Consider the following 162,914-nt stretch of genomic DNA (forward strand, 5'->3'; position numbering starts at 1 on the left):
CCTCCAGGATGGTGACCTCCTCACCCACCAGCACCTGGAGGGACCCGCTGATCACGAAGAACAGCTCCGTCGCCTTGGTGTGGAAGTGGGCGGGCGCCCCCACGGCCCCCTTGGTGAACGTGGACCGATAGCTGGTGAAGCCGTCAGCAGTGCTGTCCGAGTCGGCGAGCAGCGTCATCACACTGCTGGGATCGGCACAGGTCTCGGCCTCGGCGTGACGGGTCAGTACCGGCCGTCCGCCGGTCGATGCGATCTTCATGTCGTGCCCTTTCCAGGCATCGGGGAATTGTGCGGGGAGACGGGAGAGCAACGAGCTCTCCGGATCAGGGAGGCCCTGGTGCGGTTCTGCAGGGCGGGCGTCAGCCGAAGATCGCGGTGGGGTCGCCGGTGTACCAGGTGTTGTCGATGCGAAGCCGACGGGTGACCCAGCGGTCGCCGTCGCGGACCAGGTCGACGTCGTAGGGGTTCTTCAGCAGCGCGTGTGTGGCGGAGTCGGCGATGAGCAGGTGCTGGGCTTCCACGAGGGCGGTGAGCCGAGCGGTGTCGCCATCGATCGTGATCCGCGTGTTGGTGACCTGGTGTGTGGTGTCCACCCGACCGGTGAACATGGCCAGAATGGTGGTGACGATGGTGTCGCGCCCGGACATCAGCGGCGGACTGGCCCCCCACTTGGAGGCGGCCGGGCGGAAGTCCAGCTCGGCGTCGGCGGCGAAGGCCGAGGTGAACAGTTCCTTGTCCTTGAGGTCCTGGCCCAGGCCGAAGCGGTAGAGCGCGTCGGTGATCTCCGCCCGGTCCCTGAGTTCCGCGACGGCCGCGGCCGTGTCGTGAGCGGGGGTGGTCAGCGCGCGGTCGCTTGCGACGTACAGGATGTTCTCCTGTGCAGGTGAGTCGGCCTTTCAACGCCTCTGATCCTGCTGCGATCCGGAAAGGGCATCAATGCGCTCCTGCGCAACGATCGTGAAGCCTCGATCAACGATGTAAGGGGTACGGGGATGCTGGAGCGACACGAACTGGAGGCGTTCCTGACGCTTGCCGAGGAACTGCACTTCGGCCGCACCGCCGAGCGGCTGCACGTCTCCACGGCCCGGGTCAGCCAGATCATCGCCCAACTGGAGCGCCGCATCGGCGTCCCGCTGTTCAACCGCACCAGCCGCCGAGTGGAGCTTTCCCTGGTGGGGCGACAACTGTACGAAGAGACACGCCCGGCCTGGGCCCGGATCACCGACGCGTTCGAGCGGGCCGTCGACGCCGGGCGAGGGCTGACCGGGCTGCTGCGGGTCGCTTTCACCGGACTGGCGGCGGGCCAGCTGCTGGTCGGGGCCACGCAGGCGTTCCGCACCCGGCACCCCGACTGCCAGGTCCAGATCAAGGAGGCACACCTGCCGGAGGTCCTGCCGTGGCTGCGCAGCGGCGAGGTGGACATCGCGCTGACCTGTCATCCGATGCACAAGGAGGGCATCGTCATGGGGCCGGTCCTGGTGCGGGAGGCACGCATGCTCGCCGTGCCGACAGGGCATCCGTTCGCCCGCCGCGCAACCGTCTCCGTCGAAGATCTGGCTCGCGTGACCGTGCTACAGCTGCCCGATGCGCTGCCGGAATCCCTGCGCGAGGACCGCGCGCCGCGCCGAACCCCCACGGGGAAACCGATCGCACTGGGTCCGTCGGCCATGACGTTCAACGAGACGCTGACGCTCGTGGGCGCCGGGGAGGGGGTCTTCGCCGTCGGTGCCCATACAAGGCGCTACGTGGCCCGCCCCGATGTCGTCTACGTCCCCTTCGAAGACGCGGCGCCAGTGGACTGGGGCCTGGTATGGCCCGCCGACGGGGCGACAGCCCGCGTTCGCGCCTTCAGCCAGGCAGCGCTCAACCTGGTGCAGGCAACTACACCGAACCCCTGACCGTCATCGACGGCCCGGACGCCATCCGGGCAGGGAGCGCAAGCACCGGATCGACGACCTGCAGTCGCGGCCGTCAGGTCGGCGCTGAGGCGTGCTCGGCTCGGGATGTTGTTCGACGACTCGGTGACTGCGCCGGCCCATCCGGGGACAGGGCCGGCGCATTGTGCGTTACGAACGCGGTATCTCGGTGGTGACCTGGTCGTACCGGACAAGGCGAGGGGTGAAGGAATACGAGGGATGTCTCTCCTGGAGACGTGCCGTGGCATCGTCGAGATACGCCCACATGTCGGCCGGGTCCGCACCGACGCCGAACGTCGCGTCGTTCAGCACCTCCATGTCAGGACTCGAGATGTATGCCACGTACTTGAGGGTCTGACTGCCACTGGCCATGAGCGTCTCGGCCTCCGTCAAGGTGTTGTGCGTTACATGCCCGTCCTTGCCACCCGCGATATCGGCGGCCTGAGCTGTTCCGGCTGTCGTGAGGAATGCCGATGCGGCAGCAGTTGCGCCGGTAGCACCCAATAGTGCTCGCCTGGAAATATCTGGCACAGTCCTCCCCCTACTTCAATGGCCCTTCCTGCGAGGGCTCGCGGCCGACATTACAGCCAGAGGCAGGGCGTTGACCCCTGATGTTGAACACACGAGGCACTGGATCCCGAGGATCTGAGAACGGACATCTCGTGGTCGTGAAGAACTACCCGCCGGAGCTCAAGGCGGACGCGGGAGCACTGTACGAGTCACGGCCGGACGCAACGATCAGGACGGTCGCCACCCATCTGGGAATCACTCGGAGACACTGCGCAACTGAGTGAGGGAAGCCTGCGTGAGTCGTCCCCGGGAACGTCGGACGCAGGAACCGTCACAGCCGCCGGCGCCGCTATACCGCATAACGCGGCCTTGCGGAAGAAGGTCCGTGAGCTGGCCGAGGAACACGAGATTCTGCGCAAAGCGGCGAAGTATTTCGCCGGGGCGCGCTGGTGAACCGTTGCCAGTGCGTCGCGGACCTCCAGTGCCGCTACAGCGTGAAAGCGGCTCTGCATCCTCGGCGTCAGCCGCTCGAGCTTCTACTACTGGCGCCGGACAACCGCTGACCGGCTCGCCCGGCGGGGAGCCGACGCCCGCCTGGCCGCCCGGATACGGACCGTGCACCAGAAAATCTGATGGCACCTACGGAGCCCCAAGAACCACGCCCGAGCACCGCGAAGCGAGCGGTGAGACGGTCAACCACAAGCGGGACTCCAGGATCATGCGGACCTCCGGGATCGACGGTGGTGCGGTTGCTCCGCCGACACCGCACCACCGTCCCCGACCCGGCCGCCGCCCAGGCGCCGGACCTGATCGGCCGCGACTTCACCGCGGACAAGCCGAACACGAAGTACGTCGGCGACATCCCTTACCTGCCCATCGAGGGAGGGAATTTCTGCCACCTGGCGACCCGACGCCGACCACATGGGCGCGGACCCCGTCACCCTGGGCGTAGCCCTCCGAAGACACCTCACACCGTGGGTGGTGACGATCTCTGGTGGTGACGTAGCTCGGCGGCAGCTCAGGTGCACGCGCCGTACGCCCGTCAGTGTTCGGGTCGTCCGCGTGCCCCTGGCGACTCGCCGGCGGATCGCCCGCCGAGCCGGGCCGGTCTCCGCAACGTCAGTCCAGCAGGGCGGTCGCTTCGACCTCGACGAGTACGTCCGGCTCGAAGAGGTAGTCGACGCCGATCAGCGAGGCGGGAGGCAGCGGAGCCGGGAGCCCGATCTCGCCGCCCACGGCCTCCACCCCGGCCATGAAGTCGCCGATCTTCTCCGGCGCCCACCCGGTCACGTAGAACGTCAGGCGCAGCACGTCCGAGAAGGTCGCCTCCGCGCCCGCCAGTCCGACGGCGGTGTTGCGCAACGCCTGCGCGACCTGTCCGGCCAGATCACCGGGCGCCACGGGGGTCCCGTCGGGCCTGCGCGATATCTGGCCGCTGACGTGTACGTGCTTCGTCCCGGTGCCCACGGCGACGTGGTGGTAGGGAACCGGCTGCAGCATGCCGCGCGGAGTGAAGTAGTGAACAGTCATGGGTCTCTCCTCGTCGGTTCTAGGTATCTTGAAGCTACTTAGTAGGAAGAAGACACTTCAACGAGACCAGGTTTCGCCATGAATACCGCCGACGAAGTCCGCATCGATGCCCCGCACCGCGAACTGCTCGACCAGATCCTCGACAAGTGGTCACTCGCCGTTCTCAACGAGCTCTGCGAGCGGCCGTGCCGCTTCAACGAACTGCGCCGGGCCATCCCCCAGGTCACCCAGAAGTCGCTGACGGCCACGCTCCGGCGGCTCGAACGCAACGGTGTGATCGAGCGCGAGGTCCTGTCCACACGCCCCGTGGCCGTCAGGTACCGGATCACGGGACTGGGCAAGACCCTCCGGCACCCCATCGACGTGCTGCTGGGGTGGACCTCTCAGCACATGCCCGCCGTCGAGCGCGCACGCGAGGACTTCGACGAGCGCGAGGACGCCCGCCTGTGATGCGCCGACCGCCGCGCCGGATCCGCCGGCCGAGCGCGAGCGCATGCTGCCCGGGTGCGGGACGAACTGGTGGCCGCCGGCTTGCCGGTCGTGGCGCCGGGCCTGCATTCGTTGCTGTCACAAGGCGTTGAGGTAAGGCAATGCCTGCGACGGGGCGCGGCCCATCCCCTGCATGCGCCGGGCGAGGCCACCCTCGGTCCGGCCGGAGTGTGGCACGTGGTCGATGTGGTGGGGCCGTCACCGCGACTCCCGGCACCGATCGCCGTCCCCGAGCATCGTGCCGTACGCGCATCACAGCGCGGGGGCGGGCCTGGACCGGCGGACAATCAGTGGAGGTTCGTCACGCCGGACGGCGCCCCGGGGCAGTGTCGACCGGGGGTCCCTGCTCCGAAGGGCAACCCCCACCGGCGACGACCAGGCCCGTCTCGTAGGCGAGGATGACCAGTTGGGCGCGGTCGCGGACGCCGAGCTTGGCGATGGCGCGGGTGACGTGGGTCTTGGCGGTGAGGGGGCTGATGAAGAGCCGTGAGGCGATCTGGTCGTTGGACAGGCCGGTGGCGATCAGGCGGGTGACCTCGCGTTCCCGCGCGGTGAGGACGGCGAGTTGTCCGGCGGTGTCGGTGGGGGCTGCCGGGCGGTGTGCGAACTGTTCGATGACGCGTCGGGTCACGCCCGGTGAGAGCAGGGCGTCGCCGGCCGCCACCGCCCGTACGGCCTGGCGCAGTTCGTCGGGCTCGGTCTCCTTGGTGAGGAAACCGCTCGCGCCCGCGCGCAGGGCCGCGAAGACGTACTCGTCGGTCTCGAAGGTGGTGAGGACGATGACGCGGCAGTCCGTCAACTCGGGGTCCTGGACGATCGTCCGGGTGGCGGTCAGGCCGTCCGTGCCGGGCATGCGGATGTCCATGAGGACGACGTCGGGGCGGACGACTCGGGCCGCTCGGACCGCCTCGTCGCCGGTGCCCGCCTCGCCGACGACCTGGATGTCCGCGGCGCGGGCGAGGAGGCTGCCGAACCCCGCGCGTACCAGGGCCTGGTCGTCGGCGAGGAGTACCTTGATCGTCATGGGCGGAAGCCTGGCACAGGGAGGGCGGCCCGCACGAGCCATCCGCCCTTTGCGTGCGGTCCGGCGGAGAAGTCGCCGCCGAGCGCCCGGACCCGTTCGTCCATCCCCCGTATCCCGTGCCCGGCCGGTGCGGGTTGCTGCGCCGGGGGCCGGCCGTCGTCGGTGATGTGTACCTCCACCTGGTCGTTGCCGCATTGGATGCCGACCTCGGCCCGGGTCGCCACCGCGTGGCGGACCGTGTTGGTCAGCGCCTCCTGGACGATCCGGTGGACGGCGAGGGAGACCGGTGCGGGGACGGCGGCCAGGTCGCCGGCCGTCTTCAGCCGGATCTCCAGGTCCGTCGACCGCATGCGGTCGACGAGCGCCGCGATCTCGGAGACCCCGGCCGTGGGCTCCACCGGCCCCTCCCCCGGCGCGCGCAGTACGTGGACGAGCGCGCGGAGGTCCCGTAGCGCCTCGGTGCGGACCTGCTGTGCGGTGGAGAGGGCGTCGCGCGCCTCCTCCGGGGAGTCGTCCAGTGCCTCGGCCGCGACCCTGAGCTGGAGTCCGACGACGGTGAGGGTGTGCCCGACGACGTCGTGGAGTTCTCGGGCGATGTCCAGACGGGCCTCCGCGATCCGCCGGCCGGCCTCCAGGTCCCGTTCCCGCGCGGCCCGCAGCAGGCGCTCGGCGAGCTCGGCGCGCCAGCGGAGCCGGTTGCGGTGAGCGGTGGCGACGGCCAGGAGCACCGCCAGCCAGAGAGCCTCGGGGCCCAGGGAGCCGAGGGCCTCGCGCACGGTCGCACCCCCGGCGCTCGTCTCCCAGGCTCCCGCGAGGGCCAGTTGGGCCAGGCCCACACCGGCCGCCCAGGGCAGTCCGGGCCGCCCGGGGCGGTCGTCCGCGGCCAGCGTGGCGTACGCGGCGGAGGACGGCCACACCCAGCCGTCGTCGATGAGTCCGGCAGTACGGAACACGACGACGGCCTGCACGCTGAGCAGCAGCACCGCGAGCGGCCGATGACGGCGCATCAGGAGCAGCGCCCCCAGCCAGAGGGCGAGCGGCAGGGTGCCCGCGGCGTCCGTCCGGCCGCCGAGCCGGACGGTGACGGCCAGGACGGCGACCGCGGTTCCGGCCGCGAGGAGTCCGTCGACGAGCCGGTCCGTGCGGGGGTCGGCGTGGGCGCTGCCGACGGGTCGGTCCATGCTCCGATCATGCACGACGGTCCCGCCCCCGCTCGTGGCGGGCGCCCGCCGCCGCCAGTGCGAGCGCCACCCACCCGAAGTCCACGGCGAGAACGACGCGTTCGGCGAGACCGACCAGGGTGGGGGCGCCGCCCAGCCCGAGCGACGGGCCGCCGCCCATCACATCGACGAGGAAGACCGCGAGCACCGCCGTGGCGGCGGCCGAGGCCGCGGTCAGGGTGGTGAGGGCCCTTCGCAGGCCGGGCCGCCGGGCCGCGAGCGTCCGGCGGAGCAGCGCGGCGGCGGTCGGCAGGGCCGCGAAGGCGAGGAAGGCGGCGTTGCCGTGAACGAGTTCGGAGAAGGAGGGACGGCTCCACCGGCCCGGCGGGTCCGCCGGGAAGACGGCCGCGATCAGAATGCCCACCGTCCACACCGCGAGCACGGCCCGGCCCGCACGGTGGGTCCCGCCTCCCAGCCGTGCCACGAGGACGGCCGATGCGGCGCCGACGGCCAGCAACGCCACCGGAACGAGCCAGCCGGCCGTGCCGTGTACGTACCGGCTGAGCGTCTCGCTCACCAGGTCGTAGTCCGGGTTGAGCGTTTCCACCGCGGCCATCGCCAGGGCCCCGATGCCGATCAGGGTGAGTGGGGCCCGTACCCCCGCGGCCGGAGCCGTGTCCGTCGCCGTCATGCCGTTCTCCCTTTGTTGTTCCGGTGATCCAGAACCTACGGAGGGGCCGGGGGCGGACGCGTCGTCCCGACGCTGACACCGTGCTGTACACCGGCCGGTGTCGTCGTCCGGCCCGGCTGCACCGTTTGGTGTACGCCCCGGGGCGGCCCGGCGACTGAGAAGCCATCCCGATCCCGGCGTCAAAGGGCCGTTGGCGCCGTGTGGGGCCCGTCGGGCAACGGGAGGCCGGCCGCCTGCGGCACGACCCCGGCGGCCCGGAGGCGACGCCGAACCGCGGCCGTACGAACGGCCCTTACGCACAACACTTCACGCCACTACGCTGCGTCCATGGCGACCGTCCGGGAACCCGCCCTGATCGAGCCCAAGGGCCCAGGGATCACTGCTCTCGAATGCACCGTGGGCGCGCTCCTGTTGCTGGGTGCGGGCGGGTTCTGCGTCTACGCCGTCGTCCGCACCGTGGCCGAGAGCGGCGAAACCGGCGCCGGGTGGGGGTGGGCGGGCATGGGCGTCGCCCTGGCCGCGGCGTTTGTCGCGTGGATCGGCCTGGGCACCATCATCGGCGCCCGCGACGAACGGCGCGCCACTCTGCGGCTCGCCGCCCAGGGCGTTGAGGCGACCGCGCTGGTGCTGGCGGTCGCGTCCACCTCGCCGACCAACGACTACCGGAACCGGGTTCGGCTCACGCTCCGTCTCAACAGCCCCGGCCTGGAACCGTTCGAGTACGCCGCCAAGGTGCTCAAGGACGCCTTCGGTGGTGTCACGCAGGGGACCGTGCTGCCGGCCCGGGTGAATGCGGTGACCCGCGAGTTCACCGTCGAACCACCGCCCGCGCCCCCGGCGCCCGGGCACAAGGACGCCGAGGACGCGGGTCGCTGAGGCGCGGCCCATCGCCGCACACAGAGCCGGATGACCGCATAGCGGACAGCAAGCCGCTCTCTCAGGACAAGATCCGGTCAAAAGTTTGACCTGTCACTGTCAAGTACGTCCTGGCCGGTGTCATTCTCTGCGGGACCTCGCTCACCTCGTGTGCGCCAAGTGAAGGAGATCGCGTGAGAATCGCTCTGCGTACCGCTGCCATCGCCGCGTCCGCCGCCATGGTCGTCGTCGGAGTCCAGTCGAACTCGGCAGGCGCGGCACCGGACCGGGCGGCGGGCGCCACCGCTCTGCCGCTCAGCGCCTCCCAGCGCGCGGCGGCGATCAAGGAGGCCCAGGCCGAAGCCGCTTCCGTCGCCGCGAAGATCTCACTGGGCGGCAAGGAGAAGCTCGTCGCCCGCGACGTGATCAAGGACGCCGACGGGTCGGTCCACACCCGCTACGAACGCACCTACGACGGGCTGCCCGTCCTCGGCGGCGACCTGATCACCCACACGGCGAAGAACGGCACGCTCAAGGGCGTCTCCAGGGCCACCAAAGCGAAGATATCCGTCCCGACCACTACGCCCGCGACGGCCGCACCGAGCACGGGAAGCAAGGCCCGCAAGGTCATCTGGGCCGCCGCCGGCAAGCCCACGCTCGCGTACGAGACGGTCGTCACCGGTACCCAGGCCGACGGAACCCCGAGCGAACGTCACGTCATCACCGATGCCGGCAACGGCAAGGAGCTCTACTCCTACGAGGCCATCGACACGGGGTCGGGCACCAGCCAGTACAGCGGAACCGTCACCCTCGGCACGACCGGCTCCGGGGCCGCCTATTCCCTGACCGACGCCACCCGCGGCGGCCACAGCACGTACGACCTGAACGGCGGCTCCACCGGCACGGGCACGCTCTTCACCGACGCCGACGACCTCTGGGGCAACGGTCTTCCGACAAACCGTCAGACGGCGGCGGTGGACGCCCATTACGGCGCAGCCATGACCTGGGACTTCTACAAGAACGAGCTCGGGCGCAACGGCATCGCCGGTGACGGCAAGGCCGCCTACTCCCGGGTCCACTACGGCAACGCCTATGTCAACGCGTTCTGGTCGGACAGCTGCTTCTGCATGACCTACGGCGACGGCACGGGCAACACCAAGCCTCTCACCGCGCTGGACGTCGCCGGTCACGAGATGAGCCACGGACTGACCGCCTCCACCGCCGGCCTGAAGTACAGCCGCGAATCCGGCGGCCTGAACGAAGCGACCAGCGACATGTTCGGCACCGCAGTCGAGTTCTACGCCGCGAACAGCAGCGACCCCGGGGACTACCTCATCGGCGAGAAGATCGACATCAACGGCAACGGCACCCCTCTGCGCTACATGGACAAGCCGAGCAAGGACGGCAGGTCGGCCGACTACTGGTCGAAGTCCGTGGGCCGCCTCGATGTCCACTACTCGTCCGGGCCCGCCAACCACTTCTTCTACCTGCTGTCCGAGGGCAGCGGCACCAAGACCATCGGCGGCGTCACCTACAACTCCCCCACCTCCAACGGCTCCACCGTCGCAGGAATCGGCCGGGACAAGGCCGTCCAGATCTGGTACAAGGCGCTCACCACGTACATGACCTCGTCCACCGACTACGCGGCAGCCCGCACCGCGACCCTCCAGGCGGCCACCGACCTCTACGGGTCCGGCAGCACCGAGCGCGCGGCCGTCGCCGCCGCCTGGTCCGCGATCAACGTCAACTAGCGGGGCCGCACCACGGTCATCAGCTCCCGGCGGGCCACGCGCCCGCCGGGAGCGTGATCGCGGCACCCGGCGAGCGTTGACAGGTACGGCCGCACGCCCTGGACCGCCTACGCCCGGCGAGGGCGGGCGACGAGTTCACCGCCGCAGTTGGGACACGTGTGGCGCATCGCGTCGCTGCAGGACACGCAGAACGTGCACTCGTACGAACATATTCGGGCCGCACCGTCCTGCGGCAGCGCCGTCTCGCAGCGTTCGCAGCTGTCTCGCATCTCCAGTGCCATGACTCTCCTGAGACGTTCACGTACCTTGCCCGGGTGCCGGCACCGGACGAAGTCGCGAACCTGTCCTCGGAACAGAAACGTTGACCTGAGTGTCGACGCGGACAGTCTCGCACAGGGTCCAACCACTGCCGGAGCGCCTGGGCCAGCAGCATCAGTCCCGTCCCGAGCCAGCAGCTGACGTTATGTCAGGAAGAGTGACCATCGGCCGGTAAGTGGTGATGTCCTGGGGCTCCCCGACGGGTCTGCCTTCGGCCTCCACCCAGGCGCGTGCGCCGAAGGGCGAGGTGCGTACGCCGCTGCACCACGTGGGCCAGTGGCCGCGCATGCGGCACGGCAGGGGGGCCAGGGAGCGGGGGAGGCAGTAACGGCCGGCACACAGGGTGCTGACGGCTGTGACGTCGTGCCGCGCGCAGGGCTTCGTCGTAGCGGGCGGCCGGGCGCCCCGCCGGGCCACGCCCAGCACGGCGCGAAGCCGGCGCGGTGGCATGCGGGTGAGGAGACGGGCGGCAGCGACAGCGGTATGGATGGTGAGCCGTGCGAAGAACCCCGGGCGGAAGTGGCGGGAGTGGCCGGTGTCCAGGATCTGGCTCATGAGTCGGTCACCAGCTTCTCCTTCACGAGGTGGGCGACCAGGGCCTGACGTCGACGGTGGCGCGTGCGTGGGCGACCGGGCGGCTCGCGACGAGCCGGCACTCGCTCCTGACACGAGCAGCAAGCGCTCGTATCACGCTATGGGACCTCAATCCGGGTCTGTGTCCTCGTTGACGTCTCCCAGGTGCTGAGGGATGCGGTGATCACCCCCGCCCTTCAGTACTTCAGGCAGCAGGCCGGCCATGCTCTTCGGGCGGACTGCTTCTTGGGTGATGGCCAGTTCTTCCATCGTCCACCAGTGATAACCGTGTCGGGCTTCACCCGTGTCAATGTCGATCCCGCGCGCTTCGTCGGCGGTGATGCGGGCGAGACGGTACTCCTCGTGCTGGTCGAACCCCTGACCATCCACGGTGAAGACCGCGCGCCGCGTCCAGACAAGCGGACCCAACCGCTCCACGGCGAGAGACAGCGCAGTTTCCTCCTGCACTTCACGCACCGCGGCTTCGAGGGGACCCTCGCCCTCCTCTATACCGCCTCCGACGGTGAACCACCATCGAGCTCCTGGCCTGCGGGGATCTCTCCCGCACAGGAGAAGTAGACGCTCACGCTCATCGACCAGCAGGACTCGGGACGTCCATCGTCTCTTCAGCACCATGGGTGTCGACCTTATCGCCAAGCCATTCACGGCCTCGTTGATCAGCGGAAGCGACGAACGCCATCGCCGGCAGTCCACTATCCCCTGCACCCCCGGCTGATCTCATCCTGCGACTCCCATCGATTGCCGTCCCTCACTGGTTGCGCTCCGTTCCCCTGCCCTGAGGCGGCCGCTCGAGGTTCCTCGGTGTGCGCAGCCACGTCGCCGGGTCGGTCGTGCGGCCCTCCAGGTACTCGGCGGGCGTCACTGCCTGCTTGTGGACCTGCACGACGACGGCCGTGTCGGCTCGGGTGCGGGCGTCGCGTATCGCCTCCTGCACGTCGAGGCGCGCGAGCTGGGCGCGTTCACAGCGGCTGAACCCACCGTGGGTGAACTCGCGGCCGCGCGCAGACCCCCTGCTCAGGCTCACTGACGTGTCGTCCGGCGTGAGGAAGAGCTCCACGATGATGCTCACCCGGGCCTGAGGCCCGACAGTCCGCGGACCTGTACGGGGGGCAACCCCCCGACGAGGCGGGGGGGCGCCTCCGATGCGCGTCGCAACCGTTTCGCGAAAGAGTCAAGTAGTCAGCGAATCCCATGAGTTGGAGAGGCTCATGTCCGCACCCGCCCCCTCGTCCACCTTCCGCGCCCGCCGCTTCCGCGTGCTCCTGCGGACCGTGGCTGCAGCCGCCTGCTGCGGTCTGGTGCTGAGCGGCCCGGCCGCCCTGGCCGCCCCGGCCCCCGCGCACGACGCCGCACCCGCAGGGGCTGCCGGCCGGGGCGCCCTGCTCTCCGCCGAGCGGCTGTACACCCTGGACACCCCGCGGGCCGTGACCGCCGAGCTGACCGGGGCCGGGTTCGACGCGGACACCGTCCGGTACGGCGTCGCCGCCTACCGGCTCGTCTACCGGACCGTCGACGCCCACGGCCGGCCCACCACGGCGAGCGGGCTCGTCGCCGTGCCCCTGCGCACCGCGCCCCGGCTGCACGCCGTCTCCTTCGCCCACGGCACCGGCAGCCACAAGGACGACGCGCCGTCCGCCCAGCGTGCCGCCTTCGTCTCCGCGCCGGTGATCGCGCACGCCTCGGCCGGGGCGTTCGCCGTCGCACCCGACTACCTCGGCATGGGCACCGGTCCCGGGCTGCACCCGTGGATGGACATCGGCTCCGAGACCACGGCCTCCCTCGACATGCTTCGGGCCGCCCGCGCCTTCGCGCCCCGCACCGGGCACCTCCTGGCCCGCGAGGTCCTGGTCACCGGCTTCTCACAGGGCGCGTCGGCGGCCCTCGGGCTCGGCCGGGCTCTCCAGTCGGGCGAGGACCGCTGGTTCCGCCTCGGCGCGCTGGCGCCGGTCAGCGGGGCGTACGACTTCGGCGGCGCGGAGCTGCGCGCGCTACTCGCGGGCGAACTGGACGCCAAGTCGAGCGTGGTCTACGCCGCGTACACCCTGGTCGCCTTCAACCGCCTGCATGCTGTCTACGCGGACCCCGGCGAGGTGTTCCGGGCGCCGTACGCCGGCACGGTCGAGGCCCTCTTCGACGGCGCGCACACCGGGCAGCAGCTGATGGCGGGAACTCCGGGGACGCTCGACGAGCTGTTGACCCCACACGGCCGCGCCCTGCTCGCGCACCCGACGGGCGCCCTGGACGAGGCGCTGCGGACCACCGACGCGGTCTGCGCCGACTGGGCCCCGCGCGCGCCGGTCCGCCTCTACATGGCGACCGGCGACGAGCAGGCGACGACCGAGAACACCGGACGCTGCCACGTCCAGCTGGCCGCGAACGGAGTCCACGCCCCGGTCGTCGACCTCGGCGCGGCCGACTACCACGGCTCGCGCCACCTGGGGTCGAACGTCGCGGCCACCCCGCGCATCGTCCGCTGGTTCGCCGGGCTCTCCTGGCACTGACGCCCCCTCGTCCGGCGACCCGGCCCGCATCACGCGCGCGTACGGTCCGGCGTAGGCACCGCCCGTGAGCAGCACCCGGATGCAGACGCCGTCCATCAGGGCGCCCAGGGCTCGTGCGGTGGCCGGGTCTGCCCGCACTGTCTACTGGACGGTGAGGCCCGCTTGGTTGCGCGCCTTGATGGCGAGGGCGGCCAGGGACATCATGACCGCCGAACTGTGCGGCGCAGGCGTACATGGTGAAGCCGATGGCGGTGGGGCGGTCTTCGTCGTTGTGGTGGGTGCCGACGGCCGCGTAGACCATGGTCTGGCCAGAAGAGCAGTGAGTCACCGGCGTCGTGGCCGAGGTCGACCATGCTCTTGGGCAACCACTGGCCGATGCCGTAGACGAGGAGCAGGCCGGCGAACGAGGTCAGCCAGAAGCACAGCGTGGTGGGCCACTGACCGCTCCGCAAGAGGTTCTTCAGAGCGTTCAGCTTGTCGGTGGAGCCCGCCCTTGGGCCCCGGCAGTTCGGTGCCGAAGTCGGCGGCGGATGCCTGGGCATCGGGCGCGTCGGCCGACACGTGGGCCCAAAGGCCCAGGAGACGGACGCCCGCCGGGGGCCGAGCGGAGCCCTATGCCGCTTCGGGCAGACGGTCGAGGATATCGCGGTGCAGCCGTCCCGACGCCGCTCCCGCGCCAGGACGGCCCCCAGTGAGCCGGACCGGGCACGGGAACGCCCCGCGAGCCGCGAAGACAGACGCAGGCTGGTGAAGCGTTGCGCTACTCGCCCCCTCACGCATGAAGCGGCCGCGACGGGTGCGTCGCGGCCGTGTGCATTCAAAGCGGTCAATCGATGGCGTAGGTACGGCGAAGCCGGTCTGCGCGACCGGTCAGTCTCGACGCCCATTCGAGTGACGGCACCGGATAAGAGCTCGCCGGACGGCACCCTGGATTCGGTGGCTTTTCCTCGGTGTACACCGCTCACCCGCAACACCGGATGCGATCAACGCCGATGCGTCGGACCCTGTAGCGAAGAGAAGCCTTCACCCGGGTGTACGCCGTGTCCGATTTCGAGCAGCACCCAGGGACGGGGGCGCCTTTGCGCTGCGACTGGTGCTTGCAGAAGTGAGTGCCCCGGTCGGGCCGTACTCCGGGGCCCCGTTCTCTGCTCGCCCGATGGCCGCACGACATGCCATACCTCAGAACGACTGCTGCGATCACCTCGAAGGGAGCCGTTCGGCGCTCGCCTGGATGCGAACCGTCCGTAGCGTCGATGAGGCCAGCGACAGCATTCAAGGAAAGGACGAGGGATGTCTGACCTTCCTGCCCCCACCACGCCGTATCTGGAGCCCGCGGCCAGGGAACTCGCCGAAGCCACCGACCCGCACCCGCGGATCTACGAGGTTCCGCCCGAAGAAGGGCGCAAGATCCTCAGTGACCTGCAGAGCGGCGAGGGCGTCGAGCGTCCGGACGTCGACGAGGAGTGGGTTGACGTCGACGCCGGAGAGTGGGGCACCGTCCGCACCCGGATCATCAAGCCCAAGGGCGCCACGGGCGTACTGCCCGTGGTCTTCTACATCCATGGCGCGGGCTGGGTCTTCGGTGACGACAAGACCCACGACCGCCTCTTCCGGGAGCTCACCGTCGGGGCCGGTGCCGCCGGCGTCTTCCCGGTCTACGACTGGGCGCCCGAGAAGGGATACCCCACCCAGGTCGAACAGAACTACGCCGTCGGCCGGTGGCTGCAGAAGAACGGCGCCGACCACGGCCTCGACACCTCCCGCGTCGCCGTCGCCGGCGAGTCGGTCGGCGGGTGCATGTCCACGGTCTTCGCGCAGATGAACAAGGACCGCGGCGGGCTCGCGCTGAAGGCACAGATCCTGCTCTACCCCGTGACCGGGCCGGACTTCGACACGCAGTCCTACCACCAGTTCGCGGAGCACTACTACCTCACCCGCGACGGGATGAAGTGGTTCTGGGACGCGTACACGACCGACGAGGCCAAGCGCGAGGAGAAGTACGCCTCACCACTGCGGGCAACCCTCAAGGACCTCGAGGGGCTGCCGCCCGCCCTCGTCATCACGGCCGAGGCCGACGTCCTGCGGGACGGAGGCGAGCTGTACGCCAACAAGCTCCGCGAGGCCGGCGTCGAGGTGACCGCCGTCCGCATCAGCGGGACCGTCCACGACTTCATGCTGTTGGACAGTCTCCGCGACACCATGGCCACCAACATCGCACGGAAGCTGTCCGTGGATGCGCTGCGAAAGGCTCTCCACCCGGAGTGAGCGCAGCCAGGAACATGGGCGGCGGACTCGACAGGTCTGCCGCCCATCGCTGCGCCGGCCACGGGGTTCGAGGAGACGCGATGAGCCCGACCGCAACAGGTACACACGTCGGCTCGAGAGGAGCGGGTGTCTGCAGGTGAGGTCGGCCTGCTGGAGTACGACGACTGCCAGGTGTCGGCGATCCGTGGACTGCGGCGCATCTTCCGTGTTGCCGGCCAGCGCGCCGTGGAGTCGGCCGACCCTGCGAGTGTGACCCGGGTCAGCACCTGGGCGATGTCCGCCGCGGACGACGGGCCGGTCATGGTGTGCGCCTCGGGGTGGACGCCTCGCGGATGGTGATCGACGATGTCTCGCCCTTGCGGCCGGATGCTCGGTCCCAGTGTCTGCACATGGCACGCTTCGTGCTCGCCGGCCCGGGCGCCAACGGCAGTCCGTCTACCAGGAGTTCGCGCCCCAGCTGAAGCACGGCGACAGTGACAATTCGCGAGGCGCGGGGCCGCCTGCGGGCCTGCAACGCGTGAGCCCCGCTCCGTCGGGCACCCGGCACTGCGGCCACCCGCACACCTTCCAGCGCCGGTTCAAGGAGGCGACGGGCCTGACGGCTACGGAGTACGTCCGGGCGGCGCGCATCGCGAAGGCACGTGAGTTGCTGGAGCCGACCGGTGAGCAGGTTGCCCAGATCGCCCGCGACGTCGGCTACCTGGACGTGCCGAACTTCCGTCGGCTCTTCCAGCGCGCCACGGCGTCACTCCGTCGGAGTACCGGCGCCCGTTCGGCATCACGGCACGAGTCAGCCGACCGGCGGAGGTGCTGTCGGCGGGTCAGACTGCGAGAATCCGCTCCACTCCCTCCTGATAGCTCGTGACCTGGAATTCGGGAAAGTGGGCGGCGAATTTCGAGCTGTCGAAGATGTTGTCGTCACGGTATCGGTCGATCAGCTCGTACATTTCGTCGAGCGGTTTGACGAAGCGGCGCCCGAAACGGAAGGCGAGCATCGGCAGCAGCGTGTAGCTGATTTTTCGGCCGGTCACGTCGCCGGCGATCTTGATGAGCTGGGCGTATGTCTTGCGGTCCGGGTCCACGGGCAGGTGCCACGTCTGGCCGTAGGCGTTCGGGGTGTTGCCGAGCAGCGCGAGAGCGCGGCTCGCATCGGGGGTCCAGATCAGGGAACGTTCGGCGTGGGCCTCGACCGGTACGAACGGCCTCTTGCCCGCCTTGATCCGGTCGAACACCAGCGAGTTCGTGTAGCTCGTCGTCCGTCCCGGACCGTAGAACTCGGGCGCGCGGCCGATCAGGGCCTCGACCCGTTCGGCCCGCATGGCCTCCAGCAGCATGGTGGCGATCTGTCCGCGGACCCGCCCCTTGCGTCCGCCCGGTGCGAATGCCGTCGACTCGGTCTGGGGCGCCGGCGTCCCGGGATACATGTAGGTGTTGTCGAAGAAGACGAGCTTCGTGCCGTGTTCGGCGCAGGCGTCGATGACGTTGCGCATCATGACAGGGAACTGTCGCTCCCACAGCTCCGAATCCAGGGGCAGACCGACGGTGAGGTAGGCGATGTCACTGCCCGCGACGGCGCGGCTGGTGGCCTCGGCGTCGATGAGGTCTGCGGCCACGAGCTCGTCGGTGTCGTTCACTCTCGACGGCTTGCGGCTGACGAGGCGGATGTCCTTGGTGTGGTTGCGGTGGAGCTCGTTCACGAGCTCGTCGGCGATCGGTCCGCCGGCGCCGAGAACGGTCTGCATGAGTCTGGTCTCCTTGCGATGGATGGTGCGGGTGAAGGCAACAGCTCAACTGCGAGGAGTGCCATGCCACCACGTGACGATGCGGTCGACCACCGGGGCTCGAGCGTCGACAGCGCGTCGTTGCCCTGGCTGATGACGAGGGTCGGTGTGCTGATCGGCCGGTCGGCGGCGTACGGCGGTCGCTGGTGAGCGACATGCGGGCTCACTCCCGCAGCAGGGTGCGCACCCCGGGGCCGACGAACGTCGGGCCTCTTCGGATGTACAGTATGTTTACGGTGCTAACACAGCATAGGAGGGTGAAGTAAGCGGTGTCAACATCGGAGAAAAGCGGCTACCACCACGGCGACCTGCGGGCCGCCCTACTGTCGACCGCGATGGAGATGCTGGAGAACGGTGAGCCCTTCTCGCTGCGGGCCGTCGCACGTCAGGCCGGCGTGTCACCGACCGCGCCGTACCGTCACTTCAAAGACCGCGACGCCCTGGAGTCCGCACTGGCCGCCGAGGGCTTCCGCGCCCTGCTGACCGACCTGGGCGGCGGGCAGAGCCTGCCCGCATCCTCCTCGGACCTGGCCGAGTTCGCCGTCACCTACGTCGCCTTCGCGCTGCGACGACCCGCCCTGTTCGGCGTGATGTTCGGCAAGCCCTGCGACGACGCCAACGACGAGCGAGTCAAGGCCGTCGACGCCCTGCACACGCTGCTGACCGACGCGCTCGACCGCGTGTTCCCCGACGCCGACGCCTCGGCCCTGGCGTCGGCCGGCTGGGGGCTCGCCCACGGACTGGCCTGCCTGCACCTCGACGGCAAACTGCAGGCCACATCGGAAGAGCAAGTCGCAGACCGGGTACGCAGCGCCTTCCTCGCCATCACCTCGGTCGGCGCCTGACGCGCGAGACTCGCCTCCCGCAGACCCTGCGACAGTCGCCGTTGACGGTGCTCACATCACGTGCCACTCTCGATGTAATCAGCGCTCACATCGGAGGGGAGAGCCCATGCCATCGACGGTCAGGAAGAGCCGCGATGCCTCCCCCATCGGGCCGACTCCGACGCCGAACCTCTACTACCGCACCTCCACGGCCCGGCTCACGATGCTCGCGCCGACCAAGACGATCCGGTCCCGCCTGCCCCGGAGCTCGAGATCGCTTCCGTGATGGCGTTTCGTTGCGACGTGTGCGACATCGACTTCTACACGGAGGCCGCGGTCATCATCGCCGTGAAGCCTGCGCGGCACGGCAGCCTGGGCCTGCTCGACCTCGTCACCGGGCTCAAGAACGACTCGCTGCTGCTACGTCCTCTCGCTCCCGGTCACCACCGAGATCGCGCAGGTGCGTGGCCACGACGCAATGGGTTGCCCCAGTGGGTCGCCGCACTCGACTCTCGGCCGCCGTCACGGCGCCGAAGGGCCGCTCAAGTACACCGAAGCCCAGACCGTCGCCCACCAGCGCCTCCAGGGCTTCGCCCCGCCCGGGGGATCGAACACGAGCAGTGGGCGCGGAGCCCGACCCGCGGGTTCAAGATTCTGCGGGCCCTGGGCGTCCCCTGATCGATCACCCGTCACGACGCGGCCCGCCGCCCCGCCATCCCGGCCCGCATGAAAGAAGATCAGCCATGACCAAGCGCGTCCTCAACGTAGTCACCAACGTCGGCCACTACGACGACCCGTCCCACACCACCGGCCTGTGGCTCTCCGAGCTCACGCACGCCTGGCGCGTCTTCGAGGAGCACGGCTATGAGCAGACACTCGTCAGCCCGGCCGGCGGCGCGGTGCCTCTCGAGCCGCGCGCGCTGAAGTTCCCGAACTACGACAAGACCGCCAGGACCTGGCGCGCCGCCCCTCGGAAGATGGCGCTGCTCGAGCACACGGCGAGCCCGGACGAGATCGACCCGGCAGAGTACGACGCGATCTACTTCACCGGGGGTCACGCTGTGATGTACGACTTCCCCGACAGCGAGGGCCTGCAGCGCATCACCCGCGAGATCTACGAGCGTGGCGGCGTCGTCTCCTCGGTCTGCCACGGCTACTGCGGACTGCTCAACACCCGGCTCTCCGACGGCTCCCACCTCATCGCCGGCCGCAAGATGACGGGCTTCGCCTGGACCGAGGAGGTCCTCGCCCGCGTCGACAAACTGGTCCCCTACAACGCCGAGGCGGAGGCCAAGCAGCGCGGCGCGCTCTACGAGAAGGCGACACTGCCCTTCGTCTCCTACGTCGTGACCGACGGCAACCTCGTCACCGGCCAGAACCCGGGCTCGGCCAAGGCCACAGCGAAGAAGGTGGTCGAGGCCATCGAGGGCAACGCCCCGAAGGAGCGAGGCTGAGTCGAGACTCAGTCCCTCGGTGACAGCAGGGCTGAACGAGACGCGAACTGGGGCCCGAGGAAATGCGGAAGAGAAGCAGGTCGGCAACTGGCGCATGTACCGTGTGGTACATGCAGTCTGTCATCGTGTCGATCCACGTACCTCAGACTCCCGAGCAGGTCTACGACTTCCTCGACGTCATGGCGAACCACGAGCGGATCACCGACCACTACCTGACCAACTGGCGCTACACCGGCCCCGCCAGGGGCCTCGGATCACGCGCCACGGTCACCGCCGCGCTGGGCGGCGCGAAGACCGAGGCCACCATTGATGTCGTCGAGACCGAGGCCCCTCGGCGCATCGTAGAGCGCAACGTCAGCGCGGCCGGCCGGCGGCAGGCTCGCGGCACCTACACCATCGAACCGCTGCCCACCGGCGGGGCCCGCGTGTCGTTCACGTACACGTGGGTGCGCGCCCCGCTCGCCGACCGGCTGCTGGCCCCCGTCGTACGGGCCACAATGCGGCACGCCAACCGCACGGTCATGCGACGCCTGGCCACCGAGTTGGCTTCCCCTGCGCCTACCGCCGAATCCTGACGGCGGTAGGTGCTGCCCCTTCGCACCGAGACGAGCCAGACACCCACCGGGGCCCTGCCCTCGGGCACGGCCTGGATTTAACAGGCTGGTCACCGCGTTTCGACGTGAGGAAGCCGGTCCGCAAGGGTCGTCCGCCGTGGTTGCGTCCCCTGGAGGACCGGGTGCTGCTTGGTGGCCGCGTACTGGCGCACCAACCTCATCCTGCGCCGGCTCGCCCCGCTGTACGGCGTCAAAGTCGGCGGCCGACCGAATCGTCGACCATCTTGGGCCGGCTTTCGCCCTTCAGCCGCGGCGACGGTGCCGTAAAGGCACCGTGCCCATCGTGGACGGCACGTTGATCGCCACCCAGGACCGGGCCCTGGCTGCTTCCGGCAAGAACTACCGCTACGCCACCAACCCCCAGGCCGTCACCGACGCCGGCCCCCGCTTGCTCGTCGCCGTCGGGAAGCCGCTGCCGGGCAACCACAACGACTGCCCTGCCTGGGCGGAAACCGGCTCGAAAACTGCCGTCGGCACCACTCCCCCGGTGGTCGCCGACGGCGGCTACCGGGGCACCGGCCTGACCATCCCGCACTACTGCCGGCACGAGGACGAGGAACTGTCTTCGTGGAAGGAGGACAAGCCTCCCAGCGCCAGGTTCGCGTCCGCATCGAGCAAATCTTCGCCCGCACGAAGAGCTGGAAGATCCTTCCGCGACTGCCGCCTCAGAGGCGACGGCGTCCACTACGCCGTGCTCGGCATCGTCCGCCCGCACAGCCTCACCCTCGCCGGCCGACAGGCAAACAAGCAGGTCAACCAGCACGTCCCCAAAGTATTTGCAGGACACGTCCTGGAAGGCAGCCACCTCGGCGAAGGCCCCGAGGCTCATGCGACATGAATGGCATGCCAGACTTTGCTGATGACCAATGCCAAGGACACAGTCCGCGAATTTCTACTGCAGGTGCGATCAGGGCTGCACCCTGACCGAGCCAGTCGCTTCATGGCCGGCCGGGTCCGAGCGCACCAGGTCGTCTCGGAGGCGCCAGTGGTCGTGGAGCGAACCCCGCAGCAGTATGCCGAGCACGTCCAGGAGATGCTCGACGCATACGGCGCCTTCACGCTCACCGTGGACGAGCTCATCGCCGAAGGTGATCGCGTCTATGCCCGTTGGACGCAAGTCGGACGACATGTCGGACCGGTCGACCACTACCCGCCGACCGGTGCGCAGCTCACAGCGATGACCAGTGCGGTCTATCGCATTGAGGACGGCCTGATCGTCGAGTACTGGATCCAGATCGACCGGCAGGGAATCACCGCCCAGTTGAAGCAAGCCGCTGCCGAGCAGTGAGCTTCTTCGAGTTTGCCACCGACCTGTGATCGCGACTGAGTGCTTACGCATCAAGTGGGCGACTGCAGCGTGCTGGGACCAGTACTGCACCGGCCTTTCCTTCTGGTGCGTGGGCCGTTTCTGCTGATGGTGTATAGCCGCGTCGTTTGTAGTGGTCGGTTTCTCAGCTAGGCACTGTCATCCGTGGCGCCGGTGCGACCGGTGGAGGCGGCGATCACGCGATCGCGGCAACCTTCTGAGCGGGTTGTCGGGGGAATGACCAGTACTACCTGCTGGCCCGACATGCCTTCCGGCTGAGCCGACCGCGATGGGGCATGGAAACGTCCACGCTCAGAATCAGCTGCCCTGCACCGTTCGCCCCTGTCGACGAGGACCGCCAAGCAAAGGGCCCGAAATCGACACGCCCAACGGCCCCCGAGTCTGCTTCGGCAATCTGCGGATGCAAGTGCACCGCGTCGTGCTCTCGCCGACCTCGCACATGCCGGATGGCAGCCTTCCTAACGACACGCATGATGCTCAACCGACGCCACGAAACGGTCGTGACGTGTCGGAGGTCGCGAGGGAGACCGGGCTGGACCCGAAGTCTGCAGTGCCGGAACCCGTACCCGACCGCACCGTCGCCGCGTCCTCCCACAACTACCGGTTCTCGGTGAACGTGCAGCACGCCGGGCAGTTGACCTCAGAAAGTCACCCTGTTAGGAGTTGCGCCCCGCCGGTCGAGGCGGCCAGCAACGTCGCCCCGCCGCCCTCCACGTCGGCCGCGGCCGCGACTGTCTGCGGATCATCCGCCCGGTACACGACGGTGAGGTGCGCGCCCACAGGGTACTTGCTGCCACTACTGCCTGGAGGCAAGGCCGCCACGACGGTGCGGTCCTGCGCCTCGAAGGCGACCTTGCACTGTCCCAGCGCGCACGTGCCGCGGGTATGCATAGTGGCGCCGGCGCGCACGCCTTCGCGGAGGGAGCGCTGATTCTGGGCCTCGGGAAGCAGCACCAGAATCGAATGCCCGGTGGATCACACCTGTTCGGCGGCGGCTTTGATGGAGTCGAGCCAGCGCGTCAGCTCGGCATGGAGTTTGGCCTTGTCGTAGACGAGGCCGAGCAGAGTGCCGGCCATGGATTCCTCGGTGCGCAGGAGCGTGGTGCCGTCCTCGCGGGGTGTGAGGAGGTGGCGGTGGGCGGCGCGTGAGCCCATCGCGGTGCCGGTCCACGTGATCTCGCGCAGCGGTTCGACGACGGCGAACCTTGAGGCGATCTTGGCCCGGCCGTTGACCCAGGTGAACCGTGTGTCCACCGCGGCCGACCCGTTCCCCTCGACGTGTACGTGGTGGATGGCCGGGTCGAAGGACGGCCAGTCGGCGGGGTCGGCGAGCACGGACCACACGCGCTCGACCGGAGCGTCGATCACCACCTCGTGCGCGGACCGGATGGGTGCGGCCTCGTCGATCCGGTGCTGCTTGGCGTAGTTCTCGTGGAGCTCGTCGAGCGACGGTCCGCGGTAGCGCATCTCCTGAAACATGGTGACCCTCCCCTTTGCGCACCGTGACTGGTGCTCTCGTTAGAGAACAGTAGTCACGGAGATGGCCAACCGTCAAGAACACTGTTCTCGTTACGGATCGACGTTCTCGTTTGTGGCATGCTGGGGGCATGGCAGCGACCCCCAACGCCCGCCAGCGGGCCCGCGCAGCACTGATCGACGACATCAAGGCCGAGGCGTTCCGTCAGCTGTCGGCGCACGGTTCCGCCGGTCTGACGCTCAGGGCCATCGCTCGCGAACTCGGCATGGTGCCCTCGGCGCTCTACCGCTACTTTCCCGGCCGGGAGCACCTGCTCACCGCCATGATCATCGACTCCTACGGCGAACTCGCCGACCATCTGGATGCCGCGGCGGCCACCAAGGAAGGACATCGGGAGCGCTGGCTGGCGGTGTGCCACGGCGTGCGGGACTGGGCCTTCGCTCATCCCCACCAGTACGCACTGCTGTACGGCACGACCGTGCCCGGCTACCAAGCGCCGCAGGACACCATCACACCGGCCACCAGGATCCCGCTGCTGCTCCTGGGCATCGCGTGCGACGCCTGGCGCACCGGACATCTCACCCAACCTGCCGACGAACCCTGGTCGGACGAGGTAGCCGCGAACGCCGCAACCCTCGCCGAGGCGACGGGCCTCCTCGATGTCCCGCCCTCACTGCTCATGCGCGCTGTCAGCGCCTACACCCAGCTGTTCGGAGCGGTCAGCATGGAACTCTTCGGCCACCTCCGCGGCGCCTTCGACAACAACAGCGTCGTCTTTGACCACGGCACGACTCTGCTTGCCGACCTCGTGGGCTTCCATACCAGCTGACCACTGCCCTCATGGTCGCCCTGCCGCATGATGGGGCCACGAACCGCGCTCCGCGCGGCCCGGGGCGGGCCCTTTCGCACGGGACGAGACAGGATCAGTCGCATGAGCCGGGGGGAGCTTCACCGGCAGCCGGTACGAGGATCAGTTCCTCGGGTCACGGTCCGGCGGGGTCTCCACCGTGTCCGACGCATGCGACCCCTCGGTCTGAGTCGCGGTCGCCGGGATTTCGAAGACGAGCGTGCGCCCGTCCTGTTCGTTGCCCTGCTCGCCGACGCGTGTGAAGCCGAAGCCGGCGATGGTGCCCAGGGAGGCGATGTTGTCGGAGCCGATCCTGGCCCGGACGGTCGTCACACCGGGTTCGGTGGCGGCCCTGATGAGCAGCGCCCTCAGCATGGCGCGGGCGTAGCCCTGGCGGCGATATGCAGGCACGACGGTGTAGCCGACCTCGACCATGCCTGTCTCGTCCGGTGGTCCGTGGAACCCGGCGTCTCCGACGACGGCCCCGTCCGGCTCGGACACCGCGGCCCTGGTGATCCAGGGAGCGGCAGACGGGTCCTTGGCGAGCTGGTCAGCGCGATAGCCGAAGATCCAACGGGCCCGGTCGCTGACGAAGTGCTCGTCGAGGTCGACGCCGGCCTCGGCGCTGCCGCCGACGAGGTCACCATCGGCGAGCGCCCGCAAAGCCTTCGCGCTGAGCTCGACGAAACGGACGCGTTTGGAGGTGGAGAGAGGTTCGTCATTCATCGCGCAGATGCTCGCGTACCACCCCAGGCCTGTCCATCGCTTTACGCCCTGACCTTCCCCGGCACCCTGCTGCCGCGTCACCGTATCGCCGTCGACACCCCGTACTGGTCAGAGCACCTGGAGCTGAGTACAACAGAGGACCAGGCAACCGGCCTGGACGAGACCGACGTTGAGGCGTGCCAAAGCTGTCTGCGCACGATTTTCCCCCTGAGGTACGAGCGAAGCAAAGGCCCCGTGCGGTGAGGCACGGGGCACTCCGCTGTGTACGGGAAGTCAGTTGCACGAACGGCGCCCGGGCGTTCAGCGGCCGAGCAACCAGCCGATGCGATCGTAGGTGAGGATCTGATAGGCGATCATGATCACAAGGAGCCAGCGGGCCGCGCGGCGCAGGCCCGCAAGATGGAGGGCGGCCACCGCACCGAAGAACACCGCGAGTTCGAGGAGTAGGCGCAGCGGCCCCGGCGTGCGGACGTCGCCGTTCTCACCTCGGGAGGGGTCGTTCGGCACCGTGAACGTGCCCCACGCCCAGCCCACCAGAACGGGCAGTGCGATGACCAGAAGCCAGCGCCACGGGGTGGGGGTCCTGCGCCAGGCCCAGATGCCCACGCAGACCACCGAGGTAATTTCGAGCAGGAAGCGGACGGCGAGCAGGGCGCCGTTGTCGGCGAGTGCCAGCGGATGGTTCACCAGGCTGCCCCTGTTCTCGGCGCCTGGGCCTGCCTCTTGGGCCACCGCTCGGTCTCCCCGGACGAAGATCGCGCGGGCGTCCCGAATAACTTGGCGTGCACCGGAGACGCAACAGCGGGGCGGGACATGCTCAGTTCCTCTCTGGGTGACGGGTGACGCCGGAGCCGGCGAGTGCGTGGTCGACCAGCCGCTCGACATAGTCGGCGCCGATCGGCACACCGGTGATCAGGAGCCGGTAGTAGAGAGCTCCGGCAAGTTGGTCGAAGAGCACTTCGGACGACGTTTCCGGAGCCAGAGCGCCACGCTCACGCGCCCGTTCGAGCAGGGCCAGTGGCAGGGCGTTGCGCCGGGAGAAGAGATTCCGTACGACGTCGCCCACATCGGGATGCCGAGCAGCGGCCGCGACCAGTTCGGCGACGACTCCGGCCGATCGGTCCCCCTCCCCTGTGGCGTCCCTGCCGACCAGGCGCATCCGGTCGAGTCCGGTTGCGATGGCGGTGAGGTAGACGCTCAGGTCACGCCGGATGTCGCCGGTGTCGGCCACCGCCACCTCGTCCTGGATCTTGGCCACGAGAGCGACGAGCAGATGGTCCTTGGTGGGCCACCGCCGGTAGATCGTGGTCTTGGCCACTGCGGCGCGGGCTGCCACGTCTTCGATGGCGAACCGGTCGTAGCCGCGTTCGACGAGCAGTTCGTGGGCCGCCTCGAGGATCCGCCCGTCGGCGCCCTCGTCGCGGGGACGTCCTCTGCGCCCTGGCTCTGTCATGGGCGTCTCTCCGTCTCTTCGCCCTGATGCCGATCCGGCAGGCATCCGCAATTTCGATACGGCAGTGTCGTTAGTGACCGTAGAGAGCGAACCGCATTTACGCAACACCCGTATCGGAACTTTCTGTCGACCGCGGCCATCGAGCGTGTCAGTCGACCTGCCTATGCACCGCTTGGCCTCGGCGCGGCCGCCGAGGCCCTCACTCACCGGAGGACTACGGGCTGTCCCGCGCTGATCGTCGGGCTCGGAAGGACGCGGTGCCGTGGAAAGAGAGCGGGCTGGCTTGCGCGTACGGGGCTATGGCCGCCACACAGCCCCGCTGCGCGAGGCGAAATCCACTCGTCGGCGGGTGGCTACGGCCGAGAACGCTCTGCCGGTGGGAATCCCGGATCGGTATCGTCATCGGCCGGTGAGAGCGGGGGCCGGAGTGATGGATGCGTACGGGGAGCGGTTGGGGCCGGGTGCGACGGTCGGCCACTACGTGGTCGACCGGCTCCTGGGGTCGGGAGGCATGGGCCGCGTCTTCGTGGCGGTCTCCCCCACCGGCCGGCGCGTCGCGATGAAGGTGATACGCGAGGAGTACGCGGCCGATCCGCGCTTCCGGGCGCGATTCGCCCGCGAGGTGGAGGCGGCCCGGCGGGTGAGCGGGGCGTACACGGCCTCGGTGATCGACGCCGCCACCGAAGGCCCGCTGCTCTGGATGGCCACACTGTTCGTACCGGGGCCCTCACTCGCCGACCGGGTGGGGAGCCGCGGTCCGCTGCCGGAACACGAGGTGCGCGTCCTTGCCTACGAACTGGCCGAGGCCCTGCGGGACATCCACCGGGTCGGGCTGGTCCATCGCGACCTCAAGCCCAGCAACATCCTGCTGACCGACGACGGTCCGCGCGTCATCGACTTCGGCATCGCGCGTGTCGACGGCACCGAGCGCCTGACCCGGACCGACGCCCTGGTCGGCACGCCGGCGTTCATGGCCCCGGAGCAGTTCCTCGCCCAGGCCGGGGCGGGCCCGGCCGCCGACGTCTTCGCGCTGGGCGGGGTACTCACGTACGCGCTCACCGGCGCGGGTCCGTTCGAGGGCGACAGCCCCTACGCGATCGCCTGGCACGTCGTGCACGACGAGCCCGCACCCCTCCCCGGGACGGGCCCCCTGCACGAGCTGATCGGCCGGTGCCTGGCCAAGGCCCCCGCCGCCCGACCGACCCCCGCGGAGATCCTGGAACTGCTCCGGGAGAGCACGATCCGACCACCGGCGACCGCATCCGCCGAGCACGCACACCCGTCACCGGAACGAGAACAGAAGGAGGAGGCCGAGACCGGGCAGCGCGATGCCGCGCCCGGCCGCCGACCACGGCGGCGGGTGGTCCTGGGGGCCGGGGCACTCCTGGTCTCACTGGCTCTCGGACTGATCGCCTGGCAGCAGTGGGCCGGTTGGGCGGACAGGGGGCAGGGCGCGTCCGGCGCCGCCTCCTCGCCGACGGGTCCTGCGGCCGCGGTGAGTTGGACGGCGAAACTGCCGTCGGACGTCGGCCACTGCACCGCCACCGACGAACTGGTGCTCTGCGAGACGCAGCAGGAGGCGGTCACCGCCTACGACGCCCGGACCGGAAAGAGACGGTGGGGAACCGCGCGTACGCGGGACAACAGCATCATGCTCACCGTCTCGCCCAGGCGGTCGCTGGTGATCGTCGCCGAGGGGAACAACCACATCGACACCGGTGGATGGGAGCGGCAGGTGCTGCGCGCCGTGGATCTGGCGACCGGCGACGACCGGTGGAACGTCAAGGCTCCGATGGGTACGTCGGCGGTGCTGAGCGGTACCGACCTCGTGGTGGGAAGTGCGTTCGGCATCAGCGGCAGGAACGTCGAGACGGGCGCCGAGACGTGGGACCGCACCACGTCGAAGAGCGCGCCCGCCTACCCCAGAATGGTGGCGGGAGCCGTCGTCAGCCTTCGCCCCGGCCCCACCGCGACACGACTCCGGGCGGTGGTGGAGGGAATCGATCCGCATACGGGCGACGTACGTTGGAGCCGCGACCTGCCCTCTCCCAATGTGTCCTGGGCGCACCAGTCCGACAAGGACTCCGTCGGCATCGAGGTCTGGAACAGCGGCATGACCCACATGACGGAGTACATGCGCTTCGACACCTCCGGCACGCGGCGGGCGAGCCACGAGATCGATCCGCCGCGGACCGCAGGTGAAGAACCCGAGACCATCGTCTTCGGCCCCACGTGGAAGGTGGTGCGAGACCGGGTGAAAGGCCGCCTGGTGGGCACCGGCCTCGAAGACGGCACAGTGCGGTGGCAGCTGCCGGTCACCGGATCGGACGCCGATCCGTACATCGATGCCAAGGGTCGCGTCTACGTGCTCAGGTCGAACCGCACACTCGTCTGTCTGGATGGCGCGGACGGGCGGGAGCTGTGGCGGTCCGAACCCGTCCGGACGTCGGAGCCCGGACCGTCCGGCGGCGGGTCGCACCTGACGGTCCGGGCCGACGGCGTCGTTTTCGCGGCGGTCGGCAAACGCACCCTGGCCGCGTTCGAACCGCCGGACCGTGCGGGCGGTGCCGGGTAGTCGCTCCGCCGCCGCTCGTCACCGTTCCGGGTGAGGCGAAACGGATCCGGTCCGCGTCCCCGGGCGCCGGAGGCGGCGGGAACATGGATGACCGGGTGACCGTGAATGATCATCGGGCAGCGGCCGCGAGGATGGAGCGGAGCCTGTCGGCGGGCAGAGCGTGCGCGACGAATCCGTTGCGTCCGGCCATGGTGCGTGCGGCCAGGATCGCGTTCAGTATCGCTTCCTCGGTGGCATCCACGACTGCGGCGAACAACTGACTGATCCGGCGGTTGGGCAGCATCCGAAGCGGGATCTCCGCGGCGCCAGGTGTTCCGTAGGCCCCGGTCAAGCCGGAGTTGCCGGTGGCGAAGGCCAGAAAGATGTCCCCGCTCCAGTGCTCTCCCACGCCGCCGAGCCGGCCGACTCCGAGACCCGCCCGTTGTGCCAGGCGCCGGCACTGGGTGGGCAGCAGCGGTGCGTCGGTGGCGACCACGCCTACGATGCTGCCGGACCCGTCGGGGAGCCGCCCGGGGCCGGGAGCCACGCCGGGCACTCCCGGCAGAGGGATGTCCGCCGTCTCGGGGCCGATCGGAATCCCGTCGATGCTGAAGCGGTCCCGCGTGCCGTGGTTCGCCTGGACCAGGACGCCGACCGTGTAGGCGCCCTCGCCATCGTCGACGACGCGTGATGCGGTGCCGATGCCTCCCTTGAAGCCGTGGGCGATCATGCCGGTGCCTCCACCGACGTTCCCCTCCTCGACGGGCCCGCCCGCAGCCACGTCGATCGCGTCGAAGAGGTCCTGCGCAGCCACGTGCTGTCCGTTGACGTCGTTGAGTCGGCCGTCCCAGGTCTCCGCGACCACCGGGAGCGCCCAGTACTCCTCGTGCGGGCCGCGCCGAGCTGTCTGATGGGCCACCAGTGCGTCCCGGACGACACCGACGCTGTGGGTGTTGGTCATCGCGATCGGCGTCTCCAGCAACCCGCCCTCGCGGATCCACTCCAAGCCCGTGAACTCGCCGTTCCCGTTCAGAGTGTGCGACGCGGCGAACACCGGGTCCTGCCACATCGCCGTGCCCTGCCTGGGCACGACGACGGTGATGCCGGTGCGCAGGCTGTCGCCGCGGATCAGAGTCTTGTGGCCCACACGTACTCCGGCCACGTCAGTGATCGCGTTGTATTTCCCGCTGGGGCCCCATCGGGCTCCGATCCCAAGATCCCTGGCTCGCGTCATCCGGGGATGCTAACCACGCACGGCCGACCTGCCAACGGATCGGGTAGCCGTGGTTGGGCAGCACGGGCAGACGTCGGCGGTGACAAGGCCAACCATGGCATCGGCCGGGGTCTGGCAGCTCAGCAGGGCGATTCGTTGGGGCCACTGCCGGCGGGGAGCCCTGGTGTCCGGCGCGTAGCCGTGCTGTCAGTTCCACGGTTTACGGTGCGGCCATGTCATTTGTCCTGCCTGATGGACTGCCTTACGGACGGTTTCTGTCTTCTGGTCCCACACGCTTGTGGATCTCCGACGAATTCCCCCAAAACGTCGACCAGTTGTGGTCTTGCTTGCTGCGCGAGCAGAACACCCACGGCCTGGTACCCCTCCTGTGCCGGCCCGACGTCCTGGGAGAGCCGCTCGGCCTGGACCAAGTCGATGGTGTCCTCCTGGAGGAGGCTCTGGCCACGGACTTCGCCGAGTACCGGCGCGGGAGGCTGCCCTTCTGGACGGACCCGACACCGGTACCGACGCCCGAGGGAGTCGAACCATGGCCGCACGACCCGGGGCCTCCGTTCGAGCAGTGGCCGGGCCTGGCGCCTCGGATGCCGGGTGCGTCCGCGGACTCGAAGCCCGAGGAAGCGGCGGCAAACCTGCTGACCCGGCTCATCGAAACGGGACAGCTCGGGCTGGACGAGTGCCGACTCGTGCTCGTCCCCGCGCATCGCAGCAGCGACGCTCTGGCCTCGGTCGGTTGGACCGCAGACGCACCGCTGCCCCTGCTGTGTGCACTCCTGCGGAGTTGGGAGGACCGCTTCGGCGCCCGGGTCGTGGCGGTGCTCGGAAGCGAGCTGCACGTATCGGTCGCGCGGCCACCCGTCGACGCGGCACGCGACCCTGCTCGCTCTGGAACATGTGCTCTCGACGGCTGACAACATCGTCGACGACCCGCCCACGCCGTTCCCCGAGTATGCGATGGACCTCATGGGACGCACTTGCTGGTCGTTCTGGTGGGATTAGGCACAACGGCCGTGCGGCCGTGCTGCCTGCGTCGTTGGTTCGGGAGTGCCGTTGGCTGCAGCCAACGGGCGATGACACCGGCGGCGTACGAACCACCCAGGGCAAGGCCACGCTCCGGGCGTGAGCGCCCGCTTCGGCCCGGCAGGCAGGGCCCCGGCACGAGACCTCTGCCTGCCGGGCCTTCGTCCTCTACGCGGACGCCGAGACGCCCCGTCACCCTGGTACTGCCCGACGGAACAACCTTCACCGCGTTCGCCTCGTTGTCCCCTTCCCGCGCTGCTCTGCCCTGCCGGCTCAGAAGGGGTGTGCTGTGGGCCACTCGTACGGGTGAGACGCCGTGTCGCCACCCCGGGGGGCGTCCGCTTGACCGGGACACTGGCCAGGTCAAGCAGCCCACGCATGAAGGATCTCGACCATGGCAGAAGAGTTGTACGCGACGTTGAAGACCAACAAGGGCGACATCGAGATCCGGCTGCTGCCGAACCACGCCCCCAAGACCGTGAAGAACTTCGTCGAACTCGCCACGGGTGAGCGGCAGTGGACCGACCCGGAGACCGGCCAGCCGAGCAACGCTCCTCTGTACGACGGCACCGTGTTCCACCGGGTCATCCAGGGGTTCATGATCCAGGGCGGTGACCCCCTGGGCAACGGAACCGGCGGCCCCGGCTACAAGTTCGCGGACGAGATCCACCCGGACCTGGCCTTCACCAAGCCCTACCTGCTGGCCATGGCCAATGCCGGCCCGGGCACCAATGGCTCCCAGTTCTTCATCACCGTCGATCCGACCACCTGGCTCACCGGCAAGCACACCATCTTCGGTGAAGTCCTGGACGCCCCCAGCCAGAAAGTCGTTGACGCCATCACCCAAGTCGAGACCGGGCGCAACGACCGCCCGATCGAAGACGTAGTGATCGAGAAGGTGGTCATCGAGACCCGCTGACATCTGGCAGCGGCTCCTGAACCGGCACGGGAACTGCTCGGCGGCGGAATGCGGGCTGCGGGGTGAGGAAGCCGGTGGCAGCAGTATGCCGAGCCTGGTTCCCGTGCCCTGATACTCCCCGCACCCCTGAGTGCCCGGTGCGGCGGCGGAAACCCTGCTCGAGCAGCGGTCAGTGCGCGCTTGTCGGTGAACGCGGCCGAGGCGTCCGGGATGCGCTGCAGGCCGAACTGCTCTGTCTGGCCCTTCGTCGGGCTGGGCTGCCGAAGCCAGGGCTCGTGCGATCGCGAGTCGGCAGCAAGGTGGCCAGCCGTCAGGAAGGAGCTGGTGTGGTGGTGGTTGCCGCGGTTGCGATGACCTCATCCAGGACATCACGGGTGTAGTACAGATCCTGGATCGAGCGATCGATGCGGTCGCGCTCCATCCGCAGTTGCTCCACCAGCCATGGAGTGGCTGTCGCTGCCGGTCCTCCGTCATGGTCACGCATGCACGGCAGGATGCTCGCGATCTTCTCGCCGCACAGGCCGGCTGCGAGCAACTGCTGAATGAGGATCACCCGGTCCACCGTTGCCTGCGGGTACTCCCTGTGCCCTCCGCTCGTGCGCTCGGAGGCGAGCAGGTGCTTCTGCTCGTAGTAGCGCAGCGAGCGTACGCTCACGCCGGTGCGCCGGGACAACTCACCAATCTTCATCGGGAATTCCAGCCTGCTGCTCGTCTCGGGGTTGAACCTGACACGGGTGTCACATTCTACGGTGCCCGCATGACGAACACAGGCGCATCTCCCCTTCTCGCCCCCTACTCCTCCGACAGCCTTGTGCTTCCCAACCGTCTCGTCATGGCCCCCATGACCCGGTTCCGTGCGCACGCGGACGGGACACCGCTGCCGGTGGTCGCGGACTACTATGCGCAGCGGGCGGAAGCCGGGCTCCTCATCACCGAGGGCATCTGGCCCCACCGTCGGGGACAGAGCGGCTGGCGCATCCCGGGCCTGGAGACCGAGTCCCATATCGACGGCTGGCGCAACGTGACCGAAGCCGTGCACGCGCGAGGCGGGCGGATTTTCGCGCAGCTCATGCACGGTGGACGTCAGGGACACCCCCGCTCCCGGCTGCTCGCGGACATCCCGGCCGGGCCGTCCGCCGTCCCGGTGCCGGGCCCCGTGCACGTGAAGGACGGCAAGGCCGAAGCGCCCCTGCCGCGCGCGATGACGACGCAGGACATCCGCACTGCCATCGCCGATCACGTGGCTGCCGCTCGCAACGCCATTCGGGCCGGATTCGACGGCGTGGAACTCCACGGAGCCAACAGCTACCTCATCCACCAGTTCCTGGCGGACAACACCAATGTCCGCGACGACGCGTACGGACACGACAAACCGCGCTTCGCAGTGGAGCTGGTCACAGCCGTCACCGAAGCCATCGGACCCCATCGGACCGGGCTCCGACTCTCCCCGGGCAATCCGCAGTTCGGCATGGTCGAGCGCGCCCCCGCACCCGTCTACCGCTCGCTTCTCGCAGCCCTTGACCCCCTCCGACTGGCTTACCTCCACCTCACCGACAACGACAGCTACCCGGCCCTGGCGGACCTGCGCCCGCAGTGGCACGGCACGCTCATCGCCAACGTCGGGGAGAACCACCCGCCCACCAACCGGAGCCAGGGTGAGCGGGTGCTCTCCGAGGGCCGCGCGGACCTGATCTCCTACGGCCGCGCCTTCCTCTCCCACCCGGACCTGCCCGCGCGCATCGCCGCCAACGATCCGCTCGCCACCCCGATCAGGACGGAATACCTCTACACCCACGGAGCGGAGGGATACACCGACTACCCGACGCTGGCGGACGAGGGCCCGCACGCGTTCGGCACCACCGTGCCAGTGGGCCACAGCGCTCGTTGAGAGGCGCCGACGTCGCGCGTCCCCGGGGCGCCGCTCGACGGAGCCTCGCATCATGTCCCGACGGCGCCCGTGTCCGAGTGACCTGCCCGTTGCCCGATGGGATTCGTTCACCGGCCGACGAGCAGTTCTGCGTACCAGGCGAGCGTGGCCTCGACGGTGGCCGGCATCGGGTTCGGGACGAGGCCGTACGCCTCCTCGATGGCCGTGGAGTCGACGATCTGCGCCTCCGTGTGCTGGTAGAACATCTCGGCGTACTCCGCCATGAACACCTCGTCGAACGGGCCGAACGGGCGCGGCTCTGCAATGACCGCGAGGTTCAGAGGGCGGCCGATGCGTTGCGCCACCAGGTCCAGGATCTGGCGGGTGGTGAGCGCGGGCGCGGTGGGCAGGTGCCAGACGCGGCCGTCGCCGTCCTGGTTCTCGCCGAGCGTGGCCAGGCCGGCCGCCACGTCCCCGATGTACGTGTAGCTGTGGGGCAGATCGATGTCGCCGAGCACCGGGACCTCTTCCCCGGCCAGCGCGGCCGGGAACACCGCGCCGCCGAGTGTGGAGTTGACGACTCCGGGGCCGACGAAGTCCGCCGAGCGGCCCAGCACGACGCGCAGCCGGCCCTCGTCGTGGGCTGCGAGGTAGCGGGCGTCGAGCTCCGCGCGCATGCGGCCCTTGCGGGAGGTCGCGTTCCAGGGGGTGTCCTCGGTCATCACCGCACCGTGCGTCTCGCCGTACGGGTAGAGCGTGTCCAGGACGACGAGACGCGCACCGGCCGCTTCGGCCGCCGCGAGGACGGATCGCTGGATGCGCGGCATGACCTCGACCTGGAGGTGATAGCCGACGTTCAGGCAGTGGTAGGCGACCGCCGCCCCGTCGAGCGCGGCCCGGGCTCCGTCCGCGGTGGACACGTCGGCGGCCAATCGGTGTGCTCCGTCCGGGGCGTTGCCGTGGCCGCTCCGGTCCACCAGCCGGACTTGGTGGCCCCGGCCGGCCAGCTCCGTTGCGAGTGCGGTGCCGGCGGGGCCGGCGCCGAGGACTACGTGGAGATCACGTGCTGTGGTCATGAGGACTCCCGAGGTGAAGGTGACTAGCTATCGCGTTAGTTATTGACTGTAACTGTCGCAATGAACCATCGCAACAGTTCTTGTTAGACTCCGTAACTGAAGTGAGCGCACCTAGCGAGAGGGCACGGAATGGCGGAGACGCAGCAGGGGCCGCGGGCCCGGTACCGCGAGCAGACCCGGGCGGAGATCAAGGAAGTCGCGCTACGCCAGCTCGCCGACGGGGGTGTGGGGGCGCTCGCGCTCACACGGATCGCCAAGGCGCTGGGACTCTCGGGGCCCGCCCTCTACCGCTACTTCGCCAACCGCGACGACCTGCTGAACGCCCTGATCAGGGACGCGTACGACGATGCCGCAACGGCCATCGGCGAGGCGGCGGCCACGGCCCGCGCACGGGGCCCGCGCGAGCGGTTGCGCGTGCTGGCCGGGGCCTACCGGGCCTGGGCCGTCTCCGAGCCGCACCGATATCTGCTGATCCAGGGCTCCCCGGTGCCGGGGTATGTGGCCCCGGACGACACCTTGGAGCGCGCGCGTGCCGTCCTCGGGCCGTTCCTGACAGTCTTCGTGCACGGCTCCCCGGGGGCCGACACGGCCGCGATGGTGGACCGGATGGGTGCGTGGCTGAAGAGGGACACCGGCGTCGCGTCCTGGGTGGCGGAGTACGTGCCCGACGCCGCGGGGGACGACAGGGCTTCGGCCGTCGCGCTGACCGGTGCGGTGCTGGCATGGTCACAGTTGCACGGGGCGGTCGGCCTGGAAGTGGCGGGGCAGTTCACCGGCATGGGGCACGACGGTGAAACCCTGCTCGTGGCCCAAAGCGGCATGCTGGCCGACGCCTTCGGCTTGGAGTAGGAGACCGGGAGTTCGAGCCCGTCGGCCGTTGCGGGCTCACCTGGGCATCGACAGTCGAACGATCCATGAGTTCCGGGGCGCGCGGGGGTCATCACCGTACGGCCGCTGACAGGCGCCGCCCTCGTACCCGAAGGAAGCAACATGGCGAAGCTCATCTACTCGATGGTCACCTCACTCGACGGCTACGCCGAGGCTGAGGGCGGCCTCGGCGCCGGGGCCGACGACCAAGAGGTGCACACCTTCATCAACGACCTCTTCCGCCCCATCGGCACGTACCTTTACGGCCGACGGATGTACGAGACGATGGTCTATTGGGAAACCGCGCACGTCGAGCCCGACCAGCCGCCGCACATCCTGCAGTACGCCCGCGGCTGGCAGGCCGCGGAGAAGGTCGTGTACTCCACGACCCTTGAGTCGGTGTCCAGCGCGAAGACCCGGATCGAGCGCACCTTCGACCCGGTGGCGGTGCGTGATCTCAAGGCCGAGTCCGATCACGACATCACCGTCGACGGCCCGAACCTGGCGGCTCAGGCGATCAAGGCCGGACTGGTGGACGAGTACCACCTGTTCATCACCACGAGCGTGGTCGGCGGCGGCAAGCGGTTCTTCCCCGAAGGTGTCCGCCTCGATCTCGATCTGGTCGAGAAGCGCGCGTTCGACAACGGACTGATCTACGCGCGCTACCGGGCCCGTTGAGCCGCAACGGCCCGTCTCACCAGCCGGCAGGCTCCGATTCCTTCCGCCGACGTCCGGCCGCCTGTCGTCCGCCCAAGAAACCGGCACAGGCCTCAGTACGGCTCGCTCTTGTCGCAGGCATGAACCGCGCGGACGATGGGTCCATGGCTCATGGACTGACTCCTTATCGGGTCGGCAAACTGGCAGAACAGTCGCTGAGACCGGGTGGTGGCGTCCTTGCCCGATGGGCCGCCGCGAGACTGTGCCGACCGGAAACGGTCTGTCTGTCGCACACCTCCGACCACGTGAAGCAACTCGTCCACCTCTTACGCTCCGCGCCCGGTCCGGAGATGGCCGGCCAGGCTGCCCGGACTCTGGCCGATCCTCGGGTGAGCGGCGACCCGAGACTTCTTGCCTGGACCGTCGATGCGCTCATCAACGAGGGCCCCCGCTACTCCGGTGGCTACGACGGCAAGTTGAGCGACCGTGTTCTGGACTTCCTCCTTGGCCCGGAAGCAGGCCCGAGCCGCTTGGAGATGTGCCTGGCGGGCAGCGGCTCTCCGCTCCACAAGGGGCGAAGTCTGGCCTTGGCGGCTTTCTGGTTCATCAACGCGACCTGCGTGGCGACGGACCGCGAGGTGCGGGCCCGCGCCGGGGCGTTCTTGAGCAGGACCGGCCAACCTGACCTGCTGCGAGCGTTGGAGGAAACCGTGCTCGTGGCCATCGGCGACCGCTTCCGCCTCCAGCACTACTCGTACGGCGTGAACACCGTCTGGAAGCGGCGACCCATTCTGTGGGACGGCTACGGCGAACCGTCGCCGTTGCTCCGCTTCCACCTCGCCAATCCCCACCTGCCCCTGCGTCCAGGAGAGGAAGACCCACTGCCCGGCTACGTCCAGGGCCACAACGGACCGCTGCTGGCCGTCCTTGCCCAGCGCGAGGACCTCATTGCGGACTATCTGGCCGTGCACGGCCCGCAGCCGACGGTGGACGCCCTGTTCGAAGGGGCGGCGCAGCAGGGGAGCCCCGTCGGCTTCGCCGCCGCGTGCCGCAGCGCTCTGCGGGCGCTGCCCGCCGGCCCCGCGCGGGAGAGGTTGTGCCAGAAGGCGGCGCTCGACAACCGCGACGTGGGGCGAGCCATCGTGAGGGAGACCGGCTGGACCTGGGACGGCGACGAGGCCGCATTCTTCTGGTTCACCGAGCAGTGGGAACGCTACGAAGCCCTCGATGCGGGCGGTGCCCGCCTGCGCGCCTACTGCCAGGCTCATCGCGACGACGACTTCCTGTTCGGCCGTGCCAAGGAGATCGCGAGGAAGATCAACCGTCGGAACCCGGTTCCCCCGCCGCAACATCCCGCACGCACACGAAACTCTCCTCGCAATCAGGGCCCCATGGGCAGCTGGCCCACCAGCTTCGGGGTGGGCGGCTTCGGCACTCACTGAGTCGGGCCGGGGAAGAGCCGAGGAGAGCTGAAGCTGCTGGCGCCTGTCATCCCGTCCGTCGGATTCACCGCCAGGGGCGAGCCCGACGACGGTACGAGCTGGAGTTGCCTTCGCCTCGAGTCCGGCATTCGGGACCGGCCGCGACACGCCGGACGGCCGCCCCGATCTCCTTGCCGCACCGCACACCGGAACCACACAGTTGTGCGGCTCCGCACCGGCGGGGCCTCGGGAAGCGGTACGGCAACAGGGGTGGGCGATGACGGTCGACGTGCTGGAACAGGGGAACGGCAGAGCCGAGCCGCTGCGGATCTACGAGGGACGGGACATCGAGGAGATGCGCCAGATCGTCGGAGGGCGGCTGTCGCCGCACAGACTGACCGTGCTGGGCGCGCAGCGGACGCCGAGCAGGTTCCGCGCCTTCCACGAGGGGGCCGTCGGGCTGTACGACCTTGTCTACGGCGCGCCGGTGCGACTGCTGGTGCGGGAGCTGCCCGACTTCTACAACGTCGTGCTGCCGCAGGCCGGCGAGGGGGCGCTGGTCGTCAACGGCACCGCCCTGCCGTCCCCGTTGTGCGTGGCCGGACCGGGGGACGTGATCTCCATGGACTGGGACCACCGGGCGGTCAACGGGTCGCTCGCCATGTCACGGGCCGTCGTCGACGAGGTGACCGCGGTGCGCCTCGGCGACGTACCGCGCGAACCGCTGCGCTTCCGCCGGCCGCATCTGGACCGGGCGGACCCGGCCGTACGCTCCTGGCTGGCGCTCGTCGGCGCGTTCCGGCAGTTCCTGCTCTCGCCGCTGGCGCTCCGGCCCGGCCTGGGCGTACGGCACTTCGAACGCCTCCTGGTCGACACCCTGCTCGACGTACAGGCCCATTCCTGGAACGACGAGGTGCCCGGCCTCGGCACCACGATGCTGCCGAGCGCCCTGCGCCGGGCGACGGAGTACTGCGCGGACCACGCCCACGAACCCGTCTCGGTCTCGGACATCGCGCAGGCCGCGCGGGTCGGCGTACGGACGCTGCGGGAGGGCTTCCGCACGCACCTGGACACCACGCCCCTGGCGTACCTGCGCAGGGTCCGGCTCGACCGCGTCCACCAGGACCTGACGGCCCTCGCCGAGGGCCGGGCCACCGGTTCGGTCACCGAGGTCGCCTGCCGCTGGGGCTTCACGCACCTCGGCCGCTTCAGCGCGGAGTACCGGCGGGTGTACGGACGACTGCCGTCGGATACGGCGAAGGGGCGGTCCTGACTATCCGCGAACGCGGCCGACTCCCGCTCCCGAAGCGGATAGTGCGCGGGGAGCGCGCGAGCGAGCCTGGATTCCGACGGCAGCCCAAGCCGCCGTCGGGTCGAACGACGAAGGGACAGCAGTCTCCATGGCTACGAAGACCGGCAAGAGCCGACGCAGTGGTGTCCTCGCGAAGATGGCGGGCGTGACCGCCGGGCTCGCGCTCCTCACCGTCGGCACGGTCACCCAGGCCCAGGCATCACCGTCCGCCGGCTACATCGGCGACGGCTACGCCAACAACACGCACGGTGTGTGGTGCGTCCAGCACCTCCTCAACGACATCGCCTCCGACCAGGGCTACGGCCGTCCGCTGTCCGAGGACGGGCTCTGGGGTCCCAACACCCGCAGCTGGGTGCAGTGGTACCAGCGCACCGCCCCCTCGCTGTTCAACCTCACCGTGGACGGCGTCGTGGGACCCAGGACCGGGGGCTATCTGCTGGTGGAGGGCGACCAGTACTACGGCGGCAAGAATTACTGCTACAGCTACGTGCCGTCGGTCTTCTGACGAAGGCCGCACCGCAAACCGGACCGCACGGCCCGAAGCCCCCGGGGGCTTCGGGCCGTGCGGCTTTGCGCGCTCCGGGCAGCGCGCCCGCCGTCCGGCAGCCAGGGCCCGTCAGCGCCCCGCACCACGATCGTCGTCCCGGGGCGGGACGTCGTGGTCCCCGATTTCCGGTCACGGCGCAGGATCGTTTTCCACACGTGATCCGGCTCCCACTGCGACGGGAACGGCGCCGACCAGGAGCACGCACCGGCGCCTGACCGGCGATTGGGGCGTGTGTGGCGCGTGGGGAGTACGGGAAGTGCGGGGCACGTCGGTCAGCAGCGCTTCCATCTCACGAACCGGTGCGTCATCGAGCCGCAGCAAGCTCTCCAGGCGGGTCAGCGGCACCGTTGCAGTAGACGTTCGAGCGGTGTCCGGATGTCCGCGGGATGAAGGTTGAGACGTTCGAAGTCTTCGGCTGTTGCCCACATGAGTTCAAAGCTGTTGTCCGGGCCGTGCGCCTGCGCTTCGTCGCCGGACAGAACAGGGGTGCCGCTGACGTCTGCCATGAGGAAGTACGAGGCCGGTCGATCGTTGTGCCGGCCGGTCCACGCCAGCCGATCGATCCGCGCGTTCAAGGTGGTCTCCTCCTTCAGCTCACGCAGAGCAGCCTCCTCGGCGGTCTCTCCGTCTTCGACGCCGCCACCGGGGAGGACCGCGTATTGGTGGCCGGGGCACCCCGGCCCCGGCCATCCGTCGTTCTCGCACATGACGCAGGCGGCTGCGGAGTGGTGCTTGAGGAAACGCTTGATGACCAGCGCGCGGGACCCGTCGATGACTACGGCAACTGCTCGAGGAATCAGCACGCTCCTGATCCTCGCAGTCGCCTCGCCTTGACGCGGCGCTTTCGGCTCAGTGACGGCACGCCGCCGTCCGCCACGACGAGACTGACTGCGCCGATCACGCACTCGGCCGCTCCCCGGGAAACCTGAGCACGTGGCTCAACCGCGGTGAAGTCGGCGACACAGGCTCTTGTTCGACCGCTCGGCCTCGCCCCTCATCGGGCCCCGAGAGGCCCCTTGGGGCGCTCGACGCGGCCCATCCGTAACCCGCACTCACCAGCGCAGCAAGCCCCGCTCAACTGAAGCCGACGTCGGTCGTCGTCAGAGTCCGAGGTGACCGGAGCCGCCGGGGTCGGCGTTTCGGCCATCCCTGCCCAACCGTGTCTTCATGCAGGGCAAGGGTCCGTGTATTGCACACCTTCGAATGCTCGCTGAATTCCAGCGCTCGAAAGCCGTCCGAAAGAACACGTGCTCGAAATCGGTGCTGCGTCGTTGAGCAGTCTGACGCCGCGCATCCACTTCCTTGGAGGGACCACATGGACGCAAGCCGAACCTGACGGCGACTTGAGTACAGGCAGCGCGTCGTGCGCCAGGGCGAGGGCGCCCCGGGACCTCCACCGTGGAGTACAGCGGCCTGGTCGCGCGCATGGCGACCGTCACGGTGGGGCGCGGCGGCTGCCCAACCTCGGTCTCACACCCATTGAGGAGACGACATGAGCACGATGCTGCCACTGGAGGAGTACGTGGCGACCCTGCCGAAGGCGACGCTGTTCGGCGCGCTGTACTTCACCGACATGAACGACCGGCCTGTGCAACTGCACGCGGTCTACAGCGCCGAGCATCCCTGGCAGTTGCCGGGAGGTACGACAGAGTCCGGCGAGCGGCCGTGGGAGACAGCGGTGCGCGAGACGGAAGAGGAGACCGGTCTGGTGGTTCCCGGGCCGCCGCGCCTCCTGGCAGCCGTGTTCGGCCTTCCCGGGGCGGCCTGGCCCCTGGCGACTGCCGGATTCGTATTCGACGGTGGAAGTCTCACCGACCGGCAGATCGCGGACCTGCGCCTCGCCCCCGAGGAGCACGACGAGGCGCGAACCCTCGCATTGGAGGAGTGGAAGACGCTCATGCCGGCACGGGACTTCGCCCGCCTCGCCGCGCTCTCGGACGCGCGCAGGACCGGGAGGGCGGCCTACATCGGCGCCTGGGACTGGGACACCGACCCGGACGAGACCTCTACGAGTGCACAGGAAGTGTCACGGTGAGCGCACCGGAAGTCTGGCTACGGGGCAATCGCTCTTGCGGGAGCGATGTGGAACGGACCCGACAACGCCTCGAACGGCTGCTCGCCCGCTTCGCCAAGAGGCCGCCCGGTCACCGCAGCCCCGCCTGGGAGCCCGGGCATATCGCCCTCGACCTGCGCACCGTTCTCGGAGAGCGGCAGGGGCCCACCGGCCTCGCTGAAGCTGTCGCTGCCCACCCGGGCGCCAACCCGGCGCTGCCGGCCGAAGAACTCCTCGCCGTGCCTCGACTTGCCGCCGGATACCTGGCCGGCTCGGTGTATCCGCTGTCCGTGGCCGTCGACGACCCGGCCGTGCTCACCCTCGAACTTGGGGCGTACGGACGCAACGCAACCGGCAGGCGCCTCTGGCCGAGCTGTGCGAGCGGCTGGGGGAAGCCGAGGAGGTGCTCCAAGGGCTCCCCCACTGACCGCTCCTCCCCCGACCCGGAGCCACGATCGGTGAGCCCGCCGCCGGGCACGCCCCGCCCTCCCAGCCCGTACATCCCGTCCCACACGTCCTGAGGTGATCACGTGCCGCCCTCCCGCTCCGCTATCCGAGAGACCATCGAGACCTACCTCAGCCGGCATGCCGGGGAACGCCATTCCCTCGAAGGGCTGCTGGCCGTCCTCGACGGCGCCGAGGAGCCGTCCAGCCGCGCCACGCTGCCCGGCCACGTGACCTGCAGCGCCGTAGTCATCGACCGCGAGCGCCGGGTGCTCCACATCGACCATCGGGTGACAGGGCTCCTCCTTTGCCCCGGCGGCCACGTCGAGGCGGGCGACCGGGCACTCCTGGCCGCAGCAGTGCGCGAGGTGTGCGAAGAGGCTGGGCTGCGCCCCGGCGACCTGTGCCTGACCCCGCAGTTCCTCGACGAGCCGATCGATGTGGACGTACATGACATCGACGCCAACCCGGACAAGGGCGAGCCCGCCCACCAGCACTTCGATGTCCGCTTCGCGTTCTACCTCACGGCCGAGCAGCCGCCTGCGCTCACTCTGCAGGACGAGGAAGTCGCCGGAGCCCAGTGGCTCCCGTACGCCGACGTGCGATCCCCGACGCTGCGGGCCAAGCTCCTGGCCGCCGAGGCAGATGGCCTCGACGGACGGCCGGAGCCCGTGAGCGCCAACGCCCTGATCCATGACGGAGCCGGCCGGTACCTCCTTCATCTGCGCGACGACCGAGAGGGCATGTGGGAACCCTGGGTCCTGGCCCTCGTCGGAGGCAAAAGATCGCGGGACGACGCCGGCCTCGAGGCAACGCTGCGACGTGAGCTCGCCGAGGAGGTACCGGGCCTGGATCCCACGGAACTGGTGCCGTTCGCCGTCCAGGAAGCGACGAGCGTCGACGGCCTCGCCGTGCCCATCAGCGTCTATGCCGGACGCTGGAGCGGGGATGCCGAAGCGGTGGATCTCCGCGAAGGCGTCCTGTTGAAGTGGTTCACGGTGGACACCCTCGACCGGCTCCGTCTCAGCCCCGGACTCGGCGACCTGATCCGCCGCCACGCGGCCGAACACGCGACCGTGGAAGAGCCTCCGGTCGTGGTTCGTCCTAGCCCCGGCCAGGCGCCCGCCGGGACCGTGCTGCACGTCGTCGGCGTCCACCTCCACCTGGAGCGCGAGGGCAAGGTGCTGCTGGGGCTGCGGCATCCGGACTCGGCGTACGCGGGCCGAACATGGCACGCCCTGGCCGGGCACGTGGAGGCGGAGGCGGCGAGAGCCGGTCTTGCCCGCGAGGCCTTCGAGGAGGCCGGGCTGGTCATCAATCCGGCCGACCTCGAGCTCGTCCACACGGTACATACGGTGGACGCCGGAGCCCGGCCGAGGATCCAACTGTTCTTCCGCCCCCGCCACTGGGAGGGCACCCCCGAGAACCGCGAACCCGACCGGTGTCTCGCTTGGCGTTGGTGGGACGCGAAGGACCTGCCGGAACCGATCGTCCCTTACACCCGCGTCGCGATCGAGGGCATCCGGGCCGGCCGCTCCTACAGCGAGCTCGGGTGGTCCCGGTGAGCGGCTTCGCGGCGGTCGGCGCCGACTACGGGTCGCGCGGCGCGCCAGGAGGCCCAACGTGCCGCGCGTCCGTCGTTGGCCCAGTCCTCGTTCGGAGTCGTCCAGGCCGCCGACTGTCCACTCTTTGTGACCAAAGCCGTTGCCGCGCTCGTGATCGCGACGAACGATCCGCACCGCACACGTCCCTGAACACCACCATCGCCCACGCACGAGGAGCAGCACGTTGACGTACACAGCCCGCGACGAGTGGGAGAAGCACTTCAGCGACGGCAAGAACTTCCGACAGGTCGGTGAGCGGGAGCGGAAGATCCTCGCCGAGCACGTCCCCGCCGCGGGCGGCGGCCGCGCGCTCGACGTGGGGTGCGGTACGGGCGACCTCGCCGCCTGGCTCACCTCCCTCGGCTACACCGTGGACGCCGTCGACTTCGCCGACAGCGCGCTCGCCCGGGCCCGCGAGGAGCACGCCGACGTCGAGGGCGTGCGCTGGCTGCACCTGGACGTCGAGCGCGACGACCCTGCCCCGCTGCGGGAAGGGGGGTACGACCTGATCACGCTCCGTCTGATGTACGCGTTCGTGCAGGACCGGGTGCGTGTCCTGCACGCGCTGGGTGAGCGGCTCCGGGACGGTGGCGCACTTGTCGTCATCACCCCAGTGGCGGCGAGCACGCCCGAGGAGCGGCGCGGCATCGCCCTGGACGAGGACGAGATCGCCGTGCTCACCGCCGGATGGAAGGCGGTGGAACGCCTGGACGCGGATGGCTTGGCCGTTCTGGTCCTGCGCGGCCCCTGCCACACCGGCACGAGGGCCGTCGAGAAGCGGCCGCCCAGCGCCCATGCCCTGACCGGCGCCCTCGCGGTCGTCACCGACGACTCCGGCCGGGTCCTGCTCGGCCGCTCCCGCCGCGGCATGCTCGAACTGCCCGGCGGCAAGACCCACGGCCCGGAGGACTTCGCCGCCGCAGCCGTCCGCGAGCTCGCCGAGGAGACGGGCCTGGCAGCCGACCCGGCGGACGCGTACGTGGTGACGATGCTGGTCGACGACAGCCACGGCGTCCCGAGGCTCACTGCCGTCGTCCGCATCACCGCGTGGACGGGGACCCTGACCAACCCGGAGGCGGACAAGTTCGACCGCTGGGAGTTCCTCGACCTGCACGCTCTCGCCTGTGCCGGGGACGTCTTCGTCCCGGCCGCACTCGCGATCGACAGCGTGTGGCCCGGCGTCATCCCCGGTCTGCCGCCGGTGGTCTGCTACCCGCTCGCCCATGATCGGCCGCCCGTGCCGGGCGAACCGGCCGAAGCCGTCCGGCTGCGCCGGGCGATGGCCCGGACGGTGATCGAGGGCGGCTGGGCCCCGTCCGCCGCCGTTCGCAGTGCGTTGGAAACGGTGCCCCGGCATCGCTACGCCCCGGAGGCGAGCCTGGCGGACGCGTACGACGGCGGCGACCGGGCGGTCGTCACCCGCCGCGACGAGACCGGGACGGCCATCAGTTCCGTGTCCGCGGCCTGGCTGCAGGCCGACATGATCGAGCAGCTGCGTCTCGGTCCGGGCGCGATCGTGTTCGAGGCGGGGTCCGGTGGCTACAACGCCGAGCTGATCGCCCACGTCGCCCAGGGGCGAGTGGTCAGCGTGGACATCGACCCCTGGGTCGTCCGCCGCAGCCGGGCCTTCCTCGCGGAAGCCGGCAGTGGGCGTGTCACCACCGTGGAGGCGGACGCCGCACTCGGCGCCCCAGCCCCCCTCGTGCCGCGCGGCGGCTTCGACGCCGCCGTGATCACCTACAACTGCTGGGACATCAGCCCTGCCTGGGTCGAGCAACTGGCCGACGGTGGGCGCCTCGTGATGCCGCTGGAGGTGGGCGGCTACACCCGGTCGGTCGCCTTCGAGCGGCGCGGCGAGGTCCTGCACGCCCGTCACTTCACGTACTGCGGATTCGTCCGCGACCAGGGACAGCAGGCCCGCACCGCCCCGGTCGTCCACCTTCTCGACGGGGCGCTCAGCCTCCGCTTCGACGAAGGTGCCCCCGCCGGCACCCACGGTCTGGAGGAGGCGCTGCGCGGGCCGCGGCACGAGATCGCCACGGGGATCACGATGGGGGCGAACGCCTACTTCGGATCCCTTCAGCTGTACGCGGCGACCACCCTGCCCGGCTTCTGCCGGCTGCACGCCCACCAGGACCCCGGGGTCACCGTCATCCCGAAGGGCCGTGACGCGCCCGCCGTTCTCGGCGATGCCTCGCTCGCCTACCTGACCCACGTCCAGACCCGGCACGGCGAAGACCCGCAGGACCGTGAGTGGGAATGGGTCGTGCACGCCTTCGGTGAGCAGGGCCCGCAGCTCGCCGAGCAGCTGTCGGCCACGATCCGGGCCTGGGACCGCCACATCCGCGCCGACGACAACAACGAGCACGCCGATCCCGTACTGACCGTCCACCCGGCAGGCACCCCAACCCATCAATTGCCCCTGGGTGACGTGCTGGACAAGACCTCCTCCCGGCTGGTGTTCCAATGGCCCGGCCGCAACGGCCGCCTTCCCTCCCCCTCCACTACGACCACGACCACGGGAGCAGCGTGATCATCCGGCTGCACGGTGTCTTCGGTGGCGGCAGAACAGCCCTAGCCGCCGGACTGACCTTTTCAGGCCGCTCTCGCCCACCTCCACACGGCCGCCTGACCCGACCAGCCCACACCGCGCCCCGCACCGTGACCGCTCCGGAGGGAATCCCGTGCATCCCAGCCTCCTGGCCGTCTTCGCGCACCCGGACGACGAGTCCCTCCTCGCCGGCGGCGTGCTCGCCCAGCACCACGCAGCCGGGGCCCGCACGGCAGTCGTCACCGCCACCTGGGCGCCCGACAGCCGACGCGCCCCGGAACTCGCGAACGCCCTCGCCGTCCTCGGCGCCGGCACCCCGCGCATGCTCGGCTACAACGACGCCCGCAACCCCGAAGCCGCGCCCGGCAGGCCCCGGCTCGTCGGCGCTCCGCTCGACGAAGCAGTCGGCCGGCTCGTCGCTCACATCCGCGACTTCCGGCCGGACATCGTCGTCACCCACGACGCGGTCGGGCAGCTGACCGGCCACCCCGACCACGTACGCACCCACCGGATCACCCTGCTCGCCGTCGAAGCCGCCGGTCTCGCCCACCTGCACCCCGATGCGGGCCCGCCGTGGCAGCCCTCCGCGCTGTACGCCGCCACACACCCCGTCTCCGGCGTCGGGCCGCTCCGTGCGCTGCTCGAAGGCGTCGGCAAGAGCATCCTCGCGGTGCCCGACTCCTACGTCACCACCACTGTTGACGTCACCCCCTTCACCGAGGTGAAGTGGCGCGCCATCAGCTCGCACGCCGGGGAGGTCGCGCGTGAGCGTCCGCTGCCCGGCATCCTCGCCCGGCTCCCCGAAGCAGACCGGCACCGCATCATCCGGACCGAGTACTTCACCCGTCTCGGCGCCGGCCCCGTGCCGGGCGACCCGACCCAGCTGACCGCCTGATACGCCACCACGAACATGCCCCACCGGTCGAAGAGAAAGGCGTGGAGATGACCACGACTTCCGCACCCGACGAACGTCCCAGCGTGAGGATGACCGACGAGGCTTACGGCGCGCTGCGCGCCTCCCACGCGCTGTGGGCCGGCACCTCGGTCCTGATCACCGACCAGCACGGTCGGATTCTGGTCCAGCGCGTCGGCTACCGGTCCACCCGTCTACTGCCCGGCGGCGCACTGGACCCCGGCGAGTCCCCCGTGCAGGGTGCCGTCCGTGAGCTGCAGGAGGAGCTGGGCGTCGCGGTGCCCCTCACGCGTGGGCTGGCCGTCGACTGGGTGTCCCCGGCAGGCCGCACGACTTCTCCCGCCGTACGGTTCCCCGGTGAACTGCTGCACGTCTTCGACGGCGGCGTCTGGGACGAGGACCGGATCGCGTCCATCCGCCCGGCGCCGGGCGAGATCGAGGGCGTCGACTTCGTCGAACCTGCCGAACTCCCCGCGCTCATGTCCCCGGATGATTCCCGCCGCGCGCTCTCCGCCCTGCGCGCCCGCGTCAACGGCGCCGGCCCCACGATCCTCGAAGACGGCCTCCCCCTCTCCCCCACCCTGCTCGACCGCGTGAACGCCTTCACCCAGCAAAGAGCCGTCCACCACTGGCCCTGGCGCGAAGCGCCCGCCCCGGCCGGGCTCCCCGTCCGCCAGAGCTGGGGGTGGCTCTTCGCCCCCGACGGCCGCGTCCTGGTACTCCTCGATCCTGCGAACGGCGCCGCCTGCCTCCCCGGCGGCACACCCGAGCCCGAAGACGACCAGGACCCCGCAGCAACCCTCATCCGGGAGGCCCTTGAAGAGGCTTCCGCCCACGTCAGTCCACCGACGCTCCTCGGCCACCTGCCGGACCGGGAGCACAACGCGGGGCCGTGCATCCGCGTCCGCATGGCAGCCGCCCTCACTCACCTCGGTCCCTCCCGGCCCGACCCCGCCACGGGCCAGACCTACGTCCGGGCGCTGGCCACCCCCGAGCAGGTCATCGAACTGTTCAACTGGGGCTCCGGCGGCGCCGACCAGCTCACCGCCGTCCACCACGCCCGAGCGCGGCTCGGGGTCCCCCGCGCCTCGCGGCAGCCCCTCACCGAACTGCCCGAAGCCACCGACCTCACCACCCTGTGACCCCCGCCCCGCCACGAAACGAGGACTCGCATGAGCAACACCTCACCCGCGGCCGGCACGCCGGCCGTGCCCGCTCGCGACCGCTCCTACCGCAAGACCGCCGCGCCCGGGAGGACCGCCACCCTGGCGCGCGACGCCATCGTCCTGATGTCCGACCCGCGCGTGACGGCCATCCCCGTCACCGACTGCGGCGCGCCGCTCGTCGACGTACGGGGAACCCTGCTGGTCGACGACCGCCGAGCCGACACCACCAGCTCGTACGCCTACCTGCGCCGCTGCGTACTCGACCGGCTCGACCACGCCCAGTCGCTCCTGCCCGACGGCTGCGCCTGCTCTTCGTCTCCCTTCGCCCGGGCGTGCGGTACAACGAGGCACTTCAGAGCCAGTACGACGGGAGGCGTCCAGCTTCGCACCCACCGTGACGGGCCACAGGCGTGCCGCAATGCCGCGACGGGGTGGAGGTCAGGGCGGAGGCGGCCTTCCGCAGCTGGGCCTCCCACGCCCGCTGGTCGAGCCCCAGGGTGTACTCCATGCAGCAAGCGCATTGCGGGATCAGCGCCACGAATGCTCGCTCCTCCGGGGTCTCGACCTCCGTCTCCCACCAGTCGTCCGTCGCCAGGTCCGCGGGAGTGATCTCTCCAGCGATCAGCCTGGCCGCCATCCGGCGCAGAGCGTGGCGCCGCGCCAAACCCCGATCCGGCAACCCGATCCCGGACTCGGTCAGGGCCTGCTCGAACGCGTCGCGGATATCGCGGGCCTCCGCGCTGCGAGGCCAACCGGCGAGGTCGCGCAAGGTCGGGCTGTCCAGTCCGGCCGCGAGCGCCTCAGCAGCGATCATCGGCAGATCCTCCGGGCGTATCTCATCCGCCCGGTAACGGCATGCCACCTCGCCCAGAGATGTGAGCCCGCTCCGCGCAGAGGTTGCCGGTTCCGGTGTCGTTCCTTCTGGTCTCATGTCTCCCAGGGTGTCAGCCGGGTGATCAGCGCTGCGTTCGGTCACGTCTCCGTTGCCGTATCTGCTTCTTCGTGTCCCGGCGGAGCTTTCGGGCCGTCGCGTCGTAATGCGCCGAGAGTGCGTCCCCGCGGCTGTACAGGGCAGTCACTACGGCATCGAGCAGGGTGATCGCGCGTTCCGGGTCCCCGGTCTCGGCCACGCAGCGAGCGTGCTGGATCCGTAGACCTGTGTTGGCTCGATGCAGGGCGGCCGGTGTGGTCGGGAGCAGTCGCTCGAAGTAGGTCAGGGCCTCTCTGTAGGCGCCCAGGGCGTACGTGTCCAGGGCCAGGCGGAGTGTCACCTCACAGACGCGGGGGTGGGCGGTGCCCAGGCAGCGTTCCAGGTCGGGCAGGAGCGGGGCCAGTTGGTCGCGACGACGGGCGCGTTGCTGCTGAGTGCGTTCCCGTGGACCGGTCAGCGGGTGGCCACTGCTGTCGTACTCGCGGTCCAGGGCCTCGGCGAGGTCGAGCCGTGCGAGCAGCGTGATGGGGTCGTCGGCGCCCAGCACGCGCGTCGCCCGGTCGATGACTTCCTGGAGGGCGGGCATCAGCTGTCGGCAGTCGCCGTCGCCCCGGGCTGCCGCTGACCCGGCAACCATGGCCTCGGCTTCGATCGTGCGGCGGTGGTCCCGGCCCAGGATGCGTTGCAGACGGGGAAGGAGATTTTGCAGTGCGGCGCCGTCGCCTTCCTGTTGAAGGAGGTACATCGCTCGTTGGTAAGACATCTCGACAGTCAGCGGGTCGTCGATCCCGAGCCCCTGCTCGGCGTCCTCGATCACGCGCTCGATGCGCGGGAGGAACGCGCCGCTTGCATCGCTCCCTGCGTCCAGCAGGTCATGGAATCGCGCCGCCAGAGGCTCTCGTACGAAGTCGTCGGAGTTGTCCGCCCGGGTTAGGCCGACGACCGTGTCGCGCCCCTTCGGCCCTGTGCCTGCGGTGGGCTCGCACGGATCTCGGCTCGTGGTGTCCCTCTCCGCCTCCTCGCGGATCAGGGCGTCCAGGCGCGCCACCACCTCATGGGCGTCGGCAGGTCGGTGGGCGGGTTCCTTGGCCAGCAGGTCGGCCACCAGTCGGTCGGTGGCTCCGCTGAGTCCGGGGCGCCGCGAGCTGGGCGATGGTGGCTGCGTCACGGCGTGCGCGGCGAGCAGTTCGTGGGGGTGCTGCGTGGGGAAGGGGTGCCGTCCGGTCAGCAGTTCCATGAGGATGCATCCCAAGGCGTAGAGGTCGGCGCGGCCGTCCACAGGGGCACCGCTGATCCACCGCTCCGGTGCCATGTACGGCATGGACCCGATGACCATGCCCGTCGCGGTGACGCCGGTTTCGTCCTCCTGCTTGGCGATCCCGAAGTCGAGCACCTTGGCCCGGTCGTCGCCGGAGCCCGTGATGATCACGTTCGCCGGCTTGACGTCACGGTGCACGACACTGGCGTCGTGCGCGGCCGCCAGGCCCCGGCAGACGTCGCGGGCCCAACGCAGGGCGGACTTCAGCGGCGGAATCCCGTGTCGCAGGACGTCGGCGAGCGTCTCGCCCTCGACGAACTCCATCACCAGGTACATCAGGGTCGCACCGGCATCCTGGACCTCACCGCAGTCATGCAAAGCCACGATGTTCGGGTGGGAGAGGTTTCCCGCGATGCGCGCTTCCGCGACGAACCTCTGCTGCTCCTCGACTGATCGGTGACGGCTGATCTTGACCGCGACCGGCCGCCCCACCCGCTGGTCGAAGCCCCGCCACACCTCCCCGAAACCACCGCGCCCCAGCACTTCGAGCAGTTCGTACCGCTGCTCTATGACGTCGTGCGGCCGCATCGCCTACCCCCAATCGCCGCGGACTCGACCACCGTTATGAAGCCCCACCCATAGCCTTTGCCGTTCCTCACGGGCGTCCTCTCGCTCGGTACCGTGCCACGGAACGCGCTACGAGGTCCGGAAACCACACCCATCCGCACACCCCTTGCACGGCAACGGCCCCGACGCGCGTCACGCCCGTCGTCCCCTCGTTCGGAGGAGCGGCATCCTGTCGTGCGGGGTGGTGGGACTCGTCGTGGGGTGGAGCAGATGTCAGAGGCTGATGACGGCCCAGATGCGGCGGCCGTCGACGCCGGTGTCCGTGCCGCACCCCGTCACGGCGGGGTGGGCGGTGATCCGGCGGAGGACGTCGTCGCCGCCGGGTTCGTGTCCCACGGTGGTGGGGGCGTAGTGGGAGAGGGCAAGGATGCATGCCTGCTGGTCCTGGTCGGACACGTGCACGCTGACGCGCCGTCCACCGTCGGCCACCGCCGCACCGACAAGCAGGCTCGTCACGGATTCGATCGCTTCCGGATTCGGTCGGTGCCCCCACTCCGTGAGCTGCTCGCTCACCTTGCGCCGCGCCACACCGGCGGCCCAAGGAGCCGACTCGAGCGTCCAGTTCGCCCCGCGCCGGTTACGCATACTCACCCCTCGCCGCGCCGTACGCGCCGGACCGCCAGGGCCTCCCGGCTCTGGGACCGGGGCAGTCAGGGTTTCCGGCCGGGGAGGCGACACGGGCTTCTTCGGCGGGGGTGGGGACTTCGGCGGGTAGGACGGTGGAGTGGGCTGCTCAGCCGCAGGCGAGGTCATGAATCCTCCTGACGCTCAGGGACACGCGCGCGTCCTGGGACCAGAGTAGGCGTCGCGAGTTGCGGCAGGGGCCCCGCCGCCCCAACTCGTAGCCGCCTCGCGCCCGGAAGACCGGCGCTCTTCGTGCTCGCCACGCTTCCGGGCGACGGGCTCCGCCGCCATGCCGGACACTGACCTCTGCGGACTGGGCCGTCATCAGACGGGGACGCAGCCACCGGCGTCAGGCAGGCTGAGCTTGCTGGGCCTCGGTTCGGCCCTGGCCGCGCGGAGCCGCGACGACGGACCGGCCTTCTTGCTGAGCGGCGTCGGTACGGACGGGACTGGGCCGCGGCCGCGTTGGGTCGGCGTCGTCGCCCGGACGGATGCGGTCTCCGTGGCGCTGTTGCCGCTACCGGCAGCGACGGCTGAGGGGCTCCTCGAGGAGGAGCAGAACGAAGCCGGCGGCGGCGAGAGCCGCACCGGCGACGACCGTGCAGTGCGGGCCATGTGCGGCCAGGAGGCGGCCGCCGAGGAAGGAGCCGCCTGCGATGCCCGCTTGGAAGGCAGCCGAACTGGCCGCGGAGGCCACGTCCACGTTGCCCGGGGCGATGCGCAGGACGCGGCTGGTGAGAGCGGTGATCATGCCGGACAGGGACAGCGAGAGCAGGGCGACAGCCGTTACCGCGGCGGTGGGGTGGGATCCGGCGGCCACCAGCAGTGCCAGAGCGGCGGTCACCAGCGTCACCGACCCGGCCATGGTGGCGCGCGTATTGCGGTCCGACAGCACCCCGGACACGCTCGTACCCATCAGACCCGCCACCCCGCCCACTGCGAGCACCGCGCCGACGGAGTGCGAGGACATCCCGGCGACGCGCGTGAGAAAGACGGTGACGTACGTGTAGAAGGTGAAGAACCCGGCGACTACGAGCGCTGTCACCGTCACCAGCAAGGCGAAACGGAAGCCGCTGGGCTCCGGGGCGACGGCGGCCGGGTTGTCTTCGACCGAGGCCGACGGCAACCCGGCCACCACAATGATCCCAGCGACCAGACCCAGAGCGCTCATCACCAGGAACGGCACCCGCCAGTCCGTCTGCTGCCCGAGCCACGTCCCGGTCGGCACGCCCACCACCTGCGCCAGCGAGGACCCACTGAACAGGGCGGCCACCACCTTCGCCCGCACTCGCTCGGGAAACATGCCCGCGGCGGCCGAAGCGACCACCGACCACATCACCGCGTGGGTCAGCGCGATCAGAATGCGTGCCCCCAGCAAGATGCCGTACCCGGGTGTCACACCGCACAGCAGCGTGGCCGCGGTGAAGACGCCCAGCAGCACGGCCAGCAGACGCCGACGGGGAACCCGCCGGGTCATCGCGGTCAACGGCACGGCTGTCGCCATCACCACCAGCCCGTAACCGGTCACCAGCAGGCCCACCGACGGAAGCGACACCCCCAGCCCGTGTGCGATCTGCGGCAGCAGCCCCACCGGCAGGGTCTCCACCGTGGCGAACGCGAACAGCGCGACGGACAGCGCCGTCACCGCGGCCACCGCTCGCCCCCGGGTGACCTCTCCGGGCGCCTTCGCCGCTGACTCCGGCAAGGTCACATCCATGGTCGCAACAGGCCCCTTCGTAAGATTTCGCTCCCTTCAATGCCGCAGGTGCGCATCCCCTCCCCCCGGGAACGGCCGGCCTTCGGGGTCACGTACGGCGCACTGGCCACCCATCGCAGCCGGAACCGGCTCACTGCTCAGAGCATCGCGCGGACCGTCACGCCTCGACGAGACTGCGGTGGGCCCCGGTGTCCGATTGGTGGCCGTAGGGCGGGGTCGGAACACCCGCCCGCCGCATATCGGTTGACGTCTTCACGTCAAAAATCTTGCCCGGCCACATCACCCACGGCAATGACTTTAGGAAATTGTGCCGAAATTCAATGCCTTCTCAGTCGAAACTTTCGGCGACATCCAATGCACGGGGAGCCCGGGAACCCACCTCCGAGGCTTCACCGGCTAGAGGCGGAGGGCGAGCACGACCGCGCCCCAGAGCACCGAGGCACCGGGCGGGGCGAGGCTGCCGGCGATGCCGAGGACGGGCACGATCCGAGGCAGACGGCCCTCGGCGGGCGTGAGGGTGGCGGTCGCGGGCCACGGCCAGGCCTGTGACCCGGCAGCAGGCGTCGGCCGCTTCGCTGGAGCCCGCGGACCGACCCTCGGTACGGCCGGCGCATCGGTGAGCGAGGCCCGACGGAGCCGGCCCGAAACCCTCCTAGGGCGCGCCCCCGGCCAGCACCGCTCGGAGTGCGGCCTCGGCGGCGTCGAAGCAGGCGGGGAACGGGCCCTCGCCGTCGGTCCAGCGCCCGAACGCCTCCTCGGAGACGATCGAGGCCACGCGTGCGGCCACGCGCGCCTCGGCCGGTCCGGCCCCGCGCCGTTCCAGGGCGCCCCGGAGGGCGGCGGTGACCTCGGCCGACTTGCTGCGCTCGCGCTCCAGCAACTCCGCACTGGACTGGATGATCGCTCGGCGGCGCCCGGAGTCGGTGACGACCGCGCTGGCCTGCGTGCCGACCTCGCGGAGGGCCGACAGCGCGGCCCGCAGGGGCGTGAGCCCGGCGTCCGCGGCGAGAACGGCCTCGGCCACGGTGGGCGGAAGCTTCTCGGAGCCCGCGAAGAGAATTTCCCGCTTGTCCGGGAAGTACCGGTGGAAGGTACGGCGGGTCAGCCCCGCCCGTTCCGCGATCTCCGTCACCGTCACGGCGTCGTAGCCGCGCTCGCCGAACAGATCGAGTGCCGCCTGCCGCAGGCGTCCCGGTGCTCCAGCGTCCCAACGTGCCATGTCCGCATCCTAGCTCTTCAGGATGTCTCACTGTGACATCAGTGCTAGTCTGGTGATGACACAGTGAGACATCACCTGCGGAGGCGTAAGCGCTATGGCACGGAACGACATCTGGATTCTGGGGGCCACCGGGCGAGTGGGCCGGGCCGTCGCGGCACGGATCGTGGCGGCCGGGACCGTCCCGGTACTGGTCGGCCGCGACGCCGGCCGACTGCGCGAGGCCGCCGACGGGCTCGGACTCGACGCGGACGCGAAGATCGTCGTCGCCTCGGGAGTGGACGCCATGGCAGCGGAGATTTCCCGGCAGCGGCCCGCCGTGGTCGTCAACACCATCGGCGACTACGCCGAGAGCGCCGTCGTACTCGCGCGCGCCTGCATGCCGGGCGGGCACTACTTGGACCAGGCCAACGACCCGACCGCCTTCCACCGCCTGTTCGCCCTGCACGACGAGGCCGCTGCCGCGGGAAGCACCCTGGTGACCGGTGCGGGATTCGGCGTCGCCGGAACCGAGGCGATCGTGGCCCGCATGTGCGAGAACCGCCCCGCACCCAGCCGCGTCCGGGTGGACGCCATCCCCTCCGCAGCCGTCGAGGAGGGCGTGCTGGGTGCCGCCCTCGCCACCAGCATCGTGGACGGCTTCGCGAGCGGAGGCCGCCGCTACGAGGGCGGCAGGCTGGTCAAGGCCCGCCTCGGCGGGGAGGTCCACCACCTGACCCTGCCGGACGGGGAGCGCGTCTCATCGGTCGGCGTGCCCTCCGGTGAACTCGTCGCCGCGCACCGGGTGAGCGGAGCCCTCTCCGCCTCGGCGACCTCCGGCCTCGTCCCCGCCTCGTTCGCCGCCCGGGCGATGCTGCCCCTGGTGTCGGCGGTCCTCCGCATCCGCGCCGTACGGACCTTCGCGATCGGCCGGATGTCCGGGATCAAGGCCAAGGCCGCCCCGCGCCCGCGCCCCCACACCTGGGGCCACGCCGTCATCACCTGGCCCGACGGAACCGTCCGCGAAGGCTGGCTGCGAGCCGGGGACGCGATGGACTTCACCTCCGCCGTGGCCGCACAGACCGCCCTCGGCCTCGCCGCGGGCAAGGCCCGGCCCGGCGCCCACACCCCGGCCGCCGCCCTCGGCCCCGACCTCGCCATCGCCGCCGGAGCCAACTTCGTGGACCATGCCGAGCTCCGAACCTGAACACGACCGGCCACGGCCCCACCCAGCCGGTCCCGCAGGCCGCCGTCGACAACGCGCTCGTGTTCGCCTGACCGCCCCTTCGCCCACGCTCCGAGTCACGGCCGACGTCTCGACTGCCCACGCTTCGGCGAGGTTGAAGCACCTGTCTCGTCACCAGGCAGCACATTGCGGGCAGGACCGGTGGGGTGTGGTGTGTCGGAACGCAAGTGACGCCGTCGAAATCGTTGCGTGTCCGGCGCATGTGCTCCAGGCGTGAGTGAAGCGGCTGGTCCAAGCACTCCGCGCCGGGCACTCGCTCAGTCCCACCAGAAGGTCCAGTGAGTGTTCCCCACCAGCGCCTCCTCCGCATAGAGCCGGATGGTCTCGTATCCCTGCCAGATGTTGTCGGGGCAGAAGGCGAAATGTTCCGCAGCGACCGCGAGAGCCTCGTCCGGCGTCTGCGGCGGGGCGGCCACGGACAGGTCCAGCCGCGCGTAGGACAAGGCGATCACCCGGGCGCCGAAGCGGTCCTCCCAAGAACGAAGAACGGCACACAGTCGGGCTACATCATTCTCATAGTTGACCGGACCTGACCAGCCGATCGCTGCGGGAATGTCCGCGGCCCGGCCCACTGGGACGAGCGCCGGCCGAGGGCTTTCGAGCCAGTTCTCGGTCAGAGCATCGGCAACGTCCGCAGCAACCGTATCCGGATCTGCCACTGTCCCCTCCGGCGACGCAAGCCCTGGCCAGCCAGTGGTGAACGGGGCGATGGTCTCGCCCTCGTCCTCTTCGCCCTCGGAGGTATCCGCTACCGCCGCTTCCCAGAACAACGTGAGAACTTCCTCGGCTCGGTGATCGCCGGGGTCCGACATCATGCCGGGATCCAGTTCGCCGTCCCACCACTCTTCGACGCGCGGCTCGTCCTGGAGGAGAACGGGCTGCAGTCCGGCGGCATCCCGGGCTGGCAGGTACTGCGCCCATGCACCGGGTGCTGCGGTCCCGTCGGCCACCCAGAGCAGCGGCTCACTCCAAGGGCCGTCGTAGGTCTCGGACACCAGCGAGCCCGGCGGCAGGCTGAGACCCAGCATTCCTCCAGTGGGGTCGGTCGACAGCGCCGTCAGCGGCTTGGAACGGATCGTCATGCGGGCGAAGGTATCGGCCACCACTGACAGACCTCGGCCGCGACCGGACTCGAGATCGCAGTACGGGCTCTGAGCCATCCCGTGGTCCCGCTCCGTCTGTGCCGGAGACGGGCCCACAGCCCCGCACGGCCTCAACCGCGTGCGTCGACCGCGTGCGTCAAACCGCGTGCGTCCCAGGCGGTGAGGACGGTGTCGTGCTTGTCCTTGTCCAGGCCGACGGGGGTCTCTCCCTGGAGGTACTTCGGTGCCGGACAGCCCCCGTTCCGGAGTGCCTGCCAGGTGTCGGCGACGGTCTCGGCGATCGGCCGGCAGCGCATCCCGGCGGCGAGGGCCTTGGCCGAGGAGGCGGTCCAGGTTCCGGCGAATTCGGGGATGTCCGGTGCCCACAACGGGAGTTCGGTCCACGGGGATACGCCCTGGTCCTGGAGGAACTGCTCGTCGGCCCAGACGAGCTCGGCGTCGGAGCCGGTCGCTTCGACGCAGGCCGCGAGCAGTTCGCCCATGGTCGTGTTCCCCCGCACCCCGGTGGTCAGGTAGCGGCCCACGCCGCCGTCGGCGAGTCGGTCGAGGAGGAAGGCGGCGATGTCGCGGGCGTCGACCAGCTGGAGCGAGCGGTGCGGGGACCCCGGGGCCAGCACGCGGCCGCCGCGCGCGATGGTCTCCAGCCACCACGGCAGGCGGCCCACGTTCTCGCCGGGCCCTACGATGATGCCGGGGTTGACGATGAGCACGCCGCCGGGGAACCCCTCCTCGACGACCCGCTCGCAGCCGGCCTTGAGCGCGTTGTACGGAACGTCCCCGGGCGAGGCGTCGACGGCGCAGGCGTGCCTGGGCATCGACTCGTCGACGCCCAGGGCGGGCCAGTCGGCGTATGCGTGGAAGGACGATACGAAGGCGTAGGCGCCGGCCCGTCCGGCCAACGCGCGCACCGACTTCGCCACGGTCAGCGGCTCGAAGCCGCAGGTGTCGACCACCCCGTCCCAGCTCCTGCCCTCCACGAGCGCAGCCAGCGCCCCATCGTCCTCCCGGTCCCCGCGAACCGTCTCCACTCCGGCGAGTGCCGGGCCCGACTGACCGCGGTTGAACACCGTGACCTCGTGCCCGCGCCGCAGTGCCTCGTCGACGATCGCCCGGCCCAGGAACACGGTTCCGCCGATAACAAGGATCTTCATGTCCGTGAGGCTTTCATCATGCGACGATGCTGACAATTGGCTGCTGTCCTCGGCCTCGCCGCTGTCGCAGGCCGGCCACCAACTGTTCGGCCGGCCGGCCGTGCGGTTGCTCAACCAGGCGAGCCCACAGAAGCCCGGGCTCAGGCCTTTTTGACCACGCTGGACTTGAGCTGCATGGCGCCGAAGCCGTCGACCTTGCAGTCGATGTCGTGGCCGTCGACACCGTCCTCGATCAGGCGGATGCCCCGGACTTTGGTGCCGGTCTTGATGCCGGTGGAGTGGCCCTTGACCTTGAGGGACTTGATCACGGTCACGGTGTCGCCGTCGGCGAGCACGTTGCCCACCGCGTCCTTGACGACACGGGGGCCGTTGTCGCCGCCTGCGGATTCGGCGGCGGCCGACCACTCGTTGCCGCACTCGGGGCAGACCAGGAGGGCGCCCATCTCGTACGTGTAGACGCTGTGGCACTCGGGGCAGGGGGGAAGGTTCTCGCTCACCGGAGCAGCATAGAGCGACTTGCTGAATTGCGAAATTCTGCAATCTGTAAAGGGCGGCCAAGTCGTGCGGATCGCTGCCAGGTGTCGCTCCGCGCGGGCACGCGCGCCCGCCCGCGACCCGACCGGACCGTCCCGACGTGCTGCCTGGAGTCCCGGAACGACCGTACGTGGCGTCAGCGTGCGAACTTCGCCACGGCCTCCGCGGTGACCGGGGTGAAGAAATTGACCAGGTTGCCGTCGGGGTCGCGGAACAACAGCGACCGGTTGCCCCAGGGCATCGTGGTGGGCTCGGTGACGAAGTCGGTCACGAAGCCGGCCAGGTTCTCGTGCACCTGGTCCACGTCGTCCACGAGGAACTCGGTGATCACGCTGTGATTGTCGGCCGGCCGGGCAGAGTCCGGGGCGAACAGCGGGACCGTGCGGGTGCCGGCGATCGCGAGGGTCGCGCCCGCGGTCCTGAGTTCGGCGAAGTCCTCGGTGGCCCACGTCGCCTGCCCTCCTGTGGCGCGCTCGTAGAAACCGACGAGGCGTGCGACGTCGCTGGTGATGATGCGGATCGAGACGAAGTCCATGGGGAGCTCCTTGGCTGGGCCGAAAGCGGTAGGTCCCAGACTAGGAAAAATAGGGGACAGAATCGGACCTCTATTCCGGTACTCGCGTTAAGCTGCGAAGATGCCTGGACCCACCGGCCGCGTGCTGACACTCCTGGAACTGCTGCAGTCGGGCGGCACCCGGACCGTGGCCGAGCTCGCCGACCGCCTCGGTGTCGAGGGGCGCACCGTGCGGCGGTACGTGAGCCGGCTGATCGATCTGGACGTGCCCGTGGAGTCGGTGCGTGGCCGGTACGGCGGCTACCGGCTGTCTCCCGGGTACCGCTTGCCTCCCCTCATGCTCAGCGACGACGAGGCGCTGGCCGTGTTGCTGGGCCTGGCCGCCGGCCGACGGGCAGGGCTGACGACGACGGAGCGCACGGCGAGCGAGACCGCTTCGGCGAAGATCCGGAGGGTGTTGCCCAAGCACATCGCGCACCGCGTCGACACACTTCTGTCAGCTCTCGCCCTGACCGATGAGCCGCGCGAACCGGACCGCCCGGATGCCGAGGTCCTGCTCACCGTCGCCGATGGGCTTCGCCACCGACGGCCGGTCTCGGTCCACTACGTCGACCGCGAGGGACGGCACAGCGAACGCACGCTGCACGCGTACGGGATCGGCGCCCACGCGGGCCGGTGGTACGTGATGGGGAGGGACGACGGGGTCGGCGAGGACCGAACCTTCCGGCTCGATCGCATCGCAACCGCGCGGGCCCTGCCCGGTTCCTTCGAAGCGCCCGCGGAATTCGACATGGCGCAGCGCCTGGTGTCGGGGTTCGCCACGGCCGAGTACCAGCACGAGGTGTCCCTGCGGATCCACGGGACGCCGGAACAGATTCGCGTACACCTTCCTGCCAGCGTCGCCGGCCTGGAGGATTGCGAGCCTGCTGCGGGCGGGGAACCGGAGGCCGAGCGCTGGCTACGCGTCGAACTGCGGGTGCAGAGTCTCGACTGGCTGCCTCGGGTGCTCGCCTCACTCGACCGGCCGTTCGTCATCGAGCGCCCCGACGAACTGCGTGCTCTCGTTGACGCGCTCTCCCAGCGCCTGGCGTCGTACGCCCGCCAGGCCTGACCAGCCGTTCAGCCGGTCCCGCCTCTCGGACCACTGACCGCAGTGGGCGTCGGAGTCCCGCCCGAGGCGCGTCTCTCCGGGCTTGTGGCGCCGGAGAGACGCGCCGCGTCGGGCCGGGCCCCCGGCCGGTCTACTGGAGGGTGATGTTGTCCAGTTCGGCGTAGCCGACGCCACCCGCGAAGTAGGGCGATCCCTTCGCGAGGCGGATCGTGTTGTAACCGGCTCGGAGGTTCACATCGACGGTGGCGGTCCCGGTCGGCTTGCCCCAGCCGGACGAGGTGGGCGGGTAGGTGACGGTGGACCAGGCGCCGCCGTTGTACGCGAGGCCCTGGGTGGCGTTGGTCCCGGTGGCGTTGGCGTACTTGATGGTCATCGTGTACGTGCGCGCGCTGGGCACCTCGACGAGGAAGTCGACGAAGCTCTGGTCGCGCATGTCTCCCGTGTTGTCGATCCTGCCGACATAGCTGCCGTTGGAGGCGGAGGTGGAGCTGAAGGTGCCCGCGTTGACGACGGTGGCGTTCTCCGCCTCGTACGTCTGCTGCCAGGCGGGCGCGCCGGAGGTGGGTGTGACGAGCAACTGGTAGGCCATGACCGCGTCCATGCCGGAGACGGGGACGGTGATGCTGCCGTCGGCTGCGACCGTGTAGTTCGCGGTGGAGACGGTGACCGGTGCGGCCTGGTTCGTGTGGCGCCCGGTGTTGTTGGTCCGGGACAGCTTCACGCTCACCTGCGAGCCGAGGGCGCCGACTCCGTTGATCTTCACCTTGTTGTCGCCGCTGTCACCGCCGAAGACGACGTTCACCTGCTTGCGGGCGGCGTCGTACGAGCCGACCCCGTCGAGCCACGACTGGGGCACCGTCTCGACGATGTTGCCGGACTGGTCGCCGTACCACTTGTACGCCCAGTAGGACGCGGTGGGCTGGTTGTTGTAGAGCAGGCCGTTCATCGTGCCCGCTTCGTACCAGTAGGCGCGCTCGGCGTCGTGCACGCCCGCACGCTCGAACTCGGCCATGTAGTGCACAGCGACGCTGGGCTGGTCGACCTGGCTGGTCGAGCCGTACTCGTTGATGGAGACGGGCCGGTGCGGCAGGCCGAGGGAGGTCTCGATCGCCCGGAAGTCGTCGATGTTGGCCTTGACGGTCTGCCAGCCGGAGTTGGTGCCGAGCTGGTGCCACACCGCCACCCCGGGAAGTGTGTTCGTCGCCTTGGCGTGCTGCATGAAGGCGTACATCCAGTTGTGGTTGTACGAGGCGGTGCCGGGGCCCACGATCGGCGTCTTGGTGTCGACCGCGCGGATGGCCCTGTAGCTGCGTGTCCACATGTCGTGGAACGTGCCCTCGGTGTCGTCGAGCTGCCCCTCCCACGTCCAGTCGGGCTCGTTCCAGATCTCGTAACCGGCAATGTTGGTGGTCGACTTGGCGTCCATCCGCGCCTTGATCATGGTGCCGATCTTGGACTCCCAGTCGGACCAGCTGACCCAGTTGTAGGGAAACCTGCTGAAGATGTCGGGGAGTCGCAGGTACTGCTGCGCACCCGCTTTGGTGATCTTGTCGGCGACCTTGAGCCCGTCGCAGCAGGGAGTGGTGGCACCGTTGCCGAGCTGCTGGGTGCCGGGCGGGGGCTGCGTGAAGGTGTTGGGGCGCAGCGGGTACAGCCGGCTCAGCGAGGGCGTGGTCTCCCCCTCGTCGACGCCGTACAGGCCGCCCGCGGCGACGTGAGTGACCGGACGGACGGTCTTGCCCACGTTCACGGTCAGGGTGTTGCCCGCCGCTTGAGCGGGTGTCGCCGCCATACTCCCGGCGGCGATGACGGCGAGTCCGATGGTGGCGTGGGTGATGGCGCGGCGCAGGCGGTGGGGTCTGCCGAGAGCCGGACGGCCGAACTCCTGCTCGGCGTCGGACGGCGCCTGGTGACGTTGCCGGAACATGATGGGCCTTTCGTGAGTGAGGCCGATTGAGGAAGCGCTTCCTCTCCGAGGCTCGTGTCACCCCAGGGGAAGAGGTGTCGGGGAGGCAGCCGAGCGGGGCGGGCACCCGCTGAGGGGCACGCTGAATTCCGGGCCTGGGAAGCGCTGCGTTGCGCTGATGCTTCACCCCCCGACCGAGTCGCGTCAACACGTGCGACAGGGATAGTTTGGGAAACAGCTCAAAAACTGAGGAAGCGCTTCCTCAGGGTGTCCGCTCAGCTCCAGGGCTGCGCGGGCGCTGGGTCACCCGGTGGATTCCCTGACCACGACACTGCACCTGTGCAGCCGGACACCGGCGCCCACCGGCCTGCCGTCGATCATGTCGAACAGATCGCGGACGGCGCCGGCACCCAAGGTGTGCAGGTTCATGTCGACCGTGGTCAGCGGCGGATCGCTCTCCACGGCGAAGACGGACCAGTTGTCGAAGCCCGTGAGGGCGACGTCCTGCGGCACCCGCCGTCCCGCGCCCCGAAGCGCCTCGGTGACGCCGACCGCGAGTTGGTCGGAGCCGCACAGGATCGCGTCGACGTCGGGGGCGGCCGCCAGCAGCCGCTCGGTGAGGCCGCGTCCGGAGCGCTGCGACCACTGGCCGTACAGCACCTCGTGGGCCAGGTCGAGGCCGGCGTCCGCCAGCGCCGCCGAGACACCCCGGACGCGCTCCACGACCGCCCGCGCCTCCCGCGGCCCGGTCACCACGGCGACCCGGCGCCGCCCGCCCGCCAGGACATGTTCCGTGAGCTCACGGGCCCCGCCCAGGTCGTCCGGGACGTGGACGACGTCCGCGGCACCGGTCTCCCCGTACACGTAGACCACCGGCTGATCCAGCAGCCGGCCGATCCGCGGGGTGGAGGTGTTGTTGTCGCCGACGACGAGCACCCCGTCGACCTGCCGGTCCGCGAAGCGTTCGACGATCCGCCGCAGTCGGGCGCGGTCGCCCCGCGCATCGCTGACGATCATGCTCAGGTCGATCTCGCTGAGCGCCTCTTCGGCCCCCAGCAGGATGGGCAGCACGAAGCGCTGCGCGTCGCTGTCCGCGACGACGAGCCCCACCGTGCCGGTGCGCCCGCTCATCAGGCTGCGCGCGATCCGGTTGGGCGTGTACGCCAGTTCGCGGGCGGCCTTGAGCACCCGGGCGCGTGCCTCGTCGGACACCCGGGGCTGCCCGTTGATGGCCTTGGATGCCGTGGTCAGGGAGACCCCGGCGCGGCGTGCCACCTCGGACAACGTCGTCGAACGCGCAGAGTGCATGGGCTGATTCTGGCAGCCGTCCGGGCACTTCGGCGGGTGGGGTGACCGCGGAGCCGCGCGGTGGTCCGGCGAGGGACGTTCGCCGTACCGCCTTGAGCGACCCCGCGGCCGACCATGGGGGCAGTGCCCGTGTGAGCTGCGAGGCGGAAGCGGGGTGTCAGTCCTTGACCGCTCCCGCGGTCACACCGGCGGCCACGTAGCGCTGCGCGAGGACGAGCAGAACCGCCGCGGGGAGGGAGGCGACGACCGCCGTGGCCATGATCGCGTTCCACTCCTGGTTGTTGTTGCCGATGTACTGGTAGATGCCGAGGGTGATCGGGCGCATCTCGCCGCCGCCGTCGAGGGTGCTGGCGAAGACGAAGTCGGACCAGGCCCACAGGAAGCTGAACAGCGACACGGTGACGACGGCGTTGCGGCTGACGGGCAGGACGACGGACAGGAAGGTGCGCCAGGTGCCGGCTCCGTCGATGCGGGCGGCGGCGATGAGTTCGCCGGGCAGTCCCGACATGAACGCGGCGAAGATCATGACACCGAACGGGACCGCGATGGTCGAGTCGGCGATGATCAGACCCCACCACGAGTTGAGGAGCCCGAGGTCGAGGAAGATGCCGTAGAAGCCCATCGCCATCACGATGCCCGGGATCATCTGCGCGACCAGCAGGACGAGCCCGAGTGCCCCGCTGCCCGGTGCCCGCAGCTTGGCCAGCGCGAAGCCGGCCGGGGCTGCCAGGACGAGGGTGACCGCGACGGTTCCGGTCCCGATGAGCAGGCTGGTGCCGAGGTACGGCAGCTGGTCGTCGACGACGGCTTGGTAGCCCTCGAAGGTGGGGTGCAGGGGCAGCAGGTCGGGCGGCGACTTGCGCATGTCCTGCTGCGGGGTGAGCGAGACGTTCACCATCCAGTACACCGGGAAGAGCATCACGGCCGTGAGGACCAGGCCGATGCCGGTGCGCAGGCGGGAGCGGTGGTGGGTCATGCTTCCTGCTTCCTCTGGACGCGTATGTACAGCAGGCCGAAGGCAAGGGCGATCAGGATGAGGATGTTGCCGACGGCTGCGCCCGGCCCGAACTTCGGCAGCAGGGTGCCGTAACCCAGCTTGTACGACCAGGTGGCCAGGGTCGACGAGGAGTCGCCGGGGCCGCCTCTGGTCATGATCCAGATCAGGTCGAACACCTTGAGGGTGTAGACGAGCCCCAGCAGCAGCGTGATCGCCGAGACCGGACGCAGCAACGGGAAGGTGACGCGCCAGAACTGCTGCCAGGGATTCGCCCCGTCGAGCGAGGCGGCCTCGTACAGCTCGGCGGGAATGTTCTGGAGACCGCTGTAGAGGATGACGAGGTTGAAGGGGATGCCGATCCAGATGTTGGCGATGATGACCGAGGTCAGGGACCAGTCCGGGGAGCTGAGCCAGTCGACCGGTCCGGCGCCCACGAGACTCAGCCCGTAGTTGAGCACGCCCGACTCGCTGTTGAACATCCACGACCAGGTCGACGCGGAAACGATCAGCGGCAGCAGCCACGGAATCAGGAACAGCGCCCTCAGAGTGGCGGAGAGCCGGAACCCGCGGTTGAAGAAGACCGCGAGGGCGAGACCTGCGGTGTACTGGCACACGATCGACGCCAGCGTGAAGACCATGGTGTGCGTCAGCGCGGGACCGAAGGCCGGATCGTCGAGGACCGTACGGAAGTTGTCCAGGCCGGAGAACGGGGCGTCACCGGTGACGAACGAGCTCACCGTGTAGTCGCGCAGGCTCAGATCGAGGTTGCGGTAGAGGGGATAGACGTAGAACACGGCGAGGTAGATCGTCAGAGGCGCGAGGAACGCCAGCGCGGTGAACCGGCTCGCTCGCCGCTGCCGCCGCTGCTGGACCGAGCCGGTGGCGACGGGCGCGGAAGCGCCTGTCCTGGCTCGGGGTCGCCCGTCGTGACGGTCGGTGCGGATGATGGTCATGCGGTCTCCTGAGTGCAGGGTCCGGACCGGGGCGTCCTGTTGGCGCAAACGGGCCCCGGCGCCGTGGCCCTGCGGACGGGCGTCGGGGGTCAGTTCGTGCCCTTGTCCGCCGCGTCCTGTGCGGCGGCGAGCGCGTCCTCGGGGCTCTTGCCGCCGGACAGAGTGCTCTGAACGGCGGTCCACATCGGCTCGGAGATGGTCGGGTACGTGGTGCCGAGTCCGCCACTGGTGCGGCCTCGGGCCGCGGCCACGGCCTCGACCCAGGGCTTGAGCTTCTCGTTCTGAGCGACCTGCTGCTTCTGCACGGAGTCGGTCGGGGCGACGTAGGTCAGCGTGGTGTCCGTCTTCAGGACGTTCCCGGCACTGGTCAGGCAGTTGGTGATCTTGCTGCTGGCGGCGTAGCGCGCGGTGTCCTTCTGCACGGGGATCGTGACGAACTCGCCCCCGGTGGGCACGGGCGCCGCACCACCGTCGCGGCCGGGGATGGGGATCACGCCGTAGTCGAAGCCGGCCTTCTCCGCATTGCCGAGTTGCCAGGTGCCGTTCTCCGCGAACGCGTAGTCGCCCGTGGCGAACTCCTGCCAGCTGGTCGTCTGTGTGTTCTGGAGGACGCTCTTGGGCGCGTATCCGCTGTCGACCCACTGCTTCCACAGATCGAGCGCCGCCCGGCCCTCGGCGGAGTCCAGCTTCGTCAGGTCGCCGCCGGCACCCCAGAACCAGGGCAGGAACTGGAAGCTGCCCTCCTCTGTGTTGATGGCGGAGAAGGTGATGCCCTTCTTTCCCTTCCCCTTGACCTTCTTCAGCGCCGCTGTCAGCGAGTCCCAGTCGGTGATCGAGGCCGGTTCGACGCCGGCCGCGTCCAGGACCTTCTTGTTGTAGTAGAGAGCGAGGGTGTTGGCGCCGATCGGTGTTCCGTAGGCGTCGCCGTCGATGGTGCCTGCGCCCAGGATGTTCTTCTGCACCGCGTCGGTCTTCAGACCGACGTCGGTGACCTTGTTGAGGATCCCCGCTTCCACCAGCGTCGACACGACCGGGTTGTCCACCAGCATGACGTCGGGGGCGTTGCCCTGCTGCGCGGCGAGCAGAGCCTTGTTGCCCAGGTCCGTGGTGTCGTACGCGGTGCGCTTGACCTGGACACCGGCCTCGGTACCGCACTGCTGGACGAGCTTGCCCCACTGGGACGAGGCGTCGAACTGCGGGTACGGGTCCCAGAAGGTGTAGGTCTGCTTGCCGTCGCCATCAGCGCCGGAGGGGCCGGAGCCGCCTCCGCAGGCGGCGAGAGTGCCGAGTGCCGCGACGACGGCTACGGCGGTGATCAGTTTGGGGCGCGCAGAGCTCACGATGACCTCGCTGTGTTGGCGGAGTGGGTGTGCACGAGTGGAGCGGGGAGGAGCGGCATGGAGGGGGTTCAGGACATGCCGAAGCCCGAAGGCAGGGGGTCAGAACGTGGGGAGCCATACGCGCATGGGGCCGTCCTGGCGATTGGCCCAGGCGTAATAGGGAATGGCGGTGAGTTCGAGGGGGTCGCCGCTCTGTCCGGAGTCCGCCACGGCGTCCGCGTACGGCCACCAGCCCCTGTCCTCGTCGGGCCGACGTCGCCCGGCGGCGACGATCGTGGTGACGCCACCGAGCAGTTCGGGGCGGTGCTCGACGGCGAGCGGCCGGGTCGGGTCGACGACGATGTCGTCCAGTCCCCCGCCGGGGTGGTCGACGCCTTCCAGGCAGTACACGAGGGGCCCGCGCTCGATCGCGACGCAACCACGCACCGCGTCCGCCCGCGGGTCCGCCGTCGTCAGCCGTGGTCCCAGGGAGAGGTCGAGGACGACGTGGTCTCCGGGGGCCCAGGTGCGCTCAAGGCGCAGCCATCCGTCCCTGACGGGAGCGTTCGTCGCGTCGTACGTGGTGCTGCCACAGCGCACTCGGTAGTCGGAGCACCACCGCGGGATCCGCAGCGAGAGAGTCCAGGGGCGGTCGGCCGGGGCCTCGTCGACGGTGACGGCGATCGTGCCCTGCCACGGGTACTCGGTCTCGACCCGCGCCACGACGGGGGTGCCGCCGACGTCCGCGGTGACGCGGCCGGTGACGTACTGGTGGATCTGGAGGCCGTCCTCGTCGCCGGAGGCGAGGTAGTGCTCCAGGGAGGCCAGCAGCCGCATCGCGTTCGGCGGGCAGCAGGCGCAGCGGAACCAGCGGGTGCGACGGGCGGACTGGTCGCCGCCCGTGTCGGTGTGGCCGTCGCGGACCTGGAGCGGGTTGACGTACAACCAGCGTTCGCCGTCCAGGGAGACGCCGGCCAGGAAGCCGTTGTAGAGGGTGCGTTCGATGAGGTCGCCGTAGCGGGCCTCGCCGGTGAGCAGGGCCATCCGCCAGCTCCACTGGATGGAGGCGATGGCGGCGCAGGTCTCGCAGTAGGCGCGCTCGTTCGGCAGCTCGAAGGGGTCGCCGAAGTCCTCCTCGTCGTGGTGGGCGCCGAGTCCGCCGGTGATGTGCGTCTTCGTGCGGGTCATGGCGTCCCACAACCGCTCGGCGGCGGCGCGGAGTTCGGCGTCGCCCGTCTCGGTCGCCAGGTCGGTGGCCGCGGCCAGCAGATACAGCTGGCGGACGGCGTGGCCCTCCACGTTCGTGGCCTCGCGTACGGGGACCCGGTCCTGGCAGTACGCCTCGCCGCCGAGCAGTCCGTGGCCGAAGCGGTCGACGAAGTAGCCGGCGAGGTCGAGGTAGCGGCGTTCACCGGTCTCGCGGTACAGCTCGACGAGGGCGGTCTCGACCTCGGGGTGAGCGTCGATGCCGTCGATGGGCCTGCCGCTGCCGGGCGGGCCGAAGACGGAGTCGATGTGGTCGGCGAACTTGACTGCGACGTCGAGGAGTTCGCGACGACCGGTGCTGCGGTGGTGTGCCACCGCGGCCTGGATCAGATGTCCTGCGCAGTACAGCTCGTGCCCCCAGCGCAGGTCCTTGTACCGTTCGCCTCCCTTCAGGAGCTGGAACCAGGTGTTCAGGTAGCCGTCGGGCTGCTGGGCCTCGGCGACCAGGGAGACGATGCGTTCGACGTCGGCAGCGAGCCGGTCGTGGTCCTGTCGTCGCTGGCCGAGCTGCCACGACGCGGCTTCCAGCCACTTGTAGACGTCCGTGTCGACGAAGGGGTAACCGCCCCGGAACGCACCATCGGCGGTACCCGCCACGATCCGCAGGTTGCTCAGATTCCCCGCGGACTCGAGGAGCTCGGGACCCTGCGGTATCGACGTGCGGGCGTTCACATCGCGTCGGCTGTGCCAGAAACCGGCACGGATCTCGGCGGCGGCGGGAACGAGGGCGGCGCTCGCACCCGGGCCGGGACGGACGGGACCCGCGGGGACGCTGTTCTGTCCGGGAGGGAGCGAGGGCGACGGCGGCACGGCTGAACCAGGGCGGGGCATGACTCTCCGGAAGAAGTAGACGAGGAAGAGGGTGTCCGGCCCGCTGTGGATGCAGACGTGCCGGACACCGGTCGACGGGTCGTGGCGGGCCGGGCGGATGGGCTCGGGGGGCCAACGGACTCGCCTGGAGCAAGTTTGAGCAATCGTTTTTCTAGCGGAAACCTAGGAAGCCCTCGGGGTGGAGTCAAGGGGGATGACCGAAGTATCTTTGAGCCTGACGAAGGCTGGCCTGGAGAGGCCGGCGATGCCAGGATGCGGTGTCCGACGTCCGACAGGAAAAGGTTTGCGCGTGACCGCAGAAGCAGGTTCCACTCCAGTCGAGCGGGCGAAGCTCGCCGATGTCGCCCGGCTCGCGGGCGTGAGCGTCGGGACGGCCTCCAAAGCCCTGAGCGGCAGCGGCAGGATGCGCCCCGAGACCCGCCAGCGGGTCCTGGACGCCGTCGCCACGCTCGACTTCAGGCCGAACCCGCAGGCGCAGGGTCTGCACACCGGCCGCAGCTGGACGGTCGGCCTGATGACGACCGACGGCATCGGGCGCTTCAGTACCCCCGTCCTGCTCGGCGCGGAGGACGCGCTCGGCGCGGGCGAGATCTCCGTGCTGCTCTGTGACACGCGCGGCGACGTCATCCGCGAGCAGCATCATCTGCGCAACCTGACGAACCGCCGGGTCGATGGCATCATCGTGACCGGTCGGCGCACCGACCCGCGCGCACCGCTGAAGGGGGTGCAGCCGACCCCGACGGTCTACGCTCTGTCTCCCTCGACCGATCCCGCGGACATGTCCGTCGTCTCCGACGAGGCGAGCGGGGTGACCCTGGCGGTCGAGCACCTGCTCGCCACCGGGCGCACCCGCATCGCGCACGTCACGGGACCGGCCCATCACGCCGCCGCGCAGAACCGGGCCCGGCACACCGTGGACCTGCTCGAAGCCGCCGGGCTGGAGCCGGCCACCGGCCGCGTTCACTTCGGCGAGTGGAGCGAGGCATGGGGCCGGCGAGCCGTCGACGCCGTGCTGCGCACCGCCCCGGAAACGGACGCGTTCTTCTGCGGCAATGACCAGATCGCCCGGGGCGTGACGGACGCGTTGCGGGAGAATGGCGTGAGCGTCCCGGACCGGGTCGCCGTCGTGGGCTACGACAACTGGGACACCATGGCGCTGGCCAGCCGCCCGCCCCTGACGACGATCGACACCAACCTCACCGAGATCGGCCGACAGGCCGCCCTGCGACTCCTGGAAGCCATCAACTCCAAGCCCACCCCGGGCGTGCACACGGTTCCGTGTCAGCTGGTGGTCCGTGAATCCACCTGACCGGTCGAGAAGGAAAACCCACCGGTCGACGACGTCACGGACTGTCGGCTGCCCTGCCTGCCGCGTCGCGGCCTTCAGCCCCGTGGTGCGACACGGATACGGTTCCCGTCAGGATCGGCCGCGAGGAAGGTCAGCCCGAATCCCGCATCGTGTGGCTCCTGCAGGATCGTGACGCCCTTGGACTGCCACTGCTCGAAGATGGCCTTGATCGCGTGGGGCCCCTCGTTGCTGGCCAGACAAATTTCACTGGTGCGCGGGACGTCCGCCGACAGGTCGTCGAGCCGCCCGGACCACACAGCGAGGTCAGCGCCCGGACCGAGGGCGAAGGTGATGTACCTCCGAGTCTCGAACGAAGGGCTCATGCCGAGCAGGTCGCCGTAGAAGCGTGCTGCGGCACGAGCGTCGTTCACGTAGACGATGGTCACGACGGATGTGGTCATGGTTCTTCCTTCCGGCAGTTCGTGGGTACGCAGCCGCCAGCCTGGCCGGGATATGCGCCGCATGATGTCGCAGTTTCCGAAAGGCTTTGTGTGTGACCCCAGACCGTTTCTTCGCCCTGATGCTGCTCCTGGCATCGAGGGATGCCGTGACCACACAGGAACTCGCCTCGGCGCTCGGGGTGTCCCTTCGAACCGTCACCCGGGATCTGAACTGGCTCCGCGAGGCCGGCCTCCCGGTGACCGCGCAACGAGGCCGCCTCGGAGGCGTGACCATGCTGCCCGGATCCGGGCTCGACCTCACGCGACTCACGCCCGGAGAGCGTGACCATCTCTCGCTCGCCGGCCTGGACGAGAAACAACGTGCGGAGCTCGACGCATCGGTGGAGAGCCGGCGCGCGCTCTCCAAGATCGCCGCCGCACAGCGACAGCGAACGGACGGGCTCCTGCCGCTCACCGACGTAGTCCACGTGGACAGCCGTCACTGGCTCCGGGAACCGGCTTCCGGCCCGACTCCGGCTTCGCTGATCGTCCCGGTGCGGCGAGGTCGCCGGCTGTGGATCGAGTACGACAGCACACGCGAGTCATGCCCGCGCGCCCTGGTCGTCGATCCCTACGGGCTGTTCGCCAAGGCAGGCGTCTGGTACCTCGTCGCCGACTGTGCCCGAGCGCCACGGATGTACCGTCTCGAACGGATCACCACGTGGAAGGAAGTCGACCAACCGCGACGGCTCCGCGTGAACGAGACCCTGGCCACCGTCGCCGCAGCCCTCGTCGAGCGGTGGGAGCACGGACATGTGGTGGAGGTCAGTGCCACCATCGACCGGACCCAGATCGAGCGAGCGCGGCGGGTCCTCGGCCAACGATTGGTCCAGGACGAAGCCGAGGAATCCGCCTCCGGCCACAGGGTGACGATCCGCTTCCTGCGTCTGGAGGACGTGCGAACACTGCTGCCCTTCGGGAGCAGCATCACGGTGCACGGCCCTGCCGAAGCCAGGGCCCACCTCCGCGACCTCGCCACGGACCTCGCCCGGCACTACGCGGCGCCACCAACGCCCTGACCCGCAACACCGACGGCTGGCGGTTACGCGCCGACTCCCGCACCACGGCCGCGGCCACCGGTCCTGCCGCGCCGGTGGCACGGCAGGACCCGGGCGTATCCGTGCGGGGCCCTCTACGGGCTCAGGGGGCCTCGTTCACGAGGTGGGCGGCGGCATCGGTCACATCCGATGGGGCGGCCATTGCCGTACCCAGAACGAATGCAGCGGCGAACAGCACGGTTGCGATGAGCTTCGTCAAAGTATCTGGATTCCTCATGACGTACGGAAATGCTGACCATGTGGTCCGGATTCAATCGCGACGAATCGTTCCTTCCTGTCGCTTCATCACGCGGACGATCGTTCCTGCGTGCAGCAATTCTTCGGATCGGGGAGCGGCCGGATCGGCGAACCCTTTCTGCTCACTGCTTTTCAAGGATTCGGCCGGCACGTGCACGTCCGTCCAGAGGGATCGCAACCCGAGCGGATACCGGATCTCCTCAAACTTGTCCGCGGGTGAAGTGTGCTCGCCTTCGGGGCTGATGCTCGGCACCGGCCCGGGCCATGCCTCCCGCTCGATGCGCTCCAGGCGGCGGCGGAAGTCGACGTGCAGCTCGTCCATCGTGTCGAAGAAGTTCTCCAGCAAAGAGCGCATTCCCTACCTCCTGTGGCCATGCCCACCGCCGGCTCCCCCTGAGCTGACAGGACAGTTGAGGCCTGAGCTGTACAAGAACGGCGGTGGGTTGTGCGCTCGTGTCGTTCACGGGGTTCCGGACTCCCCAACGACTCTCACCGCCGAAGGGAACGTTCCAATCGGGTGATCCCGCTGGGGCCGGGCGGACCCGCTGAGCAAGCGGCTGCGCGAGGACACGGTGAGCGAGGGCCTCTCGTTGCGGCACGCCGCGTTCGAAATGACCTCCGCCTACGGACGGTGGGAGCGTACGTAGTCAAAGTGGAACGAGCCGCCGGTGGGCCGGTCGCTGCCGCAGCGTTGGGGATGTCAAGCTTCACCGGCCGGGACCATCGGCCGAGATCGGTCGGCGCCGGCACACGAGAACACCGAGAATGAGAGGCAGCATGAGCACACCCGTGACTGACGAACAGATCCGGGCTCTGGCCGCGACCGCGAAGCCCTACAGCCTGGTGCTCCTCCAGTGGGAGCCGGAACGGACCCCGGACGGGGCGGACGCCATCGAGCTCGAACACCAGCGACGCATGGTCTCACTGCGCGCGGAGGGGGTGATCGCGATCCTGTGCCCGGTCGCCTCCGACTCCTTGGCCGGTATCGCGATTATGACCGTGCCGGTTGACGAGGCCGCGGAGATCATGGCCGGGGACCCTTGCGTGCGAGCCGGGATGATGCGTTGCGAGGTTCAGCCGTGCCACGGCTTTCCCGGAGACGCCCTCCCCTCTTGAACCGTCCCGCCTCCCCCGTCTCGGCGGACGCTTCGGTTCGTGCTGCCTCCATGTCACCGCGATCGGCGACCGGTTCCGTAGCCTGACGGTGTTCAGGACCAGGTCCAGCAGGGCTGAGATGCTGTCGCTATGACAGAACGCAAGACTTTCCAGGCGCATCTACGGCAGGCCACCATCGGGATCCTGGAGTGCATCCCCGAGCACCTGAAGCACGAGGTGTACGTCCTGGCCCTCAACATTTGGCGCATCGACGCCGACAACCGCCGCCCGTACGTGGACATCGGCTACAACACGGAGAGTCAGTACCAGAAGGGGATGCTCGGGGACGCCGACCCCTGGGAGGTGCGCTGGAACTATGCCTTCTGGATCCTTGAGGGCTTCGACAGGCTCGGCAACGTGCCCGAGGACCCGGTCGGCGGCCCGCTGTACGAGGAGGAGACCAGGAGGCTCGGCATGTGGTACGACGGCGAGTTCGATCTCGACCGGATGCTGGAGGACGAGAAGCTCAGCGCCAAGTCCGAGCTCCTCGAACTCCACTTCAACGACGCCGTGATCGACCTCGCCCGATACCTCCACTCGAGCGGCACCATAGAGAGGGTCTTCGGCCGCCCACTGCCCGTGGTCATATTCGACATGGACTGTCCGGGCTGGGAGGAGGAGGCCACAAAGGCTGCCAACCCGGCCGACCTGATCCAGGACTTCCTGGCGTAGATCCCCGGTGCACCGGCACTTCCGTGACGTGCCCTCCCCTGTCGAGGCAGCTCGAAGGCGGGCGCGTCCATGAACGCGACCGCTCCTGCCGTATTCAGGAGGCCATCCGTCGAGTGGTCTCCGGGAGGGGGTCGGCCCGGCGGGCTATGTCCAGCAGCGCGCGCAGCGGCCGCTCGGCGAGACCGAGGCGCGGGTGCCAGTGGGCCACGATGCTGACCGGTCGCAGGCTTTCGGTCAGCCGCAACTCCACCAGCTCGCCGCTTTCCAGCTCGCGCGTGACCGCGAGTTCGGGCAGCAGCGAGACCCCGCGCCCGTGTCCGGTCAGCCGCAACAGCGCGGAGAGCGACCCGGTCACCATGGTGAGCTGGGCACCCGCCAGCAGATCCCTGCCGAAGCGGTCCACCAGCATCTCCGAGGTGCAGCCGGGCTCGGAGACCAGGAACTCGTACGCGAGCATCTGCTCGGGCGTGCACACCTGCTGCCGGGCCAACGGATGGCTCGGCGCGGCGACGAGAACCGTGTTGTCGTGGCCCACGACGGTGTGGGGGCCGAGCGCGCGGCGCCCGCTGTCGTACTGGAACACCAGGTCCAGTTCGCCCGCCTCGAAGGCCCGGTCCAGCCGGCTGCGCACGCCCACCGTCAGATCGACGTCGGCGCCGGCGTCGGGCCCCGCGGCACCGTACTCCAGCGCGGCCAGCACATCCGGCATCCAGGCGTGCGCAAGCGACTCCTGGGCGCCGACCCGCAACCGGGGCCGCTCGCCGAGCGCGGCCCGCCGCATGCGCTCCTCCAGCTCCAGCGCCTCGCGCGCGAGCGGAAGGAGCCGCCGGCCGGCCTCGGTGAGTGTCGCGCCCTTGCTTCCGCGAACCAGGACGTTCGTTGCCAGGCCGGACTCCAGCCGCTTCAACTGGGCGCTGACACTGGACTGGGCGTAGCCGAGCCACTGGGCGGCGGCGGAAATCCCACCCTGGTCGGCGACCGCGACAAAAGCGCGCAAATAGCGAGTGTCCACCACGACAGCATATCGGCCCATCGGATTGTCCGATGAGGGCATCGGGCTTGCGGCGTCGCGGCCCACCGGCCTTCCGGGACACGGTGTCCCCATGCGTACCGACAGCGTGGCCCCCACCACGGAACTCCCCGTCACCGCCCCTCCCGCCACGGAATGCCCCGCTCCGGCGGTGGACCATGTACCCGCCCCCTCCACGGCCTGCCGACGCCTCACCTTCGCGGGCATTGCGGCCGGAAACCTGCTCGTCCTGCTCGACACGACGATCCTCAACGTCGCCGTGCCCGACCTCCAGAGCTCCCTGCACCCCTCGGCCGCCGCCCTGCCCTGGGCCGTGGACGCCTACACCGTCGTCTTCGCCGGGCTCCTGCCGGCCGGAGGAGTCATCGCCGACAGATGGGGCGCGCGCCGCGTCTACGCGGCTTCGCTCGCCGCCTTCGCCCTGCTGTCCGTGCTGTGCGCCCTCGCCCCCGACGTCGGCACCCTGATCGTTGGCCGGGCCCTGCTCGGTGCCGCGGGCGCGGGCCTGGTGCCTGCCTCGCTCGCCCTGCTGATCCATGGCAACCCGGGCCAGGCGCGGCGCACCAGGGCCATCGGCGCGTGGACCGCGTTGAGCGGCCTCGGCGCGGCGGTCGGTCCGGTGCTCGGCGGCGGCCTGGTCGAACTGGGCGGCTGGCGCCTGGTGTTCCTCGTCAATCCTCCCCTCGCGCTCGCCGCGCTGTTGCTGGCCCGCCGTCTGCCGGTGCCTCCTGCGCGTACGGCGGGTGGGCTGGACCGCCTCGGTCTGCTGCTGTCCACCGCGGGGCTGGGTGTGCTGACGTTCGGTTTGGTCGAGGCGGGCATCGCCGGCTGGGGTTCGGCCCGCGTCCTGGTCCCGCTCGCCGTTGCCGCGCTCGTCTTCGCCGTCCTCGCACGCGTCGAGCGCCGCGTCGCCTCCCCCGTGCTGCCGCCCGCGCTGCTCGCCCTGCCCCGGGTCCGGGCGGCCATGGCGGCTGCGGCGGTCTCGTGCTTCGCGTACTTCGGCGGTATGTACATGTTCGCCGTGTGGCTTCAGCACACCTACGCGCTCACCTCGTTCAAGGCGGGCCTGGCGTCCCTGCCGATCGCCTTCCCGGTGTGCGTCATGCCGTTCTTCACCGGCCGCCTGGTGGCCCGGTTCGGGCCGCGCCCGGTGTTGCTCGCAGGTATGTCGGCGTGTGCGGTCTCGGGCGCGCTGCTCGTCCTCGCCACCGGCAGCACCCCGTCGCTGACGCTGATCGTCGTGGTCGAGCTGGCGCTGGCCGCTACGGGCACTCTCTCCATCCCCGGCGCCGCGGCCGCGATGGCCATGTCGGCCCCGCCCGAGTACGTCGCCACCAGTCAGGGAGCGCTCAACGGCATCCGGCAGGCGGGCGCGGCCCTGGGCGTCGCGGTGCTCGGCACCATCGCCGTGCTGTCGACGGCGGGCTGGATTCTGCTCGGCATCGGCCTCCTCGCGGTCCTGCTCGTCGCCCGGGCCACCGCGAAGGAACGGGGATGAACCCTCATCGCATCGGTTGCGTCGCTACCCCGCCGCGAGACGGTCGAGCGACGGCTCTCGGCATGCCCTGGGGTTCTCCGGACGAAGCGAAACGCCGCCGGGTCGAGACGGCCCGAGGCCGTCCGCCCCGGCGGCGTTCGCCGGGCGGTGCGCCGACCGCGACAGCGGTGTCCTGGCCCAAGGTCGGCCGGTCGGTCAGGAGTCGCTGCCGCCGGCCGGCGTCGCATCGCCGAGCATGGCGAGGTTCAGCACGTTGCCGGAGATGCCCCAGCCGCCGTCGGCGACCTCTTCCACCAGAACCATGGTGTTGTTGCGGGCACGCTCGCCGTAGATCTCGACATACAGCTCAGTGGTGCGCGTGACGATCTCCTCCTTCTGCTTCGGAGTGAGGGTCTTCTCGGGGACCTTGAAGTTCGCGAAGGGCATGGTTGATGTTCCTTTTCTCAGATCGGTGGAGGGGTGGCTGCAGGTGGTTCAGATGATTCCGCCGTTGGCGCGGAGGACCTGTCCGTTGATCCAGTGGCCGGCCGGGGAGGCCAGAAACGCGACGACCTCGGCAATGTCGGCCGGAGTCCCGAGGCGCTCCAGCGGGGGTTGGGCGGCCAGGCGGGCGATGGTCTCCTCGTCCTTGCCGTCCAGGAACAGGTCGGTGGCCGTGGGGCCGGGGGCGACGGTGTTGGCGGTGACGTCCCGGCCCCGCAGTTCCCGGGCCAGGATCAGCGTCAGCGCCTCGACCGCGCCCTTACTGGCGGCGTACGCGCCGTATCCCGGAAAGGCCAGCCCCACCACGGACGTGGAGAACGTCACGATCGCGCCGCCGGGGCGCAGCCGGCGGGCGGCCTGCTGGACGACGACGAACGTGCCGCGGATGTTGGTGCGGTGCAGGTCGTCCAGGACGGCCAGGTCCAGCTCGGTGATCGGCGCCAGGTGCATCCGCCCGGCCGCGTGCACGACGACGTCGGCGCCGCCGAACTCCGCTTCGGCCGCGTCGAACAAGGCCGCCACTGCGCGATCGTCGGCGACGTCCGCGCGTATGGCGACGGCCCGGCCCCCGCAGGCGACGGCCTCCGCAACGGCGGCTTCGGCCTCGTCCTGCTCGCCGGCATAACCGACCACGACGGCGTACCCCTCGGCGGCGAGCCGGCCGACGGTCCGGCGGCCGATGCCGCGCGAGCCGCCGGTGACGATCGCGACCCGGGGTGAGGCGGAGAGTTGTGCCGAGGTGGTGGTCCCGGCGGGGGAAGTGGGGCGAGGCATAGCTGGCTCCTGTGCTGGGTGGGGCGCGGGCCGCGGCTCTGCCGTCGCCCCGCTGCGTCCTCCACGATCGGCCGGCCGCCCGGCCCCAGCCAGGGCTGCGTCCACCCAGGGGATGCCACCCCCTGGCTGCGCTCCGGCGCAAGAGCGACCATGAAGGGGTGAACCTTCCAGAACTGGGCGCTTTCCTCAGGACGCGCCGCGACCGCATCCGCCCCGCCGACGTCGGTCTCCCCCAAGGCCCGCGTCGGCGCGTCCCCGGACTGCGCCGTGAGGAAGTCGCGCAGCTGGCAGGGCTGTCAGTCGACTACTACACCGAGCTGGAACGCGGCAGCGCGAAAAACGGAGTGCAGCCCTCGACGCAGACTCTGGTCGCCCTCGCCCGTGCCCTGCGCCTGAACGGCGACGAGCGCGACCATCTGTTCCACCTGGCCGAACGGCTGGTTCCCTCGTCCGCACACGCCCCATCGGCACACGCGCAGCCCGCGCTCCTCGGACTCCTGGACCGGCTGTCCAACACCCCCGCGCGTGTCATCACCGACCTCCACGAAACCCTGGCGCAGAACGATCTGGCCCTCGCCCTGCTCGGCAGGTCCCCGGCACTCCGCGGCCCGGCAGCGAGCCTCGTGTACCGCTGGTTCACCGACTCCCGGGCGCGTGAGATCTACCCGCCCGAGGACCACCCGCAGCACTCCCGGGTCTTCGTGGCCGACCTCCGGGCGGCGGCCGCCAGGCGCGGCCGGAACACGGAGGTCACGGAGATGATCGCCGTGCTGCGCCGCCGCAGCGATGAGTTCGCAGTCCTCTGGGACACCCATGATGTCGCGGTGCGCCGCATGGACCACAAGAGGATCGTCCACCCCGTGCTCGGCGTCATCGAACTCGACTGTTACAGCCTTCTCAGCGAAGACGGACGTCAACGCCTGCTGTGGTTCACGGCCCCGCCCGGGAGCCGGGGCGCCGAGCAACTGGAACTGCTGTCGGTGGCGGGAGCTCAGGACCCGTACGTCGCGGAGGACACGGCGGCACCGGGGAGCTTGCCCGCGACGAGCTCCGCTTGAGCGGGGGTCAGGTCCAGGGGGTGAAAGGCGGGCGGGCGGGGGCGGGGCCGAGCGTGGTGGTCCCGGGCTCGGACCGGTGTCCGAGGCCGGTCCGGTACGCGTTCAGTGCCTCCTCGGTGCGGCCCTCGCGACGCATCAGGTCGCCGAGGAGCCGGCAGATGTCGGCGAGGTCGCCGGCGGCGCCGGTCTGTTCGAGCAGGGAGAGCGCGGTGGCGTAGTGCCGCTCGGCGGACTCGATGTCGTCGGCGCCCTCCGCGATCAGCCCGAGCAGTCGGTGGGCTCCGGCCGCGTGCAACGCGCCACGCCCGTGCTGGAGACCTGCCAGAAGGTTCCCGAGCAGCTCCGCGGCCTCCTCCGTCTTCCCGCTCCTGCGCAGCACGTCGGCGAGCTCGACCTCCACCTGTGAGACGTACAGCGCCGCACGCTTGGAGACCAGCATGGAGCGCGCGGTCCGCAGCGCTTCCTCCGCTTGACGGAGGTCACCGTCCTGCGCGCAGACATAGCCCCGCATCCAGTGGCAGTGGGCAAGTTCGGTCCGCATCTGGAGCTGTTCGTAGAGCTCGGCGGCTCGCGTCAGTGAGATCTGGGCCGCATCGACCCTGCCTTCGGCGATCAGGGTGCGGGCCACGGTGCGGTGCATGCCCGCGACGAGAGCGGGGTCGGACACCTGGGGCACCAGAGCGAGCGCGAGTTCGGCTGCCTGCGCCGCCCGGGCGTGGGCGCCCATGTCCATGTAGGGGGCGATCGAGGCCGTGTACAACTGGAGCAGAGCTCCCGGATCGTGCAGCCCCGAGGTGTTCAGCTCGTCGATCGCGTTCTCGAGCAGGTAGCAGGCGTAACGGAGTTCGCCGGCCAGGTAGTGGGCGACCGCTCTTCCCCGGACCGCACGCGCGCGTACAGGCAGTGGTTCGCCGGCCAGCGCCTGTTCGGCCGCCTCGAACCGGGTGAGGGCTTCGGCCAGATCGCCCGTCTCCAGCGCGCACTCCCCCAGACCGGTGAGGGCGGCTCCGCGTTCCTCGGTGAGCCGGTACTCGTCGGCCTGTCCGAGAACCTGCTCGTAGACGGCCCGTGCGTCTGCGGCGTCCGCGATCGCCAGTACCCGCTGCGCTTCGGTGAGCCGCATGCGCAGTTCGGCGGCGAGATGGGTGGGCCGGCCCGTGGCCAGTTCCTCCTCGGCGACCCCGAGCCGATCGGCGATATGCCGCAGCGCCGCCTCCGATGGCCGCACCTTGCCGGCCTCCAGGGTCGAGACGTACGCGGCGGTGTACTCGGGCTCGGCCAGCTGCCGCTGCGTCAGCCCGCGTTCCTTGCGCATCCGCTTCACCCGTCGACCGATCGTCACGGGGTCTCCCGGCCCCCCGGCGCGGGTCGTCCCGTCGATGCCAGTCCCCGCCCCATCGGCCTGGGCCATGGCGCCCCCTCTCGTCCACCGGAGTCCCCGGCCCTCGTGCGTACCGGCGCACCGCTCCGGACGAACGATGCGGCTCCTGCCGGTGGCACGTCGCATGGTCCCACACACGCCGGTCCCCGCCGGAGCCCAACGGGGCAAGCCCTGTTGGCGATTGCACTGGCCGCCAGTTATCAAAAAGCAACCTGCCGACCGTCCGCTCGCCCGTTGCGCGGCTTCCGACCGCACCCTAAGTTAAACGCCGACTCAAGCACATTGAACAGAGGATTTAATTTTGTGCAGGTGCGGGAGGCCGCCCGTTCGGGCACCCCGCCGGCCCGGCAACGCGGTTCGCCATCGCCTGGACACCAGAGCAAGGATTGACATGCACACAAAGAGAACTGCTGCCATATCCACCGGCGTCGCGCTCGCGGCCGTGCTCGGGGCGGCGCTCGCCGCGTCCGCCGCGGCCGTGGACCCGGAGGAGTCCACGCAGACGCCGAACGTCAGCGTCGAGTACTTCCCCGAACCGGGTGGCGAGGGCCGCCGGACCGAAGTCCCGCTCTCCTACGGAACGCCAGACGCGAGCGCCGCGCTCAGGAGCGCGGCGCCGGCGGCGACGACGGACGGCGAGGTCGCACCGCTGGCCGTGACCGGCTCCTCCGACGACCGGCTGGACGTCGTGATCATCGGCGACGGCTACACCGCCGACGAGCAGGACGCCTTCCACACGGCCGCAGCCGCCAAGTGGGCGGACATCACCGCCATCGAGCCCTACGCGAGCTACAAGGGCCTGATGAACGTCTGGACCGTGGACGCGGTGTCCGCCGAGTCCGGGATCACGGGGGACCCCACTGCCGACGTCACCAGGAACACCGCGCTCGGCAGCTATTTCTGGTGCTCCCAGACCGAGCGGCTGATCTGCGCCGACATCGACAAGGTCGCCGCGTACGCCGAGAAGGCGCCCGACGCCGACCTGGTCGTCGTCGTCTCCCATTCCACCAAGTACGGCGGCGCCGGATACTCCGGGCTGGAGGAGTCCGGATACCCCTTCGACGGCGTCTCGACCCTCTCTTCGGACAACGCGCAGTCGAGCATGATCGCCACGCACGAGATCGCCCACTCGGTCGGCCTGCTCGCGGACGAGTACACGTACGAGGGCTACGGCACCTGGACCGGCGGCGAGTTCACCGAGCCCAACTCCAGCATCCTCACCGCCGCACGGATGGCGAACAGCCGGAGCAAGTGGTACCGCTGGCTCGGCGAGAACGACCCCACGGGCGGCACCGTCGGCACGTACGAGGGCAGCAGCTACTACCCGTTCGGGACCTACCGCCCGACGCAGAACTCGATCATGCGAGCTCTCAACATCAACGAATTCAACCTGCCCGGACGCGAGGCCATGATCGCCGGGTTCTACCGCGAGGCCAACGCTCTGAGCAGCGACGTCGCCACCGGGACCACCATCGGCAGGAAGGACCGGATCACGGTCACGCAGGCCGCGCTCACCGGGCTCGCCGCCCCGCAGCTGCGCTGGTACGTCGACGGGGTCCGGGTGAAGCGGGCCCAGGGCCTCACCGCCGCTGTGCCCGCCACGCTCGGCGTGCCCGCCGACGGCAGGAAACACACCGTCACCGTCGAGTCGGTGGACACCACCACGTCGATCCGCGACCCCAAGGTCCGCGCCGAGGCCACCGACCGGCTGACCTGGAACGTCTCCGCGTCGCCCGCCGCCCACCAGAAGCCGGTCCCCCGGCCCGGCCCGCGGCACTGACCGCCTGGAGCCGCGCGTCGCCTCCGCACGCGGACAGCGGCAGACCTCGTCGGCGTCCAGCGGGTTCGCTACAGCTCTGCCGCGCCGCGGGCGGGCCGCGTCCGCGGCCGGCCTCATCGGAGCGCCAGGCGTCAGGTCGTCTCGCGGCGCTGCTTCATCTCCGCTTCGGCCAGGTGGTCGCGGCCGCCGCTCAGGGCATCGCGCACCTGGCGTTCCACTTCGGTGAAGCGCCGGTGGTACCCGTCGTCGTACGCTTCGACGATCTGGTACGTCCACATGCCCGGCAGGACATCGGTGCCCTGGACCTCGCGCTCGACCAGGTCGGCCTGTTCGTCGTGTCCGGCCTCCCGCAGCCGGCGCACCGCCTCGCCCACCGTCTTGTCCGCGCCGCCGGTCAGTTGGTGGAAGTCGTACAGGCGCCCGCGGGCCCGCTGCGTGGTCTCCCAAGCCTGGGACAGCAGCCCCAGCGCCTCCACCGTCGCGTCGTCCATCCCCGGCGGCCGCTCATGCCACCGCGGCCCCCGGGCCGCTCCCGGTACGTTGTCGGCCATCGCGCCTGCCTTTCTTCGCATAGCGGGTCCGCGTCCGCCCCGGAGGGCATCACCTTCGACGGGCACACCCCGGCCCCTGGAACAGGAGCCGCACTCGTTGTACCCCGTGTCGCCCCGACCTGCCGGCCGACGACACACCCCGGCAATACGGTGAGCATCAGGACACTTTCTTCCGCCGGAGTGGGGATCGACGGCGGTCACGGCACCTGGCACGCATCCCACCCGTGCCCCCGTTGTCTCATCCGCCACTGACCGCCATGCCTTCCGGACAGACTTCAGCACTTTTCGGCAGGGTGGTGCGGAAAACAGGTGCTGGCGACAGTGGCGGGTTTGCGGCTGCTTCCCGCTTCCCTGTTGTTGAGCGCGGTGGCCGCTGGGTAGCCCCTTGGCCGACCGGCGGCGAGAGCCGTCCACCGGACGAACCCATCGAAGGAGTGGATCCCATGGAACAGCCGGAGATCGAGCAGGTCACCGAGGAACTGCCCGAGTTCGGCCTGATGGTCGACATCGGCGACGACGACTGAAGCAGTCGGTCCGTCCGCGCAGCAGCACCGGGGTGCGTGGCGGTCCGTCCGCCACGCACCTTCCACGACCAACCCCGCCGGAGGCCGGAACGTGCTTGTGACCCCAGATGCCGTGGCCGCACGTCGGGCCGAGGACGCCCTCTGGCACGCCACGGACGCGGTGCTGGACAGGGCCGGGGGCATCGGGCCCCTTCCGCCTCCGCGCCATCCCGCCCGCAAGGCCGCCGCCCACCGGGCCGGCGCGGAACCGCTGCCAGTGTCCGCCGCGGTGGAAAGCGCGGCCTCGGCCGGCAACGACCTGCCAGCCGTTCCCGCACCCCACAAGGCCGTCGGTCTCTGGGCGGTCGATCTCGCACGCCCGGCGCCCCACCTCACCTCAGCGGTCGGGCGGGCACTCGGTTCGTTGCCGCGAGGACTGCGGACGACGGGCACGGACGGGCCGGGCGCCGTCGTCCGGGGCTGGGGGCCCGAGGAGGCCGCCGTACTGACCGAGGCCGTCGAGCGGCTGGACCAGGTGTGGCCGGCGATGCTGGCCGAACTGCGGGAGAGCGTGAGCCAGATCGTCCTGCTGGACGGGCGGGCCATCAGCGGATTCACCGACTTCACCACGCACGGTGCCGTCTTCGTCAACAGAGCCCGCCTGTCCGCGGGGCGCGACGGTCTGCCCGGCTGGATCCGGCTGGCCGACGCCCTGAGCCACGAAGGCACCCACACCCGCTGCAACGCCGCCGCGTTCAGTACCCCGTTCCTCGTACCGGCCACTGACCCCCGGCACCGCGTCATGACCCCGCTGCGGCCGGACCCCCGGCCGTTGACCGGGCTCTTCCAGCAGATGGTCGTCCTGGTCCGCCAAACGCTCCTGCACCGGCTGATCCACCAGCGTGCGCCGCTGTCGGATTCTGAGCGGGAGGCGGTGGCAGACCGCCGGACCCGCTTGCTGCAGAAGGCGTTCGACGGCGTCGACACGCTCGGCCGCCACCGCGCCGCTCTGACGCCTGCCGGTGAAGCCGTACATGCCCAGGCGGCCGACCTGCTGGCGGAGGAAGCCGGGCGGAGCGAAGCGCGCACCGCAGGGCTGCGGGGAGGCCGTGCGTGAGCGTCCCGACGCCGGCAGCCTGGACTCCGGAGGTCTTCGCTCCCTGGCCGCACACCCCTGGCGCGCTGCTGGCCCGCGTCGCCGCCCGGTCGAAGTCCTTCAACCCGACCGGCGCCGCCGGTGGCGCTCCCGTCCTGATCGGCAGCGCTGCCGGCGGCACCGCGTCCGATGTCGGACTGCGCGCCCGGGGCGAACTCATGGAACGCATGGGCAACGTACTCGCCGGACGGGCCGCGGAGGCCGAGGCGGAAGCCGGTCCCCCGCGGCCGCTGTCGGCCGGCGGCCAGGTCCGCGTCAGCACCTGGTCCGAGCTGCGCCGGGCCGGAGTCCCTGCCTCCGATCCCGCCGATCCGGACGCCGGCCCCGCCCTCCTGGCACCACCCGGCCGGACCGCCGCGCGTGAGGTGCGGCAGCTCTGGTGCCGGGGGCGGGCAACGGGCTCCGGGGACGACGTCTGGATACCGGCGGGGGCCGCGTTCCTCCAGCACCGGCCGCCGCCCGGTTGTGCGGTCACCCACCGGGCCGGGTCCACCGGCGTCGCCGCGCACCGGGGCCCGGACGCCGCTGCGGCGCATGCCGCCTGGGAGATTTTCGAACGGGACCTGGTGCGCCGCAGCTGGTGCGATCCGCAACGCCATCCGCCCATCCCGTTCGACGCCCGCGGCGTTTTGGCAACCGGTGCGGGTGACCTGCGAAGCCTGCTCGATCACGAGAACCTGCAGGCCACCGCGCTCGCACTGCCCGCCCCGCCAGGCACCGTGGCCGTGGCAGTCTGCGTCCACGAGCCCGACCGCACGCGTCAGACGTACGGGGCCCGCTGCGGCCCCGCCGACGATCTTCCCGAGGCGGTGGCACGGGCCTGCTGGGAAGCGCTGATGGTGCGCTGGAGCATGTCCACGCCGGTGGCCGTACGTGCCTGGGAGCGTCTGTCGCACACCCGCGTCCCACGCACCGAACTGGACCACGCGCTGTGGGCCTTCCACGCCCAGGACGCCTTGACGCGCTGGGCAGGGCCGGCCACCGCTCTCCGCGAGCCCCTTGCCCCTGTATCGACTGGCGGGGCCGCCCGAGATCCAGACCCGGTCGCTCTCCTCGCCGCACACACCGGACGCGAAGTGATCGCCGTCGAATGTCGCGCGGGTCCCCCGATGGACGCGGACCTGGCCGTCGTCCGGCTGATCGCCCCCGGAACATCGCCCCTGCACGCCCGCCCGGCACCGGGAGTGCCTCCCCATCCCTTCGGCTGACCACCCCTGCGGGCGTCTTCGCGCCGCGGACCGTCGACGAACACAGCTCCCTGCCCTGCCCGCACCCGCCCGCACCGGGAGGACTTCATGTCCGCGTCCCCGTACGACACGCCGGTACAGCCCTCCTACGCCGCCTCATTCGCCCACCGGTACGACGACTGGTTCGCCGCGTCGAACACCGAATCCACCGTCGGCTTCCTGGCGGCCCTCGCCAAGGAGGGCCCGCCCGGCCCCCTGCTCGAACTGGGCAGCGGCACCGGCCGGGTGGCCCTGCCGCTCGCCTCGCTCGGCCTCACCGTCGAAGGGCTCGACGCCTCCCCCGACATGACCGCCCAACTGCACGCGAAGCCCGGCGGCAGCGCGGTGCGGGTCACCCTCGGCGACTTCACCGCGTCCCCGGAGCCGTCGGATGTCGGACGGTACGCCCTTGTGTACGCGGCCGGCGGCACCTTCGCCGAACTCGACACCCAGGACGCGCAGCGCCGCTGTCTCGTCTCCGTCGCCCAGCGGCTGAGGCCCGGCGGGCGGCTCGCGCTCGACGCCCATCTGCCCGAAGCGCTCGCCACCCGCGGCACCGGCACCCAGCCGGTGGCCACGCCCGGCGAAGGCTTCGTGCTCCGCACCCGCACGCTGCACCCCGCCCTCCAGCAGTACACCTCCGACTACGCGGTCCTCGACGACGGCCGGATGCGTCACGTGCGCGTTTCCTTCCGGTACTTCACCCCCGGCGAACTCGACCTGCTGGCCGAACTGGCGGGCCTGCGCTTCGTACGGCGTACTGGCGGGTGGTCGGGACGGCCATTGACCGACTCCAGCAGTCACCACGTGTCCGTCTACGAACGACCCGCATGACCCGTCGAATCTCCTGCCCGCAGGCACAACCCGGGGGCCACGCCCTAGACTGCGACCGCTCCGAAACCTGACGTTCTTTTGAAGGGTGTGCAGGATGAACCGAAGTCTCATGACCGCGCTGGCCGCATTGACGCTGGTCGTGTCCGGGGGCGGCGTCACCGCCTCCGCTTCCGAAGCCCCGCCGCGAACCACGCACGGTCCTTGTCAGTACTCCGAGACACCGGAAGAGCCGGCGGCGCGACCTGTGCCCCTGCCGCCCGACCCGCGGCACACCCCCGGTCGCGGAACGGTCGACATGGCCGTCCCGACCAGCCAGGGGCCGCTGCCCCTGCGTCTGGACCGGAGGCAGGCGCCGTGCACGGTCCAGAGCTTCGTGCACCTGGCACGGCACCGGTTCTACGACCGTACGGTGTGTCATCGGCTGACGGCGTATCCGACGCTGAAGGTCCTGCAGTGCGGCGACCCGACCGGCACCGGCGAGGGTGGGCCGGGGTACGCGTACAAGGACGAACTGCCGGTGGACCTGCCGCAGGCGCCGAGCGATCCGACCGGTGCCCGGCGCATTTACGGGCGCGGCCTGCTGGCGATGGCCAATGCCGGGCCGAACACGAACGGTTCGCAGTTCTTCGTCGTCTACGGCGACTCCGTACTGCGGCCGGACTACACGGTGTTCGGCACGGTCGGCGCTGCCGGGCTGAAAACGCTCGACAAGATCGCTGCCGGCGGAATCGAGCCGACCGCGGAGGACCCGGCACCCGTCGACGGCACGCCCGTACTGAGGACCGAACTGCGCAACGTGCGGCCTGCCCACCAGCATCCGTGAAGGACGCCTCAGCGCGTCGCGTAGTACAAGGCGTTGTGAGCGACATCCGGCAGGTACAGCACATCGCGGCCGTCCGAATCCCGTCGCACCGCCAGCCGGTCGGCGCTCACCCCCGGCGCGGCCGACTGCGCGGTCCACGTCCCGTCCGCCGACTGGGTCGCCGCGAACACCCGGTCGGTGCCCGAGGTGGTCACGTAGTAGACCCGCTTGGTGTCCGTCTCGTCCCAGGTGATGCCGAGGGCGGCCGCGGTCTGTCCTCCGGCGTACACGGTCTTGCCGACCCAGCCGCTGCCGCTCGGGTAGGCGTAGTACACCCGGAACTGGCCGCCGCTGTCCGCCGAGCGGTAGCGGTAGGCGACCTTCGGGGTGGAGCCGTCGAGGGTGAGCTTGGCGCTCTGGACCGCGGGGCCGGTGTACGCGTTGTCCACGCTCCACTCCTCGCCCGCGGTGAGGTTCTGGATGACGTCGGAGGTGGCGGGCGTGACCGGGGTGGTGACGGTCTTGTCCGTGCTGTCCGCGAAGGCACCGGTGGACGGGTCGTAGGACAGGTACGAGAGTTGGTGGCGGAACGCGGTCGCCGGCGCCTTCGCCCACTCGTAGAGGAGGTGCACGCGCCCGGACGCGTCCACCGTGAGGTCGTCGGGGTACACGGAGCGGTACAGCGCACTCGCGAAGGTCGCCACGACGCTCCAGTGGGAGTTGGCGTTGTCCCAGCGGTACAGCTTGCCGGGGCGCTGGTCGGAGCCGGTACCGACCCGGGCGGCCAGATACAGGTCGCCGTTGGGGGCGGTGGTGACGACCGGGTAGGTGATGCCCTCACCCTGGTCGGGCAGTTCGGACGCGTGGTCGGTGACGTTTCCGCCGGGAGCCTCGGTGCGGAAGTAGCGCCAGGGGTCGGCGTGCATCGAGGTGAAGACGTGCAGGCGCCCGCTGCCGTCACGGGCCACGGACGGCTGGTTGTGGCCGTTGTCGTCGGGGAATTCGGCCTGCTGTCCGTCCCTGTTCAGCAGCGGCAGCCGGCTCCAGACCCCGTCCGGGTCGCGCCGCGCGATGGCGGGCCGGTGCGTCGCGGCCGTCGAGCCCGGCTCGTTGAAGGCGAAGTACGTGTACTGCCCGCGGCCCTTGTACGTGGCGACCGGCGTCCACCAGGCGGCCTGGTTCGACGTATCCATCGCGTACGGGACCTTTTCGACCACCGTCGCCGCGGCTTCGGCGGTCTGCGCGGTGTCGGCCGTAGCGGCCGGTGCGGGCAGGAGGAGAGCGGCGAGGGCCGCGGTCGCGGCGGTGTGGATACGTACCGTGGGGCGTCGCAAGATGAGCTCCTTCGCGGGTGCGGGCGTGGGAGGTGACGCGGCAGGCGGTGGCCCGGAGGCCCGTCGGCGCGGTCGTCGTGCGGGGTGGGGTACGGAGCGGGGCCCGGCGAGGCGTGCGGCGCTCGCCGGGCCGGGGCCACGGCCTTCGGCTCAGCGCTTGATGAGCGCGGCGGCCTCCTCGCCGGCCCGCTTCATCGCGTCCTTCGGCTTCGACGTGCCGACGAGGACGGCCTGTACCTGCTTGGCGACGGCCTCCTCGATCTGGGCGTTCTGCGCGAACTGCCAGAACGGGCTGCCGGTGGCGGTCTTGGTGATCTTCTCGGTCCACTCCGTGGTGAAGGTGTCCTTGGCGACCTCGGGAGCGGCCAGGCCGGCGGTGGTGGACGGCGGCAGTGCGCGCGCGGCGAAGTATTCGGACGTGGTGGCCCGGTCGGTGGTGGTGTGCAGCGCGAACTCCGTCGCCGCTTCCTGCCCCTTGCCCTGCACGATCGCGATCACGCCGCCCCACAGCAGCGCCTGCGGTGTGTCCCCGGCCTTGATCACCGGTCGCTCCATCGGCTGCATGGCGTCGGCCAGCGACTTGTCCTTCGACTGGGCGGAGGTCACGCCCTTACCGATGATCGCGTCGTCGTAGAAGGCGGCCTTGCCCTGCCCGAAGAGGGCGCGGGCGTCGAAGCGGTCCACGTCGGCGGCGATCAGTTTCTCGTCGTGCAGCTTCTTGTACCAGGTGACCGCGTCGACCGAGGCGTCGTCGCCTATCGTGACCTTCTCGCCGTCGAACAGCTTGCAGCCGAAGGTCTGCATCCACGGGAAGATGTCCTTGAGCTGCGCCACCTTGGTGGCGGCGGCGTACGGCACGACTCCCCCGCCGAGTCCCTTCAGCTCGCGCAGCGCTGCCTCGAACTCCTCGATGGTGGTGGGGTGCTTCTTGATCCCGGCCTTCTCCAGGAGCTGGGAGTTGGCGATCACGCCGATCGATCCGGTGTTCCACGGCAGCCCGTACTGCTTGCCTTCGTACATGCCGCTCTTCAGCGCCACCTCCGTGTAACCGCCCTTGACGGCCACCGATCCGAGGTCGGCCAGTTTGCCCATCTGTGCCATCGCGGCGAGCCAGGCGATGTCGAGGTGCACGGCGCCCGTCGTCTCCCCGCCGCCCAGCTTCAGGGTGAGCTGGCTCAGGTACTCGTTGTACGGGTACGAGACCGCGCGGATCTTCGACTTCTCGGCCTTCTCCCATGCCGCGATGATCTTCTCGATCGAGGGCTTGGCGGCTTCCTCGTTGAGCGACCAGGAGGTGAAGTCGAAGTTCTTGGACTTCGGGTCGCCGCCGTTGGACGTGGATCCGGCGCCGGACGGCGCACAGGCGCCGAGCACACCGGCGCCCGCTGCACCGAGCGCGCCGATACCGAACATGCGCAGCGCGCCGCGCCGGCTGATGCCAGAGGTGGTCATGATCTCTCCATGGGAGTGTGCGGGAGGGGAGGTGCGTGAGGGCGGGCCGAGCCCGCTGGTTCAGCTCTTGACCGAGCCGGCGGTCATGCCGCCGACGAGGTAGCGCTGCAGGAACATGAAGGCGACGATCACGGGGACCGACACCACGAGCGAGGCGGCCATCAGCTGCGGCCAGGCGGTCTGGAATTCGCCGATGTAGGTGGAGACGAGCCCGGGGGGCAGGGTCTGCTTCTCCTTGTCGGCCAGGGTCAGCGCGAAGATGAAGTCGTTCCAGCCGCGTACGAAGGCGAAGAGCCCGGCGGCGATCATCCCCGGCGCGGCCAGCGGTGCCACGATGGAGTGGAGCGTCCGCCACCGGGACGCGCCGTCGATGGACGCCGCTTCCAGCAGGGCGTCCGGGATGGTGTCGAAGATGCCCTTCAGCATCCAGACGCACAGCGGCATGGTGAACGTGGTGAAGGAGAGCACCAGGGCGGTGTACGTGTTGAGCATGCCGAAGCTGGAGAAGACGGTGTACAGCGTCACCAGCAGCAGCGCCTGGGGGAACATCTGGGAGGCCAGCACCAGGTGCATCAGCGACCGGCGCCCCCGGTAGCGGAACTTGGAGAACGAGTAGCCCATGTACGTGGCGACGACCACGCTCAGCACGGCGGTGATCGACGCCACGACGAGCGAGTTGATCATGTACTTGATCAGTTGGTCGTTCTCGGCCAGGGCCGTGAAGTTGCTCAGGGTGAGATCGGTGGGTATCAGCTTCGGCGGGAACTGAAAGGTCGACTCGGGGGTGCTCAGCGCGGTGGCGAGCAGCCAGTAGACCGGCAGCAGTCCGAAGGCGCCGATGACGACGACCGCGCTCCAGGCGGCGATCCGCGACCGCAGCAGGTCCTTGCGCATGCGGCGCCGGGCGCTGTGCCCGGTCCGCGTGGCGGACGGCTGCGGCCGGTCGACGGCGGACAGCGGGGTGGAGGTGGTGGAGGTCATCAGGCGTCGCCCTTCCGCTCGGTGATCCTGAGGTAGACGACGACGAGGAGGAGCAGGAGCAGCATCCACAGCCCGCCCAGCGCGGTGGCCCGGCCGATGTCGAAGCCCTTGAAGGCGGTCTGGTAGACGGCGGTCGCGAACGTCTCGGTGGTGCCGGCGGGGCCGCCGCCGGTGAGGACGTAGATGGTGTCGAAGTGCTGGAAGTTCCAGATGAACTCGAGCAGGAGCACGATCGAGGCGACACCGCGGAGCTGCGGCCAGGTGACGGAGAAGAAGCGCCGGATCGAGCCCGCGCCGTCCATGGAGGCCGCCTCGTGCAGTTCCTTGGGGACGGTCTGCAGTCCGGCCAGGAGCATCACCATCATCCAGGGGAAGCTGGCCCAGGTCTTGGTGACGATCACGGCGAGCATCGCGGTGCCGGGGCGGCCGAGCCAGGCCACGGACTCGTCGATGATCCCGGCCTCCATGAGGACGCCGTTGAGCACCCCGTAGTTTGCGTTGAAGATCCACATCCAGAGGAAGGAGACCACCACGCCCGGGATCACCCAGGGAAAGAGGAACAGGCCGCGCAGGAAGCCGCTGCCCTTGAGTCCGGTGTTCAACGCGAGCGCGAGCGCGAGGCCGATCGCGAAGGGGACGAGCGTCGCGCCGACGGTGAAGACCAGGGTCTGCTCGAGGATGGTGAGGAAGTCGCCGTCCAGCCAGTAGGTGAAGTTCTCCAGGCCGACGAACTCCCGGCCCGGAAGCCGCAGGTCCTGCTTGAAGAAGCCGGTGAACAGCGCCGACAGCAGCGGGTAGAAGATGATCGCCCCGAACAGGGCGAGGCCGGGAGCCGTCAGCAGCAGGGCGAACGCACCGTTGGAGAGCCGTCCCCCGGTCCGCCGGCGGGGCGGGGGCGCCTTCTGGGGAGGTGCGGCCGTACTCATGGGTCTGTCCTCTCAAGTGGTGGTGGGAGCGCCGGAGCCCTGCGTGGAGGTCGTCCCTGCGGCAATGAACACACGTTGCAGCATGCGGGATCGTTCTCCATATCGTGCGATGGCGTCAACCCTTTTCGTTGGTGAATCGCCGATTCTGTGCAGGACCGGCGAACACGCCCCACCTGCCCCGAACTTGCACTTTGGCTCGCAACGGCCAGGTCGGTGGCCACCACCGGAACTTACAGCGAATCCCATTGCTTGAACAGTGGTTGCACAATATGGATGTGATGTACGTTCAAGGCCGCTCCGCTGCGGCGGGGTGTACCCGAGCGTCACACCAAGGAGGCCGCACCGTGCGGGAAGAAGAGGTCCATTACGACATCGCCGTGATCGGCGGCGGATTGGCGGGGACCTGCGCTGCCATCGCTGCGGCCCGGCTCGGCCGACGCGTCGCCCTGGTCAACAATCGGCCGGTCCTGGGCGGCAACGCCAGCAGCGAGATCCGCGTCTGGGTCTGCGGGGCCACCGCACACGGCGTGCACCGCTGGGCCCGCGAGACCGGGATCATGGGCGAGTTGTACACCGAGAACCAGTACCGCAACCCCGAGGGCAATCCCTACTACTGGGACCAGGTCGTCCTCGACGCGGTCCGCGCCGAACCGAACATCGACCTCTACCTCAACACCGACGTACGCGAGGTCGACGCCGGCGGCCCCGCGGACAGCCGCGAGGTGTACTCCTGCACCGGCTGGATGATGGGCTCGGAGCGCCGCATCACCTTCCACGCGAGCCAGTTCCTCGACTGCACCGGAGACGGCCTGCTCGGCCACCTCGCCGGCGCCCGCTACCGCATCGGCCGTGAGGCGCGGGCCGAGTTCGACGAGCCCTGGGCGCCGTCCGAGGCGGACCGGGCGCTGCTCGGCTCGACGATCCTCTTCCACACCAAGGACACGGGCCGGCCGGTGAAGTTCGTGCCGCCCGCCTACGCCAAGGACCTCTCGACCACCCCCATCCTGCGCAACCGCATCCTGCGCACCGGGGACAACGGCTGCGACTACTGGTGGATCGAGTGGGGCGGCGAACTCGACACCGTCCACGACAACGAGCGCATCCGCGACGAGCTCCAGGCCGCGATCATGGGGGTCTGGGACCACATCAAGAACTCCGGACAGTTCCCGGACGCGGCGAACCTCACCCTGGAGTGGGTCGGCAGTCTTCCCGGCAAGCGCGAGTACCGCCGTTTCCTCGGCGACCACGTCCTCACCCAGCAGGACATCCTCGAGCAGCGCCGGTTCGAGGACCGGATCGCCTTCGGGGGCTGGTCCGTCGACCTCCACCCCGTACAGGGCATGTACGCCGAGGAGCCCGGCGCGCGCCAGCGGTACGCGGACGGCATCTTCCACATCCCCCTGCGCTCCCTCTACTCGGCGAACGTCACGAACCTGCACTTCGCCGGGCGCAACATCTCCGCCACGCACATCGCTTTCGGGGCCACCCGCGTCATGGCCACCTGCGCGACCCTCGGCGAGGCCGCCGGGACCGCCGCGGCCCTGTGCGTCGCCGAGAACCTCACTCCGCGCGAACTCGCGACCAAGCGGCCTGAGCTGGTGCACCGCACCCTGCTCCGCCAGGACGCCTCCGTGATCGGCCTCGCCGACGAGGACCCCGACAACCTGGCACGGAAGGCCCGCGTCACCGCCTCCTCCTCCCTGACCCGCCTGGCCGCGGAACCCACGCAGGACGCGCCCGGCACCCCGTACCCGCTCACCCGCGACCTCGCGCTCCTGCTGCCGGTCGACCCGGCACTCGACACGGTCGACCTGCTCGTCCACGGCGCCCCCGACGGCGGGCCCCGCGAGCTCACCGTCGAACTGTGGGGCACGGGCAGGCCGGAGAACGGGGTCCCCGCCGACCAGCTCCTGACGACCACCGTCACCGTCCCGCCCGGCGGCCCGCACTGGGTCACGGCACCCCTCGGCCACCGGCCCGGGACGCCCGGGAACGCGATCCTCATCGTGCGCGCCTGCGCGGACACGGCCCTGGTGCTGCTCCCCGAACGCACCGACGGTGTCCTCGCCCTGCGCAGGAAGGCCGAGGGCGACGCGGGCGTCGACCACGACATCCCGGAGGAGGACGGCCAGCTGGTCCTGGAATGGCAGGCCCGCGGCCTGCGCCGGCAGACCTTCGCCTTCCGGGCGGCCCCCGACACCAGGGCGTTCCGGCCCGGACGCGCCGTGGGCGGGTACCAGCGCCCCTACGGCGGCCCGAACATGTGGTCCTCCGCCCCGCAGGACGACGCCCCGTGGCTCCGTCTCGACTGGCACGAGGAGCAGGAGCTCACCGAGATCCGCCTGGTGTTCGACGACGACGTCGACGAGTACCTCAACAACCTCCACCGCCACCGCACCCCTTACGAGGTCATGCCGGAGCTCGTACGCGACTACCGCGTCCAGGCGTGCGACGCCGCCGGCGACTGGCACACGCTCCTGACGGTGACGGACAACCGGCGCCGGCACCGCGTGCACGCGCTGGAGGGCCCTGACGGCGGTCCCGTGCGCACCCGCGCACTGCGGCTCGTGGTCGACGCCACGCACGGGGCGCGGCACGCGCACGTGTTCGCCCTCAAGGCATTCGGCGCGTAGCCGCACGGCGAAGGGGGCCGGGGAAGGCGGTTCGGCCTCCCCGGCCCCCTTCGCGTGGACGATCAGAGCGCGCCGAGCGCCTGACTGATGGCGTCGGCGGCCTCGATGACCTCGCGTACGAGGGCGAGGCGCTGCCCCTCGGTGCCGGAGCCGTCCCCGAGCACCGAGGTCGGACCCCAGAGCGAGACGGCGGCGACGATCTCGCCCGAAGCGTCACGGACCGGCGCGGCGAGGGACGCGCGCCCCAGGGCACGCTCCTCGGCCTCGACGGCGTAACCGGTGCGCCGGACGGTCTCGATCTCGGCGTCGAGGAGGTCATGACTGGTGGTCGTGTACTCGGTGTGCGCGTCGAGCGGTTCCCCCAGCAGCTTGCGGCGCTCCTTGGGGGTGAGGCCGCTGAGGAGGCACTTGCCGATGCTCGTGGCGTGCAGCGGGGCCGTGTGTCCTGCCTGCGTATAGGACTTGGGGGCGCGCGTGCCCTCGAAGTTGCACAGGAACATCAGCTCGCCGCCGCGGCGTACGGCCGCGTTGGCCCCCAGCCCGGTGCGAGTGGCGAGGCCCTGGAGCACCATGCGCGCGGCCCGGTGCACGGGGTGGCGGTTGGTGGCGGTTGCGGCCAGCGGGAGAAGGCCCAGGCTGAGTCGGTAGAGGTTGCTGACCGGATCGCGTTCGACCATGTCGAGGCGTTCCAGGGTGGACAGCAGGCGGGAGGTGGTCGAGGAGCCCAGTCCTGTGAGCTCGGCGACGTCGGAGACACGGAGTTCGGGCCGGCCGGAGTCGAGTGCGCGCAGCACCGAGACCGCTCGTTCGACGCTCTGGTTCGTCCCGGCATCAGTCGCCCGCGTAGCCATGACCCTCCTTGCTCTGCAAATGCCTTGCACATTCTGCATCAGCATATCGCGCGTGATCGACGCCTGTACGTGAAAATCGGCGACCGTGTGGATCCGGTCCTGCGGCACGCGGTCAAGCGCTGGGGCCGGGCGCGACGGGGTCCGCCTCCGAGAGGAACTGCCGCTGGGCCTCTTCCAGGGCCGCCGTCTCGGCCGGCTCGCCCGGGTGGTCGAAGTGCCCCGCCCGCAGAACGAGGAGTTCGCGCGGCCCGGCCAGGGCGTTGTGCACCGCGAACTGCCCGGGCGGGGGCACATGGGGATCGAACAGGGCTGCGCTCACGTGAACGGGGATCTCGATGTGCTGGGCCGCCGTCGCGGCGTCAAAGTACGCCAGGACATCCAGCACCGAGGGATCCTCGGCGAAGCGTGTACGGACCGACTCACCGCTGCCCGTGCACGGAAGTGTCACCCGAAGGGGATGGTTGCCGAAGGTGGGCACCGTCAGGCCGGCGGCCCGGAAGCGGTCGTCCCAGGGGAGCGCCAGCGCTCCGATGCCTCCGCCGAAACTCGTGCCGAGGTACGTCAGCCGTCCGGCGGCCTCGGGCACCAGCTGCCCCAGTGCGGTGGCCGCGCACCAGACGTCCGCCACGCACCCGCCGATGAGGTACGACTCGCGCGCGCCGATGCCGTGCAGGACGTGCCCCGCCGAGTGGGAGGGCACACCAGGCAGCAGGCTCCGCGTTCCGAGCCCGCGCAGGCAGGGCCAGATGGTCGCGGTCCGGGGCGGGGACTGCCAGGGGTCCGGGGCCGCCCGGCCTCCGTATCCGTGCGCCGAGACGCAGCCCTGGGTGACCCGGCCGTCGGCGGGGACGGTCAGCCACCCACCGATGCGGACGCCGTCGGTGGACGTGTACGAGACGTCCGCGACCCGCACGCCGTCCACCGTGGTCCAGGGCCCCTCGATCCGGGGCGCCGTGTCGACGCGCAGCGCTCTCGCGTAGCGCTCCTGCCAGAAGTCCGCGAAGCCGTCCGGTGCCGGCGGCGCCTTCACCGCGAGGAGGCGCGGCAGGTCGTAGCCGTGGGTGGGATCGAAGTGAAAATCGTGGGGCAGCGAGCCGAGTTCGTCAGTATTCGTCGTGAGTGGATCGGTGGGCACGTTCTCTCCTTGTCCGGTGTGCGAAGTGACCCGTACGTCTTCCAGGACGGGTTCCCGGCGCGACGTACCCTGCTGTGCCGACGCCGAGCACCTGCTACGGGCCCGAACCGTCGGCTCGGCGCTCACGTTCCGCCGGGCGAGGTGGTCACGGGCAGCTGTTCGATGAGAACGACGGTGGTCGGTCCGGGGCGGCGATGCGGAGGGGGACCGGGACGACAACGGCCACTCGTCCGATCTCCTGGCTCGGGTCGGACGGGCGCTTCCGTCGGCCCACCGTGCGCATCGCGGCTCCGTCGCCGGTCATCAGCACGAGGATGCAGCGATTCACCGGTGCCCGTCGGCGGAGTCCCCCGGGCGATCATCGTCGCCCGCGAGACCATACGGTGATCGGCCCGCGACTTGCAACAGGCTGCGGCTCGACGCTCGGGGCGAGATGTGCGCGAGCCTCTGTCGGCCAGCTCCTTGTGCAGGCGCAGTACCCAGTTGCGCGCCGCGGCTTGCGGGCGTCGAGGTTGCCGAGCATCGGAGTGGGGTCGGCCGAACCGGCGCCGTTGGTGTAGAGAAGGGTGGTGGCATCGCCCTCGCGCATTGCGGGCAGCACGGCCCGTGTGGCGGGCAATGGCCTCGTAGAGCAGGATGTCCTTCGCCAACTGCACCTGGGTACCGCTGATGGGCAGTCAAGCGCCGCGTCTACCGCAACCAATGCCTCTGTGGCCTGCACGAGGCCGCCACAGACTGCAAGTCGCTGCCGTCGACACCCCGAACGGACCGACGACGATGCCCAGGACATCGTTTGCCCCCACAGACGAGGCCAGCACGTCCCGGCCCGCCGGCCGGAACGCCCCAGGCGCAGGCTGCGCCACACGGGCAAGGGCCGATGAGTTCGGGCGGCGATGGGAGTCTGATTCAGGACACCTGATCTCTGGAGGCTGCGCCATGGCTGAACCACACGTTTTGGAGACTCGGAAAGCTCTGGAACGGGCGATCCGCGTCGAGCGGCTGGCGCTCGCTCAAGACCTCGCTGAGCTCAGTGAGGCCCAGTGGGCGAAAGCATCGCTGTGTGAACGCTGGTCTGTGGAGCAGGTCGTAGCCCACCTGACCGCGGGTGCCAGCACCACGATGTGGCGCTGGCTGCTGAGCATGCTGGCCGCACGGTTCAACCCCGATCTGCACAACGACCGACGGCTCGCAGAGCACCGTGGTACTACACCGGAAGGTACCTTCCGGAAATTTCGTGCGGTTGTCGACGGGCCCGCCGGACCGACAGGACACACTGCGGCGTGGCTGGGCGAAATCGTCGTCCACGGCGAGGACATCCGTCGTCCGCTGGGTCTGTCGCGGACACCTCCGGTGGCCACCACGACTGCCGTGGCCCGATTCTTCGCCGGCCGCGATTTCACCGTGGCGAGCAAGACTGCAACCGCGGGCTTGCGGTTGGAGGCCACCGACGGACCGTTCACCACCGGCTCGGGGGATCTGCTCCGAGGGCCGACCCTCTCGCTGGTAATGGGGATGGCGGGCCGCATAGCAGCCTGCGAGGACCTGGAAGGCGACGGGGCGGCAGTCCTGCGGGCCCGGCTGCGCTCAGGCTGATGGTCAAGCTCAGGAAGCGTCGCGGTATCCAGTTACCGAGAACGACGGCCGTGCACGCGCGGAGGAGGAAGGACGGCCGTCTCCGTCCGGGGATGACGGGCGGCCCTCCTTCCTCACCGAGGAGGCCTGGCTCTACTGCTGGTAGTGGCCCGGTCGCGGGGCATCATGGCGGTACGTGCCGGACTGCTGGTATGGATCCGCGTGGCCGCCTTGGTGGTACGGCTGCTGGTCATGCTGCTGCTGTGTCGGCTGCCCGTACTGCTGCTCGGCAGCGAACCCGACGTACTGGGGCTGCCCATCGGTGAGGCGGCTGCTCGGGTCCGCCTGGTCCGGGACGGCGGTCGGTTCGCCGCGGCCGCCGGAGAGCTTGCCGGGCCACCAGTTCCACTTGCCCAGCGCCGTCATCAGGGCCGGCAGCACGTAGATTCGGATGATCACGGCGTCCAGCAGGATGGCAGCCGCGAGGCCGACGCCCAACTGTTTGAACTCGACCATGCTCAGGGTGCCGAAGATCGCGAAGACTCCGACCATGACGATCGCGGCGCTGGTGACCACGCCCGCGGAGCGGGTGATGCCCTCACGGACGGCGGTCCTGGTCGTGGCGCCGTCGAGGGCGGCCTCGCGGATCCGGCTGACCACGAAGACGTGGTAGTCCATCGACAGCCCGAACAGGACCACGAACAAGAACAGCGGCAGCCAGGAGACGACCGCGCCCGAGCTGTGGAAGTCGAGGAAGCCCTCGGCCCAGGTGTGCTGGAAGACAACGACCAGCGCACCGAAGGCGGCCGCGGCGGAGAGCAGGTTCAGCAGAATCGCGGAGAGCGCCACGGCGATCGACCGGAAGATCATCACCATGGTGACGAAGGTCAGCAGGAGGACGAAGCCCACTACCCAGGGCATGCGCTCCTTGAGGTGCCCCGTGAAGTCGACGCCCTGCGCCACCTTGCCGCCGACCGCGCTCTCGGCGCCGGGCACGTCCGCCATCGCCTGCGGCACCCACTCGCGCAGCAGGTCCAGGGACTCGCGGGCCCCGTCGCTCTTCGGCTGGTAGGGGGTGCCGACATCGACCGTGTGGACCCTGCGGTCCTCGGACACCTTGATGGTGGGGGTGGAGTCGTGGGCGAAGAGTCGGTCCTTCGCGGTGCGCTCCAGGAGGTCCGTCAGTGCGGTCTTCACGTCGTCGGCCCGGTCAGCGGGCGCCCGGACGGCGACCTGGTGCACGGTGCCCTTGCTGGGAAAGTGTTCGGTGAGCCGGTCCATCGCCTGCACCACGGCGATGTCCCGGGACAGGTCGTCGGAGCCCGGCTGTTTGAGTTTCATGTCGAGGGCCGGCACGGCCAGCAGCAACAGCGCGCCCACGGACACGATCAGTGTGGTCAACGGCTTGGACAGCGCCGGGCGCAACAACGCGGGCCACACCCGCGACTCCCCGGAGCGCATGGTGAGCCGCCACAGAAGCGGCACCTTGGGCTTGTCGACCCAGCGACCCAGCTTGGCGAAAAGGGCCGGCAGCACGGTCAGCGAGGCCAGTACGGCCACCGCCACCACAATGATCGAGCCGGTGGCCAGGGAGGCGAAGGTCGCCTCATTCGCCAGGTAGAGGCCGGCCATGGCCACGATGACCGTGGTTCCGGACACCACGACGGTGTGCCCGGAGGTCTCCGCCGCGACCTCGATGGCGGCGACGTGGGACTTACCCGCGCGGCGTTCCTCGCGCTCCCGCTTCAGGTAGAAGAGCGAGTAGTCCACGCCCACGGCCATGCCCATGAGCAGGATGACGTTACTGACCGCGCTGGTCTCGGGCAGTGCATGGGAAGCCAGTGTGGACAGTCCGATGGCGGCGCCCACGCACGACAGGGCCAGGACCACCGGCACACCCGCCGCGATGATCGCTCCGAAGACCACGAGCAGGATCAGCAGGGTCAGCGGCAGGCTGATCAACTCAGCCTTCTCGAAGTCCTTGCCGAGCGTCTCCCCCAGGCCCTTGGCGGTCGAACCGGTGCCCACTTCGTCGACCCGCAGGCCCTCATGGGCCTCCTCCACCGACGCGCCGACGTCAAGCAACGGCTGCACACGCCGGTCGGCGTTCTCCGTGTCGCCCTTCATGGTCACGGGGACCAGCAGGGCTTTACCGTCGGGCGCCGGGACGGGATCGCCGACGCCTGCCACCTCGTCGAGTGCCTTCATCCGCTCGACAACGTCCGCTGCGGCCTCCCGACCGGCCGCCGGATCCAGCTTCCCGCCGTCCTCGGCGGTGATCAGCACGTTCTCCTCGGGCTTCTCGGGGAAGTCACCGGAGTGAACGATCTTGCCGGCCTTGCCCGACTCGCGGACCCCCGACTCCTCGTCGCTGATCGAGTTCGTACCTGCCGCTCCACCCAGAACGAGGCACACGGCGACGAACACGACCCACAAGCCGATGGCGGACCACGGGTGCGTGGCGCTCCATCGCGCAATCCGTACCGTTGCCGGCTTCTCTCGCACCTTGCATCCTCCCGTTGCTGCCGGTCCGGCTGTAGAAGCCGGTCGGATCCCGACGAGAAGAACGCTAGGTCCACCTCAAGTCGAGGAATACGAGGTAAACCGTCGTGCGGACCGTTGCTTTCCGCAGGTTCACCGTACGGAAATATGCAGGTGCCGCCCTGTGGGAAACCGCAGGAAGAAACCTGCGGAGAACCGTAAGGCCGCCTGGAAGGCTTGACCGGATACGGACGGTGATCGGCCGCCCCGACCGGCACCGTGACGGTGGTTTCGCCCGACAGCGGGTCGTCGTTCCACGGATCCGGTGATCCCGTCGCCCTCGCGGAAGGCCCCGAAGTCGGCGTTGACGTAAGGCCGGAACACCGAGGTGTTCACGGTCTTGGTGTGCGTCTTGGGCCGGAAGTGGCGTGCTCCTGGGCTGGCTTGTCGCCCGCAAGGTACCGGCCGGCCGGCTCAAGTACGTCCTCGCCGCCACGCTTCTCGCCCTCGCCCCCTACCTCGCGCTCCACTCCTGACCGAACCGCCTCGCGGCTTCCGCGCCTGACGTGCCGTCATGTCCGGTCCGGGCAGAGCGGCCTACCGATGACGTCCCACCGGCATCCGTCAGCATGCCCTCGGGTCCGGCAGGAACGGATCCGCGCCCTCGATCGCACCACCGGCCCCGGGAACCCCGTCCGTCGCAGGGGCGTTGACAGGGGTTGCGGGGAGGTCGAGGGGAGTTGGGCTGTGGCGCAGAGACACTCACGGGGTCCTTGGCGGCTGCTGCTGGTCGAGGACGACCGGGAGCTGGTCGGCATGCTCTCCGCCATCCTGCGGGACGAGGGGTACGCGGTCGACGTCGCCACCGACGGCCAGCGGGGTCTGCACCTCGGGCTCTCCCGCCAGTACGACGTGCTCGTGCTCGACCGGCGGCTGCCCGCGCTCGACGGCCTGGACCTCATGAGCCGATTACGGTCCCGCGCCGTCCGTACGCCGGTGCTGATGCTGACCGCGATGGGGACCGTGCACGACCGGGTCGACGGACTCGACTCCGGGGCCGACGACTACCTCGTCAAACCCTTCGACCTGGACGAACTGAGTGCGCGCCTGCGGGCCCTGTGCCGACGCGCGCTGGAGGCCACGGATGTCCTCAGCATCGGCTCCGCCCGGCTCTACGTCGGCCGACGGGAGGTCGAGCTCGCGAACGGTGAGCGGATCCCCCTCGCCGCGCGCGAGTTCGCGCTGCTCTGGGCGCTGGCCTCGCGACCGGACGCCGTGCACTCGCGTGCGGAGCTGCGCAGGCTGGTGTTCCAGGAGGCGCCCGCGTCGTCCATCGTCGACACGTACGTCTACTACCTGCGCCGCAAGCTGGGCCGGCAGGTCGTGCGCACGGTCCGCGGTCTCGGCTACCGCCTGGGGGTGCTGTGAGCCGTTCGGTTCCGGCCGAGTGGGCGGCGGTGCGGCGGGCGCGCCTGCGGATCGCCGTGATCACCGGAGCGATCATCACCCTGTTGATCACGGCGGTCGGTGGTGTCGCGCACGTGGTGATGGTGGACGCGCAGAACGAACAGGTGTGGCGTGAGCTGCGCTACGGCGCGAGTTCCGGGGACCTGACCCGGCCTCCGGTGTGCACCTGGCTGTACGTCCCCGGCGTCGCCCCGCTGCCCAACGCCCCGCGCGGATTTCCGCTGCGCGCCGACGTGGCACGGGTGCGCAGGACCCACAAGGCCGTGGAGCGCACCGTGGAGCGTGATCACACGGTCTACCTGGTACGAACCCAGGTCAGGGCGGGCGGGGACGTGGTGCAGGCGGTGTTCGACATGCGCTTCCAGTTGGCCGACCGCAGTCATCTGTGGTTCGCGCTCGGGGTGGCCGAGGTGGTGGGGCTGCTCGCCGCCGCCGTCACCGGGGCTCTTCTCGGGCACAGGGCCGTGGCTCCCCTGGCCGAAGCCCTCACCCGCCAGCACCGGTTCGTCACGGACGCCAGTCACGAGCTGCGCACGCCGATCACGCAGGTGCACACGCGGGCGCAGGTGCTGGCCCGTCAGGCGGCCGTTCAGGACTTGCCGGACCCGCACCGCGACGGTCTGGCCCGGCTCGTCTCCTCGACCGGCCGGCTCGGCGAGGTCCTCGACGACCTGCTCCTGTCGGCGAGCATCACGGCCGGTCCGACCCTGCCGTCGGAACGGCTGCCGGTCGACCTGGTCGAGCTGGCCCGGTCGGTGGTGGCCGAGGAGGCGGAGCGGGTGCGGGCGCGTCGCCTCACGGTCGTCGTGGACGGCCCGTCGCACCCCCTCCTCGTAGGCGGCATCCGGTCCGCGCTGCGGCGCGCCGTGGGTGAGCTGCTGTCCAACGCGATCCGTCACACCCCGGCCGGGGGGCGGATCGACATGACCCTCTCGCGCACGGGCGGACTGGTCGTGCTGGCCGTCGCCGACACCGGGCCGGGGTTCGACCCGGCGGCGGTGGAGCAGCTGTTCCAGAGGTTCCACCGCGGAAGCGGCGACGGCGGGCGGTACGGGCTGGGACTCGCCCTGCTGCGGGAGGTCGTCACGCGCCACGGGGGCACGGTCCTCGCCGCCGGCAGTCCGGGGCGCGGCGCACGGTTCACGATCCGGTTGCCGGAGTACGTTCCCCTGCCCCACGCCCGGGGCCGGGCCCGCCCCGTCACGGCAGCTCGTACGCGGCGACCAGGCGTGCTGCGGCGCGAACGTCCGCGTCCAGTGAGCGGTCGGGCTCGACCGGGGGGATCGCCTCGGTGAGGGCGTCGAGGAGGTCCGCGCACCGGGGCGCGGTGGGGCGGCGTCCGCCGACGTGGACCGCCTGGCGCAGCCCGACCGCGAGCGAACCGGTCAGCAGGCCGAGCAGTTCCGCCATGTCGTAGGAGCGCAGGGCGGCCTGGGTGCCGAACGGTACGACGTCCTGGTTGTGCAGGTTCGTCGGCAGGCTCTGCATGCCCGCCGGTGTCGCGTTGCGCCGGATTTCGGCGACGAAGGCGGTGGCGGCCAGTTGCACGCCCTGGAGTCCGTGCTGCTGCCCCGGGGCGGTGGCGAGCATCGGGGGCAGTCCGCCGTTGCGTGCCGGGTCCGTCAGCAGGTCGAGCTGGCGTTCGGCGAGGTTGCCGAGCTGGGCGATGACGGACGCGAGCAGGTCGGCGGCGAACGCGGCGGGCTGTCCGAAGAAGTTCCCGCCGTGCACCACTCTTCCCTTCTCCTCGTCGTCCGGGAAGAACAGCGGGTTGTCGCTGACACCACCGAGGTCGGCGGCGACCACCGCGTCGACGTAGCGCAGCGCGTCCTCGGCGGCCCCGAGGAGCTGCGGGCTGCACCGGATGCTGTACGGCTCCTGGAGCGGGCGGGTTCCTGACGGAACGGTGCCGGTGAGGGTCCGCCTCATGCGCGCGCCGGTGTCGGCCGCCCCGGGATGACCGTAGGCACGCAGCAGGTCGTGGTCCAGGAAGCCGGGGTCGCAGCCCAGGATGTCGGTGAGGAGGCAGGTGAGGGCCCTGATCGAGCGGTGGGCGTCGCGGACGCCGTCGCGGGCGAGCGCCAGGGCTGCGGTGGTGACCGAGGTTCCGTTGACGAGGGCGAGTGCGTCGCGGCCGTCCAGGGCCAGCGGGCGCAGCCCGGCCCCGGCCAGGGCCTTGTCGGCGGCCATGCGCCGGCCGTCCAGATAGGCGTGCCCCCGGCCGCGCAGCGCCTGTGTCGCGTAGGCCAGCGGGATGAGGTCGCCGCTCGCGCCGACGGAGCCGTAGCGGGGCACGGCGGGCGTGAACGTCGTGGCGAACATCGCGGCGAGCCGGTCGACCACCTCGGCGGACACGCCGGAGTACCCCTGGGCTAGGGACCAGGTCCGCAGCAGGAGGGAGGCGCGGCAGATGTCGTGCGGCAGGTCCGGCCCCTGGCCGGCGCCGAGGTGGGCCAGGGTGTTGTCGCACTGGTCCGCCTCGTCGGTCCGTCCGGCGTATCCGACGAGTGCGCCGAATCCGGTGGTGGCTCCGTAGATCGGGCGGGCCGTGCCGCCGTCGTGCCGAAGACCGTCGAAGAGCCGGCGGCCTCGGTCCAGGCGGGCGCGGGCCGCTTCGTCGACGGTGACGGTGAGCGGCGTCGCCGCGCGGCGCAGGGCGGCGGAGTCCGGTGGGCCGCTGAGGAGGAGGGGGTCCGTGGTGGTGGGCACGTACGGAAACGTAGGCGGTGAATCTCAGAGCGCTCTGAAATCCGGTGGCTAGCTTCCGGGGCATGACCCATGACTACCTGATCATCGGTGCGGGCCCGGCCGGACTGCAGCTCGCCGCCCTGCTGGAGCGGGACGGCGCGGATTACGTGGTTCTGGAGCGCGGCAGTGGTCCGGGCACGTTCTTCACCCGGTTCCCGAGGCACCGCTACCTGATCTCGAACAACAAGGTGCACACGGGGTACGACGATCCGGAGCTGCGGCTGCGCATGGACTGGAACTCGCTGCTGAGCGACGATCCGGAGCTGTTGTTCACCCGGTACAGCCCGCGGTACTTCCCGCCGGCCGACGACCTGGTGCGCTATCTGTCGGACTTCGCCGCCCGGACGGGGGTGCGCGTGCGGTACGACACCCACGTCGAGAAGGTCTCCCGTGACGCGGAGGGCTTCGCCGTCACCGATCGCACCGGCAGGACGTGGCGTTCGCGGCGCCTGGTGGTCGCCACCGGCATGCCCGTGCCGAACCTGCCGTCGGTCCCGGGCATCGAACTGGCCGAACGCTACGACACGATCGACACGGACCCGGGGGCGTACACGGATCAGCGCGTGCTCATCATCGGGCGCGGGAATTCCGCATTCGAGACGGCCGAGAACCTGATGGAGACCGCGGCGGTCATCCACGTCGTCGGTTCGGGGTCGCTGAAGATGGCCTGGCGGACGCACTACGTGGGACATCTGCGCGCGGTCTACAACAATTTCCTGGACAGCTACCAGCTGAAGTCGCAGAACGCGCTCCTGGACGGCCGGGTCCTCTCGATCAGGCGGGAGGCGGACGGTTTTCACGTTCCGGTCGCCTTCGAGCGGGTCAACGAGGCGGTCAAGGAGATCCGTTACGACCGGGTGATCGTCGCGACCGGATTCCGGTTCGACGCATCGATCTTCGACGACACCTGCACGCCCGAGCGGATCGTCCACGACCGGTTCCCGGCACTGACGCCGCTCGGTGAGTCGGTGAACGTGCCCGGTCTGTACTTCGCGGGGACGCTGATGCAGGGCCGCGACTTCGGGAGGGCCACGACCGGCTTCATCCACGGCTTCCGATACGCGGTGCGCGCGCTGCACCGGGGGCTGCGGCAGCGCCACGACGGCGTGCCCTGGCCGACGACGGAGCTCGGTGACTCCACGGCACGGGCCGTGGACGCGGTGATCAGCCGCGTCAACCGGTCCTCCGCTCTGTGGCAGCAGTTCGCCGTCCTCGGGGACGTGCTGCTCCTCGCCCCGGACGGCACGCTGCGCTACGCCGAGGAGGTACCGGTCGCCCATGTGCCGGGTGCCGTGCGCGCGGGCGACTTCGGGGAGGTGGCCGCGTACGCGGTGATCACCCTGGAGTACGGGGAGGACCACGACCGGGTGGACCCCTTCGACGTGTCCGCGGGCCGGAAGTCGCAGCAGGACGTGTCGGGGCTGGACGGCCGGTATCTGCATCCCGTCGTCCGCTGGTACCGGGCGGGCGAGTTCGTGGCCGACCACCACCTCACCGAGAACCTGGAGAACGAGTGGGACAGCGAGGAGATCCACCGCGCTCCGCTGGCCGCCTTCCTCGACGCGCAGCGCAGCACGGCCGCCCCGGTGGCGCCGTGACGCTGCGCGCCTTCCACGACTCCGCCCGGAACATCCTCGATCCGGTGGTCTACGACTATGTGGCGGGAGGCGCGGACGAGGAACGCGTGCTCAGCGACAACGAGCAGGCGTTCGACCGGTACGCGCTGCTGCCGAGGGTGCTGAGCGGCGACGGGGCACGGGACACCGCCGTCGATCTGCCGGGCGCCCGGCGCGCCGCTCCGGTGATCGTCGCGCCGACCGCCTTCCACCGGCTGGTGCACCGGGAGGGCGAGCGGGCCACGGCCCGTGCCGCCGCGGCCGAGGGTGCCGTCCTGGTGACGGGGGTGGCCGCGACGACCCCGGTCCACGAGGTCGTCGCCGCGGCGCGCGAGGCGGACCCGGAGGCCGCCGTGTGGTTCCAGTTGTATCCGCACCCCCGCCGGGAGGTCACCGACGCGCTCGTGCGCCGCGCCGAGGAGGCGGGCTGTGCCGCGTTGGTGGTCACCGTCGACTCGCCGGTGTTCGGCCGCCGCACCAGGGATCTGCGCAACGGGTTCTCCGATCTGCCGGCCGGGTACGCCGCGGAGAACATGCGCGGCCTGCCCGGTTCCGGGCCGGGTGCGCTCACCGACATTCCCATGTCGGCGTCGGTGCGCTGGCCCGACTTCGCCGCGATCGTGCGCGGTACTCCGCTTCCCGTACTGATCAAGGGAGTTCTGCATCCGGACGACGCGCTCCTGGCCGTGGAGCACGGTGCGGCGGGGGTGTTCGTGTCCAATCACGGGGGCCGGCAGTGCGACGTCGTCCCGGCGGCCGTGGATTGCCTTCCCGCGGTCTGCGGGGCCGTCGCGGGCCGGGTGCCGGTCCTGCTCGACGGCGGGGTCCGCCGGGGCGCCGATGTCGCGGTGGCACTCGCGCTGGGCGCGAGCGCCGTCGGCGTCGGGCGCCCCGTGGTGTGGGGCCTGGCCGCCGACGGGGAAGCGGGGGTGCGGCGCGTCCTCGGCGCCTTGCGCGACGAGTACGACCACACCCTCGCCCTGTGCGGTGGTCGCCGGAACTCCGATCTGACCGCCGGCATGGTCGTACGCAGGGGTGGGACGTGGTGAGCGCGCGGGCGCGGACGGACGCGTGGTGGTTGCCCCGTGCCGTGGTGGCGCTGCGCGTGCGCATCTTCGAGAAGGTCAACGGCGACCGGGCGCTGACCCTGCCCAACGCCACGTACGGACCGGAGGTGTTCGAACGGGTCTACGCCCACCCGGCCGCGAACGGGCGGAGCGAGGGTGCCGGTCTCTCCGACCTGTTCTGGTACTGGCTGGCACCGGGCCCCGAAGTGCATCAGGAACACCTGGAGGCCGGCGAGCGGTACCAGGAGGTCGCCGCGACGACGCGGCGCATCGTCGCCGGGACCTCGGCCGATCTCACGGCGGCGGCCTCCCGTGCCGTGGCCGCCGCGCTGTGCGCGCTGCCGGACAACCGGATCAGCCTCGTCCGGCTGCGGGACCTCGTGATGCCCGCGTGGGCGGCGTTCTGTTACGAGCTGGTCTTCCAGGAGCCCTGTCCGCCGAGGGCCGGGAAGCTGATCACCGCTCACGCCGATGACGTGATCACCGCGCTGAAGTGCACCGGTCTGCGCCATCCGCGCCGCCGGGCCCGGCTGACCGCCTACCTCGCGGACCGGGTCGCGTCCGGCGACGTGCCGCACCCGCTGCCGGCCTCCCTGTCGGCGCGGGAGCGGGTGCACTACCTCCAGGGGACGTTCTTCAACACCGCGGTCGTGCAGCTCTCCGAGGCGACCGCGCACGTCCTCCTGGCCCTCGCCCGCCACCCGGACGTGCAGCAGCGGGTCGCCGAGGCCCCGGAGGACGACCGGTACCTGACGCAGGTGCTCGACGAGACGATGCGGCTGCATCCGCTGTTCGGCATCGCCCATCGCATCACCACGGACGCGATCCCGCTGGACGAGGCGACGGTGCTGCCGCCCGGCTCCGTGGTGTGCTTCAGCTATCCGGACTACCACGCCACCGGGTACGAACGGCCCGACGTGTTCGATCCGGACCGGTGGGCGGGTGTGGCCGCCAAGGACGTCCACCACATCCCCTACGGTGTGGCGGCGAACCGGCCCTGTCCCGCGTGGCGGCTTTCGCCGATCGTGCTGCGCGCCGCGGTCCGCGAGGTGGTGACCCGGTTCCGGCTGGACTCGACGGCCTCGCACACCCGCTCGCTGCCGCACCGGGCGCCCTGCCTGCTGATTCCGCGCGGGCTGACCCCCGGCCCCCGGCGTCTCGGCGCGCTGCGGAGCTTCGTCCGGCTGCGGGACGGGGTGGAGGACGTCACGCGGGGCGTGCGGCAGCTGGTCCTCGGTACGGCGATGGTCCTGCACGCCCGGGTGCGACGTCCGGCGACCAGGTACTTCGATGAGCAACGGGCCGGACGCTGTCCGGTCCTCGGCACGGAGCGGGGAGACGGATGACGCCCGGAAAGCCGGCGTCGCTGATCGCGCGTCCCCTGATGTTCTGGACCGGCGTCGGGCTCACGTGTGCGGGCGTCGGCCAGCACGTGTGGATGTTCGTCGATTCCGCGTCCATGGAGTTCCACATGGCGATGATGGGCATGTCCGGGGTGATGTGGGCCGCCATGGCCGCCATCGTCCTGGGCGTGCTGATCTCCGGTCGGGCGGTCGTACAGCCGTCGGGGGCGGGTGGCGCGCCGGACCCGGCACCGGACTCGTCGTCGCGGGCGGGCCGGCGCCGTCTCATCGGCGTGCTGAGCTTCGCGCTGCTGGTGGACCAGATGAAGCCCGCGACGCTGGCGTTCATCCAGCCCGGCATGCGGGCCGAGTTCCACCTCGGCGCGGAGGAGATCGCCTGGCTGCCGACGGTGGCGCTGACCGGCACGGTGGTGGGGTCCCTCGTCGGGGGCCGGGCCGCGGACCGCATCGGGCGCAGGGCCACCATCCTCATCGCCTCCCTGCTCTTCCTCGGGACGACGGTGTGCGGTGCCATGCCTACCTTCGGCGGCATCCTCGTGATGTGCGCGCTGATGGGGATGGCGGCCGGGGGCATGCTGCCCGTGGTCTACGCCCTGATGACCGAGAGCCTGCCCCCCGGCCGGCGCGCGGCCATCATGGTGTTGCAGGCCGGGCTCACCACCACGGGCGGCTACATGGCCGCCGCGGGGCTGGCCGCGGTGCTCATCCCGATGACCGGGTGGCGCGTCCTGTGGTTCGCCCAGCTCCCGCTCGTCCTGATCCTCATCGCGCTGAACCGGTGGATTCCGGAATCGGCCGCGTTCACCGCCCAGCGTTCCCGGCGGGTGCGTGTCCCGGCTTCCACGCTCTTCAGTCGTGCGCACCGGACCAGCACTCTGGTCGTCAGCGGATACGCGCTCTCCTGGGGGCTCGTCTACTGGGGTTTCATCACCTTCCTGCCCAGCCAGCTGGCCGCGGCGAGTGGTGGCGGCATGTCCGCCGCCACGCTGCTGTTCCTCTCGTCGCTGCTGTCCATCCCGACCTGCGTCGTGGCGGCCTGGCTCTACATGCGCTGGTCGGCGCGTGGCACGATGGTCGTCTACGCGGCTCTCACCGTGGCGGCGCTGCTGCTCCTGGCCGCCGTCGGCATGGACGGCAGCCGGCCGGTCCTGCTCGCCGCCGTGATCCTGCTGTTCGCCGGAACCGCCGGGGTCATCGCGCTCATCGGCCCCTACACCGCCGAGGTCTATCCCCTGGCGATCCGGGGCACGGCCGGCGGCTGGGCCGCGGCGGTCGGCAAGTCCGGCGGGGCCTTCGGGCCCCCGCTCATCGCGCTGGTCCTCTCGGCACCGGGAAGCACGCGTACGGCCGCCCTGCTGGTCGCGCTGCCCATGGCCGTGGCGGGAGGGGCCATCGCCCTCCGGGGCAGCACCCCGTCGGCAGGCGGACCGTCCGACGCGGCCACCGTACGGCTGAGCGCCGAACTCGACGACCTGGTGCGTGGCGAATCCGTACGCGCCGCGGAGGAGGACGGCACGGCGGCACCGTGAGCGGCGCCACCGTGCCGGACTAACTCCCTTGTACCAGTCGCTGTTTGTCGGGTTTCCCGGCGGCGGTGAGTGGCACCTCGCCGATCAGGGTGAGCCGGGTGGGGGCGCATGCCCCGCCCAGTTCCTCCCGCACCAGCGCGCGCAGTGCGCCGAGTTCCGGGGTGTGGCCGTCCGCGGGTACGACAAAGGCGTGGACGGCCTCGCCCGTGCTCTCGTCGGGGACCGCGACGACGTATGCCTCGGCCACCGAAGGATGGCCTGCGAGCAGCCGCTCGACGGGCCCGGCGTAGTACACATCGGCGTTGACGATGATCACGTCGCGGGTGCGTCCCGTGAGCCACAGCCGCCCCGACGCGTCGAACCGGCCGAGATCGCGGGTGCGTACCCACCCGTCGTTGAACACCTCGGCCGTGAGGGCGGGTTCCTGCCAGTAGCCGGAGCTCTGGGAGGGAGTACGGACGAAGAGCTCACCGTCGGTGCCCTGCCGGACCGGACGGCCCGAGGTGTCGCGGATCTCCACGTCCACGGGCGGCACACCGAGTGAGCCCGGGGGCTCCGCCGGGGTGGCCATGGAGATCATGCCGGTCTCCGTCTGTCCGTAGCCGTGGAAGACGATCGGCCCGAGGACGTCGGTCGCCTCGCGCAGCCGTCCCGGTTCCAGCGGCGACCCCGACACCATCAGCGCACGCAGACGGGTGAGGTCCGCGGGCGCGGTGCGCTGGGCGGCCACGAGTTTGGTGAGCCGGGCGACCGTGATGACGCTCGCGGTCGCCCGGTGCCGGACCAGGGCTTCGGGGAACTCCGGTGGGTCGGCGGTGACGAGGGTGCCTCCGGAGGCCAGGGCCAGCATCCCGTACTCCATCATCACCTGGCTGGCGAGGGTGCCGAAGACGAGGAACCGGTCGAGCCTTCCGGCGAGTTCGCGGACGGCGGGCGGCCAGGCGGCCGGGCGGTGCGCCCAGCCCGCGGTCATGGCCGCGTAGGTCTGGGCACACGCCTTGGGGACGCCCGTGCTGCCGCTGGTGTGCAGCAGGCGGGCGGTGTCCTCCGGGCGGGCCAGGACCTTCGGCCGGGTGCCGTCGTCCGCCGCCGCCAGCAGTTCGTCGAGCGTGACGACGAGCCCGGCCGGGGTGTCGGGGCCGTCCTTGCGCTCGGTGACCGACAGGGCGACGCTCCGCAGCACGTGTTCCCGCTGGTGTGCGGTCAGGCCGGGGCGTACGCCGACGACGCGTGCCCCGACGACGTGGGCCGCGATGATCGCGGCGAACGTCCCGGGGCCGACGCCCGTCAGAACGGCGACGCCGACGCCGGGCCCGGCGCCGTACTGCCGCAGGCCGTTCGCCGCCCGCCGCACCATGGCGAGGAGTCCGGCCCCCGACACCTCCCGGCCGGCGTGCTCGAACACGGGCCGGTCGCCTGCCGCGTCGAGGATGTCCAGCACGGCGCCGGGGAACTGCTCAGTCAAGGCACTCCTTCACGAAGGCGGTGAGCGGCTGCCGGTGGATCGCCGGCAGGTTCCACTCGTTCTCCAGGTTCTCCGCCAGGTGGTGGGTCCCGGCGAGCGCACCGTCCCGGTAGTGGCGGACCACGGGGTGCAGGTAGGTGCCGTCCATGGCGTGTTCGACGTCGTTCTCCACGACGCGTGGCACGTCCACGTCGAAGGGGTCGGTACGGTCGTGCTCGGCCCCGTACTCCAGGTCGACGACGAACCGGTGCGGTGCCGGTCCGAGTCCGCCGTCAGTGACGTAGTCCAGCGGGACCTCCTCCTGGTACACGGCCCGCTCGCCGTCCGCGCCGACCACGTCGCCGAGGAACCCGAACTGCTGCCACAGGGCCGACGAGCGGTTGACGCGGGCGATGACGGCGTCCGCTATCGCCTCCGGTGTCGCGGGGAGCTCCCGGGCCGGCCACGGAATGTCGAGGTGGCGGGCGTCCAGGATGCGGTGCAGGGCTCGCACGGCGTAGCGGAATCCGTGGATGAAGCCGTTGGTGGACTTCTTGAAGTCCCGTTGCTGCATCAGCGTGCCCGCGAAGTAGAGGTCCGGCACGTTCACCGACTCGAATGACGAGGTCTGTTCGGGAAACCGGTCGTTGATGGCGAGCGCGGGGCGGCAGGACACGTCGAAGGGTGATGCGTCGAAGCGGAAGCCGGTGCAGACGATGACCCGGTCGTAGTGCAGTTCGCGCAGCGGTTCCGTGGTCCGGGCGTAGCGGAGCAGCACGCGGAAGCCGCCGTTCTCCGACTTCTCGATGCTCTCCACGGTGCCGTCGAGCACCGCGTTCTGCGACTTGAGCTGGTAGGTGTCGAGGAAGTTGTTGTTCACCGCGCGCAGATGACCGAGGTAGTGGGTCTTCCAGGCGAGCTTGACCGAGTGCGGGCCGACGACGTGGATCACGGCGGCCTTCTCCATCAGGCCGTCGGCGGTTTCGAACGCGGAGTTCCCCTTGCCGATCACCAGCACTCGCTGGTTGGTGAAGGACGCCGGTGCGGTGTCGAAGGTGTCGTACCGTTCGGCGAGTTCGATGCCCGGCACGGGTGGCACGTACAGCCGGGAGATTCCCGTCGCCATGACGAGGCGCCGGGCCTGCCAGGACCGGCCGTCGCCGCCGGTGACGGTGAAGACACCGTCCTCACGGGACACCCGGACGACTTCCGCGCCGTACTCGACGCGCACACCGGTACGGGTCGCGAAGTCCGCCAGGTAGCGCACCAGGTCGTCCGCCGGTGGGAAGTAGCGTTCGCTGTAGCGGGTGAAGAGCAGTTCCGGGTCATCGCTGAGCAGCGAGTTCCAGTCCATGCGCAGATCGAGTTCCGGGTCCGTGAAACCCGTGTTCACCTTGTTGATCGATATCAGCTGCCGATGGCGGGGGTAGCGGGTGAAGGACGTCCCCGGTCCTGTCCCCCGCTCCAGGACGGCGTAGTCACGCCCGTCCCGTTCCAGCAGAGCGGCTAGTTGGAGTCCGGCCGGTCCGGCCCCGATGATGAGATAGTCGCGCACCATGGACGGGACGGTAGTGGTGCCACATCAGAGGGCTCTGAGATTCGGAGTCCGCCGCAAGAGCCGTGCGGGCGCGGGGCTCGCGAACCGCCCTTCGGGTTATCCTCCGCGCATGCGTGAACAGTTCACCGGCTGGCCGGAGCAGGCCATGGACGTGCTGTGGCAACTCCAGGGTGAACCGACGAAGGAGACCAGGGAGCGCTGCCGGACCGATCGTGAGCTGCTGGTCCGGCAGCCGATGATCGCGCTGCTCAACGAGGTCGCGGACGCCGATTCCCGGTACGAGGACTTCTCCGTCTGGCACTACCGCACCGGGTCCTGGTGGTGGCAGAACCAGAGTGCGGTGATCCGGCTCGCCCGCAAGGTCGAGATCAATCTCCGGTTCTCCCTGGACGGGCTGTGGGTCCAGGGTGCCTGGTGGTATCCCGACCCCGGTCAGGTGGAAGCGTTCCGTGCGGCAGTGATGTCCGAGGGCAGCGGCGGCGAGCTGCCGGCCATCGTCGAGGGCCTGCGGCACAAGGGCTTTGACGTTTCCGGGGACATGATGAAACGGGTTCCGCGTGGCTGTCCGGCGGACCATCCCCGGGCGGAACTGCTGCGCCACCGTTCGCTGATCGCCGCCCGTTCTCTCGGCTGCGAGGAGTGGGTCCACACTCCCGAAGCGGTCGAGCGGGTGCTCTCGGCCGCCGCCGACCTGGACGCCCTGCTGATGTGGCTGGCACGCCACGTCACCCGCACGGCCCGACGTCCCTGACGGAGGGGACGTCGAAGCGACGGGCGCCCAGGCCGGCGCAGCGGGGCCCCTGGCTACGCGGCCGGGGCGAGTTCGGCGCGCCCGAACAGCAGGGCGTGTCCGGTGGGAAGCTGACGGAGGATACGGGTGATCAGTTCGGGCCCCGCGTAGGCGGCGACGGCCGCGAAGACGGACCCGGTGTCCCAGCGGGTGGGGGCCAGGGCCGCCCCGGACCGGGTCGCCAGGTCCTTGACGAACGCCCAGCCGGTCAGCGGCTGGGGGCTGGGGATCTGCGCGGTGAGGACCCGTGCGGCCTCCGTCGGGAGGCAGGCGGCGAGGTCGACGCGCTCGTCGCCGGTGAGCTGCCGCCCCAGCCCTCCGAGGACCAGGCGGACGGCTTCCTCGGCGCGCTCGCGGGTGGGGTAGGCGCCTTCGTAGCGGACTTTCTCCAGCATCTGTTCGTACGCCGTCCCGTGCCGCTGGTCTCCGAGCGGTGCGCGTACGTCGATGGTCACTGCGGTCGTTCCCTTTCTCGAAGCGGGTTGAGGAGGGTCAGGGCGAACTCCTGCGGGAAGGCATGCGGCGAGCCGGGGGCGGAAACGCTTCACGTCGCCAGGTCGTCCCGGGGCGCCCGTTCCTTCGGACGCCCCCGGGAGGCGGAGGGCGGTGGGGCCCGTCCGGGCAGCCGCCCTCCGCTGCGGGGCCGGTCTCAGCCGGAGATCTCCTGGCGTCCGGAGCCGGACCCGACTGCGATCTTGCGCGGCTTGGCGCGCTCCGCGATCGGGATGCGCAGGGTGAGAACGCCCGCGTCGTAGTGGGCCTGGATGTGCTCGGTGTCGAGGGTGTCGGCGAGCACGATCTGGCGGGAGAAGACGCCGAGCGGCCGTTCCGACAGCTCGACCTGCACGTCGTCGGACTTGGCCACCGGCCGGCGTTCGGCCTTGACGGTGAGCATGTTCCGTTCGACATCGATGTCGATGGCGTCCGAGGTGACGCCGGGCAGATCGAAGGCCACCACGTACTCGTCGCCCTCGCGATAGGCGTCCATCGGCATCGCCGAGGGCCTCGACCAGGTGCCCGGGCTCATCATCTGCTGTGCCAGCCGGTCCAGCTCACGGAAGGGGTCAGTGCGCATCAACATGGGGTAACACCTCCAGCGGGTTCAGGCAGTTGCTGCCAATGCGCCTCACTGAGACCGTTGTAACATGTCATCCAATGGATGACAAACGAGATGTCATCAAGACGATGACACATGAAGGAGGGTCCATGGCCGCGGCCGATCAGCCGTCCTCGCCCAGCACCGGCGCGAACAGTCCGGTGTCGTTCCTCGCCGCCGCCGCGGCCCTGAGGGCCATCGACGACGCCCTGCGGGCAGCACGGCACGGGACTGCCGACGCTCCGGCTCCCGCCCCGGAACAGGCGCTGGCCTCGTTGTCGCTGCTGCGCCAGGTGCGCGAGCAGCTCGCCGGCTGGGAGACCGGCCTGATCGAGACGGCCCGTGACGCCGGAGCGAGCTGGGCGGACCTCGCCCCTCCGCTGGGAGTCGCCAGTCGGCAGGCCGCCGAGCGCCGCTATCTGCGGGGACGCCCCGGCCCCGCGGGCACGACCGGTGAGCAGCGTGTCCAAGCCACCCGCCAGGCCCGGGCGGCCGACCGCGACACCGCTGCCTGGGCCCGTCGCAACGCGGCCGACCTGCGCCGTCTCGCCGGGCAGATCATCGCGCTCACCGACCTCCCCCCGGCCGCCCGTCGGCCCGTCGGCGAGCTCCGTGCCGCCCTGGCCCACGACGACCCCGCGGACCTGATCGCCCCGCTGGCCGCCACTCGGCTCCACCTGACCGGTGCGCACCGCGATCTCGCTGCCCAGACCGATGACCTCACGCCCCCCTGACCGACGACTTCCGCGCCCGCCGGGGCGCGGCGCGGCTACTCCTCGGGCTCCCGGGCGATCAGTGCCTCCGGCTCGTCCGGGACCACTGCGGTGTCCTTGACGGGCGCTGCCTCGGCGGGGCCCGCGGCCACGATGGCGGCCCGTCGGCGCCGGCCCGTACCCAGGTGCGGAACCAGATCGAACAGCGTCCAATGGGCAAGACTCTCTGTCACCTCGCTTGCCCTGTCACTCCGCAGCGCGCCAGAACGCGCAGTCGTGCGCGTCGTACGCGTCGGTGGGGCGTGTCGCCCCCGGACCGGGGGTCAGCGACAGTACCGGGCCCGTGGTGTGCAGGACCGGCCAGTGGGGAGCTCCGGCGGCGTTCGGGTTTCCCGTGTGGGCGAAGGAGGCCCAGTAGTCGATCATGCGGTCGGACAAGGTGCGCTGGGCCTCGGTCAGGGGCCGTTCGGTGGGCACGGAGGAGAAGAGGTAGGGCAGCTCGAAGCCGTGCGCTGCCCCGTAGGGGAGGTCGGGGTGTGCGGGGAGGCCGGTCGGGACGGGGGCGTCCGGATCGTTGAACTCGTAACCGTAAAGTGGCATCCGAGGTGCCTGCGTGGTGATCTCGCGGGCCGCCCGGAGCGTGGTGCATACGAGGGAGCGGTCGGTCAGCGCGGCGGACCAGGCCAGTGCCGGGGTCGGGTAGCGCGCCGCCGGGTAGCGCGAGGCCACGGCGGCGGCGCCCGGGCCGAAGGTGTCGTCGAGGCGGGCGAGGTAGTCCTCCTCGGTGCGGATGGGGTACGCGGCGAGCGACTGGCCGACGAACATCCGCATCTCGTCGTGGTTGGTGCCCAGGAGCAACGGCATGCGGTGGAAGCGGCCGGCGGCAAGGGCCTGGTCCGGTGCGGCGGGCAGCAGCGGGTTGCCGAAGGCGGGCCGGTTGAAGGACGCCATCAGTTGCGCGGTGGCGAGGCGTTCCGTGCTCTGTTCGCGCAGGCAGGCCAGGACCCGGGCATCGTCGCCCGCCTCGCAGCCGAGTTGCCGCGCGGCCAGGGCGCCGTTGTCCTGGACGTCGCGTTCGGTGGCGAAGGGCTCGTACGCCGGCGTTCCGGGGCCGAGGGCACCCGGCGGGAACGACATGTGACAGGAACCGCTCTGCAGCACCGCCCGCTGGAAGAGCCCGGCCGCGCCCGGGGAGGTGAGGTGCGCGCAGACGCTGAGGGCGCCCGCGGACTCGCCGAACAGGGTGACGGCACCGGGGTCGCCGCCGAACCGGGCGGCGTTCGCCCGTACCCACCGCAACGCGGCCTGCTGGTCGGCGAGGCCGAACGGCGGAGCGGACCCCAGGGCGGGATGGCCGAAGTAACCGAACACGCCGAGGCGGTAGTTGACCGTGACGACGACGGTGTCCCCGCGCACGGCCAGCCGCTCGGCAACGTAGTCGCCACCGGACCCGCCGAGGAACGCACCACCGTGCAACCACACCAGTACCGGGCGCCGTTCACCGGCGGGCGGAGGCGTCGACGGCATGGTGACGTTGAGGTAGAGGCAGTCCTCGGAGCCGCTCACCCCGTCCGTGCCGGGCATCGGCATCTGCACGCAGCGCGGGGCGGGGGCCGTCGCGTCCCGTACCCCCTGCCAGGCCGGTGCCGGAGCGGGCTCCCGCCAGCGCAGCCGGCCGGTGGGTGGCGCGGCGTAAGGGATGCCGTCGAAGGTGACGTACGCATCGTGGGCGACGCCCCGGACCAGGCCGTGGTCGGTCCGTACGACGGTTTGGGCGGGAGCCCCGTCGGCACGCGGCGGTTCGGCGGCTGCGGTCGTGACGGACCCGGCCGTCACGACGAGCAGGACGGTCACGCGCAGCAGGCGCAGGCTGTGCGCGCGCAGGCCGATTCGCTTGCGTGGGCGTGGTGGTGGGATCGAGGACATGCGTGCTCCCTTGTCTCGACGGTCCGGTCTCCATGGACCGGAGGCGGCCGGTGCTCAGTACGCTAGAAGCTCCCGCGCGCTGGAGGTTCAAGGGTCTGTGACGCACCGCACATGGAGCATCGGTGAGCTCGCCGCCGCGACGGGCCTCTCGGTGAAGACCCTGCGCTACTACTCGGACAGCGGCCTGCTGCCGGTCGCGGAGCGCAGCGGCGGGGGCCACCGGCGCTACGGGCCGGAGGCGTGGGAGCGAATCGGGCTGATCAGGCGCTTGCGGGCACTGGACACCCCGATCGCGGCCATCACCCGGGTCGCGCGCGGGGAGCAGGCCCTCGGGGATCTCGTGGCGGCCGAACTCGCCGCCGTCCAGGAGCAGCTGACGCAGTTGCGGTGGCGGGAGGCGACACTCGGCGCCCTCGACGACTGCGCGGACGGCGAGCGGCTGCGACGCCTGGAGATCCTCGCCCGGGTGCAGCGGCTTCCGGAGGCGCGGCGGAGCCTCACCGACCACTGGTACCGGGAGTTGCCCGCCGAGATGCCGAAGCGGAGGCTCGACCTCATGATCGCCATGCTGTCGCCCGAGCCCTCGCACGACCCTTCCCCCGCTGCGGCGCTGGCGTACGCCGAAATTCACGTTCTGGTCTCCACGCCCGGCTTCACGCGCTGGACGGGGGATCACGCGGAGGAGATGCGGGACGCGCCCGCCTTCTACGGCGAGATCGACGAGGCGGCCGCTCTGACGGCCGCCTCGGTGAAGGAAGGTCTGCGGCCGGGACCCGGACCGGCGGTCGACGCCTTCGTGTCCGCTCACGCGCGGGCTCGGAGGGAGTCGGACACCCCGGCCTTCCGCCGCTTCCTGCACGCACTGGTCTCCAGGTCGTCGGGCTTCGACCCACGTCTGCGCCGCTACTGGGGCCTGCTGGACACCGTCACCGCGGGTCGCTCCCTGAACATGACCGCGGCCCACGCCTGGCTGACCAAGGGGCTCGGCCTCTCGATCACCGGGACCGTGCCGGGTGCCGAGGACTTCGGCCACGGACCGGCGCAGGGGACTCGGCCTGCCCACCAGGTCCACCCGGGACCAGCGGCGTAGACGGCCCGCCGTCGCTGCTCGTGCGCACCGGGGCACTTGCGGGCGCCGCCCGGGCCCGGTTGGCGCCCGCCGGGGGTCAGCCGACGCGCAGCGTCAGGGCCGCCGTGTGCAGCGTGCCGCCGGTCCGGAACTGCAGGAACAGCCGCCAGTTGCCCGCGGTCGGCAGCTCCGCGTGGAAGGACAGGTCCGGCCCGCCGTGGTCGCCGTTGACCTTCGTGGTGGGGTGCAGGTGGGCGAACGCGGCGTCGCCCTCATGGAAGGCGGTCAGGTGGGCGTAGGTGTCCAGGTAGGGCTGCAGACCGGTGACCGGCTTGCCGTCCTTGGCCACGGAGACGGTCAGCGGGTGCGCCATGCCGGACATCGCTTTGCCCTTGACGGTCACGGTGTATCCGTCGACCTGAGTGCTGTCGGCCGCTGCGGGCAGCGGTGTGTCGGTGCCCTCGCCCGGCACGGTGACGGTGCGGCTGAGCACGAAGTCCTCGCCCTCGCCGGGTCCGCCGTCGGGTGTGAAGGAGGCGTACATGCGCCACTTCCCCGAGGTCAGGGGGGCGAGGCCGGCGCTCCACGTTCCGTCGGCCGCCATGGTCGGGTGGATGTGCTGGAAGCCGGTCAGGTCCGAGCGGATGGCGTAGAAGTGCATCCGCTGGGTCTGGTCGACGGCGAAGCCGGTGACCGGCTTGCCGTCCGGGCCGGTCACCGTGAACCGGTAGTCGGCCCGCTTGCCCGCTACGAGTGACTGGTGGGTGGAGGTGAGGCGGTAACCGTCCTGGCCGGCGGACAGGCCCTTGCCGGTGGCCTCGTGTTCCATGCCGGGCATGTCGTCCATCGAGGCTGTCGCACTCGGCGACGACGCAGCGGAGGACTTGCTGCGGTGGCTCATGCCGGGCATGGATGAGGAGTCGTCGGAGGAACCGCAGGCGGTCACCGTCAGCGCGAGGGCGACAGCGGCTCCGGCCGCGGCCAGGGTACGACGCCGCATGGTGGAGTGGTCAGGGAAGAACATGGGATCTCGGTGTCTTTCAAGGCGGGCGCACCACACCGGTGGCGCGCGGAAGGGCAGGGCACGGCACCGGCCCCTTTGGGGACCGGTGGTGCCCGTCACGTCCGCGCGATGCACACCCGCGTCAGGAGCTCTCGCCCGCCGACCGGCGGACCGCGCCGTCGCAGCCGGCCGATCCTCACTCGCCAGTCCTCCGACGCCCATCCGGCCAACACCGCGGCCACTACGGCGAGAAGGGCCGGCACCGGCAGCGGGTTACGCTGCTGGGCCGGGGTGGACAGGCACATTTCGCCGCGCATGCCCGCACCTGTCGCGGCCCGGACGGCCGGCGCGCCGTGCACGGTCGTCGGCGTCTCCGCCGGGGCCATCGCCGACGCGGTGTGATGGTCGGGCATGGGGGCGACCGCGGAAGGCATCGCACCGTGGCAGCCCTCGGCGGCGGTGGCCGGAGCGCCGTGCATCAGGAAGAGACCGAGCAGCAACGCACTCACGGCAGCCAGCCGGGCGACGCCCCGCCTGCCAGCCGCTCCGCCGCTCATGCCCGAATCCCCATTCCTGTCAGCCACTTCCGGGGTCACGATACCCCTCTGGGGTACCTTACACCGCACTCGTACGCGCGCGGGACTCAGACTGCGAGGCTGCGTACGACGTCGAACTCGTTGCCCTCGGGGTCGGCCATGACCACCCAGCTCCGACCGGACCCCTGGCCCACGTCCACTCGGGTGGCGCCGAGGGCCAGCAGCCGGGCGACCTCGTCAGCCGTACTGGCGTCGACCGGGCTCACGTCGAGGTGGAGCCGGTTCTTGACGGTCTTCGCCTCGGGCACCCGGACGAAGAACAGGGTCGGCGGCATCTGCCCGGCCCGCACGGCCTCGGCGGTCGGCTCCCACGAGGAGATCTCCACCATGCCCTCGCTCCGGTCGAGCACGGTGAAGTCCAGTACTTCGCACCAGAAGGCAGCGAGCCGCTCCGGGTCGAGGCATTCGATGACGAGTTCGGTGAACCTGCTGGTCACGGTTTCTCCGTATATTGAGGGCCGAGCGGCACGGCACGGCCGTGGAGCCGTTCGGCGAGGGGCGCGAACTGCGTTGGTTGTACCGGCCGTTCAGGCGCTCGGCTGGGGCGGGGCGGCGGCTTCGAGGTCGTCCACCGAGCCGGACATGAGCGTCCGGATGTGATCGGTGATGTGGTCGGCGGGCCAGTCCCACCAGGCCAGTGCGAGAAGGCGGGCCACGTCCTTCTCCTCGTAACGCGTCCGCAGCAGCCGGGCCGGGTTGCCGCCGACGATTCCGTAGTCAGGTACGTCCTTGGTGACCACCGAGGCGCTGCCGATGATCGCGCCGTGCCCGATCCGTACGCCGGGCAGCACGGTCACCCCGTGGCCGAACCAGACGTCGTTGCCGACGACCGTGTCGCCCCGGTTCGGCAGCCCCGCGAGCAGGTCGAAGTGGTCGGCCCAGGAGCCGCCCAGGGTCGGGAACGGGAAGGTGGACGGGCCGTCCATGCGGTGGTTGGCGCCGTTCATCAGGAAGCGCACGCCCGTGCCGAGCGCACAGAACCTGCCGATGATCAGCTTCTCCGGCCCGTAGTGGTACAGCACGTTGCGGGTCTCGAACGCCGTGGCGTCGTCCGGGTCGTCGTAGTACGAGTACTCCCCCACCTCGATCAGCGGCGAGGTCACCAGGGGCTTGAGCTGCACCACCCTCGGCTGGCCGGGCATCGGGTGGAGCACGGTCGGGTCTGCGGGTACGGGCACGGCAGGTCCTCATCGTGTGCGAGCGGTTGATACGCGGTCGACGACCGGCAGGCGCGGGACGGCGGATGTCCGAAGCCACGTGCACGCGCCCCCCTGACGGAACGGCACGAGCCGTGCCGTTCCGTCTCGCTGAAGAGTGCCCAGCCTCGGGAACACTTGTCAAGAACGGCACGTGCCGTGCCGCTAGAATGGGGACATGACTGCCGCCCGACGCAACGGCCCCGCGCTGACCGAAGCCATCATGCGAACCACTCTTGAGCTGGGACAGGAACTCGGCTACGCGAAGCTCAGCATCGAGGCGATCGCCGCCCGGGCCGGCGTCGGCAAGCACACCATCTACCGCCGGTGGCCTTCCAAAGGCGCCCTTCTGCTCGACTCGCTTCTCTCGCTCAGCGAGTCGACCCTGGACTATCCGCACACGGACGATGTCAAGGCAGACCTGCGCCGGCAGATCCACGAAGCCATCGACCTCCTGGCCGGGCCGAAGTTCCGGCCGCTCTTCCAGGCACTGGTCGGCGAGGCCCAGCACGACCCGGGCGTGGCCACCGCGCTCAACGAACGTTTCATCGGCCCGCAGGCGGACAAGACCGTGGCACGCCTGGAGACGGCACGGAACGAGGGCCTTCTCTCACCGGACTTCGACCTGGACCTGGCGATGGCACTCCTCTCCGGCCCGCTGTACTTCCGGCTGCTGATCACGCAGGAACCGCTCACCCACACGTACGTCGACCGCGTCCTCGACGCCCTCTTCGCGGGAATCGGGAAGCGGCCCTGAGCGGGGTGCCGAGCGGCCTGACGGGCCAGGAGCCCGGACACTTCCGGGCTCCTGGCCCGTCAGGCCCTGCCGAAGACGTCGCTCACGCCAGCGCCTCGTGGTTCGCCCACGCCGCCTTGAAGGGGTAGCGGGTGCGCCAGGTGTCGAAGACGGCACCGACCTCCGGTGCGGCGAACAGGGTCCCCAGCGCCTCAACGTCGGCGGCGCCGAGCTGGACGACGACGGTGGCGATGAAGGCCGGGATCTGCTCCTCGCCCGGGACCGGGATGTGACGCTGCGCGGCGAACGTCTGGAGCGCGCCGGTGCTCTTCGCGGCCTTCTCGAGGTCCGTGAGGTACTGGTTCAGGTCCGCTTCGGGAATCGGTTGGGTGAACTGGACGAACATGGTGTGCTGAATCATGCCCCCATATGACCAGGGAATACCCGGCAGCGTCCAAGACCTTCTGAGCAGGTTTTCGATAACCTGAAGGAATGGATCTGTTGGAGGTCAGGGAGCTGCGCCACTTCGTCGCCGTGGCCGAGGAGCTGCACTTCGGCCGCGCCGCCGAAAGGCTCGCCGTCGCGCAGCCCGCCCTGTCGAAGACCATCAAGCGCATCGAGTCCCGGTTGCGCGTCACGCTCTTCGAGCGCACCAGCCGCAGCGTCGTACTGACGCCTGCGGGCGCGGTCCTGCTGGAGCACGGCCGGCATGCTCTGAACGCGATGACGGTCGCCGTGCGGAACGCCCAGCGCGCCGCCGACGACGCACCGCTCCGCTTCGTGATCAAGCCCGGAGGGGACGCGAACCTGCTGTCCGGGATTCTCGCCGCCTACGCGGAGCAGCCCGGTGCCCGGCGCGTCGACATCCTCTTCAGCGGCGCCACCGACCGCACCGATCATCTGCGCGACGGACGAGCCGACGCGGGCCTGCTCTACGCCCCGTTCGACGACCTCCGCGGACTGGCCACCGAGACGCTGCATGTCGAGGACCGGGTGGCCGTCCTCCCCGAAGACCACCGGCTCGCCGGGCGCGACAGTCTCTCCCTGAGCGACCTCGGCGACGAGGTCTTCCCGCGGTGGGCGGGTGTCCCCGGCGGCGGGAACGGTCCGGAGGTCGCCGACGCCGGCGAACTGGTCTCTCTGGTGCGGATCGGCCGCGTCGTCGCGGTCCTGCCCCGCTCACTCGTCACACCGGTGGCACAGGGGATCGTGTGCGTCCCTGTTCCCGATGCGGGGCCGAGCCGCATCGTCATCGCCCGCCGGAACGACGACCGGCGCGAGCACGTCACCGCCCTGATCGCCGCCGCGTCGCGGCAGCGCGGCTGAGTCCTCCCGCACATGGCGCCGGGAGGCGGTTGACGGCTTCGGCGCCGTCGTCACCACCGCCTGCGTGCAACTCACTTGCATCGATCCTGCAATGCGTACGCGCGAAGCTCCGCCGTGAGCACTACCGCTCCCGATCGTCGGAAAGAGGAAGTGAGCCCGGTGAAACTACACCAGTTGCCCAGAAGGACCGCCGCCATCGCAGCGGCGACGACCGCCTTCGCCCTGGGCGCGATAGGCCCGGCGCAGGCGGCCAACACCACGCTGAGCACGTCGTGGGGAAGCATGACCCACATCGACTCCGGCGACCACTTCAAGGTCTGCGACACCCGGGTGGACGGCTTCGCGGTCACAGGCGGTGTCCAGGAGTACTGGCCGCTGCAGGGTACGTGGCACGAAGCCTCGCCGTGGATTCTCGTGGACGGCGGGGACGCCGGCTGTTCCGGTGAAGGCGATTTCAATGTGGAGGAAGGCGCGAAGTACCGCCTCAAACTGTGCCTGGCCAATCACGACGGCGAACCCGGGTGCGTGTACAAGGTCTTCTACGAGTAACGGGAGCGATCGGTCAGCGTGTACGGGCCGCTGAGGAGCCGTTTGCCGACGGGCTGCCCGGACACGCGGAGTGAGGTCCCGGCTGGGCCATCGGCGGGTGGTCCAGCCGGGACGCGCCGTCCACGAGGTCGCACGACTTGGATGCGGCCTCGGCGCACGATGTCAGTCCTCCGCAGGTCGGCGGATCGCGGCCAGGGCGGCGCGAGCACGGCGTTCGGCCGGGCGCAGGTGCATCTCTGCGGCTGCGAGAAGGGCGGCTTCCACGTGCTCACAACGCGCACGTCCACGTCGACGGGTCGCGTCAGCGCTCAGCGCAGCGGCGGGTTCGGAGCGCCTGCCGGATCTCGGCCCCTTCGACTGCCGTGGGTCCTGGACGCGGCATTCGAGCGCTGGTCGAGAAGTGGACCTGCTGAACCTCGCGGGGAGCTTCACCGGCGGACAAATTCGGCTGCGCGCGGCTTTGCGCCTCCGCATACTGGCGGTCTCCGACTCCCGAAATCCGAAGGAACGTTCGCACGTGCAGGCTGCCGTCACCGTCACCCCCGCTCAGATCCCCGAACTGCTGCTGGGCCTCGCGACCGTGCGGCCCGTGTTCCTGTGGGGCGCTCCCGGGATCGGCAAGTCGTCGCTCGTACGGAAGTTCGCCGAGTCCCTGGGGCTGGAGTGCGTCAGCCTGCTCGGGACCCAGCTCGCGCCGGAGGATCTCATCGGGGTGCCCCAGATCCGCGACGGCCGGTCCGTGTTCTGCCCGCCCGAGTCCATCGCCCGTGACGAGCCGTACTGCCTGTTCCTGGACGAGCTCAACGCGGCGACCCCCGATGTGCAGAAGGCCTTCTACTCGCTGATCCTGGACCGGCGCATCGGGTCCTACGAGCTGCCCGCCGGCTCGATCGTGATCGGGGCCGGCAACCGTGCCACGGACAACGCCCTGGCGCGGCCCATCGCCTCCGCCCTGGTCAACCGGCTCACCCATGTCCACCTCCGGGCCTCGGCAGCGGACTGGCTGGTGTGGGCGGGTGAGAACGGTGTCCACCCGTGGGTGACGGACTACCTCGTCGACCGCCCCGACCACCTGTGGTCGCAGCCGCCCAAGACCGAGGAGCCGTTCTCCACGCCCCGTTCCTGGCACATGCTCTCGGACGCCTTGCACTCCTTCGGGCCGGAGATCGATGAGGAGACCCTGAAGGTCGTCGTGCACGGCACGCTGACACCCGCTCACGCCGTCTCCTTCTGCGGCTACGCGAAGATCGTCCGTCATGCCTTCGGTATCGAGGCGATCCTCAAGGGCGACGCCTCGTGGCCGGGGCGGCCCGAGGACCGCGACCTGCTCTACTACCTGGCCGACGCGTTCCGGGGGCGCCTGGTCAAGGAGCTGCCGCGCCGGAAGGAGCACGTCTCACCGGCCCTGCGGCAGACCGCCTATCGGGCCAAGGCACTGCTCGTGCAGCTCGCCGAGATCTCGGTCGAGGTCGCCCAGACCGTCATCGCGGACGACGCCGACGGGCTGCCCGTGCTGCCCGCGTGGTTCCTCGTGGACGCCGCGCGGGACATGCCCCGGCTGGTCGAGGCCCGGCGGTGAAGGGGGCCCGCGGGCGCCGGGGCGGTGGCAAGGACGGGAAGGACACGGCCGACCCGGCGACCGAAGCCTTCGCCGCCGGGCTCGCGCTCGTCAAGCGCAATCCGGCGTTCGCGGCCGTGGAGGCGTCCGTGTGCCGCCAGGACACGTGCGCGGCGGCCCCGGCAAGAGGGCTGGCCGCCGTCACATCGAACGGCACCATCCACGTACACCCCACCAGGCGGGCCGATCCGGCGGAGTGGGCGTGGGTGCTCGCGCACTGTCTGCTGCACCTCGGTTTCGGCCATGTGCCCGCCTCGGCGGACGAACCGCGCGAACAGCCCGACCGCTTCGACCTCGCGGCACGCTGCACGGTCGTCAACCGCTTCCTGGCCGGCCACCCGATGGGCCGGGCGCCGGTCGCCCTGCCACCGTCGTTCCCGGGCGGCGACGAGGAACTCCTCGCCGCGCGATGGCGGCGCGACGGCATCCCCGCGGGCTACGAACACTGCGGCACCGCGGGCGAGCGCCCCGACCAGATCCTCACCACCTGGAAGTCCTGGGACAATTCCACGGTCCCGGACTGGGAGACCGCCTTCGCACACGCGCTCACCCGCAGTGTGTCCGCCGCGATGGACGTGGCGGGCGGCCGCCGCGACCGGGTCACGGGCGAGCTCGCGCCCCAGCGGCCCTGGGACCGCGCCCTGAACTGGTTCGTCTCCTCCTATCCCCTGCTGGGCGGGATCGCCGCGGGGCTGAAGATCGTGGCCGACGCGGAACTGGCGCGTACGCAGGACATCACCATCGCGGCGGTGAGTCCGGTCGCGGGCGAGATCTACGTCAACCCGCTGCGCGGCTTCACGGACGAGGAATGGCGCTTCGTCCTCGCGCACGAGATGCTGCACGCCGCGCTTCGGCACGGCGAACGCCGGGGAGGCCGTGACCCGTTCCTGTTCAATGTCGCCGCCGACTACGTCGTCAACGACTGGCTCGTCCAGATGCGCGTCGGCGACATGCCGGAGGGGCTGCTGTACGACCCGGAGCTGCGGGGCCTGTCCGCCGAGGAAGTGTACGACCGCATCGCCCACGACCTGCGCCGCCGCCGCAGGCTCGCAACGCTGCGGGGCAAGGGTGCCGGGGACATCCTGGGCGAGCCGCTGCCGCATGCCGGTGCGCGGCCGTACACCGATCTGGACGAGTTCTACCGGCGCGGGCTGGTCCAGGGCCTCGACCTGCACCAGTACGGGGAGCGCGGCCGCCTGCCCGCAGGGCTGATCCAGGAGATCCGTGCCCTGTCGCACCCGCCCCTGCCATGGGACGCGCGACTGGCCCGCTGGTTCGACGAGTACGTTCCCCGGCCGGAGCCCGTACGCTCGTACGCGCGTCCGGCACGGCGGCAGGCCTCGACCCCCGACATCCCGCGCGCCGGGCGGTACTTTCCGCCCGAGGAGACGGCTCGCTGCACCTTCGGCGTCGTCCTGGACACCTCCGGCTCGATGAACAGCACCCTGCTCGGCAAGGCTCTCGGGGCCATCGCGTCGTACGCCGAGGCCCGCGACGTGCCCGCGGCACGCGTCGTCTTCTGCGACGCCGCCCCCTACGACGCCGGTTACCTGCCGCCCACCGAGATCGCCGGCCGGGTGCGGGTACGCGGCCGCGGCGGCACCGAACTCCAGCCCGGTGTGGACCTGTTGCAGCGCGCGGATGACTTCCCGCCGGGCGCGCCGGTCCTCGTCATCACGGACGGCTGGTGCGACGTCCTCCGCATCCGGCGCGAGCACGCCTACCTGATCCCGCAGGGCGCGTCACTGCCGTTCACCCCGCGCGGCCCGGTGTTCCGGCTGACCTAGGGACTTCGGCCCGGAGGGTGAACCGACCGGGCCGGGAGGGCCGGCGCGGTGCCTCGTCACGTCCGCCCGAGATCGGCCTGTACGAGGTCGTGGTCCGACCACGCCGTGAGGTGCACCCGCTGCTCCAGCGTGTCGAAGCCACGGAGGAAGACGTAGTCGAACTTGCTGCGCCAATCGGTGGTCGGCTCGCACGTGCCCGCCCCGGAAGGACCGCACCCGGGGTCCGCGTCCCCGGCCACGCGCCACATCACGGCCAGTTCGGGTGCATCGGGCACCGCGTTGAAGTCGCCGAGAACGATCGTGCGGTCGTAGCGGGCGACCGCCTTGGCCAGCACGCCGGTCTGTTGCGCGCGGACCGATTCCTGTCGTCGCTCGGCCAAGTGCGTGTTGAAGACCCGGACGGGCATGCCGTCCACCAGGGTCGTGACGGCCATGTACCCGCGGTCCTCGGAACCGCCGTCGAGGTATTCGACGTTCACGAGGTCGGACATCGGGGCGGCCGCGAGGATGGCCTGACCGAAGCCCCCGGGGCTCCAGGGCAGGCCTCCGCATCGGCTCCAACTCGGCAGCACCGATCCGTACTCGACGTGGTAGACCAGTCCGTACCGGTATCGCAGATAGTTCCGGATCTTCTCCACATCGCCCACGCACGCTTCCTGCAGGCCGATGACCTGAGGCGCGTACGTGGCGATCTCCGCGGCTCTGCCGCCGTTCTGCCCGCCCCCCTTGCAGGGGTTGCAGATGTTCCAGGTCATGACCCTGTTCGGCACGGCGTTCTCGGGGGCGCCGGCCGGCAGTGGCTGAGCCGTGTAGACGCTGCTCGATGCGCTGGGGCCGGCGAGCAGCAGGCAGGCCACGATCAGCGCACCCGCGAGCCACCGCGCGCCGGTTCCGGTCACCTTCGGCTCCTCGAAGTCGATTCACACACCCACGTGCGGGGTGCCCCCGCACGAGTTTATGTGGCGGTGTGTTTGCGCCTGCTCACGGATGTGTACGGTGCGAGGGGGCCGCCGGACGCTCACCCCATGGCCACCGTGCGTCGCCCTTCGCCACCACCCGAAGGGGGGATCCGCGATCCCTGGACAACCGCGGCCTTCATCCGGATTCCGGGCCGCGCGATCGTTGAAGGGCAGGCGACGGACCGGCCCGGTCCGCCCGCACCTCGACCCGAACGGGAGCCACCATGACCCGCATCGCCCTGATCACCGGCGCCAACCGGGGCCTCGGCCGCAGCACCGCACTGCACCTCGCCGAGGCCGGGACCGATCTGATCCTCACCTACCGCTCGCACGCCGACGAGGCCGAGGCCGTCGTGGAGGCGGCCAGGAAGCTCGGCCGCACGGCGGTCGCCCTGCGGCTGGACACCGGCAACACCGCCGAGTTCCCCGCCTTCACCGCGCAGGTGCGTCAGACGCTGGACCGGGAGTGGGGCCGCGACGACCTCGACATCCTCGTCAACAACGCCGGCCACGGGGTGCACGCGCCGTTCGCCGAGACCACCGAGGAGCAGTTCGACGGGCTGATGGACGTCCACGTCAAGGGCGTCTTCTTCCTCACCCAGGCCCTGCTCCCCCTCATCAAGGACGGCGGCCGCATCCTCAACGTCTCCACCGGCCTGACCCGCTTCATCGCCGCACCGACCGCCGCGTACGCCGCGGCCAAGGGTGCCGTGGAAATCCTCACCCGGTACCTCGCGAAGGAGCTGGGGCCGCGCGGCATCGCGGTCAACGCCCTCGCGCCGGGCGCCACCGGCACCGACTTCGGCGGTGGCGGGGTCCGCGACGACGAGGGGATGCGGTCCATGCTGAGCGGTGTCACCGCGATGGGCCGCCCGGGCGAGCCCGATGACATCGGCGCCGCCGCTGCCGCGCTGCTCGCCGAGGGCACCTCCTGGGTCACCGGCCAGCGCATCGAGGCGTCCGGCGGCATGCTGCTCTGAAGGCCCGCCCGGGCCCGAGCACCTGAGCCAGGGCCGTGCCCCGGCTGTCAGGCACCATGGTCACGAGGGAGACTGGAACCGTGGACCGAGCACAACTCGCGGACTTCCTCCGCACCCGACGCGAAGCCCTGCAACCGGAGGACGTGGGACTGCCCCGCGGGCCGCGCCGCCGCACCCGCGGCTTGCGCCGGGAGGAGGCGGCGGCTCTCAGCGGTATGTCGACCGACTACTACAGCCGGCTGGAGCAGCAGCGCGGGCCGCAGCCCTCGGAGCCGATGCTGGCGGCCATCGCCCGTGGTCTGCGCCTCTCGCTCGCCGAGCGCGACCACCTGTTCCGTATCGCCGGGCACAACACCCCCGCCCGGCCCGGCAGCCTGCGCTCCGACCACATCACGCCCGGCCTGATGCGCATCCTCGGGCGACTGGACGACACCCCGGCGCAGGTCGTCAGCGATGTGGCGGAGACCCTGGCCCAGACCCCGGCGGCCACCGCGCTGCTCGGCGACCAGACACGGTTCACCGGACCTGAACGCAGCCTCACGTACCGCTGGTTCACCGATCCTTCGACCCGGCTGGTGTACCCGGAGGAGGACCACCCGCTGCACAGCCGCTTCTTCACCTCCGGACTGCGGGCCGCCTACTCACGGCAGGGCGCGGGCGGCCGGGCCGAGAAGCTGCGCGATCTTCTGCTGGAACGCAGCGCGGAGTTCGCCGCCCTGTGGAGCGCGCACGAGATCGACGTCCCACGGGTGGACCCCAAGCTGGTACGCCACCCCGAGCTGGGCGTCCTCACCCTCCAGTGCCAGGTCCTGCTGGACCCGGAGCAGAACCAGACGCTGCTGGTGTACACCGCCACGCCCGGCTCGGCGGACGACGAGAAGCTGCGGCTGCTGCCGGTGCTGGGGGCGCGGGCGGTGGGCACCTGACGGTCCTGCCTAGGGCAGGACCGTCGCGTGGGTGGCGGCGCGGGCGAGATCCGGGCGGCTGAGCACTTCGGTGCTGTCGACGAACTGGTCCACGGCGCCGGCCGGTGGCAGGGCGAGCACGGCCGGATCGGTGATGCGGGCGGTCAGCGCCCCGGCGAAGCGTTCGGCGTGCAGGACCTGGAACGGCCGGTTGTGGTACGGCCGAGTCGTGGGGTCGACGGGGTCGCAGAGGCCCAGGCGGTTGTGCGCCGCCGCGACCGTCTCGTAAGCACGGGCGAGGTGGCGTTCGCGGGTGTGCCAGTCGGTCGCGGCGAGGGCCGCGATGAGCACCGGCGTGAGGGCGGCCCCCTGGGGGCTGGTGGCGAAGGCGCTGCCGAGCCATTTGCCGTACGGCGGGTAGCGGCGGTCCATGAGGAGGCAGAGCCGCATCAGGTCCCGCACCAGCCGGGCGGCGACGACGGCGGAGCCGAGTTCGTCGCCCACCTCGCCGCAGCGCCCGACGAAGGCTTCCTCCTGGGAGATGCGCCGCCACTGGCAGGCGAGGAGGTACAGCCAGACGTCGTCGGGGTACCAGGCGAGGGCCGCCCGGGCCGGTACGAGGCGTCCGAGGCCGTCGTGGAAGACCGCACCTGCCGTGACCTCGGCGAGACGCTGTGCGGGGGTGGCCAGCCAGTCCGCCGGGGTGATGCCGTCGCCCGGGTCGAATCCCAGCCGTTCGGTGAACCAGGTGGCGGCGTCGGTGACCGTCACCCGGTGACGCACCGGGCCCCCGGTCTCCCGCATGACCCCGATGCCGTCGTCGCCGGTCTCGGCGAAATGCGTCGGGTAGCCGCAGAACGACTTCGGCAGGCGCTCGGAGAGCAGCGCCACGATGTCCGGTCCGTGACGGGCGGCGTCCCGCGGGTGCAGGAAGACCTCCAGACGAGGACCCCACTCGTGGTCGGCGGAGCGGGCGGTGTCGAAACCGAGGACTTCCGAACCGCTGCCGAGACGGGCGGCGGAATGTGTCAGCCCGGGGACGGCTTCGTCCAGCAACGGCCGCACGGCGACGGCGTAGAAGCGGCGCGAGAGTTCCAGTCCGGGAATGAAGCGTGGCGGCGTCATACCGCCGAGAGTGCCGTAGTGACGGTGACGGGGCGACAGCATTTCCGCGCGATCCGCTGCGCCTGTCGCCTCCGGGCCGCCCTGGTCATGGCAGTTCGAGTTCGGGCAAGGAGAAGAATTCGCTGATGGCCCGCACCGTTCGTTCCTCGTCGTCCTCCCGGTCGACTTCGGCCGTCGGCCCGGTCAGCTGCGCCGCCGTGAGGGCGGGCAGCAGCAGATCGGGCTCCTGGCCCGCGCGGTAGTACAGGGTCTCGAAGCTGAAGCCCGTGATCAGACTCCCGTCGCGGTAGTACTGGAACGAGGGCATGTGGGCCTTCGGCCGGCACGGCTCGGTCACGAAGACGGCGAGCTCGCCGCCGTCCCGGCACAGACGTCCGTAGTCGGCGAGGTCGTAGTCACCGTTCTCCCAGCTGAACATGTCGTGCATCACCAGTCCCCAGTCGGCCCCCGTGCCGTAGGCGAGTGGCATGCGCTGCTGGTCGAGGAGTCCTCGCACGAGCGTGTCCAGGGGCAGCCCTCGGAAGAAGACGACGTTGGTCTCCTCGTGGTGCGGGAGCGCGCGGCGTATCCAATGCGTCATGCCATGCACCGTAGACGCACCCACTGACACGGCCCGGCGGCCGCCCCCTGGCTGTTCGTCTCCGGTCACGAGGCCGCGGTGACGACGACGGCATCGCGCATCGGGAAGACATGGCCGGGCAGATGAGGCTGGCCTATCGGCCGATCGCCTTGTGAGCCGGAGGCCGGAGCGGTCGACCGGTGGGGCTTACGGTTTGTGGGTCACCCAGAGTGCTTCCGCCGGCCAGTGGTGGGCCCAGTCGGGCGGCTCGGTCTTGTTGTAGCCATTCGCCGCTTCGGGGGCGGGCCGCGGTTCGATGAGGTCGTCGATGACGAGACCCGCACCTCGCAGGACCCTGATCCAGTCGCCGTAGGTGAGCTGGTAGCTGACCGCGCCCTGGTCCTCATCGATGCTGTCCAGGCCGAAGTAGTCCCGTTGCAGCGTCGTGGTCGCGCGGCTGTTGGCTTCGTCGTAGCAGGCTTCGAACCACGGGCTGGCGACGTTGAACACCAGGCGCCCGCCTCGGCGCAGTACGCGTGCGGCCTGCGGTACGGCGAGGTGCGGGGGCGCCCAGCTGAGCCCGCCGTAGTCGCAGAACACGAGGTCGAAGGTGTCGGCGGCGAACGGGAGGTGTTCGGCGGCGCCTTGCACCAGGGGGTAGCGGGTCGGCCCCATCGCACGGGCCGCGGCGGCAAGCTGCTCCTCGGACAGGTCGAACCCGACCACCGAGGCGCCTTCGGCGGCGAGCGCCCTGGACCACTGTCCGGCGCCGCAGCCGAGTTCCAGTACGCGCCGGCCGGTGACGTCGCCGAGCGCCTGCAGGTGCGCGTCGGGGATCGCGTACGTGCCCCACAGGCGGGGCATCGCACCGATGCGCGCGTCGTGTTTGTGCTGGTAGGAGCTGCTGATCTGATTCCAGAAGCGCCTGTTGCCGGAAATGCTGTCCATGCCCCGACCCCACCACCACCTGCTGCGGCGGTCAACGTGATTGAGGGCTAGCTCCTACGGAACAGGGCCGTCCACAGGAATCCGGCGCCGAAGCGGGGCAAATCCGCCGGCTCGCCCCGCAGCCCAGGTCCAGGGCCCGGCCGGGGGCGATCAGGCCCTGTTCGAGGTAGCGGGCCAAGCTCTCGTCCGGCTTCATCGGGAAGAACGGTACGGGCCTCGACCTGTCGGCGTAGAACCGGTCCCAGAAGTCCTTGCCGTCCCCGGCCGCCAAGTGGTCGCTCCCGGCATCGGCGACGAAGAACTCGTCAAGGAGTGCGAGAACGTCCTCGACAGTACGCACGGTCCGGTCCACCCAGGCCCCCTTTCAACCACGCCCGACCCTAGGAGCGCCGACGCCGGGAAGCCAGGTCGCCCCAAGCCCCCCACCAGCCCGAACGCCCCGCTGCCGCGTGACGCGCCTATCGCCGGGACTCCGTCTCCCGGCCCGCTTCCGCGTCCTTCAGCCGTGCGCCGAGAGCTCTGAACGGGCTGTTCCCAGCCGAGCCCGGGGCAAGAATTCCTCGGATTCGCCGATGAGTTCGCCGTGCTCGAACGGTCCACCCACCGACCCACCCGTCAACGGCAGGAGCCCCATGTCCACCATTCAGCCAGTGATCCTCACCGCCCACCAGGAGGTCCTGGCCGGGTTCTACACTGAGCTGTTCGGCGCCGAGGAGGTCTTCCGGGTACCGGCGGAAGGGCCGGTGTTCTACCTCGGTCTACGCATCGGCGACACCGACCTCGGGCTGGTGGCCAAGCCGGAAGCGGCCGACGGCGCGGCGCCCCGGATGCTGCTCAGCATCGCTGTGGACGATGTCGACGTGGCGCTCGGGCGGGTGGAAGCGCTCGGCGGATCGGTCGGCGGCGCGCCGAAAGACATGCCGTGGGGACAGCGTGTGGCCCACGTCCTGGACCCCGACGGCAACCCGCTGAACCTCACGCAGCCGATCGAGCCGTCCGGCGTGCAGCCCCCTGGGCAGTGACGAACGATCCGGAAGGGGCCGTTCATCTGCGTTTTTCCGCAGGGGAGTTGATCGCGGCAGCGGACAGGAGGGCAACCTTCCGTCCCTGCCGACCGTCCTGTACTGCATGCGAATCTCTTTCCTCATTCACAACGCGTATGCGATCGGAGGGACGATCAGCACCACCTTCAATCTGGCACGCGCTCTGGCCGATCGGCACGAGGTGGAGATCATCTCCGTGCTCCGGAGCAGGGAACACCCGAGCATCGCGCTCGATCCACGGGTGCGGTTACGGCCCCTGGTGGATCTGCGGCACGAGAAGGACCACCCCCGCCATCTCACCCCGGCGAAGGTCTTTCCCTCCTCCGAGTACCGCTACAGCGAGTACAGCGCGCTCACCGACGAGCGCATCGGCAAGGCGCTCGCCTCGCTCGACGCCGATGTCGTCGTGGGGACGCGGCCCGGGCTCAATGTCCACCTGGCGCTCCAGGCACCCGCGCGGTCGGTGCGGGTAGGACAGGAACACCTCGCCCACGACCACCACCCCCCGCGACTGCGCAGGACGCTGCGCAGGGCCTATCCGCGACTGGACGCGCTCACCCCCGTCACGGACGCCGACTCGGCCGTCTACCGGCGCAAGATGCGGCTGCCGGGGGTACGGGTGGAGGCGCTGCCCAACAGTGTCCCCGCTCCGGTTCTCACCCCGGCGGACGGCCGGGGACGCATCGTGGTCGCCGCCGGGCGGCTCGCACCGGTGAAGCGGTTCGACCTGTTGATAGACGCCTTCGCCCCGGTCGCGGCGGCTTTTCCCGAGTGGCAGTTGCGCATATACGGCAGGGGGGAGGAGCGGGAGCGGCTGCGCGCGCTCATCGACCGGCTCGGGTTGTACAACAACGTCTTCCTGATGGGTGCGGTGAGCCCGATGGAGGCCGAGTGGGTCAAGGGGTCGATCGCTGCGGTGACCTCCGAATTCGAGTCCTTCGGCATGACCATCGTCGAGGCGATGCGCTGCGGGCTGCCCGTGGTGAGCACCGACTGCGCGTACGGTCCGGGCGAGATAATCGCCGACGGGGAGGACGGCCGCCTGGTGCCCGTCGGCGACCGGAACGCGCTGGCCGGCGCCCTCCTCGACCTCGTCGGCGATGACGCACTGCGCCGCCGCATGGGGCGCAACGCGGCGGTGAATTCGCTGCGTTACGGCCCCTCGACCGTCGTGGCCCAGGCCGAGCGGCTGTTCGAGGAGCTGCTGGCCGCCCGGCGCGAGGGCCGGGCGGTGGCCGGGACCGGCCGCACCCTGGCGAGCAGTGGTTTCGCGGCCAGGGACACCTTGCTCGTCGCGGCCGGCAGCGTCGTGAGGGCCGCACGGAAGGCGCGACGATGAGGGACGAAGGCGCGAACGGACCGGTGGAGCAGCCGCGTGGCGCGGTGACGGTGCGGGACGGAGGGGGTCTGCTGGTACGCGTCCACCTGCCGCCGTCCGCCCTTGCGGAGCCGCGGCTGCTGCTTCAGCCGCGTCCGAAGAAGGGGCAGCCGGAGGAGGCGGGGCTCGCTCTCGTGCTGGAGCCCGCGGGGCCGAACGAGTGGCAGGCCGTGGTGGAAGCCGACCACGCCCTTGAGGAAGGCCGCTGGGATGCCTTTGTCGTGACCGGACCGGACGGGGAGCGCGTGCCGTTGCTGCCCGGCCTGCGCGATCTGCGCGGACTGGTGTCCGGGGCGAATGCCGCACCGGGCGCGCCGGTGGCGGTCCGGGTCCCGTACGCCACCAAGGACGGCCGGCTCGCCATACGGGCCTGGCGGCGCGCCACGCACGCGGAGGCGGGCCGGATCACCGTCGGCTCCGGCGCGATGACGGTGACGGCGCGGCTGTACGGTGCCGGGCTGAGCGAGGGAGCGGACGTCGCGCTGGTCCGGCGCGGACGGGAGTCCGTCGTCGTACGGGTCGCGCTGAGCGCCGAGGCGGGCGGCCAGGACTTCTCGTTCACGGTGGATTACGCGGACCTCCTGGCGGAAACGGCGGAGGGCGCGCCTGTGGTCTGGGACGTGTTCGTCCACCCAGGCGCCGGTGCTCCCCGGGCACGGATCGCCCGGCTGCTGGACGACATCGCGGACCGGAAGACGGTGTTCGTCTACCCGGCCACGCCGCTCGGCGGGGTGTCGGTGCGGCCGTACTACACCCTCGACAACGACCTCTCCGTGGAGGTCGCACCGCGGCGTTCACGGTGAAGGTGCCTCGTTCTCGGCCACGCGCGGCGGACAACGGCACCGGAGCCGTAGGCGGCGCGCCGCTCCCTCTCGGCTGAGCTCACCGGGCCGTGCGCGGAGGCCCGGTGAGCCCGACGGGTCACTCCTCGTCGCGGAGCCGGATCGCCAGCGCGGTCAGGGCTTCCGTCTCCTCGGTGCAGCCCAGGGCGGCCAGGCGCGGGACCGCCGTGTCGAGGCGGGCGAGGGCGAGGGCGGTGCGTTCCAGGTAGATGCCCTCCACGACGCCGGCGAGCCGGACGCACTCGGCCCACTCGCCGGCGTTCTCCGGTCCCGGCTCCCCGAGCCCGCCGAGGGCCTTCTCCAAGGCGGCCAGGGAGTCCTCGTACTGTCCGGCGTAGGCGTGGACCCGGCCGTGCTCGTAGGCGAGGGCGGTCTCCAGGGAGCGGCCGTGGGGCTCGTACCCGGCGGTGCGGGCCTCGTCGGCTATCCGTTCGGCGTCCGCGAGGCGGGCCAGTGCGTCGGTCAGTCCGTCGGCGCCCTGCTGGTCGGCCTGGAGGCGGGCGAGTTCGCGCAGGGCGTTGCTCAGCTGTTCGTAGCGCGGGGCGCGGGAGTGGGCGGCGAGCGCCTGTCCGACGGCTTCACCGGCCCGGTCGAAGTCACCGGCCTCGCCGAGGAGCACGGCCGTCTCGGCGGCGATCATGGCGTGGCTTCCGGGGTCGTCGTCCCAGCCCGCGGACTCGGCGGCGAGGGCGACGAACTCCGTCGTGGCGGCCTTGAGGTCCTCCCCCGCGTGCAGGGCGCGGGCGCGGATCAGGCGCAGTTGAGCGCTGAGCCGGTCGTCCAGCTCTCCGGCGGCGACGTCCGGTTCGGCCAGGACGGAGTCGAGGAGGGCGATGGAGTCCTCGATCCGGCCCAGGTCCAGGCTGAGCTGGGCGGCGTTGCTGTAGGTGCAGAAGGCGGCCGTCCGCTTGCCGTGCCGGAGGTCTACTTCGGCGGAGCGCGTCAGGTGGCGCAGGGCCTCCTCGGGGCGGCCCATGTGCATGCACACCTCCGCCAGGTCACCGTGGAGATTGGCGGTGTCGGCGACCCTGGCCGGCCACTCGGCGGCCACGCGCACGGCCTCGGACAGCTCGGTGTACGCGGCCTGCGGGTCCCGCAGGCCCATCCGGAACCGGCCGCGCAGTCCGAGCGTGCGCGGCAGATGCCAGGCGGGGCCGTGCTGCCGCAGCCCGTCGAGGTGTGCGTCGAGTTCGGTGAGCGCGGTGGGCAGCTCGCCGGAAAGGGCGTGGACGCCGGCCCGCAGCAGGGCGGCGCCGGATATCTGGACGGCCAGGTCGTGCCGGGTGGCGAACGTGCGCAGCAGCTCCACTTCGGCGGCCGCCGCCGCGAGGTGTTCCTCGCTCCCGGTGAGCTGCGCGCGCAGGCAGAGCGTGCTCGCGCGCAGGCGGAGCAGTCGGCCCTCCTGGCACGGCGTAAGCCCCGGCGCTTCCTCGTGCAGCCGGACCACGCGCGCGTGGGAGGCGGTCAGCGTCCCGGCCTTCTCCTCGGCGTCGGTGCCCGCGCCCCCGGCCTCGGCCTCGGCGAGCGCGGCGGCGGCGCGGGCGACCGCCGCGTCGCCCGGCAGCTCGGCCGCTTCGTACAGGACGGCGGCTTCCTCGTAGAGGGCGGCGGCCTTCGCGTCCTCGTCCCTGTGGGCGGCTCCGTTGGCCTCGTCGGACAGCAGGTCCGCGCGCAGCCTGGCGAGCGGGCCCACGGCCGGGTCCTCGGGGTGGGTGTAGTCGCGGGCGGCGACGAGAGTGCGCAGCCGTTCCCAGCAGGGCTGTGCGTCGGGGTGTCCCTGCTCGTCCAGCTCGCGTGCCCGGGCGATGAGCTCGGGGACCGTGTCGGGGACCGCGGCCGTCGTGTGGGCGGGGGGTGCGGCGGCCGGGGCGGCCGGGGAGAGGTCGTCGAGGGCGCGGGTGCGCAGGGTCAGTTCCAGCGTGTCGAGCAGCGGCGCGCGGTCGAGCCGGGCCTTGCGCCGGTCCGTGTGGGCCATGGTGCCGTTGCGGGCGTCGAAGCGGGCGGCGAGGTCGTCGGCGCGCTCCCGGACCTCGGCGCACAGTCCGGCGACGGTCCAGGTGCGGCCCGGGTATCCGGCGGCCGGCAGCTCGCCGTGGCCGAGGGAATCGACACGCCGCAGAAGGACCTCCACGCCGGTGAGGAAGTCGAACTGGTCCAGTGGCGAGTCCACCTCGGAGAACAGGACGCGGTTCTCGGCGAGCAGTTCGAGTCCGCGGGCCTCGTTGCCGGTCAGGGCGCAGAACTCCAGGTGCCGTCCGACCTCCCCGGCCATGGAGGGGTTGCGGCGGCAGCCCCGGTAACCGGCGAGGTGCAGTTCGCGGGCGCGGTCGGCGTCCCCGGTGCGCAGCAGGGGCAGCAGCGCGTACGAGAGGGAGCGGGCGGGCTCCTCCTGGCAGCTCTCCTTGCCTTCGAGGACGGGTTCCCAGGTGGCGAGGGCACGGGCGTCGTCGCCGGTCGTGAGGTGGTGGAGGGCCCGTTCGCAGATCTCGCAGGCTTCGCAGTCGCTCAACGGGGTGCGGGTCCGGGCCGCCCACAGCTCGTAGGCGGGAGCGGTGTCCTCGCCGGTGTGGGCGGCGAGCTGGTAGGTCTGCGCGTAGTAGGGCTGGAGGCCGAGGCCGGCCTTCTCGTACCGGGCGCGCATCTCGGTGAGCCACTGGCGCAGGCTGGTCAGCGGGATCTCGGGCAGCGCGCGCAGGGAGTTCGCCACCCACTTGAACCGCCAGAACAGCAGATGGCGCAGCCGGTCGGTGAAGACGTCGGGCTGCTCGTCGAAGAGGGTGAGCAGCCGGGCGAAGACGACAGGGGACTTGCGGGGCTCGGAGCCGTACGTGTACGCCTCCTGGAGCTCGAAGAGCGTACGGACGAGGGCGAGGGGGTCTTCGAAGCGCTCGGCGGCTTCCGCGAGTTCCTCGGCGGCGACGGTGCGGGCGCGGCCGTAGGGGCGCCGCTGGTTCTCCTGGAGCGCGTCGTACAGCTCGTCGGTGTTCTGGGGTGCGGTCGGCATCGTCAGCTGTCCTTGCGGAGGGCGTGGGCGAGGAGATCGAGGAACGAGCGGTTGATCAGGCTCGTCTCGGCGGGCCTGAGCGGACGCCGGGACAGCATCGCGGCCTGTCCGTACAGGGCTTCGGCGCTGGTACGGGCCAGCTCGGGCTCGGTGATGGCGGCTGCGGTGCGGACGAGCGGGTTGAGCTGGTTGAGGATCAGCTGGGCGCGCGGGACCTCCTGGCGCAGGGCGCCGAGGATGTCGCCCCACACCCCGCCCTGCTGCTCGCGGGCGAGCTGGGAGCGGGTGCGCTCGTGCCGTGCGTCGCGGCTGTCGATGAGCAGGGCCGGAGCGGAGGCGGGCTGGAAGGCGCGCAGGGCGACGTCGCAGTCGAAGGCGGCGAGGGCGTCGCGGGCCAGGGCGAGGTAGGGCGCCGCGGCGAGCTCCGTCTCGCGGTCGACGGGGTCCAGGTGGGCGGTGAGCGTCGCCGGGTCGAGGTCGGCGACGCTCACTTCGGGCCGGAGCTCGGGAAGCCGGTGGACCAGGTCCCTGTCGTAGGTGTAGCCGCCGTTGACGACGCCAAGGCCGGCGGCGGAGGCGATCGACGCGACCTGCCGGAACTCCTCCACGGTTGAGGTGACGAGCACGGTGCGGTGCGTGCGGGCGAACTCGTCGAGGGTGGCCGAGCCGTCGGTGGTCTCGAACGGAATCCAGGGCAGCAGCATCCGCAGGATCTCGTCGTCGTGCACCGCGAGCGACTTCACGGCCAGGTGGTGGGCGCCCAGGAAGCGGGCGAGCAGTTCCGGGTCGCTGGCGGCGACGCGGGAGATCCAGCCGCGCAGCCGTTCGGCGAGGGCGTCGCGGACGGCGGAGAGGGTGTCGTCCTCGTACAGGGACTCCCGGGAGGCCGTGGGGCGCAGGCTTTCGGCGTCGACCACACAGCGGACGAAGAACGCCCAGTCCGGCAGGATCTCCTCGGCCTGCTCCGACAGCAGCATGCCCTTGACGTGCACGCGGTGGCCGTGGCGGCGGCCGGTCGGGACCGCCTCGGGCAGCACGCAGGCGATGCCCTTCAGCCCCACGGCGGGCAGGTCGAGATCGAGAGTGTCCAGCGGCTCGAACCCGAAGACCTCCGTGCCGTAGGCGGCCAGGGCGCGGGACCGGGCTCCCGGAGTCGGGTAGGCGCGGGCCCAGGGCGCGGGCTCCGGGTTGATGCGGGTGGCCGGGCCGCCCCTGCCGTCGTCCACCGTCACCGGGTGGCGCAGGAGGGAGCCGAAGTGCCGGGCCAGGGCGGCGACCTGGGCCGGGCGGGTCCAGTCGCCCGCGTCCGCGCGCGGCGTGAGCGTGACGGTGGTGCCGGGGTCGGGGCGCGCGGAGGCGGGCAGGGTGCGGACGGTGTAGCTGCCGTCGCCGCGGCCCCGCCACTCCACGGCGGGTGCGTCGGGGGTGCGGGCGGAGCGGCTGAGGACGTGGATCTCGTCGGCGACGAGGAAGCAGGAGAGGAGACCGATGCCGAACTGGCCGATGAAGTCGCCGCGCTGCTCGGCGATCCGTTCGGCGCGCTTGCTGCTCCGGCCGATCGTGGCGAGGAAGGCGTGGACATCGGTCTCGGTGAGGCCGACGCCGTCGTCCTCGACGCGTACGACGGCCCCGTCGGCGTACAGGCGGATGCCGAACGCGTCGGCGGGGGCGTCGGGTTCGAGGGTGTGCCGGGCGGTCAGCGCGTCCACGGCGTTCTGCAGGAGTTCGCGCAGGTAGACGCGCGGGCTGGAGTAGAGGTGGTGGGAGAGGAGGTCGACGAGGCCGCGCAGGTCCACCTGGAAGGTGCGGTCGTCGCCGGTGGGTCGCGAGGTGGTGTCGGGTGCTGTCATCAGGCAGTCCGGAGAGGGAGGAGCGGGCGGATGGGAGGGGGCCTGTGGGCGGTCAGGCGCGGCGCTGGTGGCGGGCGAACTGCTTCTCGGGGTCGCCGAAGTAGGCCCACGGCCAGCTGGTGAAGGCACCGTCGAGCGCGCGGAAGACCCGCTTCGCCGTCTGCCTCTCGCCGGCCAGCGAGAGGGCCATCGCGAAGATGTTGAAGTCGTGCTGCCAGCCCGGGCGCCGTTCGTAGCCGGGGTGGAGGATGCTGTGCTCGGCAACGCGGCGCAGCTCTTCCCGTATCTCGTCGGTCTTCAGGCAGCCCGTCTCGTCAGACTCCACCCAGTCCTCGATGTGCGCCATGGGGATCACGCAGCCGATCCGGTCGCCTTCCGGCGCGTCGGCGTACGCGTCGCGGGCGAACCGCAGGGCCTGGCCCGGTTCGCCGCCCCAGCGGGGCTGCAACTGGGAGATCCATTCGATGTGGGTCTCCAGGTCCAGCGGAGCGCGGCGCAGGGCCGCGTCGCGCCGGGCCTCCGTGATGTCGGCGCCGAGGGACATGCCGCGGCCCGAGGTGAGGAGCCGGCGCCACGGGGTGACCCACTCGGGCCGCAGCTCGGCCGCTTCGAGCAGCTGCTCCTCACCGATGCGGAGCCGCTTGTGGAAGACCCGCCACTGCTGCTCCGTCACCTGGGACGCACGGGCGGCGGTGCGCGCCTCCCAGCCCCATTGGATGTGGCGGGCTCCCGAGATGAGCAGGGCGGTTGCCCGGTGCTCCTTGTCCTCCTCGACCGCTCGGCCGATCCAGGTCTGCAGGCGGCCGAGTTCTTCGAGTTCGTTCAGGATCCGGTGGTCGCGGCCGAGGTCGAAGGGTGCCAGTGCCGCCTTGACCGCCTCCCAGTCCCCCAGGCGGGCCGCCCCCACGAGGGCGAGGACCCGGGTGTCCCCCAGGGCCCGCAGGGTGTACATCCCGTTCTGCTTGTGTGGAGCGGGAAGCGCGTACGGGCCGGCCGCCGGTCTCTCCTCAGCCCTGCCGAACAGCTTGCCGAACATGCCGCACCCTCCCCTGGTCCCGCTTGATCGTTCGGTGCAGCATAAGCGGCCCCACCGACAACGGCTCCACAGGGCCTTCACGACTGCTTCATACTCCCGGCACCGGCGCGGATCGGGCCCTTCTCAGGGCCTCGCCGCCGCCAGGGCCTCCTCGAACTCCCCGTACGCGTCCGCGTCGAAGAGCACGAACCGCACCTCTTCGACGGGCGCCGCGGCCTCGGCGAGCACGGTGCGTACGGCGATGCGGGCCCCGTCGTCCATGGGCCAGCCGTAGACGCCGGTGGAGATCGCGGGGAAGGCGACGGTACGGGCCCCGAGTTCCGCGGCGACGCGCAGGGATTCGCGGTAGCACGACTCCAGCAGGGCCGAACGGTCTTCGTTCCCGCTCCACACCGGGCCGACCGTGTGCACGACCCAGCGGGCGTCGAGCCTTCCGGCGGTGGTGGCGACGGCCTGGCCGGTGCGCAGCCCCTTGCCGTAGTGCGAGGCGCGCAGCTCCCGGCAGGCGGCGAGGATCGCGGGCCCACCCCGGCGGTGGATCGCTCCGTCCACGCCCCCGCCGCCGAGCAGCGAGGAGTTCGCGGCGTTGACGACGGCGTCGACGGACTGGCGGGTGATGTCTCCCCGGACGAGGGTGACGGTGACGTCGGAAGGGTCGCTCATGCGGTCATCATGCCCTGACTCCGCCGGCGGCGCGGGAGTTGTCCGACGACGTTGTCAGTGCCCGGTGTTAGCGTCGCCACCATGGCGAATCGTTCGTATCTCTACTCCGCGGACTCGGTTCCGAGCGACGCGGACATCCCGCAGCGGATCCGCTGCATATCCGAGCACAACTGGGACATCCCGCTCGCGCACAAGCTCCTGGTGGGGCACGGGACGCGGGTCGTCCCGTCCATGATCTGGAACCATCCGATCTGTATCGCGGCGGATTACGCCGATGGGGCGGCGCTGCTCCGCGACGTCCTGCGCGCGGTCGGCAACGGCCTCGGGGACGACGCCGAGTTCGCCGAGTGCGTGGCCAGGACGGCGGCGCACCTGGAGAAGCAGGAGGCGAAGTACTTTCTGCTCGAAACGGGCGAGATCGTTTCGATGACGGACGACGACCCGGCGGAGAGCGTTCGGCGTCTGGCGTCCGAGGACGTCCCGGAGGCGGTCTCCCTGGCCGAGGCGGCGATCGCCGGTCGCAACGACGCCTGGCTCGCTTCCGTACGGGCCGACTGGCAGCGGCACTTCGCCTCGTTCTACGCCGACGCGCTGTATTTCTCCTTTCCGGAATCCACAGACGACTGACAACGGGGTTACGTGATGGCGAAGTTCATGCTGCTGGTCAACCACGACGGCGGGGTCTTCGAGGAGCCGATGGACACCTGGCGGCCGGGTGACATCGCGGCCCACTTCGACTACTACGCCCTGTTGACCAAGGAGTTGACCGAGAGCGGGGAGCTGGTCCGGTTCATGGCGCTGGCCGACCCGCGGCAGGCCCGTACGGTCCGCGCGGACGGCGTCGCGCCTCCGGTGGTGACCGACGGGCCGTTCGCCGGGTCCAAGGAGGCGCTGGCCGGCTTCAACGTCTTCGAGGTCGAGTCGGAGGAGCGGGCGCTGGAGATCGCCGCCCGTATATCGGCCGTCCCTGGCCCCGGTGGTGTGCCCACGCGACAGCCGGTCGAAGTGCGGCAGGTCATGGCCGATGAGCACGGTCAGCTGTGAGGCGAGCGGGCGCCCCGTGACCGGCCCGGTGCGCGTCGAGGACCTGCCGCCGCTCGCTCCGCGGGTCCTCGACGCCCTACGGTGCGATGCGGGCGAGTGAACCCGTCTCCAGCGCGGTCCACAGGGCGCCGTCGGGGCCGACGGCGATGCCGTGCGGTTCCGAGTCCGGGGTGGGCAGGGCGTGGGCGGTGACGGTGCCGCCCGGGGTGATCGTCGCGACGCGGTTGGCGCCCCACTCGGTGAACCACACGGCGCCCCCTCCGTCGACGGTGACGGCGTGCGGCCGGGCGGCGCGGTCGGGCAGCGGGAACTCCGTGATCCGCCCGTCGGGGGTGATCCGGCCGATCTGACCGGCGGCGATCTCGGCGAACCACAGGGCGCCGTCGGGACCCGCCGCGATGCCGACCGGGCCCGCCGCCTCCGTCGGCAGGGGGTGCAGGGCGACCGCGCCGTCCATGCCGATCCGCCCGATGGCATTGCCCTGGTTGAGGGTGAACCACATCGCGCCGTCGCCCCCGGCGGTGATCGCGGACGGGAACGCGCCGGTGGCGGGGAGCGGGAACCGGGTGACGTCGCCGTCGACGGTGATGCGGCCAATGCGGTCGGCGGCGGTCTCGGTGAACCAGAGCGCTCCGTCCGGGCCCGCCGCGATGCCGAACGGCCCGGAGCCGGAGCCCGGTACGTCGTACTCGGTGATCGCGCCGTCGGTGGTGATCCGCCCGATCCGGTCGGCCCGGTACTCGGTGAACCACAGCGCGCCGTCCGGACCGGGTGTGATGACCGTCGGTCCGCAGTCGGGGGCGAGGCGGTGCACGGTCGGCTGCTCGCCGGGGACGAGGCGGCCGATCCGGCCGCTGTGGACGAGGGTGAACCACAGCGCTCCGTCCGGGCCCGTGGTGAGGGTGTACGGTCCGGCGTCGGGGCCGGACACCGGGTGCTCAGCGATCGATACCGGGGTCGCGTCGTGCACAGGTTTCCTCTGTTCGTGTTCGGTGGTGGGACAGGGACGTGTTCCGCGGTCCCTCAACGGCTGCCCGCTGTGGTGGGCTTCGGCGTATCGGTGGACTGTACCGGCGTCGCGGCGCCTGCCACGGACCCGCCCTTCGTCAGCCACAGGCCCGTGAACACGGCCGTGGCCAGGGTGAGGGCACCCGCCGTCAGGAAGGCGCTGTCGAGCCCGGTCTCGAAGGAGGCACCGCTGGACTCCCTTGCGCGGACCACGGCTCCGAGGACCGCCACGCCGAGCACCGCGCCGATCTGCCGGACGGTGCTGCTGATGCCCGAGGCAAGGCCCCCTTCCTGCGGGCTGACGGCCTGGATGGCGGCGCCGGTGAGCGGGGACATCGTCAGGGCGAAGCCGACGCCGACGACCGCCAGCCGCCACCACACGTTCCCGTAGGCCGTGTCGGCGTGCACCGTGCCGAGGGCCAGCAGTCCGAGCCCGGCCAGAGCCAGACCGGCGGTGACCACGACGCGGAAGCCGTGCCGGGCGGCGAGCCGCCCCGCGTACGGGCTGACGATCACCATGGCGAGGGTGGCGGGAAGGGTCTGCAGCCCGGCGCGCAGGATCGAGCTGCCCTGGACGTACACGAAGAACTGGGAGAAGAAGAACGTCGAGCCCATGAGCGCGAAGCCCACCACGCCCATGGCGGTGTTGGAGACGGTGAACAGGCGCTCGCGGAAGAGCCCCAGCGGCAGCATCGGTGCGCGGCGGCGCGCTTCGACGGCCACGAAGGCGGCGAGGAGGAGCGCCGCGGCGGTGAAGCTGCCGAGGATCAGCGGCGACGTCCAGCCGCGCACTCCGCCCTCGATCAGCCCGTAGGCCAGGGCGCCCACTCCCAGTACGGACAGCACCGTCCCGGGGATGTCGAGCGCGGGGGCGTCCGGATTGCGGGCCTCCTGGAGGTGACGCAGCCCGACCACGAGAAGGACCGCGCCGATGGGCAGGTTGACCAGGAAGATGGCGGCCCATCCGAAGGCGTCGGTGAGCACGCCGCCGGCCACGGGCCCCGCGGCAAGACCGACTCCGCTGAGTCCGGCCCACAGCCCGATCGCCTTCACGCGTTCCTGCGGCACCGGGTACGCCGCCGCGAGCAGGGCGAGCGAGGCGGGGCTGAGCGCCGCGGCCCCGATGCCCTGGAGCACCCGTCCGGCGATCAGCCAGCCGAGCGAGGGTGCGAGGCTGCACACCACCGATGCGGCGGTGAACATCGCGACACCGGACAGGAAGACGCGTTTGCGGCCGAACCGGTCGGCGAAGATGCCGCCGGACAGCAGCAGCATGGCGACCAGCAGGACGTACGCGTCAACGATCCATTGTAGGCCCGTGAGTTGAAGGTGCAGGCGGTGCTGCATGTCGGGCAGCGCCGCTCCCACGATCGTGTTGTCGAGCAGGACCATGAACTGGCCCAGGCAGGTCACCGTGAGCAGCACGGCGCGGTTCGGCCGGCCGCTTGCGGCCTCGTGCGATGCAGTAATGGCAATCCCTCGTTTCCTAACGCAGCCAGCGACTGCGTTAGGCGACTGTAAAGGATGTTGATCCGTAAACGCAAGCGTCGACTGCGTTAAAGTGGGCGCATGAACGAACAGCGAGCCCGGCGGCCCGGTGGGCGCAGCGCGCGCGTCGGCGCCCAGGTGCACCAGGCCGTCACCGAACTCATCAGCGAACGCGGCTACGGGAACTTCACCGTCGGCGACGTGGCGGCGCGGGCGGGCGTGGCCGACAGCAGCATCTACCGCCGGTGGGGCGGCCTGGAGGCGCTGCTCAGCGACGTGGCGCTCAGCCGCCTCAACGCGCGCTCGCCGATGCCCGACACGGGGAGCCTGGCCGGCGACCTGCGTACGTACGCGGCCCAGGTCGCCCGCCAGATCACCGGACCCGACGGACCGGCACTCCTGCACCTGGCAGTCGCCCTGTCCACCACCGGTCAGCAGGGCGCGCAGGCCCGCGACGCCCTCCGCGCGGAGCGCAGCGGGCAGTTGCAGTCCATGCTCGACCGCGCACGCGAGCGCGGCGAGCCCGCACCCGACGCGCTCACCGTGCTGGACCACGTCCTGGCACCGATGTACATCCGCGTCCTGTTCGGCATGGGCCCGCTCACCCCGGAGTACGTGGAAGGGCTGGTCGACCGGCTGCTGTGACCCGGGCCGGGTGTCCGAATTCCGGTGGCGCGGGACACCGTCACCCCCACACTGTTCCTGTAGCGATCAGCTGCCCACGGACCGGCCACGGGGGAAGTTCATGACGGAGCACGACGACGCGTACCGGGCCCCGGCGGACCGACCGCCCGAGGGCCCTCCGTACACCCCACCGGCCGGGGTCTTCGGGCCGCCCGCGGACGTCCCGCCCCAGCACTCCCCGTACGCCGCCCCGCCCGGGGTATTCGGGCCGCCGCCGCAGGTACCGCACCTCCCGCAGGCCGTGCCGCCGCCGCGCTCGCCCTACGGGCCCGGGCCGCGATATCCGTACGGCCCGCCGCAGTACAGCCCCGCGCAGCCGCCGCCCGCCCGGCGGCGCAAGCGTCTGGTCCTGTTCGGCGCGGCCGGGGTGGCGGCCGCGGGCCTGGTGGCCGGGCTGCTGGTCTGGCACGGGGGGCCGGGGGCCAAGGAGCCGGTCGCCAAGCGGGATCTGAAGCCGTTCCGGCAGGCCGTGGCCGCGCTGGCCGACGCCCCCGGTCTGCGGTACGAGGATTCCGCTGACGACCCGGTGAAGCGGGACATCACCGTCACCGCGTCCGGCAGCCGCTTCGGCGCCGTGGAGGCCGGGGGCTCCGGACTCGCCCGCGAGGTTCTGCACATCGGCGGCAGGACCTTCACTCGGGCGAAGGACTCGGTCTCTGCTGCGTGGGCGGCCGCCGACGAGAGCGACAGCGTCACACGGGAGACGGTCGGTCACATGCCGGCCCCGGCCGACCTGGCGACCGCGCTCTCGAAGGCGCTCGACCGGCTGGAGGGCACACCGGCCCCCAGCGGGTCCGCGCAGCCGCCCTCCGTCGACGGCACCCCGGCCCTCGCGGTGGACACCTCGGCCGGCCGGCTGCTCGTCACCGGACAGAAGCCGCACCGGGTCCTGCGCCTTGAGTCCTACGGGCCCTCCCGGTCGGGAGGGGCGTCTGGCGGCTCGGCCGAAGCGGCCTCGTTCCGGCTGACGTCCGTCACGGCGGAGGAGGGCTCCGAGGACGAGGATCCGCCCGAGATCCCCGAGGTGACGGACGGCCCGCTGGCGGACAGCGATTCCGCCGGGCTGGACCTTGCGCCGGTCGCCGAGGACGCCGTCGACCCCATGTACGACACGCTGGAGAAGCAGACCGAGGAGCTGAAGAACGCCACCGACAGCGGCATCAACCTGACCCTCAGCAGCGGCGGAACGGTGAAGTGCGGTTCCGGTGGCTGCACGGCGAAGAACAGCTTTTCCGGACACATCACCACCAGCGCCAAGAGCCGCCTCATCAGCGGCAAGGTCACCGCGGTGATGACCGCCTCCTTCAGCATCGACGGCAGGTCTGCCGGCCGGTGCACCAGCCCGCAGAGCTCCTTCGCGGTCTCCGGGACGTCGGTCTCCGGCAGCCTGTCCTGCTCCGATCCGGGCGCCGGGCCCACCTTCTCCTCGGTCGAGGCGCAGAAGAAGAACGAGGCGCGCGCCCGGTCCCGGGCCAGCGGCGGGCGGCTCGTCCAGTACCGCATCCCCTACCGCGCCGACACCCTGATCAACGCCTACGCCCTGGCGAAGACCGAGGTCAGGAAGCTGGTCGACAAGGTCCGCGAGGAGCGCGACACAAGCGGCTGCGGGCTCCGCACCCCGGCATCGGGCGCGGCGGCCCGCTCCCAGGGCGTCACCGTGCCGGCCGGACTGTTCCACTCCCCCGCCCACCACCGGCCGTCCGTCCGGACCGGGTTCCTCACCGGCGCCAAGTGCCCCGACGCCAAGGCGGTGAAGGCCGCGGAGACCGTCGTCGACCGGGCCGGGGACGGGAAGGTGCGCAAGTCCAGCAACTACCACCCCCACTTCAGCGACGAACGCGTGGCGGAAATCCTCAAGGCCCCGGACGCGGTGTACCTCTCTCAGGGACAGCGTGGGAACCTCATCTTCCGGAAGGGCGAGGACATCGTGGTGACGAAGGGTCCGGGCGCCGGGGCCGGCGACGTCATCACGGGGTACGGCCCCTCCGGGAAGAAGGGCGAGTCCGGGGCCAAGGCGCTGGGCGGCTCGCCCGACGACCCGCAGCCCCCGGTGACGCACGAGGACATCGTGAACGGGCAGATCCGCGACACCAAGGGCGGCCATCTGCCGGCCGCCAGGCGCATCAAGTGAGGCGACGAGCACGGTGAAGGTCACGGTCGGCGACGGCATGACCGCCGCGACGACGGACAGCCCCCTCGCGTTCACCCCCCGCTTCGACCTCCGCGATCTCCAGCTGATCGTCGCGGGGTACGCGGACCCGGCCGGGCGCGAGCGGGAGCTGTCCGAGACGTTCGGGAGCATGCGGTGGCTGTGGTCGGAGGACGAGTACGTCCGCTTCGACCGCGACAGCCGCGAACTGCGCAGTCTCACTTTCTTCGTGCCCGCGCGGTACGCCCCCGGAGCCGTGCCTCACGGGCCGCGAACGCGGGCGGCCGGGCTCCGCGCGGACGTCGTCACGGAATTCGGCATGCCTCCGGCCACGGTGTTCCACTGCGACACCGGGGCCCGCGCACTGAGCTGCCTCACGGACGCCCGCCTGCTCGGCAGAGCACCGGACGCGCGGCTCGGGGTCGCCCCTGACGTGGCCCTCCTGGTCCACGAGGGGACGGTCGCCGGATGGAGCCTGGACGACCCTGCGCGATACCTGACGGACGGGTTCGCCCCGCCCCCGTCCGGCGCACCGGCGCCCGCCACGCGGCTGCGGCTGGCGGAGTGCCTGGAGCTGGTCTCGTCGCCGCTCGTGGACCGGGTCATGGACCTGGAGCCGGAGGCGTGGCGGAGGCTCCGGGCGGCGGAACGGGCCCTGGGGGAACAGCGGCAGGACCGGGTCCGGGCCGACGTCCTGCACGGGGTCGTCAGCCGCCTCATCGAGGATTACGAGGGGTGAGCCGGAGTCACATTGACATGAACACGCCCTCTCGTGGATAGGGTCATGGAACCGGTCCGTCCCCGCGAGCCCCCGTACGGGAAAGGGAAACCATGAGACTCTCCCGGATGCCCGGCGTGGCAGCCTTCGCGCTGTCCATGCTTCTGGCCCTCACGATGTCGCTCGTGTCCGCCCGTCCCGCCGCCGCGGGGCAGACGGCCATCCGTGGCGCCGACCCCAGCGTGCTGCGCGTGGGAGCGACGTACATCTCGGTCCAGTCGACGGGCGGCGGCATCAGCGTCCGGCAGGCGTCCTCGACCGGCGGTCTGGCCGCGGCCCCGGCCCGGCAGGTGTGGTCGGACACCGGAAACCTGGGTGAGATCTGGGCTCCGGAGATCGTGCGGGACGGCGGCCGGTACTACGTCTACTTCTCGGCCGGCCGGGGCTCCGCCCACCGCATGTACGTGATCAGCTCCGCCACGGCCGACAGCGGCTACACCTCCGCGACGAAACTCGCCCTGCCCGACGACAGGTGGGCGATCGACGGCACCCTGTTCACCTTCAACGGACAGCGTTGGTTCGTCTGGTCCGGCTGGGCCGGCACCACCAACGTCGAGCAGAACCTCTACATCGCGCGCATGAGCAGCCCGACCACCCCGACGGGCGCCCGGTACATCATCTCCCAGCCCAGGGAGAGCTGGGAGCGCGTCGTCGGCAACCCCTTCATCAACGAGGGCCCGGAAGCGATCAAGGACCCGAACGGGCAGCTGCACATCACCTACTCCGCCAACGGCAGCTGGAGCGATCAGTACTGCATCGCGGAACTGCGGCTCCGGGCGGGCGGTGACCCCACGTACGTGTGGGACTGGTACAAGTCCAACGGCTGCCTGTTCGGCTCCAACAGGGCGACGATGATGGCCGGCTGGGACCCCACCCTGTACGTGAACGGCCCCGGCCACCACACGTTCGTGCTGCTCGACGGCGACATCGGCACCAGCCCCCCGGCCGGTCCCACCTTCCCCCTGATGTTCCACGCGGTGCCCAAGGGAACCCCGTACAGCTGGGAGAACCGCTACTGGTACACGGGCTCCTTCTGCTGGTGGGGCAACACCACGTACAGCCGCGCCAACGTCCCCGGGCCGAACACCGACACCGGGTACAGCCTCAAGTTCTTCGAGTGATCCGGACTGCGAGGTGCCGGCCGCGCCTGCCGTGGACCAGCACCTGCGGATCCTGACGCCTCCACCGGGAAGGGCAGCGGTGCTGGACGAGTTGCGCGTGCTCGGTCCGCGCCGCCTGTGCGAGTGACCGGTCAGCGGTCCATCGCGACCCGGTACAGGGCTTCCAGGGCCGCGTCGATGGGGTGGGGCAGCGGTCTGCCGGAGGCGTCCAGGGTGTTCCACCGCTGGAGGTTCACCGCCACCGCCAGCTGCCGTTCACCGTCGGCGCGGGTCATGGCCAGGGTGCCGCCGCCCCACACCGTGCCGCCGTGGCCCCAGAACGTGTCCCCGCCCGGTGTTTCCGTCGGGTGCAGTCCGAGGCCGTACTCGATGATCCGGCCCTCCTGGGAGATGACCGGGTGGGTGCGCCGCATCTGCTCCAGCGAGGACGGGGCGACGATCTTTCCGGCCAGGAGCTGAGCATAGAAGAGGTTCAGGTCGGCGACGGTCGATATCAGGGAGGCCGAGGGACCCGTCCACGACATGTCGAAGACGCTGTAGTCGCGCGGCGGGTCGATCTTGCCGAACCACGCCTCGTAGAGCCGGGAGTGCGGCCCCTGGATCTCCGGTCCGGTGGGGAAGGCGGTGTCCCTGAGTCCGGCCGGCTCGATGACGTCGCGGGTGATGCATTCCTCTGCCGTCGTGCCGCTCACCCGTGCGAGGAGCTCGGCGAGCAGCAGGTAGTTGGTGTTGGAGTACAGCCCCGGCGCACCGCCCGGAGCGTTGGCCGCGGGTGCGTCGATGCCCAGGGCGATCAGGTCCGTCCCCGCCCACCGCGTGAACCGGTGGTCGTCCAGGCTCCCGGGCCCGGTCTCGGCGATGACGGGGAACGCCTTCAGGGAGGGATAGGCGTACGGAAGGTACTCGGCGAGGCCGCTGGTGTGGTTGAGCAGCATCCGCACGGTGATCGCCTCACCCCGCTCCCCGGGCACCAGGGCAGGGAGATAGCGGCCGATCGGTGCGTCGAGACCGACCAGGCCGCGCTCGGCCTGCAGCAGGACCGCCGCTGCGGTGAAGGTCTTGGTCACGCTGCCGACGCGGTGGCGCATCCGGACGTCGACGGGCCGGCCGGTGGCGGTGTCGGCGACCCCCGCCGCGCCGCGCCAGACCCGGTCGCCGTGCCGGACCTCGGCGAACAGGCCCGGCATCCCCGCGCGGTGAACGTTCTCGACGGCCGCGTCCAGTGCCGTGGAATCCAGTGAGTTCTTCACGTCGTGCGTCCCCTTCGCATCCCCCGGGACCGGCGGTCGCACCCGTCGGCCCACCTCCTGCCGGTCCGCCCGGCAAGCTCTTGCACCCATTATGCACGCACCGCGTGCAACACCAAGTGCATAGGTTAGGCTGAAGACCGGCGAGAGGAGCGACATGGCAGGCCGAAGGCGCTGGACGAGCGAAGAGATCCTGGACGCTGCCGCAGAGCTGCTGCGTACGAGCGCGACGGAGTCGTTCAGCGTGCGGAAGCTGGCGGCGGTCCTCGGGACCGACTCGTCGAGCCTCTACCGGCACTTCCGCAGCAAGACCGAGTTGCTGCGCGCGGTCGCCGACCGGGTCCTGCTGACCGCGATGGAGGGCTACCGCCCCGAGGGCGACTGGAAGCAGCGCCTCACGGCCCTGGCCCTGCGCGTGCGGGACGCCTTCCGCCGGCAGCCGCAGCTCGCCGCGGTCTGGGCGCGTTACGTGTCGAGCGGCGCGGGTTCGCGGCTCGTCGTGGAGGAGGTGCTTCAGGCCCTGCGCGCCTCGGGTCTGGCCGAAGAGGAGATCCCGGTGCGCTACCACCGGATCGTGGTCCTCATCGCCTCGCTGATCGCCTCGGAGGCCGGTGCGGACACCCTGACCCCGGAGGAGCGCGAGCAGGGGCAGGAGCTGTTCCGGGTGGCGGTCCTGGGCGCCGACCCCGAGCGCTTCCCCGCCCTGGCGCACTTCGCCCGTGACCTCCGCCCCCTCCAGACGGACCATCGGGCGGCATTCGAGGACATCCTCGCCGCCCACCTCGGCCACATCGAGGCGGTCGTACGCGACGGCTAGGGTGCGCGAAGGGGCCGGGGCGGCGGACTGCTGTCCGCCGCCCCGGCCCCTTGTCGGCGCAGGTGTTACGAGTGCCCCGGCGCGGCGGGCTCGGCGCCCGACTCGGCCTTCATCGCCTTGGCCTCGCTCTTGAGAATCCGGGCCGACTTGCCCAGGGAGCGCGCCATGTCGGGGAGCTTCTTCGAGCCGAACACCATGATGACCACCAGCGCCACGATGAGCAGGTGCCACGGTTCCAGGCCGTTGCGGAGCATCACGTCACCTTCTTTCCTTCGTTGTCGTCCGCGCGTGCGGGGGCACGCCCGTCCAGCAGTCACCTTAGACACCGGAGCTGTGAGTCGGTTCGGCGAGGTGGGACGGGTCAGAGCCGTTCGAGGCCGAAGTCGGCTGTCGTGGTGGCTCCCTTCTTGATCTTGACGATCCGGAACTGTGGCACGAAGCCGTCCCTGGCCACCTGGACCGCGAGCGAGTTCTGGCTCTGGTCCAGCCACAGCCGGTAGTGGCCGGCCGCATCGGTCCGCAGGGTGTAGGTGACGGGTCCGCATCCGCTCCGCTGCGTCCACTGGCCGCAGATCTGAACGACGGCCCCGCCCACCGGCGCTCCGGCCGAGTCGGCGACGGTGCCGGTGATCTTGCCCCATGATGCGGGCGGGTCCACGTGCAGCGTCACGGCCACCCCGCCGGCGGCGTACGGCGTGTCGGTGGCGATGTCGAGGTCCGCCGCGAAGTCACCGGGCTGGGTGAAGCCCGCGGTGTCCCCCGTAACCCGCACCGTGACCGTCGCACCGGGGGCGACGTCGAACTCCGTGTCGTCCTCGGTCAGCCAGGCCACGTCCCCGCCGCACTGGTCGTAGCCGGGCAGCGTCTCCCCGTACGCGACCGGCTTGAAGCCGCCCGTCGTGCCGCCGACCTTGAAGATGCCGCACGCCGCTCCACCCCGGTAGACGGAGTTGTTGGAGTTGGGCAGCGGCGTCCACCGGTCGGTTGCGGTGTCGTACGAGAAGCCCTGGTTCGTCACGGCCTGCCCGCTGTTGATCGCCCCGCCCATCACATGGAGCCGGCCGTTCGCGACCGCCGACGCGGCGCCCCAGGCGTCGACCGGGAGAGCCGCCCGCGCGGTCCAGGTCTCCGTCCCGGGCACCCAGGCGTAGGTGGCGGTGGCCGGCTTGTTCGTGTCGGCGTTCACACCGCCGGCGCAGACCACCTCGCCACCGATTCCGCCGCAGGCGGTGAAGGCGACGGGGCTCGGATAGGCCGGTTCGGTGGACCAGGAGTCAGCGGTGGGGTCGTAGCCGTAGACGGCTTTGGAGGTCGGTGTGCAGCCACCGGTGGTGCAGCCGCCGATCACGTACAGCTTGCCGCCGAGCACGGCGGTCCCCGCCGCGCTCAGGCCGGCCGGCAGATCCGCCACCCGGGTCCAGGTGTCGTCGCTCGGGTGGTAGGCGTAGGTGTGCCGGCTGGTGGCGCCCGAGGCGTTCCAGCCGCCCGTGGCGTAGAGCGTGCCGCCGATGAATCCGGCGGAGACGCCGTTGAGGGGTTCCGGCAGATCGGCGGCCGGTGTCCAGGAGCCGCCGGCGGTGTCGTACACGGAGACGTCGGCGAAGGTGGCCGAGCCGCTGCTGCCGCCAATGACGTACACCTTGCCGCCGTGCGAGACGACCGCGTTGTCCATGACGGGCCGGGGGTGGTCGGCCATCGGGGTCCACGGATCCGCGGCGGGGGTCTGCTGGGCGGCCTGCGCCTTGCGGGCGGTGGCGGGCGCGGACTTCGGGCCGGCGTAGCTGGTGCGGGCCGGAAGCACCGACTTCGGGGCGCCCTTCCCGGTGCTCCTGCCGGCCATCGGGGTGGAGCCGCCCTCGGACTCGGTGAGCTTGACGTGCACGGGCTCGGTGCCGTCATTGCCGAAGGTCACGGTGGACGACAGCGACTCCGTGGGGGTCGTCTGCCCGATCCTTCCGCTCAGTCGGAGGTCGGTGGAGCTCATGGTCAGGTGTCCGGCCGCCAGCTCGAAGTCGTGCTTGGTCACTTCGTCGGCGGTGACGGTGAGACTGGCCTTGCCCGGGGTGTAGCGCCCGTCGGTCGCGGTGAAGTCGGCCTTCCCCGTACGGGTGGTGAAGAAGTTGTAGTAGCCGTCGGGCAGGCCGGGGTCGTCGGGTGTCGCGATGGTGACGCCGAGCTCGTCGCTGTGGGTGGTGCTGGTGACCGCGGCCCCGGTGAGCGGCAGCCCGGTGTTCTGGTCGCGGACGATGCCGGCGACCAGCGCGCCGGGGGTGGCCTCGCAGGTCCGGCCGCGGCCGATGACGATGTTGTCCAGCTCCCACCAGGCTCCGGCGTAGCCGGTGAAGTGGAAGCGGACCTGCACCTGCTGCCGGCCGCCGGCGTCCGGGATGGGCAGGTCGACGTGTCCGCGGACGCCTACGATGCTGGTCTTCTTCCACAGGTTGGTCCAGGTCTGCCCCCCGTCGACGCTGTAGTCGATCATGCCGGTCTGGCCGCCGACGCCGTTGTAGTCGGTGTCGAAGCCGATGACCGGGCTGTCCACCGCGCTGAGGTCGATCACCGGCGACACGAGGCTGGTGTCCTGCCCGGCGCCCGTCTTGTAGTAGTCCGAGTCGACGATGGCGAAGTTGCCGCTGCCGCCGGTGTGATTGCCCGCCTTGCCGGGGTCTTCGAAGGCCCAGGTCTGGCCGTTGCCCTTGGCGTCGGTGACGGTCCACCCCTTCTGCGGGGTCTTGCCCGTCCAGCCCTCGAAGTCGGTGCCGGTCCCGTCGTAGGCCCAGCCGTATCCGGTGGCGTAGCAGGCCTTCCTGTCGATGCCGAGCCCGATGTGGGCGGTGGCGCCGCCGGTGCCCTCGGTCAGGTCGACGGGGACGTCGGCCGCGGTGTACCCGCCCAGGTCGGCAGCGGTCGCGTGCAGGGTGTACTCGGCACCGGTGGGCAGGGAGAGGGAGTAACGCCCGGTGTACGGGTCGGAGTAGACGGCCTGGTCCGGGTGGCCGTCGAGGGTGATCCTGGCGCGCATCGGCCAGCCGTGCCCGGAGGCGTCGGTGACGTTGCCGGAGACCGTGCGGGTGGCGATCCTGGTCAGCGCGAAGTCACTGGTGACCTTCTTGTCGACGGCCACCTCGATGCCGGTGGCGGTCCTGGACTCGTAGCCGAACGTCGACGCGACCAGATCGTAGCCGCCCGCCGGTGCGTGCAGTTCGTAACGCCCGTCCGTGCCGGTGGTGGCGGTGAAGACCGAGTCGTCGCCGGCCGTGGCGCGGAGGGTGACGCCGGCGAGCGGTTTGCCGTCGGCCGCGTCGGTGACGGTTCCGACGACCGTGCCCGTCTCCCCCTGGGTCAGGCCGGCGACACCGTACGGAGTGCCGAGGCCGGTGGGTCCGTCCCAGCCGGCTCCCGCCTCGCAGAGCTTGTCGCCGCACGGGCCGTTCGTACCGTCGGTGACGTCGGTGAACTTCTCCTGGGCGGCGTACGGGTAGGACGCCGGGTAGGTGCCCGGGGTCGGGGTTCCGGCCAGGGCGTACATGCCGGCGACCAGGGGTGCGGCGAGCGAGGTGCCGCCGTACTGCGACCAGCCGGACTGACCCACCGTGTTGTAGACCCCGATGCCGGTGGCCGGGTCGGCGTCGGCGGATATGTCCGCGGTCGCCTTGCGGGCGCCGCACGAGGTGTCGACGTCCCGCTGCCACTCGGGCGACGGTTCGTAGAGCGAGCACCCCGAGCCACCGCCGGGGCCGCCGCGGACGGTGCCCCAGGCGGACTCGGTCCAGCCGCGTGCGGTGGAGCTGTCCTTGGTGAGCTCGGTGCCGCCGACCGCGGTCACCTTCGGGTTGGTGGCCGGCCAGGACTGTACGTTGCCGGTGTCTCCCGAGGAGACGGTGATCGCGATGCCCGGGTGGTCGTAGTAGCGGTCGAAGGCGGTGACACCGGAGGCTTCGCCGTCGAGGCCGTACGAGTTGGAGATGGCCACCACGCCGGGCCTGGCGGCAGCGGTGTTGACGGCCGTGCCGAGGTCGTCGAGGCCCGCCGAGTCCCCTTGCACGAGCAGGATGTTGCACTTGGGGCAGACGCTCGACACCGCGTCGAGGTCGAGCGCGGTCTCCACACTCCAGCCTGCGTCGTCCGGCGGGAAATCGGTGCCGCCGCGCTGGTCGGTCTTGGTGAAGCAGCCGTTCGCAGTGGTGCAGGCGGGCAGTCCGTAGTAGTTGCGGTAGACCGCGAGGTCGGACTCGGCCTTGGAGTATCCGTAGGCGTCCACGATGGCGACGGTCATGCCCTCACCGCCGTCGGGCAGGTTGTACGCCTGCTGGAGCTGCCCCGGGCTCAGCGCGGTGATCGGCGGGGCCGGCACGTCCTGCAGGGTCCGGCCGCTCGCGGTGGCCAGGCCCATCGCGAAGCAGCGGGCGACCGGCACCTCGGCGCTCCGCTCCTCGGCGGTGAGCGAGGCGCAGTCCGCGGGCTTGTACGTCGGATCGGTCACCGGCGCCGGGTCCTCGGCCGAGGACGATGTGCCGGAGTCCGGAGCGCTGGGCATCGCGGCGCTCGGCAGGGCCGTCGTGAACGACAGCCCCGACACGAACAACCCGATCACCATGAGTCCGGTCAGCCAACGCCAAGCTCTGCGTGCCACGCCCCACCACGCTCCTCTCAGAGTTTCGACGGCGAGACGGTTCCACGCCCTGACGTGCCCATCAAGAGGATGTACGTTGCAGGTTGAGGACACCTGACCTGAAGAGGATGGGCGCCATGTGGGCAGCCGTGGGCGTGGGTGAGCAGGAATCACTCGTCTACGAGGCGTTGGTGAGGTGCCGTCATGCGGATGCGGGCACGCTCGCCGCGGAGTTGTCGCTGTCGCGCGGCCAGGTCGTCCGCACGCTTGCGGCGCTGACCGGGCAGGGCCTCGCCACCCGGCTCCCCGGCCGGCCCGCCCGGTACACTGCCGTCGCGCCCGACGCCGTGGCGGCGCCGTTGATCGCGGGGCGCGAGTACGAGCTGATGCAACTACGCAAGCACGTAAAGGGGTTGTCGGAGATCCACCGACGGGCGGCCGCCACCTGGCAGCACCCGGCCGACCTGGTCGAGATCGTCGAGGGCCGTTCCAACGTGCGCAGGACGATCACGATGCTCCACCAGGAGTCGCGGGAACAGATATGCCTCTTCGACCGGCCGCCATACGTCGGTGAGGACAGCGAGTACGAGGCGCAGGGACTGGACGTGCGCAAGGTCGAGTTCCGGGTGGTCTACGACCGGACGTCGATCGCGCTGCCGGGCCGCATCGACGAGATCTGGAAGAGCGTGCGCAGGGGCGAGCGGGCCCGGGTGGGCGATGTGCCGATGAAGATGCTGCTGTGCGACGGACGCAAGGCACTCATTCCGGCGGGCAGCGCCGATGCGTCATACCTGATCCACGCGTCGGCGCTGCTCGATGCGATGTGCGCGCTCTTCGAAGCGGTGTGGAGCAGGGCGATTCTGCTGGCCAACGTGGACGCGGCCGAACCGGCCTCGGCTCTCGACAGTGAGGACGAGGCGCTGATGGGCATGCTGGCCGCCGGGCACACCGACGACAGCATCGCCCGCGCCTTCGGCTGGAACGTGCGCACGGTGCGCCGCCACATCCACCGGCTCGCCGAACAGTCGGGTGCCCATACGCGTTTCCAGCTCGGTATGGAGGCCGTACGGCGCAAGTGGATCTGACCACGACGGGGTGGGGCGCACGGCCGGCACCGGCCGTGCGCCCGCGGTCCTACTTCAGGTGCCGGGTGAAGAAGTGGGCCGCCGCGGCCCCCGCGTGCGCCGGGACGCCGGTGTGGCCGCCCATGTTGGCGTGCAGCGACTTCTCCTTGGAACCGAACGCGTCGAACAGGTCGAGTGCCGCCTGCCGGTCGTTGCCCTCGTCGTCCCACTGCAACAGGACGTGCAGCGGGATGGTGAGCCGGCGGGCCTCGTCGTACGTGGTGCGCGGGATGAAGCTGCCGGCGAAGAGGGCGGCGGCCTCGATGCGCGGGTCGACCGCCGCGAGACGGACGCCGATGGAGATCACACCGCCCGAGTAGCCGACCGGGCCGGTGACCTCGGGGAGCGCGAGGATGGCGTCCATCGCGGCCCGCAACTCCGGGACCGCCTGGTCGACCAGCGGGAGGACCACGGCGTCGATGATCTCGTCGGTGACCGGTTCGCCCGCCTGCAGGGCCCGGCGCATGTCGGCGCGGGCCCGGTCGTGCTCGGGCAGCCGGGGCCGGTCGCCGCAGCCGGGGAGTTCGACGGCGGCCGTGGCGAAGCCGTCTGCCGCGGAGTGCCGCGCCCGGTCGGCCAGGCGCGGGTACATCCGCCGGAGGCCGAGTGTGGGGTGGCCGAGGAGGATCAGCGGCACCGGTGCCGAGGCGGACGCGGACTCGGGCGTCCAGAGGATGCCCGGGATGCCGTCGAGCGTGAAGGAGCGTTCGAGTACGCCGTCGTCCAGGCGCTGCTCGGAAGTGAATTGCATGATCGTGCCTTTCGGGAGTGCACACAACGGCGCTCCCGGACGACCTGCCTATCGCCCGACCGTGACCCCGGAGGGGAGCACCCATGTCGATACTGCGTTCACGGGTACCACCTCCTCGTTCTTTCGCACGGCCGGGAGGAATCTAGCAGGATGCCGCGGCGGTCGCCTAGCGGGTTTCGGTACGGGCCCTCCGGCCGCGCAGAGCGGCGGCCACCACGGCCACGACGATCCCTGCGAACGCCCAGGCGCCGAGGACCCACAGGGCTCCCGTGGTGTTGTTGCCGTCGAAGTAGACCGTGTTCCGGACGACGGTCGTCCCGGCGCCGGGTGGCAGGGCCTGGCCGATCGCGGCCCAGAACGGCGGCAGCAGGGAGGCCGGGTAGACGCCGCCGGAGCTCGGGTTGCCGAGGATCGTGAAGATCAGGATGGTCAGGCCGAGCCCGATCGTGCCGAGCAGCGACTGGAGCGCCACGCCCACGGCGCCGGAGGCGAAGACGACCAGGGTGCCGATGCCGACGAGCTCCCAGAAGGCGCCCGGCAGGCAGTGCAGCACCGGGCCGACGATGATGGCGCCGCCGATTCCGGAGACGAAGGCGTAGGGCACCATCGCCGCGAGCCGCACGATGGAGCGCCGGAGCGTGGGGCGCTTGGACCCGGCCGCCATGTTCAGTGCCGATGCGGCGAGGTAGCCGCCGATCGTCCAGCTGAGCACCAGGTAGAACGACGAGAGTCCTCGGCTGTCCCCCGCGGCGGGCGCGCGGATGTCGCGTACGGTCAGCGCCCGGCCCTGCGTACGTTCCACGGTCGCCACGACCTTCGCGGCGGCGTCCGCCGCCGAGGGGCCGCCCGCCGAGGCGACGAGCAGCGTGTCGGTGCGCCCGGCCACCGCCACGATCAGCGCGGCGTCGGTCTTCCGCTCCAGCAGCCTGGCCCTGGCCTGCGCGCGGTCCTGTACGGCGGTGACGTGCACCGGGTCGCCGGGCAGCGCATTGAGCCGGGCGACCAGATCGGCCTCCACGGGGCGCGGGGCGACCAGGGTGATCGGGATGCGGTGCGGCTTCGGAGCGTGGAACGCCCCCATGTACGAGAGCGCGAAGCCCAGTTGGAGCAGCAGCACGCCCACCATGACGAGCACGGCTCTGGTGGTGATCGCGTCCCGCATCTCCGCCCACGCGCCGACCTGCGCCGTCGAGCCCGTTGTCTCCGCCACGTGACGTCCCCGCTCTCAGCCGCCGGTGCACCCGTTCCGCCGACATCCTCACGCCGGGCCCGCGTGTCACGGAGAGAACACGCATGGCCGGTGCCGTACCCACCCGTTCGGCCCAGGGCCCGTCACTCCTGCCGCGCGAACCGGTGGGCGGCCCAGAGCAGGGCACCCGCGCCGCTGATCAGGAGCAGGGCCGCCTCCACGGGGAGCGGGAGGGAGTGGCCGGCCCAGCTGATGCCTCCTCCGGCAGCGGCGTCCGGGGCGCGCAGGGCGATGCTGCCGCGCAGCATGTCGACTCCGTGGGCGAGCGGGTTCGCGGCGGCCAGGGCGTGAACCCAGCCCGGGAGCGACTGAAGGGGGAAGAAGCCGCCCGAGAGGAACAGCAGGGGCATCATCAGCACGCCGAGCAGGGTGTGGAACGTCTCGGGTCTGCTCAGGCTCACGGCCAGCGTCAGGGCGAAGGCGGTGATCGTGAAGGAGATCAGGGCCATGCCGGCGAGGAGCAGCGCCAGCAGGAGCGGGTCGTAGGGCAGGCCGACGAAACCGGCCAGGCTCAGCAGCACGGCACCCTGGATCGTGGCGACCAGGGTGCCGCCGGCGCAGCTGCCCAGGAGCAGGGTCGTACGGCTGACCGGGGCCATCAGGAGTTCGCGCAGGTAGCCGCTCTGGCGGTCGGTGATCAGGCGGATGCCGACGAGGATGGCCGGGGTCTGCACCGTCATCATCAGCACGCCGGGGAACAGGTAGGTCTGATATCCGACCCCGAGCGCGGAGCCGGGGATGAGCGCGGCGAGGCCGCCGCCCAGGATCAGGAGGTACAGCACGGGATGGAGCAGCATCAGCGCGGTGTGGGCGCGCTGGCCGGCCAGGCGGAGCAGGTCCCGGTGGATCAGGCCGTGGATGGCGCGCAGTTCGTGCCGCAGCCGGTCCGGCCGCGCGGCGTCCCCGGTGCCGGTCGCGTGGAGCGGGAGTGCGGTCATCGGCCACCGCCGGAAGGGGTGCCGTGGATGCTGCGGCCGGTGTGGTGGAAGAACACGTCGTCGAGGGTGGGCGGGGTGGCGGACGCGGCGCGGACGGCGATGCCGTGGCTCTCCAGGGTCGCGCAGAGGCGGGGGATCCAGGAGCTGCCGTCGGGCACCCGCAGGCAGATCCCCTCGGCGTCCCTGGTCACGGACTGTCCGCGCGGGACCAGGCGGTGGACGACGCGGTGTGCTCGCTCGTCCTGGCTGGTGCGCAGCACGACGCGGTCGTCGCCGATGGCGGCCTTGAGCGCGCCGGGCGCGCCCTGGGCGACCAGCCGGCCGCGGTCGATGATGGCGACGCGGTCGCAGTGGGCCGCCTCTTCGAGCTGGTGGGTGGTGATGAAGAGGGTGCTGCCGCTCCGCTTCCGCAGGGCGTACAGGTGGTCCCAGATCTGCGCCCGGGCGTGCGGGTCGAGCCCGGTGGTGGGCTCGTCCAGGAACAGGATGCCCGGCGCGTGCAGGAGCTGGCGGGCGATTTCCAGGCGGCGGCGCATGCCTCCGGACAGGGTGCGTACGGGAGAGGAGCACCGCTCGGTGAGTCCGGCCACCTCCAGTACTTCGGCGGTGCGCCTGCGGACGTGGGCGCGGCGCATGCCGTAGAGGCGGGCGTGGATGCGGAGGTTCTGTTCGGGGGTCAGGTCCGGGTCGAGGGCGCTCTGCTGGAAGAGCATGCCGACGCGCTGCCGCACCAGGTGGGGCTGGGTGCGCACGTCGGCGCCCGCCACCGTGGCGTGGCCCGCGGTGGGGCGGGCCAGGGCGCAGAGCATGGCGATGGTGGTGGACTTCCCGGCGCCGTTGGGTCCGAGGAAGGCGAAGGTCTCGCCCCGGTGGACGTCCAGGTCCAGGCCGCTCACGGCGTGCGTGGTGGTGCCCTTGGGCCCGGGGTAGCTCTTGACGAGGCCGCGGGTGCTGATGGCGCACTCGGGCGGGTCGAGGGTGGCGGGGGTGTGCTCGGGGGCGGTTGCCTCGCCGCCGGCGTGAAGTCGCATGTCCGGTCCTCAGCTCTGGTTCGCCGGTGGGGTCCGGCGCGGGGGGGGGGGCGGGGCGCGGCCCCGCCCGCCCGCGGGGGCGGGGGGGGGGGGCCCCGGGGGCGTCGTGCATGCGGTTTTTGTGGTCTCCTC

Annotated in this window: 151 protein-coding genes and 6 pseudogenes (1 of these 157 only partly in view); 76 read left to right on the plus strand and 81 right to left on the minus strand. The window is 70.7% G+C overall.

Annotation, left to right across the window (positions count from 1 at the left end; all coding sequences use genetic code 11):
* Together AB0L33_RS24475 and AB0L33_RS24480 are read right to left on the minus strand one after the other, a co-directional pair.
* Positions 1 to 259: the 5' portion of a cupin domain-containing protein gene (locus tag AB0L33_RS24475; RefSeq protein WP_365684755.1), read on the minus strand. The gene continues 242 nt to the left of window position 1, outside the view; only the first 259 of its 501 coding nucleotides appear in the window; its start codon is at positions 257 to 259; its stop codon lies off the left edge, out of view.
* Between the two features lie 100 nt (positions 260 to 359).
* The gene (locus tag AB0L33_RS24480) at positions 360 to 869 is read right to left on the minus strand and encodes a nuclear transport factor 2 family protein (protein WP_365685023.1); all 510 of its coding nucleotides are present in this window, start codon (positions 867 to 869) and stop codon (positions 360 to 362) included.
* Between the two features lie 123 nt (positions 870 to 992).
* Here AB0L33_RS24480 and AB0L33_RS24485 point away from each other — a divergent pair, with 123 nt between their 5' ends.
* Positions 993 to 1,898, plus strand: a complete 906-nt coding sequence (locus tag AB0L33_RS24485; RefSeq protein ID WP_365684757.1) for a LysR family transcriptional regulator — start codon at positions 993 to 995, stop codon at positions 1,896 to 1,898.
* A gap of 168 nt (positions 1,899 to 2,066) precedes the next feature.
* On the opposite strand, the gene AB0L33_RS24490 is transcribed toward AB0L33_RS24485, so the two are convergent.
* Positions 2,067 to 2,447 carry a hypothetical protein gene (locus tag AB0L33_RS24490; RefSeq protein ID WP_365684759.1) on the minus strand — a complete coding sequence of 127 codons (381 nt, stop codon included), beginning with the start codon at positions 2,445 to 2,447 and terminating at the stop codon, positions 2,067 to 2,069.
* A gap of 1,098 nt (positions 2,448 to 3,545) precedes the next feature.
* Positions 3,546 to 3,956 carry a RidA family protein gene (locus AB0L33_RS24495; RefSeq protein WP_365684761.1) on the minus strand — a complete coding sequence of 137 codons (411 nt, stop codon included), beginning with the start codon at positions 3,954 to 3,956 and terminating at the stop codon, positions 3,546 to 3,548.
* Positions 3,957 to 4,034: 78 nt separating this feature from the next.
* Between AB0L33_RS24495 and AB0L33_RS24500 the strand changes: the two genes are divergently transcribed.
* Complete coding sequence (locus AB0L33_RS24500; RefSeq protein ID WP_365684763.1) at positions 4,035 to 4,406, plus strand: helix-turn-helix domain-containing protein; 372 nt, start codon at positions 4,035 to 4,037, stop codon at positions 4,404 to 4,406.
* Positions 4,407 to 4,746: 340 nt separating this feature from the next.
* Here AB0L33_RS24500 and AB0L33_RS24505 read toward each other — a convergent pair whose 3' ends face one another.
* Genes AB0L33_RS24505 through AB0L33_RS24515 form a run of 3 tightly spaced genes read right to left on the minus strand, consistent with a single transcriptional unit; the run spans position 4,747 to position 7,320 of the window.
* On the minus strand, positions 4,747 to 5,469 hold the full coding sequence (locus AB0L33_RS24505) for a response regulator transcription factor (protein WP_365684765.1): 723 nt from the start codon (positions 5,467 to 5,469) through the stop codon (positions 4,747 to 4,749).
* Positions 5,466 to 6,650: a sensor histidine kinase gene (locus AB0L33_RS24510; protein WP_365684767.1), complete on the minus strand. Its 1,185-nt coding sequence runs from the start codon at positions 6,648 to 6,650 to the stop codon at positions 5,466 to 5,468. Before AB0L33_RS24510 ends, AB0L33_RS24505 begins: the two co-directional genes overlap by 4 nt.
* Before the next feature lie 7 nt (positions 6,651 to 6,657).
* Positions 6,658 to 7,320 (minus strand): DUF998 domain-containing protein, encoded by a 663-nt coding sequence (locus tag AB0L33_RS24515; protein ID WP_365684769.1) that lies wholly within the window; start codon positions 7,318 to 7,320, stop codon positions 6,658 to 6,660.
* A 327-nt stretch (positions 7,321 to 7,647) separates the two neighbouring features.
* Here AB0L33_RS24515 and AB0L33_RS24520 point away from each other — a divergent pair, with 327 nt between their 5' ends.
* Together AB0L33_RS24520 and AB0L33_RS24525 are read left to right on the plus strand one after the other, a co-directional pair.
* On the plus strand, positions 7,648 to 8,196 hold the full coding sequence (locus tag AB0L33_RS24520) for a hypothetical protein (RefSeq protein WP_365684771.1): 549 nt from the start codon (positions 7,648 to 7,650) through the stop codon (positions 8,194 to 8,196).
* A gap of 218 nt (positions 8,197 to 8,414) precedes the next feature.
* Complete coding sequence (locus AB0L33_RS24525) at positions 8,415 to 9,926, plus strand: M4 family metallopeptidase (protein WP_365685025.1); 1,512 nt, start codon at positions 8,415 to 8,417, stop codon at positions 9,924 to 9,926.
* Between the two features lie 107 nt (positions 9,927 to 10,033).
* On the opposite strand, the gene AB0L33_RS24530 is transcribed toward AB0L33_RS24525, so the two are convergent.
* From AB0L33_RS24530 to AB0L33_RS24545, 4 genes are all read right to left on the minus strand, one after another.
* Positions 10,034 to 10,207 carry a DUF1272 domain-containing protein gene (locus tag AB0L33_RS24530; protein WP_365684773.1) on the minus strand — a complete coding sequence of 58 codons (174 nt, stop codon included), beginning with the start codon at positions 10,205 to 10,207 and terminating at the stop codon, positions 10,034 to 10,036.
* Positions 10,208 to 10,358: 151 nt separating this feature from the next.
* The gene (locus AB0L33_RS24535; RefSeq protein WP_365684775.1) at positions 10,359 to 10,799 is read right to left on the minus strand and encodes a lasso peptide biosynthesis B2 protein; all 441 of its coding nucleotides are present in this window, start codon (positions 10,797 to 10,799) and stop codon (positions 10,359 to 10,361) included.
* Between the two features lie 147 nt (positions 10,800 to 10,946).
* Positions 10,947 to 11,453 (minus strand): NUDIX domain-containing protein, encoded by a 507-nt coding sequence (locus tag AB0L33_RS24540; protein WP_365684777.1) that lies wholly within the window; start codon positions 11,451 to 11,453, stop codon positions 10,947 to 10,949.
* A 133-nt stretch (positions 11,454 to 11,586) separates the two neighbouring features.
* Entirely contained in the window at positions 11,587 to 11,907 is a 321-nt protein-coding gene (locus tag AB0L33_RS24545) for a hypothetical protein (protein ID WP_365684779.1), read from the minus strand.
* A gap of 139 nt (positions 11,908 to 12,046) precedes the next feature.
* On the opposite strand from AB0L33_RS24545, the gene AB0L33_RS24550 reads away from it, so the two are divergent.
* On the plus strand, positions 12,047 to 13,339 hold the full coding sequence (locus AB0L33_RS24550) for a lipase (protein ID WP_365684781.1): 1,293 nt from the start codon (positions 12,047 to 12,049) through the stop codon (positions 13,337 to 13,339).
* A 27-nt stretch (positions 13,340 to 13,366) separates the two neighbouring features.
* Here the strand turns inward: AB0L33_RS24550 and AB0L33_RS24555 are convergent.
* Positions 13,367 to 13,474, minus strand: a pseudogene (locus AB0L33_RS24555) (TetR family transcriptional regulator); the annotation flags it as partial.
* A 609-nt stretch (positions 13,475 to 14,083) separates the two neighbouring features.
* Between AB0L33_RS24555 and AB0L33_RS24560 the strand changes: the two are divergent.
* From AB0L33_RS24560 to AB0L33_RS24575, 4 genes are all read left to right on the plus strand, one after another.
* A complete protein-coding gene (locus AB0L33_RS24560; RefSeq protein WP_365685027.1) occupies positions 14,084 to 14,587 on the plus strand; it encodes a leucine zipper domain-containing protein in 504 nt (167 codons plus the stop codon).
* A gap of 42 nt (positions 14,588 to 14,629) precedes the next feature.
* Positions 14,630 to 15,604, plus strand: coding sequence for an alpha/beta hydrolase (locus AB0L33_RS24565; RefSeq protein WP_365684783.1), 975 nt, complete (start codon positions 14,630 to 14,632; stop codon positions 15,602 to 15,604).
* Between the two features lie 126 nt (positions 15,605 to 15,730).
* Entirely contained in the window at positions 15,731 to 15,943 is a 213-nt protein-coding gene (locus tag AB0L33_RS24570) for a hypothetical protein (protein WP_365684785.1), read from the plus strand.
* Between the two features lie 178 nt (positions 15,944 to 16,121).
* Complete coding sequence (locus AB0L33_RS24575) at positions 16,122 to 16,469, plus strand: helix-turn-helix transcriptional regulator (RefSeq protein ID WP_365684786.1); 348 nt, start codon at positions 16,122 to 16,124, stop codon at positions 16,467 to 16,469.
* On the opposite strand, the gene AB0L33_RS24580 is transcribed toward AB0L33_RS24575, so the two are convergent.
* The gene (locus AB0L33_RS24580) at positions 16,426 to 17,346 is read right to left on the minus strand and encodes an NAD-dependent epimerase/dehydratase family protein (RefSeq protein ID WP_365684788.1); all 921 of its coding nucleotides are present in this window, start codon (positions 17,344 to 17,346) and stop codon (positions 16,426 to 16,428) included. The genes AB0L33_RS24575 and AB0L33_RS24580 overlap by 44 nt on opposite strands.
* A gap of 63 nt (positions 17,347 to 17,409) precedes the next feature.
* Here AB0L33_RS24580 and AB0L33_RS24585 point away from each other — a divergent pair, with 63 nt between their 5' ends.
* The 8 genes and pseudogenes from AB0L33_RS24585 (at position 17,410) to AB0L33_RS24620 (ending at position 21,565) form a co-directional block, all read left to right on the plus strand.
* Positions 17,410 to 17,535 (plus strand): hypothetical protein, encoded by a 126-nt coding sequence (locus AB0L33_RS24585; protein ID WP_365684790.1) that lies wholly within the window; start codon positions 17,410 to 17,412, stop codon positions 17,533 to 17,535.
* Positions 17,536 to 17,654: 119 nt separating this feature from the next.
* Complete coding sequence (locus AB0L33_RS24590; protein ID WP_365684792.1) at positions 17,655 to 18,230, plus strand: TetR/AcrR family transcriptional regulator; 576 nt, start codon at positions 17,655 to 17,657, stop codon at positions 18,228 to 18,230.
* A 124-nt stretch (positions 18,231 to 18,354) separates the two neighbouring features.
* Positions 18,355 to 18,719, plus strand: a pseudogene (locus AB0L33_RS24595) (acetoacetate decarboxylase); the annotation flags it as partial.
* Positions 18,715 to 18,887: pseudogene (gene gabD2 / locus AB0L33_RS24600) on the plus strand (succinic semialdehyde dehydrogenase); the annotation flags it as partial. The pseudogenes AB0L33_RS24595 and gabD2, both read left to right, overlap by 5 nt.
* Before the next feature lie 65 nt (positions 18,888 to 18,952).
* Positions 18,953 to 19,663 (plus strand): type 1 glutamine amidotransferase domain-containing protein, encoded by a 711-nt coding sequence (locus tag AB0L33_RS24605; RefSeq protein WP_365685029.1) that lies wholly within the window; start codon positions 18,953 to 18,955, stop codon positions 19,661 to 19,663.
* Positions 19,664 to 19,773: 110 nt separating this feature from the next.
* Entirely contained in the window at positions 19,774 to 20,238 is a 465-nt protein-coding gene (locus tag AB0L33_RS24610) for an SRPBCC family protein (RefSeq protein ID WP_365684794.1), read from the plus strand.
* A gap of 76 nt (positions 20,239 to 20,314) precedes the next feature.
* Positions 20,315 to 21,115 (plus strand): annotated as a pseudogene (locus AB0L33_RS24615) (transposase); the annotation flags it as partial.
* A gap of 21 nt (positions 21,116 to 21,136) precedes the next feature.
* Entirely contained in the window at positions 21,137 to 21,565 is a 429-nt protein-coding gene (locus AB0L33_RS24620) for an ester cyclase (protein WP_365684796.1), read from the plus strand.
* 687 nt (positions 21,566 to 22,252) lie between these two features.
* Here the strand turns inward: AB0L33_RS24620 and AB0L33_RS24625 are convergent.
* Both AB0L33_RS24625 and AB0L33_RS24630 read right to left on the minus strand, forming a co-directional pair.
* Entirely contained in the window at positions 22,253 to 22,558 is a 306-nt protein-coding gene (locus tag AB0L33_RS24625) for a hypothetical protein (protein ID WP_365684798.1), read from the minus strand.
* A gap of 21 nt (positions 22,559 to 22,579) precedes the next feature.
* A complete protein-coding gene (locus AB0L33_RS24630; protein ID WP_365684800.1) occupies positions 22,580 to 23,083 on the minus strand; it encodes an SRPBCC family protein in 504 nt (167 codons plus the stop codon).
* Positions 23,084 to 23,211: 128 nt separating this feature from the next.
* Between AB0L33_RS24630 and AB0L33_RS24635 the strand changes: the two genes are divergently transcribed.
* Positions 23,212 to 23,910, plus strand: a complete 699-nt coding sequence (locus tag AB0L33_RS24635; protein WP_365684802.1) for a TetR/AcrR family transcriptional regulator — start codon at positions 23,212 to 23,214, stop codon at positions 23,908 to 23,910.
* Positions 23,911 to 24,051: 141 nt separating this feature from the next.
* Here AB0L33_RS24635 and AB0L33_RS24640 read toward each other — a convergent pair whose 3' ends face one another.
* The 3 genes from AB0L33_RS24640 to AB0L33_RS24650 form a co-directional block, all read right to left on the minus strand.
* Positions 24,052 to 24,654, minus strand: a complete 603-nt coding sequence (locus AB0L33_RS24640; RefSeq protein WP_365684804.1) for a GNAT family N-acetyltransferase — start codon at positions 24,652 to 24,654, stop codon at positions 24,052 to 24,054.
* A 300-nt stretch (positions 24,655 to 24,954) separates the two neighbouring features.
* Positions 24,955 to 25,341 carry a YrdB family protein gene (locus AB0L33_RS24645; protein ID WP_365684805.1) on the minus strand — a complete coding sequence of 129 codons (387 nt, stop codon included), beginning with the start codon at positions 25,339 to 25,341 and terminating at the stop codon, positions 24,955 to 24,957.
* 130 nt (positions 25,342 to 25,471) lie between these two features.
* Entirely contained in the window at positions 25,472 to 26,107 is a 636-nt protein-coding gene (locus tag AB0L33_RS24650; protein WP_365684807.1) for a TetR/AcrR family transcriptional regulator, read from the minus strand.
* A gap of 430 nt (positions 26,108 to 26,537) precedes the next feature.
* Here AB0L33_RS24650 and AB0L33_RS24655 point away from each other — a divergent pair, with 430 nt between their 5' ends.
* A complete protein-coding gene (locus AB0L33_RS24655; RefSeq protein WP_365684809.1) occupies positions 26,538 to 28,682 on the plus strand; it encodes a protein kinase in 2,145 nt (714 codons plus the stop codon).
* A gap of 109 nt (positions 28,683 to 28,791) precedes the next feature.
* Here the strand turns inward: AB0L33_RS24655 and AB0L33_RS24660 are convergent, their stop codons facing one another.
* Positions 28,792 to 29,895 (minus strand): P1 family peptidase, encoded by a 1,104-nt coding sequence (locus AB0L33_RS24660; protein WP_365684810.1) that lies wholly within the window; start codon positions 29,893 to 29,895, stop codon positions 28,792 to 28,794.
* Positions 29,896 to 30,107: 212 nt separating this feature from the next.
* On the opposite strand from AB0L33_RS24660, the gene AB0L33_RS24665 reads away from it, so the two are divergent.
* The 3 genes from AB0L33_RS24665 (at position 30,108) to AB0L33_RS24675 (ending at position 31,831) form a co-directional block, all read left to right on the plus strand.
* On the plus strand, positions 30,108 to 30,803 hold the full coding sequence (locus AB0L33_RS24665) for a DUF4253 domain-containing protein (RefSeq protein WP_365684812.1): 696 nt from the start codon (positions 30,108 to 30,110) through the stop codon (positions 30,801 to 30,803).
* Complete coding sequence (locus tag AB0L33_RS24670; RefSeq protein ID WP_365684814.1) at positions 30,787 to 30,891, plus strand: hypothetical protein; 105 nt, start codon at positions 30,787 to 30,789, stop codon at positions 30,889 to 30,891. Before AB0L33_RS24665 ends, AB0L33_RS24670 begins: the two co-directional genes overlap by 17 nt.
* Positions 30,892 to 31,306: 415 nt before the next feature.
* Positions 31,307 to 31,831, plus strand: a complete 525-nt coding sequence (locus AB0L33_RS24675) for a peptidylprolyl isomerase (RefSeq protein ID WP_365684816.1) — start codon at positions 31,307 to 31,309, stop codon at positions 31,829 to 31,831.
* Between the two features lie 310 nt (positions 31,832 to 32,141).
* Here AB0L33_RS24675 and AB0L33_RS24680 read toward each other — a convergent pair whose 3' ends face one another.
* Positions 32,142 to 32,519 carry a MerR family transcriptional regulator gene (locus AB0L33_RS24680; protein WP_365684818.1) on the minus strand — a complete coding sequence of 126 codons (378 nt, stop codon included), beginning with the start codon at positions 32,517 to 32,519 and terminating at the stop codon, positions 32,142 to 32,144.
* A gap of 69 nt (positions 32,520 to 32,588) precedes the next feature.
* Between AB0L33_RS24680 and AB0L33_RS24685 the strand changes: the two genes are divergently transcribed.
* Entirely contained in the window at positions 32,589 to 33,719 is a 1,131-nt protein-coding gene (locus AB0L33_RS24685) for an alkene reductase (protein ID WP_365684820.1), read from the plus strand.
* A gap of 107 nt (positions 33,720 to 33,826) precedes the next feature.
* On the opposite strand, the gene AB0L33_RS24690 is transcribed toward AB0L33_RS24685, so the two are convergent.
* Positions 33,827 to 34,774, minus strand: coding sequence for an NAD-dependent epimerase/dehydratase family protein (locus AB0L33_RS24690; protein ID WP_365684821.1), 948 nt, complete (start codon positions 34,772 to 34,774; stop codon positions 33,827 to 33,829).
* Between the two features lie 129 nt (positions 34,775 to 34,903).
* Here AB0L33_RS24690 and AB0L33_RS24695 point away from each other — a divergent pair, with 129 nt between their 5' ends.
* From AB0L33_RS24695 to AB0L33_RS24715, 5 genes are all read left to right on the plus strand, one after another.
* Positions 34,904 to 35,623 carry a TetR/AcrR family transcriptional regulator gene (locus AB0L33_RS24695; protein ID WP_365684823.1) on the plus strand — a complete coding sequence of 240 codons (720 nt, stop codon included), beginning with the start codon at positions 34,904 to 34,906 and terminating at the stop codon, positions 35,621 to 35,623.
* Between the two features lie 141 nt (positions 35,624 to 35,764).
* A complete protein-coding gene (locus tag AB0L33_RS24700) occupies positions 35,765 to 36,319 on the plus strand; it encodes a dihydrofolate reductase family protein (RefSeq protein WP_365684825.1) in 555 nt (184 codons plus the stop codon).
* 143 nt (positions 36,320 to 36,462) lie between these two features.
* Positions 36,463 to 37,740: a hypothetical protein gene (locus AB0L33_RS24705; RefSeq protein ID WP_365684827.1), complete on the plus strand. Its 1,278-nt coding sequence runs from the start codon at positions 36,463 to 36,465 to the stop codon at positions 37,738 to 37,740.
* Positions 37,741 to 37,996: 256 nt separating this feature from the next.
* Positions 37,997 to 38,992, plus strand: a complete 996-nt coding sequence (locus AB0L33_RS24710) for an AraC family transcriptional regulator (protein ID WP_365684829.1) — start codon at positions 37,997 to 37,999, stop codon at positions 38,990 to 38,992.
* Positions 38,993 to 39,119: 127 nt separating this feature from the next.
* Complete coding sequence (locus tag AB0L33_RS24715; RefSeq protein WP_365684831.1) at positions 39,120 to 39,536, plus strand: peptidoglycan-binding protein; 417 nt, start codon at positions 39,120 to 39,122, stop codon at positions 39,534 to 39,536.
* Between the two features lie 377 nt (positions 39,537 to 39,913).
* Here AB0L33_RS24715 and AB0L33_RS24720 read toward each other — a convergent pair whose 3' ends face one another.
* Positions 39,914 to 40,381, minus strand: a complete 468-nt coding sequence (locus AB0L33_RS24720; protein WP_365684833.1) for an NUDIX domain-containing protein — start codon at positions 40,379 to 40,381, stop codon at positions 39,914 to 39,916.
* Between the two features lie 689 nt (positions 40,382 to 41,070).
* Here AB0L33_RS24720 and AB0L33_RS24725 point away from each other — a divergent pair.
* The 6 genes from AB0L33_RS24725 to AB0L33_RS24750 all read left to right on the plus strand — a co-directional run bounded on the left by AB0L33_RS24725 (position 41,071) and on the right by AB0L33_RS24750 (position 48,285).
* Positions 41,071 to 41,613 (plus strand): NUDIX hydrolase, encoded by a 543-nt coding sequence (locus tag AB0L33_RS24725; protein ID WP_365684835.1) that lies wholly within the window; start codon positions 41,071 to 41,073, stop codon positions 41,611 to 41,613.
* Between the two features lie 47 nt (positions 41,614 to 41,660).
* Positions 41,661 to 42,152, plus strand: a complete 492-nt coding sequence (locus tag AB0L33_RS24730) for a hypothetical protein (protein ID WP_365684837.1) — start codon at positions 41,661 to 41,663, stop codon at positions 42,150 to 42,152.
* A gap of 9 nt (positions 42,153 to 42,161) precedes the next feature.
* Complete coding sequence (locus AB0L33_RS24735; protein WP_365684839.1) at positions 42,162 to 43,640, plus strand: NUDIX domain-containing protein; 1,479 nt, start codon at positions 42,162 to 42,164, stop codon at positions 43,638 to 43,640.
* Between the two features lie 223 nt (positions 43,641 to 43,863).
* On the plus strand, positions 43,864 to 46,212 hold the full coding sequence (fxlM, locus tag AB0L33_RS24740) for a methyltransferase, FxLD system (protein ID WP_365684841.1): 2,349 nt from the start codon (positions 43,864 to 43,866) through the stop codon (positions 46,210 to 46,212).
* Positions 46,213 to 46,363: 151 nt separating this feature from the next.
* Positions 46,364 to 47,125 (plus strand): PIG-L family deacetylase, encoded by a 762-nt coding sequence (locus tag AB0L33_RS24745; protein WP_365684843.1) that lies wholly within the window; start codon positions 46,364 to 46,366, stop codon positions 47,123 to 47,125.
* Between the two features lie 47 nt (positions 47,126 to 47,172).
* Positions 47,173 to 48,285: an NUDIX hydrolase gene (locus AB0L33_RS24750; protein ID WP_365684845.1), complete on the plus strand. Its 1,113-nt coding sequence runs from the start codon at positions 47,173 to 47,175 to the stop codon at positions 48,283 to 48,285.
* 376 nt (positions 48,286 to 48,661) lie between these two features.
* Here AB0L33_RS24750 and AB0L33_RS24755 read toward each other — a convergent pair whose 3' ends face one another.
* The 5 genes from AB0L33_RS24755 to AB0L33_RS24775 all read right to left on the minus strand — a co-directional run bounded on the left by AB0L33_RS24755 (position 48,662) and on the right by AB0L33_RS24775 (position 54,685).
* Positions 48,662 to 49,123 carry a hypothetical protein gene (locus AB0L33_RS24755; RefSeq protein ID WP_365684847.1) on the minus strand — a complete coding sequence of 154 codons (462 nt, stop codon included), beginning with the start codon at positions 49,121 to 49,123 and terminating at the stop codon, positions 48,662 to 48,664.
* Between the two features lie 142 nt (positions 49,124 to 49,265).
* On the minus strand, positions 49,266 to 51,086 hold the full coding sequence (locus AB0L33_RS24760) for a serine/threonine-protein kinase (RefSeq protein WP_365684849.1): 1,821 nt from the start codon (positions 51,084 to 51,086) through the stop codon (positions 49,266 to 49,268).
* Positions 51,087 to 51,338: 252 nt separating this feature from the next.
* On the minus strand, positions 51,339 to 51,581 hold the full coding sequence (locus AB0L33_RS24765; RefSeq protein ID WP_365684851.1) for a hypothetical protein: 243 nt from the start codon (positions 51,579 to 51,581) through the stop codon (positions 51,339 to 51,341).
* A gap of 685 nt (positions 51,582 to 52,266) precedes the next feature.
* Positions 52,267 to 53,454, minus strand: coding sequence for an MFS transporter (locus AB0L33_RS24770; RefSeq protein ID WP_365684852.1), 1,188 nt, complete (start codon positions 53,452 to 53,454; stop codon positions 52,267 to 52,269).
* Positions 53,455 to 54,118: 664 nt separating this feature from the next.
* Positions 54,119 to 54,685 (minus strand): helix-turn-helix domain-containing protein, encoded by a 567-nt coding sequence (locus tag AB0L33_RS24775; RefSeq protein ID WP_365684854.1) that lies wholly within the window; start codon positions 54,683 to 54,685, stop codon positions 54,119 to 54,121.
* Between the two features lie 94 nt (positions 54,686 to 54,779).
* Here AB0L33_RS24775 and AB0L33_RS24780 point away from each other — a divergent pair, with 94 nt between their 5' ends.
* Entirely contained in the window at positions 54,780 to 55,868 is a 1,089-nt protein-coding gene (locus AB0L33_RS24780; protein WP_365684856.1) for a saccharopine dehydrogenase NADP-binding domain-containing protein, read from the plus strand.
* A gap of 296 nt (positions 55,869 to 56,164) precedes the next feature.
* Here the strand turns inward: AB0L33_RS24780 and AB0L33_RS24785 are convergent, their stop codons facing one another.
* The 4 genes from AB0L33_RS24785 to AB0L33_RS24800 form a co-directional block, all read right to left on the minus strand.
* Positions 56,165 to 56,989 carry a DUF4253 domain-containing protein gene (locus tag AB0L33_RS24785; protein WP_365684858.1) on the minus strand — a complete coding sequence of 275 codons (825 nt, stop codon included), beginning with the start codon at positions 56,987 to 56,989 and terminating at the stop codon, positions 56,165 to 56,167.
* Between the two features lie 131 nt (positions 56,990 to 57,120).
* Positions 57,121 to 58,161, minus strand: a complete 1,041-nt coding sequence (locus AB0L33_RS24790) for an NAD-dependent epimerase/dehydratase family protein (RefSeq protein WP_365684860.1) — start codon at positions 58,159 to 58,161, stop codon at positions 57,121 to 57,123.
* 140 nt (positions 58,162 to 58,301) lie between these two features.
* Positions 58,302 to 58,658, minus strand: a complete 357-nt coding sequence (locus AB0L33_RS24795) for a zinc ribbon domain-containing protein YjdM (RefSeq protein ID WP_365684862.1) — start codon at positions 58,656 to 58,658, stop codon at positions 58,302 to 58,304.
* A gap of 173 nt (positions 58,659 to 58,831) precedes the next feature.
* Complete coding sequence (locus AB0L33_RS24800) at positions 58,832 to 59,230, minus strand: VOC family protein (protein WP_365684864.1); 399 nt, start codon at positions 59,228 to 59,230, stop codon at positions 58,832 to 58,834.
* Between the two features lie 100 nt (positions 59,231 to 59,330).
* Between AB0L33_RS24800 and AB0L33_RS24805 the strand changes: the two genes are divergently transcribed.
* Positions 59,331 to 60,320, plus strand: a complete 990-nt coding sequence (locus AB0L33_RS24805; RefSeq protein WP_365684866.1) for a WYL domain-containing protein — start codon at positions 59,331 to 59,333, stop codon at positions 60,318 to 60,320.
* Between the two features lie 130 nt (positions 60,321 to 60,450).
* Here AB0L33_RS24805 and AB0L33_RS24810 read toward each other — a convergent pair whose 3' ends face one another.
* The 6 genes from AB0L33_RS24810 to AB0L33_RS24835 all read right to left on the minus strand — a co-directional run bounded on the left by AB0L33_RS24810 (position 60,451) and on the right by AB0L33_RS24835 (position 68,900).
* Positions 60,451 to 62,247: a CBM35 domain-containing protein gene (locus AB0L33_RS24810; RefSeq protein ID WP_365684868.1), complete on the minus strand. Its 1,797-nt coding sequence runs from the start codon at positions 62,245 to 62,247 to the stop codon at positions 60,451 to 60,453.
* A gap of 282 nt (positions 62,248 to 62,529) precedes the next feature.
* Complete coding sequence (locus AB0L33_RS24815; protein WP_365684870.1) at positions 62,530 to 63,534, minus strand: LacI family DNA-binding transcriptional regulator; 1,005 nt, start codon at positions 63,532 to 63,534, stop codon at positions 62,530 to 62,532.
* Positions 63,535 to 63,691: 157 nt separating this feature from the next.
* The gene (locus AB0L33_RS24820) at positions 63,692 to 64,510 is read right to left on the minus strand and encodes a carbohydrate ABC transporter permease (RefSeq protein ID WP_365684872.1); all 819 of its coding nucleotides are present in this window, start codon (positions 64,508 to 64,510) and stop codon (positions 63,692 to 63,694) included.
* On the minus strand, positions 64,507 to 65,484 hold the full coding sequence (locus AB0L33_RS24825; RefSeq protein WP_365684874.1) for a sugar ABC transporter permease: 978 nt from the start codon (positions 65,482 to 65,484) through the stop codon (positions 64,507 to 64,509). Before AB0L33_RS24825 ends, AB0L33_RS24820 begins: the two co-directional genes overlap by 4 nt.
* Before the next feature lie 89 nt (positions 65,485 to 65,573).
* Positions 65,574 to 66,827, minus strand: a complete 1,254-nt coding sequence (locus tag AB0L33_RS24830) for an extracellular solute-binding protein (protein ID WP_365685031.1) — start codon at positions 66,825 to 66,827, stop codon at positions 65,574 to 65,576.
* Positions 66,828 to 66,923: 96 nt separating this feature from the next.
* Complete coding sequence (locus AB0L33_RS24835) at positions 66,924 to 68,900, minus strand: beta-L-arabinofuranosidase domain-containing protein (protein WP_365684875.1); 1,977 nt, start codon at positions 68,898 to 68,900, stop codon at positions 66,924 to 66,926.
* A 289-nt stretch (positions 68,901 to 69,189) separates the two neighbouring features.
* On the opposite strand from AB0L33_RS24835, the gene AB0L33_RS24840 reads away from it, so the two are divergent.
* Complete coding sequence (locus AB0L33_RS24840) at positions 69,190 to 70,209, plus strand: LacI family DNA-binding transcriptional regulator (RefSeq protein ID WP_365684877.1); 1,020 nt, start codon at positions 69,190 to 69,192, stop codon at positions 70,207 to 70,209.
* A gap of 74 nt (positions 70,210 to 70,283) precedes the next feature.
* Here the strand turns inward: AB0L33_RS24840 and AB0L33_RS24845 are convergent, their stop codons facing one another.
* Positions 70,284 to 70,649 (minus strand): VOC family protein, encoded by a 366-nt coding sequence (locus AB0L33_RS24845; protein ID WP_365684879.1) that lies wholly within the window; start codon positions 70,647 to 70,649, stop codon positions 70,284 to 70,286.
* 92 nt (positions 70,650 to 70,741) lie between these two features.
* On the opposite strand from AB0L33_RS24845, the gene AB0L33_RS24850 reads away from it, so the two are divergent.
* A complete protein-coding gene (locus tag AB0L33_RS24850) occupies positions 70,742 to 71,707 on the plus strand; it encodes a WYL domain-containing protein (protein WP_365684881.1) in 966 nt (321 codons plus the stop codon).
* 289 nt (positions 71,708 to 71,996) lie between these two features.
* Here AB0L33_RS24850 and AB0L33_RS24855 read toward each other — a convergent pair whose 3' ends face one another.
* Positions 71,997 to 72,338: a hypothetical protein gene (locus AB0L33_RS24855; RefSeq protein WP_365684883.1), complete on the minus strand. Its 342-nt coding sequence runs from the start codon at positions 72,336 to 72,338 to the stop codon at positions 71,997 to 71,999.
* 422 nt (positions 72,339 to 72,760) lie between these two features.
* Between AB0L33_RS24855 and AB0L33_RS24860 the strand changes: the two genes are divergently transcribed.
* Together AB0L33_RS24860 and AB0L33_RS24865 are read left to right on the plus strand one after the other, a co-directional pair.
* The gene (locus tag AB0L33_RS24860) at positions 72,761 to 73,099 is read left to right on the plus strand and encodes a hypothetical protein (RefSeq protein ID WP_365684885.1); all 339 of its coding nucleotides are present in this window, start codon (positions 72,761 to 72,763) and stop codon (positions 73,097 to 73,099) included.
* Between the two features lie 129 nt (positions 73,100 to 73,228).
* A complete protein-coding gene (locus AB0L33_RS24865) occupies positions 73,229 to 73,810 on the plus strand; it encodes a hypothetical protein (protein ID WP_365684887.1) in 582 nt (193 codons plus the stop codon).
* A gap of 94 nt (positions 73,811 to 73,904) precedes the next feature.
* Here the strand turns inward: AB0L33_RS24865 and AB0L33_RS24870 are convergent, their stop codons facing one another.
* The gene (locus tag AB0L33_RS24870; RefSeq protein WP_365684889.1) at positions 73,905 to 74,822 is read right to left on the minus strand and encodes a LysR family transcriptional regulator; all 918 of its coding nucleotides are present in this window, start codon (positions 74,820 to 74,822) and stop codon (positions 73,905 to 73,907) included.
* Positions 74,823 to 74,913: 91 nt separating this feature from the next.
* Between AB0L33_RS24870 and AB0L33_RS24875 the strand changes: the two genes are divergently transcribed.
* The gene (locus AB0L33_RS24875) at positions 74,914 to 76,338 is read left to right on the plus strand and encodes an MFS transporter (RefSeq protein WP_365684891.1); all 1,425 of its coding nucleotides are present in this window, start codon (positions 74,914 to 74,916) and stop codon (positions 76,336 to 76,338) included.
* A gap of 195 nt (positions 76,339 to 76,533) precedes the next feature.
* On the opposite strand, the gene AB0L33_RS24880 is transcribed toward AB0L33_RS24875, so the two are convergent.
* Complete coding sequence (locus tag AB0L33_RS24880) at positions 76,534 to 76,764, minus strand: 4-oxalocrotonate tautomerase family protein (RefSeq protein WP_365684893.1); 231 nt, start codon at positions 76,762 to 76,764, stop codon at positions 76,534 to 76,536.
* Between the two features lie 48 nt (positions 76,765 to 76,812).
* Positions 76,813 to 77,595, minus strand: coding sequence for an SDR family oxidoreductase (locus tag AB0L33_RS24885; protein ID WP_365684895.1), 783 nt, complete (start codon positions 77,593 to 77,595; stop codon positions 76,813 to 76,815).
* Between the two features lie 158 nt (positions 77,596 to 77,753).
* Between AB0L33_RS24885 and AB0L33_RS24890 the strand changes: the two genes are divergently transcribed.
* Positions 77,754 to 78,653 (plus strand): helix-turn-helix transcriptional regulator, encoded by a 900-nt coding sequence (locus AB0L33_RS24890; protein WP_365684897.1) that lies wholly within the window; start codon positions 77,754 to 77,756, stop codon positions 78,651 to 78,653.
* A 7-nt stretch (positions 78,654 to 78,660) separates the two neighbouring features.
* Here AB0L33_RS24890 and AB0L33_RS24895 read toward each other — a convergent pair whose 3' ends face one another.
* Positions 78,661 to 80,064 (minus strand): helix-turn-helix domain-containing protein, encoded by a 1,404-nt coding sequence (locus AB0L33_RS24895; RefSeq protein WP_365684899.1) that lies wholly within the window; start codon positions 80,062 to 80,064, stop codon positions 78,661 to 78,663.
* Positions 80,065 to 80,425: 361 nt separating this feature from the next.
* Here AB0L33_RS24895 and AB0L33_RS24900 point away from each other — a divergent pair, with 361 nt between their 5' ends.
* A complete protein-coding gene (locus tag AB0L33_RS24900) occupies positions 80,426 to 81,814 on the plus strand; it encodes a M64 family metallopeptidase (RefSeq protein WP_365684901.1) in 1,389 nt (462 codons plus the stop codon).
* A 131-nt stretch (positions 81,815 to 81,945) separates the two neighbouring features.
* On the opposite strand, the gene AB0L33_RS24905 is transcribed toward AB0L33_RS24900, so the two are convergent.
* On the minus strand, positions 81,946 to 82,365 hold the full coding sequence (locus AB0L33_RS24905) for a hypothetical protein (protein ID WP_365684903.1): 420 nt from the start codon (positions 82,363 to 82,365) through the stop codon (positions 81,946 to 81,948).
* A 636-nt stretch (positions 82,366 to 83,001) separates the two neighbouring features.
* On the opposite strand from AB0L33_RS24905, the gene AB0L33_RS24910 reads away from it, so the two are divergent.
* The 4 genes from AB0L33_RS24910 to AB0L33_RS24925 all read left to right on the plus strand — a co-directional run bounded on the left by AB0L33_RS24910 (position 83,002) and on the right by AB0L33_RS24925 (position 86,907).
* Positions 83,002 to 83,985 (plus strand): HEXXH motif-containing putative peptide modification protein, encoded by a 984-nt coding sequence (locus AB0L33_RS24910; protein ID WP_365684905.1) that lies wholly within the window; start codon positions 83,002 to 83,004, stop codon positions 83,983 to 83,985.
* Complete coding sequence (locus AB0L33_RS24915) at positions 83,982 to 85,232, plus strand: YcaO-like family protein (RefSeq protein WP_365684907.1); 1,251 nt, start codon at positions 83,982 to 83,984, stop codon at positions 85,230 to 85,232. The genes AB0L33_RS24910 and AB0L33_RS24915 overlap by 4 nt, the downstream gene beginning before the upstream one ends.
* Before the next feature lie 87 nt (positions 85,233 to 85,319).
* Positions 85,320 to 86,084, plus strand: coding sequence for a class I SAM-dependent methyltransferase (locus AB0L33_RS24920; RefSeq protein ID WP_365684909.1), 765 nt, complete (start codon positions 85,320 to 85,322; stop codon positions 86,082 to 86,084).
* Between the two features lie 295 nt (positions 86,085 to 86,379).
* Positions 86,380 to 86,907, plus strand: a complete 528-nt coding sequence (locus AB0L33_RS24925; protein WP_365684911.1) for a peptidylprolyl isomerase — start codon at positions 86,380 to 86,382, stop codon at positions 86,905 to 86,907.
* An 8-nt stretch (positions 86,908 to 86,915) separates the two neighbouring features.
* Here AB0L33_RS24925 and AB0L33_RS24930 read toward each other — a convergent pair whose 3' ends face one another.
* From AB0L33_RS24930 to AB0L33_RS24945, 4 genes are all read right to left on the minus strand, one after another.
* Complete coding sequence (locus tag AB0L33_RS24930) at positions 86,916 to 88,220, minus strand: BNR-4 repeat-containing protein (RefSeq protein ID WP_365684913.1); 1,305 nt, start codon at positions 88,218 to 88,220, stop codon at positions 86,916 to 86,918.
* 150 nt (positions 88,221 to 88,370) lie between these two features.
* Positions 88,371 to 89,672 carry an extracellular solute-binding protein gene (locus AB0L33_RS24935; RefSeq protein ID WP_365684915.1) on the minus strand — a complete coding sequence of 434 codons (1,302 nt, stop codon included), beginning with the start codon at positions 89,670 to 89,672 and terminating at the stop codon, positions 88,371 to 88,373.
* Between the two features lie 60 nt (positions 89,673 to 89,732).
* Positions 89,733 to 90,653 (minus strand): carbohydrate ABC transporter permease, encoded by a 921-nt coding sequence (locus AB0L33_RS24940; RefSeq protein ID WP_365684917.1) that lies wholly within the window; start codon positions 90,651 to 90,653, stop codon positions 89,733 to 89,735.
* Entirely contained in the window at positions 90,653 to 91,579 is a 927-nt protein-coding gene (locus tag AB0L33_RS24945) for a sugar ABC transporter permease (RefSeq protein ID WP_365684919.1), read from the minus strand. The genes AB0L33_RS24940 and AB0L33_RS24945 overlap by 1 nt, the downstream gene beginning before the upstream one ends.
* 344 nt (positions 91,580 to 91,923) lie before the next feature.
* Between AB0L33_RS24945 and AB0L33_RS24950 the strand changes: the two genes are divergently transcribed.
* Positions 91,924 to 94,212 (plus strand): FAD-dependent oxidoreductase, encoded by a 2,289-nt coding sequence (locus AB0L33_RS24950; protein WP_365684921.1) that lies wholly within the window; start codon positions 91,924 to 91,926, stop codon positions 94,210 to 94,212.
* A 62-nt stretch (positions 94,213 to 94,274) separates the two neighbouring features.
* On the opposite strand, the gene AB0L33_RS24955 is transcribed toward AB0L33_RS24950, so the two are convergent.
* Together AB0L33_RS24955 and AB0L33_RS24960 are read right to left on the minus strand one after the other, a co-directional pair.
* The gene (locus AB0L33_RS24955; protein WP_365684923.1) at positions 94,275 to 95,063 is read right to left on the minus strand and encodes an IclR family transcriptional regulator; all 789 of its coding nucleotides are present in this window, start codon (positions 95,061 to 95,063) and stop codon (positions 94,275 to 94,277) included.
* Positions 95,064 to 95,175: 112 nt separating this feature from the next.
* Positions 95,176 to 96,198, minus strand: coding sequence for an acetylxylan esterase (locus AB0L33_RS24960; RefSeq protein WP_365684925.1), 1,023 nt, complete (start codon positions 96,196 to 96,198; stop codon positions 95,176 to 95,178).
* 936 nt (positions 96,199 to 97,134) lie between these two features.
* On the opposite strand from AB0L33_RS24960, the gene AB0L33_RS24965 reads away from it, so the two are divergent.
* On the plus strand, positions 97,135 to 97,791 hold the full coding sequence (locus AB0L33_RS24965; protein WP_365684927.1) for a maleylpyruvate isomerase family mycothiol-dependent enzyme: 657 nt from the start codon (positions 97,135 to 97,137) through the stop codon (positions 97,789 to 97,791).
* A 132-nt stretch (positions 97,792 to 97,923) separates the two neighbouring features.
* Here AB0L33_RS24965 and AB0L33_RS24970 read toward each other — a convergent pair whose 3' ends face one another.
* Positions 97,924 to 100,197, minus strand: a complete 2,274-nt coding sequence (locus tag AB0L33_RS24970) for an MMPL family transporter (RefSeq protein WP_365684929.1) — start codon at positions 100,195 to 100,197, stop codon at positions 97,924 to 97,926.
* A gap of 801 nt (positions 100,198 to 100,998) precedes the next feature.
* On the opposite strand from AB0L33_RS24970, the gene AB0L33_RS24975 reads away from it, so the two are divergent.
* Positions 100,999 to 101,679, plus strand: coding sequence for a response regulator transcription factor (locus AB0L33_RS24975; RefSeq protein ID WP_365684931.1), 681 nt, complete (start codon positions 100,999 to 101,001; stop codon positions 101,677 to 101,679).
* Positions 101,676 to 103,013: a HAMP domain-containing sensor histidine kinase gene (locus AB0L33_RS24980; protein WP_365684933.1), complete on the plus strand. Its 1,338-nt coding sequence runs from the start codon at positions 101,676 to 101,678 to the stop codon at positions 103,011 to 103,013. The genes AB0L33_RS24975 and AB0L33_RS24980 overlap by 4 nt, the downstream gene beginning before the upstream one ends.
* On the opposite strand, the gene AB0L33_RS24985 is transcribed toward AB0L33_RS24980, so the two are convergent.
* Positions 102,919 to 104,427 carry an aromatic amino acid ammonia-lyase gene (locus AB0L33_RS24985; protein WP_365684935.1) on the minus strand — a complete coding sequence of 503 codons (1,509 nt, stop codon included), beginning with the start codon at positions 104,425 to 104,427 and terminating at the stop codon, positions 102,919 to 102,921. The genes AB0L33_RS24980 and AB0L33_RS24985 overlap by 95 nt on opposite strands.
* A 62-nt stretch (positions 104,428 to 104,489) precedes the next feature.
* Here AB0L33_RS24985 and AB0L33_RS24990 point away from each other — a divergent pair, with 62 nt between their 5' ends.
* The 4 genes from AB0L33_RS24990 to AB0L33_RS25005 are packed head-to-tail and all read left to right on the plus strand — an operon-like array spanning position 104,490 to position 110,042.
* Positions 104,490 to 106,064: an NAD(P)-binding domain-containing protein gene (locus AB0L33_RS24990; RefSeq protein ID WP_365684937.1), complete on the plus strand. Its 1,575-nt coding sequence runs from the start codon at positions 104,490 to 104,492 to the stop codon at positions 106,062 to 106,064.
* Positions 106,061 to 107,131 carry an alpha-hydroxy acid oxidase gene (locus AB0L33_RS24995; protein WP_365684939.1) on the plus strand — a complete coding sequence of 357 codons (1,071 nt, stop codon included), beginning with the start codon at positions 106,061 to 106,063 and terminating at the stop codon, positions 107,129 to 107,131. Before AB0L33_RS24990 ends, AB0L33_RS24995 begins: the two co-directional genes overlap by 4 nt.
* Entirely contained in the window at positions 107,125 to 108,495 is a 1,371-nt protein-coding gene (locus AB0L33_RS25000; protein ID WP_365684941.1) for a cytochrome P450, read from the plus strand. Before AB0L33_RS24995 ends, AB0L33_RS25000 begins: the two co-directional genes overlap by 7 nt.
* The gene (locus tag AB0L33_RS25005) at positions 108,492 to 110,042 is read left to right on the plus strand and encodes an MFS transporter (RefSeq protein ID WP_365684943.1); all 1,551 of its coding nucleotides are present in this window, start codon (positions 108,492 to 108,494) and stop codon (positions 110,040 to 110,042) included. Before AB0L33_RS25000 ends, AB0L33_RS25005 begins: the two co-directional genes overlap by 4 nt.
* 19 nt (positions 110,043 to 110,061) lie before the next feature.
* Here AB0L33_RS25005 and AB0L33_RS25010 read toward each other — a convergent pair whose 3' ends face one another.
* Positions 110,062 to 111,507: a fatty acid--CoA ligase family protein gene (locus tag AB0L33_RS25010; protein WP_365684944.1), complete on the minus strand. Its 1,446-nt coding sequence runs from the start codon at positions 111,505 to 111,507 to the stop codon at positions 110,062 to 110,064.
* Positions 111,500 to 113,044: an NAD(P)-binding domain-containing protein gene (locus tag AB0L33_RS25015; RefSeq protein WP_365684946.1), complete on the minus strand. Its 1,545-nt coding sequence runs from the start codon at positions 113,042 to 113,044 to the stop codon at positions 111,500 to 111,502. The genes AB0L33_RS25010 and AB0L33_RS25015 overlap by 8 nt, the downstream gene beginning before the upstream one ends.
* Positions 113,045 to 113,153: 109 nt before the next feature.
* Between AB0L33_RS25015 and AB0L33_RS25020 the strand changes: the two genes are divergently transcribed.
* A complete protein-coding gene (locus tag AB0L33_RS25020; RefSeq protein WP_365684948.1) occupies positions 113,154 to 113,795 on the plus strand; it encodes a DUF2461 family protein in 642 nt (213 codons plus the stop codon).
* 53 nt (positions 113,796 to 113,848) lie between these two features.
* On the opposite strand, the gene AB0L33_RS25025 is transcribed toward AB0L33_RS25020, so the two are convergent.
* Together AB0L33_RS25025 and AB0L33_RS25030 are read right to left on the minus strand one after the other, a co-directional pair.
* On the minus strand, positions 113,849 to 114,229 hold the full coding sequence (locus tag AB0L33_RS25025; RefSeq protein WP_365685032.1) for a DUF2267 domain-containing protein: 381 nt from the start codon (positions 114,227 to 114,229) through the stop codon (positions 113,849 to 113,851).
* Positions 114,230 to 114,483: 254 nt separating this feature from the next.
* Positions 114,484 to 114,915: an Hsp20/alpha crystallin family protein gene (locus tag AB0L33_RS25030; protein WP_365684949.1), complete on the minus strand. Its 432-nt coding sequence runs from the start codon at positions 114,913 to 114,915 to the stop codon at positions 114,484 to 114,486.
* A 125-nt stretch (positions 114,916 to 115,040) separates the two neighbouring features.
* On the opposite strand from AB0L33_RS25030, the gene AB0L33_RS25035 reads away from it, so the two are divergent.
* Positions 115,041 to 115,664, plus strand: coding sequence for a type III effector protein (locus tag AB0L33_RS25035; RefSeq protein ID WP_365684950.1), 624 nt, complete (start codon positions 115,041 to 115,043; stop codon positions 115,662 to 115,664).
* Between the two features lie 53 nt (positions 115,665 to 115,717).
* Here AB0L33_RS25035 and AB0L33_RS25040 read toward each other — a convergent pair.
* Both AB0L33_RS25040 and AB0L33_RS25045 read right to left on the minus strand, forming a co-directional pair.
* A pseudogene (locus AB0L33_RS25040) lies at positions 115,718 to 115,900 on the minus strand (maleylpyruvate isomerase N-terminal domain-containing protein); the annotation flags it as partial.
* On the minus strand, positions 115,890 to 117,569 hold the full coding sequence (locus AB0L33_RS25045; RefSeq protein WP_365684952.1) for a carboxylesterase family protein: 1,680 nt from the start codon (positions 117,567 to 117,569) through the stop codon (positions 115,890 to 115,892). The pseudogene AB0L33_RS25040 and the gene AB0L33_RS25045, both read right to left, overlap by 11 nt.
* Before the next feature lie 97 nt (positions 117,570 to 117,666).
* On the opposite strand from AB0L33_RS25045, the gene AB0L33_RS25050 reads away from it, so the two are divergent.
* Positions 117,667 to 118,659 carry a MerR family transcriptional regulator gene (locus tag AB0L33_RS25050; protein ID WP_365684954.1) on the plus strand — a complete coding sequence of 331 codons (993 nt, stop codon included), beginning with the start codon at positions 117,667 to 117,669 and terminating at the stop codon, positions 118,657 to 118,659.
* Positions 118,660 to 118,735: 76 nt separating this feature from the next.
* On the opposite strand, the gene AB0L33_RS25055 is transcribed toward AB0L33_RS25050, so the two are convergent.
* From AB0L33_RS25055 to AB0L33_RS25070, 4 genes are all read right to left on the minus strand, one after another.
* Positions 118,736 to 119,638: a hypothetical protein gene (locus AB0L33_RS25055; protein ID WP_365684956.1), complete on the minus strand. Its 903-nt coding sequence runs from the start codon at positions 119,636 to 119,638 to the stop codon at positions 118,736 to 118,738.
* 119 nt (positions 119,639 to 119,757) lie between these two features.
* A complete protein-coding gene (locus AB0L33_RS25060) occupies positions 119,758 to 120,198 on the minus strand; it encodes a hypothetical protein (protein WP_365684958.1) in 441 nt (146 codons plus the stop codon).
* 86 nt (positions 120,199 to 120,284) lie between these two features.
* Complete coding sequence (locus AB0L33_RS25065) at positions 120,285 to 120,674, minus strand: VOC family protein (protein WP_365684960.1); 390 nt, start codon at positions 120,672 to 120,674, stop codon at positions 120,285 to 120,287.
* Positions 120,675 to 120,764: 90 nt separating this feature from the next.
* Positions 120,765 to 121,415, minus strand: a complete 651-nt coding sequence (locus tag AB0L33_RS25070; protein WP_365684961.1) for a CatB-related O-acetyltransferase — start codon at positions 121,413 to 121,415, stop codon at positions 120,765 to 120,767.
* 196 nt (positions 121,416 to 121,611) lie between these two features.
* Between AB0L33_RS25070 and AB0L33_RS25075 the strand changes: the two genes are divergently transcribed.
* On the plus strand, positions 121,612 to 122,190 hold the full coding sequence (locus tag AB0L33_RS25075; RefSeq protein WP_365684962.1) for a TetR/AcrR family transcriptional regulator: 579 nt from the start codon (positions 121,612 to 121,614) through the stop codon (positions 122,188 to 122,190).
* Positions 122,191 to 122,272: 82 nt separating this feature from the next.
* Here AB0L33_RS25075 and AB0L33_RS25080 read toward each other — a convergent pair whose 3' ends face one another.
* On the minus strand, positions 122,273 to 122,590 hold the full coding sequence (locus AB0L33_RS25080) for a hypothetical protein (protein WP_365684963.1): 318 nt from the start codon (positions 122,588 to 122,590) through the stop codon (positions 122,273 to 122,275).
* A gap of 71 nt (positions 122,591 to 122,661) precedes the next feature.
* Between AB0L33_RS25080 and AB0L33_RS25085 the strand changes: the two genes are divergently transcribed.
* From AB0L33_RS25085 to AB0L33_RS25100, 4 genes are all read left to right on the plus strand, one after another.
* The gene (locus tag AB0L33_RS25085; protein ID WP_365684964.1) at positions 122,662 to 123,495 is read left to right on the plus strand and encodes a LysR family transcriptional regulator; all 834 of its coding nucleotides are present in this window, start codon (positions 122,662 to 122,664) and stop codon (positions 123,493 to 123,495) included.
* Between the two features lie 174 nt (positions 123,496 to 123,669).
* Positions 123,670 to 124,044 carry a hypothetical protein gene (locus AB0L33_RS25090; RefSeq protein WP_365684965.1) on the plus strand — a complete coding sequence of 125 codons (375 nt, stop codon included), beginning with the start codon at positions 123,670 to 123,672 and terminating at the stop codon, positions 124,042 to 124,044.
* A 517-nt stretch (positions 124,045 to 124,561) separates the two neighbouring features.
* Positions 124,562 to 125,623 carry an AAA family ATPase gene (locus tag AB0L33_RS25095; RefSeq protein WP_365684966.1) on the plus strand — a complete coding sequence of 354 codons (1,062 nt, stop codon included), beginning with the start codon at positions 124,562 to 124,564 and terminating at the stop codon, positions 125,621 to 125,623.
* The gene (locus AB0L33_RS25100) at positions 125,620 to 127,449 is read left to right on the plus strand and encodes a hypothetical protein (RefSeq protein WP_365684967.1); all 1,830 of its coding nucleotides are present in this window, start codon (positions 125,620 to 125,622) and stop codon (positions 127,447 to 127,449) included. Before AB0L33_RS25095 ends, AB0L33_RS25100 begins: the two co-directional genes overlap by 4 nt.
* Before the next feature lie 56 nt (positions 127,450 to 127,505).
* Here AB0L33_RS25100 and AB0L33_RS25105 read toward each other — a convergent pair whose 3' ends face one another.
* Positions 127,506 to 128,348: an endonuclease/exonuclease/phosphatase family protein gene (locus tag AB0L33_RS25105; protein WP_365684968.1), complete on the minus strand. Its 843-nt coding sequence runs from the start codon at positions 128,346 to 128,348 to the stop codon at positions 127,506 to 127,508.
* A 284-nt stretch (positions 128,349 to 128,632) separates the two neighbouring features.
* Here AB0L33_RS25105 and AB0L33_RS25110 point away from each other — a divergent pair, with 284 nt between their 5' ends.
* Both AB0L33_RS25110 and AB0L33_RS25115 read left to right on the plus strand, forming a co-directional pair.
* A complete protein-coding gene (locus tag AB0L33_RS25110; protein WP_365684969.1) occupies positions 128,633 to 129,388 on the plus strand; it encodes an SDR family oxidoreductase in 756 nt (251 codons plus the stop codon).
* Positions 129,389 to 129,468: 80 nt separating this feature from the next.
* Positions 129,469 to 130,314, plus strand: coding sequence for a helix-turn-helix transcriptional regulator (locus tag AB0L33_RS25115; RefSeq protein ID WP_365684970.1), 846 nt, complete (start codon positions 129,469 to 129,471; stop codon positions 130,312 to 130,314).
* Positions 130,315 to 130,323: 9 nt separating this feature from the next.
* Here the strand turns inward: AB0L33_RS25115 and AB0L33_RS25120 are convergent, their stop codons facing one another.
* From AB0L33_RS25120 to AB0L33_RS25135, 4 genes and pseudogenes are all read right to left on the minus strand, one after another.
* Positions 130,324 to 131,418, minus strand: a complete 1,095-nt coding sequence (locus AB0L33_RS25120) for a DUF4037 domain-containing protein (RefSeq protein ID WP_365684971.1) — start codon at positions 131,416 to 131,418, stop codon at positions 130,324 to 130,326.
* An 85-nt stretch (positions 131,419 to 131,503) separates the two neighbouring features.
* Positions 131,504 to 131,998, minus strand: a complete 495-nt coding sequence (locus AB0L33_RS25125) for a hypothetical protein (RefSeq protein ID WP_365684973.1) — start codon at positions 131,996 to 131,998, stop codon at positions 131,504 to 131,506.
* Positions 131,999 to 132,184: 186 nt separating this feature from the next.
* The gene (locus tag AB0L33_RS25130; protein WP_365684975.1) at positions 132,185 to 132,925 is read right to left on the minus strand and encodes a class I SAM-dependent methyltransferase; all 741 of its coding nucleotides are present in this window, start codon (positions 132,923 to 132,925) and stop codon (positions 132,185 to 132,187) included.
* 112 nt (positions 132,926 to 133,037) lie between these two features.
* Positions 133,038 to 133,277: pseudogene (locus tag AB0L33_RS25135) on the minus strand (SAM-dependent methyltransferase); the annotation flags it as partial.
* A 280-nt stretch (positions 133,278 to 133,557) separates the two neighbouring features.
* On the opposite strand from AB0L33_RS25135, the gene AB0L33_RS25140 reads away from it, so the two are divergent.
* The 3 genes from AB0L33_RS25140 to AB0L33_RS25150 all read left to right on the plus strand — a co-directional run bounded on the left by AB0L33_RS25140 (position 133,558) and on the right by AB0L33_RS25150 (position 136,149).
* Entirely contained in the window at positions 133,558 to 133,947 is a 390-nt protein-coding gene (locus AB0L33_RS25140; RefSeq protein WP_365684977.1) for a VOC family protein, read from the plus strand.
* Between the two features lie 106 nt (positions 133,948 to 134,053).
* Positions 134,054 to 135,307 carry a glycosyltransferase family 4 protein gene (locus AB0L33_RS25145; RefSeq protein WP_365684979.1) on the plus strand — a complete coding sequence of 418 codons (1,254 nt, stop codon included), beginning with the start codon at positions 134,054 to 134,056 and terminating at the stop codon, positions 135,305 to 135,307.
* The gene (locus AB0L33_RS25150) at positions 135,304 to 136,149 is read left to right on the plus strand and encodes a hypothetical protein (RefSeq protein ID WP_365684981.1); all 846 of its coding nucleotides are present in this window, start codon (positions 135,304 to 135,306) and stop codon (positions 136,147 to 136,149) included. The genes AB0L33_RS25145 and AB0L33_RS25150 overlap by 4 nt, the downstream gene beginning before the upstream one ends.
* 118 nt (positions 136,150 to 136,267) lie before the next feature.
* On the opposite strand, the gene AB0L33_RS25155 is transcribed toward AB0L33_RS25150, so the two are convergent.
* The 4 genes from AB0L33_RS25155 to AB0L33_RS25170 form a co-directional block, all read right to left on the minus strand.
* Complete coding sequence (locus tag AB0L33_RS25155) at positions 136,268 to 139,192, minus strand: tetratricopeptide repeat protein (protein WP_365684983.1); 2,925 nt, start codon at positions 139,190 to 139,192, stop codon at positions 136,268 to 136,270.
* A gap of 2 nt (positions 139,193 to 139,194) precedes the next feature.
* Positions 139,195 to 141,042, minus strand: a complete 1,848-nt coding sequence (locus AB0L33_RS25160) for an HSP90 family protein (protein ID WP_365684985.1) — start codon at positions 141,040 to 141,042, stop codon at positions 139,195 to 139,197.
* A gap of 52 nt (positions 141,043 to 141,094) precedes the next feature.
* A complete protein-coding gene (locus AB0L33_RS25165) occupies positions 141,095 to 142,078 on the minus strand; it encodes a hypothetical protein (protein WP_365684987.1) in 984 nt (327 codons plus the stop codon).
* A gap of 123 nt (positions 142,079 to 142,201) precedes the next feature.
* The gene (locus AB0L33_RS25170; RefSeq protein ID WP_365684989.1) at positions 142,202 to 142,741 is read right to left on the minus strand and encodes an O-acetyl-ADP-ribose deacetylase; all 540 of its coding nucleotides are present in this window, start codon (positions 142,739 to 142,741) and stop codon (positions 142,202 to 142,204) included.
* A gap of 81 nt (positions 142,742 to 142,822) precedes the next feature.
* Between AB0L33_RS25170 and AB0L33_RS25175 the strand changes: the two genes are divergently transcribed.
* Positions 142,823 to 143,368: a hypothetical protein gene (locus AB0L33_RS25175; RefSeq protein WP_365684991.1), complete on the plus strand. Its 546-nt coding sequence runs from the start codon at positions 142,823 to 142,825 to the stop codon at positions 143,366 to 143,368.
* A 15-nt stretch (positions 143,369 to 143,383) separates the two neighbouring features.
* Positions 143,384 to 143,785 (plus strand): YciI family protein, encoded by a 402-nt coding sequence (locus AB0L33_RS25180; protein ID WP_365684993.1) that lies wholly within the window; start codon positions 143,384 to 143,386, stop codon positions 143,783 to 143,785.
* Between the two features lie 76 nt (positions 143,786 to 143,861).
* On the opposite strand, the gene AB0L33_RS25185 is transcribed toward AB0L33_RS25180, so the two are convergent.
* Positions 143,862 to 144,755, minus strand: coding sequence for a virginiamycin B lyase (locus tag AB0L33_RS25185; protein WP_365684994.1), 894 nt, complete (start codon positions 144,753 to 144,755; stop codon positions 143,862 to 143,864).
* A 53-nt stretch (positions 144,756 to 144,808) separates the two neighbouring features.
* Positions 144,809 to 146,185, minus strand: a complete 1,377-nt coding sequence (locus tag AB0L33_RS25190) for an MFS transporter (RefSeq protein ID WP_365685034.1) — start codon at positions 146,183 to 146,185, stop codon at positions 144,809 to 144,811.
* A 177-nt stretch (positions 146,186 to 146,362) separates the two neighbouring features.
* Between AB0L33_RS25190 and AB0L33_RS25195 the strand changes: the two genes are divergently transcribed.
* The 4 genes from AB0L33_RS25195 (at position 146,363) to AB0L33_RS25210 (ending at position 151,013) form a co-directional block, all read left to right on the plus strand.
* Positions 146,363 to 146,926: a TetR/AcrR family transcriptional regulator gene (locus AB0L33_RS25195; protein ID WP_365684996.1), complete on the plus strand. Its 564-nt coding sequence runs from the start codon at positions 146,363 to 146,365 to the stop codon at positions 146,924 to 146,926.
* 100 nt (positions 146,927 to 147,026) lie between these two features.
* On the plus strand, positions 147,027 to 149,096 hold the full coding sequence (locus AB0L33_RS25200) for a hypothetical protein (RefSeq protein ID WP_365684998.1): 2,070 nt from the start codon (positions 147,027 to 147,029) through the stop codon (positions 149,094 to 149,096).
* 13 nt (positions 149,097 to 149,109) lie between these two features.
* A complete protein-coding gene (locus AB0L33_RS25205; protein ID WP_365685000.1) occupies positions 149,110 to 149,853 on the plus strand; it encodes a hypothetical protein in 744 nt (247 codons plus the stop codon).
* Between the two features lie 92 nt (positions 149,854 to 149,945).
* The gene (locus tag AB0L33_RS25210; protein WP_365685002.1) at positions 149,946 to 151,013 is read left to right on the plus strand and encodes a glycoside hydrolase family 43 protein; all 1,068 of its coding nucleotides are present in this window, start codon (positions 149,946 to 149,948) and stop codon (positions 151,011 to 151,013) included.
* A 131-nt stretch (positions 151,014 to 151,144) separates the two neighbouring features.
* Here the strand turns inward: AB0L33_RS25210 and AB0L33_RS25215 are convergent, their stop codons facing one another.
* Complete coding sequence (locus AB0L33_RS25215; RefSeq protein ID WP_365685004.1) at positions 151,145 to 152,263, minus strand: serine hydrolase domain-containing protein; 1,119 nt, start codon at positions 152,261 to 152,263, stop codon at positions 151,145 to 151,147.
* A gap of 154 nt (positions 152,264 to 152,417) precedes the next feature.
* Here AB0L33_RS25215 and AB0L33_RS25220 point away from each other — a divergent pair, with 154 nt between their 5' ends.
* On the plus strand, positions 152,418 to 153,077 hold the full coding sequence (locus AB0L33_RS25220) for a helix-turn-helix domain-containing protein (protein WP_365685005.1): 660 nt from the start codon (positions 152,418 to 152,420) through the stop codon (positions 153,075 to 153,077).
* Positions 153,078 to 153,142: 65 nt separating this feature from the next.
* Here the strand turns inward: AB0L33_RS25220 and tatA are convergent, their stop codons facing one another.
* Both tatA and AB0L33_RS25230 read right to left on the minus strand, forming a co-directional pair.
* Entirely contained in the window at positions 153,143 to 153,334 is a 192-nt protein-coding gene (tatA, locus tag AB0L33_RS25225; RefSeq protein ID WP_365685007.1) for a Sec-independent protein translocase subunit TatA, read from the minus strand.
* A gap of 104 nt (positions 153,335 to 153,438) precedes the next feature.
* On the minus strand, positions 153,439 to 157,710 hold the full coding sequence (locus AB0L33_RS25230) for a carboxypeptidase regulatory-like domain-containing protein (RefSeq protein ID WP_365685009.1): 4,272 nt from the start codon (positions 157,708 to 157,710) through the stop codon (positions 153,439 to 153,441).
* 116 nt (positions 157,711 to 157,826) lie between these two features.
* Between AB0L33_RS25230 and AB0L33_RS25235 the strand changes: the two genes are divergently transcribed.
* Positions 157,827 to 158,774 (plus strand): helix-turn-helix domain-containing protein, encoded by a 948-nt coding sequence (locus tag AB0L33_RS25235; RefSeq protein WP_365685011.1) that lies wholly within the window; start codon positions 157,827 to 157,829, stop codon positions 158,772 to 158,774.
* A 49-nt stretch (positions 158,775 to 158,823) separates the two neighbouring features.
* Here the strand turns inward: AB0L33_RS25235 and AB0L33_RS25240 are convergent, their stop codons facing one another.
* The 4 genes from AB0L33_RS25240 to AB0L33_RS25255 form a co-directional block, all read right to left on the minus strand.
* Positions 158,824 to 159,564, minus strand: a complete 741-nt coding sequence (locus AB0L33_RS25240; RefSeq protein WP_365685013.1) for an alpha/beta hydrolase — start codon at positions 159,562 to 159,564, stop codon at positions 158,824 to 158,826.
* 166 nt (positions 159,565 to 159,730) lie between these two features.
* Positions 159,731 to 160,726: a DUF3533 domain-containing protein gene (locus tag AB0L33_RS25245; protein WP_365685036.1), complete on the minus strand. Its 996-nt coding sequence runs from the start codon at positions 160,724 to 160,726 to the stop codon at positions 159,731 to 159,733.
* Positions 160,727 to 160,896: 170 nt separating this feature from the next.
* Positions 160,897 to 161,751: an ABC transporter permease gene (locus AB0L33_RS25250; protein ID WP_365685015.1), complete on the minus strand. Its 855-nt coding sequence runs from the start codon at positions 161,749 to 161,751 to the stop codon at positions 160,897 to 160,899.
* Positions 161,748 to 162,782, minus strand: coding sequence for an ATP-binding cassette domain-containing protein (locus tag AB0L33_RS25255; RefSeq protein ID WP_365685017.1), 1,035 nt, complete (start codon positions 162,780 to 162,782; stop codon positions 161,748 to 161,750). Before AB0L33_RS25255 ends, AB0L33_RS25250 begins: the two co-directional genes overlap by 4 nt.
* Positions 162,783 to 162,914: the final 132 nt, after the last annotated feature.

Origin of the sequence: Streptomyces sp. NPDC052299, assembly GCF_040679335.1 — a bacterium.
Classification (GTDB): Bacteria; Actinomycetota; Actinomycetes; order Streptomycetales; family Streptomycetaceae; genus Streptomyces.

What these genes read in the sequence shown, in the direction of transcription:
- AB0L33_RS24485 (WP_365684757.1), top strand. Translation starts at nt 993, where the DNA reads ATGCTGGAGCGACACGAACTGGAGGCGTTCCTGACGCTTGCCGAGGAA.
- AB0L33_RS24495 (WP_365684761.1), bottom strand. Translation starts at nt 3,956, where the DNA reads ATGACTGTTCACTACTTCACTCCGCGCGGCATGCTGCAGCCGGTTCCC.
- AB0L33_RS24500 (WP_365684763.1), top strand. Translation starts at nt 4,035, where the DNA reads ATGAATACCGCCGACGAAGTCCGCATCGATGCCCCGCACCGCGAACTG.
- AB0L33_RS24505 (WP_365684765.1), bottom strand. Translation starts at nt 5,469, where the DNA reads ATGACGATCAAGGTACTCCTCGCCGACGACCAGGCCCTGGTACGCGCG.
- AB0L33_RS24510 (WP_365684767.1), bottom strand. Translation starts at nt 6,650, where the DNA reads ATGGACCGACCCGTCGGCAGCGCCCACGCCGACCCCCGCACGGACCGG.
- AB0L33_RS24515 (WP_365684769.1), bottom strand. Translation starts at nt 7,320, where the DNA reads ATGACGGCGACGGACACGGCTCCGGCCGCGGGGGTACGGGCCCCACTC.
- AB0L33_RS24520 (WP_365684771.1), top strand. Translation starts at nt 7,648, where the DNA reads ATGGCGACCGTCCGGGAACCCGCCCTGATCGAGCCCAAGGGCCCAGGG.
- AB0L33_RS24525 (WP_365685025.1), top strand. Translation starts at nt 8,415, where the DNA reads ATGGTCGTCGTCGGAGTCCAGTCGAACTCGGCAGGCGCGGCACCGGAC.
- AB0L33_RS24530 (WP_365684773.1), bottom strand. Translation starts at nt 10,207, where the DNA reads ATGGCACTGGAGATGCGAGACAGCTGCGAACGCTGCGAGACGGCGCTG.
- AB0L33_RS24535 (WP_365684775.1), bottom strand. Translation starts at nt 10,799, where the DNA reads ATGAGCCAGATCCTGGACACCGGCCACTCCCGCCACTTCCGCCCGGGG.
- AB0L33_RS24540 (WP_365684777.1), bottom strand. Translation starts at nt 11,453, where the DNA reads ATGGTGCTGAAGAGACGATGGACGTCCCGAGTCCTGCTGGTCGATGAG.
- AB0L33_RS24550 (WP_365684781.1), top strand. Translation starts at nt 12,047, where the DNA reads ATGTCCGCACCCGCCCCCTCGTCCACCTTCCGCGCCCGCCGCTTCCGC.
- AB0L33_RS24565 (WP_365684783.1), top strand. Translation starts at nt 14,630, where the DNA reads ATGTCTGACCTTCCTGCCCCCACCACGCCGTATCTGGAGCCCGCGGCC.
- AB0L33_RS24580 (WP_365684788.1), bottom strand. Translation starts at nt 17,346, where the DNA reads ATGCAGACCGTTCTCGGCGCCGGCGGACCGATCGCCGACGAGCTCGTG.
- AB0L33_RS24585 (WP_365684790.1), top strand. Translation starts at nt 17,410, where the DNA reads ATGCCACCACGTGACGATGCGGTCGACCACCGGGGCTCGAGCGTCGAC.
- AB0L33_RS24605 (WP_365685029.1), top strand. Translation starts at nt 18,953, where the DNA reads ATGACCAAGCGCGTCCTCAACGTAGTCACCAACGTCGGCCACTACGAC.
- AB0L33_RS24610 (WP_365684794.1), top strand. Translation starts at nt 19,774, where the DNA reads ATGCAGTCTGTCATCGTGTCGATCCACGTACCTCAGACTCCCGAGCAG.
- AB0L33_RS24620 (WP_365684796.1), top strand. Translation starts at nt 21,137, where the DNA reads ATGACCAATGCCAAGGACACAGTCCGCGAATTTCTACTGCAGGTGCGA.
- AB0L33_RS24630 (WP_365684800.1), bottom strand. Translation starts at nt 23,083, where the DNA reads ATGTTTCAGGAGATGCGCTACCGCGGACCGTCGCTCGACGAGCTCCAC.
- AB0L33_RS24635 (WP_365684802.1), top strand. Translation starts at nt 23,212, where the DNA reads ATGGCAGCGACCCCCAACGCCCGCCAGCGGGCCCGCGCAGCACTGATC.
- AB0L33_RS24640 (WP_365684804.1), bottom strand. Translation starts at nt 24,654, where the DNA reads ATGAATGACGAACCTCTCTCCACCTCCAAACGCGTCCGTTTCGTCGAG.
- AB0L33_RS24650 (WP_365684807.1), bottom strand. Translation starts at nt 26,107, where the DNA reads ATGACAGAGCCAGGGCGCAGAGGACGTCCCCGCGACGAGGGCGCCGAC.
- AB0L33_RS24655 (WP_365684809.1), top strand. Translation starts at nt 26,538, where the DNA reads ATGGATGCGTACGGGGAGCGGTTGGGGCCGGGTGCGACGGTCGGCCAC.
- AB0L33_RS24660 (WP_365684810.1), bottom strand. Translation starts at nt 29,895, where the DNA reads ATGACGCGAGCCAGGGATCTTGGGATCGGAGCCCGATGGGGCCCCAGC.
- AB0L33_RS24665 (WP_365684812.1), top strand. Translation starts at nt 30,108, where the DNA reads ATGTCATTTGTCCTGCCTGATGGACTGCCTTACGGACGGTTTCTGTCT.
- AB0L33_RS24675 (WP_365684816.1), top strand. Translation starts at nt 31,307, where the DNA reads ATGGCAGAAGAGTTGTACGCGACGTTGAAGACCAACAAGGGCGACATC.
- AB0L33_RS24680 (WP_365684818.1), bottom strand. Translation starts at nt 32,519, where the DNA reads ATGAAGATTGGTGAGTTGTCCCGGCGCACCGGCGTGAGCGTACGCTCG.
- AB0L33_RS24685 (WP_365684820.1), top strand. Translation starts at nt 32,589, where the DNA reads ATGACGAACACAGGCGCATCTCCCCTTCTCGCCCCCTACTCCTCCGAC.
- AB0L33_RS24690 (WP_365684821.1), bottom strand. Translation starts at nt 34,774, where the DNA reads ATGACCACAGCACGTGATCTCCACGTAGTCCTCGGCGCCGGCCCCGCC.
- AB0L33_RS24695 (WP_365684823.1), top strand. Translation starts at nt 34,904, where the DNA reads ATGGCGGAGACGCAGCAGGGGCCGCGGGCCCGGTACCGCGAGCAGACC.
- AB0L33_RS24700 (WP_365684825.1), top strand. Translation starts at nt 35,765, where the DNA reads ATGGCGAAGCTCATCTACTCGATGGTCACCTCACTCGACGGCTACGCC.
- AB0L33_RS24705 (WP_365684827.1), top strand. Translation starts at nt 36,463, where the DNA reads ATGGCTCATGGACTGACTCCTTATCGGGTCGGCAAACTGGCAGAACAG.
- AB0L33_RS24710 (WP_365684829.1), top strand. Translation starts at nt 37,997, where the DNA reads ATGACGGTCGACGTGCTGGAACAGGGGAACGGCAGAGCCGAGCCGCTG.
- AB0L33_RS24715 (WP_365684831.1), top strand. Translation starts at nt 39,120, where the DNA reads ATGGCTACGAAGACCGGCAAGAGCCGACGCAGTGGTGTCCTCGCGAAG.
- AB0L33_RS24725 (WP_365684835.1), top strand. Translation starts at nt 41,071, where the DNA reads ATGAGCACGATGCTGCCACTGGAGGAGTACGTGGCGACCCTGCCGAAG.
- AB0L33_RS24750 (WP_365684845.1), top strand. Translation starts at nt 47,173, where the DNA reads ATGACCACGACTTCCGCACCCGACGAACGTCCCAGCGTGAGGATGACC.
- AB0L33_RS24755 (WP_365684847.1), bottom strand. Translation starts at nt 49,123, where the DNA reads ATGATCGCTGCTGAGGCGCTCGCGGCCGGACTGGACAGCCCGACCTTG.
- AB0L33_RS24760 (WP_365684849.1), bottom strand. Translation starts at nt 51,086, where the DNA reads ATGCGGCCGCACGACGTCATAGAGCAGCGGTACGAACTGCTCGAAGTG.
- AB0L33_RS24775 (WP_365684854.1), bottom strand. Translation starts at nt 54,685, where the DNA reads ATGGCACGTTGGGACGCTGGAGCACCGGGACGCCTGCGGCAGGCGGCA.
- AB0L33_RS24780 (WP_365684856.1), top strand. Translation starts at nt 54,780, where the DNA reads ATGGCACGGAACGACATCTGGATTCTGGGGGCCACCGGGCGAGTGGGC.
- AB0L33_RS24785 (WP_365684858.1), bottom strand. Translation starts at nt 56,989, where the DNA reads ATGACGATCCGTTCCAAGCCGCTGACGGCGCTGTCGACCGACCCCACT.
- AB0L33_RS24790 (WP_365684860.1), bottom strand. Translation starts at nt 58,161, where the DNA reads ATGAAGATCCTTGTTATCGGCGGAACCGTGTTCCTGGGCCGGGCGATC.
- AB0L33_RS24800 (WP_365684864.1), bottom strand. Translation starts at nt 59,230, where the DNA reads ATGGACTTCGTCTCGATCCGCATCATCACCAGCGACGTCGCACGCCTC.
- AB0L33_RS24805 (WP_365684866.1), top strand. Translation starts at nt 59,331, where the DNA reads ATGCCTGGACCCACCGGCCGCGTGCTGACACTCCTGGAACTGCTGCAG.
- AB0L33_RS24810 (WP_365684868.1), bottom strand. Translation starts at nt 62,247, where the DNA reads ATGTTCCGGCAACGTCACCAGGCGCCGTCCGACGCCGAGCAGGAGTTC.
- AB0L33_RS24815 (WP_365684870.1), bottom strand. Translation starts at nt 63,534, where the DNA reads ATGCACTCTGCGCGTTCGACGACGTTGTCCGAGGTGGCACGCCGCGCC.
- AB0L33_RS24820 (WP_365684872.1), bottom strand. Translation starts at nt 64,510, where the DNA reads ATGACCCACCACCGCTCCCGCCTGCGCACCGGCATCGGCCTGGTCCTC.
- AB0L33_RS24825 (WP_365684874.1), bottom strand. Translation starts at nt 65,484, where the DNA reads ATGACCATCATCCGCACCGACCGTCACGACGGGCGACCCCGAGCCAGG.
- AB0L33_RS24835 (WP_365684875.1), bottom strand. Translation starts at nt 68,900, where the DNA reads ATGCCCCGCCCTGGTTCAGCCGTGCCGCCGTCGCCCTCGCTCCCTCCC.
- AB0L33_RS24845 (WP_365684879.1), bottom strand. Translation starts at nt 70,649, where the DNA reads ATGACCACATCCGTCGTGACCATCGTCTACGTGAACGACGCTCGTGCC.
- AB0L33_RS24855 (WP_365684883.1), bottom strand. Translation starts at nt 72,338, where the DNA reads ATGCGCTCTTTGCTGGAGAACTTCTTCGACACGATGGACGAGCTGCAC.
- AB0L33_RS24860 (WP_365684885.1), top strand. Translation starts at nt 72,761, where the DNA reads ATGAGCACACCCGTGACTGACGAACAGATCCGGGCTCTGGCCGCGACC.
- AB0L33_RS24865 (WP_365684887.1), top strand. Translation starts at nt 73,229, where the DNA reads ATGACAGAACGCAAGACTTTCCAGGCGCATCTACGGCAGGCCACCATC.
- AB0L33_RS24875 (WP_365684891.1), top strand. Translation starts at nt 74,914, where the DNA reads ATGCGTACCGACAGCGTGGCCCCCACCACGGAACTCCCCGTCACCGCC.
- AB0L33_RS24880 (WP_365684893.1), bottom strand. Translation starts at nt 76,764, where the DNA reads ATGCCCTTCGCGAACTTCAAGGTCCCCGAGAAGACCCTCACTCCGAAG.
- AB0L33_RS24885 (WP_365684895.1), bottom strand. Translation starts at nt 77,595, where the DNA reads ATGCCTCGCCCCACTTCCCCCGCCGGGACCACCACCTCGGCACAACTC.
- AB0L33_RS24895 (WP_365684899.1), bottom strand. Translation starts at nt 80,064, where the DNA reads ATGGCCCAGGCCGATGGGGCGGGGACTGGCATCGACGGGACGACCCGC.
- AB0L33_RS24900 (WP_365684901.1), top strand. Translation starts at nt 80,426, where the DNA reads ATGCACACAAAGAGAACTGCTGCCATATCCACCGGCGTCGCGCTCGCG.
- AB0L33_RS24905 (WP_365684903.1), bottom strand. Translation starts at nt 82,365, where the DNA reads ATGGCCGACAACGTACCGGGAGCGGCCCGGGGGCCGCGGTGGCATGAG.
- AB0L33_RS24920 (WP_365684909.1), top strand. Translation starts at nt 85,320, where the DNA reads ATGTCCGCGTCCCCGTACGACACGCCGGTACAGCCCTCCTACGCCGCC.
- AB0L33_RS24925 (WP_365684911.1), top strand. Translation starts at nt 86,380, where the DNA reads ATGGCCGTCCCGACCAGCCAGGGGCCGCTGCCCCTGCGTCTGGACCGG.
- AB0L33_RS24935 (WP_365684915.1), bottom strand. Translation starts at nt 89,672, where the DNA reads ATGACCACCTCTGGCATCAGCCGGCGCGGCGCGCTGCGCATGTTCGGT.
- AB0L33_RS24940 (WP_365684917.1), bottom strand. Translation starts at nt 90,653, where the DNA reads ATGACCTCCACCACCTCCACCCCGCTGTCCGCCGTCGACCGGCCGCAG.
- AB0L33_RS24945 (WP_365684919.1), bottom strand. Translation starts at nt 91,579, where the DNA reads ATGAGTACGGCCGCACCTCCCCAGAAGGCGCCCCCGCCCCGCCGGCGG.
- AB0L33_RS24955 (WP_365684923.1), bottom strand. Translation starts at nt 95,063, where the DNA reads ATGGCTACGCGGGCGACTGATGCCGGGACGAACCAGAGCGTCGAACGA.
- AB0L33_RS24965 (WP_365684927.1), top strand. Translation starts at nt 97,135, where the DNA reads ATGGCTGAACCACACGTTTTGGAGACTCGGAAAGCTCTGGAACGGGCG.
- AB0L33_RS24990 (WP_365684937.1), top strand. Translation starts at nt 104,490, where the DNA reads ATGACCCATGACTACCTGATCATCGGTGCGGGCCCGGCCGGACTGCAG.
- AB0L33_RS25005 (WP_365684943.1), top strand. Translation starts at nt 108,492, where the DNA reads ATGACGCCCGGAAAGCCGGCGTCGCTGATCGCGCGTCCCCTGATGTTC.
- AB0L33_RS25015 (WP_365684946.1), bottom strand. Translation starts at nt 113,044, where the DNA reads ATGGTGCGCGACTATCTCATCATCGGGGCCGGACCGGCCGGACTCCAA.
- AB0L33_RS25020 (WP_365684948.1), top strand. Translation starts at nt 113,154, where the DNA reads ATGCGTGAACAGTTCACCGGCTGGCCGGAGCAGGCCATGGACGTGCTG.
- AB0L33_RS25025 (WP_365685032.1), bottom strand. Translation starts at nt 114,229, where the DNA reads ATGCTGGAGAAAGTCCGCTACGAAGGCGCCTACCCCACCCGCGAGCGC.
- AB0L33_RS25030 (WP_365684949.1), bottom strand. Translation starts at nt 114,915, where the DNA reads ATGTTGATGCGCACTGACCCCTTCCGTGAGCTGGACCGGCTGGCACAG.
- AB0L33_RS25035 (WP_365684950.1), top strand. Translation starts at nt 115,041, where the DNA reads ATGGCCGCGGCCGATCAGCCGTCCTCGCCCAGCACCGGCGCGAACAGT.
- AB0L33_RS25045 (WP_365684952.1), bottom strand. Translation starts at nt 117,569, where the DNA reads ATGTCCTCGATCCCACCACCACGCCCACGCAAGCGAATCGGCCTGCGC.
- AB0L33_RS25055 (WP_365684956.1), bottom strand. Translation starts at nt 119,638, where the DNA reads ATGCGGCGTCGTACCCTGGCCGCGGCCGGAGCCGCTGTCGCCCTCGCG.
- AB0L33_RS25060 (WP_365684958.1), bottom strand. Translation starts at nt 120,198, where the DNA reads ATGAGCGGCGGAGCGGCTGGCAGGCGGGGCGTCGCCCGGCTGGCTGCC.
- AB0L33_RS25075 (WP_365684962.1), top strand. Translation starts at nt 121,612, where the DNA reads ATGACTGCCGCCCGACGCAACGGCCCCGCGCTGACCGAAGCCATCATG.
- AB0L33_RS25080 (WP_365684963.1), bottom strand. Translation starts at nt 122,590, where the DNA reads ATGATTCAGCACACCATGTTCGTCCAGTTCACCCAACCGATTCCCGAA.
- AB0L33_RS25085 (WP_365684964.1), top strand. Translation starts at nt 122,662, where the DNA reads ATGGATCTGTTGGAGGTCAGGGAGCTGCGCCACTTCGTCGCCGTGGCC.
- AB0L33_RS25110 (WP_365684969.1), top strand. Translation starts at nt 128,633, where the DNA reads ATGACCCGCATCGCCCTGATCACCGGCGCCAACCGGGGCCTCGGCCGC.
- AB0L33_RS25120 (WP_365684971.1), bottom strand. Translation starts at nt 131,418, where the DNA reads ATGACGCCGCCACGCTTCATTCCCGGACTGGAACTCTCGCGCCGCTTC.
- AB0L33_RS25125 (WP_365684973.1), bottom strand. Translation starts at nt 131,998, where the DNA reads ATGACGCATTGGATACGCCGCGCGCTCCCGCACCACGAGGAGACCAAC.
- AB0L33_RS25130 (WP_365684975.1), bottom strand. Translation starts at nt 132,925, where the DNA reads ATGGACAGCATTTCCGGCAACAGGCGCTTCTGGAATCAGATCAGCAGC.
- AB0L33_RS25140 (WP_365684977.1), top strand. Translation starts at nt 133,558, where the DNA reads ATGTCCACCATTCAGCCAGTGATCCTCACCGCCCACCAGGAGGTCCTG.
- AB0L33_RS25145 (WP_365684979.1), top strand. Translation starts at nt 134,054, where the DNA reads ATGCGAATCTCTTTCCTCATTCACAACGCGTATGCGATCGGAGGGACG.
- AB0L33_RS25150 (WP_365684981.1), top strand. Translation starts at nt 135,304, where the DNA reads ATGAGGGACGAAGGCGCGAACGGACCGGTGGAGCAGCCGCGTGGCGCG.
- AB0L33_RS25155 (WP_365684983.1), bottom strand. Translation starts at nt 139,192, where the DNA reads ATGCCGACCGCACCCCAGAACACCGACGAGCTGTACGACGCGCTCCAG.
- AB0L33_RS25160 (WP_365684985.1), bottom strand. Translation starts at nt 141,042, where the DNA reads ATGACAGCACCCGACACCACCTCGCGACCCACCGGCGACGACCGCACC.
- AB0L33_RS25165 (WP_365684987.1), bottom strand. Translation starts at nt 142,078, where the DNA reads ATGTTCGGCAAGCTGTTCGGCAGGGCTGAGGAGAGACCGGCGGCCGGC.
- AB0L33_RS25170 (WP_365684989.1), bottom strand. Translation starts at nt 142,741, where the DNA reads ATGAGCGACCCTTCCGACGTCACCGTCACCCTCGTCCGGGGAGACATC.
- AB0L33_RS25175 (WP_365684991.1), top strand. Translation starts at nt 142,823, where the DNA reads ATGGCGAATCGTTCGTATCTCTACTCCGCGGACTCGGTTCCGAGCGAC.
- AB0L33_RS25180 (WP_365684993.1), top strand. Translation starts at nt 143,384, where the DNA reads ATGGCGAAGTTCATGCTGCTGGTCAACCACGACGGCGGGGTCTTCGAG.
- AB0L33_RS25190 (WP_365685034.1), bottom strand. Translation starts at nt 146,185, where the DNA reads ATGGTCCTGCTCGACAACACGATCGTGGGAGCGGCGCTGCCCGACATG.
- AB0L33_RS25195 (WP_365684996.1), top strand. Translation starts at nt 146,363, where the DNA reads ATGAACGAACAGCGAGCCCGGCGGCCCGGTGGGCGCAGCGCGCGCGTC.
- AB0L33_RS25200 (WP_365684998.1), top strand. Translation starts at nt 147,027, where the DNA reads ATGACGGAGCACGACGACGCGTACCGGGCCCCGGCGGACCGACCGCCC.
- AB0L33_RS25210 (WP_365685002.1), top strand. Translation starts at nt 149,946, where the DNA reads ATGAGACTCTCCCGGATGCCCGGCGTGGCAGCCTTCGCGCTGTCCATG.
- AB0L33_RS25220 (WP_365685005.1), top strand. Translation starts at nt 152,418, where the DNA reads ATGGCAGGCCGAAGGCGCTGGACGAGCGAAGAGATCCTGGACGCTGCC.
- AB0L33_RS25235 (WP_365685011.1), top strand. Translation starts at nt 157,827, where the DNA reads ATGTGGGCAGCCGTGGGCGTGGGTGAGCAGGAATCACTCGTCTACGAG.
- AB0L33_RS25240 (WP_365685013.1), bottom strand. Translation starts at nt 159,564, where the DNA reads ATGCAATTCACTTCCGAGCAGCGCCTGGACGACGGCGTACTCGAACGC.
- AB0L33_RS25245 (WP_365685036.1), bottom strand. Translation starts at nt 160,726, where the DNA reads ATGCGGGACGCGATCACCACCAGAGCCGTGCTCGTCATGGTGGGCGTG.
- AB0L33_RS25250 (WP_365685015.1), bottom strand. Translation starts at nt 161,751, where the DNA reads ATGACCGCACTCCCGCTCCACGCGACCGGCACCGGGGACGCCGCGCGG.
- AB0L33_RS25255 (WP_365685017.1), bottom strand. Translation starts at nt 162,782, where the DNA reads ATGCGACTTCACGCCGGCGGCGAGGCAACCGCCCCCGAGCACACCCCC.